Origin of the sequence: Paenarthrobacter sp. DKR-5, from assembly GCF_018531425.1 — a bacterium.
Taxonomy (GTDB): Bacteria; Actinomycetota; Actinomycetes; order Actinomycetales; family Micrococcaceae; genus DKR-5.
This window is the reverse complement of sequence record NZ_JAHBOI010000004.1, coordinates 1-225,458: the sequence shown is the minus strand read 5'-3', so window position 1 is coordinate 225,458 and position 225,458 is coordinate 1. Positions and strand designations below refer to the sequence as shown.

Below are 225,458 nucleotides of genomic sequence, written 5' to 3'. Positions count from 1 at the left end.
AGTCGCCTCCGGGACGTCGGTCCCGGGCCACGGGCCGGCCGCCGTGGCGGTGACCTGGGCGGGCCGGTCCGGGGTGGCCGCCTCGCTTGCCGGCACGCTACTTCCCGGCGCCGTTGGCGTGCGTTTCGGAGATGTCCTGGTGGTGCCGGATGACCTCGCTGATGATGAAGTTCAGGAACTTCTCGGCGAAGGTCGGGTCCAGGTGCGCGTCGGCGGCGAGGGCGCGCAGGCGGGCGATCTGGGCGACCTCACGGTCCGGGTCCGACGGCGGCAGCTGGTGCTTGGCCTTGAGGATCCCGACCCGCTGGGTCGCCTTGAACCGCTCGGCAAGGATGTGGATGAGCGCGGCATCGAAGTTGTCTATGCTGCCGCGCAGCGCGAGCAGCTCGGCCATCACCGCCTCGTCCACCTTGCCGGTGAGGGAACTGGCGGCCGGATCGAAGAAGGAGTCGTCGGAAAGTGCCTGCGGCGTCTGCTCGGTCATGCCTTTCAGTCTAGGGTCTCCCCCGGGACCGTCCCGCTCGCCGGGGCCTGCGTTACGTGCCGGAACGACGACGGCGGCCGCCCGGTGTTCCGGACGGCCGCCGTCGTGGCCGGAGGCGTCAGCCGCCGACGAGGGCGCGGTGCGCCTCGCGGCGGGCCGCCTGTTCCTGCGGGTCAGGGACCGGAAGCGACGCGATCAGCCGCTTGGTGTAGGCGTCCTGCGGGTTGCCCATCACCTGGCTGCCGATGCCTTGCTCCACGAGCTTGCCCTTGTAGAGCACGCCCACCCAGTCCGAGAGCATGTCCACCACTGCCAGGTCGTGGCTGACGAACAGCGCCGCGAAGCCGAACTCGGCCTGGATGTCGCGGAACAGCTCGAGCACCTTGGCCTGCACGGACACGTCCAGCGCCGAGGTGGGCTCGTCCGCGATCAGCAGCTTCGGGTTCAGCGCGAGGGAACGCGCCAGCGAGGCGCGCTGGCGCTGGCCGCCGGAGAGCTCGTGCGGGAACCGTTCGGCGTATTCGGCCGGCAGCTGGACGGCGTCGAGCAGCTCCGCCACCCGCTGGCGCACCGAGGCCGGGGAACGGTCCTCGTGGATCAGGATCGGTTCGGCCACGCAGTCACCGATGCTCAGGTGCGGGTTGAACGAGGCCGCCGGATCCTGGAAGACGAATCCGATGTCCTTGCGCAGCGGCTTGAAGGTGCGTTCCTTGAAGCCGAGCATCTCGTAGCCGAGCACCTTCAGGCTGCCGCCGCTGATCCGGGTCAGGCCGGCGATGGCACGGCCGATGGTGGTCTTGCCCGAACCGGATTCACCCACCAGCCCGTAGACCTCGCCGGCGGAGATGCTGAACGAGACGCCGTCGACCGCCCGGAAACCGGGCGAGCCCAGGCGTCCGGGATATTCGATGAGAAGGTTCCGGGCCTCGACGAGCACCTCGGCATTCCGGCCGGCACGTTCGGTCACCCCGGCCGATGCCGAGTTGCGGCCCAGGTGCGGTACGGCCGCGAGCAGCTTCTTCGTGTAGTCCTGCTGCGGCGCGGCGAACAGCCGGGCGGCAGGCGCTTCCTCCACGACATCGCCCTGGTACATGACCACGACGCGGTCGGCGAGGTCGGCGACGACGCCCATGTTGTGGGTGATCAGCACGATCGAGGTGCCGTACCTGTCGCGCAGGTCGCGCAGCAGTTCGAGGATTTCGGCCTGCACTGTCACGTCCAGCGCCGTCGTGGGCTCGTCGGCGACGATTAGCCCGGGGTTCAAAGCCAGCGCTGCGGCAATGACCACCCGCTGCTTCTGGCCGCCGGAGAACTGGTGCGGGTAGTAGTCCACCCGGCGCTCCGGTTCGGGGATGCCCACCTTGCGCAGCGCCTCGACGGCCAGGTCGCGGGCCTGCTTTTTGCCCGGCTTCTTCCCGTCACGGGCATGGGCGCGCAGGCCCTCGGCGATCTGCCAGCCCACGGTGTAGACGGGGTTCAGGGCCGTGGAGGGCTCCTGGAACACCATGGCCACGTCTTCGCCGCGGATCCGGCGCAGTTTCTCCGCCGAAACTGAAATGACGTTGTTGCCGCGGATCAGGACGGTGCCGGAGCTGATGGCCGTCTCCGGCAGCAGACCCAAAATGGTTTTCGCCGTGACGGTCTTGCCGGAGCCTGACTCGCCCACGATGGCGAGCACCTCGCCGGGTTCGACCTGCAGGCTCACGTCCTTGACCGCACGCACATCGCCGGCGTCGGTCGCGAAGGTGACCTTCAGGTGCTCGATGTCCAGCACCGGGCCGCCCGCCCGGGCGGCGGGCGCCGCCGTCGTCGTGTTCTCGCTCATGCTTGGTTCCTCGCTTCCGCGTCCGCGGCCGGCTGCGGCGCCTGGACGGCCGGGCCGCCCTTCTGTGCGCCGGGCTTCTGGGCGCTGCCCGCTCGGCGGCGCCCGCGCAGGCGCGGATCGTTCAGGTCGTTCATGCTCTCGCCCACCAGGGTCAGTCCCAGCACGGTGAGCGCGATGGCTGCACCCGGGAAAATGCCCGTCCACCAGATCCCCGCGGTCGCGTCGGCGAGCGCCTTGTTCAGGTCGAACCCCCACTCCGCGGCGGACGTTGGCTCGATGCCGAAGCCCAGGAAGCCCAGCGCGGCCAGCGTCTGGATGGCCTCGGAGGCGTTGAGCGTGAAGATCAACGGCAGGGTGCGGGTGGCGTTCTTGTAGATGTGCCGGCTCATGATGCGCAGGTTGGACGCGCCGACCACCTTGGCCGATTCGACGAACGGCTCGGCCTTCAGCCGGATCGTTTCGGCGCGGATCACCCGGAAGTACTGCGGGATGAACACCACGGTGATCGAGATCGCGGCGGAGAAGATGCCGCCCCACAGGCTGGACTGGCCCCGGCTGATCACGATCGACATGACGATCGCCAGCAGCAGGGTCGGGAAGGCGTAGATGGCGTCCGCCACCACGACGAGGATCCGGTCCAGCCAGCCGCCGAGGTAGCCCGAGAGCAGGCCCAGCGCGACGCCGATGAAGATGGACATGATCACCGCGACGACGATGACTTCCAGCGCGGTCTGCGCCCCCCAGACGACCCGGGAGAACACGTCGTAGCCGCCGACGGTGGTGCCCCACAGGTGGGTGCCCCCGGGCGCGGCCTGCGCCGGGAAGTTGCCGTTCGCGTCGCCGATCTGGTTGAAGCTGTACGGCGCGATCAGCGGCCCGAAGATGGCCGTGAGGATGAACAGGCCCGAGAGCACGAGCCCGGTGATCAGCATCCCCCGCTGCAGCCCGACGCTCTTGTTCAGGTGGGAAATGACCGGCAGCCGGCCAATCAGGCTTTGCTTCGCCATGTCAGTACCTCACCCTCGGGTCGATCAGTGCCGCGACAATGTCAACGATGAAGTTGGAGACAGCGACGATGACGGCGAGGAGCACCACAATGCCCTGCACAGCCACGAAGTCGCGCGCCTGCAGGTAGCTGGCCAGGGCCAGCCCCAAGCCCTTCCACTCGAAGGTGGTCTCCGTGAGCACGGCCCCGCCGAGCAGCAGCGCGATCTGCAGGCCCATGACGGTGATCACGGGGATCAGGGCCGGCTTGTAGGCGTGCTTGGTGACAAGGCGGTATTCGCTCACGCCGCGGGAGCGGCCGGCTTCCACATAGTCCTTGCCGAGGGTGCCGATCACGTTGGTGCGGACCAGGCGCAGGAAGATGCCGCCGGTGATCAGACCCAGCGCCAGGGCGGGCAGCACCGAGTGTGAGACGACGTCGCCGAACGCCGGGAAGTTGCCCGAGCGCAGCGCGTCGAGCCAGTAGATGCCGGTCGGAGCGCTCAGCCCCTGCAGTTCCAGTTCGGTGCTCACGTTCGCCCGGCCCGCGACCGGGAACCAGCCCAGGGCGGTGGAGAAGAAGAGCTTGAACAGCAGGCCGGTGAAGAACACCGGCGTGGCATAGGAGAGGATGGCGAAGAGCCGCAGCACGGCGTCCTGCCACTTGTCGCGCCGGTACGCGGCGACCAGGCCCAGCGGGATGCCGATGAGCAACGCGATGACCAGCGAGTTGATGACCAGTTCGAGCGTGGCGACGCCGTACGTGGTCAGGACCTCCGTGACCGGACGGTCATCGGAGATGGTCCGGCCGAAGTTGCCGGTGAAGACCTGGCCAAGGTACTCGAAGTACTGCACGAGCACGGGCCGGTCGTAGCCGGCGTCGTGGATGCGCTGCTGGAGCTGCTCGGCCGGAAGGCGGCCGCCGAGGGCCGCGGTGATGGGGTCGCCCGTGATCCGCATCAGGAAGAACACCAGCGTCACAAGGATCAGGATGGTCGGGAAGATCAGGAGGAACCTGACCAGGATGTACTTGCCCAGTCCCCCGCCGGACTTCGTTGTCTTTTGCGGCATCAAGCCGTCGGCGTCGGTCGGCGGCGCCTCAATGAGAGTTGTCATGGTTACCTAAGGAATACCTAGCATGTCGGTGGCGGCCCCCGTGGTACGAGGGTAATGCCAGCTCAGTGTTTGCGGAACGCAAGCGGAAGGCGGGGACATCTTGTGGACGCCCCCGCCTCCCGTGTTACTGCATGTCTGTTACTGCATGTGGTTCGCTGTGGCGCGTGCCGGTCCTACTTGGACAGGACGCCCAGGCGGAACTTGAAGGACGCGTCGAGCGTGTTGTCCACGCCCTGGACCTTGCTGCCGGCCACGGCGATCTGCGCGCCCTGCAGCAGCGGCAGGGTGGAGAGGTCCTTGGCGACCGCATCCTGGATCTCGCCGATCTGCTTCTCACGCGCCGCCTTGTCCGGGTTGACCTGCTGCTTGGCGATCAGGTCCTGCACGGTGGCGTTGTCGTAGTGGTTCTTCAGGAAGTTGTCCTTCGTGAAGAACGGGGTCAGGTAGTTGTCCGCGTCCGAGTAATCCGGGAACCAGCCGAGCTGGTAGACCGGGTACACGTCCTTGGTGCGGTCCTTGGAGTAGGTGACCCACTCGGTGGACTGCAGGTTGACCTTGAACAGACCCGACTTCTCCAGCTGGTCCTTGACCAAGGCGTACTCGTCGCCCGAGGACTTGCCGTAGTGGTCCGGGTTGTACTGCAGGTTCAGGCTGACCGGGGTGCTGACGCCGGCGTCCGCGAGGGCCTTCTTGGCCTTGTCTGCGCTCGGCTTGCCCGAACCGTCGCCGTACATGCTCTTCAGCGGCTCGGTGGCGCCCGGGAAGCCCTGCGGCACGTAGGAGTAGGCCGGGGTGTAGGTGCCCTTGTAGACCTGGGTCGCGATGGCGTCGCGGTCGACGAGGTCGGCCATGGCCTGGCGCACGGCAAGGGCCTTGGCCGGGCTGGCGTCGGCGGTCTTGGCACCGAACGGCATGGTGTCGAAGTTGAAGACGATGTAGCGCAGCTCGCCGCCCGGTCCCTTGTGCACCTTGACGCTGCTGTCCTTGCTCAGGTCCTCGACGTCGGTGGCTGTCAGGCTGCGCGAGGCAACGTCGATGTTGCCCTTCTGCACATCCAGCTTCAGGTTGTTCGAGTCCGCGTAGTACTTGATGTTCACCGAGTCGGTCGCGGGCTTGCCAAGCAGGCCCTGGTAGCCGGAGTAGGCCTTGAAGCTGACCAGCTCGTTCTTCTTGTAGCTGTCAATCGTGTACTGGCCCGCGAAAGCCTTCGACTTGACGATGTCCTCATCGGACATGACCTTGTCCGCCGGGAAGACCTTGTGGTCCACGATCGGGCCGGCCGGGCTGGTCAGCACCTGCGGGAACGTCTGGTCATTGCCCTGCTTGAGCTTGAAGACGACGGTGGTGGCGTCCTTGGCCTCCACGCTGTCGAGGTTGCTCAGCAGCGACGACGGGCCGTTGTCGTCGTGGATCTTCAGCTGGCGGTCGAAGCTGAACTTCACGTCGGCGGAATCGAGGGAGTCTCCGTTGGCCCACTTCAGTCCGGGCTTCAGCTTGACGGTGTACTCCTTCGGGGAGGTGAAGGAGGCGGACTCGGCGATGTCCGGCTGCGGTTCGGCCGAGCCCGGCTTGGAGTTCAGGACGAACGGGTAGATCTGGTTCATGACCATGAACGATCCGTTGTCGTAGGAGCCGGCCGGATCGAGGAAGGTGACCTTGTCCGTGGTGCCGAGAGTGATCGGGCCGCTGCTGCTTCCGCCCGATGCGGAGCCGCCGCCAGCGGGGCCCGTGCAGGCCGTCAGCGCCAGCGCGGAAATCCCCGCGAGGGCTGCAAAAGCGCGCAGCCCTGTCATGTTCTTCATCATTGGGTGATCTTTCTGTTCGATCAAAACAATGTGAGGCCTGTTGCAGACCTCACACTCGTGATGCCTAGATTCAACCAGATGCTGGAACGAGATTGCCTACCGGGCAGTAATCCGATGCGAGAATTTAACCCAAAATCAACATGTCAGACCTCTGCGCGGCTTTCGGCGCCGGCCGGCCCGTGCGGAATCAGCGGCCGGCGAAGGGCACCCGGCTGAAGCTGAGCACGTCGGCGCCGCGCCCGCGTACCCCGTCCGGGGCCACCTCCACGCGCAGATAGTCCGTGGCCCGGGAAGAGCCGTCGATCGTGATCCGCTGCAGGTTGTCGGCGTGGCCCGGCTCCGAGTAGAAGTCCAGCCATTTCGAGCCGGCGGCGAGCGGCCTGTCCGTGTTGTACACGTGGCTGTCCCCGTTGAAGAGGTAGACAGGGCCGTCGAAGCTGTTCGACTCTCGGACCAGCGCGTCCACGATCGGCTTGAAGGCACTGAATTCGTTCCAGGTCACGGCCCAGGTCGGGTCGAACATGTCCGCCTGCTGCATGACGACGACGGCGCGGTCCTTGCGCTGGCGGGCCGCGGCGAAGGTGGAGTGCAGTTCGGCGATGACGGCGGCCGTCCGGGAGGCGACCTCCGCCTGCTGCTCAGGAGTGGGCGCCGACTTGCCCAGGCCCGTCCACGGGTCCAGCGAGTTGTTGCTGCCGGGCACGTTCACGGCGGTGAAGGCTACCCGGTTGCGGGTGAACTGCACGTTCTCCGGCAGCCCCCGTGCGGCCTGGGACCTCACCGGCATGGTGGCGCCAAGCGTGGTGCCGGGACGGGCGAAGAAGGTCCTGCGGATCTTGTCCAGCCGTTCCAACGGGTTGTAGCCGCCGTTGTTCGGCCGGTGGCAGTCCGTCCATTCGTTGTCCCCCGGTGTGTAGACCAGCGGGTGGGTGAAGGTGTCAAAATCGGTCTTGATCCGCGCGAAGTAGGCATCGCTGCACACCGTGGAGCCGTTCTTGATGTCGCCCAGGTGCGAGACGAAGGAGAGGCCCCGGTCCGCGTTCAGGTCCCGGATGTGCGAGGGGAAGGAAGCAACTGCTGCGTCGCCGTAGGGGGTGTCACCAATGACCGCGAAGCTGAAGGAATCCGCCCCGGCGTCCTGTGCCGTGGCCGGTGGACAAGTCAGGGCCGATCCCAGCAGCACTGCTGCGGCTGCCGCCGCAAACTTCGAGATCGCACGCATCGTTCCTCCACCGGTCGTTCGCAACTGTTCCGGGACAGAAGCTACCGAGGCAGGGCGACGCCCGGGACACGCCAGGGTGAACAGCAGGCAACGGGCGCGCGACGGCGCGGCTACAGCGCGGCGCGGGCCAGGGAGCGGGCGGCGTCGATCGTGGCCTGGCCAAGCACGCGCGTGCCCTGGTACAGCACCACGGTCTGGCCGGGGGCGACGCCGCGCAGCGGCTCGTCCAGGGTGACGACCAGCTGTTCGGAGCCGTCGGTTCCGGTCTCGACGCAGGCGGAGGCCGGAACCGGGTCCCCGTGGGCGCGGACCTGGGCGTGGCAGGCGAAGCTCTCCGAGCGGGCGCCGGCGGTGCCGGCGACGGCCGAAACCTCGGCGACGGGCAGCCCTGCCCAGGAAAGCTTGATGCCGCGGATCTCGTCGATGGCCAGCAGATGCTCGGGTCCGACGACGACCTTGTTCTCCTTCGGCCGGATCTCGAGCACGAAGCGCGGCTTGCCGTCCGCGGCGGGCGTGCCGAGCTTCAGGCCGCGGCGCTGCCCCACCGTGAACGCGTTGGCGCCCTCGTGGGCGCCGACCTTCGTGCCGCTCTCGTCGACGATCTCGCCGGGCTGCATCTGGATCTTCTCTGCCAGCCAGCCGCGGGTGTCGCCGTCGGAAATGAAGCAGATGTCGTGGCTGTCCGGCTTGTTGGCCACGGACAGGCCGCGGCGTTCAGCTTCCGCGCGCACCTCCGCCTTGGACGGAGTGTCGGCAAGCGGGAACATCGAGTGTTCGAGCTGCTCGGCGGTCAGCACACCCAGCACGTAGCTCTGGTCCTTGGCCCAGTCCGCGGCCCGGTGCAGTTCCTTGTTGCCGTCCGCATCCTTGATGACTTTGGCGTAATGGCCGGTGCAGACAGCGTCGAACCCGAGCGCCAACGCCTTTTCCAGCAGCGCGGCGAACTTGATCCGTTCGTTGCAGCGCATGCACGGGTTCGGGGTGCGGCCGGCGGCGTATTCAGCGATGAAATCGTCCACGACGTCTTCCTTGAACCGCTCGGAGAAGTCCCAGACGTAGTAGGGGATGCCAAGCACATCGCAGGCGCGCCAGGCGTCCCGGGAGTCCTCGACGGTGCAGCAGCCACGGCTGCCGGTGCGCAGGGTTCCGGGCATCCGTGACAGGGCCAGGTGCACCCCCACGACGTCGTGCCCGGCCTCGACGGCCCGGGCTGCGGCCACAGCGGAATCAACTCCGCCGCTCATTGCTGCTAAAACTCGCATTTCTACTTTCCACGCAGGTATCCCTTATCCATCTTACCGGTCAGCGTGAATCAGGTGCCGGCGGCCCTTGACGGGCCTGCCGGGCACCCTTAGCGTCGTTCCCGCCGGGCGCCGACGTCCCGGCGGGTGGACGCAGGAACGGGGCAGGCACATGGGCACGGAGGCAGACGCGGGCATGGTCATCATCGGCGGTGGCCTGGCAGGCGGGTCGGCCGCCAAGACCCTGCGCTCCGAGGGGTACCCGGGACCCATCACCCTCGTGGCCGGCGAGCCGCATCCGCCCTACCTGCGGCCGCCGCTGTCCAAGGAGTACCTTGCCGGCACAACCGACGATGCGGCACTGGAGGTCAACCCCTCCGGCTGGTACGCGGAGAACGGCGTCGACCTGCTCCTGGCCGAACCCGCCACGGAGCTGGCCCCTCAGGAGCACGTGGTGACGCTCGGCAGCGGCCGGCGCCTCCGCTACGACAAGGTCCTGCTGGCCACCGGCGCGGCACCGCGGCGCCCCCGCCTTCCCGGCGCCGGGCTGGAAAGGGTCAGGTTCTTCCGGACGGTTGAGGACAGCCGGTCCCTGAGGGCGGAGCTGTCCGCGGGAAACCGCCGGGTGGTGCTCGTCGGTTCGGGCTGGATTGCCATGGAGGTCGCGGCCGTGGCGCGGGGCTACGGCAACGCGGTGACGGTCGTGGGCCGCGGGGCCGTTCCGCTCAGTGCCGCGATAGGCCCCGCGCTGGGCCGCTTCTTCCAGTCGGTGCACGAGAGCCACGGCGTGACGTTCCGCCAGCCGGCCGCCGTCGTCGAGATCACGGGCGAGGCCGGGCGCGCGACCGGGGTCCGCACCGACGGCGGGGACACCATTGGCGCGGACCTGGTGGTGGTGGCCGTGGGGGTCACGCCGAACGTCTCCCTCGCCGAGCAGGCGGGGCTGGACACCGGCAACGGCATCCACGCGGACAGCTCGCTGCGCGCCAGCGCGCCGGATGTCTTCGCCGCCGGCGACGTCGCGAATCCCGTGCACCCGTTCACCGGCGAGCGTTTGCGCAGCGAACATTGGTCCAACGCTCTCAACGGCGGCAAGGTGGCCGCCCGGTCGATGCTCGGCCAGGACGCTGCACTGGAACTGGCTCCGTACTTCTACACGGACCAGTATGACGTGAGCATGGAATATTCGGGCTACGGTCCGCTCGCCGCCGGGGTTGAACCGGTGGTCCGCGGCAGCCTCGCGGACGGCAGCTTCATCGCTTTCTGGCTCAGGGACGGTGCGGTGGTCGCCGGCATGAACGTGAACGTGCCCAGGACCCAGAAGGCCATCAAGGAGCTGATCGCTTCCCGCCGGCAGGTGGAGGAGCGCCGGCTCACCGACCCCGGCGTGCCCTTGAGCGAGGTTTAGCGGGTGCCGGCGGTCTGGATTCTCGAGGCATGGCCCGCCATGCCGGCCTGCTTGGCGCGCGCGTAGGCGTTGGGGAGGGCCGCCAGCAACGCCTCGACGTCTGCCTCGGTCGATGTGTGCCCCAGGGTGAACCGCTGCGCCCCGCGCGCCCCGGCTTCGGAGAGGCCCATGGCCAGCAGCACGTGTGAGGGCCGTGGCACGCCGGCGGTGCAGGCGGACCCGGTGGACGATTCGACGCCGGCCAGGTCCAGCAGGAACAGCAGCGAGTCGCCTTCGCAGCCGGGGAAGGTGAAGTGGGCGTTGCCGGGCAGCCGCCTCGTCGGGTGGCCGCGCAGCACCGCCTCGGGGACCGCCTTCCGGACGCCGTCGACCAGCCGGTCGCGCAGCGTCTCGAGCCGGTTCCGTTCCTCCGCCAGGTGCGCGGCGGCGTCCTCCGCGGCCGCGGCGAACGCTGCGATCGCCGGGGCGGCCAGCGTCCCGGAGCGCACGTCGCGTTCCTGGCCGCCGCCGTGCAGCACCGGGGTCAGGCGAACGGAGCGTCCGAGCAGCAGGGCGCCGATGCCGACCGGGCCGCCGATCTTGTGCCCCGACACGGACATGGCGTCGAGCCCGGACGCCGCGAAGTCCACGGGAACGGCGCCGAAGGCCTGGACGGCGTCGGAATGCACCGGGATTCCGTGCGCGTGGGCCGCCTGCACGATTTCCGCGACCGGCTGCACTGTGCCGACCTCGTTGTTCGCCCACATCACCGTCACCAGCGCGATGGTCTCCGCGCCGGCCTCGAGTTCCGCCTGCAGGGCCTCCAGCGACACCGTGCCTTCGGCGTCGACCGGCAGCCAGACGGCCTCGGCCCCTTCGTGCTTCTCCAGCCACTCGACCGTATCCAGCACGGCGTGGTGCTCGATGGCGGAGCACAGGATCCGGGTGCGGCGGGGATCCGCGTCGCGGCGGGCCCAGAACAAACCCTTGACGGCAAGATTGTCCGATTCAGTCCCGCCGGAGGTGAAAATGACCTCGGAGGGGTGCGCCCCGGCCGCTGCGGCCAGGGCTTCCCTGGCGTCCTCGACGACGCGGCGGGCGCGGCGGCCGGAGCCGTGCAGCGACGAGGGGTTGCCGTTGCGGCTGAGCTCGCGCGTCATGGCGGCCAGCGCCGCCGGCGAGATGGGCGTGGTGGCCGCGTGATCCAGGTAGACAGGTTCAATGGGCACGCACCAATTCTACCGGCCCCGGCGCTGCCGTGCGGGGCACGGAACCCGCGCACGCACCGCCGCGTTGGACTATCGTCATACCGGCGCCGTGCCGCGCGCAGGATACGAACTCAAGGAGGGACCGGCGTGAGCCAGGCCGACCCGGGCAACCCGTCGCACTACGAGGTGCTCCAGGTGGCAGTGGACGCGACCGAACGGCAGATCAAGCAGGCCTACCGGCGGATGGCCCGCCTGACCCACCCGGACCACGGCGGCAGCCCGGCCAGCTTCCGGCGGGTGAGCGCCGCCTATGAGACGCTGATCGACCCGGTGAAGCGCGCCCGCTACGACCGTTCCTTCGGTTCGGGCCGGCAGCCGTCCGCCGACGCCGGCCCCACCGTCCGGACCGCACCTGCGGGTCCGTCGCAGCCGGGCCCGCGACGCGCCGCCGCCTCGGACCCGCCCGTCTACTACCCGCCCTACGACGGCACCGGCGTCCCGCTGCTGTCCCGCCGCACGGCAGCCCAGCCAGTGCACGGAGCGCCGCGGAAGCGCGGGATCTTCGGAGCCGCTGCCCGGCTGCAGCGCGAAGCACTCACCGCGCAGCTGCTGATGCAAAGCGTGCTGTCCCGGATTCCCTCGGCCCGGCTGGTCAACGGGGTCCACTCCCCCGCGGGTGACGGCCACATCGACCACGTGGTGCTCGCCGGCTACCGGATGGCCCTGATCGGTTCGATGATGCTGCCCGAGGGTGCCTACCGCTGGGACGGGGCCGTCCTTCATCACGGCGGCAAGGTCATCCAGCCTCCGCGGCTGGCCCCGGCTGTGCGGGCCGCACAGGAGGTGTTCCCCGAGTGCAACGTGCAGGGTTGGGTGGTGGTGCACAGTCCGTCCGGCAACCTGCATGAACCGGTGGTGGACCACGGCCGCGGCGGCGACCCCTTCGGCCACGCGCCCGTGCAGGTGGTCAACGCCGCCCGGCTGGTGCGCGAAGTCCGCGATTTCCTCTCTGCCGGGCCGTCCCCGAATGAGGTCAATGTGCCGGTGCTCGCCCGCCTGCTGCGCGGGATGTACTAGGCCGGCCCTAGGATGGGATGGTGTTCCGCATCCTCTTTGTGACCCCCGAAATCCCCGGAAATACCGGCAACGCCATCCGGCTGGCCGCCATCACCGGAGCGGAACTGCATCTGGTGAAACCGCTCGGCTTCGACCTGGAAGACTCCAAGCTGCGCCGGGCCGGGCTGGACTACCACGACCTGGCCGTCCTGCACGTCCACGAGTCGCTCGAGGATGCGTGGACGGCGCTGCGCCCGGAGCGGGTGTTTGCCTTCACCTCCGACGGCGACACCTCCTACGTGGACATTGCCTACCGCCCCGGCGACGTGCTCATGTTCGGCCGGGAATCGGTCGGGCTGCCCGAGGAGGTCAAGCACGATCCGCATGTCACCGCGCGCGTCAGGCTCCCGATGCTCCCCTCGCTGCGCTCGCTGAACCTCGCCAATTCGGCCTCCATCGCCGTGTACGAGGCGTGGCGCCAGCAAGGGTTCGCCGGCGCGCAGCTCTGACGCCTCGCCTCCGCCGCTCAGCCGATGCCGCAGGCAACAATGTGCGCCCCCGCACCCATCCGCGCCGGTGACCGTGCCGAACCATTAGTGACGGGCGGTCGACAAGAGCCCTTCAGAAACCGTTGGGCATAGACAGGCAGAGGTGAGGGCACTGGCAACTCAGATGTTGGTCCGGCCGTCGTCAGGCGGCGGTGGTCCTGCTACGACCGGCCGCAAACACCTACACTGGGACCTGATGGATACTCCCCCGACTTCCGAGCTGCATGCCAAGCCCCCGGGGCCCGACGCAGCTGCTTCCTCCGGCGACGCTGAAACTCTCACGTCGCTGCTGGCGGCGGTGGCCGCCGGTGACCAGGCCGCGTTCCGCCGCTTCTACGAGTTGACCTCGCGGCGGGTGTACGGCATGGCCCGACGCGTGCTGATCGACCCCGAACTGAGCGAAGACACCACCCAGGAGGTTTACCTGCAGGTGTGGCAGTCCGCCGCCAGGTTCGACCCGGCAGCGGGCAGCCCGTTCGCCTGGCTGATGACCATTGCGCACCGCCGCGCCGTGGACAAGGTGCGCAGCAGCCAGAGTGCCTCCGACCGGGAAGCGCGCTACGGCGCGGCAAGCCAGGTGGTCGAACACGACGAGGTCGTGGACGAGGTGAGCGGCCGGCTCGAGGCCGAGGCCGTGGTCCGGTGCCTGGACACCCTGACCGCTACGCAACAGGAGTCCGTCAAGCTGGCCTACTACGGCGGCCTGACCTACCGGGAAGTGGCCGAGCGGCTGGATGCGGCCGTGCCAACCATCAAGTCCCGGATCCGGGATGGACTGCTGCGGCTGAAGAATTGTCTGGAGGTGAGTTGAGATGAGCGAAAACAACGCGAACGCCATGCATTTTTCGGAGGACCTGGCGACGGATCTGGACCGCGGCCTGATACTCGAATGGGCTGAAATTTATGCCCTGGACGCCCTGACCGAAGACGAGCGCGCCGCCATCGACGCTTTCCTCGCCTCCGGGCCGGCGCAGACCCGGCAGCTTTTCACCGAGCGGGTGAGGGCCGCACGTGAAGTGCTGGCGTCCGGCTACGCCATGGACGAAGCCGAGCCACCGGCGGACCTGTTCGACAGGATCACGGCGAGCCTCCCGCAGACGGCCCTCCCGGCAACGGACCTGTCCGGCGCCCCGGAACCCGCCACGGCACCCGGCAGCCCGGCTCCCGCCCCGGTGGCAGACCTGGCCGCCCGCCGCGCAGGCAAAGCCCGCGGCGGAGCGTCCGGTACGCGCCGCTGGCTCGTGGCCGCCGCGGCAGCGGCCGTACTGGTGGTCGGGGGAACCGCCGTCGGCGTCACGCTGGCCAACCAGCAGCAGTCGCCGCAGGAGCAGGTGCTGCACGCCTCGGATGTGAAGACGGAAACGGTCAGCATCCCGGGCGGCGGGACGGCGACTATTTCGCTGTCCCGGTCCCGTGACGCCGCCGTCGTCGCCATGAAGAACGTGCCGGCTCCCAAGGCGGGAACCGTGTACCAGATGTGGCTGATTCCGACGAACGGCCAGAACCCGGCCTCCGCGGGCACCATGGACGCCGACACCCTGTCCAAGCCGGCGACGGTGAAGGGCATCAATGCGGCGACTGCCGTGGCGATCACCGTGGAGCCGGCCCCCGGCTCGCAGAAACCGACCACGGCGCCGATCTCGGTCGTGCAGCTGAAGTCCTGAACCAGACCCCGACTACACGTGAAAGCGGTGCCCCGGAAGACTCCGGGGCACCGCTTTCATGTGTAGTCGGCTACTGCCTGCGTCAGACGAACACCGAGAGCAGCATCACGAAGCCGAAGCCGACGACCGAGATCAGCGTCTCCATAACCGACCAGCTCTTGAACGTCTGGCCGACGGTCAGCCCGAACAGCTCCTTCACGAGCCAGAAGCCGGCGTCGTTGACGTGGGAGAGGAAGAGCGAACCCGCACCGATCGCCAGCGCCAGCAGGGCCGCGTGGGTCGGGGACAGCGAGGTGGCCAGCGGGGCCACGATGCCGGCGGCGGTGATGGTGGCCACCGTTGCCGAGCCGGTCGCCAGGCGCAGCGCCACCGCCACCAGGAAGCCGAGGACCAGGACGGACATGTTGGCGCCCGTGGCAGCCTTGGCGACGGCGTCGCCCACTCCCGCACCGATGAGGGTCTGCTTGAACCCGCCGCCGGCGCCGACGATGAGGATAATCGCCGCGATCGGCCCGAGGCTGTCGCCGAACTTGCCGGTGATGCGGCCTCCGGTGAACCCGACGGCGTAGCCGAAGCTGACACTGGCCAGCAGCACGGCGAGGGTCATGGCCACCAGCGGCTGACCGATGAAGTCGAAGACGGTCCGCACGGCAGGGGCAGCCTTGGCGTCCGGGAAAATGATGTCCATCAGGGCCCGGCCGAGCATCAGGATCACCGGGAAGAGGATGGTGAACAAGGTGATGCCGAACGACGGCGTGCGCTTGACGCCCTCGGTGGACGCGGCGTGGCGCGTGTCCACGCCGCCGGCGACGGCAGGAGCGCCGACCGGAACCCAGCGGGTGGCCAGCGCGGAGAAAAGGGGGCCGCAGATGACGACGGTCGGGATGGCGACGAGCAGGCCCAGCGCCAGGGTCGTACCCAGGTCCGCGTGAACCGCGCTGAGGGCGATGAGGGGACCGGGGTGCGGGGGCACGAGTCCGTGCAGCACGGACAGGCCGGCCAGGGCAGGGATCGCCACGCGCATCAGCTTCAGGCCCGAACGCTGGGTCACCAGGACCACCACGGGCAGCAGGAGCACCAGGCCGATCTCGAAGAACATCGGCAGGCCGATGATGACGGCGACGAGCGCCATGGCCCACGGAACGACCTTGGGTGAGACCTTCGCCAGCAGGGTGTCCACCACCCGGTTGGCGCCGCCGGAGTCGGCCAGCAGCTTGCCGAGCATGGCGCCGAGCGCAATCAGCAGGCCCACCTCCTGCAGCACGCCTCCCACGCCGGTTTCAAAGTTGGTGACGACCTTGCCCAGTTCCACGCCGGAGACGAGCCCGACGAAGGCGGATCCGAGCACCAGTGCCAGGAAGGGATGCATCTTCGCCTTGGCGATCAGCGCGACAATCAGCGCGATACCGAGGACGGCGACGACGATCAACCAGGTGTCGTGTCCGTTCCACGGCTGCTGCACGTCGGCGGCGACTTGCATTGCTTGCATGTAAGAGCTCCTTGCTTCCGGGGGCAGCGGTGCCCACCCGGAAGTTATAAATATGATTTATGCCGCTGGAGATACTACACGCAGTTGTGCTGCCGGCCGCATCCGGGCGCCCGCGGGCGCGAAAGGGCGGGAACGGGCACGGAAATACCGGGAACGGGCGCGCGGAAAGCCCGGACGGAATGCCGGGGGAAGGCCGGGAGAAAGGCGGCTGCTAAAAGCCCGCGATGGTGCGCGGACCGTTCACGGTGACAACGTGGAAGGCCTCGGCGCTGCGGCCCGTCTGGAAGCCGGCCCGCAGTGCCGTGTCCCGCAGGAAGCCGCGGACCGTCCGGTCCATGGCGTCCAGGTCCGGATGCTGGCTGGAATGCACGCGGATCGCCGCCAGCTTCTGCTCGACGTGGTCGGTGACGTCGACGAAATGGTTCTCGCGTTCGGACGGCCCGGCATAGAGCCACAGGTGCGGCAGCTTGTACGCCAGCAGGCCCTCGTCGGCCAGCTCCGGGTAGGCGTAAGGGTTCTCCAGCGCCGGATAGACGGCACGGGTGACGGCTTCGCCGCACGCCAGATGATCCGGGTGGCTCTTCTGCAGCCGGTCCCAGTTGCGCTCCGGGTGCATGGCGAGCACGATGCCGGGCCGGAGCTCGCGGATCAGTGCCACGACCTGCTTGATCACCTCGTGCGAGGGTTCCAGGAAACCGTCCCGCTGGCCGAGGAAGCGCACGTCGCGCACTCCCATCAGCGCTGCCGCCCGGCGCTGCTCCTCGTGGCGCATGGCGATGATCTCCGCGCGGTGGGCCGGGTCGAAACCTCCGGCGTCCCCGTCGGTCATGATGCAGTACACCACTTCGACACCCGCGGCAGTCCAGCCGGCGATGGTCCCGGCGGCGCCGAAATCAATGTCGTCCGGGTGCGCCGCAAAGCAGAGCACCCGTTCGGGCAGGCCCGGATCCGGCTCGCTCATGCCTGCCCCTTGCGCTTCCTGATCTCCGCGGCGGCCTGCGGGAGCACCTGGAAGAGGTCCCCGACGACGCCGAAATCGGCAATTTCAAACACCGGCGACTCAGCGTCCTTGTTGACGGCGACGATCACCTTAGCCGTCTGCATGCCGGCCTTCTGCTGGATAGCGCCCGAGATGCCGGCGGAGATGTAAAGCTGGGGGGACACCGTCTTGCCCGTCTGGCCGATCTGGGCGGAGTGCTCGATCCAGCCCGCGTCGGTGGCGGCCCTGGAGGCGCCCACCGCCCCGCCGAGGGCGTCGGCGAGTTCCTCCACGGGCCCGAAGTCGCCGTCGACCCCGCGTCCGCCGGCGACCACGACCCGCGCCTCGCCAAGGTCGGGCCTGCCGCTCGCCGGCTTTTCGGTGCGCCCGGTGATCCGCGCGGCGCCTGCCGTGGCCTCCGGAACCGGTACGGTCACGGACCCCGGCGCGGATCCGCCGGCCGGCTCGGAGATCTCCACGCTGTTCGCTTTGACGGTGAAGACGGCCACCGGCGTCGTGACTTTGGCCTGAACGGTGTAGGACCCGGCCAGCACGGATTTGGTGGCCGTGAGCGCCTCGTCGATGCCCACCACGTCGGTGATCACGCCGGCAGTGAGCTTGATGCCCAGGCGCGCGGCGATTTCCTTGCCGTCGAAGGAGTTTTCCAGCAGCACCGCGGCGGCTCCGGACGCCTTGGCTGCTTCGGCCAGGAAGGCCGCCTTGGGACCTACCAGGTAGCCGCCCAGCGCGTCACTGTCCGGCAGGTAGACGGTGGAGACCGACCGGGCGCCCAGTTCCGCGGCGGTGCTGTCAGCGAACGGCCCGGGGGAAGCGACCACCGCCTCGCCGAGGGCCCCGGCCAGTGAGACCAGCTCCCTGCTGCTGCGCTTGAGTTCCGCTGTGGGGTTGTCGATGTAAACCAGTATCTTCGCCATGTGTGCGCTTCCTGACGTTTCCCGAAGTTCCGTTGGTCGATCCGGCCAGGCTTCAGATGAGCTTCCGGGCGGCAAGGAAGTCCGCCAGCTTGATGCCGGCGTCCCCCTCGTCGGTGATGATGACGCCCTGCTCGCGCGGGGGCCGCGGCTGGGCAGCGAGCACCGTCGTCCAGGATCCCGCGCTGCCCACCGAGCCGGCGTCCACGCCGATGTCGGCGAGCGAGAGGGTGGTGATGGTCTTCTTCTTCGCCGCCATGATGCCCTTGAAATTGGGGTAGCGGGGCTCGTTGACCTGGTCCGTGACCGATACCAGCGCCGGCAGCGGCGCCTCGATCAGCTCCGAATGGCTGTCCCCGTCGCGCCGGGCTGTCACTGTGCCGTCCTTAACCTCCAAGGTGGAGGCGAAGGTGACCTGCGGGAGCCCGAGCCGTTCGGCAAGCTGCGCAGGGACGAGGGAGGTCTCCCCGTCGGTCGACGCCATCCCCGTCAGGACCAGGTCGACCTCGCCAAGGTGCCGGATCGCGGCCGCGAGCGCCAGCGAGGTCGCGGCGGCATCGGAGCCGGCGAGCGCTTCATCGCTCAGGTGCACGCCCTCGCCGGCGCCGATCTGGAGCGACTTCTTCACGGCATTGGCGGCTCCGGCCGGGCCCATGGTGAGCGCGATGACGCGGTTGCCGGCCGCTTCGCCGCCGCGTGCCTCGGAGAGCTGCAACGCAGCCTCGAGCGCGTATTCGTCGAGTTCCGAGAGGATGCTCTCGGAACGGTCGGTCCGGGAGTCGGGGCCGGAGAGGTGGCGGTCGAACTGCGCGTCCGGCACGTGCTTGACCAGCACCACGATTTTCAACGTTGACTCATCCACCGTGTCCAAGTTTGCCTTTCCGAACGGGGTGACCAGGATGTCCGCAGCCCTGCCGCGGACGATTCCAAGCTAACCATACGGGCACAGGATCGGCCCGGTTCCGGGACGGCCGGTTACGGCAGAGGAGGCCGGCCCGACGGCCGTCCTCCTCTGCGCTGTATTTACTGCGACCTGTTGTCAGGACTTGGCGGCCGCCCCGAGCGTCACGTCGACCTGCTGCTGCTTGCCCCCGCGCAGCAGGGTGAGCTTCACGTTGGCTCCGGCAGCCTGCTCGCGCACGGCGGCCGTGAGTTCCTCGGCGTCCTGCACCGGCCGGTCACCGAGCTTGGTGATCACGTCCCCCTTCTGGATGCCGGCCTTGTCCGCCGCGGAACCGGAGACAACCTGCGCAACTTCCGCGCCCACCGAGAACTGGGAACTGCTGCTCGCCGCCTTCGGTGCCACGCTCACCCCCAGCTGGCCGTGCGTCGCCGAGCCGTTGGCGATGATCTCCTGCGCAATCCGCTTGGCGTTGTCGATCGGAATCGAGAAGCCGACGCCGATGTTTCCGGACTGGCCGCCGGTGGAGGACGACCCGCCGGCGGAAGCGATGGCGACGTTAATGCCGATGATCTCGCCCTTGGTGTTCACCAGTGCACCGCCCGAGTTGCCCGGGTTGATGGCCGCATCGGTCTGGATCACGTTAATGCTGATGCTGCCCTGGTTGGCCGAGGAGTTGCCCTGGGACCCGTCCGGCGGCGCGAAGCTGAAGCCGCCGCCGCCGTTGTCCTGGCCGTTGCCCTGGCCGTTGCCTTGGGAGCTGTCGCCGTTGGGGTTGGCCGGCGCGGCGGAGGAGGCCACGCTGATGGTCCGGTTGAGGGTGGAAACGATGCCGTCCGTGACGGTTCCGGTCAGGCCCAGGGGCGCACCGATCGCGATGGTCGTGTCCCCGACGTTGATCTTGGAGGAGTCCCCCAGCGTCGCCGGGGTGAGGTTCGGAGCGTCGATCTTGACGACGGCCAGGTCCGAGAGCGGATCCGTGCCGACGACCGTGGCCTGGTAGACCTTCCCGTCATTGGTGCGGACCTCGATGGACGGCTTGGCCACCTTGCCGTCGAGCGTGACCACGTGGGTGTTGGTCAGGATGTGCCCCTGGTTGTCCAGGATGATCCCCGAGCCGGTGCCGGCCGAGTTGCCGGAGGTGACGCCGATCGTCACCACGCTGGGCGAGGCCTTCTGCGCGGCCGCCGAAATCGCGTTGACGCTGTCCTTGTTATTGACGATCACCTGGGCCGGCTGGGAAGAACTGCTGACCGCGGAGGTGCCCTCCCCGTCCAGCAGGGCATTCGTGCCCGCGGCCGCTCCGCCGCCGACCAGCGCCGCGAGGATCATCCCTGCGACAAGGGTGGGGACTCCGAAGCGGCGCCGCTCGCGCGCCGAGGTCGCGGTGACGGCGGGGGGCAGGTAGCTGCCCGTCCCGTAGCTGTGCTGGCCGTAGGCCTGCTGCCCGTACTGGGGAGCCTGGCGCTGCCCGTACTGGGGCGGCTGCGGCTGGCCGATGGGCGCCGTCGGGTGGGTTCCGTCGTGGTGGGTCTCGTCCCGGGGGCCCTCGATGCGCGCGGTGGGAGACGTCTGCTGCCCGTAGCCGGGAGCGGGCTGCGCTCCGTTCGTGCCGGAGTCCCGCTCTGCCGCGGCCGACGACGGCGGAGCGGCAGGCTGCGGGGGGACCGGGCGCTCGGCCTCGTAGCGGCCGCCGTCGTTCTCAGTCATGGAACTTCCTTTCTCGTCGATACCGTCCACTATGCCGCCTGGGTCTGGAGCTTTGGCGGGCGTTCGCTGGAAGCTTGCTGGGAATGACCGGTTTCGCTGCGGGCATAGGCAGTCCGGTGGACTGCCCCATAGGCGGACCCTAGGATGAAAACACGTCAGAGTGGAACGCACCGAAGGGTCAACAATGCGGTCAACAGTCAGAAGGCTCCTAGCTGCGGTCTCTCTGGCGGGCCTGCTCCTGCTGCCGGGCACGGCTGCGCTGGCCGAACCGCCGGTGACCATTCCAACCGGCACGAACGTCATTGACGACGCCGGCGTCCTCGGCGGCCGTCTCGGCGAAGTGAAGGACGCCGTCGCCAAGCTGCAGAAGGACCACCGGTACAACCTCTACGTCATCACGGTGAAGACCTTCGACAACCCCAGCGACCCGGCCCAGTGGGTGGCCCAGGTCGGCGACACCAAGGGCCTGGGCAAGTTCGATGTGATCCTGGCCATCGCCACCGAGGCGGGCAAGTACAACTTCGGCCGCGGCCCGGGCAGCGCGATCACCTCCGCCCAGCGCGACAGCATCGTGCAGAACGCGATCCTCGCAAACCTCGCCGGCGGCAAGCGGGACTTCGCCCAAGCAGCCATCGACACCGCTGCGGCGGTCGGCGACGCGGCCCAGGGCGGCTCCGGCACGGTGCCCTCCGGCGCCGGCGCCGGCGCCGGGCTGCTCATCGGCGGCCTGGTGCTTGCCGGCGGCGTCGGGGGCTACTTGTGGTACCGCAGCCGGCGGAATCAGCGCCCGGCCGCTGCCGGGGCGTACTCCCCCGGCGGCCAGCAGTTGGATCCGCTGGCCGCTCTGAGCATCCCTGAGCTGAAGACCCGCGCCGGTTCCCTCCTGGTTGCCGCGGACGACGCCGTCCGTTCGAGCGAACAGGAAGTCGGCTTCGCACAGGCCCAGTACGGGGACGCAGCAGTCGCCCCGTTCGTGAAGGCTCTGGCGGACGCCAAGGGGCACCTGGCCGAGTCCTTCAAGCTCCAGCAACAGCTCGACGATTCCATCCCCGACACCGAAGAGCAGCAGCGGGCCTGGTACACGGACATCATCAGGCGCTGCGAGGCCGCCAACCAGGCGCTCGCCGAACAGAAGGCGTCCTTCGATTCCCTGCGCGAACTGGAACGGAATGCGCCCCAGGCGCTCGAACAGGTCAACGCCGGCGCCGGCGAGGTGTCCGGCAAGCTCGCTGCCGCCGAACAGGAACTGGCGGCGCTGCGCGGGCGCTATTCCGACGCCGCGGTCGCCCCGGTGACAGACAACATCGCACAGGCCCGCGAACGCCTCGAGTTCGTCGAGACCGCGTCGCAGACCGCCCGTGAGAAGCTCGCCGAACAGGACACCAGTTCCGCCGCCGTCGCGGTGCGCGCGGCGGAGGAAAGCCTGCACCAGAGCCACGTGCTGCTGGACGCCATCGGGAAGGTCTCCCGCGACCTCGACTCCGCCCGGTCCAACCTCGACACCGTCCTGGCGGATGCTTCCCAGGACCTCGCGCAGGCGAAGGCCACAATGGCGGCCGGCCAGCACTCCGAACTGGCCGGTCCCGCGGCAGCCGTCGAGGCCGCCGTGGCCCAGGTCCGGCAGGAGCTGGGCGCGGGACGAATCGACCCCATTGATGCCCTGCGGCGGGTGGAAGCGGCGCACCAGAGCCTCGACGACGCGCTCAAGGGCATCCGGGACCAGCAGGACCAGGCCCGACGCGCGCAGCAGGCGCTGCAGCAGGCCATCATGAGTGCCCAGGCACAGATCTCGGCGACCTCCGACTACATCGCCGCCCGCCGCGGCGGCGTCGGCACCGAGGCGCGGACACGGCTCGCGGAGGCGCAGCGCAACCTCGACTACGCGCTCTCGATTCAGCAGACCGACCCGGTTTCTGCGCTGACCTACGCCCAGCAGGCGAATGCGCTGGCCGCCCAGGCCGCCCAGCTTGCCCAGTCCGACGTGAACGGCTTCGGTGGCATGTCCAACGCGGGGTACGGCGGCGGCATCTTCGGCGGCCGGGGCGGCGGCCTTGGGGGTGCCATCCTCGGCGGCATCCTCATCGACACCATCCTGCGCGGCGGCCACGGCGGCGGGGGCTGGGGAGGCGGCGGCTTCGGCGGCTGGGGCGGCGACTCCGGCGGGGGCTGGGGCGGCGGCGACTCCGGTGGAAGCGGCGGCTTCGGCGGGGGCTGGGGAGGCGGCGACTCCGGCGGAAGCGGCAGCTTCTGAACAGGCGCTGACCGGCAGGAGGCGCGCAATCGTCCTATCCGCGGTGCCGCAGGCTGGCACCTTGAGCAGCAAAGGTTCGTTCGGGAAGTGACTCCATTGATTGGCAGAAGGAAGGGCAACACCATGACTAAGCAGTCCATTTTCGGTCGCATCGCCCAGTTGACCAAGGCGAACATCAACGCCCTGCTCGACCAGGCCGAGGACCCGCAGAAGATGCTCGACCAGATGGTCAGGGACTACACCAACAACATCGCCGAGGCCGAATCCGCCGTCGCCCAGACCATCGGCAACCTGCGGATGCTCGAGCAGGACCACGCGGAGGACGTCAAGGCCGCGCAGGACTGGGGCGGCAAGGCGCTGGCCGCGTCACGCCGCGCCGACGAGTTCCGCGCAGCCGGGCAGGCCGCCGACGCAGAAAAGTTCGACAACCTCGCCAAGGTGGCACTGCAGCGGCAGATCAGCGCCGAGAACGAGGCCCGCTCGGCGGAGCCCAACATCGCCTCCCAGACGGAAGTCGTGGAGAAGCTCAAGACCGGGCTGAACCAGATGAAGGTCAAGCTCTCCGAGCTGTCCTCCAAGCGCGACGAACTGGCGGCCCGTGCCAAGAGCGCCCAGGCGCAGTCGCAGGTGCAGGACGCCATCAAGAGCATCGACATCATGGATCCGACTAGCGAGGTGTCCCGGTTCGAGGACAAGATCCGCCGCGAGGAGGCCCGCGTGCAGGGCGCCGCGGAGTTGCAGGCGTCGAGCCTGGACGCCCAGTTCAACGAACTGCAGGACATGGGCGAGCAGACCGAAGTCGAGGCGCGCCTGGCCGCGCTGAAGGCAGGCACGGCACCGCAGGCTTCCATCGGCAGCGGCACCGCAGCAGCGTCGTCGACGGTGGACGAGGCCGACTTCGACAAGCTCTGATCTGCGCGCTCCACCGACGGCACCCCGGCCCCACCGGAAGGACTTATGGTTTCCTCGATCGTCTGGCTGCGCGACGACCTCCGGCTGGCGGACAACCCGGCCCTCGACGCCGCCCTGCAACGCGGCAACCCCGTGTGCCTGGTGTACGTCCTCGACGAGGAGAGTCCCGGTCTGCGGCCTCTCGGCGGGGCGGCCAGCTGGTGGCTGCACCACTCGCTGGAGGCGCTGGGGCGCCAGGCCGAAGCGCTCGGCGGTGCCCTGACGCTCAGGCGCGGCGGAGCTGCGGCAGTGCTGCAGGCGCTGGTGGAGGAGACCGGCGCCGACGCCGTGTTCTGGAACCGACGCTACGGCGGTCCCGAACGCGCCGTCGACGCCGGCATCAAGTCCTGGGCCGAGGAGCAGGGCCTGGCCGCCGCCAGCTTCCAGGCCAATCTGCTCTTCGAACCGTGGCAGATCCAGACCGGGTCCGGCGGCCCGTACAAGGTGTTCTCCCCCTTCTGGCGCGCGTGCCTGGAGGCACCCGAACCGCGCAAGCCCCTGGAAGCACCCCCGGCCCTGAGCTCTCCGGGGGCCGGCTCCGAGGACCTCGCGGCCTGGCACCTGCTCCCCCGGGACCCCGACTGGTCCGGGGGCCTGGCGGCGACCTGGCAGCCCGGGGAGCAAGGTGCCTGGGCGCGGCTGGAGGACTTTGCCGGCGGCGGCGTGGAGGGCTACGCGAGCGCGCGTGAGCGGCCGGGCGTCGAAGGGTCCAGCAGGCTGTCCCCGCACCTGCGCTTCGGCGAGATCAGCCCGTTCCAGGTCTGGGAGGAGCTGCGCCACGCCCCGGAGACGGAGGATGCGCGGGTATTCCGCTCGGAACTGGGCTGGCGCGAGTTCTGCTGGCAGCTGCTGTACTTCAACCCCCAGCTGGCAACGCGCAACTACCGCCCGGAATTCGACGGATTCAGCTGGGCCGGCCGGCAGGGCCTGGCGGCATGGAAGCGCGGGCGCACCGGCTACCCGCTCGTGGACGCCGGAATGCGCCAGCTGTGGCAGACGGGCTGGATGCACAACCGGGTGCGGATGGCGACGGCATCCTTCCTGGTGAAGAACCTGCTCATTGACTGGCGCGTGGGCGAAAGCTGGTTCTGGGACACGCTGGTGGACGCCGACGCGGCGAACAACCCGGCGAACTGGCAGTGGGTCGCCGGCTCGGGGGCGGACGCGAGTCCCTACTTCAGGATCTTCAACCCGGTCACGCAGAGCCGCAAGTTCGACGCTGCCGGGGACTACCTGCGCCGCTACGTGCCGGAACTGGCCGGGCTGGGCAAGCAGATCCACGAGCCGTGGAAGCTGGCGGACAAGACCGGCCCGGCAGCAGGGTACCCGGAGCCAATCGTGGACCTCGGCGACACCCGGCGCAGGGCCCTCGACGCCTACGACAGGATGAAGAACGGCTGAGCGGGCTGATGGTCGGCCAACGGCTTGGTGTTGCCGGCGGGGACCCCCAAGGGTTCACCCCGCGGCAACGATCGTAAGTCTACTTCCGAAAGCTCCCGGGCGCACCCGCTCCTTTGGTACCGGTTTGGTCACGGCCGGGCACTTGCGCCCTTGACAACCGGGCCGTCGCCCCTAGCGTGGATCGTGCGATGGACTGGCTGGATGCGGCAGGATACGGCTTCGCGCGGCAGGTGCTGCAGCGCGGCACTGCCGCGGTCTACCTGATCGCTTTCCTCTCTGCCGTCGCACAGTTCAGACCGCTGCTCGGCGAGCACGGCCTGCTGCCCGTTCCGGCCTACCTGCGCAGGCCCGCAGCGCGGAAGTCCCCCACCATTTTCCGCTGGCACTATTCGGACCGGATGCTGGCCGCCCTCGCCTGTGCCGGTGCCCTGCTGGCCGCAGCGCTCCTCGCGGGACTGCCCCAGGAAGGCCCGGACTGGGCGCCGATGCTGGCCTTCCTGCTTCTATGGGGAGGCTACCTGTCGATCGTCAACGTCGGGCAGGTCTTCTACGGTTTCGGCTGGGAGAGCCTGCTCCTCGAGGCGGGATTCCTCTGCGCTTTCCTCGGCTCGCGCCACACGGCGGCCCCGGTGACGGTGATCTGGCTGGCGCGCTGGCTGGTGTTCCGGCTCGAATTCGGCGCCGGGCTGATCAAAATCCGCGGCGACAGCTGCTGGCGGGACCTGACGGCGCTCTACTACCACCACGAAACGCAGCCGATGCCCAATCCGGCGAGCTGGTGGTTCCACCACTTGCCCAAACCGCTGCACCGGCTCGAAGTCCTCGGCAACCACATCACCCAGCTGGTTGTCCCGTTCTTCCTGTTCGCACCCCAGCCGCTGGCCTCGCTGGCTGCCGCGGTCATCATCGTGACGCAGCTGTGGCTGGTGCTGTCCGGCAACTTCGCCTGGTTGAACACGCTCACGATCATCCTGGCTTTCTCGGCGGTAGACGACGGCGCCGCGCATGCGGTGCTGGCCGCCGTGCCGGCGCAGAACGGCTACACCGCTACGCCGCTCTGGTTCGCCGTCCTGGTCCTGGCCGTGTCCGCCTTGCTCGTGGCGCTCAGCTACTGGCCGGCGCGGAACCTGCTGGCCCGGCGGCAGCTGATGAACGCCAGTTTCAACCGCTGGCACCTGTGCAATGCGTATGGGGCGTTCGGAACGATCACCCGCAGCCGCTACGAAATCATCGTCGAAGGGACCCTGGACGAGGATGACGAGGCCCGATGGGAGGAATACGAATTCAAGGGCAAGCCGGGCGACCCCCGCCGCCTTCCCCGGCAGTTCGCCCCGTACCACCTGCGGCTGGACTGGCTCATGTGGTTCCTCGGCCTCGGCGCCCGCGGGGACAACTGGTTCCTGCCGTTGCTGCACCGCCTGCTGAACGCGGACCGTGCCACGCTGAAGCTGCTGCGCCGGGACCCGTTCGGCGGCCTCCCGCCGGCCCGGGTCCGCGCCCGCGTCTTCCGCTACCGCTATTCCAGCTGGGCGGAGCTGCGCTCGACCGGCCAGTGGTGGGTGCGGCAACCCGCGGGCACGTATGTGCACCCGGTGAGCCTGGCGGACTTCGAGGCCTGACCAGCTGTTCCCAGTGACCCACCGTCCCCGGGTCAGCGGGCGGCGGAACGCTTGGACCTGCCGGTCCTGGTGTGGGTCACCGCATAGTGGTGGCCGAGGGCCAGGGAAGCGGACCTGGCCGCCGCGGAAACCGCCGGGCCCAGCCGTTCGACGTCGGCGGGCGTCACCCGCTGCGTGGGGAAGCCGACGCCGAGGACCCCGGCTAGCTCGCCGGTGTGGTCGAACACCGGGGCGCTGATCGACCCGACGTCGCTGTTGCGCTCCCCGAACGCGGCGTAAAAGCCCTGCGCACGCGCCTGCTCGACCTGCTGGTCCAGCACCTCCCAGCTGGCGGGGGTGTTGGCCGTGAACCGGGTCAACTCGCTGCCGGCCAGTGCCTCGCGGGCGCCGGGGTCGAAGGCAAGGAAGATCTTCCCGGGAGCCCCGGCATGGATCGGCATGACCTGCCCCACCCGGAACGGCCGCATCACGACGTGCCGGGTTTCGGCCACGGCGACGACGGTGCGGAAGGCGCCGTCACGGATGTAGAGGCAGGCGGTCTCGCCGGCCTCGTCGCGCAGCTGCTGCAGGATGGGCCGCACAATGCGCACGACGTCGAGGCCGAACGTGCCGGGGCTGGCCCAGCGCACCAGTTGGAGCCCGATCCGGTACCGGTCGCCGTCGCGGTCCAGGAAGCCCTCACGGACCATGTTCTGCACCAGCCGCTGGCAGGTGCTCGCCGGAAGGCCTGTTTGCCTCACGATCTGCGTCAGGGTGGGGTCCGGCTCCTCCACCGAGAAGCAATTGAGGATCTCCGTCACCTTGCCCAGCACGAGCAAGGGGGTCGATCCGGTGCCCTGTTCTCTCGCCAAAACCGCTGGTGTCCTTTGCTCGGGGCGGATTCCCGCCGTGCCGTTCCCACTGCCGCCGCGGCCCTGCCCGGACCGCAGCCGGAACCTATTGACATCAGACAACTGGTTCCCGCAGGATGGGTCACGAACTCACAATGTGGGTCTCAGGGTATCCGTACAGCGACGTGGAGAAAAGACCACTGAGGCAAAATCGCACCGGGCCAGAAGCCCTCAACATCAATACAACGGAGTGATGATGACAACCCAAGCAGTAACCCGGGAGCAGGCGGCTCGCCGCGCGACCGTCGCCAGCGTCGTCGGCACCACGATCGAGTGGTACGACTTCTTCCTTTACGGCACCGCTGCCGCGCTGGTGTTCCCCCAGCTGTTCTTCCCCGGCCAGTCCGCGTTCGCCGGGGTGCTCGCGGCGTTCGGCACCCAGTTCGTGGGCTTCGTAGCCCGTCCTGTCGGTGCGGCCATTTTCGGCCACTACGGTGACAGGATCGGGCGTAAGACGACCCTGATGGTCACGCTGTTCCTGATGGCCTTCGGCACCGTGCTGATCGGCTTCCTGCCCAGCTACCAGGCCATCGGCGTCGCGGCGCCGATCCTGCTGACCGTGCTGCGCATCATCCAGGGCGTCGGCGTCGGCGGCGAGTGGGGCGGCTCCGTGCTGCTGAGCATGGAGTGGGGCCACCAGCACCGCCGCGGCTTCTCCGCCAGCTGGCCGCAGATCGGTGTTCCGCTGGGCCTGGTGCTCTCCACCGGCGTGGTCCGGATCACCTCCGGCATCACCGGCACCGAGGGCTTCGCCGCCTTCGGCTGGCGCATCCCGTTCATCATCAGCATCCTGCTCATCGGCGTCGGTCTGTTCGTCCGGCTGCGCGTGATCGAAAGCCCCGAGTTCGAGGCCGTGCGCAAGTCCAACAAGATCGTCCGCAACCCGCTCCTCGAGGTCATCAAGCGCCAGCCCAAGGAAATCATCCTCTCGGCCTTGGTCCGCATGTCCGAGCAGGCGCCGTTCTACCTGTTCATCACCTTCGTGATCACCTACGCCGTCAAGCACCTCAAGCTCAACAGCAATTCGATCCTGGACGACACCCTGATCGCGGCCGCCCTGGGGCTGATCAGCGTCCCGCTCTTCGGCCGGCTCTCCGACCGCTTCGGCCGGCGCCGGGTGTACGGCGTGGGCATCGTCCTGACCGCCCTGTTCGCCTTCCCCTACTTCGCACTGCTGGACACGCGCAGCCCGTTCATCGTGGGCCTGGCCATCGTCGTGAGCCTTATCCTGCATGACATCCAGTACGGACCGCAGGCGGCACTGATCGCGGAGAGCTTCGACGCTGACATCCGCTACACCGGCGCCGGCATGGGCTACCAGCTCGCCAGCGTGGTCGCCGGCGGCCCGGCGCCGCTGATCGCCGCGGCACTGCTGGCCCAGTACGGCAACTCGACAGCGATCGCGCTGTACATCATCGCCTGCTGCATCATCGCGATGCTTGCCCTGGTCTTCCTCCCGAAAGCGGCCCACCGCTTCGAGGGCAATCCCGCAACCCGATCGGAAACAGCTGTATGAGTCTGACAGACACAAGCACCACCCCCGAGCAGGCGGCCGGGACCGGGACACTCCCGGCCGGCCAGCCCGCCGGACCCTCCGGGCCGCTGAAGGACCTGCTGGTCCTGGACCTGAGCCGCATCCTCTCCGGACCGTTCGCCACCATGACGCTGGCGGACCTCGGAGCCGACGTGATCAAGATCGAACAGCCCGGCCAGGGGGACGACACCCGGCAATGGGGGCCGCCGTTCCAGGGCGAGGAGGCCGCGTACTTCCTCTCCGTGAACCGGAACAAGCGCAGCCTCGCCGTCGACCTGAAGTCCCCCGAGGGACTTGCGGCGGTCCGCCGCCTCGCCTTGAAGGCGGACGTGCTGGTCGAGAACTTCCGGCCCGGCACCGCGGCACGGCTGGGCCTGGGGTACGAGGAGCTCTCCCGGGAGAACCCCGGGCTGGTCTACGCCTCGATCAGCGGCTACGGCCAGACCGGGCCCGACGCGCTCCGCCCGGGCTATGACGCCATCGCCCAGGCCCGCAGCGGGATCATGAGCGTCACCGGAGAGACCGACGGGCCCCCGGTCCGGGTCGGCGTCAGCAGCGCGGACCTGGTGGCGGGCATGTGGGCCGTCGTGGGGGTGCTCGCCGCCCTGCACGAGAAGCAGCGCACGGGCAACGGACAGTGGGTGGACATCAGCCTGCTCGACGGCTCCGTGTCCTGGCTGACGTACGTTTCCAGCGGCTACTTCGCCAGCGGCGAGGTGCCGAAGCGCTACGGCTCGGCGCACCCGACGATCGCTCCGTACCAGGCCTTCCCGACGTCGGACGGCTTCGTCATGGTCGCCGTCGGCAACGACGGGCTTTGGCGGCGCTTCGGCGCGGCCCTGGGCGACGAAGAACTCGCCGGCGACCCGCAGTACGCCACCAACCCCTCGCGGGTGGCGCACCGGGACACGCTGATCCCCCGGATCGAGGCGGTGATGCGCACGCGGACCACGCAGGACTGGGTGCAGACGTTGGACGAGGCCGGCGTGCCGGTTGGTCCGATCCAGACGGTGGACCAGGCCGTGGCGGACCCGCAGGTCCTGGCCCGCGGCATGGTGGCGGACCTGGATCACCCCACCGCCGGCCCGATGAAGGTCGTCGGCTGCCCGGTGCGGCTCACCCGCACCCCGGCATCCATCCGCACCGCGCCCCCGCTGCTCGGCCAGCACACTGACGACGTCCTCGCGGGCCTTGGCCTGGACGCGGCGGCCATCGCCGACCTCCGGCGTACCGGCGCCGTCCAGTGAAGGCTGGGCAGCAGACCGTGGAAGCCGTGACAGTCGACGTCTCAGGGTCGGTCGCCACCATCATGGTCGGGACCGGCCAACGCTTCAACGCCATGGGCGCCGCCGAGTGGCGCTCCCTCGGCGAGGCGGCCCGGTCGCTGGCGGCCAAGCCGCTGCGTGCCGTCGTCGTGCGCGGCTGCGGCGGCACCTTCTCCTCCGGCTCCAACCTGCGCGAATGGGAGCATTCCCCGGCGGAGGACGTGCAGGAGATCTTCGCCACGATCGAAGCGGCGCTGCAGGCGGTGGAAGACCTGCCGATGCCGACCGTGGCCCTGGTGGAGGGCGCTGCGACCGGGGCGGGCTGCCAGCTGGCACTGGCCTGTGACCTGCAGCTGATGCTGGACTCGGCGCGCATCGGCATGCCGATTGCCCGCCTGGGGATCCTGGTCCCGCCCTCGTTCGCCAACCGGATGAGCCTGCGCATCGGCCCCTCGCGCACCAAGGACCTGCTCTACCGCGGGACCCTGCTGCAGGCTGCGGAGGCGCACGCGATGGGCCTGGTCAGCTCCCGCGTGCCCGACGACGGCGCCGAGACCGCGCTGCGCGAGCTCCTGGAAACCTGGGAGGGCCTCTCCTTGGCGTCGCTGCGCGCCGCCAAGGAAGCCGTGGACACCGGGCTGCGGCCACTGTCCCAGCCTGCCCGGGACCTGCCGGTTGGGCCGGCCGCGGACCCCGAGGAGTTCCCGTGGCGGGTCGGGGCGTTCCTGCACCGTAAGAGCGCCTGAGCGGAACGAAGGAAGCGGGTCACCGCCGGACGCCGAGCAGCGCGTCCTGGCGGTGGCCCACTTCTGCGTGCAGGGCCTGCAGCACCGCGGCAACGGCATTCGAGCGCAGCGCTTCCGGCCGCGCCAGCACCCACATCGAGAGCCTCCGCTCGAAGGAGTCCTCGAGCACCGGCACCAGCTCCGGCACGCCGGCGGCGAGGAAGGCCGGCAGCAGGCCGATGCCGCCGTCGTGCCGCACCGCCTGCACCTGCGCGAAGATGCTGGTGGCCTGGAAGCTGGTGGCCGGCGCCGGCAGCGCAGCCGAGGCCGGCCCCAGCTCCTCCACCTGCAGGGCGGACTCCACATACGTGACGAAGCGGTGGCTGCGCAGGGCTTCCACCGACTCTGGCACTCCGCGGCGATGCAGGTAGGCAGCGGTCGCGTAGAGGCGCAGGCTGTAGTTGGTCAGGAAAATGCTGTGCGCGTTCTGCACCTCGGGACGGCCGACGCCGATCTCCAGGTCCGCACCCGAGCGGTTCCGGTGCACACGGCGGGTGGCACTGAGCAGCTCCACCTTCAGCTGCGGATGCTGCGCCTGCAGCTTCACCAGGGCCGGGGCGGCGAATTCGGCGCCGAAGCCGTCCACCGTGCTGACCCGGACCAGACCGGCCAGGCGGTCCTCGTCCTGGCGCACCGCGGCAGCCAGGTCCCCCAGGCTCCGTTCAATCGCCTCGGCCGCCCCGAGAGCGCTCAGCCCCAGCGCCGTCAGCTCCCACCCATGCTGGGTGCGCGCCAGCGTGCGGCCGCCCAGCTGCTTGTCCAGCGCCTGGATCCGGCGCGAAATCGTCGTGTGGGTGGTTCCGAGCGCGTCGGCGACCGCGTTGAACCGCCCGAGCCTGGCCACGGAGAGCAGGATCAACAGGTCCTCCGGATTGGCGAGCCGGCTGAAATCGACCACGGATCCTCCTTGCGTACTCGATGTGCACGGATGCACATGCGTTCTGTGATTTTTGGCCTTGAATGCACTCTACCGCTGTGTGATTGTCGTCATAGTCACTTAACGAGCAAAGGAGCTTCATCATGGCGGTTATCGGCTGGATCGGACTGGGCAACATGGGAGGGCCAATGACGGCCAACCTGGTCAAGGCCGGTCACGAGGTACGAGGTTTCGACCTGAACCCGGCGGCGCTCGACGCCGCAGCAGCCGCCGGCGTCAAGCCGGTGGCCAGCATCGGCGAAGCCGTGGAGGGCGCCGACGTCGTCTTCACCATGCTGCCCAAGGGCGAGCACGCCCAGGCTGTGTACCTCGGCGAGGGCGGGGTCCTCGCCTCGGCGCAGACCTCCACTCTGCTGGTGGACTCCTCCACCATTGACATCGAGTCCGCCAGGAAGCTGCACGAAGCCGCAGCCGGGGCCGGCTTCCGCTTCGTCGACGCCCCCGTCTCGGGCGGCATCAGCGGCGCCGCGGCCGGCACCCTGACCTTCATGATCGGCGGGGAGGCAGGCGCCGTCGCCGACGCGTCCCGCTACATCGAGCCGATGGCCGGCAACATCATCCCCACGGGCGCTGCCACCACCGGCCAGGCCGCGAAGATCTGCAACAACATGATGCTCTTCATCAACCTTGCCGCCACCGCCGAGGGTGCCGTGCTGGCCGAACGCCTCGGCCTGGACAAGAAGGTGTTCTGGGACATCGCTTCCGTCTCCTCCGGCGACAGCTGGGCGCTGAGGACCTGGTACCCGGTGGCCGGCATCGTCCCGACGGCCGCGGCCAACAACAACTTCGCCCCCACCTTTACCGCGGAGCTGGCGAACAAGGACATCAACCTGGCGATGTCCGCCGGACGGGAGACTGACACCCCGCTGGAGATCGCCTCGCACGTGCAGCAGCTTTTCCAGCGCCTGATCGACGACGGACTCGGCGCCAAGGACTGCTCCGCCATCGTCAAGCTGGTCGACGGCACCGTCGACGAGCTGCGCTGAACACCGCTTCCCTCCCGCCTCCACAGAAAGACCACCATGGAACGCATCCCGCACTACATCAACGGCCGCCGTGTATCCGACGCCGAGCGCGTGGCCCCCGTCTACAACCCGGCCACCGGCGAGCAGGAGAAGGAGGTCGCCCTGGCCTCGGCGGCCCGGACCGAAGAGGCCATCGAAGCGGCCCGCGCGGCGCTGCCGGCCTGGCGTGCCACCAGCCTGGCCAAGCGCACCGACGTCTTCTTCCGCATGCGCCAGCTGCTCACCGAGCGCAAGTCCGAGCTGGCCGCCGTCCTCACCAGCGAACACGGCAAGGTGCTCTCCGACGCCGAGGGCGAGATCACCCGCGGCCTGGAAAACATTGAGTTCGCCACCGGTCTGACGCACATGCTCAAGGGCGAACGCGCCGAGCAGGTCTCCCGCGGGGTGGACGTGCATTCGGTGCGCCAGCCGGTCGGCGTCGTCGCCTGCATCACCCCGTTCAACTTCCCGGCCATGGTGCCGCTGTGGATGATCGGCAGCGCGCTGGCCTGCGGCAACACCGTGCTGCTCAAGCCCAGCGAAAAGGACCCGTCCTCCGCGCTGTTCATCGCCGAGCTCTTCACCGAGGCCGGCCTGCCCGACGGCGTGCTGAACGTGGTGCAGGGCGACAAGGAAGCCGTCGACGTGCTGCTGGACCACCCCGAGGTGAAGGCCGTCAGCTTCGTGGGGTCCACGCCGATCGCCCAGTCGATCTACCAGCGGGCCGCCGCCAACGGCAAGCGGGTGCAGGCGCTCGGCGGCGCCAAGAACCACATGGTGGTGCTGCCCGACGCCGACCTGGGCATGGCCGCCGACGCCGCCGTCTCCGCGGCGTACGGTTCGGCCGGGGAGCGCTGCATGGCGGTCAGCGTGCTCGTGGCCGTCGGCGGCATCGCCGACAGCCTCGTCGGGGCCATCCAGGAACGGATCGACAAGCTCGTGATCGGACCGGGCACCGACCCGGCCTCGCAGATGGGGCCGCTGATCACCGCCGAGCACCGGGACAGGGTCGCCTCCTACGTCGCCGGCGCCGGATCCGAGGGCGCCACCGTCGTCGTCGACGGCCGCGAACAGCAGTTCGACTCGAACGGCTTCTTCCTTGGCGTCAGCCTGATCGACAACGTCAAACCCGGCATGAAGGTCTACGACGACGAAATCTTCGGTCCGGTGCTGTCGGTGGTCCGGGTGGAGACCTACGAAGACGCCGTGAAGCTCGTGAACGAGAACTTCTACGGCAACGGGGTGGCCATTTTCACCCGCGACGGCGGGGCGGCACGCCAGTTCGAGTTCGAAGCCGAGGCGGGCATGGTGGGCGTGAACGTGCCCATCCCCGTTCCGGTGGGCTCCTTCTCCTTCGGCGGCTGGAAGAACTCGCTCTTCGGCGACACTCACATGTACGGGCCGGACAGCATCCGCTTCTACACCCGCAGCAAGGTGGTGACGACCCGCTGGCCGGATCCCTCCACCAGCGAGGTGGACCTCGGCTTCCCGCAGGTCAAGTAGTCCGCGCGCTCCCGAGACGGAAGGGGCCTCCCGGCTGCACGCCGGGAGGCCCCTTCCGCGTGGTCGGCCTGGACCGCCACCGGCCCTTACAGGCAGCCCGGCTGGTACGCCGGGTCCGCCGGCCCTGACCACTGGTCAAGGGCGTTGCGCACCAGGCGTTGCACCACCGGGTCGTTCGGCGTCTGGTCGTGCTCAATCACGTCCGCCGGGCACTTGTCCTGGATGGTGATGTTGGTGACCTGCCGGGCCGCACCGGCGAGGAACTGGCTCTGGTAGGGCGTGACCACTTCGTCGTGCGTGGTCGAAATGACCGTGTAGTAGGGCCCGGAGACCGTGTCGCCGATCGAATTCAGTGTGGTGAGGAACGGTGAGCCGGCGCTTTGGTCCGCGCAGGCTGCGCAGGCGGGGGCTGCGGCCCCGGTCCCGGAGGGCACCCCGTCCGGCGGCGGCGTGATGAGGCCCTGCGTCCCGTGGTTCGAGGGCGCAATGCCGATCAGGCGGTTAACCTTCTTCGCCCCGCCAAGGAAGCCCATGTAGTAGCGCGGCATCATGCCGCCCTGGCTGTGGCCGACGAGGTCGACCTGCTTCGTGCCGGTCGCGGCGAGCACGGCGTCAACGAACGGCGCCAGCTCCTTTGCCGAATCCGCCACCGGGCCGGAGGCGTAGACGCCGTTGGCGACCCCGTAGTTGAGCGAGAACACGCAGTAACCGGCGCTCTTGAGATAGGGCGACATCGTTGCCCAGTTCTTGGCCATGCTCTCGAACGTTCCGGGCACGAGGATCACGGGGAGCGGATGCTGCGCGGAGGGCTTGCAGGTCCAGTCGTTGGCCCCCGGCGGGGCAATGTCGGTGGTGGCTGCGCCGGCCGGGGCGACCCCGGCAAAACACACCGCCGCCAGCGCGGCCGCAGCGGCCAGGAGGGTTTGTCGTTTGCGGAAGAACATCTGACACCTCGTCGTATCGGTTGCGTGATCTGCGTCACGCCTTTACCTACTCGAGAGTAGGAAACGAGGCTTCCTCCTGCAATGCCTTCCGGCCACGATTGCACGAACGTGCAGCAAAAGCACCCTCCAGCACAGCGGAACGGCGTGGAGGAAGGCCGGTTCCTGCACCCGTGTGCGGGAACCGGCCTTCCGCCGCTGCGCTCTAGGCGAAGAGGTCGGCGACCTTCGCGAGCGTCTGCAGGACGCCGTAGAGCAGCGGAAGGCCGACCAGGATCCATCCGATGGCGAGTTGGGCTTTGCTCATGTCAGGACTCCAATGCCGGTTCGTTGTCCCCCGCGCCAGCCGCGGAGGGTTCATGGAAACGCGCGTCGACGGGTTTGATCAAGGAATTTGCGATGAAGCCAACGATCAGCAGCGCGACCATGGTCAGCAGCGCCGGCTGGTACGCCTGGGCGGTCAGCTTCCCCGGGCTGCCTTGGGCGTCCAGGAACCCGTTGACGATCAGGGGCCCGGCCACGCCTGCCGCGGACCACGCCGTCAGCAACCGTCCATGGATGGCGCCGACCTGGAAGGTGCCGAAAAGGTCCCGCAGGTAGGCAGGCGCCGTCGAGAAACCGCCGCCGTAGAAGGAGATGATCACGAAGGCCAGCAGGACATACAGCAGCGTCGCGCTCGAGCCGGCGAACGCCAGCACGAGGTACAGCACGGTACCGACCCCGAGGTAGACCATGTAGATGCGTTTGCGGCCTGTCACATCCGAGGTGGCGGACCACACGAACCGGCCGGCCATGTTGCCAATGGAGAGCAGCCCGACGAAGCCGCCGGCTACGGCCGCGCTCACGAGCGAAACGCCGCCCGGCTGGCGGAAGAAGTCCTGGATCATCGGGGCGGCCTGCTCCAAAATGCCGATCCCTGCCGTGACATTGCAGAACAGGGCGACCCACAGCAGCCAGAACTGCCGTGTCTTGATCGCATTGGCCGCCGAGACGTTCTCCGTCGTCACCAAGGCCCTGGCCTTCACCCGTGCCGGGTCGAACCCCGCGGGCCGCCAGTCAGCGGCCGGAACTTTGATCGTGAACGCTCCGAAGAGCATGTACGCGAGGTAGACAACTGCCAGCGTCAGGAACAGCTTGCCGACGGCGTCGCCGCTGGCCACCCAGCCTTTGGCCCCGGAGTTGGGGTCGTAGGCGCTCAGCAGCGCGGAGGAGAGCGGACTCGCGATCAAGGCGCCGCCGCCGAAACCCATGATTGCCATGCCGGTGGCCAGGCCGGGCCGGTCGGGGAACCATTTGATGAGCGTGGAGACTGGCGAGATGTAGCCGATGCCCAGGCCGATACCGCCAATGACGCCGTAGCCGATGTAGACGAGCCACAGCTGGCGGGTGAAGATGCCCAGCGCGCCGACCAGGAACCCGCCGGTCCAGAACACGGCAGAGACGACCATCGCCTTGCGCGGGCCGCTCTTGTCCACCCAGGTGCCCATCACTGCGGCGGACAGGCCGAGCATGACGATCGCGATCGAGAAGATCACCCCGACCTCGGTGAGGCTGGCATTGAAATGCTTGACCAATGCGGTCTTGTAGACGCTAGTCGCGTAGGCCTGCCCGATACAGAGGTGGACGGCCAGGGCCGCGGGCGGGATCAGCCAGCGGTTGAAGCCGGGACGGGCAATGGTGCGCTCGCGGTCGAGCCAACTCATGGAAACTCCTTTGTCATGACAAGGCAGGAGCCCCAGTACCCGCCCCTCGCCATCGTCAGTATGCTGTGCATCACACCGGTGGGAAACTGCGGCTCGCCGAACGGCAGGTTTTTCGCGCTGAACGGGGCCGGCCGCCCTATCCCGCCCGCGCACGGACCGCGGCCGCGGCTTAAAGCAAAAGATCCCGGCCAGCATTTCTGCTGGCCGGGACCTTCCTTCGTTGCGGGGACAGGATTTGAACCTGTGACCTCTGGGTTATGAGCCCAGCGAGCTACCGAACTGCTCCACCCCGCGGCGCACTTATTACTTTACGGGCCGGGGCCTGCTGGCGCAAATCGGGGCGGGAGGCGGCCCTGTTGGGACCGCCCTCCCGCCCCGGGCCGCCCTACTTGCCTGCGGTAGGAGACGGCGTCGCCTTCGCTGTGGCGGACGGGGAGGCTGTCGCTGAGGAGCCGCCCGAGCCGCCGAGCTTGGACTCGGCGTCCAGAGCGCGGGCGATGGCATCGGAGAGCTTCTTCTGCGCCACCCCGTACGCTGCGAAATCACCCTTCGCCAGCGCGGCCTGGCCGTCCTTCACCGCCGCATTCGCGTCGTTTAGGGCCGCGTTCAGCGCCGAGCGCGCGTCCGGGTTCTCCGCTCCCCCGCTGGGCGCGGGCGACGGCGTGGCCGGCGTCTTGCCCGTGTTCCCTGCATCCCCGGCCGAGGCCCCCGAGTTGCCGCCGAAGAGCTGGTCCAGGGCTGCATCCAAGGTGGGCGCGAACCCGATCTTGTCACCGAAGCCGACGAGCACCCGCTGCAGCGTCGGGTAGGAGGTGCCACCGGTGGAACGGACGTACACGGGCTGGATGTACAGCAGGCCGCCGCCGACCGGCAGTGTCAGCAGGTTGCCGTTGTCCACCTCCGAGGCGCCCTGGCGCAGCAGGTTCAGGGCCTGGGAGACGGACGGGTCCGAGTCGAACTTGGCCTGCGCCTGGCCGGGGCCAGGCACCTGCGTGTCCGTGGGCAGGGAGAGCAGGCGGAGCTTGCCGTAGCCGGGCGACTTCACCCCCTTCGTGCTGCCGGCATCGCCGTCAGCGGCGAGGAAGCCGTACAGCACGTTGCGCTCGTTGCCTCCCACCACCTGCGGGATGAAGGAGGATGTGAGCGAGAACGCGGGCTTGGACTGGCCGGGCATCTGCAGCGACAGGTAGAACGGCGGCTGCTTGATCGTGTCCTTGCTGGTCGGATCGTTCGGGACGCTCCAGGCATCGTTGTTCTGGTAGAAGCTGTCCGGGTTCGTCACGTGGTAACGGCCAAGGAGTTCACGCTGCACCTTGAACATGTCCTCCGGGTAGCGCACGTGGCTCATCAGCGCCGCCGACATCTCCGAATAAGGCTTCACGGTGCTGGGGAAGATCTTCTGCCAGGCCTTCAGCAGCGGGTCCTGGTCATCCCAGGCGTACAGGGTGACGGAGCCGTCGTAGGCGTCCACGGTGGCCTTGACGGCGTTGCGCAGGTAGTTGACCGAGTTCGCCGGAAGCGCCGATGCGGCACCCCCGGCCGTCTGCGAGTCCCTGGTGGCGGAGTCGAGCTGCTGCTGCTGCGAGTACGGGTAGTAGGGGCTGGTCGTGTAGCCGTCCACAATCCACTTGACCCGCCCGTCCACCACCGCGGGGTAGGCGTTTCCGTCGATGGTCAGGTAGGGGGCCACCTTCTGCACACGGTCCTGCGGGTTGCGGTCGTAGAGGATCTGCGACTTTTCGTTGACGCCGTCAGAGAGCAGCAGGTCACTGGACTGGAACTTGATGGAGTACACCAGCCGGTTGAACCAGTTCCCGACCACGGGGCCGCCGTTGCCGTTGAACGTGGTCTGCGTCTCGCCGTCGCCGCCCTCGGTCAGCGGCCGGTCCTGCTCGCGGTGCGGGGAGCCGGCCGGCGCACCGACGACCGAGTAGTCCGGCGAGTTCTCACCGAAGTAGATGCGCGGCTGGTAGCTGGTGTCATTGCCCAGGTCGCCCGTGGAGGGAATACCGGACTGCATGAACACCGGTTTGCCGTCGACGCTGGCCTTGTTGCCGTACGCCGCCACGACGCCGTAGCCGTGGGTGTAGACGATGTGGTTGTTGTACCAGGTCTGCTGGCTCGCCGAGAGCCCGTCCTGGTTCAGCTCACGCACGGCGATCACGGTGTCCTGGCTCTTGCCGTTGACGGTGTAGCGGTCCACGTTCAGGGACTTCGGGAACTGGTAGTACGGGCGGTACTGCTGCAGCTGGGCGAAGGCCGAGGACACGAGGTTCGGGTCCAGCAGGCGGATGTTCGCTGTCGTCTGCGCATCCTGGCGCAGGGCGCCGGGGGTGGCGTTGGTGGTGGCGTTGTAGGGAATGACGTCGATGTTGTCCAGGCCGTAGGCCGCCCGCGTCATGTCGATGTTGCGCTGGATGTACTGCTTCTCCAGGGTCTGCTCGGACGGCCGGACCTGGAACTGCTGGATCACCCACGGGTAGACCCCGCCGGCGAGGATGGCGGTGATGATGAGCATCGCGGTCCCGATGACGGGCAGGCGCCAGCGGCCGATGAAGGCTGCCACGATGAACAGGACCGCCACGATGGCGGCGGCGACGGCGAGGATCGCCTTGGTGGGGATCACGGCGTTGACGTCGGTGTAGAGCGCGCCTGCCCACTTGCCCGGATTCGCGTTCTGCACCGAGGTGTACCGGTCAAGCCAGAAGTTGGCCGCGAGCAGCACCAGGAAGCTCGCGCCGACGACGGCGAGGTGGATCTGGGCGGCCCGGCTGGTGAAGATCCCCCGTTCCTGGATCCGGATGGCCCCGTACAGGTACTGGGTCAGGATGCCCGCCACGCCGGCGACGACGACGATGCTGATCAGCAGCCCCACCAGGAAGCCCAGGAAGGGCAGCGTGAACATGTAGAAGCTGATGTCCAGGTTGAACTGAGGATCCGTGCGGCCGAAGGGGACCTGGTTGAAGAACAACAGGATGCGCTGCCACTGGCTTGCGGCGGCAGTCCCGGCGAAGAGGCCGAACACCGCGGGCACCCCGATCATCACCAGCCGGCGCACCGGCTCGAGCTGCGCCTGGTAGCGGTTGAGGTTATCGCGCACCGTTGCATCCGGGGCATAGACGGGCCGGGCCCGGTAGGCGAAGTGGATCGAGGCGTAGACCGCTCCGCCCATGAGCAGGAACCCGGCGAGGAAGACCAGCGAGCGCGCCAGGTTCTCCGTGATGAAGACGCTCAGGAACCCGAGCTGGTCGAACCACAGCACATCGGTGTAGATGTTGGCGAAGAACACGAAGCCAATGACGAGCACGCCGACGATGATCAACGTGGGGATCAGCGCGCCGCGGCGCCGCCGGTTGACGGGTCTGTTCGGGCTGGCAGGACGGGAAGTCACTCAAAACCTCTATTTGCTTCGGAACGGGCGACGGAACAGCACGGCGGACCGGTGAAGCGGCGCCCGGCCGTTGTCTATGCCACGTACGGTGGCACAGTGAAGTTCCTGTCTCTGCTCATTGTGCCCGGAACGCGCGTCCCGTGGGCCGTTAGGCCTTACCTGCCCGCGTAGTGTTTCGACATCGTGATGTTCTGTTCACTTGGCCGTGCAGGTGGCGAGCGTGGACGGATCCGTGCCCGAGCCAATGGACTTGACCGCGTCGTAGGCCTGCTGCAGGGTTTCGACCTTGACGACGCTGAGACCGTCGGGGACATGGCCGACGACCTCGTCGCAGTTCGACCCCGGCGCCAGGAACACCGTGGCGCCCGAGTTGCGGGCGCCGACCAGCTTCTGGGCGATGCCGCCGATGGGGCCGACCTTGCCGTCGGCGTCGATGGTTCCGGTGCCGGCGAAGTGCTTGCCGCCGGTGAGGTCCCCGGGGGTGAGGGTGTCCACGATGCCCAGCGCGAACATCATCCCGGCACTCGGGCCGCCGACCTGGGCCAGCGAAATCTTCACCGAGAACGGGAAGTCGTACTTGTACTGCAGCACCACACCCAGCAGGTAGCGGCCGTCGGCCTTCATCGGGGTGATGGTCTCGCTGACCGTGCGGCCGCCGCGCAGCACGTCCACCCGGATGGGCGCGCCGGCGCCGGAGGCCAGTTCCTGCTGGATGGTTTCCAGGCCCTTGATCTTCTTGCCGTTGACGGCGGTGAGTTCATCGCCGGCCTGCAGCTTGCCCTTCGACGGCGAGCCCTTGGCGAAGTCCGCGACGAGCAGGTGTTCCTTGAACGGAATGTTCTCCAGGCCCAGGGCGGCCGCCGTCGCATTCTCCTGCGAGGTGGACATGGCAACGGTGTTCTGCTGCTGCACCTCCTGCTGGCTCGTGCCCGCCGGGTAGAGCTCTTCCTCGGGCACCACCGACCGGTTCCGGTCCAGCCAGGATCTGTACGCCTCAAAGATGTTGATGGCCCCGTTCGGGCCGCCGTTGACGTAGACGGTGGTCAGGTCCAGGCTCCCGGACGCCGGGTAGCTTTGGTGGCCGTTGACCTGGATCACCGGCGTGCCCTGGTCCTTGCCCAGGGTGTTGAAGGTCGGCCCGGGCGCCTCCACCACGTAGGGCACCGGCATCAGGGCGGCGACCACGATGAGCCCGGCCGCCAGGATTCCCGAACTCACCATGGCGGCGAACCTGCCGTCCCGGGGTCGCTGCGGTGCAGCCGGCTCGGTCGGGGCAGGATCGTGGGGGGAACTCAAGCTCGGGCCTCTCCGGTGGCGGGTGGTGATCGCAGGCGGGACGGCGCCCGGCACTGCCTTCGACCATAGAATACGCGCTGCACCTCCGGGCCCGCTGCCAGCCTGCTTGGCATCCTCAATCCCGCGCGCCGTCCCCGGGCCCGAGCGGCACGACGAGCACGGGCCGGTGCTGCCGGTGCGTCAGGTGCACGGCCACCGACCCGGTGAGCAGGTGCTCCAGGCGCGTCGCCACCCCGCGTTCGCGGGTACCGACGACGATCATGCACGCGTCCACGGTGGTTGCGAGCCGTCCCAGTGCCTTGGCGGGCTCCCCCGCGAGCGTGATGAAGGACCATGAAACTGCGTACCCGTCCAGGGCGCTGCCGATTCCGTCCTTCAGCCGGGCTGAGGTTCCCTCGACGTCGTCGTCCGCCGTGTCCGGGTCGATCGGCCGGGAGGCCACCGACCCGTCCGGCCCTTCGTCCACGAGGTAGGTGGCTATGTCGACGTAGGCGCAGACGAGGCGGACGCCGAGGCTTCCGGCGAGTTCGGCCGCCCGGTGCAGCGCGGCGAGCGGCTGGCCCGGCACCACTCCAAGCACGACCGGACCTGTTATCCGGTGCGGCGAAGCGGTCGCCGGTTCCGCGGCGTCAGGCCTGTTCATGCGCGTGCTCCTGTGCCCTCCGGGGGCCGCCGTACGCGGCCCCGGCACCGCGAGCTTATCGGCCCCGGCGGGGCCGACGCCATGGTCCCCGGGCCGCGGCTGTGCCTACAGCGAACGGTCCTCCGGCCGGGCAGACAGGCGGCAGGAGCGGCGGTAACGTGAGGCAAAACGTGTACGACGAGCGAGGACCGGTTGCCATGACTTCCAACCCTTCCAATTCCCCGAACGACGACGAGGCACCGAAGGACCCGCTGGCGGAACTGCTGGCCAAGCTGATGGGCGGCCAGGCCGGTGCAGGCGTCGATCCTGCCGAACTGGCGAAGGCCGCGGGGCTGCCCAACGACCCGAACCTGCTGGCCCAGATGTTCCAGCAGGTGCAGGCGATGATGAGCGCTTCCAGTGAGGGGCCCGTGAACTGGCAGCTGGCGCATGAGAATGCCCGGCGCGTCGCGGCGTCTTCGGCGGACCCGTCAGTGACGGCGTCCCAAAGCCGTGAGGTGGACGAGGCCCTGCGGCTGGCGGATCTGTGGCTTGATCCGGTCACCGACCTGCCGTCGGCCGGCCTGATCGGCCGCGCCTGGTCCCGCGCCGAGTGGGTGGAAGAGACCCTCGGCACCTGGAAGCGGCTGACGGAACCGGTGGCAAACTCGGTCGCGTTCGCCCTTTCCAGTGCGCTCACCGAGCAGATGCCCGAGGAAATGAAGGCGATGATGGGCTCCGCCGCGTCCATGCTGCAGAACATGGGCGGCGCATTGTTCGGCATGCAGCTTGGCCAGGCGATCGGCGCGCTGGCCGGCGAAGTCGTCAGCTCCACCGACATCGGCATCCCGCTGGCGGACCTGCAAATGGCCCTACTGCCCGCGAACGTGGCGAAATTCGGCGAGGGCCTGGACCTGCCGGAGCAGGAAGTCCGGCTCTTCCTGGCGGTCCGGGAGGCGGCGCACGCGCGGCTCTTCGTGCATGTGCCGTGGTTGCGCGGCTACCTGCTGGGCACCATTGAAAGCTACGCACGGGGCATCCACATCGACATGTCCCGGATCGAGGACCTCGCACGTGACCTTGACCCTTCGAACCCGGAGGGGATCCAGGCGGCGCTGTCCGAGGGCGTCTTCATGCCCCAGCGCACCCCCGAGCAGGACGCCGCCCTGGCCAAACTGGAAACGGCGCTGGCCCTGGTCGAGGGCTGGGTGGACGAATTGACGGCCGCCGCCACGGCGAACCTGCCCTCGAGCGCGGCCCTGCGGGAGACCGTCCGGCGTCGCCGGGCCACGGGAGGCCCCGCCGAGCACGCCTTCGCCTCGCTGGTCGGCCTGGAACTGCGTCCGCGCCGGCTGCGCGACGCGGCAGCGCTCTGGGCTCACCTGCTGCAGGACCGCGGCATCTCCGGCCGCGACGCACTGTGGCAGCACCCGGATCTGCTTCCGACCCCGGAGGACCTGGACGATCCGGCCGGTTTCGGCAAGCGGCGCGAACTGCTGGACGCCTCGGACTCCGAGGTGGACGCCGCGTTGCAGAAGCTGCTCAGCGGCGACTTCGACCAGAAGCCCGGCGACACCGAGCCCGGCAGATCCGAAGACAGCGGGTCCGAAGACGGCGGCCATGATGACGGCGGCAGGAATCCCGGGGACGGCGGCACGTCGCCGGAGGCCTAGATGTCCTCCGGGTCCGCCGGCAACCCGCGGGAGGTGGCGAAAGCGACGCCTTCGAGGAACGCCTTGGCCCGTTCCGTGTGAGGGTAGGCGGTCAGAAGCTCCCAGAACCGGGGGCCGTGGCCGCTGACGAGCAGATGGGCGAGCTCGTGCAGCAGCACGTAGTCGACCACCCAGCCCGGCATGGTCCTGAGCTTGGCACTGATCCGGATGGTCTTCTCGGCAGGGGTGGCCGAGCCCCAGCGCGAGTTCTGGTTCGTGACCCACCTGACGCTGCGGGGCTGCGGCCGCCCGCCCAGGTATTGCGCCGAGAGCTCGGCGGCACGCTGCACCAGGTCCGCATCCGAGCGCGGATGCCTCGCGGCTCCGGCGCCGCGCCGCGGCGCCTCCAGCTTGGCCAGCATTTTGCCGACCCACTCGCGCTCCTGTGCCGCGCTGAAATGCGCGGGGATGGCGACGACAGCGGTCCCCTCCTCCCAGAAGGCCGCTACCGTCCGGCGGCGCCGGGCCGATCTGCGCACGACGACGGGTGCGCCGTCGCCGGTGGTCTGCTGTTCCTGCATGCTTCGACGTTACCCCGAACCGCTCCCCGTCCCCGGCCGCACGGTGCCCTTTGTGGATGGCCTCGCCCTATGGGCGGCCGGTGCTGTGGACAACCCGCCTCGGCGTCGCGGGCTCTGCGAGCATGTCAGGCACGGGCCGGGCAGGAGCGCGGCCGACGGCAGGAGGGAGCACATCGTGAGGCTGAATCCGGGACTGCGGACAGTGCTCAGGCGGCCGGACAGCCTGCAGCTCGGATCCACCTCCGGCGGCATCGTCGTTGAGGGACTGTCGGCGCCGGCCCGTGCCTTCATCGACAGGCTCCGGGACGGTTTCCCTGACACCGAGCTCGCGGAGGTCGCGGCCGGCTGCGGGCTGGAGGAGCCGGAGGCGGAAGAACTGCTGGCCGCGCTCGGCGATGCGGTCTTCCCCTCAGGAACAAATCCGGCGCAGCCCGTGGGTCCAGCCGCCGAACGCGCCAGGGCCGACGCCGCGCACTGGTCTGCCGTCTACCGGCGCGACGGAGCCGCGGTGCTGCGGCGCCGCGCGGCCGCGTCGGTGTGCGTCACCGGACTGGGACGCACGGGCGCCGCGCTGGCCCAGCACCTCGCCTCCGCCGGAGTGGGCACAATCCTCCTCGACGATCCACGCCCGGTCCTTCCGAAGGATCTGGGTGCTGCCTCGTTTGGGCCGGCCGAGCTGGGCATGCCGCGCGCGGCTGCCGTTCGCCGGCGGCTTGCCCAGCTCGCCCCGGCAGTGTCCGCCCGTATCCGGCACCCCGGCGCTCCTCTGCCGTCCAGAGCGGCACCCGGCTTGGAAGTCATCGTCGGTTCGGAGGTGGTGCCGGCCGCGGAGAGGGAGCGGCTGCTGGCCTCCGGTCGGCCGCATTTGGCGGTGCTGCTGCGCGAACAGGACAGTATCGTCGGCCCGCTGGTGGTGCCCGGGGCCACAGCCTGCCTGGACTGCATCGAGCGGCAGCGGGCCGACGCCGACGAGGCGTGGCCCGCGGTCGCGGAACAGCTGGCACGGGACGCCGGCAGCGGGGAGGAGTCAGCGCTTGCCGCGGCCACCGCCGGCCTGGCGGCCCTGCAGGTTCTGCTGCACCTGGACGGTTTGCACCGTCCCGCCACCTGGTCCGCGGTGCTGCGCCTGCGCTCCGCGGACGGCGCGCCGTCGCTGGAACCGTGCGCGCCGCACCCGCGCTGCTGGTGCCGGTTTCAGCTGGCGGCGTCGGTTCCGAGGATCTCCAGCACTGCTTCGCCGTAGCGCTCGAGCTTCGCGGGCCCGACGCCGGCCAGACGGCCCAGGTCCTGCAGCGACGCCGGCCGTGCCTCGGCGATCGCCACCAGCGTTGCGTCGGTGAAAACCACGAACGCCGGCATGGACGCTTTCTGCGCTTCCTCAAGCCGCCACTGGCGCAATGCCTCGAAGGTCTGCTCGTCGTAGGTCGGCGGGCAGTTGCTGCAGCGGCCCGTCTTGCGCTCGGCGCCGCTGGAGAGCATGGTGCCGCAGACCCGGCACTGTGCCGGCGCCGTGCTCCGGCGGCGCTGCCGGGGTGCTGCCGCGCCGCCGCTCACGGAGGCCGACGAATTGGGCCGCAGTCCGTCCAGGAACCGGGACGGCTTGCGGTTGGCGCGGCCGCCCGGGGTGCGGGACGTGGACCAGCTCAGCGCCAGGTGTTCGCGGGCACGCGTGATGCCCACATAGAGCAGCCGTCGCTCCTCGTCGACCGCCTCGGGTGTGTCCGCGAAGGAGATCGGCATCAGGCCTTCGCTCAGGCCGACCAGGAACACCGCATCCCATTCCAGGCCCTTGGCCGAGTGCAGCGAGGCAAGCGTCACCCCCTGCACGGCGGGCGCGTGCTGGGCCACGGACCGTTCCTGCAGTTCGGCCACGAATTCGGCCAGGCTGAAGTGCGCCGGGTCGTCCCCGCGGGTGGCGACGAGCTCGTCCGCCAGCGACACCAGCGCCGCGAGCGACTCCCAGCGTTCGCGGAGGGCGCCGCCGCTTTGAGGTGCTTCCGGCGTGTAGCCGAGGGTGGCGAGCACGTCGCGAACCACCTGGCCTACGGGTTCGCTTCCCGCGGAACGGGCGGCGGCCCGCAGCTGCAGCAGTGCGTCGCGCACTTCCCGCCGGGCGAAGAAACGCTCCCCGCCGCGGAGCTGGTAGCCGATGCCGGCGGAGGCAAGCGCCTGTTCGTACGCCTCGGACTGGCCGTTGGTGCGGAAGAGTACGGCGATCTCGCTGGCCTTCACGCCGTCGTCGAGCAGGGCCTTGATCCGGCGCGCCACGTCGGCGGCCTCGGCCTCGTCATCGCTGCACTCGGTGTAGCTCGGCGCCGGCCCGTGCGGGCGCTGTGCGATGAGTTCCAGCGGAGCGGACCAGCCGGCGTCCGCCCGCGGGCCGGCGCTGCGCCGTCCCGCGAGCAGCGAGTTCGCCAGCTGGACCACCTCGGGCGTCGAGCGGTAGTCGCGCACCAGCTTGACCACCTGCGCCCCCGGGTAGCGGGCAGTGAACTGGAGCAGGTGCGCGGAGGTCGCGCCGGTGAAGGAGTAGATTGTCTGGCTCGCGTCGCCGACGACGCACAGTTCGTCGCGGCCGCCGAGCCAGAGATCCAGGAGGCGCTGCTGCAGGGGGGAAACGTCCTGGTATTCGTCCACGACGAAATGCCTGTACTGGTCCCGCACCGTCGCGGCGACTTTCGGATCCTCCTGCAGAATGCCGACGGTGATCAGCAGGACGTCCTCGAAGTCGATGACATTGCGGTCAGTCTTCAGGTCCTCGTAGGCCTGGAAGAGCCGGGAAACGGTGGTGCGGTCGAAACCGCCGGGTTCGCCGCGGCCCTCGGATCCTTCCAAGTAGTTCGCCGGCGTCAGCATGGAGACCTTGGCCCACTCCAGTTCAGCGGCGAGGTCCCGGATGGCTGCGCGGTCGGTGCTCAGCCGCAGCCGCCGGGCGGCCTCGGCAATGACGTTGGCCTTGTGGTCCAGCAGGCCCGGCAGCGGACCGCCGACAGCCTGCGGCCAGAAGAACTGCAGCTGCCGGAGGGCCGCGGCGTGGAAAGTGCGGGCCTGCACAGCGCCGGTGCCCAGGTCTCGGAGCCGGCTGCGCATTTCGGCCGCCGCGCGGGCGGTGAAGGTGACGGCGAGCAGCCGCTGCGGGTTGTAGACGCCGGTCTGCACCCCGTAGGCAATGCGGTGGGTGATGGCCCGGGTCTTGCCGGTGCCCGCGCCCGCAAGGACGCAGAGCGGGCCGGCGAGGGTGCTCGCGACAGCCCGCTGGTCCTCGTCCAGGGCGCCGAGGATGCGTTCTTCGGGCGAGGACCCGTCGTCGGTCTCCGCTCCCCCGTGATCGTGCTGGAATGGCATGGAGCGGCTAGTCCTCCACCGGCCGGTCCACGATGGGTCCGCCGTACCACTGCTCGATCAGCGCCCGCGCGATCGACGCGGGGGTGGAGATCAGGATTTCCCCGCTGCTGACGGCGGCCTGCAGTTCCTCCCGGCTGAACCAGCGCGCCCGGGTCACCTCGACGCCGTCGGGCGTCGCCTCGCGGTCTTCGGTGCGTGCCGTGAACCCGAGCATCAGCGATGCCGGGAAGGGCCAGGACTGCGAACCGAGGTACTGCGGGCTGTGCACCGTCACACCGACCTCCTCGCCGACCTCCCGGATCACGGCCTGCTCGAGGGACTCGCCGGGTTCAACGAAGCCAGCCAGCGTCGAGTAGCGCTTGGCGTCCCAGGCGCCGCTGCCGCCCAGCAGCACACGGTCGTCGGGGCCTATGACCGTGACGATGATGGCGGGGTCCGTGCGCGGGAAGTGTTCGCTCTTGTCCTCCGGGCAGCGCCGGACCCAGCCGCCCTGTTCGACGTCGGTCGCGGCCCCGCAGCGCGGGCAGTGCCGGTGCGTGTCGTGCCAGTTGGAAATGGCGCTGGCCTCAATGAAGATGCCCGCGTCGGTCGCGGGCAGCTCCGTCGCCACCTCGCGGAAGCCGGCCCACGCCGTCCCGTCAGGGACACCGGGGATCGTAGAAGGGTCCGGACGGTCGGCCAGACCGACCAGGACCACGTCGGTGCCATCCGGCAAGCCGGAACCGGCCAGGGCCGATCCGAGGTAGATGACCGGGCCGGACGGCTCGCTCACGGTCTCAATCTCGCCGGACGCCAGGAACACGATCCGGCCCTCGTGGATGAGGGTCTCCCTCCGTCCCATCACCATCACCCGTGTGGACGGGCGGGAGAGGACCGACTCGAGGTGACCGGGGTCCGCCCGGCGGGCCGATCCCCGGTCCAGCACCGCAGTTCGCCAGGGCAGCAGCTGTTCCGGCGGTTCGTGGACCTGGAATTCTCCGGGAAGGGAGCGGGTGGCGGGGTCCAAAGGGGTCATGGTTCTACCGTACTGTCTGCGGCACCGTCGGGCGACTCGCCGCAGACCCATCCGCGGTGATGCGGGCGGGGCGCTCTACGGTGGAAGAGTGAGACGAACACCTATCGAATTGGCAGCTGTGGCCAGCGCAGCCGTGCCCGGCCTGGCGCCGACCGCCGTCAGTTCGGCCCCCGACGATGCGGCGGACTTCGATGCCGCGCTGCTGCTCGACTCGGCGGGCAAACGGTGGCGGGTACGGTCCCCCCGGCACATCGAGGCCAGCACCCGGCTGGAGACGGAGCTGCTGGTGCTGCGCGTCTTCAGCCCGGCCATCCGCGCGGAGCTGCCGTTTCTCATGCCCACCGTCGCCGGCACCGTCCGGCAGGGCGAGCTCACGACCTTCGTCTATTCGCACCTCAGCGGCAGGACCCGCAGCATCGAGGACCTCACCCGGGGTTCGGCCCGGATGTCCCGCGAACTCGGCGCCGCCATGGCCGCCATCCACGACCTGCCGCCCTCCATCGTGCAGGATGCGGACCTGCCCAGCTATACCGCGAACGAATTCCGCCAGCGCAAGCTCAACGAACTGGACCAGGCCGCCACGACCGGCCAGATTCCGGCGGCCCTGCTGCGGCGTTGGGAGCATGCCCTCGAGGACGTGGCGCTGTGGCGGTTCAAGCCGTGCGTGGTGCACGGGGATCTGCACGAGGACAACATTCTCGTCGAAGGCGAGCGGGTCATAGCCGTCACGGGCTGGACCGATCTGCGCGTCGGAGACCCGGCCGATGACTTCGCGTGGCTGGTTGCCGCGAACAACCAGAAGTTCGTGGACGCGATCCTCGAGTCCTACTCCGCCAGCCGCAAGGATGCTCCTGACCGGCATTTGATCCGGCGCGCCGCGCTGTCCGCCGAGTTCGCCTTGGCGCAGTGGCTGGTGAAGGGCATCGCGGCCGAGGACGGCCGGATGGTGGCCGAAGCCAAGGAGATGCTCGCGGCCCTGGAGTCGGACATCGCCCAGTACGGCGGTCAGCCGATCAGCGTCGAGCCCCCGCCCGCACCCTCCGCCCCGCCGGCCCCGTCCTCGCCGCCCTCCGCCGCGGCGGCTCCCGCCAATGCTGCGGCTCCCGCCGATCCGGCGGACGCGGCGCCTCAGGCCCAACCGGCGGAACCGGCTGATGCGGGGGAAGCCAAAGATGCCCGGGACGTGTCGCAGGCCAAGGAGCCCGCACCGGCCCGGCAAGCGCCGGCGAAGTTCTCCGTTGCCCCGATCCCCGCAGACGACGACACGCACACTGACGACGCCGCGGGTCCTGAATCGCCCGCGAACGGCACCGTTTCCCGTCCGTGACGCGCTAGTAAACCGGGGCTCGCCCCCGGATCAGCTCATGCTCAGCCGCGGCTGACCGTTTCGGCGGCCGCGGACCGGCTGAGCGACCGGGCAATGATGTCTTCGAGCTCCGCTTCGCCGGCGAGGTCAAGCGGGCGCACGAGCTCGCCTGGGCCGGCGTAGTAGAACGCAGCCTTGACCTGCTCCAACGGGATGTCCCGCAACCGCGCCCAGGCGAGCCGGTACACCGCCAGCTGTACGGCCTTCTCGGCCAGGTCCCGGCCGGTCGGCACCACTCCGGTCTTCCAGTCGATCAGGTCCCAGGAACCGTCGCTGTCCCGGAACACCGCATCGATCCGGCCGCGCACGACGACACCCCCGACCTGGGTCTCGATCGGGACCTCGACGTGCGCCGGCGCGCGCTGGGCCCACGGGGACGCCTTGAAGGCCTCGACCATTTCCTGCAGGCCGTAGGCTTCGTCCACGTAGGCGTCGGCGCCCGGCGCCTCGTCCAGCTCCAGCTGGCCGGTGGTGCCGTAGTACTCCTCCACCCAGCTGTGGAACGCCGTGCCCTTCCGGGCCGCCATGCCGGGCCGGCGCGGCACCGGCCGCCGCAACTGCCGGGTGACCTTCCCGGGATCGCGGCCGAGTTCCACCAGCAGGGAAGCCGATATGTGCTGCGGGAGCTCGACGGTGAACCGGTCCTCGTCGATGAGCCGGCGTGCCAGCAGCAGATCCGCTTCCCGCGCCCATCCTGTCTGCTCCCCGTCGGGAGCGCCGGCTGCCGCTTCGTCCCGCCACCGTGCTTCTTCCTGCAGGACCCGGGCAGCGGCTGCCTCCAGGACCGCGCGTCGGCCGCGCAACGGCCGGAGCGGCTCCCCGTCCGCGTCCACCGGTCCTTCGAGCGGGTCGTAGGGCCAGGCTGCCGTCAGTGCCTCCTGGACCAGCGGGTTCTGCTCCCCGAGGTCCTCGTCCGCTACCCAGGCGGCCACCCGCACGCACTCGGGCCTCTCCGCGGCGAGCTCATGCAGTTCGGCCAGGAACCGGGACGGGGCCGCGGGCTTGACCCGGCCGCCGATCCACGCCGAGGAACTGCAGACCAGCGTGCTGCGGGCGCGGGTGAAGGCAACGTAGGCGAGCCGGCGTTCCTCCTCCTCGCCGTGGACAGCCACGTCCGCCGCGTAGCGCTTCTCGTTCTCCAGCCAGCCCTTCTGGTCCGGCGCTGTCAGGTCCCACTCGGGCAGGTCCCCGCTGTCCCCGCGCAGCGGCCAGGGCAGGGCCGCCGCGCCCGTGGACCAGCGGTCGACGCTCTTGGACGGAAACGCTCCGTCGTTCAGGCCGGGGACGAAGACCAGGTCCCATTCGAGTCCCTTGGAGGCGTGGACGGTCAGCAGCTGGACCGCGTGCTCGTTGACATCGGCCTGGGTGATCTCCAGGCCTCCTTCCTCCGCCGCGGCCGCCTCGAGCCAGGACAGGAAGGCGAGCAGGTCCACCCGGTCCGCGGACTGGACGAAACCGGAGGCAGCGTCCTGGAACGCGTCGAGGTTCCGCCGGGCGTGGTGCAGTCCGGGTCCGGGCTTGGCAGCGACCTCGATGTCGAGCAGCATGGTGCGCTCCACTTCGCCGAGCAGCGTGGTGAGGTCGTCGCTGACGAAGGAGCGCAGGTGCCGCAGCTCGTCGCGCAGGCACAGCAGCCTTTCCCGTGCAGCCTCGCTGAGTGTGCGGTGCAGCTGCCGGGGCCAGTACCCGGCCTCCAGCCGGTCCAGGGCCTCCACGAGGCTGGAGTCGTCCACCAGGTCCTGTTCCAGCACCTGGTCCTCCGGTGCCCCGTCCTGCTGGGCGGCAAGGTCGTCGTCGGCCGGCCCCGACGCCGCGAACTCACGCTGGCGGGCCAGGAAACGGGACCATTCGGCAAAGGCCATCAGGTCCGCGGCGCCGAGCCGCCAGCGCGCGCCGCTGATCAGCCGCATCAGCGCATCCGAGCGGCCCGGGTCCGCGAGCACCCGCAGCATGGAGACAAGGTCCACGATCTCCGGGGTGCTCAGCAGGCCGCCCAGGCCGACGATTTCGTAGGGGATGTTCCGGAGCTCCAGGCTGGACCGGACCTGCTCGAACTGCGCCCGGCGGCGGCAGAGCACGGCGACCGTCAGCGCTGTTCCGCCGTCGTGAGGTCCGCCGCCGAAGGAGGGCCTGCGCCGCAGGATTTCGTCGCCGATCGCTTCGGCTTCCTCTTCCGCGGTCCCGAACCGGGCCAGCACGACCTCGCCGGTATCGGGAGCCGGCCGGGTACGCAGCGGGGAAACCCGCACGGCCGACCCGGCGTGCCGGCGCGCGGCGGACCCGTTGAGCACGGTGGACATGGCGTTGGCCGCCTCGAGCACGTTCACGGCGTTGCGCCAGGCAATGGTGAGCTCGGCGGTTCGGGCCCGTGTGCCGTCCGCCCGGGGAAACAACTCGGGGAAGCGGAACAGCTGGCCCGCGGACGCGCCCCGGAAGCCGTAGATGGACTGGTTGGGGTCCCCCACCGCCGTGACCGGGTGGCCGCCGCCGTAGAGGTGGGAGAAAAGCTGCAGCTGGGCATGGGAGGTGTCCTGGAACTCATCCAGCAGGACGACCTTGTAACGTTCGCGCTCTGCATCCCCGGCCTGCGGCACCTCCACCGCAATGCGGGCCGCCAGCGCGACCAGGTCCCCGTAGTCCATGGCATTGCGCACCCGCTTCGCCCTGCCGTATTCGGCGACCATCGCTGCCACGCTCGCCCGGGTGCGCAGCACGTCGAGCAGGTCCCGCACCTTTTGCGTGGGGGCGTTCTTCTTCCCCTCGATGTACGGCAGCGCATCCAGGGACGCGGCGTAGCCGTCCAGGACGGACCGGACGTCCGACGGGTCCTGAAGGTGCTCGGCGCATTCACCTGCGAGCCGGATCACCGAGCTGACGAGGGTGGACTTGGCGTAGGCGAAGTGGCTGAACTCGCCGTCGTAGGCTTCCACGACCTCTGCAGCAAGCTGCCAGGACTGTGCGCCGCCGAGGACGACCGCGTCCCGCTCGATGCCCAGCCGCAGCCCGTGGTCGGCCACGATGCCGCTGGCGTAGGAGTGGTAGGTGGACACCTTCGGTTCAAGCGCGTCCTCCGCGCCGGCTGCTGCTGCGAGCTCCACTGTGCCGCTGCGCGCCAGCCGCGAAAGCTTGGCCAGCTGGCGCCGGATGCGCGCGGCGAGCTCCCCGGCGGCCTTGCGGGTGAAGGTGACGCCCAGGATCTCCTCGGGCAGCACCAGTCCGTTGGCGACGAGCCAGACCACCCGGTCCGCCATGGTCGTGGTCTTGCCCGAACCGGCCCCGGCGACGACGAGCATCGGCTCGAGCGGGGCGCTGATGATCGCCGACTGTTCGGCGGTGGGTGGGTTCTGTCCGAGCAGCCCGGCGAGCTCCTCCGGCGTGATCCGGGCGTTCATTCGGTGACCTGCTTTCCGTCGCTGCACAGCGGGCATACTTCCGGCACCGCGCACCGGCTGCCGAACCCGTACTTCTTCGGGTCGTGCCGGGCCAGGAACGTCGCGGACGCCATCAGGGAAGCCGCTTCGAGCACCAGCGGCGTCGCCCAGTCCCCGTCTTGGGCCAGCGCGTCCTGGTGCTGGATGCCGACGTCCTTGGTGTCCGTGCCCAGCTGCGCCAGAATCGCACCTCCCGGAGCCGGGACGTCCCCCTGCCGGGCCAAAGCGTCGAAGGCCCCGGCCAGCACTGCCGCCTGGTAGGCCCCCAGCTGCGGGTGCAGCGCCAGCTCGTCCGCCGTCGGCTTGCTCCGCCCTGTCTTGAGGTCCACGATGACCAGGCGGCCTTCGGCATCGGTCTCCAGCCGGTCGACCTGGCCGCGAAGCAGCACGGTGTGCCCGGAGCCTTCCAGCTCCACCCCGAAGTCCTGTTCGGTCGCGAGCAGGCCGCGCCCCTCCTGGCGCATCCGGATGACGTACTCGGCCAGCTTGCGTACCATCTTTTCGGCGCGACGGTAGTCGAGCTGGCCCTCCCAGTTCTCCTTCATGCCCAGCGACGGCCAGCGCTTGGCCAGTTCCGCGGCGTACTCGCTGCCGCTGGCGTCCGGCAGGTCCTGGGCGATGGCGTGCACCAAGGTTCCGAGGCTGCGGGCGAAGTCCGTGGCAGCCTCCCCGCCGGCCGCCTGGATGAACCAGTTCAACGGCGACTTGTGCACCGCGTCCACCTTCGACGGCGAGACCGGAACACGGCCTCCGGCGGGGACGAGCGGCTCGGTCGAACTGAGCGGCAGCAAACCCCACCACTGGCCGGGCGCGGCGCCGGGGACCTCCTCGGCTGCCAGCCGGCCCAGCACGCGCGCCGCTTCCTCATGGCGGTCCCGGGCCGACGGGTCGGCGAGCACGCAGCGCAGCTCTGCCACCAGCGAGCGCAGCGTCATCGGCCGGCCGACCTCCTCCACGGGACGCTGGCCGCCCGGATCGTCCCCGGGCTCCCACGGGTCCACGTAGTCCAGGAACGGTGAGGGCTGCTGGTCCTCGGAACTGACGGCGGTGCAGATCAGCCGTTCCCGGGCACGGGAGACGGCGGCGGAAAAGCTGCGCAGCTCGTCATAGCGGATCTCCCGCAGCCGGGCGGCCGCGCCGAGCCGGGCCGCTGCCGGACCGCGCTCGAGCACCTCGACGAGTTCGGTGCTGCCCAGCAGCTCCCCACGCAGCTTCGTGTTCGGCCACACGCCGTCCTGCAGCCCCGGCACGACCACCACCGCCCACTCGCGGCCCGCCGCGCTGGCAGGGGTGAGCAGTTCGACGGCGTCCCGGCGCTGGGCGCGCGCGGCCAGAGTGTCCATGGGGAGCTCCTGGTTCAGCAGGTACTCCAGGAACTGCCCCGGCGTCGACCCCGGCAGCTGGTCCACGTAGCGCTCCGCGGTCTGGAACAGCGCCATCATGGCATCGAGGTCACGGTCGGCCCGGACGCCGGCGGGACCGCCCTGCAGCGCCAGCCGCGCCCAGTAATCCGAACAGCCGGACTCGGACCACAGTGCCCACAGCACCGTTTCGGCGTTTGCCCCCGGTTGGGCGGCTGCCTGCCGTCCGGCTGCCAGCATCGTCGCGATCCGCACCGCCTGCCGCGCCTCCCAGCCCAGGGACGCCAGATGCGCAGGATCCTGCAGCGCCTCCACCAGCAGCGTGTCGCTTCCGCGTCCCCCGCCGCCCAGCCGCTCCTCGCGGCGCAGTGCCTGCCGGAGCCGGCGCAGGGCGACCGCCGAGGTGCGCCCGATGCGGGACGTCAGCAGCGCCACGGCGGTCTCGGCGTCGAGGGCGGACGGATCCAGGACCACCCGGAAGGCCTCCAGCAGGGGGCGTACGGCGGCTTCATCCCTGACGGCATTCTCGGCGACCGGCACCTTCACCGGGATGCCCTCGCCGCTGAGGAAGCGCTGCAGCTGGGCCAGCTGGCCGCCGGTGCGGACGATGACGGCCATGTCCGCCAGCCGCCGGCCTTCGTGCAGTTGCAGGTACAGCAGGCGTTCCGCCACGAAGCGCATCTCATGGACCGGGGACGCGACCAGATGCGCACTGACGGCCGGGGAGCCGCCCTGGTCCTGATCCGTTGCGGGCAGAGGTTCGAGCCGGCGGGCCTTGTGGCCGCCCTGGCTCTGCGAGATGCGCTGGGCGAGGCCCTTCCACACCTCACTGATCCGCTCATCCATGCGGTGCGACGCCGACAACACGGCCTCGGTGACGCCGCAGCCGTCGTCCAGGCTGCTGCGCAGGCCGCCGGCCAGATCCGGCCGCGCACCGCGGAAGCCCTGCACTACCGTGTCGGGCGAGGCCGTGACGACGACGTCGCGGCCGCGGCCAAGCAGGGTCAGCAGGCTGTGCACGGACCGGTTGGCTTCCTGGATATCGTCCACGAGGATCAGGGCCAGGCGGGCGTGTTCCTCGACCAGGAAGTCCGGCTGGTCCTGGAAGAGCTGGACCACCGAGGTGATGACTCCGGCCGGGTCGAACGCCTCCGGCATCCGCAGGTCGATCACGTCCCGGTACTCGCTGTAGAGCTGCGCCGCGGCCACCCAGTCCTGCCGGCCGCCGGACCGTCCCAGCTCCGCGAGCTCTGCGGCGGAAATTCCGTATTCGATGACCCGGTCAAAGAGCTGCCGGATTTCCTGCCGGAAGCCCCTCGTGCCCAGCGCAGCAGCCAGGCCCTCCGGCCACGGCACCGCCGCGCCCAGTCCGTGCCGGTGGCCTTCGAGCAGCTCGCGGATGATCAGGTCCTGCTCCGGGCCCGAGAGCAGCTTCGGGGCACGCTCCACGTACGGCAGCCGGCCCTCGACTTTGGCGCGGCGCAGGACGTCGAACGCGTAGGACGCCCACGTCCGGGCCGGCGCCGTGCTGAGCGAACGCTGCAGCCGCGAGGTGAGCCGGTTCCGCAACCGGTCCGCTGCGAGGCGGTTCGGGGCCAACAGCAGCACGCCGGACGGGTCCACGCCGTCCTCGACGATGCGCCGGACAGCTGTTTCCACGAGCACCGTCGATTTGCCGGTCCCCGGTGCTCCCCATACGAGCACCGGACCGCTGCCGTGCTCCAGGGCGACGATGCCCTGCTGGCCGGCGTCGAGCACGGGCGCCGCAGCCTCCGGTTCCTGGGACGCCAGCAGGCGAAGCGGGGGAAGATCCTTCATGCGTCCACCTCATCACCGGGCACCGACAGTTTCGCGGCCGACAGTTTCGCGGCGGAAAGCCCCAGCGCGAGTTCGTCGATCCGATCGAAGGCGAGCGCATCGGGCTGCCACCGCGCGCGGTCCAAATCGACCCTCCAGCTTCCGTGTCCGGGCGTGCCCCGCAGCGGGGTGCCCTCGGCGAGGTAATGGTCCAGGGCCTCGGACGCCAAGTCGTCGGGCGGGTGGCCGCTGGCCCTGATCACCCGCCACCACGGCAGGGGCCGGAAGCGTCCTTCAGGGCCCGAGTCAGGGCCCGAATCGGGGCCGGAATGCGACATGACCGAGCCGACCTGCCGCGGGCCTCCGGAACCGAGCAGTTCGGCGATGTCCCCGTACGCCAGCGCCGCGCCTTCCGGGATCAGCGCTGCCACCTCCAAAACAGCCTCGGTGAAGTCAGCGCGCATGGCTTCCACCTTATCGCCGGACCGGCCGCCGGCCGTGTCAGCGCCACACTGTCGGTGGCGGCCCATAACGTGAGCCCATGGACTTCTGGACCCTTCTCCCCCGGGCCGCATTCGACGTCGAGACCACCGGCCGGGACCCGCGGACCGCCCGCCTCGTGACGGCGTCCATTGTCGTGGTCGGCGCGGACGGCGGAGTGCTGGAACACCACGAGTGGCTCGCCGACCCCGGGGTGCCGATTCCACCCGAGGTTTCCGCGATCCACGGCGTTTGGGACGCGCGGGCCCGCGCCGACGGCAGGCCGGCGGCGCAGGTCACGGCCGAGGTGGCGTCGACGCTTGCCGGGCTGTTCCGGCGCGGCGTGCCGGTCTTCGCATTCAACGCCCCGTACGACTTCACCGTGCTGGGGGCCGAATGCCGGCGGCACGGTGCCGTCTTCCCGCTGCCCCGGCCCGTGCTCGATCCTTTCGTGCTGGACAAGGCGGTGAACCGGTACCGGCGCGGGCGGCGCACTCTGGGTGCCCTGTGCGACGCGTACGGCATCGCCTTGGACCACGCCCATACCTCCGCCGCTGATGCGTTGGCCACCATCCAGCTCGCGGACGCGATGGCCCGCCAGTACCCCCAGCTGCGAGCCGAGGCCAGCCAGCTGCATGACTCGCAGGTCCTCTGGGCCGCCGAGCAGGCGGCCGACTTCCAGGACTATCTGCGGCGGCACCGCCCGGACGCCGTCGTGGAGGGGTCCTGGCCCGTGCTGAGCTGACCTTGGTGGGACAAATCTCACACGGGAGCCGGCTGTCCCCACCTCGGCCCGCCGGGCGTCGAGGATTCCAGTGATTCGGGCCGCGGCGGAGTGCTTGCCGCCCAAGCCTCCGCGTGGATGCGCATTTGTTCGGCTGAAGGGCGTTTGTGACGCCAAAAGTTCACCGCGGCCGCATCGTGGACGCTGCTGACATAATTTAGTTCGGCCGGTTACGCCCCGGCCCGTCGCCCCGCGGCTCCCCCCGGGCCCGTCCGCCAGAGAGTGGACCGCTCAGTTATGCAGCTCTACGAAAGTGATTGCCTGATGAAGACCAAAGCCCTGAAGTGGCTGTCCACTGTTCCCGTGGCAGTCGCCCTGGCTGTTTCGCTGGCCGCGTGCGGCGGCAGCAGCACCTCCAACTCCTCCCCCACGAATGCCCTCGCGGGCAGCGACCAGCAGACCTTGGACAAGTACACCACCAAGGACGTCACCGCCCTCGACAAGATCGATAAGACCAAGCTCGGCCTGATCAGCGACGGCACACTCAACGTGGGCACCCTCTCGGATGCGCCGCCGAACATCTTCATCGACAAGAGCGGCAACTTCACCGGCTTCGACAATGAGCTGCTCAAGGCGATGGCTGCCAAGCTCGGGCTGAAGGTCCAGTTCGCGGCCACCGACTTCTCCGCCCTGCTCGCCCAGGTGCAGAACAAGAAGTTCGACGTCGGCTCCTCCTCCATCTCCACCACGGACAAGCGCCGCCAGTCAGTGGGCTTCACCAACGGCTACGACTTCGGCTACATGGCCGTCGTCGCGAAGACCGACGGGAAGATCAAGGGCTTCAAGGACCTGACGAAGGACACCCGCATCGCCGTGGTGCAGGGCACCGTGCAGGACGATTACGTGACCAACACGCTCAAGATTGAGCCGGTCCGCTTCCCGGATTACAACACCGCCTACGCGAACGTGAAGAACGGCCAGGTGGACGCCTGGGTCGCCCCGTCGCAGCAGGCCACCGGGCAGGTGAAGGCCGGCGACGGCACCGCCATCGTCGAGAAGACCATCAACACGCAGAACTTCACGGCCTTCGCGGTGAACAGCAAGAACCAGCCGCTGATCGATGCCCTCAACTCGGCGCTGGACGCCGTGGTCAAGGACGGCACCTGGTCCAAGCTGGCCAAGCAGTGGTACCCGGAGCGCGAAACCCCGAAGAACTGGAAGCCGGGCAGCAAGGCCTCGGTCCTGCCGAAGAGCTAGCCTATGGATTTTTCCCAGTTCCTCAACACCTTCTTCAACTGGGAGGCGATGGCGGAAGTCATCCCCTCCCTGTTGACGGTGGGCCTCCCCAACACCCTCATCCTGGCCGTCTCTTCCGCCATCATCGGTTCCGTCGCGGGCATGCTCCTGGCGGTCATGGGCGTTTCCCGCACCGGGCCGCTGCGCTGGATCGCCCGGGTCTACACGGACATCTTCCGCGGTCTGCCGGCGGCGGTGGTCATCCTGATCATCAGCATTGGCCTCGGGCCGGTCGTGCGTGAGCTGACCGGCAGCTCCAATCCGTTCCCGCTGGGCATCATGGCCCTGTCCCTGATGGCCGCTGCCTACATCGGCGAGATTTTCCGGTCCGGCATCCAGAGCGTGGAGAAGGGCCAGTTGGAGGCTTCCCGGGCGCTGGGGTTCGGGTACAACGCGTCAATGCGGCTCGTGGTGGTCCCGCAGGGGATCCGCCGCGTCCTGCCGGCGCTGGTGAACCAGTTCATTGCGTTGATCAAGGACTCGTCGCTGGTGTACTTCATCGGCGTGCTGGCCAGCCAGCGGGAGATCTTCCGGGTGGGCAACGATGCGACCGCGAATTCGGGGAACCTTTCCCCGCTGATCGCGGCTGCCATCCTGTACCTCGTGCTGACCATCCCGTTGACGCACTTCGTCAACTTCATTGATCACCGGCTGCGCACCGGCCGCCCGGAGAAGCGACAGCCGGACGACGCCGCCGCGGTGGTCGGGAAGGGAGCCCAGGCATGAGCGCGTTCACCTCCGGGAGCCTCACGGCCCGCAACCTGCACCTGTCCTTCGGCTCCAACCACGTGCTCCGCGGCATCGACTTGCAGGTCGAAAAGGGCACCACGGCGTCGGTGATCGGCCCTTCCGGCTCCGGCAAGTCGACGCTGCTGCGCGTGATGAACCGCCTGATCGAACCGGACCAGGGCGACATCCTGCTCGACGGCCGGTCCGTGCTCAAGGACAACCCGGATGAGCTGCGACAGCGGATCGGCATGGTCTTCCAGCAGTTCAACCTGTTCCCGCACAAGACCGTCGTCGAGAACGTCTCGCTGGCCCTGCGGAAGCTGCGCAAGCTCCCGAAGGAGCAGGCCCGGGCCGAGGCACTGGAACAGCTGGACCTCGTCGGGCTGAAGCACAGGGCCGACGCGCGGCCGGGCAACCTTTCCGGAGGCCAGCAGCAACGCGTGGCCATCGCCCGGGCACTGGCCATGAAGCCCGAAGTCATGTTCTTCGACGAGGCGACCTCCGCCTTGGACCCCGAGCTGGTCAAGGGCGTGCTGGCGCTCATGGCGGACCTCGCCAAGGGCGGTATGACCATGGTCGTCGTCACGCACGAGATGGGCTTCTCGCGGAACGTCTCGGACACGGTGACGTTCATGGATGGCGGCGTTGTGGTCGAGAGCGGGGCGCCGGAGCAGCTGTTCACGGCCCCGAGCACCGAGCGCCTGAAGAGCTTCCTCTCCGACGTTCTCTGACTGTCCCGAAGCGAAGAGCCCGCCGGACCGCATGCGGTCCGGCGGGCTTTTTCCTGCGCGAAGGTCTCCGGAAACTTTACGCTTCGGCGGGCTTCGCGGCGGCCGCGGCCTGCGCCGCCCCCGGCAGCGCGGCCAGGATGCGCTCCATGGCCTTGTCGTCGTGCGCAGCGGAGAGGAACCACGCCTCGAACACCGACGGCGGCAGATAGACCCCTGCGTTGAGCATCGAGTGGAAGAACGGCGCATAACGGAACGCTTCCTGCGCCTGGGCGTCGGCGTAGTTGTGCACGCCGTTCGCGGAGGTGCCGAACGCGACGCTGAAGAGGTTCCCGGCCCTCTGCACCGAGTGGTCCACTCCCGCTGCGGTGAGTGCGGCGGAGAGGGCGGAGGACAGCTCGAGCGAACGCGCGTCCACGGTCTCGTACACCTCGGTGGTGGCAGCCTTGAGCGTCGCGACGCCTGCCGCCATCGCGATCGGGTTGCCGGAGAGCGTGCCGGCCTGGTACACCGGCCCCAGCGGCGCGAGGTAGTCCATTACGTCCGCGCGGCCACCGAGCGCAGCAACAGGCATGCCGCCGCCGATGACCTTTCCGAAGGTGAACAGGTCAGGGCGCCAGTGGCCCTCCAGCGGGGACGTCAGGCCCCAGAAGCCGCCGGGGCCGGTACGGAAGCCGGTGAGCACCTCGTCCAGGATCAGCAGCGCCCCGTGCGCGGCGGTGATCTCGGCCAGTCCGGCGTTGAAGCCCTCCCCCGGCGTGACGACGCCCATGTTGGCCGGCGCCGCCTCGGTGATGACGGCAGCGATGTTGCTGCCGTGGGCGGCGAACGCCTCGCGCACGGCCTCCAGGTCGTTGTACGGCAGCACCAGCGTCTCGGCCGCGGTGGCCTCGGTGACGCCGGCAGAGCCGGGCAGGGCGAGCGTGGCGACGCCGGAACCGGCAGAGGCCAGCAGGCCGTCCAGGTGCCCGTGGTAGCAGCCGGCGAACTTGATCACCAGGTTGCGGCCGGTGAAGCCGCGGGCGAGGCGGACCGCCGTCATCGTCGCTTCGGTGCCGGTGGAGACCATGCGCAAGCGCTCGACGGCAGCCACCCGTCCCAGCACCAGCTCGGCCAGTTCCGCTTCGGCAGGGGTCGAAGCGCCGAAGGAGAGGCCGCGGTCGACGGCCGCGTGGACAGCGGCCAGCACGTCCGGGTGGGCGTGGCCGAGCAGGGCCGGCCCCCAGGAGCAGACCAGGTCCACATACTCGTTGCCGTCGGCGTCGTGCAGGTAGGGGCCGTTCGCGGACACCATGAAGCGCGGCGTGCCGCCGACGGAGCCGAACGCGCGCACCGGAGAGTTCACACCGCCGGGCATCAGCCGGCGCGCCCGCTCGAACAGGTCCAGGGAGGAGGTCATGAAGGGTTCACCTTTCGGAAAGTAAGCGGCGGCCGGGGCCCTGGATCAGGCCCGCAGCCAGCCGGCGAGCTCGGAAGCCCAGTAGGTCAGGATCATGTTGGCGCCGGCCCGCTTGATGCTGAGGACGGATTCCTCGATCGAGCGGCGGCGGTCGATCCAGCCGTTGGCAGCCGCTGCTTCGATCATCGCGTATTCGCCGGAGATCTGGTAGGCGGCGACGGGTACCGGGGAGGCGGCGGCGACGTCGGCGAGGATGTCGAGGTAGCTCATGGCCGGCTTGACCATGATCATGTCCGCGCCTTCCTCGAGGTCCAGCTCGACTTCCAGCATCGCTTCGCGCCGGTTGGCGGGATCCATCTGGTAGGTCCGCCGGTCCCCCTGCAGCTGGGAATCGACGGCTTCGCGGAACGGTCCGTAGAAGGCGGAGGCGTACTTGGCGGCGTAGGCGACGATGGAGGTGCCTTGGTGGCCGGCGTCGTCAAGAGCCTGGCGGATCACCGCGACCTGTCCGTCCATCATGCCGGACGGCCCCAGCACGTGGGCCCCTGCCTCAGCCTGGGCCACCGCCATCCGGCCGTAGATTTCCAGCGTGGCGTCGTTGTCGACCGTGCCGTCGGCGGCGAGCACGCCGCAGTGCCCGTGGTCGGTGAACTCGTCCAGGCAGACGTCGCTCATCACCACCAGGTCATCGCCCACTTCCGCGCGCACGTCGCGGATCGCCTGGTTCAGCACTCCGACCGGGTCCAGGGAGGCGCTGCCGGCGGCGTCGCGGGTTTCCGGCACGCCGAAAAGCATGATGCCGCCCACCCCGAGCCGGACGGCTTCGGCCGCGGCGCGCTTGAGTGAGTCGGTGTTGTGCTGCACGACGCCGGGCATGGAGGTGATGGGGGACGGCTCGGTGAGGCCTTCGCGGATGAAGGCGGGCAGGATCAGCTCGGCCGGATCGAGGCGGTATTCGGCGGTCAGCCGGCGCATGGCGGGCGTGGTGCGGAGCCGGCGGGGGCGGTGGTGCGGGAAGCTCACAGTGTTTCCTTCGCTGTCGAGGCGGATGGTTGGTTCGGCGGGGCGGAGGGTCCGAAGGCCTCCGCAAGTGCGGACAGGACGCCTTCCGGCGTCGGTGCGGGGGCGACGGCGGCGACCGGCTGGCCCAGGCGTGCTGCCTCTGCGGCGGTCGCGGCTCCGATGGCCACGAACCGGGCCGAGGCCGGCAGCGGGCCGAGCAACGAGACGATCCTGCGGGCGGCGCTGGCTGATGCTGCGACGACGGCGGAGGGTACGGCGTCGTCGAGCAGCGCGCGGACCTCCGCCGGTGTGTGCAGCGGGCGCCCGCCGCCGGACCCGCTCTCTTCCGCGGCGTCACTGAGCCTGTGCTCCGGCCGCGCCGGGAAGTTCACGGTCTGGTAGGCCGCTACGGCGGTCACGTCGGCGCCGGTGCCAACCAGCCCGTCGCGCAGCAGGGGGGCCGCGATGTCGGCCTGCGGCAGGAGCACCGTGCCAGCCCCGGCGGGCCAGACCGAGAGCAGCCCGGCCGCGGACTGGGGCTCCGCCGGCACGAGGTCGACCTTGAGCCCCTGGGCCTCGAGCGCACGGCGGGTGGCGGCCCCGACGGCGGCGATCCGCACGGTGCCCGGGACCACGGACGCCAGCGGCATCCCGCGGGCCTCGGCGGCGCGCCGCAAGGCCAGGACAGTGGTGGCGCTGCTGACCACGAGCCAGCGGTAGGCGCCGCCGGCCAGGGAACGGAGGGCCCGGTCCAGCAGTGCCGGCTCGGGTGCGGTTTCGAAGTCGATCAGCGGCATCAGCAGCGGCCGCCCGCCGGCGTCGGCCACGGCGTCCGCCAGCACCGCCGCCCGCTCCGGGCTGCGCGTGATGACGACTCTCCGGCCGGCCAGTGTCGCCGCTTGGGCCACCGTCAGTGTCCCGCCAGGTCCGCCAGTTCGGCGGCGCCGTCGGCCAGCAGTTCTTCGGCGAGTTCGATGCCCAGGAGCGTGGCTCCGACTTCGGTCAGCACCTCGGTCCGCCGGGACCGGCGCAGGATCCGGGTTCCGTCGTCCGAACACACCACGGCATCCAGGCTCAGGGCTTCCCCGGTGAAGGATGCCAGGGCTCCGATCGGGGCGGTGCAGCCGGCTTCGAGACGTGCCAGCAGGGCCCGCTCGGCGGTGACTTCATGGCGCGCTCCGGGGTCCTCGATGGCGGCCAGCGCCTGCGCGAGCGCCCCTTGGGACCCGGTGGTGGATCCGGCCTTCCGCGGGGCGTCGTCGGAGCGGCATTCGATCGCCAGGGCACCTTGGCCCGGGGCCGGGAGCATCACGGACGGTTCGAAGAACTCGGTCACGGCGCCGAGCCTGCCCAGCCGGGTCAGGCCGGCAGCGGCCAGCACGACGGCGTCCAGGTCGCCCCGGCCGCCCTCGACGAGCCCGGCGACCCGTCCCAGCCGGGTGTCGACGTTGCCGCGGATGTCCACAATCTCCAGGTCAGGCCGCACGGCGCGCAGCTGGGCCGCGCGGCGCGGCGACCCGGTGCCCACCTTGGCGCCAGCCGGCAGCCCGGACAGGGGCAGTCCGTCCCGGGCGCACAGCGCGTCCCGGACGTCGGCACGGGCCGGAACGGATGCAATGGTCAGTCCCGGCGCGGCCCCGGTCGGCAGGTCCTTGAGCGAATGCACCGCCACGTCGCAGCGGTTCTCGAGCAGGGCCTCCCGCAGCGCAGCAACGAACACGCCGGTCCCACCGATCTGTGCGAGCGACGCTTTGTTCACGTCGCCCTCGGTGCGCACATGCACCAGGTCCACGCTGAACCCGCCGACGGCTGCCAGCCGGTCCGCGGTCTGCTGGGTCTGGGTCAGGGCCAGCGCGCTGGCCCTGGTTCCGATCCGGGCGCTGATCATGAAGCAGTGCCCGCCGGTTCAAAGCCGGTGCCGATGCGGGTGTCGGCCCCGGCGATGGTCGGCTTTTCGCCGCGCTGGTTGGCGCAGCAGCCGGGACGGCAAACGTCGTACCAGGGCCCGAGGCGGGTCATCGCCGGCCGGTCGGCGACGGTCAGTTCGGGCCGGCCGGGCACTACGGTGCGTTCGAGGATCAGGTCGACCATGCCGGCCACGAACTTCTCGTGCACCCCGGGCGTCGGCACGCGGGTCGCGGCAATCCCCAGCTCGCGGCAGGTCTCCAGCGCCTCGGTGTCCAGGTCCCAGGCGACCTCCATGTGGTCGCTCACGAAGCCCAGCGGCACGATCACCGCACCCTTGACGCCCTTGCCCGCAAGTTCTTCGAGCGCGTCGTTGATGTCCGGCTCCAGCCACGGCACATGCGGGGCCCCGGAACGGGACTGGTAGACCAGGGACCACTCGGTTCCGGGGGCGACACGTTCGATAATGGCGCGGGCGCCGGCAAGGTGCTGGGCAACATAAGCGCTGTGCTCTTCGAACTCGCGCGGTTCCTCCGGGGAATTCCCGGAGGCATGCGCGTCCTTCATCGGGATGGAGTGGGTGCTGAAGAGGATGTGCAGCGGCGCATCCGGGGTTCCGGCAGCGGCCAGCTGGGCGCGCACGTCGGCCAGCCCCTTCGCGGTGCCTTCGACGAAGGGCTCCACAAAACCGGGGTGGTCGAAGTACTGGCGGACCTTGTCCACTTCCAGCTTGCCGTCCAGACCGGTCTCGGTCAGCGCCATGCCGAGATCCTCGCGGTACTGGCGGCAGCTCGAGTAGCAGGAATAGGCGCTCGTGGTGATCGTGAGCAGGCGGCGGTGGCCGGCGTCGTAGGCATCCTGCAGCACCTGCGGGATGTACGGGTCCCAGTTCCGGTTGCCCCAGAGTACCGGCAGGTCAATGCCGCGGCGTTCCAGTTCGGCTTCCAAAGCTGCCTTGAGGGCCCGGTTCTGGGCGTTGATGGGGCTGATGCCGCCGAAGGCACGGTAGTGGTGCGAAACCTCCTCAAGCCGTTCGTCGGGGATGCCGCGGCCGCGGGTGACATTGCGCAGGAAGGGGATGACGTCGTCCTGGCCTTCCGGGCCGCCGAAGGAGGCCAGCAGGACGGCGTCATAGGGCTTGGGCTCCATCCGGCCCTTCTCGGTCTGCGGATTCACAGCGGTGGACGCTTCGCCGGTCCCGGAGGGCGCGCTCACGCCAGTACCTCGGCGATCTCCGCGGCCTCGATGCGACGGCCGGTGTAGAACGGGATCTCCTCGCGCACGTGCATCCGGGCATCCGTGGCGCGCAGGTGGCGCATCAGGTCCACGAGGTCGACGACGTCGTCGGACTCCAGGCCCAGGATCCACTCCCAGTCGCCAAGGGCAAACGAGGAAACGGTGTTCGAGAGCACCTGCGGGAAGTCGCGGCCCAGCAGGCCGTGGTGGCGCAGCATCCTGCCGCGCTCCTCCGGGGGCAGCACATACCACTCGTAGGAGCGCACGAACGGGTACACGCAGACCCAGCCCTTCGGAGCCACGCCCCGGTAGTAGGACGGCGAGTGGTCCTTGGCGAACTCGGCCTCGCGGTGCACGCCCATGGCCGACCAGGCGATCGAGGTTCCCGTGAACAGGGCGCTGCGGCGGATGTGGCGCACCGCTGCCTGGAGGCCTTCCGCCGACGGACCTACGAGCCACATCATGACGTCGGCGTCGGCGCGCATGGCCGAGACGTCGTAGGCGCCGCGGAGCGTGATGTTCTGCTCCGCAAAGCCGGCTGCCAGCTCGTCGAAAGCGGCAGCAGCTGAGGCGTCGGGGGCTGAGGCGTCGGCGTCGCGCTTGAACACGGTCCACAGCGTGAAGGCCTGTGCTTGCGACGCGGTTTTAGTGACAGATTCCGCAGAAGTGTGGCTCATGGTTACAGTCTGCCCCTTGGCGCGCCCTAAGTCGAAACGGCCGGAGGCCCCCGGCCCCGAAAATCCTTCTACAGCACGTAGAAGTGGCCAATCTCACAGCAGCATCCGCTGTTCGGCGGCCTTGCGCCGCAGCATGCCCCAGGCTGCGAACGAAGCCCCCGCAACTCCCAGCAGCCCGATTCCCAGCAGCACCGTGTTGGGGATGCTGCCGAAGCGGGACAGGTCGGCGACGAAGCCCGGCGTCGGCCGGTGCCCGGGGACCGCCGAGCCATTCAGCGCTGCCGGGCCGGACCCGGACGTCCACGGGGCGGCCGACGCCGTTGCGCTTGGTGAGGACGACGACGGCGTCGGGGAAGGGACGGCCGCAGCCGAGGACGGCTGCGGGGGCGTTGCGCCGGTGGCCGGACGCTGCGGTGAGCCGGCACTGGACGGGTCTGTGGTTGCCGGGGCGCCGGGTGCGGAGCCACCGGTCGAGGCTAAACCGGCGGAGGGCTTCGGTGCCGCAGTGGTGCCCGCGCTGCCCTGGACCGCCGGCTTCCGGGACGGCGCCGCCGCTGGCTGCGTCGCCGTCGGCACGGGCGCCGGGGAGGGCGAGCCGGGCGCCGCAGTCGGTGTCGGAGTCGGAGCAGGCGCGGGAGCGCTTGTGGCCGGCGATGCCTCCGCCGATGCTCCGAAGTCCTCGGTGACGTATTGGCCCGACGCGGACGGTGCGTGGCCGATTCCGACAGAGGTGAACGACGGGTTCAGCAGGTTCGCGCGGTACGACGGGGACGCCGTCCAGTCAGCGAAGGTTTCCTCCGCGGTGTCATCCAGCGCGATGTTCTCGGCCAGGTCCGACCAGGCCCCCGCCAGCTGCGTGTCGAGGTCCGGCCGCTCCGAGAGGGTGCGGCTCGCGGCCATCGTGGAGGACCAGCTTTGCGCGGTGGAGGCCAGGCCCGCATGCCAGGTCAGCGGCCGGAGGCCCTGGCGGCTGCGGTAGTCGTTCACCAGGGACAGCAGGGTCTCATCGAACGAATCCGGGTCGCCCTGGGCGGGAAGGACCGAGATCTGGGCGGCGCCGCTGAGGCCGCCTGAATCGGCCGCCGAAGCGGCGGGCAGCCCGGCTCCGAAAGCCAGGGCGGCACCGGCAGCGACAGCGGAAACACGACGGAAAACGGGGGCTTGGGATCCGGTCCGGGCACGAACATTCCTGGGCTCTTGATCAACCATGGTCATCCAGCCTAGGCGAAAAGTAACGGTTTTATAAAGTCGGCGCCTCGCCGCCGAGCAGCGTCCGCACCTGTCGCCGGGCATCAGCCACCACCGCCACCAGGCCGTTTCCAGCCAGCCATCCGCCGGCCATCGCCAGGCCGGGATGGGCGGCCACGAGCGCCCGGACGCGAGCCACCCGCTGCTTGTGCCCGACGGCGGCGAACGGCAGCGCCCCGGGCCACGCCACCACGTCCCAGCCGAGCACGTCGGCGGGAGTCACCCCGGTGCCGAGCAGGGTCGTTGCATCGGCGAGGGCGGCATCGAACAGGTCCGAATCGGAGTAGCCTGACAGGTCGTCGCCGGCGCGGCCGTAGGAAAGCCGAAGAACGTGCGTCCCCGGCCCGGCGGCGTCCGCCAGCCAACCCCATTTCGCGGTCGCGTGGGTGAGCGCCTTGGCGGTGACCCCGTCCACCTGCGGCGCGACGAGAATTCCGGTGCCGCGGGGCGCGTGGTCGAGTTCGGGCATGTCAACCACCAGCGTCACCAGGCTGACGTCGGGCCCGGGAGCCGGTGCGAGTTCTCCGAGGCCGGGCACGGCGTCGCCGAGCAGATCCGCGGCCGCGGGGCCGTCGATGGCGACCACCAACTCGTCCGCCTCACCCGTCCAGGGACCGGCGCCCACCAGCCAGCGCCCGTCCACACGGGTCAGCCGGTCCGCGCTCCGGCCCGTCAGGACCGTCACGCCCCGGGAGCGCAGGTCCGCCTCCAGCGCGGCGACGAGGCGGTTCATCCCGCCGGCGATTCCCGCAACGGCGGAACCAGCCTTCGCTGCCCGGCGCTGCGCGGCGACTGCCCCTGCCAGGGAACCGTGGGTGGCCACACCGGCACGCAGGCCCGGCGCCACCATGTCGACGTCGAGCATCGCGGGATCCGCCGAGTGCACTCCGCCCACCACGGGCTCGACCAGCCGCTTCAGCACCCGCTTGCCCATCCGCGCCCGGACGAGCGCGGCGACGCTGGCGACATCGCCCCGGGGGCCGAAACCGGCGGGGAGGTAACGGTCGAGGGAGGCGCGCAGCGCGCCAGCCACCCCCAAGGTGCGCCGCACTTCCGGAGCCCAGACATCCGCCGGGATGCCCAGCACGCCGGTCTTGGGCAGCTGTTCGGCGCCCCACGGCAGCTGCACCCACGCCCCGGACGGATCCGGTGCGACGATCGCGTCTGCCAGGCCCAGTTCCGCCGCCAGCTCCGACACCGCCGGGGACCGCGTGGCGAAGGATTCCGCTCCGCTGTCCAGCGTCAGCCCTGCGACTTCGTGGCGGCCCACCATGCCGCCGAGCCGGTGCGTGGCCTCCACCAGGGTCACTTCCCGGCCCGCTGCCGCCAGGTCCCGCGCGGCCACCAGGCCGGCCACGCCGCCGCCAACAACGATGGCTGTGCGCTTCCCGGGCCTGCCCCGGCGGCCCGGTCCCGCGGGGCTGCGCATCAGGGAGCCACCGAATGAACCAGCTTGACGACGGCGGTCAGCACATCCGGGTCGGTCTCCGGGGGCACCCCGTGCCCCAGGTTCACCACGTGCCCGGGCGCCGACTGCCCCGCCGCAAGGACCTCGCGGACATGGGCCTCCAGCACCGGCCAGGGCGCCGCGAGCAGCGCCGGATCAATGTTGCCCTGCAGGGCGACAGTTCCGCCCAGCCGGCGGTTTGCCTCGTCGAGTGGAAGCCGGTAGTCCACGCCAACGACGTCGACGCCGACATCGCGCATGGCCACGAGCAGTTCGGAAGTGCCGGTGCCGAAGTGAACCAGGGGCGCACCGAGGCCGCGCACATGGTCCAGAGACCGGGCCGAGGCGGCGGCCACGTGGGTGGTGTAGTCGCGCAGGCCGAGCGAACCGGCCCAGGAGTCAAAGAGCTGACCGGCGCTCGCCCCGGCCTCCAACTGGGCCTTCAGGAACAGGCCCGACGCGTCGGCGGCCCATTCACTCAGGGCACGCCAGGCGTCAGGATCCGCGTGCATCATCGTCCGCGGGCCCAAGTGGTCGCGGGACGGCCGGCCCTCGACCATGTAGGCGGCGAGCGTGAACGGGGCGCCGGCGAACCCGATCAGCGGCGTCGAGCCCAGCTCGGCGACAGTCAGTCGCACCGCTTCGCGGATCGGTTCGAGGGCTTCCTCCGTGAGCCGCGGCAGCCGCGCGACATCCGCCGCGGTGCGCACCGGGCTCTCCAGCACCGGGCCGACGCCGGGGACGATGTCCACGCCGACTCCGGCAAGCTTGAGCGGAATCACGATGTCCGAGAAAAAGATGGCCGCGTCGACGTCGTGCCGCCGCACCGGCTGCAGGGTAATCTCCGCCGCCAGGTCCGGGCGCAGGCAGGAGTCCAGCATCGCCACTCCCTTGCGCGCCTCGCGGTATTCGGGGAGCGAGCGGCCGGCCTGCCGCATGAACCAGACCGGACGGCGCGCCGGCTTCTGCGACCGGTAGGCGGAAATCAGCGGTGAATCCGTGGTGCGGCCGTCCAGCAGCGGGTGCGATGCGCTCAGTGTCATGGGATCGATTCTGCCGAACAAGGTCCGGATTGGATAATGACAATCTGTCATTATGAGCATGAAGTAATCAGGATCACCAGAGCTTAGGCGGCACTTCCTGTTCTACCGCGCGCCGAAATCGCTAGTATGGATGCATTGTGGTCCTTTTCTCTCTTGTAGCTACGCATGCCGACGTTGACCTGGAGACGGTTGCCCGCCTGAGTGCCGGTGCCTCCGAGGTCGCTCCGTCCGTACTCGCCGACGGGTCGGCGGTGAAGGGCGCAGTCGTCCTGGCGACCTGCAACCGCTATGAGATCTACGCCGAGGCTCCCTCCGAAAACGACCTTGAAGCCGCCCGCTCGGCCCTGATCGCCGAGATCGCCGGCCGGAGCGGCCTGGACGAGCCCCTTGTCTCGAAGTCCTTCCTCACCCGGACCGGGGAAGAAGTCGGCCAACATCTTTTCGCCGTCAGCGCCGGCCTGGATTCCGCCGTCGTCGGCGAACGTGAGATTGCCGGCCAGGTCCGGCGCGCCCTGATCGGCGCCCAGGAATCGGGGACGGCCAGCGCGGGCCTGGTGCAGTTGTTCCAGGCAGCCTCGAAGACTGCGAAGGAAGTCGGGGCCCAGACGGCGCTCGGCAGCCGCGGCCTTTCGATCGTGTCCGTCGCGCTTGACCTCGCCTCGGACCTCACCGAGTCAACCTGGCCGGCGAAGCACTGGGCCGGCCGTAAAGCCGTGATTTTCGGTACCGGCGCGTACGCGGGTGCCACCATGGCCCAGTTGCGCGAACGCGGCTGCACCGACATCAGCGTGTACTCGTCGTCGGGCCGTGCCGAAGCTTTTGTCGCCACCCGTGGCGGCACCGCACTGACCGCCGAGGAGCTCCCGGGGGCGCTCGCCGCCGCCGACGTCGTCATCGGCTGCAGCGGCTCGGATGCCCGCCTCGACGCGGCCGAGGTCGAGCGCGTGCGGGCCGGATCCACCGGGACGCTCATCATCATCGACCTTGCCCTCACCCGTGACTTCGACCCCGCGGTGGCCCAGCTCGACGGCGTGGAACTGCTCACCTTGGAGTCCGTGCGCCTGGCCGCCCCTCAGGAGCAGTCGGAATCACTCACTCACGCCAGCCGCATTGTGGCCCGCTCCGCGAAGGATTTCGAACAGCAGCGCCAGGCACGTTCGGTGGATTCCGCCATCGTGGCGTTGCGCCGGCACACGCTCGACGTACTGGACACCGAGCTTGAACGTGTGCGCGCCCAGCACGGTTGCACAGCGGCGGCCGAAGAAGTGGAGTTTGCGCTGCGCCGGATGGTCAAGCAGCTGCTACACATCCCGACCGTCCGGGCCCGCGAACTCGCAGCCCGAGGCGAGCAGGACAGTTACGTCGCTGCCCTTGAAGCGCTCTACGGAATCTCCCTCGACGAGCCCGCTGACGCCTCTCCCGCTGCCTGCCCCGTTGACCATGAGGAGCTTCGCCGCGCTGCCGGCGGCGCCTGAGAGTCACGCTTCTCCCCGTTCCGCGGCCAGCGTTTTCTGGCGCGGAACACATCAGACACCCTTCACTCCTTTACCTGCCTTGCCTATAGGGTGGCGACAGGACTGAAGGAAGGCGGCATGGGTGCGGAAGGCGTTGCCGGCGCGGCTTGAAAAGAGGGCTGTGGCCCGCACGATGAAGGCCGGCAAGAGCAGACGGGCCAACGTGCATCGAGGAGAGACCGGGCAGGCGGTGCGCCTGGCGTTCGTTGAGTTCCTCACTCTCCCGGTACTGATTGTTCTGGCTTTCATGGCCCTCGCCGTACTGGTCTTCCTGCTCGACTACCTACGTCCCGGCATGCTCGAACCCGCCCGGGCGGCCATCCAGAAGGTCCTCTTTCCCGACGCTAAGACCACGGTCAACGTTCTGCAAACGATGGCGGCCACAGTCATCACCGTCACGTCCATCACCGTCCCGCTCCTGCTGGTGGCGCTCCAGCAAGCGGCCAGCGGCCTCTCCACACAGGTGCTGGACCAGTTCCTCAGACGCAGGGTCAACCAGGTTTATACCGGCTTCTTCGTTGGACTCGGCGTTTTCTGCCTGCTGGCGGCCGCCACCAGCGACCCGGGCCGGAACCCCGTTTATGCTGCCACCGCGGCCTTGGTCCTGAGTGTGATCGGCTTCAACTTCCTCATCCTGCTCTTCTACACGACGATCAACCAGACCCGTAGCCCGATCATCCTCGAAGCCATTCACGACCACGCCGCGGACGCCCGCGTCCGCCAGCTGCACTGGTTGAAGACAACGCGGAGCGCCCCTGCCTACGACAACCCGCCCTGCCGGATGCAGGTGCATGCCGAACTGACCGGCTTCATCATGCATGTGGATGTGGCCGCCCTGGAGAAAGTCCTGCGTACCGGCGGCCCCAACGATGAAGTGGTGCTCTCCCTGGCACTCGGGGCATACGTCGCCTACCACGACGTGATTGCCGAAGTGAGGTGTGACTCCGACGAGCAGGGCAAACGGATCGCTGAGGCCGTGGAATTAGCGGTCCGGAGGGAACGACTGCGCAACGTTGACCACGTGGATGCCGGTTTCGGCGTCGAACAGCTTTACGACGCGGGGTGGACCGCGGCGTCCTCCGCCAAGCACACTCCCCTCGCGGCCATCAACGCAATCGTCAACCTGCGCGACCTTCTCGCCCGGTGGGCTGAGGACACCGTTGAACAAAGCAAAGAGAGCAGGGTCGTCTACACCGACAACGTGCTCGGGATCCTCACAGCAGCGTTCGAATCCATTCTCGCTGCAGCCGCCGAAGCCAGAAACCCGAGAGTCTGTGCCGAGGTCCTCTCAGCCCTCGCGGCCACTTTCGCCCGCAGCCGCCCGTCCGTCCAACACGATCTTGAAGCAATCATCCTCCGTGCACTGCCCCTCGTTACCGGGCTGCCCGTTTCGGCACTGCTCGAGACGGCGCTCGACGACGTCGAAGCCGCTCTCGAATCCTGCGGGGCCGACCGTCCCCTTGAACGCGTACGGCACGCCCGCCGGGAACGGCAGGTCGACGCCCGCGACGTCCGGACCGCCGCCGAGAACCTTGGCGACGAATCCGCCCCAGGGCTGCAGCGTGGCAAGGCCGGCCCGCCCACGGCCTGAACACCGGCCCGCACCCTCTCCATGACCCGCGTCGGCTGTGCCCGCGGGCGTTCGATGCCGGGTGTGTCAGATCCGGAAGTAGGTGTTGTGTCCGGGGGTTTGGGTGGGGTCGAGTTCCGGTGGTGGTGTCCACCAGGGGATGCCGTTGCGGAGGCTGATGTGCCAGCGTTCTTTGTGGAGCAGGTGGTGGTGGTAGGCGCAGGCCAGGGCCGCGTTGTGGATTCCGGTGGGGCCGCCGCGGGACCACCACTGGACGTGGTGGGCTTCGCACCAGGGGGCGGGGACGGTGCAGCCGGGGGCGGTGCACCCGCCGTCCCGGGCAACCAGGGCTTTGCGCTGGTGCGGCGGGAACGCCCTCGCGGAGCGTCCGACGTCCAGGACCTGGCCCTGGCCGCCGAGCACGATGGGCAGCAGCTCGGCGTCGCACGCGAGCCGGCGGATGCTGCGGGCGGTGACGGGGCCGGTGAACACGAACCTCCCCGCACCCCCGCCGCCTGTCCCGCCCCCTTTTCCGCCGTCTGTTGTGTTGGTGGTGAGGTCGTGGAGCAGGTCCTGGTAGCCGATGGTGACCATCACCTGCGGGCGCAGGCCCCCGGTGGCGGGCAGACCCCCGGCGGCCAGCGCCGCCTGGCAGCCGGCGATGAGCCCGTCGAGGAGCTGCTGGGCCCGGGACCGGCGGTCAAACACCCCCGGCACACCCGCACCCGCAGGGTCGTCGTTTCCGCCGCTGCCGCCGTCGTTGCTTTCGCTGGTGGTGGTTCTGGGGTTGGTGGCGGTGTGGATGACGGTGGTGATCTGTTCGTACTGCTCGTCGGTGGCGAAGATCTCCAGGTGGTGCAGGCCGCGGTGCCGGCGGCGCAGAAACAACCCCTGCCGGTGCCGCAGCTCCTCCTCCGAGGGCTCCGGCCCGTCCTGGTCAATCGCCGCCACCCACCGCTGCGCCATCCGGACCAGGAAATCCTCATCACTCTCCGACGCCGTCAGAGTCAGCGCCTGCTCCATCCGCCCCGCCGTCTCCGGCGTGCACAGGCGGCGGGTCTTCTCCAGGCAAACCGCGACCAGGGTCGCGGCCCGCGAGCCGAGCTTCCCGTCCCGGAACGCCTCCCCCAACACCGGATACCGGGCCGGCACGTCCTGGCCGCCCAAACCCGCCGAGGGCAGCACCGCCTCGCCCAGGGCCAGCCGCCGGCGCGCCTCGCCGACACTGATCCGCAGCACCGACCGCAACAGCTCCGCCGTGTTCCGGAACCCCTCAAACACCGACCCGGCGCCCGCACCGGAATCCGCCCCGGGCGCCTCCGGCACCAGCGGCCCGGCCGCCCCCGAACCCCCGGAGCCGGCGGACCGCCGGGCATCAAGCTCCGCCGCCGCCATCACCTGCAGCCGCCCGATCACCCGGGAAACCCGCTCCACACCGGCCGCGAATTCCATCGCCTCCGCGTCCGAGCGCAGACCCGCCAAGCCGCCGTCCGCCACCAACCCGGCCAGACGGCCCTCCAACACATCAAGTTCGGACAGCAGCGGATCCCCCACCGCTACCCGCGGCGGGCGACGCTCCCGGACCCCGAGGACCTCCATGGCCTCACTCTGCCACCTGGCTCCGACAGTTTGAGGACGCGGGACGAGGCGGCGAATCCGGCAGACCGGGGCCGTGTCCCCGCCTAGTACACCGGTTTGTCCGGTTCGATTTCCCGCACCCAGGCCAGCACGCCGCCCTCAACGTTCACCACGTCGACGAAGCCTTCCTTGAGCAGTGCCTGCTGCACATTCGCGGACCGGCCGCCCAGCTTGCAGTGCAGCAGCAGTGTCTTCCCCCGCGGCAGCTCCTCCAGCGCCTCGCCGGAGAGTATCCGGCCTTGCGGGATCAACCGGGACCCGGGAATGCGCACCAGCTCGAACTCCCCCGGCTCGCGCACATCGATGAGTTCGAAGTCCGCCTCGCCGCGCTCCCGAGCCTGCAGCAGCCGGGCCAGTTCAGCGACGTCGACCGATGCTGCGTCCGCGGGCTCTGTGGCCGGCGCAATCCCGCAGAAGAGGTCATAGTCAGTCAGTTCAGTGATCGGCTCGGCGTCCGGATCCTTGCCCACCTTCAGTTCACGCCAGCTGCTGCGCAGGGCGTCGAAAATGAGCACCCGGCCCAGCAGTGACTCCCCGATGCCGGTAATCAGCTTCACTGCCTCGGTCACCATCACGGAGCCGACGGCGGCGCAGAGCATCCCGAACACGCCTCCTTCCGCGCAGGACGGCACCGAGCCGGCAGGGGGTGCCTCAGGGTACAGGTCCCGGTAGTTGGGACCGTATTTGTCCCAAAAGACGCTGATTTGCCCGTCGAAGCGGTAGATGGACCCCCAGACGTAGGGCTTGCCTAGCAGAGCCGCGGCGTCGTTGACGAGGTAGCGGGTGGAAAAGTTGTCGGTGCCGTCCAGGATGAGGTCGTAGCCGGCAAAGATCTCGAGCGCGTTGGAAGCATCCAGCCTGACCTCGTGCAGCTGGACGCGCACGAGCGGGTTCAGCTCAGCGATGGCATCGCGCGCCGACTGCGCTTTGCTGCGGCCGACGTCGCTGACGCCGTGGATGATCTGGCGTTGGAGGTTGGTGGTGTCCACCGTGTCGTCGTCGATGATGCCGAGCGTGCCCACGCCGGCCGCCGCCAGGTACAGCAGGGCCGGGGAACCCAGGCCGCCGGCGCCGATCACGAGGACCTTGGCGTTCTTCAGCCGCCGCTGACCGACCGCGCCGATGTCGGGAATGATGACGTGCCGCGAGTAGCGTTCCGCTTCGGCGGGAGTGAGGGCGGCCCCGGGTTCCACCAAGGGAGGGAGCGACGTCGTCGGGCGGCCGGTAAGGGAGGTCATACTCCAAATCTATTCCGCGCCGTAGTGCCGCGGCATATTACCGGCCGGTAAAATGATAAGAATCAGTTTTCAGCTCTTGCGAAAGGTCGCCTCGTGAGTCAAGAACCGCGCCGCACCCACGGCCGGCCTGCCCGCCTGCCCCGGGAGGAGCGCCGCGCCCAGCTGCTGACGGCCGCCCAGGAGGTCTTCGTCGCCAATGGCTACCACGGCGCCGCCATGGACGAGATCGCCGAAACGGCGAAGGTCAGCAAGCCGGTGCTGTACCAGCACTTCCCCAGCAAGCGCGAACTCTATCTGGCCCTGCTCGACAGCCACCTCGCGGCGCTGACCGAGCTGATGCTCGGCGCCCTGAACTCCACGACGGACAACAAGCAGCGCGTGCACGCCACGATGAAGGCGTACTTCCAGTTCATCGCCGAGGACGACCAGGCCTACCGGCTGGTCTTTGAATCCGACCTCACGAACGACCCGGAAGTCAGCGCGCGCCTTGAGGCGTACAACGCGACCTACGCCGAGGCCATCGGGAAGGTGATCGCCGAAGACACCAAGCTGCCGCCGCTGGAGGCCAATCTGCTGGGGCGTGCGCTGGCGGGGATGGCCCACGTCAGCGCCCGGTACTGGCTGGAAACGGGCGGGGTCCTGGACATCGATGTGGCCAGTGAGCTGATCTATCGTTTAGCTTGGCGCGGAATCAGTCGTTTCCCGAAAGAGTCCTAGGCTAGAACTTGTTGGGACAGCACCTGCTGCCCGTTGTTGAGACGTTGCCCAGAGGAGGCCCCTGCGGTGGAAGTTAAGATCGGTATCCAGAATGTCGGCCGTGAGATTGTGATCGAACCTGCCGCGACGGCGGAGGAGGTCGCCAAGCTGGTGGCGGAGGCTGTGTCCAAGGGCACCGAGCTGCGCCTGACGGACGAAAAGGGCCGCCTCGTGATCGTGCCGGCCGGAGTGCTCGGGTACGTCGAGGTCGGGGCCGAGGAGTCCCGCCGCGTCGGTTTCGGGGCGCTCTAAGCCCCCGGACGACAAGTCCATCCCGCCGTCGGCTCCGGCGGCCGTGCCCGAGGAGGGACACGGTTGCCGGACGGCGGCCCGAACCTGCAGGACAGGGAATGCTGGATCTCACTCTGATCGCGCTGTTGGCGGCCGGCTTCGGCTTCATCGTCTGGGCCGTGGACCGCAAGCATCACAAGTACGGTCTGCTGCTTCCCGCCTGCGCCGGCGCCGCGGCCGCGCTGCTGACCTGGATCATCACGGTCGCAGCGGGTCTGGGCTACGCCCCGGGCCTGACCTGGGTGCCGTGGATCGCCTCGCTGGCCGTCGGCATTGCAGCCTCAATCGCCATTGCCGTCGTGCTGGGACGTTCGCGCACGCGCCACGACACCCGGCAGCTCACCGCCCTCCTGCGCCGCTAACCCGCAGGTCCGGCCAGGTCCCCGCACGTCCGGCGAGGACCCCCCAGGTCCGGGGGCTTCCTTACAGGTCCGGGCGGCCCTCCATCGAGGAGGAAGCGAGCGCGTGCTCGCGCCGCGGAATGCGGCCGGCTTTGGACGCGAGCCTTCCCGCGGCGACAGCGTGCTTGAAGGCCTCAGCCATCATCACCGGGTCCTGGGCGCGCGTCACTGCCGTGGCGAGCAGGACGGCGTCGCACCCCAGTTCCATCGCCAGCGCCGCGTCCGACGCCGTGCCGATGCCGGCATCGAGGACCACCGGAACCTCGGCGCGGGAGACGATCAGCTCGATGTTGTGCGGGTTCAGGATGCCCAGCCCGGTCCCGATCGGGGCGCCCAGCGGCATCACGGCCACCGCTCCGAGCTGTTCGAGCCGGCGGGCAAGGACCGGGTCGTCATTCGTGTAGGCGAAGACCTTGAAGCCCTTGTTCACCAGGCGCTCGGTCGCGTCGACCAATTCGACGGCATCGGGCAGCAGCGTGTGCTCGTCGGCAATCACCTCCAGCTTCACCCAGTCCGTTTCCAGCGCCTCGCGGGCGAGTTCCGCCGTCATCACCGCTTCGCGGGCGGTGAAGCAGCCGGCCGTGTTCGGCAGCACGCGGATGCCGGAGTCGAGCAGCAGCTGGAACAGCGAACCGCCCACCTCGGGGCTGTAGCGGCGCATTGCCACCGTGGTGAGCTCGGTCCCGGAGGCCAGCAAGGCAGCGCCGAGGCCGTCCAGGCTGGGCGCGCCGCCGGTGCCCATGATCAGGCGGGACTCCAGGGCCACGCCATCAATGACGAAGGGATCGTTTCCGGCCATGTCAGCCTCCTTGAACAGCTGTGACGATTTCGATGTCGTCGCCGGCGGCGACGGGTGTGCTGGCCCAGCGGCTGCGCGGCACCACTTCCGCGTTGAGCGCGACGGCGACGCCGAGGCGCCGGCCGTCTGCGGGGCTGCCGTCCGGCGCGATCCGGCGCCCGGTGACTTCCTCCACGAGGTCCGTCAGCATTTGTCCGTCCGAGTGGGCCCGGGCAGCACCGTTGAGAGTGATGGCGGCCATTCAGGCCTCCTTTGCAGTAGCAGGGGAAAAGCGGTCGGGCCGGAACCGGGTCCAGCGGGTGTCGGCGATCCCGTCGATGAGCTGGCGGCAGATCAGGGCGGCGGCGGGCGTCAGCAGGACGCCGTGGCGGAAGAAGCCTGTCGCGATGACGACGCCAGGCACATCCGCCTCCCCGCCGGCGGTGGCGACGCGCCCCAGCAGCGGGGCGTTGTCCGGTGTCCCCGGGCGGGCGCGGGCGGTGCACTCGAGCAATTCGAGTTCCGCCACGGCGGGAACGAGGACCTGGGCGTCGCGCAGCAGCTGGTAGACGCCGCCTGCCGAGACGGCGGAGGATCCGTCCTCCCGTTGCGTGGCCCCGATCACGACGGTGCCGTCGGCGCGGGGCACGAGGTAGACAGGCAGACCCCGGACCAGGCCGCGCACGGTCGCGGTCAGCAGCGGGTCGAGATGGGCCGGGACCCGCAGACGCAGGATGTCCCCGTACACCGGCCGCAGCGGCAGCCGTGCCCGGGAGGGCAGTCCCTCAAGCGCGGCGGCGGCCAGGCCGTTGGCCACCACCACCTCCCCGGCAGCCAGCACCGTCCCGTCGTCGAGGAGCACACCCGTGACAGCGGAGTCGAGGTCGCCGGCGTCGGAGTGGACGAGGCCGGCCGCGGACCGGCGGACCACCGACGCCTCGTCGGAGGCACCCAAGACCGCCAGGATGGCGCGGGCTGCCCGCCGGGGGTCCACCTGGTGGTCTTCGGCAATCGCGAACGCCCCGGAAATGCCGGGCCCCACGAGAGGCTCCTGGGCCCGGGCTTCGCGCACCGTGAGAGGTTCGACGCCGAGCCCGTGGGCCAGCTGGACCTCGCGCAGGTCGGCCAGGGCGCGGCGGTCGGCAGCGTCGGCGCCGAGCGCGAGGGTGGGGGTGGGCAAGTATCCGGCGTCGGGGCCGAGCGCTGCAGCGAACCCGGGCCAGAGTCCGGCCGATTCGAGCGTCAGCTCCAGCAGGTCCTCTTCCTGGTAGTGCAGTTCGCTGACCGGGGCCAGCATCCCGGCAGCGGCGAAGGTCGCCCCCTCCGCGGGGGCCGGGTCGATGAGGGTGACGCTGCGTCCGCTGCGCAGCAGTTCCCAGGCGATGCCGAGGCCGACAATCCCGCCGCCGATCACTGCGACGTCGCAGGCGGCGGCATCCGTTTGCGGGGCCATGCGAATTATCCTTCCCTACGCCGGTACGAACCGGATCAGGTCAAGCGGTCGGCCGACCAGGCCCTCTCAGCCCCTGTGCCGAGGCTCCCGCAGTCCGTGACCAGTTTAGCTACTGTTGAAGCATGACCTTTGACGCCGCCCAGCTGTACCTTTGCACGGATGCCCGCGCCTCCCGCGGCGATTTCGCCGACTTCGTGGATGCGGCGTTCGCCGGCGGCGTCGACGTCATCCAGCTGCGGGACAAGTCCATCGAGGCCGCGGAGGAACTCCAGCTGCTGGCGGTCCTGCGCGAGGCGGCCGAGCGGCACGGCAAGCTGTGGGCGGTCAATGACAGGGCGGACGTGGCCTCGCTCGCCGGGGCGCCCGTGCTGCACCTGGGCCAGAAGGACCTCCCGCTGCCGGCAGCGCGGTCCCTGCTCGCCGCCGGCACGGTCCTCGGGCTCTCCAGCCACACTCCGGACCAGGCGGATGCGGCGATGGCAGCCGGCGATGCGGACTACTTCTGCGTGGGCCCGCTCTGGGCGACGCCGACCAAGCCGGGCCGGGCAGCGGTCGGTCTCGGCCTGGTGGAGCACGCCGCCGCCGCAAACCCGTCCAAGCCCTGGTTCGCCATCGGCGGCATCGACCACTCCAACGTCCGCCAGGTCGTGCAGGCGGGAGCATCCCGGATCGTCGTCGTCAGAGCCATCACGGAGGCAGCGGATCCGGCGGACGCGGCGGCCAGGCTCCGGGCCGAGCTTCCCGCGCTCTGAGGCTAGGCGGTCAGGCCGAGCTGGCTCATCCGTTTGGAGTGGGCCTTCGTCAGAGTGGCCATCAGCTCCCGCACCAGCGCGGTGCTTTCCTCCGCGGACTCGCCGCTGCCAAGCAGGCCCCCCAGGAACGCCCGTTCGATTCCCACCCGCTGCGCCTGGGTGAGGGCCTCCCCCACCAGGCGCCGCCCCCACAGGGCCAGCCGCGAGGCCAGCCGCGGGTCGTCCGCCAGCGCCACCCGGATGCGGTCCTGCAGGATGCGCTGGGTCTCGTCGCTGGTACGGATCCGGGCGATGACGGACCGGCTCGCGGGGTCCAGGTACTCCGAGATGGCCTGGTAGAAGTCGTTCGAAATCGCGTCGATCACGTACGCCTTCATCATCGACTCGTACCAGTCCGCCGGGCGCGTGCGGTCGTGGAACGAATCCACGGACGGCTGGAACGGCAGCATGGCAGCTTCGGCGTCGACGCCGGCCTCGGCGAGCGCGCCGCTGACCGTTTCGTAGTGCTCGAACTCGGCGACCGCCATGCGGCCGAGCACGGCCCGGTCGTGCAGGGTCGGTGAGTAGCGCGCGTCCGAGGACATCCGTTCGAACGCGGACAGCTCCCCGTAAGCCATCACTCCGAACAGGTCGACGACGAACCGGTCGTAGCGGGCGCTCATCTCCTCCATGGTCGGCAAGGCGGGCTGGGAGTCGGAGGACGGCGTGGTCATGGCTACCAGCGTATAGGGCCCCCGAAAGGGTTACGCTGACTTTTGTGGCGTACACGCACATTGGACTGCGCCGAAACGCGCAGCAGCAACTGGCGGAGGCGCTCGCCCACCTCCGCACCGAGTTCGAGCTGCCCTCGGGCTTTCCCCCGGCTGTGCTGGCAGAACTGCGCACCGTGCTGGCCGGCCACCGCCCGGCGGCCCTGGACCTGACCCACGTTCCCTTCCTCACGATCGATCCGCCCGGCGCCACCGACCTGGACCAGGCCATGCAGCTCCAGACCCGCGGCAGCGGCTACCTGGTCCGCTACGCGATCGCGGACGTGCCGTCCTTCGTGCCCGCCGGCGGCGAACTCGACGGCGAGGCGCGGCGCCGGGGCCAGACGATTTACGTGCCGGATGGCCGGATCCCGATGCACCCGGAGCAAATCAGCGAGGGCGCGGCGAGCCTGCTGCCCGGGCAGGAGCGCTCGGCCTTCGTCTGGGAGCTCGAGCTCGACGCCGAGGCCGAGCTGCTCCGGACCAGCCTGCGGCGGGCGCGGGTGCGGAGCATCGCCCAGCTGGACTACGACCAGTCCCAGCGCTACCTGGACGCCGGAGCACAGGGCGACGGCCAGGGAGCACCCGCAGAGGTGCTCGCCACCCTGCGCCTGCTGCGCGAGGTGGGGCGGCGCCGCGCGGCCCTGGAACGCGCCCGCGGCGGGGCGAGCCTGAATGTCCCGGACCAGCAGGTGGAGTTCGACGGCAGTGACTACACCCTGGTGGCCCGCCCGCCCCTGCCGGTGGAGAGCTGGAACGCCCAGATCTCGCTGCTGACGGGGATGGCCGCCGCGCAGCTGATGCTCGAGGGCAAGGTCGGCATCCTGCGCACCATGCCGGACCCCGACCCCGCGTCGGTGGCACGCTACCGGCTGCAGACCGAGGCCCTGGGCAGGCCCTGGTCCGAAGACGTCGCCTACGGTGAATACCTGCGCAGCCTGGACACCAGGGCGCCGAGGGACCTGGCTCTGATGCACGCGGCCTCGTCCCTGTTCCGTGGTGCCGGATACACCCCCTTCGACGGCGAGTTGCCGCAGCAGCGGCTCCAGGCGGCAGTCGCTGCGCCCTACGCGCACACCACCGCCCCGCTGCGCCGGCTGGTGGACCGGTTCGTGCTGGTGATCTGCGAGGCGCTGTGCGCCGGGACCGAGGTGCCGGCGTGGGCCAGGGAGGCCTTGCCCCAGCTGCCGGTGCTGATGGCAGCCTCGGACCAGCTTGCGGCGCGGGTGGACAGGGCCGCCATCGGCACGGTGGAGGCCGCGCTGCTGAGCACCCACATCGGCCGGGAATTCGACGCCGTCGTCATCGCCGGCCCCCGCCACAACGGGAACGGAAACGGCAACCACAACGGGAACGGAAACGGCGGGCCGGCCCGCGGCACGGTCCAGCTGACCGAACCGCCCGTGACGGCACCGTGCGAGGGTGCGCTGGAGGCGGGCACCCGGATCCGGGTGCGCCTGCTCAAGGCGGACATCGCCACCCGGTCAGTTCTCTTCGAAGCCGTTGCAGCGCCCGGTTTGACACAAACTCCACCAATCGCGGCCCAAGCAGGTAAACTGGGAGCGTAGTAATGGATGCCCGGTCGTTGATAGTCAAGATTCTCCTCACTCAACGGATCCGCCCCTACGCGATCTTTGTTAGCCCGGGCCCGCTGAAGAAGCGGGCCTAAGCATGCAGTTGTTAGCCCGCGATCGGCTTCCACTGGACGCACCGCGCCCCCGCGCTCCGTTCGGCTTGTGCCCGCCAGGGCCGCCGCCGACGTCGAGCCTTGGACACGCGCAGTGCCTATTCGAACGGTACGTAATTGAACATTGAGAAATTGACCACCGAGAACGACCACCACCTCCACGCTGACAACAGCGAAGAGGAGCTGACCGTAGAGGCCAGCCTGACCATCACCGAAGAGCCGCACCACCAGGCGCCGGAGACCTTCGCGGACTTCGCCGTCCGTGCGGACATCGTGGAATCCCTGGCCGACGCCGGGATCGTGCACCCCTTCCCGATCCAGGCGATGACCCTGCCCGTTGCCCTCGGCGGCCACGACATCATCGGCCAGGCCAAGACCGGCACCGGCAAGACCCTCGGGTTCGGCATCCCGGCCCTGCAGCGCGTCGTCGCCCCGAATGACCCGGGCTACGAGAAGCTCCCGGCTCCGGGCGCCCCCCAGGCACTGGTCATCGTGCCCACCCGCGAGCTGGCCGTCCAGGTCGCGAACGATCTGCAGACCGCGGCCCGGAAGCGCCAGGCGCGCATCGTCACCATCTACGGCGGCCGCGCCTACGAGCCGCAGATCGAAGCCCTCAACAAGGGCGTCGAAGTGGTTGTCGGCACCCCCGGCCGCCTGATCGACCTCTTCAAGCAGAAGCACCTGTCGCTGAAGAACGTGAAGATCGTCGTCCTGGACGAAGCCGACGAGATGCTTGACCTGGGTTTCCTGCCCGACGTCGAGACCCTGCTGGCTGCCACGCCGGCCGTCCGCCAGACCATGCTGTTCTCGGCCACCATGCCCGGGCCGGTCATTGCGATGGCCCGGCGCTACATGACGCAGCCGACCCACATCCGCGCTGCCGACCCGGACGACGAAGGCATCACCAAAAAGGACATTCGGCAGGTCATCTACCGCGCCCACAACCTGGACAAGGACGAGGTCGTGGCCCGGATCCTGCAGGCCGAAGGCCGGGGCCGCACCATCATCTTCACCAAGACCAAGCGGACCGCCGCGAAGCTCTCCGACGAACTGGTCTCCCGCGGTTTCGCCGCCGCGTCCATTCACGGCGACCTCGGCCAGGGCGCCCGCGAGCAGGCCCTGCGCGCCTTCCGCAACAACAAGGTGGATGTGCTCGTGGCCACCGACGTCGCGGCCCGCGGCATCGACGTCGACGACGTCACGCACGTGATCAACTTCCAGTGCCCGGAAGACGAGAAGACCTACCTGCACCGTGTGGGCCGCACCGGCCGCGCCGGCAACAAGGGCACCGCGGTGACTTTCGTGGACTGGGACGACGTCCCGCGCTGGGGCCTGATCAACAAGGCGCTGGGCCTCGACGTCGCCGAACCGGTGGAAACCTACTCCTCCTCGGCGCATCTGTACACGGACCTGAACATCCCCGAGGGGACCAAGGGCCGGCTGCCCAGGAGCCGCCGCACGCACGCCGGCCTCGACGCCGAGACGCTTGAGGATCTGGGCGAAACCGGCAAGAAGAACCCGCGCTCGGGCGGCCGCGACAGTGGACGTGAGGGTGGCCGGGACGGAAACCGTGGCGGCCGCGACAACGACCGCGGACGCAGCCGTGGTGGCCGTGACGGAAACCGTGGCGGCCGCCGGTCAGAGGAACACACGGCTCCTCCGGCCGAAGCGGCGCCCGCCGCGGAAGGCTCTGCGGAGAAGCCTGCCCGCTCGCGGCGCACCCGCACCCGCCGCCGCAACGGCCAGGTGGTTGACGGCGCCAGCCCCCGCAGCACGGCTCCGGCGGCGAACGCCGAGTAATGGCGCCAACCCTGTGGGCGCCGGACGGCAGCAACCTGGTGGTGCACGCTGAGAACTCGGTGTTCCTGCCCGCCCTGCCGGACGGCGCCTTCACGCTGATCTACATCGACCCGCCGTTCAACACCGGCAGGGTGCAGCGCCGCCAGCAGACCACCATGGTGCGCAGCAGCACCGGCACCGGGGACCGGATCGGCTTCAGCGGCCGTTCCTACGACACGGTCAAGGGCGCGCTGCACAGCTACGACGACGCGTTCAGCGACTATTGGGCGTTCCTGGAACCCCGGCTGGTGGAGGCGTGGCGCCTGCTGGCCGACGACGGGACGCTGTACCTGCATCTGGACTACCGGGAAGTGCACTACGCCAAGGTGATGCTCGACGCCATCTTCGGCCGCGAGTGCTTCCTGAACGAAATCATCTGGGCGTACGACTACGGCGCCCGGGCGAAGAACCGCTGGCCCACCAAGCACGACAACATTCTCGTCTACGTGAAGAACCCTTCCGGGTACCACTTCGACAACGCTGCGGTGGACCGCGAGCCGTACATGGCACCCGGCCTGGTCACGCCGGAAAAGCGGGCCCTGGGCAAACTCCCGACGGACGTCTGGTGGCACACGATTGTCTCGCCCACCGGCAAGGAGAAGACCGGCTACCCGACGCAGAAGCCTGAAGGCCTGCTCAAACGGATGGTCAGCGCCAGCTCCCGGGAGGGCGACTGGGTCCTGGACTTCTTCGCCGGGTCCGGCACGCTTGGCGCGGTAGCCCGGATGCTGGGGCGCCGTTTCGTCTGCGTGGACAGCAACCCCCAGGCGGTCGAGGTCATGGCGGCCCGGCTCGGAGACTCGGCCGACGTCGTCGCGCTCCCGGCGCCGGAACGGGCCCCTGTCACCTAGGCCGGGGCTACCGGCCTAGGTATTCGCTGCCGGGCGGACCACAGAGGATCCCGTACCCAGCGCAATGATGCGGTCCAGGGTCTCGGCGCTCGTCACGTTCTCACCCAGCCGGTTCGGCTTGCCGGCGCCGTGGTAGTCCGAGGACCCCGTCATAAGCAGTCCGTGCTCCGCCGCCAAAGCGCGCAGGAAGTCGCGCCCCTCCTCCGGGTTGTCCCGGTGGTAAACCTCGACCCCGAGCAGCCCGGCGTCGATCATCTCCCGGTAGGTAGCCTCCCCCACCACGCGGCCGCGGCCGGTTGCCACAGGATGGGCGAAGACCGGCACCCCGCCGGCCTGGCGCACCAGGGAGACCGCCAGCGCCGGGTCCGGGGCGTAGTGGCCGAGGTAGTAGCGCGAGTGCGACGTGAGGATGCCGGTGAAGGCTTCGGAGCGGTCCGCGACGACGCCGGCGGCGACCAGGGCGTCGGCGATGTGCGGCCTGCCGACAGTCGCGCCGGGCGCCACATGCTGCGTGACATCGTCCCAGGACAGCGGGTAGTCCTCCGCGAGCAGTTCCACCATCCGCTCCGCGCGGCTCAGCCGCGCGTCCTTGGCCTTGGTGATCTCCTCTAGCAGGCCCGGATGGGCGGGATCGTGCAGGTAGGACAGCACGTGCACGCTGATGCCGCGGGAGGTGCGGCAGGAAATCTCCATGCCCGGCACGAAGAGGATGCCGGCGTCCGCGGCAGCGCTGCCCGCCTCGGCCCACCCGGCGGTCGAGTCGTGGTCGGTGAGGGCGATGGCGTCCAGGCCGGCCCCGCGCGCGGAGGCGATGACGCCGGCGGGACTTTCCGTGCCGTCCGAGACATTGGAATGGGTGTGCAGATCGATCCTCACCCACCCAGCCTACGCGTCGGTGGCCTTATTCTTCGGCGTGGTGAGACGATGGAACGGTGAATGACGAACAGCATCCCTCAGAGTCCTCGGCCCAGCCGCTGACCGACCGCGTGAACAACCGCTCGCAGCGGCCGGCCTCCGACGCCTTCAAGTCCTTCATGGCCTCAAGCTGGGCCCCCGCGGACACGGAACTGCCCGGCCGGGCGGAGGTGGCGGACCATGCCGCGCGCCGTCGCCGTGCCATTTCCGAGGCGTTCCAGGGCGAGCGCCTGGTCATCCCGGCGGGGCCGTTGAAGGTGCGCTCGAATGACACGGACTACCGGTTCCGCCCGCACTCGGCGTTCGCGCACCTGACCGGGCTCGGGCTGGACCACGAGCCGGATGCCGTTCTCGTGCTCGAGCCCACCGCCCAGGGTCTGGGGGACGACGGCGGCCACCACCACGCCACGCTGTACTTCCGGCCGCTCGCCGGCCGGGACACCGAGCAGTTCTATGCCAGCGCCCGCTACGGCGAGTTCTGGATCGGGGCCCGGCCCACCCTGGCCGAGTTCGAGGCGCTGCTGGGCCTGGAGACGGCCGATCTTGCCGGACTTGAGGTTGCGCTCACCAAGGATGTGGGGGTCACCGCGATCGGCGGCCTCTCCGTGCGCCTGGTGCGCGAGGTGGACCTGAACGTGGACGCCCTCGTCGACACTTCGCGGATCAACACCGGGGTGGACCTGGAACAGGCGGACGCGCTGGACGCGGTGCTGACCGAGGCCCTCTCGGAGCTGCGCCTGGTGAAGGACAGCTGGGAGGTCGAGCAGCTCAAGGCAGCCGTGGCGGCGACCGTCAACGGGTTCCACGACATCGTCAAGGCACTGCCTCGGGCGATTAGCCACCCGCGCGGTGAACGTGTGGTCGAGGGAGCTTTCGCTGCCCGGGCCCGCGAGGAAGGCAACGACCTGGGGTACGACACGATTGCCGCCTCCGGGAACAACGCCACCGTGCTGCACTGGATCCGCAACAACGGCCGGGTGCACCCCGGCGAGCTGCTGCTGGTGGACGCCGGCGTCGAGGCCGATTCGCTGTACACGGCCGACATCACCCGGACCCTGCCGGTCGACGGCACCTACACGGACATCCAGCGCAAGATCTACCAGGCGGTGCTCGACGCCGCGGACGCGGCCTTCGAGGTGGCTGTGCCCGGACGCCGGTTCCGGGAGCTGCACGCCGAAGCGATGAAGGTCCTGGCTGCCCGGTTGGAGGAGTGGGGCCTGCTGCCCGTGGCGGCGGAGGTGGCCCTCACCGAGGAGGGCCAGCACCACCGGCGCTGGATGCCGCACGGCACCAGCCACCACCTGGGCCTGGACGTGCACGACTGCGCGCAAGCCAGGCGGGACCTCTACCTCGACGGCGTGTTGACCGAGAGCATGGTGTTCACCATCGAACCCGGCCTGTACTTCAAGGCGGAGGACCTGGCGGTTCCGGAGGAATACCGGGGCATTGGCGTGCGCATCGAAGACGACGTGCTCGTCACCGCTGACGGACCGGTGAACCTGAGCGCGGCGCTCCCGCGCACGCCGGAGGATGTCGAATCCTGGATGGCCGGGATCTACAGCCCGAGCGGCGAGTAACACCCTCGGGTTCGGACCCTTAGCGCGAACGGCCAGTTGTGGCGGGCTCCCTCGTCGGGAGCCCGCCACAACTGGCCGTTCGTGTGGGTGGTGTGTTCGCGAAGGTGACTAGTTCGCGAAGGTGGTCTTAGCGGTCGGTCCCGTTGCCGGGCCGGCCACTTCCCGTTGGCGGAGCCGGCGGCACCGGGTTCGTGCCGGGGACGGCCGGCGGCTGCACCGGAGGCTGCGGCTGCCCGATGCCCTGGGGCTCCTCCGGAACGCCAGCCCCGGGCATGCCCTGCGGTTCCTGCGGAACCGCCGGTCCCCACGGGGACTGCGGCTCCTCGGGCACCGGGATGCCAGCCGAGGCCGGTCCGCTTGCGGGCGGCCGGAGCGTCGACCCGGCTCCCGAGCTTCCGGTGCCTCCCCCGGGCCGGTCTTCACCGTCGCGGCCCTGGTCGCCACGGTCCTGGCCGTCGCGGTCCTGGTCCTCGCGGGCCGGCTGCTCGCGGGCCGGCTGCTCGGGCCCGCGGGGCCCGGCTTCCTGCTGGCCGCCGCGCTGGTGGTCCTTGTCCACGCGCACGCCGTACTGCGGGCGCCCGTCCGGAAGGTCTGGGAACTGTCCGCGCGGGGTCGCCGGCGCTTCAGCTGCGGGTCCCTGGGCACCGGCAGCAGGTTTCGCGTAGGGGTCTTCCCAGCCCGCGGGACGCTGCGGGGCCTGGCCCTGGTATTCGCCCGGGAACCGTTCCTGGGCCTGGGAGCGGGGCTCCGCGGTGGACTCCATCGGCAGCTGCTGCAGCAGCCTGCGAGCTTCCCCGGCGAACTCGGAGCCGACAATGACGTCGTAGCTGGAAGCGAGCACCCGGTTCGTGGAGGTGAAGTCGCGCTTGCCGCGCTGCATCGCATACGTCACGACGCCGAACAGCATCCAGAAGGCGGCGCCCATCAGCACCGAGGTGATGATGGAGAAGGGCCCCTGCGCCGAGCCGGAACCGAAGAAGGAAAGCAGCATGCCGATCAGCAGGCCGAACCAGACACCTGTGAGCGCCCCGTTGAGCGCGACGCGCGGGTAGCTGAGCTTGCCCGTGACCTGTTCGACCATTTTCAGGTCGTTGCCCACGATGGAGACATGCTGGACCGGGAACTGGTGGTCCGCCAGGTAATCGACGGCTTTCTGCGCGTCCAGGTAGGACGTGTAGGACCCGATCGCATCGCCTCTCGGGACGCTTCGCTGTTCGTCGGTCTGCCGGGCGGTACCCCAAATGTTGGACATGCACCCATTGTTGCCCATGCCGGCCCGATCGCGCAGTGTTATCGCTGGCAGTGAAAGGATGTCCCCGCCGGGCCACGCGCCGGGACCCCGCCGCGCAATTGAGCCAAATAAGGGCCGACGACGTAGCCTAGTCGTGTGAGCAGCATTCCCTCACGCGTCTTTGTGGCGCGCCTTCTCGGACTCGACGTGTTCGACCCGCTGGGTGACCGGCTGGGCCGGCTGCGCGATGTCGTCGTGCTCTCGCGCGGCACCCGGGGCGCTCCCCACGTGGTGGGCATCGTCGTGGAGGTTCCGGGGAAGAAGCGCGTCTTCGTCCCGATGACCCGGGTCACTTCCATGGACCAGTCCCAGATCATCTGCACGGGCCTGGTCAACCTGCGCCGCTTCCACCAGCGCGGCGCGGAACAGCTCGTAGTGGGTGAGCTCTTCGACCGCCGTGTGACGCTGGCGGACGGCTCCGGCGACGCCGTCATCGAAGACATTGCCATGGACCAGCAGCGCAGCGGCGACTGGCTCGTCTCCAAGCTCTTCGTCCGCCGCGGCGGCTCCACCTCGCGCCTGCGGGGGCTGCGCCGGGGCGAGACGATGCTGATCGACTGGACCGACGCGCACCCCGGGTCAATCCACGAACCGCAGGGGGCAACGCAGTTCCTGGCCAGCCACGAGGACCTCAAGCCCGCCGACTTCGCCGACGCAATGCAGGACATGAGCGACAAGCGCCGGCTCGAGGTGGCCAACGAACTCCAGGATGAGCGGCTGGCCGACGTGCTGCAGGAACTGCCGGAAGAGGACCAGGTCCAGTTGCTCTCCTCGCTGGACGCCGAGCGCGCCGCCGACGTGCTGGAGGAAATGGATCCGGACGACGCCGCCGACCTGCTCGCCGAGCTGCCGGAGGAGCAGGCCGAAGAGCTGCTGCAGCTGATGGAGCCCGAAGAGGCCAAGGACGTCCGCCGCCTGCTTGAGTACGACGAGGACACCGCCGGCGGTCTGATGACGCCCGTGCCTGTCATCCTTCCGCCGGAAGCCACCGTGGCCGAAGCCCTGGCCCACGTGCGCCGCGAGGATCTCTCCCCCGCCCTGGCTTCGGCCATCTTCATCTGCCGGCCGCCCCTGGAGACGCCGACCGGGAGATTCCTCGGCGTGGTCCACATCCAGCAGCTGCTGCGCAGCGCGCCGCCGGAGCAGCTGGGCAGCATCGTGGACAAGAACCTCGAGCCGGTGTCGGACCTTGCGAGCGTCAGCGAAGTGGCCCAGACCATGGCGCAGTACAACCTCAACTCCCTCCCCGTAGTCAATGCCACCGGGCGCCTGGTGGGGGCGGTGACCGTTGACGATCTTCTCGACCACCTGCTCCCAGACGACTGGCGTGTCCACGAAGGTGGGGCACCCCTGAAGAAGTTCGGAGGACGGATTGGCTGAGAACACCACCCCCCGAAAGAGCGTGGGCCTCGATACGCCGCTGGAACTGCGTTCGAGGTTGTTTCCGCGCCTGACGCCAAACCCGGACGCGTTCGGCACCATGACCGAGAAGTTCGCGCGGTTCATGGGAACCCCGCAGTTCCTGGTCTATATGACAGTGTTCTGCGTGGTCTGGCTTGGCTGGAACACCCTGGCGCCGGAGAACCTCCAGTTCGACCCCCGCAGCCTGAATTTCACCCTGCTCACGCTGATGCTCTCGCTGCAGGCCTCCTACGCAGCGCCGCTGCTGCTGCTGGCGCAGAACCGCCAGGATGACCGGGACCGGGTCGCGATCGAGCAGGACCGCCAGCAGGCCGCCCGCAACCTGACCGACACCGAGTACCTCACGCGTGAACTTGCGTCGCTGCGGATCGCGCTGCGTGACGTGGCGACCCGCGACTTCGTCCGCTCGGAGCTTCGCAGCCTGCTGGAGGAGCTGGCCTCCGCGCAGTCCGGCGAGGAGCCCGAGCCCAACGACAAGCGGGAGCGGCTGCGCGAGAAGATGCGCTCGCCCCGCACCCAGTCCCTGCCCAAGGTACGCCCGGCCGCCGACACCGGCCCGGCCGGACCTCCCTCCCGTTCCGGAAACTGAGCCTCCCCATGACAGCACCCTCCCCCGCCGCCGTCAGCGCTGCGCTGGCCACCGTCATCGACCCGGAACTCCGCCGGCCCATCACCGAGCTCGCCATGGTCGGCGCGGTGGACGTGCGGCCCGACGGATCCGTGCAGGTCACCGTCCTGCTCACCGTTTCGGGCTGCCCGATGAAGCAGACCCTCACCGCCGACGTCGAGCGCGCCGTCGGACAGGTCGACGGCGTCCGCGGCGTGGCTGTGGACCTGCAGGTGATGACCAAGGAACAACGCGACGAGCTCAAGCTGAAGCTGCGCGGACCGGGGGCCCGGCGCATTCCGTTCAACGAGCCGGGCTCGCTGACCAAGGTGTATGCGGTGGCCAGCGGCAAGGGCGGCGTCGGCAAGTCCAGCGTCACCGTGAACCTGGCCTGCGAGCTGGCGCGCCGCGGCCTGCGTGTGGGCATTGTCGACGCGGATGTGCACGGGTTCTCCGTGCCCGGCCTGATGGGCATCACCCAGGCGCCCACGCAGGTGGACGAAATGATGCTGCCGCCGGTGGCCCACGGCGTGAAGGTCATCTCGATCGGCATGTTCGTCCGCAAGAACGAGCCGGTGGTCTGGCGGGGCCCGATGCTGCACCGTGCGCTGGAGCAGTTCCTGACGGACGTCTACTTCGGGGACCTGGACGTCCTTTTCCTGGACCTGCCCCCGGGCACCGGGGACATCGCCATCTCGGTTTCCCAGTTGCTGCCGTCGGCCGAAATCCTGGTCGTGACCACCCCGCAGTCGGCTGCGGCTGACGTGGCCGAGCGCGCCGGGACGATCGCCACCCAGACCGGTCAGCGCATTGCCGGAGTCGTGGAGAACATGTCCTACCTGAGCCTGCCGGACGGCACGCGCATGGAAGTGTTCGGCGCCGGTGGCGGCCGGACGCTGGCCGGGCGCCTGAGCGCCACCCTGGACGCCACGGTCCCGCTGCTGGGCCAGATCCCGCTCGATGTCGCGCTGCGCGAAGGCGGGGATGCGGGGGCGCCGATCGTGCTGACCCATCCGGAGGCTGAGTCCGCCCGGGCCCTGGCCGGCGTCGCAGCGGAACTGGGCGCGAAGCCGCGAGGACTGAACGGCCGCTCGCTGGGGCTCCAGCCCCGCTAAGCCGCACGCCGCTGCTAGGTGGCTTCGCTGTCGAACGGAGCGGCCTCGCCGGGGGCGAGCCGGACGATTTCCGGCGCCGGGGGCGCTGCCGCGGCTACGGCTGCCGGTGCCGGCGTGGAAACCGGCTTGCGGTGGTCCTCGTCGTCCTCGAGAAGGGCCTCGCGGATGATGCGCCGCGGGTCGTACTGCCGCGGGTCGAGCTTCTTCCAGTCGACGTCGTCGAGGTCGACGCCGACCTCTTCCTTGATCTGTTCGCGCGCCCCGGAGGCCATCCGGCGCACTTCCTTCACCAGGTTGGCGAGCTTCTGGGCGTAATCCGGCAGCCTTTTCGGCCCGATCACGAGAACGGCGATGATCAGCAGGATGATCGCCTCGGAGCCGTTGATACCAAACACGTTTGAAGATTACCCTTTCCGGCCGGTAACGGCCGATTCGGCGGTGCGGGCCGGCCCTAGGAGCCGGACCACAGCGCGAGCCGCTGCAGCCCGCGGAGCACACGGCTCACCACGTCGTCGGAGGCGCCGGCGGCCGGCGCTGAGGAGTTTGCCGCGGAGAGTTTGGTGACGGCGGCCCTGACCTGCCCGGGCGGCAGATCGGCCTTGACGGTGTAGGTGGCGCGCTCGTTGCGGTAGACGGCCTGCCAGGTCTTGCCGGGCAGCAGCCACAGCTGGCCGCCGGCCGCCGCGTCCTCCGGGTCGGGGAGGAAGCCGTCCGCGGTCACCGGGTGGCCCGTGAGGGCGTTTACCGGCACGGGGGTGGCGGAGCCGTGCTGCTCGAAGATGGTCACGGTGTGCGCGGCTGAGGCGGAGGCAGCGTCGGTCAGCTGCAGCTGCAGGGTGGGCAGCCCGGCCTGCTCGTAACCGCGCGCCGCGACCAGGCGGAAGCCGAGCGAGGAAAGTTCGGGGCACCCCCACCCGGCAGCGTGCAGGCGGTCCAGGGCGGCCTGGGACATGGCCTCGGGTGGCTGTCCGGGACTGCGCGGCCAGCTCGCCGAGACCGCGGAGAGTTGCTGTGTCCTTGCTGCCGGTCCTGCCGCCGCTCCGGCGGCGTAGGCCCCCGCAGCGAGCACGGCGGCCACGGCGGCTACTGCCCCGGCGGCCGCGGCCGCCTTGCGGGAACCGTACCGCCGTGCGGGCTGCGAAGCCGGTTCCGGCGGGCGCGCCGCCAGGGAGCCGGTGTGCTGCAGCAGCCGGGCTGTGAAGGCTGACGACGGGCAGGGATCGTTCACCGCGTGGAGCAGTGACTGGAGATGGCGTTCGCGGGCAAGCAGCAGCCGGCATTCTCCGCAGGACGCAAGGTGTTGCTGCGCCTTGGTCATCCTCTCCGGGGGGAGCCGCTCGTTGAGGTAGTCGGCGGCGTCGTGTCCGAGGTGTCCCATAGCGTGGGCTACAGGACACCTGCGATGCGCGGCATCTTCAACCGTGGTTTGGCTGCCGCCTGGCGCGGGTCGCGGTGGGCGAGCTTTTCGCGCAGCATGGTGCGGCCGCGGTGGATCCGGGAGCGGACGGTGCCGAGCTTCACACCGAGGGCCTCGGCGACTTCGTCGTAGGAGAGGCCTTCGAGGTCGCACAGCACGACGGCGGCCCTGAAGTCCGGGGGGAGCTGCTCAAGCGCCTGCTGGACGTCGACGTCGAGGTTGTTGAACTCGAAGCTGCGCTCGGGTCCGGGTTCGCGGCCGGGAAGGCGGGCCTCGGCATCGTCGGTGAACCCGTCGAAGCGGATCCGGTTCTTCCGCCGGGCCTGATCGAGGAAGAGGTTGGTGGTGATCCGGTGCAGCCAGCCATCCAGGGTGCCCGGCTTGAAGTTCTCCAGCGAGCGGAAGACGCGCACGAAGACTTCCTGCGTGAGGTCTTCGGCGTCGTAGCGGTTGCCGGTCAGGCGGAATGCCAGACGGTATACCTTGGCGGAGTGGTTCGTGACCACTTCCTCCCACGTCGGCGCAACCCAGTCCGCCTCCGCAGCCGTTCCGGACTGCAGGGAATCCTGGGACGGAACCATGCTTGTCGACGGCATGTCCCACCCTCCTTCAATGTCCGCATCCAGCCGGAGGCCCTCGTGGCTTCCGCGCCGCCGGTCCGTGACAAAAGTAGTTCGAACCTGCAGGCCGGCTGGATTGCCCCGAGTAAATATGGTCTCAGGAAAACCTGTGAGTTGGCCGTTAGCCTCGGCCCGCTTCGCGCACAGCGTAGCAGAGGGGCACAGCGTAGCAGCGGGGCAGAGCGCAGCAGCGGGTGGCTCGGCCGGCGCAGGTACCCCGGATTGGCGCCCCAACCCAGTAGTCTTGGGACTGTCCCCCAGCGATCCCAGTCAGGAAGAACAGCACCATGAGCGCCGACAAGTCGACAAGCTGGTCCTACACCGAAGGGCTGCCCGCTGAAGACGATGTCCTGCTCCGCGCCCGCGAGCGGTCCTACGAGCTGGGCGTGACGCCCGTCAGCCAGGGCGTGGGGGCTGCGCTGACCGTCCTGACGGCCGCCTCGAAGGCCCAGACTGTGGTGGAAATCGGTTCCGGTGCCGGCGTCTCCGGCGTGTGCCTGCTGCGCGGCCTCGGACGGCAGGCGGTGCTGACGACGATTGACGTCGACGTCGAGCACCTGCGGGCGGCGCGGGAAGCGTATCTGGAATCGGGCAGTCCGGCGAACCGCACGCGCACCATCTCGGGCCGCGCTGCGGACGTGCTCCCCCGGCTGACCGACGGCGCCTACGACCTGGTTTTCATCGACGCGGACAAGCCCTCGTTCCCGGTCTACGTGGACCAGGCAATGCGGCTGCTCAAGCGCGGCGGCATGCTCATCGTCAACGACGCGCTGGACAAGGACCGCGTAGCCAATCCGGCCAGCCGGGACGAAACGACGAACGTGCTGCGCCGGGTCGGGAAGACCGTGCGCGAGCACGAGGATTTCGTCTCCGCCCTGATCCCCACCGGGGACGGCCTGCTGCTCGGCGTCAAGCGCTGAGCAGCGAGGACCTTCCCGGGGACCTTCAGCCCTGCTGCAGGTAGTTCACCAGCAGCCGGGTGCCGTAGCCTGTCGCACCCTTGATGACTTCGTCCTCGTCGGCGGCGGCCCGGCCCGGTCCGGCGATGTCCAGGTGGGCCCACGGGACGTCCCCGGCGAACTCACGCAGGAACAGCGCCGCGGTGATCGACCCGGCGCCGACCTTTGCGTGCTCGCCGGTGATGTGGGCGATATCCGCGACGTCGGAGTCCAGTGCCCAGCGGTACTCGCCGGCCACTTCCTCCAGCGGCATGTGCCACACGCGCTCACCGGATGCCTCCGCGGCCCTTTCCAGGTCGCTGACGAGCTCCGCGGAAGTCCCGTACAGCGCGCCGTGGCGCCGCCCCAGGCCCATTGACGCTGCGCCCGTCAGCGTCGCCACGTCGATCAGGATGTCAGGGGCGAGGTTGCTGACGGCGTATCCCATCCCGTCCGCGAGCACCATCCGGCCTTCGGCGTCCGTGTTGCCGATCTCCACCGTGGTGCCGTCGTACACCTTCACAATGTCGCCTGGACGGTAGGCGGAACCCGAAACGGCGTTCTCGGCCAACGCCAGCAAGGCGGTGACCTTGCAGTCGAGGCCAAGCCTGGCGGCCGCCTGCGTCACGGCGAGCACCACGGCCGCACCGGCCATGTCGGTCTTCATCGGGACCATGGACTCGCGCGGCTTCAGGGAGATGCCGCCCGTGTCAAAGGTGATGCCCTTGCCGACCAGCACCACATGGCGCGGGTTGCGCACCCCCTCCGGCGTGTAGCTGACCTGCACCAGCCGCGGCGGGGTCGCCGAGCCGGAGCCAACGGCCAGCAGCCCACCGAAGCCTTCGCGCTGCAGCTGCACTTCGTCGCGGACCGTGCACTCCAGGCCCGCGTCCGCCGCCAGCCTGCGCGCCTGCGCGGCCAGCCATTCGGGGTTCTTCAGGTTCGACGGCGTGTTTGCCAGGCTGCGGGTGAGCCAGACGGCTTCGGCGGTGCTCAGCGCATCGATGAGGGCATCCTCATCGGCGCCGGTGACCTCCAGCCTGGCGGCGATGGGCTTGGGGCTTTCCGCCGTCCCGGCGCGCGGCGCACGGTAGCCGCCCAGCAGGAATCCCTCGAGGAAGGCCCGCTGCAGTTCCGGCGCGAGGCCGTCGACGACGGTGGTGCGCACCAGGGAAGTCCCGAAGGTGGCCTTCGCCAGGGCGGCGCCGGCTTTGCGCAGCTGCGCGGCAGTATCCTCGCCCACGCCCAGCAGGATCAGCCGCGGCGCGAGGCCGCTCTTCTCCCGCGGCGCCATCAGGCTCAGCACTTCCCCTGCCTTGCCTGTGACGGACTGGAACTCGGCTGCGGCGGCGACGTCGGCGTGATAGGCGACGGCGGCTTCCACCGCCCCGCGGCGCGGCTGAGGGGTCGGACGTTCCGTTCCGGCACCCGGGGCAGGCGCTCCGGCACTGCCGATCGGCACGGCCAGCACGTCGGGCCGTTCCGCGGCTTCCGCTCCAACCTCGGCGAACGGGCCGAGGGCGCTCAGCCGGGTCAGCGCCGGCTCGAGCAGTTGCTTTTCGAAGGCTTCCCGGGTGGCAGCGGAGTTCATGATCGCGTGGTCCCGGCCTACTCAGTGACCCCGACGAGGCACTTCTTCAGCTCGGTCGCCTCGTCGGCGTTGAGCTCAACCACGAGGCGGCCGCCTCCCTCCAGCGGGACGCGCATGATCAGGCTGCGCCCCTCCTTAGTGACCTCCATAGGACCGTCACCGGTTCTGGGTTTCATGGCCGCCATAAGAAAAATCCCCTTCATTGTCTGCCGGCGAAACGCGCCCCGGAGGGCGCGGCCGCAGTAACGTCAGCCGAGGGACGGCAAATGCTCAAGCCGCCATGGCCGGGGCCCGGACGGGCCCTTGTTCTTGCGCTTTATACATTATCCAGTACATATGAACGCGGAGCGAATTGACCCGCGGCTCACGGCGGCCAGTCCCCGCCGCCGGGCAGCTGGGTCCATACCCAGAGCCAGTCGACCCAGACGATCTGCAGCAGCAGGAACATCACGACGACGGCGGACCGGTAGGCGCGTGAGCGCGAGACGAAGGCCGCCGCCAGCGCCAGCGGGAACAAGGGCAGCAGCAGCCTGAAGGTGCTGGTCTGCGGGTAGAGGAACAGCGCCAGGTAGCCCAGGTAGCAGGCGGACCACAGGCGGAGGTCCGTGCCGAGCCGGCGGACCGCCTTGGAGTTGAGGTAGAGCGCGACGGCGGCGGCGAGCAGCGCCAGGAAGAACCATCCCGCCACTGGCCCGAAGAAGTTCAGGCTGGCGTCAAGCCAGGGCCGCAGCGGAACCAGCTGTCCTCCGCGCCAGGCCGCCTCCGTGTCCGTGTAGGCTTTCGGCTCGCCGGTGGCAGCCCAGGCAATGACCGGCCAGGCCACCGCGCCGGCGGCACTGGCGGCCACGAAGGCCGCGGCCCGCGCCATCTCGGCTGGCGGGAACGGGTCCCGGGCCCGGGCGCGGAAACGCAGCAGCACCGACAAAGCAGCCAGCGCGGCAAACGGCACCCCTACCGGCCGGGAGAGGCACATCAGCAGCACCACGGGGATGGCCGCCAGGTAACGCCGGCGGACCAGCAGCAGCAGGGCCGACGCCAGCAGGAACAGGTTCAGCGACTCGGCGTAGGGCACCTGCAGGATGGGCGACACGGGAAACGTCAGCAGGAAGGCCATGGACCACATGGACGTGGAGACCGAGGCAAACCGGCGGAACAGCCGGTAGGCCACCAGAGCGGCTGCCAGCCCGAACGCCGGCGCCAGCAGGACTGACGCCCCGGCCCAGCCGAGGCCGCTGGCGGCCGTGAGGCCGCGGGCGAGCAGCGGGAAGAGCGGGTAGAACGCCCACTGGTTCTCCTGGACCAGGCCTGACTCCCCGCGGGGCAGGGTTCCGGGGTACCCGTCCTGGTAGATCTTCGAGTACCACTCGCTGTCCCAGATCTGCAGGAAGTGCCAGTAGTCCGGCTTCCCGGCTCCCCACGGGCTTGCCCCCTGGTGCAGGGCGGCCACGGCAAAGACGCCGAAACCGTAAATCCGCGTCCCGAAGTACAGCACGCTCACCTGCAGCCACCATGGCCAGCGGCGTGCGGCGGCCGCCGCGGAAGCAGCGGCGGCCCAGAGCTTTTCGTTCAGCGTGCCGCCGCGCGCCGGGGCGGGAGCGGTCGGCGCCTGCTGCCGGGGCTCAGCCATCGCCGCGGATCCAGCAGCCCGCCACATGGTCGTTGACCACTCCGACGGCCTGCATCATCGCGTAGGCGGTGGTCGGTCCAACGAAGCGGAAGCCGCGGGCCTTCAGCGCCTTCGCCAGCGCTGCCGACTCCGCGGTCGTGGCGGGCACGTCGTGAAGGCCTGCGGGGACGCGGGGCTCGGCCGGGGCGTGCGCGGCGAGCAGGGAGACAAGCGTTTCGCCCTCAGGCAACTCCAGCACGGCCCGCGCGTTGGCGATCGTGGCCTTGATCTTGGCGAGGTTGCGCACGATTCCGGCGTCCGTCATCAGCCGGGCGACGTCGTCCTCGCCGTAGGCCGCTACCTTTGCCGGATCGAAGCCGTCGAAGGCGGCGCGGAAGGCTTCACGCTTGCGCAGGATGGTGATCCAGCTCAGCCCGGATTGGAAAGCCTCCAGGCTGATCCGCTCAAAGAGCGCGTGTTCCCCGGTCACCGGCCGGCCCCACTCCTCGTCGTGGTACCGCTCGTAGTCGGGGCTGCCCGACATCTGCGTCCAGCCGCAGCGCAGCCTTCCGTCGGATCCGGCTACCAGTCCGGTCACGGCGCGTCCCCGGCCGGAGCGGTGCGCCCGGCCAGCTCTTCTTCCAGCCTGCGGATCCGGGTGTCCTTGGCGGCCAGCTCGTCCCGGAGCCGGTCCAGGACTTCATCGACCTGGTCCATCCGGTAGCCGCGCAGGCCCAGGGCGAACCGCAGCCGGTCCACATCCTGCGGCGCCGCATGCTCCGGGAGCAGCACCGGCGGCAGACTGGGAACCGGCTCGCTCATCCCGTCGAGCGTCGAATCACCGGCGGCATTCCGGGCAGCGCGGCGCGGGATGCCGGCTGCGACGAATGCCGTGAGGCCGGCGAGGGCGACAGCGAGGAAGACGAGGAAAAAGCTCACAGCACCATGGTGCCACGAGCGGCCGCGGGCACTGCCGGTTTCAGTCCTGGCTGGCCACGGGGGGACGCTTGCCGCCACCAAGCACCAGGTGCACCGCTTCCGCCGGATCGTCGACCACCTGGATCAGTCCCACGTCCTCGGCGGCGATCATGCCCTCCGCCACGAGCGTGCTCCGGATCCAGTCCACCATCGGACCCCAGAACTGGGTGCCGACCAGCACGATCGGGAAGGAGGTGACTTTGCCGGTCTGTACGAGCACCATCGCCTCGAACAGTTCATCGAGCGTCCCCAGGCCGCCGGGCAGCACAACGAAGCCCTGCGCGTACTTGACGAACATGGTCTTTCGGGCGAAGAAGTAGCGGAAGTTCACGCCCAGGTCCACCCACTCGTTCATGGCCTGCTCGAACGGAAGCTCGATGCCCAGGCCAACGGACGCCCCGCCGCCCAGCACTGCGCCTTTGTTCACGGCCTCCATGGCGCCGGGTCCCCCGCCGGTGATGACGGCAAGGCCCGCCTCGGCGAGTTTGCGGCCGACCTCTACGCCGATGTCGTAGAACGCCGATCCCGGGCGCGTGCGCGCGGAGCCGAAGACGCTCACGGCCGGCCCCAGGTCCGCGAGGGCGCCGAAGCCTTCGACGAATTCGCTTTGGATCCGCAGCACCCGCCAAGGGTCCGTGTGGGTGAAGCCTGACGGGTTGCGCGTATCGAGCAGGTGCTGGTCTGCCGTCTCCTGCTTCGCCTGGCCGCGGCGCAGCTCCAGCGGCCCTTTCCGGCGCGAGGGCACGTGCCGGCCGGCTCCCGCGGCGCCTCCGGCCGAGGCTTCGGCGGAACGCCGGGGCGGGGTGCGGCCTGGCGGCATGCTGTTCGGGTCGGCGTCGGTGCTCATGCCCCTTAGGTTAACCCAGCCCGGTTCCGGCGCCGCCGCGGGCCCGGTTCAGTCCCGCATAGGTATCCGTTCAATCACGATCGGACCGAATGTCCGGCCCGTGGAGCTAACAGGGCTCAAACTTCGCTAGATTCTTCCTATGACGACAGACGCCCAAGCAACGGCACTGGTTGATGTAGACCGGGTGAACAAGCACTTCGGTCAGCTCCACGTGCTACAGGACATCAACCTCAAAGTCAGTAAGGGTGAGGTGGTGGTGGTCATCGGGCCCTCCGGGTCCGGCAAGTCGACGCTCTGCCGTGCCATCAACCGGCTGGAGACCATCGACGGCGGCACCATCAAGATCGACGGCAAGCTGCTGCCGGCCGAAGGCCGGGATTTGGCCCGGCTGCGGGCCGACGTCGGCATGGTCTTCCAGTCCTTCAACTTGTTCGCCCACAAGACGATCCTCGAGAACGTCACGCTGGGCCCGATCAAGGTGAAGGGGATGAAGAAGGACGAGGCGGAAAAGCAGGCGATGATGCTGCTCGAACGCGTCGGCGTCGCCTCCCAGGCCGGGAAACTTCCGGCCCAGCTCTCCGGAGGCCAGCAGCAGCGCGTGGCAATCGCCCGTGCGCTGGCAATGAAGCCGAAGGTGATGCTCTTCGATGAGCCCACCTCGGCGCTGGACCCGGAGATGATCAACGAGGTTCTCGACGTGATGGTGCAGCTGGCCAAGGAAGGCATGACGATGATCGTCGTCACGCACGAGATGGGCTTCGCCCGCAAAGCCGCCGACCGCGTGGTCTTCATGGCTGACGGCCAGATCGTCGAAGACGCGCAGCCGGAGGAGTTCTTCACCAACCCGAAGAGCGACCGGGCGAAGGACTTCCTGTCCAAGATCCTCACGCACTGACACCCCTCCGCCACTCACGGAGTAACGCACCCATTGGCCGTCACGAACGGCCGACCAATGAAAGGGAAACAATGAAGTCCTCCACTCGAAGGAAAGCCGGTTTCGCAGCGGCGCTGACCGCTGTTGCAGCCTTGGCGCTGAGCGCCTGTGGCGGCGGCGGCGGATCCTCCACCGCGCCGAACGCTGGCGGCTCCCCTGCGCCGTCCTACACGGTGGCGCAGAATGTGTCGCTGACCGGCAGCCCGACGTTCGACGCCATCAAGTCGGCCGGCAAGGTCCGCATCGGCGTCAAGCAGGACCAGCCCGGCCTCGGCTTCAAGGACGCGGCAACCGGCGAATACAGCGGTTTCGACATCGAGATCGCCAAGTGGATCGCCGCGTCGCTGGGCTACAGCAAGGACAAGATCGAGTTCAAGCCGATCCCGTCGGCCAACCGCGAGTCCGCCATCGCCAACGGCGACATCGACTACTACGTCGGCACCTACTCCATCACCGACAAGCGTAAGAAGCTCGTCGACTTCGCCGGCCCGTACTTCGTGACCGGCCAGGGCCTGCTGGTGAAGAAGGACAACACGTCGATCAACAGCGAGAAGGACCTGGCGGGCAAGAATGTCTGCTCGGCCACCGGCTCCACCCCGATCCAGAACATCAAGGCCAACTTCAAGGACACCAAGACCACGGAGTTCGACACCTACTCGCAGTGTGTCGAGGCGCTCAAGAGCGGCCAGGTGGACGCTGTCACCACCGACCAGGCCATCCTGCTGGGCTACGCCTCCCAGGAGCCTGACGCCCTGAAGGTCGTCGGCCAGCCCTTCACCGTCGAGAAGTACGGTGTGGGCCTGAAGAAGGGCGACACCGCGCTGCGCACCTTCATCAACAAGCTGTTCACCGACGGCAAGGACACCTGGAAGAAGATCTACGACAGCACGCTGGGCACCACCGGAACCAAGGTGGAACAGCCGGCCGTAGAAAACTACTAAAAAACTCATGCGGGGATGTCCGGCCTGTCCGGGCATCCCCGCATCCTTGATTGAAAGCGGTTCTGCGTGAACACACTGCTGAACAATCTGGATCTCTTCACCACCGGGTTCCAAAACACCCTGATCCTGTTCTTCTTCTCGGCCATCTTCGCCCTCATCCTGGGAACGATCGTGGCCGCCATGCGCGTCTCGCCGGTGCCCGCCATGCGCGCGGCCGGCACGTTCTACGTGAACACCGTCCGCAACACCCCGCTGACGCTCGTACTCTTCTTCTTCGCCCTCGGCTACCCGAAGCTGGGCCTGCCGGAGATCTCCTTCATGACCGCGGCAATCGTCGGCTTGAGCCTGTACACGGCCACCTACGTCGCCGAGGCGATCCGCTCCGGCATCAACACCGTGCCGGTCGGCCAGGCTGAAGCTGCGCGTGCCATCGGCCTGCCGTTCAGCCAGTCCCTCCGGCTCATCGTGCTCCCGCAGGCGTTCCGTGCGGTCATTCCGCCGATGTTCAGCGTGTTCATCGCGCTGCTGAAGAACACCACGGTGGCCGCCGGCTTCTCCGTCGCCGAGGCGGGGGCCATCCGTGCCAACCTCTCCGAACGCGGCGAACCGGCCATGGCCGGGCTGCTGTGGGTGGCGCTGGTCTTCGTGGTGCTGGTCTTCCTGCTCTCCCTGCTGCAGCGCTACTTCGAAAACAAGTGGAAGGTGGCGCGATGAGCTCCGTCCTGTTCGACACCCCCGGGCCCAAGGCTGTCGCCCGCAACCGGGTGCTGAGTGTGGTGACGCTCCTCGTGGTCGTGGCCATCATCGGGTTCGTCATCTACCGCTTTGCGGAGAGCGGCCAGTTCCAGGCCCGCAAGTGGCAGCTGTTCAGCTTCCCGCTGGTGCAGCAGACCCTGCTGCAGGCTATCGGGGCCACGCTTTCTGCCTTCGCCACCGCCGCTGTGTTCAGCCTGGTCCTTGGCATTGTGCTGGCATTCGGCCGGCTCTCGGACCGGCGCTGGATCAGCGTCCCGTGCCTGGCCTTCACCGAACTCTTCCGGGCCGTGCCGCTGCTGATCCTGATGATGATCATGTACTACGGCCTGCCCACGCTCGGTGTGCAGGGCATCTCCCCGTTCATCGCCGTCGTCGTCGGGCTAACCCTGTACAACGGCTCGGTGCTGGCCGAGGTGTTCCGGGCGGGCATCGAGTCGCTGCCCCGCGGCCAGAAGGAGGCAGGTTTCGCGATCGGGCTGCGCAAGTCCACCGTGATGACCAGCATCCTGCTGCCGCAGGCCGTGCGGGCCATGCTCCCCGTGATCATTGCCCAGCTGGTGGTGATCCTGAAGGACACAGCCCTCGGGTTCATCGTGACCTACAACGAAATCCTGTTCCAGGCCAAGTACTTCGGCTCGCAGGCCCAGTACGGCTCCCCGATCATCCCGGCAGCGATCATTGCCGGCGTGATCTATGTGGGCCTGTGCCTGCTGCTGGCCGGCGTCGCGAAGTTCCTGGAAAGCCGGATGCGCCGCAACCAGCGCATCGCCAAGGGCACCAGGGCTCCGGTGGCAGCCGGCAGCGCCGCCGGCGACTGATCGGATTCACCACAATACAGATTCACCGCAATACGACGGAGGGCTCCGGACCGCACGGTCCGGAGCCCTCCGTCGTACTGCGCGGCAGGCGCCGTTGCGCCGTCCGCCCTAGGCGAGCCAGGCCAGGAAGGCCTTCAGGCAGGCACGGACCGCCGCCGCGGAGACATGCTCGTCGTCGCTGTGGGCCAGCAGCGCGTCCCCGGGGCCGAAGTTCACGGCCGGGATGCCCAGTTCGCTGAAGCGGGCAACGTCAGTCCAGCCGTACTTGGGTTTCGGTTCCGCTCCCACGGCCGCGACGAAGCTCGCGGCGGCAGGGTGGTTCAGCCCCGGCCGGGCGCCGGCGGCGGCGTCGGTGCGCACCAGCTCATACCCGGCGAGCAGCTCCCGCACGTGGGCCTCCGCCTCGTCCGGTGTCTTGTCCGGGGCGAACCGGTAGTTGATTTCCACAACGGTCCGGTCCGGGATCACGTTGCCCGCGGTGCCGCCGGAGATCTTGACCGCGTTCAGGCTCTCCCGGTAGTCGAGGCCGTCCACTCTCACGGTCGCCGGCTCGTAGGCGGCCAGCCGGCCGAGCAGCTCCGAGACCGCATGGATGGCATTCTCGCCCATCCACGCACGCGCCGAATGCGCTGCCCGGCCCGTGGTCGTGGCCTCGAAGCGCATCGTGCCGTTGCAGCCGCCCTCAACGGTTCCGTCCGTCGGCTCGAGCAGGACGGCAAAATCCCCCTCGAGCAGCTCGGGGTGGTTGCGGACCAGCCTGCCGAGCCCGCTCTTGGCCGCCTCGACCTCTTCGTGATCGTAGAAGACGAAGGTCAGGTCCCGGCTCGGCCGTTCCGCCGCCGCGGCCAGCGCCAGCTGCACCGCCACGCCGCCCTTCATGTCGGTGGCGCCCCGGCCGTACAGCAGCTCCCCTTCCCAGCGGGACGGCACGGTGCCCTTCGACCCGGGCGTGCGCGGCAGCGGAACCGTGTCGAGGTGCCCGGCGAGGATCACCCGTTCCGGCCGGCCCAGGTCGGTGCGGGCCACGATGGCGTCGCCGTCGCGGAGCACCTCGAGATGAGCCAGGCCGCGCAGCGCCGCCTCCACAGCGTCGGCGACAGCCTTCTCGTTGCCCGAGACACTCTCGATGTCGATCAGGGCCGCCGTGAGCAGCGAAACGTCCTGCGAAAGATCCAATGTCGTCACCGCCCCAGCCTACCGCCGGGGCCTTCATGGTTCGGCCCCGGCACGGCCCCGACGATAGACTGCAGGCATGACTGAAACCGCCTCCACTGCTCCCACCGCGCCGCCGGCCAGCCGGTCTGCCCATGGCCTGGGCCTGGCCACCGTCGCCGCCGCGGACGGGACGGTTCTCGACGTCTGGTTCCCGGCCCCCGCCCTCGGAGAAGCCTCCGGAGACGGCCCTCAGGAGGCCGAACTGGCCGCCCTCGCGGAGGCGGGAGCGGACCCGGACCGCGGCACCGAACAGCGGGTGGTCAGGGTGCAGATCGGGCTCGACGAGGCGCCGGCGGACACTGCCGATGCCTATCTGCGCCTGCACCTGCTTTCACACCGGCTGGCGGCACCCAACTCGATCAACCTCGACGGCATTTTCGGCAAGCTCCCGAACGTTGTCTGGACCAACTTCGGCCCGGCGGCGGCCGAAGGCTTCGAACTGGTCCGGGCCCGGCTGCGCCGCCGCGGCCAGGTGACGGTCTACGGCGTCGACAAATTCCCGCGCATGGTGGACTACGTCGTCCCATCGGGCGTGCGCATTGCCGACGCCGACCGCGTCCGGCTGGGTGCCCATCTGGCCCCCGGCACCACCGTGATGCACGAAGGGTTCGTCAACTTCAACGCCGGCACGCTGGGCACCTCGATGGTCGAGGGCCGGATCTCGGCGGGCGTCGTCGTCGGGGACGGCACCGATGTCGGCGGCGGAGCCTCGATCATGGGCACGCTCTCCGGCGGCGGCCGGGAGAAGATCGCCCTCGGCCAGCGCGTGCTGCTCGGCGCCAACTCCGGCGTCGGGATCAGCATCGGCGACGACAGCATCGTCGAGGCAGGGCTCTACGTCACTGCCGGGACCAGGGTGCGCATCGTAGGCCAGAAGGATGCCTACGGCGAGGACGCGACCACCATCGTCAAGGCTGTCGAACTCTCCGGCCAGCCGAACCTGCTGTTCCGGCGCAACTCCACCACCGGCGAAGTCGAGGTGCTGCCGCGTGACGGACGCGCGGTGGCGCTCAACGAGGCCCTGCACGCCAACTAGGAACCTGCTGTGTCCCGAAGAAGACGGGTCCGGGGCGCCGTCGTACTCGTCCTGACCATTGCCCTCCTGGCCGCCGGTGCCCTCGGCATCTCCTCGTTGCTGCAACGCACCGGCGGAGTGGTGAACGAGACGTGCACGGCCACGGTCGGCTCGGACTCCTATGACCTCGACCCGGACCAGGCCGCCAACGCGGCGTTGATTTCCGCGGTGTCGGTCAAAAGGGGGCTTCCTGCCCGGGCCGCGTCGATCGCCCTTGCCACGGCCATCCAGGAGTCCAAGCTGCGCAACATCACCTACGGCGACAGGGACTCGCTGGGCCTGTTCCAGCAGCGGCCGTCGCAGGGCTGGGGCACGGCGGCGCAGATCAAGGACCCGGTGTACGCGACGAACGCCTTCTACGACGTGCTGGTCAAGATCCAGGGCTACCACGACCTGCCGATCACCGCGGCGGCTCAGGAAGTGCAGCGCTCGGGGTACCCGCAGGCCTACGCGGACCATGAGCCCGAGGGCCGCGCCTACGCGTCGGCGCTGACCGGGCAGTCCCCGGCCGCCCTGAGTTGCGCGTTGCGCAAGGCCACCGGCACGGGCAGCCCCAAGGCGGTGGCAGCGTCCTTGGACCGCGCCTTCGGGCCGTTGACGGCCTCCGCCTCCGGGTCAGGACTGACCGTCACGGCCTCGGATGCGCTGGGCTGGGCTGTCGCGCAATGGGCTGTGGCCAACGCCAAGGAACTGAACATCACCGCCGTCTCCTTCGACGGGCAGAACTGGTCCCGCGCCGATCACAAGGGCTGGCAGAAGGCTTCCGCCGCCGCGGACCGGGTGCTGATCACCGTCGCCGGCTGACCGGGCTCAGACGAGCATCTCCACGACGGGCTGGACGAAGCTGCGGAACGCCTCCGGGTCCTCCATCAGGCTCATGCTCATGACCATCCGGTCCGGCTCAAGGAACCAGGCGCGCGGCTCGCTCAGCGGCAGCTCGATGATGGAGAAGCTGAAGTCGCGCGCGCTGCGGCCCAGTTCCAGTTCACGGTCCTGCACCAGGTCCGCCAGGATGCGGTTGGCGCCCGAGAGATCCCGTTCGGCCTCAAGGCGCACATACTCCCCCAGCCGGTCCCTGCCCCAGGCCAGCGCGGCCCCGAAGTGCGCCTGCATGACGCGCCGGAGCGCCGGAGAATTCTGGAACGCCGGGAACCCGGGCGGCTGCAGTTCGGTGGTCTGCGCGGGGTACTGCCGCAGCAGCTGGTGCCACCAGGCCTCCCACTCGGTCCGCAGCGCAGGCTCCCCGCCGACCTCAGCGGTCAGGTGGTGGTGGCTGGCGGCATGCACCTCGGGCACGGCCGACGAGACCGCCGGCTCTCCGGAGGCGCCGAGCCCGGAGACATCCCGGATGTACAGGGCGATCAGCAGCGGCCCGTAGCAGTCCATTGTGATCCGCCAGCCGGGACCGCCCGTGTGATGCATGCGTCCGCCTCCGTGGGAGCTTCAATTCTGACCTAAGAGTAGCGCAAGCGCAGACGGCAGCGGCGCCCCCGCCGGAACGGGGACGCCGCTGGAAAACACTGCGCTGTGAGCCTTAGCGCGCCGGGTAGCTGCGTTCCTGCTCGCCCGTGTAGAGCTGGCGCGGGCGGCCGATCTTGGTCTGCGGATCGTTGATCATCTCGCGCCACTGCGCGATCCAGCCCGGCAGGCGGCCGATGGCGAAGAGCACGGTGAACATCTTCTCCGGGAAACCCATCGCCTTGTAGATCAGGCCGGTGTAGAAGTCGACGTTCGGGTAGAGCTTGCGCTGGATGAAGTAGTCGTCCGTCAGCGCGGTCTCTTCGAGCTTCATGGCGATGTCGAGCAGCTCGTCGTTGCCGCCGAGCTTGGTCAGGATCTCGTGCGCCGTCGCCTTGACGATCTTGGCGCGCGGGTCATAGTTCTTGTAGACGCGGTGGCCGAAGCCCATGAGCTTGACGCCGGCTTCCTTCTTCTTCACCCGCTCCACGAAGGTCTCCACCGGGTCCCCGGACGCCTGGATCTGGCGGAGCATGTTCAGTACCGCTTCGTTCGCGCCGCCGTGCAGCGGGCCGAACAGCGCGTTGATGCCGGCCGAGACGGAGGCGAACATGTTCGCATTCGCGCTGCCGACCAGGCGGACCGTCGAGGTGGAGCAGTTCTGCTCGTGGTCCGCGTGCAGGATCAGCAGCAGGTCCAGCGCCTTGACGACGGTGGGGTCCAGGTCGTACGGCTCGGCGGGCAGGCCGAAGCTGAGCCGCAGGAAGTTCTCCACCAGGTTCATCGAGTTGTCCGGGTAGAGCATCGGCTGGCCGATGGACTTCTTGTGGGCGTAGGCCGCGATCACCGGCAGCTTGGCCAGCAGGCGGAAGGTGGACAGTTCCACCTGCTCCTCATTGAACGGGTCCAGCGAGTCCTGGTAGAAGGTGGACAGCGCCGACACGGCCGAGGAGAGCACCGGCATCGGGTGCGCGTCCCGCGGGAAGCCGCCGAAGAAGCCCTTCAGGTCCTCGTGCAGCAGGGTGTGCCGCCGGATGCGCTCGTCGAACGCCGTCAGCTCCGCGGGGGTCGGGAGGTTCCCGTAGATGAGCAGGTAGGAGACTTCCAGGAAGTTGGAGTGCTCGGCCAGCTGCTCGATCGGGTACCCGCGGTACCGCAGGATTCCCTCATCGCCGTCGATGTAGGTGATCGCCGACGTCGTCGCGGCGGTGTTCATGAAACCGGGGTCGAAGGTGACCGCTCCGGTCTCCTTCAGCAGCTTGGATACGTCGTAGCCGTCGTTGCCTTCGGCTGCCTTAATGCGGGGCAGTTCAAGCTGTCCGCCGTCGAAGCGCAGCGATGCGCTGTTCGATTCCGTCATGGAGTCCCCTTCGTGAGGTTCGTTGGCCCCTGTCAAGCTCTATCCAAGGCCACGGCCCGCTTCTTGTAGGAAGCCGCCATAGCCGGTCAGTTAAGAAAGTACCCGCAGTGTGCCGCTGGCGACTAATCCTGACCGCCCCGCGGGCGCCCGAAAAGCCGCGATTGTGAGCTTCTTCACAAAGACACCGTTGGTGCCCGCCCGTGCTCCGCCAGGCGAGGCAGGGCACCTCGTCAGGCCAGGCGTTCGACGGCGGCGTCGATCCGTTCATCCGAGCCGGTCAGGGCCACCCGCACGAATCCTCGTCCGGCGTCGCCGTAGAAGACGCCGGGGCCGACCACGATGCCCCGCTCGGCCAGCCGGTCCACCGTGGTCCAGGTGTCCTCGCCGGCGGTGGCCCACACATACAGGCCGGCTTCGGAGGAATGCACGCTCAGTCCCAAGCGCTCGAGCGCGGGCAGCAGCCGTTCGCGGCGGCCGCGGTAGAGGTCCTTCTGGGCCTGCACATGCGCGTCGTCCCCGAGGGCCACCCGCATCGCCTCCTGCACCGGGTAGGGCAGGATCATGCCGGCATGCTTGCGGCTGTTGACCAGGTTGGCCACCAGCTCCCCGTCACCCGCCACGAAGGCGGCGCGGTAGCCGGCGAGGTTCGACTGCTTGCTCAGCGAATACACCGCCAGGAGGCGCTCCACCGAGCCGCCGGTGACGCGGGGGTCGAGCACGCTGGGCACCGCCTGGCCGCCGCGCTGCGCGTCCCACGGGCCCCAGCCCAGTTCCGCGTAGCACTCGTCCGAGGCAACCACGGCGCCGGCTGCCCTCGCCTGCTCCACGATCGAGGCCAGCTGCGCCACCCCGCGGACGCTGCCCGTCGGGTTGCCCGGTGAATTGATCCAGACCAGCCGCACCCGGGCACGGATGTCCGGGTCCAGGTCGTCCAGGTCATCGGCCGCCACGGAGGTGGCGCCCGCCAGGGTGGCTCCAATGTCATAGGTGGGGTACGCGACCGTGGGCCGCACGACGACGTCGCCCGCCCGCAGTCCCAGCAGGAACGGCAGCCACGCGACCATTTCCTTGGACCCAATGGTCGGCATGACCGCCTGCGGGTCCAGCCCCGGCACGCCGCGGCGGCGGGCGAACCAGTCGACCACGGCCTGCCGGACCTCCGGCGTGCCGTGCACGGTCGGGTAGCCGGGCGCGTTGGAGGCGGCCTGCAGTGCGTCGCGGATCACCGCCGGCGTGGGGTCCACGGGCGTGCCGATGGAAAGATTGACGGCGCCGCCGGGGTGCTGGCCGGCCTTGGCCACATAGGGGGCCATGGCCTCCCACGGGTACTCGGGCAGGGTCAGGCCGAAGGAGCGGTCCGTGCTGGCTTCCGGCATCGGGTCAGTCTTGGTTCTGCGGCGGCAGCGCGGAAATCAGGGCGTGGTCCGTGTGCGTGTTGCCGATCTTCGCGGCTCCGCCGGGCGAGCCGAGTTCCTCAAAGAACTCCACGTTGGCCTTGTAGTAGTCCGCCCACTCTTCGGGCACGTCGTCCTCGTAGTAGATGGCTTCGACGGGGCAGACAGGTTCGCAGGCGCCGCAGTCCACGCATTCGTCCGGGTGGATGTAAAGCGAGCGTTCACCTTCGTAGATGCAGTCCACCGGGCATTCTTCGATACATGCCTTGTCCTTGACATCCACGCAGGGCTGCGCAATTACGTACGTCACAACCGACCTTTCTTTGCGGCAAACGGCGGCTGCCCCAGGCAGTTGCCTGAAGTCTCCGTCCTCCATTATCCACCAACGCCCGGAGGGCCGCGGATTCGAAGTCCTAGTATGAACCCATGGACACCCGCGCCGACCGCCTGCGCCGGCTGCCCTCCGGCAGCCGTGTCGTGGTCCGCTACCGCATCGACGGCGGCCTCACCGACGCCCTGGGGTACCTGCTCGGCCTCGACGATTCCTCAGTCCAGGTGCAGACCCGCACCGGCACGGTGAGGGTGGCGCTGGCGGATGTCCGTGCGGCCAAGGAAGTGCCGCCCCCGCCGGAGCGCCGCCCCCGCAGCGGCTGAGCCATGCCGCGCTCAGTCGCCGCCGATCAGTCGCCGTGCGGGAGCGCCGAGTCCTGTTCGCGCAGTTCCCCGGCGACGTCGGCATCGCTGCCGCCGTCGGGCGTGTCCGGCAAAGTCTTGAGCGAGCGCAGCGGTGAGAAGAGGACGGGCGCCACGGCCAGCAGCGAACCGACGGCGCTGATCCACATCGACGGGACCACGCCAAGCCATTCGCCAAGGCCGCCGGCCACCAGCGCCGAGAGCGGCATCACCCCGTACACCACGAAGCGGACCGAGGCGTTCATCCGCCCCAGCAGCCGGGGCGGGCAGATCCGCTGGCGCATGCTCACCTGCATGATGTTGTAGGCCAGCACGAAGAACGAGGAGCCGGCCTCGGAGACGATCAGTAGGGCAAGCGAGAGCCACTTGTCCGGCACGAGGGCACTGACGGGGATGAGGAAGACGAACAGCGCAGAGATGGCCGCCGAGAGCGGAATCAGCGTCCCCTCCCCCACCCGGCGAGCCATCCGGGGCACCATCATCGCGCCCAGCAGGCCGCCCACGGAGCCGACGGAGAAGATCACGCCCAGCCCGGCCGGCCCGAGATCGAGCTGGCGCAGCACGAGGATCGGGAACAGCGTATAGGCGATCCAGGTGAACAGGTTGATACCCGCCGTGCAGGCCACGATGCGCCGGAGCAGCCGGTGCCGCAGCACGAACGAAAGACCTTCCTTGATCTCCGTCACCAGCGGCTGCCGCTCCGCCCGGTCGGCAGCAGGCTCGTGGTCGCGGGTAAGCGAGAGGAAGATCGCCGACGCCGCGTAGCCCACCGACTGGGCCAGGAACAGCACCGGGGCGCTGATGACGCTCAGCAAGCCGCCGCCGAGCGCAGGGCCGCCGATCTGGGCCACCTGTGCCGTCGTTTCGAGCTTGGCGTTCGCGTCCGCCACCTCTCTGCTGCTGACAAGGAAGGGCACGAAGCTCTGGTAGGCGACGTCGAAGAACACCGTGGCAAGGCCCACGAAGGCCGCCACGATGAACAGGTGCCAGAGCTGCAGCAGCCCCAGCGCCCACAGCACCGGCACCACGAGCATCGCCGCAGCCCGCACGACGTCCGAAATGATCATGACCCGGCGCTTGAGCCAGCGGTCGACCCAGGCTCCCGCGGGCAGACCGACCAGCAGGAAGGCAGCCATGGACGCCGCGTTGAGGATCCCGACGTCGGCCTCGGTGGCCCGCAGCACGGACACGGCCAGCACGGACAGCGCCAGGCCGCCGGTGCGCGTGCCCAGCTGGCTGATTGCCTGCCCGGCCCAGAAGGTGAGGAAGCTGGGGTCCCGCCACAGCGGCTTGCGGGCAGCCGAAGCCGCCCCGTCCTGGTCCCCAATCACAGCCACAGTCTCGCGGTACTCATTGGCACATGTCAATCACTTGGCTACAATCTGCGCATGAGCGGCGCGCCCAACCTGGCCGAGGATGAGGTCATCGCCCGCAGCAGGGCGCTGAGTTCGCCCCTGCGGCTGCGGATCATGCGTCTGTGCCTGCACCAGGCGCGGACCAACAAGGAGATCGCCGACGCCCTGGGGATGAACCCGGCGTCGACCCTGCACCACGTCCGCACCCTGCTGCGGGCCGGGTTCCTGGCGGCCGAGGAGCCGCGGCGCGGCAACCGCGGTGCGCGGGAAGTGCCCTACCGTTCCACCAAGATTTCCTGGAATACCCCGGTCAAGGATGTCGCCCCCGTGCTGGTGGAGACCTTCCTGCAGGAAATCGCCGAGGTGCCGGCCTCGGAGCTGTCGGTGTGGCGGCTGGGCTTCAAGTTCACGCCCGAGCGCCGGGACGAGATGATCGCCAAGGTGCGCGCTGTCTTTGACGAGTACGCACGGCTGCCGCCGGACCCTGAGGGGTTCCCGATCTCGGTCATGTTCGCCTACCACCGCGACCCGGCAGGAACTCCGGTAAAGGAAAGCTAGCCGGAGCGGCGCAGGATCCGGCGGCACAGCAGGGCCACGGCGAAGGTCACGACCGTGAGTCCGTACAGCCAGAGCGCCCCTGCCAGGTTGCCGGGGATGAGCACGGAACCGCCGTGCGGAGCCGCCAGCACGCCCAGCAGCAGGTAGGTCAGCAGCCCTGTCGCCGCGGCCACGGCCGGCCTGCGCCGGTACAGGCCGGCCCAGAGTTGCACCGATCCGGCGAGCAGCAGGGCTGCCACAGCACCCCACGGCAGGGCTACCGTGCCGGCCTCCAGGGTCTGCTGGTGCAGCATCGTGCCGGCCAGCGCCGAGACCAGCGCCCCAAACACAGCGGGCACCGCCCCGGACCGCACGGCCGCCGCGAGGCGGCGCCGTCGGTCCGGGCGGTGCCCAGGGAGCTGTGCCAATCAGGCCTTCGCGCGGGCGCGGTTGGCCTTGTTGCGCTCGTTGGCGTCGAGGATCACCTTGCGGATACGGATGGCCTCGGGCGTGACCTCCACGCACTCGTCCTCGCGGGCGAATTCGAGCGACTCTTCCAGGGTCAGGTCGCGCGGCGGGGTCAGGTTCTCGAAGGAGTCGGAGGAAGCCGCACGCATGTTGGTGAGCTTCTTTTCCTTCGTGATGTTCACGTCCATGTCGTCGGCGCGGGAGTTCTCGCCCACGATCATGCCTTCGTAGACCTCGGAGGTGGGCTTCACGAAGAACGAGCCGCGCTCCTGCAGGTTGATCATCGCGAACGGGGTGACCACACCGGCGCGGTCGGCGACCATCGAGCCGTTGGTGCGGTACTCGATCGGCCCGGCCCACGGCTCATATCCCTCGGCGATCGAGGAGGCGATGCCGGCGCCGCGGGTGTCGGTGAGGAACTTGGTCCGGAAACCGATCAGGCCGCGGGCGGGGACGATGAATTCCATCCGCACCCAGCCGGTGCCGTGGTTGGCCATGTTGGTCATGCGGCCCTTGCGGGCGGCCATCAGCTGGGTCACGGCGCCGAGGAACTCCTCGGGCACGTCGATGGTCATGTGCTCCATCGGCTCGTGGATCTTGCCGTCGATGGTCTTGGTCACCACCTGCGGCTTGCCCACGGTCAGCTCGAAGCCCTCGCGGCGCATCTGCTCGACGAGGATCGCCAGGGCGAGCTCGCCGCGGCCCTGGACTTCCCAGGCATCCGGACGCTCGGTGGGCAGCACGCGGAGCGAGACGTTGCCGATGAGCTCCTTGTCCAGCCGGTCCTTCACCTGGCGGGCGGTCACCTTGGCGCCCTTGACCTTGCCGGCCAGCGGCGAGGTGTTGATACCGATGGTCATCGAGATCGCCGGGTCGTCCACCTTGATCAGGGGCAACGGCTGCGGGTTGTCGACGTCGGTCAGCGTCTCGCCGATGGTGATGTCTTCGATGCCGGCAACGGCAACGATCTCGCCCGGGCCAGCCGATTCAGCGGGAACGCGTTCCAGTGCCTTGGTGGCGAGCAGTTCGGTGATCTTGACGGTCTTCAGCTCGCCGTCGTGCCGGGCCCAGGCCACGGTCTGGCCCTTGCGCAGGGTGCCGTTGAAGATGCGCAGCAGCGCCAGGCGGCCCAGGAACGGCGAGGCGTCCAGGTTGGTCACGTGGGCCTGCAGCACGCCGTCCGGGTTGTAGGTCGGGGCGGGGATGTGCTCGATGATCGTCTTGAACAGCGGTTCGAGGTTGTCGTTGGCGGGGGCGGTGCCGTCTGCGGGCTGCTCCAGCGAGGCGGCGCCGACCTTGGCGGCGGCGTAGACGACCGGCACGTTGAGCACGGAGTCCAGGTCCAGGTCCGGCACCTCGTCGGCGAGGTCGCTGGCCAAGCCCAGGAGCAGGTCCATGGATTCGGAGACGACTTCCTCGATGCGGGAGTCCGGGCGGTCCGTCTTGTTCACGAGCAGCACCACCGGAAGCTTCGCCGCGAGTGCCTTGCGGAGCACGAAGCGGGTCTGCGGCAGCGGGCCCTCCGAGGCGTCCACGAGCAGGACGACGCCGTCGACCATGGACAGGCCGCGCTCGACCTCACCGCCGAAGTCGGCGTGGCCCGGGGTGTCGATGACGTTGATCGTGATGGTCTCGCCGTTCGACGACGGTCCGTTGTAGGCAACGGTCGTGTTCTTGGCGAGGATGGTGATGCCCTTCTCCCGCTCCAGGTCGCCGGAGTCCATGACGCGGTCCGCAACCTCGCCGTGTTCAGCGAAGGAGTGGGTCTGCTTCAACATGGCGTCGACCAGGGTGGTCTTGCCGTGGTCGACGTGGGCCACAATGGCTACGTTGCGGAGGTCGCTGCGTACCGCGGTGTTGGCACCAGTGCTGACAGTTGTTTCAGACATGCGTAATGACTCAATTCGGTGTGGATTCGGTGGTGAAGCTCAAATGGAGGGCTCATGAAAGAGGGCCCGGGCGCAGGCGTATACCTCTATTCTACGGCGTGCCCAAAAAATGGCCTAAATGAGCCGTCGATACCCCGGCGCCGCGAGACCGGATTGTGACCAGCGCCGCACCCCGTCGGCTCTGGCGTTTCAGGGGTGCATGCCGCATAGTTCTTGTGACACACCGGAAGGCAACAGGAGAAACACATGCACAAAGCCGCGGCCCTGGCCCGCCTGGCAGCCCCGGCTTTGGTGCTCACCCTCCTCGCGACCGGGTGCTCCCGGGCCGGCGCCGAGGCTGGCTCCCCGCCCGTGCAGCCGGTCGCGGCCGCTGTTCCCGGCCAGCCCCAAGCGGCCGGCATGGCGGGCAGCAACCGTTCGCTGCGCGTGAGTTCGGCGGTGGACCGGCAGACGTTCCGTGACCCGGCCACCGGACGGCTGGAACTCGTCGAGCCGGACATCAGGTCCACAGCGGTGCTGATCGGCGATTCCCAGTCCGAAGGGGCTGCAGGTGTCCCCGGCACCTCCACCTGGCCGCGCACCGCGCTGCGCCAGGTCGGGTACAAGGTGGTCTTCGCGGGCCGCGGCGGCACCGGGTACGTCGCGGCCAACGGCACCGTGGGCAACTACGCCGACGCGCTTGAGCGCGGGAACTGGATGGTTCCTTTCGGCAATCCCCCGCTGGTGGTGATCGAAGGCGGCGGGAACGACGCCGCACGCGGGGCCACCGACGCGCAGATCGTCGCGAACGCGGACCGCCTCCTGCGCGACCTGCGGCAGAGCTATCCCAAGGCGCGGTTCGCGATGGTGGGCACGCTGGCCAGGGGTTCCTATGCCGGCGGGGGCCGTCGCAGCGAGGTGGACGCGTTGCTGCAGTCCTACGCGCAGGCCCGCCACATTCCGTTCGTCAGCGCCGGCGACTGGCTGACCCGCTACGATGCCGTGAACGACTTGGCGGACGGTGTGCACCTGAAACTTTCCGGCCACGAAAAGCTCGCCGGCGTGCTCGCCTCCCGGCTCGCCGGCCTTGGCCTCACCGCCGCGGACCTCAAGGCGGCTCCGGCCTCCAAGTGAGCTGGCCGCAGCGCCGCGGCACGGTGCGCAGGCCCCGGCGCAGAATTGCCGCTTGCCCGGACATCCGCCGGTGGATAGTCACCGGCGGATGTCCGGAACGGCAGCTGAGCGCGTTGCCGCAGACCCCGGCCAGCCGGGCCGCGGGGCCCTATTCGGCGGCGGTCGCCAGCAGCTGGGCGCGCAGCTCGCGGCGTTCGCGCTGCTTCTCCGGGTCCGGCAGCGGCACGGCCGCCAGCAGGCGCTGCGTGTACGCTTCCTTCGGCTGGCGCAGGATCTGGTCCCGGGTGCCCTGCTCCACGATCCGGCCGCGCTGCATCACGCAGATCCGGTCCGAAAGCACGTCGATGACGGCGAGGTCGTGCGTGACGAACAGGCAGGCGAAGCCCAGTTCGCGCTGCAGCGCCTGGAACAGCTCCAGGACCTTGGCCTGCACCGAGACATCCAGCGCCGACGTCGGCTCGTCCGCCACCATCAGCTTCGGCTTCAGCGACAACGCGCGGGCGATGCCCACCCGTTGCTTCTGGCCGCCGGAGAGCTCGTGGGGGTACCGGTTGCGGTAGCTGCGCGGCAGCTCCACCTGGTCCAGCAGACCCTCGATCCGCTGCTGCAGGGCGGCCCCCTTGGCCACGCCGGCCAGGAACATCGGTTCCCCGATGCTCTCGCCGATCGGCAGCCGAGGGTTCAGCGACGACGACGGGTCCTGGAAGACCATGCCCACCTGGCGGCGCAGGGCGTGCAGTTCCTTCGAGTTGGTCTTCAGGCTGCCGATGTCCTGCCCGACCACCTTGAGGCTGCCGTCGGCCACCGGGAGCAGACCGACGGCGGCCCGGCCGATGGTGGTCTTGCCGGAGCCGGATTCACCCACGAGGCCGACGACCTCGCCCGGGTAGATGGCCAGGTTCGCGCCCTCCACCGCACGGAAGGCAGGGACCCGGCCCTGCTTCGGGTACTCGATGGCGACGTCGACCAGCTCCAGCACCGGGGTACCCTTGGCCCGCGCGGCTTCCTCGGCAGTGTGGCGCAGCGCCTCCTCATTGTCCCGCTCGCGTCGGAGCAGCTCCTCATGGTCGACGCCGGTGAGGTCGGCGTGGGTGGCGGCGGCCAGCGCCGCCGTCACATCCACTTCGTCCTCGCCGGCGCCCTGGCCGAGGTGCGGCACCGCTGCGAGCAGGGCCTGCGTGTACTCGTGCTGCGGGTTGTTGAAGATTTCATGGGCGGTGCCCGTCTCCACAATGACGCCGCGGCGCATGACGGCGATACGGTCAGCGAGGTCCGCGACGACGCCCATGTCATGCGTGATGAGCACGATGGCGCTGTCGAGCTTGTTCCGCAGGTTGCGCATCAGGTCCAGGATTTCCGCCTGCACGGTGACATCCAGCGCCGTCGTCGGCTCATCGGCGATCAGCAGCTTCGGGTCGCAGGAGAGCGACTGCGCGATCATGGCGCGCTGGCGCTGGCCGCCGGAGAGCTGGTGCGGGTAGGACCGGAAGGCCTTCTCCGGGTCCGGCAGCTCCACCAGCTCCAGCATCCGCATCGCGCGGTCCTTGGCCTCATCCGGCGAGATCGCGTTGTGCAGGCGCAGGGTCTCCACGATCTGGAAGCCGACGGTGTACACCGGGTTCAGCGCCGTCATCGGCTCCTGGAAGATCACCGCGACGTCCTTGCCGCGGACCTGCCGGATCGCCGAGCCCGAGGCGCCCAGCAGTTCCTTGCCGCCCAGCTTCACGCTGCCGGTCACGCGGCTGTTCGAGGGAAGCAGGCCCAGCAGCGCCATGGAGCTGGCGCTCTTGCCGGAGCCGGATTCGCCCACGATGGCAAGCACCTCGCCGGCGCGCACCTCGTAGTTGAGGTTCATTGCCGCCGGGACCCACTTTTTGTCCACGCCGAAGTCGACGCTGAGGTCACGGACCTCGAGCACCGGGGTGCCGGCTGCCCGGCGTCCGCCTGCGCGCTCCGCGCTGAGGTTCTCAGTCATTGTTCTTGGTTCCTTCCACCCGGTCCCGGCGCGCTTCGATGATTAGTGAAGTCGCGCGGGATCCTGAAATATTGGGGTCATGAGCGCGAAGCAGCATGACGCCGGGGTAAGTATTTTCACAGCGCGGTCGAGCCGTTGGCTCGCCGGCCTCTGCTGGCTGATCGCCGCCGCGGGGCTGGTGCTCACGCTGGCCAGCCACGGCGTCGCCGGGCTCTGGAGCGTGTGGCCGCTGCTCCTGCTGGCCTACGCAGGCTGGGCGCTCTTCTGGCACCCGGCCGTCATTGTGGCCGAGCAGGACGTCGTCCTGCGCAACCCGCTGCGGACCATCAGCGTGCCGTGGGCCGCCCTGGTGACAGTGGACACCAAGCACGCGCTGACCCTGGTGACCCCGGGCCGCCGCTACGTGGCCTGGGCCGCGCCGGCACCGGGCATTCTGGGCACCATGAGCGCCCGCCGCGAGAACCTGCGCAACCTTCCCGAGACCACCTACGGTCCCGCCCGGTCCGTGCGCCCCGGGGATCTCTCCCACACGGACTCCGGCCAGGCAGCCCGGCTGGTGAGGGACCGCTGGGAGCGCAAGAGCGCAGACGGGTCCCTGCTCGCCGGCGAGGCCGAAACCACCCCGGTGCACGTGCGCTGGAACTGGCTGCAGATCGCGGCCGGCGTCGTACTGGCAGCGGCCAGCGCGGCGGTCGTTTACCTTTAGACGACCGCCCGCCGGCACAGCGGCGACCGAAGCCATCAGGCGCCTGCGGTCTCCGCGGCCGGCTTCGCCGCCGTCGCCCGTGAGTCCTTGGCTTTCTTGGAGTTGAACTTCTTCTGGCGCGGGTCGAACGCGTCGCGCAGGCCATCGCCGATGAAGTTGATGCTCAGGCAGATCAGGATGATGAACAGACCCGGGAACCAGAACAGCCACGGCCGCGTCGAGAATGCCTGCTGGTTCTGCGAAATGAGCAGACCCAGGGACGTGTCCGGCGGGTGCACACCGACGCCGAGGTAGCTCAGCGCCGTCTCCAGCAGGATGGCCGAGGACATCAGCAGCGTGACGTTGACGATCACGACGCCGACGGCGTTCGGAAGGATGTGCTTGAAGATGATGCGGGTGTTGGAGGCCCCGGAGATGCGGGCCGCATCCACGAACTCACGCTCGCGCAGGGACAGGAACTCGCCGCGGACCACGCGGGCCAGGCTGGGCCAGGCCGCGCAGCCGATCAGGATGCCCAGCAGCGCGACGCCGAAGTTGTTGGCGATGTAGCCGAGGAACGTGCCCGCGCCCTTGTTCGCCGCGATCTGGCCCAGGACGGCCGCCAGCAGCAGCAGCGGAACGATGATGATGACGTCGGTCAGGCGCATCAGCACCGCTTCGACCCAGCCCCGGAAGTAACCGGACAGGGAGCCGATGACGACGCCGATGAGCCCGGCGAGCAGACCGATGATGAACATGATCATGATCGACTGCTCGGTGCCGCGCATTGTCATCGCGAACAAGTCGCGGCCGATGCGGTCCTGACCGAAGGGGTGCTCGCCCCAGCTGAAGGGGCCGGTGACGGTGGGGGCGCCGTCGTTGACCAGCGAAGAGACGTCGGTGAAGCTGTACTTCCACCAGCCCGGAATCGGGCCGATACCCGATGCCGAGAAGGCCAGCAGGAAGATCAGCACGAAGGCAACGAGCCCGACCATCGCGCCGGTGTGGCCGAAGAAGCGCTTGCGCACAATCTGGCCCTGGCTGAGGCCCTTCGCCTCGAGGACCGGCTCGATGCCCGCGGCCGGAGCGCTTGCGCGCTCCGCTTCCTCGGCGGCCAGTTCAATGTCCTGTGTCGGTTGCGTCATGACTTCACCCTTACGCGCGGGTCGAGTGCGGAGTACACGAGGTCCGCAATGAGATTGAAAACCATCGCGGTGATGGCGGTGACAATGAAGACACCCATCACCGGATTGGGGTCGACGTGCGAAATGCCGTCGAAGAACAGCACGCCCATACCCGGGATGGCGAACACCGTTTCCGTGATCACGGCGCCGCCGATCAGCCCGCCGATGTCGAAAGCGACGACGGTGGCGATCGGGATCAGGGCGTTGCGGAAGGCGTGGCGCATCACGACGGTGCGCTCGCTCAGGCCCTTCGCCCTGGCGGTGCGGATGTAGTCCATGTTCATGATCTCGAGCATCGAGGACCGGGTGAACCGCGTGTAGCTGGCGAGCGAGATGAGCACCAGCGCAACGGTCGGAAGAATCAGGTGCGTGAATGCGTCCAGCCCGCTGACCCAGTAATCACCGTTGAGGTTCGGGGTGGCCGCACCGATCGTGGCGATCGGCCGGCCCCGGACGCGGCCGTTGTTGAAGTAGTCCGGCCAGTTCTGCATGTACTTGTCCGCGACGATCAGGACACCGATGAGGAAAGCGGTAATGCCGCCGGCGCGCATGTTCTGCCCGCGGTCGTAACCGCCCATGAAGTATCCCACCGCGGCACCGACGAGGACGGTGGCGATGGCCAGCAGCACGATCATCAGCGGGGTGGCCTGGTCCAGCAGTCCCTGCACGCTGTAGTAGGCGATGATGCCAAGGCCCACGGTGATCAGCGCGGAGTACAGCGCCTTGCGGTTCTTCAGGCCAGCCGAGAGCAGCGTGACGCCGAAGGCAATCGCGGCGCCGGCGATCAGGATGACCACCGGTCCGAGGCCGGGCGAACGGAACCAGTTGGTGACCGAGAGGTAGAGCAGGACGGCCGTGACGACGACGAAAGCCGCGGCGGCGCTGACCGCGCGGCGCTTCACTGCGCCGCCGGAAATGATCCACGCAAGGACGGCGACCACCAGGCCGATGGTCAAGGCTGTCAGCAGCGGTATTTGCGGGTCCCGCAGGAAGTTGTTGAAGTCAATGGCGCCGTATTCCTTCAGCAACACGGCGACCCAGAAGATCGGCAGGGAGAAGAACAGGAAGGCCATGAACGTCACGCCGTAGTCGAGCGCGCTGTACTGGCGCAGGGCTGTGATGATGCCGAGGAACACACCGACCAGAACCGCCAGGATGATCGCGGCCGTCACCAGGCCAAGAGTTTGGGTCATCGCCTGGCCCAGGGCCGCCGTCACGGGCTGGCCGGCGAGGTTCTTGCCGAGATCGCAGCTTCCGGCGAATGGAATGAGGCAGCCGCCGGCACCGGCGAGCCATTTGAAGTAGCGCAGAGGCGCGGGAGTGTCCAGGTCCAGCAACTGGGTCCGCGCCTTGATCAGGTCGGCCACGTTGGGCAGGTTGCTCCCCCGGTACTCCTGCAGCGGATCCCCCGAGGCCGCAGTGAGGATATACACGACGAACGATGCGCCGAGCAGGATCAGGACGGCGGTGATAAGCCGCCGAACGATGTAGGTCACCATAGTTATAAAACCTCGTTAGAAAGGTCCCGGGGTTCTTCCCGGAATATCGCAGATAGCTTAGTGCACCGGGCCGGCGCCCGTCCGGTGGGTCGCGGAGCCGTGCCGGTGCACCGTTATGCGTGTGGACGCTAGGAAGGCGCTGGGACCAAAAACCACGGTCCCAGCGCCTTGTGCTAGCGCAACAGAACTCTTGCAGGTGCTACTTGGCAGCCCACTCCCAGAAGTTCCACCACACGCCGGTCTGGTTCGGCATGAGCTTCACGCCGGTGATGCGGTCGCTGTAAGCGTCCACGTTCACGGACTGGAACAGCGGCAGGCCGTAGCCCGAAGCCCAGATCTTCTGGTCGATCTGCTTCTCCAGGTCATTCTGCTGGGTCTTGTCCGTGGTCTGGATCAGCTTGTCCATCAGCTGGTCGGCAGCCGGGTCGGAGAACTTGTTGAAGTTCGAGCCGTTGCCGGTCTTGAAGATCTGCGGGATGCCGGAGACACCGACGCCCGGGTTGATCCAGCCGAAGATGGTGGCGTCGTAGCTGCCGTCGCCCAGGGCCTTGCCCCAGTCGGACTTGCCCAGGCCGCCGTCGACGATCTTGAAGCCGGCCTTCGTGGCCGACTCGCGGATCAACGAGAACGCGTCAACACGGTTGGGGTTGTCCTTGTTGTACATGATCTTGATCGTCGGCGTGGCACCGTTGAGGAGCTTCTTGGCTCCATCGATGTCCACGGACTGGTAGTCAGCCGAGCCGTTGCTCTTGACCGAGTCAGCGTAGGAAGCCTGCTGCGGGACGAAGATCTGGGAGTCGAGCGGCTTGGCGTTCGGGTCCAGCTTCTTGATGATCTTGTCGACGATGTCCTGGCGCGGAACGGTCTTCATGAACGCCTGGCGGACGTTGAGGTCCTTCAGCGGGCCGGAGAAGTTCAGGTCCAGGTGGTCGTAGGCAAGCTGGTTGCCCTGATCCACCGTGACGCCCTGGATGGCCTTGAGCTGCTCGACGGTGTCGGAGGAAGCCTGCGGGGAGACAATGTCCGCCTCGCCGTTCTTCAGCGCCTGGACCTGGGCGGCCGAGTCACCGATGTAGCGGACGGTGATTTCGTCCAAGCTCGGCGTCGGGCCCCAGTTGTAGTCCTTGTTGCGAACCATGGTCAGCGACTGGTCCGGCGTCATGCTCTTGACGATGTACGGGCCGTCGGAGAGGTACAGCGACGGGTCGCTGGGCAGCGTCTTCGTGTCAAAGCCGGTGTTGAAGAAATCAGCCATCTTCTTCAGCTGCGCGTTTGCGGGCTTCGGAGCCTTCGGGTCACCCTTCGGCAGGCCCTTGAGCAGGTCGATGAACGCCTGGCTGTCCTTCAGGCCGGCCTTCTGGGCCAGCACGTGGGCCGGAATCGCGGCGCTCATGTCGAGGGCGATTTCCCAGTCGGCGAACGGCTTGGAGTACTTGATCGTGATGGAGCGGTTGTTGTCACCGATCTCCGGGAAGCTGGTCAGGCCCAGGCCGGTGGTGTCGCCCGCGTAGGAGAAGTAGGAGGTGCCCTTCTTGCCCGTCGCGTCGGCGTCGTTGTAGTAGCCCGAAGCGACTGCCCACTGCAGGATCATGTCGGAAGCGTCAACGGGTGCGCCGTCGGACCACTTGACGCCATCGTTGATCGTGTACTTGACGGTCAGCGGGTTGTCAGAGATCTTCTCGAACTTGCCGAACTTGTCGTTGTGGACGACGTTCAGCTTGTTGTCGATGTAGTAGAAGCTCGAGTGGGTGGGGTAGGCCACCTTCGAGTTGATGTCCGTGTTGCCGTCAGCGGTGTTCGAGTTGAACGTGTTGAACGCGTTCACCTCGACGACCGTTGCGGTTCCGCCGGACTTTGCCGCAGCGGCGCTGGACGAAGAAGTTCCGCCCGAGTTGCCAGCGCAGGCGCTCAGGGCGAGCGCGGCGACTGCCGCGACACCGAGAGCCTTGGAAATACGTCCCAAACGCATTCCGCCTCCTATTTTCCATTGGGTGTGGTGCGATCCGCCGTGCTGTCACGGCGGACGGACGCAAGGGCCGGAAGGCCCCGTGACGCGTCTCACATGGGCAGTAGCCTAAACCCGAATTGTTACCGGCAGGTATCAGAACCGCGCCGCCGCGGCGGTTGTTACCGAGATGCAACCTTTGAAAACCCTGAAGATGCATTCCCAATGCCAAAACCGGCCCCGCACCGGAGGTGCAGCGCCGATTTCAGTTTGTTCTCAATAACCGAAACCACGCTCGGACGTTAAAGCGGGGCTCCCCGGCTCTCCGCTGACAGCGGCCCACGACCTGGCTTCAACAAGAGCCGTGCGCTGCGGGACGACGGTATGCACCTAAAATACTGACATGCCTCCACGTGTTCACGAGTTTGCCTGGCCCGATCGGGTCGTCGTTGGCACCATTGGCCTCCCGGGGGCGCGCACGTTCTATTTGCAGGTGCGCGCAGGGAAGCAGGTCGTGAGTGTTGCCCTGGAGAAACAGCAGGCGGCTCTGCTCGCGGAGAAAATCGACGAAATTCTCGACGAGCTTTTCACCGTCGAGGGCAACCCGTTCAGCGTTCCCACGGCTACTCCCGTTGAGCTCGTCGACAACGACCAGCTCGACTCCGTCCAGGAACTGTTTCGCACCGGGGCCATGAGCTTGGGGTGGGACCCGACGACGGCCCAGGTCGTCCTTGAGGCCCACCCGTACACCGAAGTCGATGCTGATGACGACGACGAACCGCTGGATGCGGACGCGGCGGGTGAGCTCGAAATGTTGCTGGTACGAATGCCGGTCGGCACCGCCCGCGCATTCGCCAAGCGCACCCGGGAGATCGTGGCCGCCGGACGTCCGCTGTGCCCGCTCTGCGGTTACCCCATGGACGCCGGCGGGCATACCTGCACCCTTCCCGAAGTCTGATCCGGCGCCGGACCTTGTGACCGCCGAGCTGACTCTCACAGGCCCCGCGACGGCCTCAATCCCCCGCCCTAGGTTGGGGTCACGTGCTAGGGCTGTGGTCGGGACGCTGATGCCGCTTCGCCGCATCAGGCTGCGGTCTTGGCCTCCACCTGTGTCTTGAGCTCGGCGAGCATGGCCTCAACATAGGGCTCGTGTTCCTTCACCATCATTCTCTCGATGGGCTTGCCCACGACCGGGACGTCCACGTCCCACTCGGCCTCTACGGTCACCTGGGTGCCGCCGTCGGCGGGTTCGAACGTGAACCTCCAGGTCGGCTTCTCCGCAAAGAAGTGAACCTGCGCGACGATGCGCTGGCCGGGGACGACTTCGGTGTACTCGACACCGCCCGCCAGACGGAAGCCCAAGAGATGCGTGTTCAGGCGGGCCGAAGTGCCGACACCTTCGGACTTGATGTCGACATCCGTCACCTCGACGTCCTTCATCTTCCACAATTGGCTGATGTCCAACGCGACGTCGAATACTGTGTCAACCGGCGCGTCGATCGTGATGCTGCGTGTCAGTGTGGCCACTGCTATTAACTCCCTCAATATGGACGGTCTCCCGTCTTCGTACTCCGACGCTAGGCAGGTGGCATGACCGGTTCCAGAGGAGAAGGGCCCGGCTGGCCCGGGCACCGCAGGGAACCCATCGCGCCGATCCCGCTCGGCTGCCCGTCCGTGGCTCACCGCAACGGAGCCGATGAACCACACCCAAACAAGATGCCTAACCGCAACGCGGCGACATTCACCGTTGGCGGCGAGAGGAACTTTCCTGGGTTTGGGGTCCTGGGCGGCAGAGGGCGCGGTCCGGTTGATTGGTTCTGTCACTCAAACACCGGACCGTCATCCGCTATACGGAAAATGCTGACGGCATCATTTTCAGTTGGCAAGGAGTCGCAGAAGCGCATGGCCGGCAAGAACACGTGTTCCTAGCGGTCATGCGGAAGAGGTTTCAGGGAGGTCAGGACCTAGACATTGAATCTAAATTTCACCACGTTCCGTCGCGGAATAACCTCTGGTTCGACCCGTCCGGTCCACGGTGGCAACGGCGGGTACACCCCGAGATAAACGAAAGGCTGTAGAACGGCCACGGCGCGGTGATCCAGATGCGCACTCAGGGGACCCGTTCCAGTGCCGTGTGGATCTGGGTCAGTCGCGCACGGACCCGGTTGGAGGTCGCGATAATCCGGGCGGCGACGCCGTGATCGAAATGGCACAGGACGCCGAGCTGAGCGGTACTGACTGACCAACACACCCGCATTCTGCCCACAAGACCGGGCCACGAAAAAGGTAACGAGGAACCGGGCACCGATTGCCATTGCTGTGCCGGCGCTGGAGGCGCTGGGATTGCGCGGCACAGCGGCGGCACGGAGTACTACGCGGCTTTGACGGGTGTCCTGCCGTTGGGGGATGCGGCTGCTTGATTTTCCCGGGCCAAGAATGCGGAGAGTTCCCCGATGGTGCTCATGAGCGGGGCGGGGAAGACGACGGTGGTGTTCTTGTCGACGCCGATCTCGACCAGAGACTGCAGGTTCCTTAGTTGCAGGGCCAGCGGGTGGGCCATCATGGTGTCGGATGCGTCTCCGAGGGCTGTGGCGGCGATTGCTTCGCCTTCTGCCGCGATGATCTTGGCCCTCTTCTCCCGTTCGGCTTCGGCCTGGCGGGCCATGGCGCGTTTCATGGTTTCGGGTAGTTGGATGTCTTTGAGTTCCACGAGCGTCACGACGACGCCCCATTCGACGGTAAGGACGTCGAGAATTTCCCGGATGTCGCTGTTGATCCGCTCGGTTTCGGAGAGGGTCTGGTCCAGGGTGTGGCGGCCGACGACTTTCCGCAGGGTGGTCTGGGCTATCTGGTTGATGGCGGCGGCGACGTTTTCAATTGCGACGACAGATTTCACGGCGTCGACCACCCGGTAGTACGCCACGGCGGAGACATCGACGCTCACGTTGTCCTGGGTGATAATTCCCTGGGACTGGATGGGCATCGTGACGATCCGAAGGCTCACCAGAGGCAGCCGGTCGATGAGCGGGATGATAAGGCGCAGACCGGGTTCCCTGACACCTACGACCCGGCCGAGCCGGAAGAGGACACCTTTTTCGTATTGGCGCACGATCCGGACCGACATTTTCGCGACCATGAGCAGCAGGACCACGATGACGATGACGATGACAATAATGGTGGGGTCCATCAGGATCCCCTCCTTGGTCTTATCAAGCGGGACGAGCCGGCACCGGGTCGGCGCCGTGGCGTATGTCCTTGTTCTATTGTCCCACCAAAAGCAGGAAAAGCACTTGGGGGCCGGTGGCCAGAACCCCCGGCGCGGCACTCAGCCGGCCGGGAGTTCACCAAAGCGCGGAGGACAGGGTCGCCTTCGCGTTCAAGTTTTTTTCACATCCGCTCCCGCGTGGGGTGTTGCGTCGAGGAATCGCGGGACGAATGGGCAGGGCAGGTGTGGTGTGCCGGGGCACCTCCGTCCTAAAATCGGGATGTGCACGACCGGTGGCTGATCATCAGCTGGGATCGGAGTTTGGATGTTCAACCTCAATGACCGGGTCACCGCGCGCCGTGAGCTCAGGCCATATCGGCAGGTAAAGATCCCGGCGGCTACCAAGGGCACCATCGCACACGTTGATTCGACGATATACGGAGAGACGACGTACACGTCGCCTTCGTTCTGCCTGGAAGCAGCTTCCCTTTGGCAGTCCTCCGGGTGCGCGACGCTGACATGGAGCCGGCCTCCGGGAACTAGCCCCGGCTGCGTGGCCGGGGGCGAGCCTGGCGTTAGTTGCAGGTGACGAGCAGCCGGCGCCGCCTCGGAGTCGATGCGCAACTCGCCGCCCGGGATTCCTTTGGCCCGCTCACTCGTGCGCCGGTTCACCAACCCCTTTCACGGCGACCCGGAAAGCCTGCTCAATTCCTTCTGCAGGGCGTGCTCGCCGGTGTTGCCGCCCCGTCGGGCCCAACGGGAGTTGGTGGGTAGGGTGGTGTGATGATGGTCGCTGCCGCAGAGCGGGCCCTGACGTCGTACCACTGGCTGGGCATTCCGATTGCCGTGGCCGGGGCTGTGCTGCTGGCGCTGGGCACGATGTTCCAGCACCGCGGAGTCGAGAACGAGGGCCCGGCACAGGGACGGGGCCCCGGGAGCATGGGAGGCGGACGCCTGCAGGCGCTCCTGCGCAAACCCGTCTGGCTGGCCGGAACCGTGATGCTGGGCGCCGCGATCCTGCTGCAGCTCACCAGCCTGCGATTCTCACCGCTGATCGTGGTGCAACCCATCGGTGCGGTGGCGCTGGTCGTGACCACGCTCGCGACAGTATGGGCGACCCGCACGTCCCCCGGACCGCGGGTCATCACTTCCGTCGCCCTGTGCGTAACCGGTGTGGCAGCGTTCGTCACGGTAGCCGCCGTCTCGGCCCAGGATGTGCAGATCAGCGACCGGCACCTGGTCACGATCCTGATCCTGCTCGGAGTCGTTCTCACCGTGCTTGGGACCGGGTACGGTCTATATCGCCGCCGGTGGAACGCCGTCGTCTTCACCGGCGCGGCCGGAACCCTGTTCGGGTTCGTCGCTGCGCTGGCCAAGACCGTGATTGCCAGACTCTTCCAAGGCAACTTCGAATGGCTCTCCCTGACCTGCCTCGCCGGTCTGGCCGCCGCGGCCCTCTTCGGCACCTTCATGGTGCAGAACGCGCATGCCCGCGGCACACCGGAACTGGTCGTCGCGGGCCTGACCGTGATCGACCCCCTCGTTGCTGTCACGATCGGCATCACCGTCCTCGGCGAAGCAGACGCCGCACCGCCGCAAGCCTTCATCGGCTTCGCCCTCGCCGGTGCCATCGCCGTCACCGGCGTCATCGTGCTCTCCACCGCCAAAACCAAACCCGCTTCCGAAGTAGAAGCCGAGCCGCGTCGGAGGTGAGCACCACCCGCCGGCCACGCACCGCCATCATTATTGCGGACGCTGGACCGGGACAGACACGCTCTGGGCGCCGCCGCTGGTCGTGCCCCCAATAGGGGCCACTGCGGCGGTGGCCGTAGTGATCCCGGGAAGACCACATACCGACGGTTCGGCCGCGGTGGACCATCACCTTCGGGCTGGGCACCGGCAGCGAGTCTTCGCCATGCCGCGGCCCTACCTGCACCGGGCCGCCGCGGCGGTGCGGGCCTGCTGCCGGGAGCAGGGCATCCCCTACACCGAGACCAGCCTGCTCGCGTCCTACGCCATCCTGGTCCGGTACCTCAACGAGGTAGGCCTCTCCGCCGGCGGACCCTTCGAATGTCCGGTGGCTGACCAGTACCGGCCCCGCTGAGACCTGCCAAGCAGAAAGGCAACCACCATGACGTCCACCCCATCCATTCCCGACCATCCGCCCGCGGAGCCCACGGGCGCTGCGGCACCTGTTGCTCCAGCGCCCTCGGCCGCAGTGCCGGCCGCTGCACCGGCTCAGGGTCCGGCCCTCCCACCGCCTGAGTCGGCGAAGCCGCGGCCGACGCGTGCCGGCGTGGTGTGGGTCGCCGTCGTCGTGGCCCTCGTGGCGCTGATCCTGCTGATCATCTTCATCCTGCAGAATCAACAGCAGGCCCGGATCCTCTTCCTCGGGCTCGACGGCACCCTCCCCCTGGGCATGGCCATGCTCATCGCAGCCGTCGCCGGAGGCGTGCTGGTCGCCGCCTCGGGCGCCGCCAGGATCATCCAGCTGAGGTCGCAGGCCCGCAGGCAACGGACCGCGCAGAAGAGAGGATGACTCCGGGCCCGACGGCTCAGTGGACGGTGGGCTAGTGGCCGACGGCGTCGAAGAAGCGGTGCGCCGAGGACCAGGTCCTGCTCGCTTCCCGGGCACTCTTCGCCGCGCGCGCCTTGGCCTGGATGAACTCCCTGTCCTCCTCGGTAAGCAGCGTTCCGCCGTGGAGGTCAACGTCGGCGTTCTCGCCGGTTTCCTTATTGATGGTCGCCGTCACTGTTCGCGGCAGCACCTGGCTGCCCGGGTTGTCCATCAGCCACTGCTGCGTTGCGGCGTCCAGCCGGCTCCATTGTTCCTTGATGTGCATGGTAATCACTGCTGCCTCTCCGGCGTCGTTGGTCAAATGACCGCTGCGCAGGCACGTCATGCGGGGCGGAAGAAACGTAAGGAAAAATGCTTCCCTCCCCTCAGATTACGCCCGAAAGGAGTGCCGAAACGGGAACTGCCCCGGCGAATTTTCCCCAACAAGTCAGAGCATGAACCGGAACCGAGGGACATTGCGCCCGAAACCTTCAGGGCCAATATCAAGGGCACCCCAACGTGACGCTGCTAACTCCTGGAACGGCGCTATTTCTGCAGCTACAATCGGCTGCTCGATGCCCGTAGGCGTGAACACCGGATCCTGACCTCCTGAACAGGACTGGCGGACCGTCCCGGCACCGTGTATGCGCTGGAAGGTTACACGGTGGACCAGACGCCGTTCCGGCTGCTCGTCACCTGCAGCGGTAGCTGGACGCACATGTGGTGACCCTGCTGCGCGGCGGAGCGGGAGGCGCCCACCGAAGCGGCGGGACACGGGCCTGAGGTCGGGCCGGCCAAGGACTTGCGCCTGAGAATCCGGTCAACGAGGAAGAGCATCCCGGTCCTTCCCCGTTGCCCATGTCCGCCCGGCCCGGGCCCGCGGGACGGCCCGGCCCGGTTCGTGCGGGTAAACTCAGATGGCGCCACCAGATCGCGCGCGTCACCATCGACAGCCTCCACATCGACGCCGCCGACCACAAAACCTTCGAACTCATCGCCGACCACGGACCCGAACCAAAAGACCTCAGCACCCTCTTCACCTCACTCATGCCGGACTCAACCGAATCACTCGACGCGGCTAAGGACACTGTCGACCTACCGGTGACCGATGAACCCGAATCGTTCCGGCGGGACCTCGCTTCGATCACAGCGGGAAACCACCGAGCCGAAGGCTAGCGGCTGCGTTCGTGGCTGAGGACGTTGCCGCCCGGTCGGGCCCAACGGGAGTTGGTGGGTAGGGTGGTGTGATGATGGTCGCTGCCGCAGAGCGGGCCCTGACGTCGTACCACTGGCTGGGCATTCCGATTGCCGTGGCCGGGGCTGTGCTGCTGGCGCTGGGCACGATGTTCCAGCACCGCGGAGTCGAGAACGAGGGCCCGGCACAGGGACGGGGCCCCGGGAGCATGGGAGGCGGACGCCTGCAGGCGCTCCTGCGCAAACCCGTCTGGCTGGCCGGAACCGTGATGCTGGGCGCCGCGATCCTGCTGCAGCTCACCAGCCTGCGATTCTCACCGCTGATCGTGGTGCAACCCATCGGTGCGGTGGCGCTGGTCGTGACCACGCTCGCGACAGTATGGGCGACCCGCACGTCCCCCGGACCGCGGGTCATCACTTCCGTCGCCCTGTGCGTAACCGGTGTGGCAGCGTTCGTCACGGTAGCCGCCGTCTCGGCCCAGGATGTGCAGATCAGCGACCGGCACCTGGTCACGATCCTGATCCTGCTCGGGACAAAGGGCCCTGCGTCGGTCAGCCAAGAGGCTCCGCGATACCCAAACGATGATCCCGCCCCGGAAGACGGTGGAGGCCAGTTTCTAGCCTTCGTGCTTCTTGTCTTCCGCCCAAACATGGCCCTGCGGGTCCCGTTCCACCTCTATGTCAGCGAGTTGATCCTCCGACGCCATTTCGGCATTGTCGTGCTTATGAAGGACCGGCGTGCTTGCGTCGCTCCTGTCGGCCGGCCCGAACACGGCCCTGAAATGGTTCGTCGCGTGCATGAATTTGTCGACGAACCGCGGCTTACTCACCATTCAAGAACACCTCCAGTCAATGTCACTCAGATCTAGGTGAGCCTACGGTCGCCCCGCAACACGCGCATAGAGTCGAACGGCTGACCGTGGCAGGTCCTGGAAGGGTCAGCTCTGGACCGCACCGGAGGGGCATCCGGCTCCAGCTCGGTCCCGATGGGCAGGTCCTTGAGCCCCCTTGAACGCCGTGTCACGCACGCGCGTCGTGTGGCTTGAACTGTGGGAGGGGACCGTGGACGAGCTGTTCATCGGCGGCAATGAAGAACTCGCGAAGGCCCAGGTTGCACGCATCGGCAGATCGATTCATCCCGCCATAGACGGCGGGGAACCTAGCGAGGACAGCACGATACGGCAGGCCTCCGCGCCAGATCCCCCGGTATCACGGGTGCCGGCAGGGCCTGCCGGCACTGTTGCCGGAGCCGATGACCTTGTTTCCGGGGGCCATAGCATGTCCGCGGGCCCTGGCGTACGGTCGGAACAAGCGATGAAAGGAGCGATGCTGACGGGGCCGCCCGACATCGGGGCGGCGCCGGCTGTGTCGTCGGCGCAGGAGCGGCCGTCGCGTACAGGTGGTCCGATGCGGTTACCCCGGGGGTAGCATCATGAGATCCGCGGGCTGCTCCACAGACGCCGACGATTCCGTGACCGGCAAGCTCATCGAGTAGGAGTTCCCGGTTGCTGCTAACCGCCCGCGATCTCCACGGGCGCGAACTTTCGGACCCAAGCGAACGTAGGCGACAGTGATGAAGGCAAACAGTTTTGGTGCGCGGGGCCAACTGAACGTGGACAACAGGACGTATGAGGTCTACCGGCTGGACCGGGTCAAGGGCTCGGACCGCCTTCCCTACAGCCTGAAGGTCCTGTTGGAGAACCTGCTGCGCAATGAGGACGGCCAGCTGGTCACGCCCGAACACGTCACATCGCTCGGGGGCTGGGACCCTCGGTCGGCGTCCAACCCGGAGATCCAATACACTCCCGCCCGCGTGCTGATGCAGGACTTCACTGGCGTGCCGTGCGTAGTGGACCTGGTGGCCATGCGTGATGCCATGACCAGCCTGGGCGGGGAACCGACGAGAATCAATCCGCTGATTCCCGTGGAACTGGTCATCGACCATTCGGTCATCGCCGACGCCTTCGCCAGCCCGGCGGCATTCGGAATCAACGCGGAGCTGGAATTCACGCGGAACCAGGAACGGTACCAGCTCCTGCGCTGGGCTCAGCGGGCATTCGATGACTTCCTCGTGGTGCCCCCGGACACTGGCATCTGCCACCAGATCAACCTCGAATACCTCGCCCGGGTCGTCTTCACCCGGGATGGTGCCCGCGGGCCGGTCGCGTACCCGGACACGCTCGTAGGGACGGACTCGCATACCCCGATGGTCAATGGACTGGGTGTGCTCGGCTGGGGCGTGGGCGGTATTGAAGCCGAGGCGGCCATGCTCGGCCAGCCGATGAGCATGCTCATCCCGCAGGTAGTCGGGCTTAAACTTACCGGCGAACTGCCCGAGGGAACCACCGCCACGGATCTGGTGCTCACCGTCGCCGAACTTCTGCGCCGTACCAGGGTCGTCGGCAAATTCGTGGACTTCTTCGGCCCCGGAGTGGCCAGCGTGCCACTGGCGACGCGGGCGACGCTGGGCAACATGAGCCCGGAGTACGGGTCGACCTGCGCCATCTTCCCGATCGACGATGAAACGCTGGACTACCTGCGTCTCACCGGACGCTCCGAGCACCAGATCAAACTGGTGGAAGCCTATGCCAAAGAACAGGGCCTGTGGCACCGTCCCGACCATGTCCCGGACTACAGCGAGATTATCGAGCTGGATCTGGCCACGATCGTCCCCTCCATCGCCGGACCCAAGCGGCCTCAGGACCGGATCCCGCTGGGCGCCGTATCCCGTGCCGTGCGCGGTCTGTTGTCCGGGGAAGCGCAGGAAGAAGCCGTGCAGGGCGGACTCGATGATGCCGACGAGCACTCTTTCCCCGCGAGCGACCCCATTGCCGTAAGCCCCGGCGTTCACCGGGATGCCCCGCCCCGCAAGTACCAGGACAACACGGACTTCGTCTGGCCATCCGATCCCGTCCAGCTAGGGCTGGCCGGAACGGTGGCGAGCCTCGACCACGGCGACGTGGTCATTGCGGCCATCACCTCATGCACGAATACTTCCAACCCGACAGTCATGATTGGCGCCGGCCTGCTGGCCAAGAAAGCCGTCGAACGGGGCCTGCGCAGTAAACCGTGGGTGAAAACCTCCCTCGCTCCGGGATCCCGGGTGGTCACCGATTACTTCAACAGATCAGGGCTCACCCCGTACCTGGAGAGGCTGGGCTTCGATCTGGTCGGCTACGGGTGCACCACCTGCATAGGTAATTCCGGGCCCCTCATCCCGGAAGTCAGCGCCGCCGTCGCGGAAAACAATCTGACCGTTGCAGCCGTGCTCTCGGGCAACCGGAACTTCGAGGGCCGCATCCACTCCGAAGTGAAGATGAACTTCCTCGCCTCCCCGCCCCTAGTCATCGCCTACGCCCTCACGGGGAGCATGCATACCGATCTGCTCCACGATCCGCTCGGCGAGGACCCGGAAGGCAACCCGGTCTATCTGCACGACATCTGGCCGACGACGGCGGAAATCAAGACCATCGTGGACCAAAACCTCGAAAGCTTAATGTTCACGCAAGGCTACTCCGACGTCGGCTCCGGCGACGGGCGCTGGCGGGGCATGCAGGTCCCCGAGGGCGACATGTTCGCCTGGGATGACCACTCCACGTATGTGCAGCGGCCACCGTACTTTGACGGAATGACCGCCAGGCCAGCGCCGGTCCGGGACATCACCGCGGCCAGGGTACTGGCCTTCCTGGGAGACTCCGTCACAACCGACCACATATCCCCGGCCGGAGCCATCCGGAACGACTCTCCTGCCGGCCGATACCTCACCGAACACGGCGTGGACGCGGCCGACTTCAACTCCTACGGCTCCCGCCGAGGGAATCACCATGTCATGATCCGCGGGACCTTCGCCAACGTCCGGCTGCGCAATCGGCTCGTGCCCGGAGTGGAGGGCGGCTTCACCCGGCATTTCCCCGATGGCGGGCAACAGAGCATTTTCGATGCTGCCACGTCCTATGCCGCCGAGGCGGTTCCCCTGATTGTTATCGCCGGGACGGATTACGGGTCCGGTTCCTCCCGGGACTGGGCGGCCAAGGGCACGTTGCTGCTGGGCGTCAAAGCCGTCCTGGCGGGATCGTTTGAACGGATCCACCGCTCCAACCTCATCGGGATGGGCGTCCTTCCATTGCAATTCCGGGACGGTGACACGGCCGAAAGCCTGGGCCTGACCGGCGAAGAGCTCTACTCGATCATCGGCATCGAGGGTCATACCCCGCTGCCACGGGAGGTCACGGTCCGGGTCGAGGACCACGGGCGCGCAAAATACATTACGGCTGTCATACGGATCGATACGCCCGCCGAGGAAGCCTACTACGCCCACGGAGGAATCCTGCCCTACGTCCTGCGCCAGCTCCTGGCCGGCTGACGCGGTCCGCCGGCGGCCCCCGCCAAGCCGGGTGCCCGCCGGCGCCGGAGCGTCATATCCGCCGGGAGAGGATCGCCTGTTTGACCTCGGCGATGGCCTGAGTGACCTTTATGCCACGCGGGCAAGCCTCCGTGCAATTGAAAACGGTGCGGCACCGCCAGACACCTTCCTTGTCGTTAAGGACCTGAAGGCGCAAGTCGCCGGCGTCGTCGCGGGAGTCGAAGATGAAGCGAGCGGTGGGCGTTCACGATCGCCGCTGGACCGAAGTATTGTCCGTCGGTCCAGAAGACGGGGCAGGCGCCCGTGCAGGCGGCACACAGAATGCACTCCGTACGTGGTCTGACGGCGGCCCCACCTGTGAGTGTACGACCGCGTGGGAAAAGGTCAACCCGCTGGCCCCAGCCCGCCATTACCGCCGCGTACCTAGTCAGCAGCCTCTCGACCCGCGCTGAGGGACTTTGCGCCCGTCATCCCGGATCTTTCGTTGCCTGTCCACGGGTGAAGCGTAATCTGAGCATCAGGCACCAGGCATCCCCGGAAGCCGCACGGGCATCAACGACCGGAGGCACACCGTGGCACGTGACGATAATCAGGACAACCCGGACGGTTCCCGGTCTGCTGTCTCCGCCACGGGCGCGCGGAGGCCGGCCAGCTTCCGGGAGGAGCTCTCAACGGAAGCGAACACCATCGTCGATGACTCCTGGGCCGGGTCTGCCCCTGCGCAATTCGGGGTGGCGCCGCGGGTGCGCATAGGGAAAAGCAAATGGTTTAACCTGCTGTGGTTACTGCCGATCGGCTTCGTTCTGCTGATCACGGCCGTGGCCGTCGCCAAGGGACTGCGTAGTGTCCCCACCGTGGCGGAGTTCATCAGACAGTATCCAGGCCGGGTTGTTCCGCCCGGGGCCGAAGGCCGCGCCGGGTTCCCTGTCTGGATCGGGTGGCAGCATTTCTTCAACATGTTGCTCCTGATCCCCATCATCCGGGCAGGGTTAGCCGTCCTTGCCGATCATCCCCGGCTGTACTGGACCCGTCACTCAACCCCGGGCAAGGAATGGTTCCGGATGCAGACGCCGGTACCCGCGGACCCGCTGTACACGGCAAAGCAGGACTCCATCACCCTCCCCGATGGCGTGGGCCTGCCGGGCCGGCGGCACTCGATCGGGCTGGCACGCTGGTGGCACCTGGGTATGGACACGCTGTGGCTGCTCAACGGCCTGATCTTCTACATTCTCATCTTCACCACGGGTCAGTGGCTCCGCCTGGTGCCCACCGATTGGGACGTCATCCCCAATGCTCTCTCGATGTCCATCCAGTATGCCTCCCTGAACTGGCCAACCGACGACAGCTGGGTGGCCTACAACAGTCTCCAGGTCATGGCCTACTTCATCACGGTCTTTATCGCCGCGCCGCTGGCGTTCATCACAGGGCTGGGCATGTCGCCGGCATTGTCCACAAAATTCAGGTGGATCAGCAGGGTCTTCAGCATCCAGGTCGCCCGGTCGCTGCACTTCCTGGTCCTGGTCTGGTTCGTGCTGTTCATCGTGATGCACGTCTCCCTCGTCGTCGCGACAGAGGCGCTGCGGAACTTCAACTACATGTACGCGGACCGCAACTCCGGCGACTGGTACGGGTTCTGGGTCTTCGCCGCATCCCTGGCCATAATGATCGTGATCTGGGTGGGCGTCACCCCGCTCACCTACCGGCATCCGCGGATGGTCCAGCGGATCGGGTTTGCGCTCATCGGCCCGGCGCAACGGCTGTTCGAGCACCTCGATTCAAAACCGGGTCGGTACACCGAAAAAGACATTTCCCCGTATATGTGGCACAACGGCAAGTATCCCGAATCCACTGAATACAAAACGCTTCTGGCCACAGGCTTCGCCGACTACCGTCTCCAGGTCTCCGGCCTCGTAAAGAACCCGGTGGAACTAGACTTGGCCCAGCTTCACGATCTGGCCCACCATGAGCAGATCACCCAGCACTTCTGCATCCAGGGCTGGTCCGGCGTGGCCAAATGGGGGGGCGTCTCCATGCAGACCATCATCGACCTGGTGCAGCCAGACCCGGAGGCGAACTGGGTGATCTTCTACTCCTTCGCCGAAGGATCCGACGGCGGCATCTACTATGACGCGCAACCGATCGAACAGATGAGCTACCACCTCACCATGCTCGCGTACGACATGAACAATGCGCCGCTGTCCTACGGACACGGCGCTCCACTGCGTCTGCGCAACGAAGTCCAACTCGGCTTCAAACTCGTTAAATGGATCAAAGGCATCGAATTCGTCAAAGACTTTTCCCAAATCGGAGGCGGCGAAGGCGGGTACAACAACGACCACGAATTCTTCGGCTACCGCCAATCCATCTAGCATCATGCCCGCACCGGTATGTCCGACGGAATCCCGGAACCTTCCACGAGGAGCGGGCGCGAGGTAAGAAACGCGGTGGCGCACCTGGCACCGGCATCCTGCGGACTGTACCGGAGCCGGCATACCGTCGATCGACCTGCGGAAACATTTATTTGTGGTTGTCTGGCGAACCCGGCGTTTGATGATGTTATTGGTGAGGGCGCCAACTCACTGATCCGCGCGCTTGTCCTTCGTGCGGCGCGGCCGGGCACCACGTATCGTTTGGGCGCTGTCTGAGCTGCGCGCCTGGTTGGGCGGCACCTGGGGGACGCGGGACCCCTGCCCGTCCGTACGGGGGTGTGCGCTGGATTCTTAGCCGCGAGCAAAGAAACCGGCGGCAATCGCGAACATTCCCATGAGTATCCTTGTCTTGCTGATCGGCGGATGGAGACCGACGCCGTGGATCCGCGCTTCTGGAACGGCCGAGTGCAAAGCGGCCGGGGATTCGTCCGATCGGTCCATCCGGACCACGATCCTCGCGCCATGCGCATTGCTCGCCGCCTGGCGGGATCAGCTCCGGCCGCGCCGGCGTTTGTCCCGCTCTCAGCCACTGATCGGTTCCTTCCGGGAGTCCCTCTCTTGGGGTGCGCCCGACCTAAGGTGACTACCGTCCGATCAGATCGGCCAGGACATAGGCCTCACTGATGTCGGCGGCTTTGGTTGCCGTAAGCAACGTCAGTCGTTGGCCCATGGCGAGTTCGCGCAGATGCTCAAGCGCCTGCGCCCTGACCGGATCTCTAAGCTCAGCCTTGTAGCGCTTGGCAAATTCGTCGAATTTGGCAGGATCGTGGCCATACCATTTGCGCAGCTCCGTTGACGGGGAGACGTTCTTGCACCACTCGTCAAGTGCCGCCTTGGTCTTGGTCATACCGCGGGGCCAGGTGTGGTCTACCAGAACCCGTATGCCGTCGTCGTCCCTGGTCGCATCGTAGACCCGGCGCACCTGAACATCCGTTGCAGTCGACATTCCCTGTCCTCCTCGCTGACTTACGGCTAGGCGCAGATACCTTCCTTGGAACCATGACGCCCGAAGCGGCGAAACCCCTGTGGGAGTTCGTCCTCGGTGACATTATGCTCTCCCGATCCCGAGAGGGTGCACTGGATCGCTATCAGACTCGAGCCGGCGCCCAACCGGCGCCGGTTCGGTGCCGGCGGAATGGTTCAGGGCCGGGTGATGACGCACGGACTTGTTTGGACGAAAGGGAGCAGACGCATGCCCGGCGGGCCGCCGCCGTCGAGTAAGTGTTGCACGCGTCCGAGGTGGACAGAGCAGACAACCTGCGGGTGCCGCCTTGCAGCATCGGGGAACGTGCACCCCTCAGCTGGACGACATCGCCGCCCGGCGACAGGTCGAAGCCGAGCCGGTCAAGGACCTCAAAGAGACCCTCCGTCGGTCGACGGAGTCGGAGCGTTCGGCGCGCCCTTGCCGAACACGCCAGGCGGCAGGCGCCACGACGGAAGGTCTCTCCCGCGACGAGCAGCGCGAGGACGGCGGACGACACGGGCTGCGGGATGATCACGGTCGCCTACCGCGTGGGGCAGGAGGGCCGGGACTGTGGGAAGCCGCCCGGGGGAGGCCGTGACGGCGTATGTTTGGATGACCGGTCCCTGGCAGGCCGGATTTATGCGGATCAAGTAATTTCGGTCCGCAATACCGTTAGCCTTTTTCGAATCTCTTGAGGAGTGGACGCCGTGTCCATACGCCTGGAACAGATGCATCCCGCTTTCGTCCATGTGCCGGTCGCATTCTTGCCGGTATCGGTCGGCGCGGACCTCATCGCCGGCATGACCAACAACGAGCCGCTCCTGTCGTTTGGGAGGCAGGCGGTATGTATTGCGGCGGCGTCCGCCGTGGCCTCCGCCGTCACCGGGCTGATCGCAGGTGAGGAGGTCAACGTCCAGGGTGCTTCGATGGACATGCTGATGACCCACCGCAACCTGAATTTCCTCACCGCCACCGTCGCGGCGGGCATGGCGATATGGCGAACCACCCACCGGAAGCCGACCGTTGCCTATATCGCCACGGGGATGATCGGGACCGGCGTCCTGGCGTACACCAGCTACCTAGGTGGCAAGCTCGTCTACGATACCGGCGTCGGCGTTGGACCGGCGGGCGGAGTCTATCGGCTCGATGCCCCGGTGCTGAAGTTCGGGCAACTGGGACAATTCCTGAAGACGGGAGGTACGGATTTGGTACACGGCGCACAACACATGGCCCAAGAGGTGAAAAAGGGCAATATTGCCCCCACGATCATGGCCGGGCGCCGACTGCGGCCCGGCGCTGCGCGGCAGGTCGTGTCCGGATAGCCACTATTTCCAGGGTGGGCGGCTACAAGCCGATGGGCAGGGGATCAGCGGCCTGTCTGTTGGCCTTTTACCATTGGTATATTCTCTGCAGGATCTCGTGCCGGGGTGCCTGTGCCGGTCCCGGATAGGTCACGATCACCGGCACATCGTCAGGGCCGTGCCCCTCGACCAGGGTGAAACCCTCTACTGTCCGCCGGCTGACCCGGGAAGAGTGCTTCCGCAACGCATGCTCGCAGCGGTCCAGTTCCGCTTCGTCCCGGGCGGTCCAGATGAGGTATTGGATGCCAATGTTGCCCAAGGGGTGTTCCGCACGTTCTCCCATGCTGCGCAGGTACAGCTGGTATCCGTCCGGGCCGACCAGCAATGCCGCAGACTCGTCGTGGATGGTCACGTCCCATCGCAGGAACTCCCGGTAAAAGGCGACGGAACGGTCGAGTTCAGCCACGAACATCACGGCCGAGGCCAACTGCAGCGACTGACGCTGATCGCTTCCCGGAGTTTCGCCGCCATTCGAAGCACTCCTCTTCGGCGCACCCGGTTCTTCTGAATCCTCAAATCCCATCGCAGAAAGCCAACCTCTCGGGCCAACGAACGAGCCGCCATGACACCACCGCGGACCCCTGTCAGGCTATCGGCCGGGAGCAGGGGGGTAAAGGGACCTCTGCTGCGACCACCGCGCGGCGCGCCGGCGGGTCAGAGACGATCCCCTCTGCCGGCGCGGAGTAATCCCGGTGTCCGCTGCTGCGCACCGGTGGCGAATTCGTGCTGCGGGGACAGGACACGGGGTCCACCACGGCCGGCGGATTTCGGTGCCACGTGCCGGGCCGTGTGCCGCTATCTGCCCGGCCGCAGGTAAGTTCGGACGGTCGCTGAGCCACCGCAGGAGCTGCCGGTCTCAGACCATTGCGCCTTCGTAGGGGTTCTGCCTGACGGTCATGCTCTTCGGGGCAACGACTACCAAAACGCCGGTGACCGCAACTGTGGCATTCAGTTCACGGGTGAGGAGTCTCGCTGCGGGGTGGCTGCGTCGGAGGCATTGTAGAGATGGCGCTGTTTCTTTCCGGACACCGTCAAGGCCATCCTCGTTCTCCCGGACGCCGGAGCATCAAGAACCGGGTCCCGCGGATCATCGGATTTCACTGGTTTTTCCGGAACAGGGAGGGCACCGCGCCGTTCAGCACCCGGGGCCCTTCTCCGTGCCCGGTGAGTCCCCGTCAGGGTGATGCATGTCCTTCCTGCGGCCGGAGGCGGGGGTGACGCTGCTCAACTCGTGCAGGATCTCCAGCTGTTGCCTGTTGATGGCCATTAGCTGCTCAATCTCCTGCTTGGCCCGCACGTTCGTGTCGAAATCATGCTGGGCCATGGCCGCGGCGATGGCATCCTGACGCTTGGCCGCGATCAGCAGGATCGCGCCCTGAAGGCCCGCCAGCATGGACAGGAATAGGTTCAGCAGGATGTAGGGATACGCATCCCAGCCGTGTGAGCCCAGGATGATGGAGTTCACCACAGCCCACAGGACCATGAAGAGAATGAAGCCGCCCACGAAGGGCCAGCTCCCCATGCCGTTGCGCATCACATCCGCGGCCCGCTGCCCGGAGCTCAAGGAACTCTTATGCCGGGTATGCCAGTTCATCTGTTCTTCAGTCACGCCTCACCTAACCACGGCGCGGACGCCTCAGTGGATCACCACACCGGGCTGGCGGCGCAGGGCGACTGGGTGACTCGCCCCGGCGCGCGGCCGGTCCGGGGCCAAAGCAACCGAGCCGGGCGAGAGCGAACTCAAATACACACATAAGCCTCTGGCTCAGTCGTTCTGAGCTGCGCCTCCCCTGTCCGGACATTGCTGAGCAAAAAGGTGATACAGGTTGTCGGCCCTTCGGCCCGGAGGCGACAACTGCCGGGTGGTCTTGCTTACGCGGCAAGGTCGGGCTCCGGCCCACAGCAGCCGGCGGCCTTGGGCGGCAGTGCAACGCGAACCGGACGGGGACTGGGTTCGCCCCAGGGTTCGCGGTCGGGGCGGCCGAGCTGGCGTTTGGCGACGACAATCAGGACGGCTACGAGAACAAGGACGATCAGAGCCCCGGCAATCACGCCCCAGGGAAGACCGGCGCCGGGCTGCTGAGCGGCCGCAGCCGGGGGTGGGTTCCAGCGGCCGCCGGCGAGCCGGGGGCGGCTTCTCCGCGGTGAGAGTGAACGTTCCTTCGATCGGGTGCGAGTCCGAAGAGACGATGCGCCAGACGGAAGTGTGTATTTGCCGCTCGGCGCTCCTGGTTTCACAGCCTGGGTGACCTGGTTGTCGGTGATGATCACCTGGCCGTCTGCCTGGTCCGTACCCGTGCTGTCTTCGGCCATGACCTTTGAGCCGAGCGTATGTGATCGAAGGCCAGGCTGGTGCGGCCGGGCACGTTCGCGACCACGCTGCCGTTGCACGTTCTATTTGCAGGTGCGCGCAGGTAAGCAGGTGGTGAGCGTTGCCCTGGCGAAACAGCAGGCGGCTCTGCTCGCGGAGAAAATCGACGAAATTCTCGACGAGCTTCTCACCGTCGAGGGCAACCCGTTCAGCGTTCCCACAACCACCCCCGTTGAACTTGTCGACAACGACCAGCTCGAGTCCGTCCAGGAACTGTTTCGCACCGGCGCCATGAGCTTGGGGCGGGACCCGACCACGTCCCGGGTTGTCCTTGAGGCCCACCCGTACACCGAAGTCGATGCTGATGACGACGACGAACCGCTGGATGCGGACGCGGCGGGTGAGCTCGAAATGTTGCTGGTACGAATGCCGGTCGACACCGCCCGCGCATTCGCCAAGCGCACCCGGGAGATCGTGGCCGCCGGGCGTCCGCTGTGCCCACGTGCTAGACGTTGAAGCGGAACTCCACCACGTCGCCGTCGGCCATGACGTAGTCCTTGCCTTCGATGCGGACCTTGCCACGGCTCTTGGCCTCCGCCATGGACCCGGCAGCAACCAGGTCGTCGAAGGAGACCACCTCGGCCTTGATGAAGCCGCGCTGGAAGTCGGAGTGGATGACGCCGGCCGCCTGCGGAGCCGTGTCCCCCTGGTTGATCGTCCAGGCACGCGTCTCCTTCGGGCCGGCCGTGAGGTAGGTCTGCAGGCCCAGCGTGTGGAAACCGACGCGGGCGAGCTGGTCCAGGCCGGATTCCTCCTGGCCGTTCATCTCCAGCATCTCGCGCGCTTCCTCCGGCTCGAGTTCGACCAGGTCGGACTCCAGCTTGGCGTCGAGGAAGATGCAGTCCGCGGGAGCGACGAGGTCGCGCAGCTCCTGCTGCTTTTCGGCACTGCCGAGGATCTCCTCGTCCGCATTGAAGACGTAGATGAAGGGCTTGGCGGTGAGCAGGCTCAGTTCGCGCAGGTGCTCCATTTCCAGCTTGTCGCTCGCGATTGAGGAGAAGATGGTGTCCCCCCGTTCGAGCACCTCCTTGGCCTTGAGGATCGCGTTGAGCTCGGCAGCGTCGCGCTTCTTGAGCTTCACTTCCTTCTCGATCCGCGGGACGGCCTTCTCGATCGTCTGCAGGTCGGCCAGGATCAGCTCGGTGTTGATGGTCTCCATGTCGGAGCGCGGGTCCACCTTGCCGTCGACGTGGACGACGTCGGGATCATCGAAGACGCGGATGACCTGGGCGATGGCCTGCGCCTCGCGGATGTTGGCCAGGAACTGGTTGCCCAGGCCTTCGCCTTCGGATGCGCCCTTGACGATGCCGGCGATGTCTACGAACGACACCGTGGCCGGCAGGATCCGCTGGGACCCGAAGATCTCCGCCAGCTTCTCCAGCCGCGGGTCGGGCAGGCTGACAACGCCCACGTTGGGTTCGATGGTCGCAAAGGGATAGTTCGCCGCGAGGACCTGGTTGCGGGTCAGTGCGTTGAAGAGCGTTGATTTGCCGACGTTGGGCAGTCCGACGATGCCGATAGTAAGAGCCACGGTAGTCGATTGTACCGGCACCTCCTCCTCCGGCGGTGCCCGAGCCGGCCATGCGGGCGACGCTCCGCGGGTTTGTCGGAGCTGCGTGCGAAGGTAAAAGCATGAACGGCTTTGTGGCGGTACTTGCAGTGTTGATGTTGCTCCTAGGCGTTGGTCTGGGGGCGGCCGTGACGGTCTTCGCCGGCCGCCGCCGGGAGGCCGCGAGCGCGGCGCAACTGGCGGAGCTCAATGCCCGGCTCTCCTCCGCGGGCGCCGAGCTGGCGGCCGCGGACGCGGAGCGCCGGTTGCTCGCGACCCAGAATGCCCAGCTGGCCAGCATGGATGAGCAGGAGAACACCGTCCTGCGTGCCCTCGGGCCGGTGGCGGAGAAACTGAGCCTGGTGCAGACCCAGGTGGCCCTGCTGGAGCGGGACAGGGTGGAACAGTTCGGCCAGCTCTCCCAGCAGCTGCGCCAGGCCCGGCTGAACGACGAGCAGCTGCTGCGCTCCACGCAGAGCCTCTCGGCCGCACTGCAGTCCAACAGCGCCCGCGGCCAGTGGGGAGAAGTCCAGTTGCGCCGCGTGGTGGAGGCCGCCGGGATGCTGCCGCATGTGGACTTCCTCGAGCAGGTGCACACGGCCGGCTCCGAAGGCGCGCTCCGGCCGGACATGGTCGTGCAGCTGCCCGGCCGCAAGCAGCTTGTGGTGGACGCGAAGGTGCCGCTCGCCTCGTACCTGCAGGCCCAGGACCTGCCGGCCGAAGGGGTATCCGAAGCGCAGCGGAAGGACCTGCTCGCAGCGCATGCCAAGGCCCTGAAGGCGCACGTGGATGCGCTGGCGGGCAAGAAGTACTGGGAAGCGGCCGCAAACACACCGGAGCTGGTGATCTGTTTCGTGCCCGCGGAATCGATCCTCGCCGCGGCGCTTTCGGCGGACCCGGGGCTGCTGGACCATGCCCTGGCCCGCAACGTCGCGCTGGCGTCACCGGTGTCCCTGCTGGCAACGCTCAAGTCCGTCGCATTCACCTGGCGCCAGGATGTGCTGACGGACAACGCCAAGGAAGTGTTCGAACTCGCCCAGCAGCTGTACACGCGGATGGGCACGCTCGGCGAAGCCGCCGGCAAGCTGGGGGCGTCGCTGAAGACGTCAGTGGACAGGTACAACGCGATGGTCGGAACGCTCGAAGGCCGGGTGCTGCCGACTGCCAGGAAGCTCAACGCGCTCAACAAGGAGGGCCTGGCGACCCCGCCGTTCGTGGAGCCCTCGCCCAGGTCCCTGTCAGCGCCGGAACTGCTGCCGGGCAGCAAGGAACAGGACGAGGAGCAGGACGTCGCTTAGCTGGCCGGGCGGGAGCCGCGGCCGCCGAGGCTGCGGCTTGAGTCCCCGGCCTCCTTCAGGGTGGCGCGCAGTTCCTTGGGCAGCGAGAAGAGCAGGTCTTCCTCGGCAGTGACCACTTCCTCGACGTCGCCGTAGCCGTACTCTGCGAGCAGGCGGAGCACATCCTGCACGAGGACTTCGGGCACCGACGCGCCGGAGGTCACGCCGATAGTGCCGACTCCCGCGAACCAGCTCTCGTCCACCTGGTTGGCGAAGTCCACCCGGTGCGAGGCCTTGGCGCCGTATTCGAGCGCGACCTCGACCAGGCGCACCGAGTTCGATGAGTTGGCGGAGCCGACCACGATCACCAGGTCCGCCTGCGGGGCGATCTTCTTGATCGCTGCCTGGCGGTTGGAGGTCGCATAGCAGATGTCGTCACTGGGCGGATCCTGCAGCGTCGGGAACCGGTCCTTGAGCAGGCGCACGGTCTCCATGGTTTCATCCACGGACAGCGTGGTCTGCGAGAGCCAGATGACCTTCTCCGGATCGCGGACCTGGACCTTGTCCACCTCGTGGGGGCCGTTGACCACCTGGATGTGCTCGGGCGCCTCGCCGGAGGTGCCTTCGACCTCCTCGTGGCCGTCGTGTCCGATCAGCAGGATGTCGTAGTCGTCCTTGGCGAAGCGGACGGCCTCGCGGTGCACCTTCGTCACCAGCGGGCAGGTCGCGTCAATCGTTCGCAGCCCCCGGTTTTCGGCGGACTGCACGACGGCCGGGGAGACCCCGTGGGCGGAGAAAATCACCAGCGCGCCCTCGGGCACCTCGTCGGTTTCGTCCACGAAGATCGCGCCCTTGGCCTCGAGCGAGCTGACCACGTGGACGTTGTGCACGATCTGCTTGCGGACGTAGACGGGCGGCCCGTAGTGTTCCAGGGCCTTCTCGACGGCGATCACCGCGCGGTCCACGCCGGCGCAGTAGCCGCGCGGCGCCGCGAGCAGGACCTTCTTCGGGCCTGCCACCTCCCCGGCGGCGGCGATTTCTTCCGGGCTGCGGCGCTTGCGCGGCACAGAGGGCATCGGCACGGAAACTGCTGCTGTGGTCATGCCTCCATGCTACCGGTCGGGCCCCGGCCACTCTTCGGGGAACCGTCCGGTTCAGCGACGGGCGAAGACCCGCAGTACCAGGCCGAGGACCGCCATCGCCGCCGCCACGATGAGCGCCGTGATGATCCAGCCGTCGAAGCTCTGCGCTGCCGCCGCGGCGAACTGGCGTTTGAACAGGTCCGCGACCTGGCTGCCGCTGGACGTTCCCTGGGCGAACTGCACGCCCAGTCCCTCGCCGATCTTCCAAAGCCATGCCACCAGGGCCAGGCCGACGCCGGTGAGCAGCAGCATGGTCCCCCGCCGGCGCGCGAGCACTAGGCCCAGCAGGAACGCGATCAGGGCTCCCGCCGCCAGCCAGTAGCCCAGGGGTGCGTAGGTCTTGAGCCGGTCGATCAGCTGCCGCTGGCTGGACTGGCCGACGCTGACCAGCGCCTGCTTCGGAGCGGCAATGGGCACACCGACCGAGGAGGAGACCTTCTTCAGCACCAGGTCCACCAAGGGCGCCACATCCAGCGTCAGGGAATTGGCGCCATCAGCTTCCGGCGGGAGCGTGGACGGGTCCGCGAAGGTGAGCCGGTGACTGCGGCGCAGCGTTTCGGTCCAGGCCGCATCGTAGCCCGGCAGCGTCGTTGCGGACTTGGCCAGGGATTCCACCACCGGCTGCGTCGCGGCCTGCAGCGGCCCGCTGAGCTGGCTGCCGGAGAGCGACGCCCGGGCGAGGGCCGAAGACAGGGCGGACTGGAACTGCTTATCCGAACCGAGCGGGCCAGCGATGGCAGCGAACCCGTCCTCCTGCACGATGTTCCGGTCCACCCAGACGGCAGGCACGGCGACCAGCGCCAGGAGCAGGCTCAACAGGGCGGCGAGGGCGGAAAAGAAGCTGCGCATGGGACCTCTCAGAATCTCAAGGACGGCACCCTCATCCTAGGCGCGCTACCGACAGGCACCGTACCAGCCCGAGGGCGCGCCGGGGCGACACCGGGCCCGGACCGGCGCGTTAGCAACCCGGACCGGCGCGTTAGCAACCCGGACCGGAGATAGGGAAATTCTGCTATCCCGGGTCCGCACTGCTAACCGGGAACCGGGAGCCTGCCTCCAACGGCGCGGGCTCCCGCCGGCTCCGACCCACCCCGGGGGCGGGAAGCGTGGGGACAGCGGCCGGCAGTGTCGGCGGGTGTGGCTACAGTGGTGGAGTGCTTACGGAAACCAGGATGCGTCAGGTGGCCCCTTGAGCGAGCAGATGCTGCCCTCAATGCCGGTGACCGCGCCCGCCACCGCCGCCGAGACATCGGCTGACAATCCGTGGCCGTTGCACGTGCTCTCGCAGAAGCTGAAGATGCACATTGAGCGCGCCCCTGCAGCCTGGGTGGAAGCCCAGATCATCGAGCTGAACCGCCGCGGCAACGCCTGCTACCTCACGCTGCGGGACACCGACGCGGAAATCTCGCTCTCAGTGACCATCTGGGGCAGCGTGCTGGACCAGCTTGCGGCCCCGCTGCAGCGCGGTTCCCGCGTCGTGGCACAGCTCAAACCGGATTTCTGGATGAAGACCGGCCGGCTCTCCATGCAGTCGCGCGATATCCGGCCCGTCGGCCTCGGCGACCTGCTGGCGCGCATCGAGATCCTGCGCCAGGCGCTGGCCGCGGAAGGGCTGTTCGCCGCGGAACGCAAGCGGCGGCTGCCGCTGCTCCCCCACCGCATCGGACTCGTCACGGGCCGGGACTCGGATGCGAAGAAGGATGTGCTGCGCAATGCGGCGCTGCGCTGGCCCGCCGTCGAGTTCGAGATCCGTGAAGTCGCGGTCCAGGGGGCCACTGCCGTCGCCCAGGTGACCGCGGCGCTGCGCGAGCTCGACGCCGATCCCGCCGTCGACGTGATCGTGATCGCGCGCGGCGGCGGTTCGCTGGAGGATCTGCTCCCCTTCAGCCACGAAGACCTGATCCGCGCCGTGGCCGCCGCGGAGACCCCGGTGGTCAGCGCGATCGGCCACGAGGCGGACCGGCCGCTGCTGGACGAGGTCGCCGACCTGCGCGCGTCCACGCCGACCGACGCCGCCAAACGGATCGTGCCCGACGTCGCCGAGGAGCTGGCCAGGGTCCGCCAGGCCCGGGACGGCCTCCGGCGCAGGGTCACGCACCTGGTGCACACCGAGCAGGACCGGCTCGCCTCGCTGCGGTCCCGGCCGGTGCTGGTCAATCCCGAGGGCATGGTCACGCTCCGGGCCGACGACGTCACGCGGCTGCGCAGCCGCGCCCGCACCGCCGCGGCCACGTCCGTGGCGCGTGCCGAGGACACCCTTGCGCACCTGCGCGCCCAGGTCCGCGCCCTGTCCCCGCAGAAGACCCTGGACCGCGGCTACGCAGTGGTCCAGCTCGACGACGGATCGGTCGTGCGCGACCCGGACCAGGCCCCCGACGGGACGGATCTGCGGATCCGGGTGGCAGCGGGCGAACTGCACGCAGAAGCGCGCCGGAACCGGCCGCAGGAGAACAGCATGAAGGAGAACGCGAAATCATGAGCACCGAGGCATCACCGGACCTGTCCGCGCTGAGCTACGAGCAGGCCCGTGAGGAGCTTGTCGCCGTGGTCAGCAAGCTTGAGGCGGGCGGGGCGAGCCTTGAGGAGTCGCTCGCACTGTGGGAGCGCGGCGAGGCCCTGGCCAAGCGTTGCGAGGAGTGGCTCGAAGGCGCCCGCCGGCGCCTGGCCGAAGCGCGCCCGGAAGAGTAGACCTCCGCCGGGCCGTCAGGCGAGGGAAATCTTGCGGCGCTCTTCCGCGACGTCGAAGTCCGGCCGCGGCCACTTCAGGTCCATTGCCTTCAGCGTCCCGAGCAGGATCTCCTGCACCGCCACCCGGGCGTACCATTTCCGGTCCGCCGGCACCACGTACCACGGCGCTGTCTCCGTGCTCGTGCGCTCGATGGCGATCTGGTAGGCCTCCATGTACTGGGCCCAGAACGCCCGCTCCTTGATGTCCTGCGGGCTGTACTTCCACAGCTTGTCGGTGCGCTCGAGCCGCTTGAGCAGGCGCCGCTTCTGCTCCTCCGGGCTGATGTGGAGCATCACCTTCACCACCCGGGTCCCGCCCGCGACCAGTTCCTCCTCGAAGGCCCGGATGGCCTCGTAGCGCTGCTCGATGACGTCCAGCGGCGAGAGCCCGCGCGCCCGGTGAATCAGCACGTCCTCGTAGTGGGACCGGTCAAACACGCCAAGCATGCCCGGTTCCGGGAGCTGGCGGCGGATCCGCCAGAGGAAATCGTGCCGCTTCTCCGCCGGCGTCGGCGCCTTGAAGGCGTGGTGCTGGATGCCGTGCGGGTCCACCGCGCCGACAACGTGGCTGACGATGCCGCCCTTGCCCGCGGTATCCATGGCCTGCAGCACGAGCAGCACGGACTGTTTGCCGCCGAACCGGCCGCTGGCGAAGAGCTGCTCCTGGTGTCCGGCCAGCAGGTCGTCCTGGGCCGCGAGCAGCGCGGCACCGTCCTTCTTGCCACCGCTGTAGCCGGGCGCAGCGGCGGGGTCGACGTCGGCCAGCCTGAAGCCGGACCGCGCCTTCAGCAGGTCCGCGGGATTCTTCCTGAAGTCCACCAACTTGGCCACGGCGCACCCTTTCGTCCGTCGCGGACGCGCCGCGGGCGGGTCTGAAATGTGCTCCCACGGTACCCCACCGGCGGGGCGGGCCCCAGAAGCCTAGGGCTTGTAATGGCTGAGGAACTCCGCAATCCGGCCGACGGCGTCCTCGATGTCCGGGACGTCGGGCAGGGTCACGAGCCGGAAGTGGTCCGGCGTCGGGAAGTTGAACGCGGTGCCGTGCGAAATCAGGATCTTCTGCTCCTTGAGCAGGTCCAGCGCAAATTTCTCGTCATCCTGGATCGGGTAAACCTCCGGATCCAGGCGCGGGAAAAGGTACAGCGCGCCCATGGCCTGCTGGCAGCTCACCCCCGGAATCCGGTTGAGCAGTTCGTACGCCTTGTCCCGCTGGGCACGCAGCCGGCCGCCGGGCAGGATCAGGTCATTGATGCTCTGGTAGCCCCCCAGCGCGGTCTGGATCGCGTGCTGGGCCGGGACGTTGGCGCACATGCGCATGTTGGCCAGCAGGTTGATGCCCTCGATGAAGCTCGCGGCGCGCTTCTTCGGCCCGGAGATCGCTACCCAGCCGCTGCGGAAACCGGCGACGCGGTAGGCCTTGGACAGGCCGCTGAAGGTCAGGCAGAGCACGCCCTTGGCGACGGATGCCGTGTTGATGTGGACGGCGTCGTCGTAGAGGATCTTTTCGTAGATCTCGTCGGAGAACAGCACCAGGTCGTGCTTGCGGGCCAGGTCCGCCATGCCCTCGATGATGGAGCGCGGGTAAACGGCACCGGTCGGATTGTTCGGGTTGATCAGCACCAGGCCCTTGGTGTTGGGCGTGATCTTCGCCTCGATGTCCTCCAGGTCGGGCCACCAGCCGGCCTGCTCATCGCAGAGGTAGTGCACCGGTTTGCCGCCGGCCAGCCCGACCGACGCGGTCCACAGCGGGTAGTCCGGGGAAGGAACGAGCACCTCGTCGCCGTTGTCGAGCAGCGCCTGCAGCGTGAGCGTGATCAGCTCGCTCACCCCGTTGCCCAGGTACACGTCGTCGACGCCGATGTCCTGGATTCCGCGGCTCTGGTAGTACTGGGACACCGCGGTCCGGGCGGAGAAGATGCCGCGCGAGTCGCTGTAGCCCTGGGCAGTGGGCAGGTTGCGGATCATGTCCACGAGGATCGCGTCCGGCGCCTCGAACCCGAAGGGCGCCGGGTTGCCGATGTTCAGCTTGAGGATCCGGTGGCCTTCGGCCTCCATGCGCTGCGCGTGCTCGAGTACCGGCCCGCGGATGTCATACAGGACGTTGGCCAGCTTCGAGGACTGCTTGATTTCTGCCATTTGTTAAGAATGGCACAGCCGCGGCTCACTGCCCGGCGGGCGGCTGCCGTGCCCGCAATACCAATCGCTAAAAACTGGACTGTTACGCCATGGCCGCGCAGAGCGGGCCGCGCCCAGTACGCCGCGGCCACCCACAGCGAAGGGTCCCCGGCAGCTGACGGCTGCCGGGGACCCTTCTGGTGCTGCAGGGAATGCCTTACTTGACGATGCCCTTGTCCTTCAGCCAGGCGGCGGCCGCGGCCTTCGGGTCCTGCTTCTGGCTGCCGCTCACGGCGCGGTTGAGATTGATCAGGTCATCGGTGGTCAGGGCCTGGGAGACCTTGTTCAGGGCTTCCTTGGCCTTGTCGTCGATCTTGTCCTTCTTCACCAGCGGCAGCACCTGCTGGGCGATGAAGTTGTTCTTCGGGTCATCGAGCACCACCAGGTCGTTGTCCGCGATCGACGGCGTGGTGGTGTAGATGTCCGCCACCTGCACGTTGTCCGAGAGCAGCGCCTGCAGGGTCACCGGGCCGCCGCCGTCCTTGAACGGCTCCAGCTTCTTGGGCACGCAGTCGTAGTTCTTCTTCAGGCCCGGCAGCCCGTAGGCCCGCTCGGCGAAGGTGGCCGGAGCGCCGATGGTGAGTTCGCCGCAGACCTTGGCCATGTCCGCGATGGACTTCAGGTTGTACTTCTGCGCGGTGGCCTTGGTGACCACCATCGCGTCCTTGTCCTCGGCCTTGGAGGCATCGAGGACGGCGAGGTCGGACGGGAGCTTCCCCGGCAGCGCCTTGACGATGTCGTCGGCGGAGACCTGGGTGGCGTTCTTGTCGATGTACAGCAGCAGGTTGCCGCTGTAGTCCGGGACGACGTCGATCGAGCCGTCCTGGACGGCCTTGTAGTAGACCTCGCGGGAGCCGATGTTCGGCTTGGTCACAGCCTTGACGCCGGCGGCGTTCAACGCTCCCGCGTACAGCTCCGCGATGATCTGGCTTTCGGTGAAGTCCGCCGAGCCGATGGTCAGCGTGCCGCTTGCCCCGCCGCCGGAGCCGCTGCTGGCCGGCGCGTTGCTCAGCGGGTTGGAGTTGCTCCCGCAGGCGCTGAGCACCAGGGCGAGGCCGACGCCGGCGGCCAGGCCGGCGAATCCCCGCCGGGTGGTTGTCAGAGTTGTGTGTTTCATTCCGTGCCTCCTTGGGCGCCCGCCGGGAGCGGTCCGCTTTCTACAATTGCGGCGTCCGCCGGGCGGCGTCCGCTTCGCAGTCCTGGTGAAACCAACATCTTCTGGATGAAAGCCAGTATTCCATCCATGAGCAGTGCGAGCGCGGCTACCAGCACCGCACCGCCGAGCATGCGCGGGAAGTCCTGCAGGTCCAGTCCGTCCAGCAGGTACCGGCCGAAGCCGCCCAGATTGGTGAACGCCACGACGGTGACCGTCGCGATCACCTGAAGCACGGCGGTCCGGAACCCGCCGAAGAACACGGGCAGCGCATTTGGTGCCTCGACCTTGAACAGCACCTGCAGCTCGTTCATGCCCATGCTCCGGGCTGCGTCCACGACATTCCGGTCCACGGCGGCGATGCCGGAGTAGGTGCCGGCCAGCAGGGGCGGGACCGTCAGGATCACGAGCGCCCAGATGGGCGGCATCAGGCCGATCCCGGCCAGCAGCACGAAGAGCGTGAGCAGGCCCAGCGTCGGGATGGCGCGCAGGGCACCCGCGACGGCGACGGCGAGCACCCGCCCCCGTCCGGTGTGGCCGACGTAGAGCCCGACGGGGACCGCTATGGCCGCGGCGATCAGCACCGTGAGCCCGGTGTACAGCAGGTGCTCCCCCAGCCGGGCCGGGATGCCTTCGGAACCGGACCAGTGCTCCGGGTCAGTGAACCATGCCGCCGTCTGGACGAGGATGTTGCCGCTGGAGTCGCTCATGCGGCACCTCCCGCCGGGATGCCCGCTCGGGGCGCTCCCGCCCGCGTCCACGGCGTCAGCACCCGTTCCAGCAGCACCAACAGGGTGTCCATGACGACGGCCAGGAACAGGATCGCGCCGATGCCCACGATGATCTCAGTGACGAAGTTCCGCTGCAGGCCGTCGGTGAAGAGGATGCCGAGGTTGCCCACGCCGAGCAGCGCCGCGACGCTGACCAGGGAAATGTTGCTCACCGACACCACGCGCAGGCCGGCGATCAGGACCGGCAGGGACAGGGGCAGGTCCACGGTGAGGAACCGGGCCAACGGCTTGTAGCCCATCGCCACGGCGGCCTGGCGCGTGTCGCCGTCCACGGAGTCGAAGGCGTCGATGGTGGAGCGGACCAGCAGCGCCACCGCGTACAGCGTCAGGGCCACCACCACATTCACGGGGTCCAGGATGCGGGTCCCCAGAACCACCGGCAGGATGATGAACAGCGCCAGTGAGGGGATCGTGTAGAGCAGCGAGCTCGCTGTGAGGATGACGCCGCGGACCGCGCGCTGCTGGCGGGCCAGCTGGCCCAGCGGGATCGCAATGATCAGCCCGAAGACCAGGGGCAGCAGGGCGAGGTAGAGGTGCTGGATGCTCAGGCCCAGCACGTAGTCGAAGTTCGTCAGCAGCCAGTTCATCAGGCGCCGCCCTCGCGGGCGAGGCGGTCCGCCTCGATGCGGCCGAGCACCTCGTCGGCCCTGACGACGCCGGTGACACGGCCGGCCTCGTCCACGGCGACCCCGAGACCAGCGGGCGAAGACAAGGCCGCGTCCAGCGCCCGCCGCAGGGTCTGGCCCGCCCCGTACAGCGAGCCGCCCGGCACGAGCTCCGCACCGCGCGCGGGCGAGGCCCAGCCGAGCGGCCTGCGCTCGCCGTCGACCACCAGCCGCCACTGCCCGTCAGCGGACGCGCCCAGCTGGTCCATCGTGATCGTGGGCACCTCGTGCACCTGCACGCCGCTGCCGTCCGCGAAGGAAAGGTGCCGGAAACCTCTGTCGCGGCCAACGAACTCCGCCACGAAGTCATCCACCGGTGCGCGCAGAATCTCTTCCGGCGCGGCGTACTGGGCCAGCCGGCCGCCGACGGAGAAGACGGCCACCTTGTCACCGAGCACCGTGGCCTCGTCAATGTCGTGGGTGACGAAGACGATGGTCTTGGCCAGGTCCTTTTGCAGCCGCAGCAGTTCCTTCTGCAGCTCGTCCCGGACTACCGGATCCACGGCCGAGAACGGCTCGTCCATGAGCAGCACGGGCGGATCCGCGGCGAGCGCGCGCGCCACGCCGACGCGCTGCTGCTGGCCCCCGGAGAGCTGGCTTGGGTAGCGACGGCCGAGGTTGGCGGCGAGGCCGACGACGTCGAGCAGTTCCTCGGCGCGGCGGCGCGCCTGCCGGCGGGGGACGCCGTTCAGCCGCGGGACGGTGGCGATGTTGTCCAGCACGGTCCGGTGCGGCAGCAGCCCGGAGGACTGCATGACGTATCCCATCGAGCGGCGCAGGGCCGCCGCCGGCTGGGAGGCGATGTCCCGGCCGCCGACCGTGATGGTGCCGGACGTCGGTTCGACCATGCGGTTGATCATTCGCAGCGTGGTGGTTTTGCCGCACCCCGAGGGGCCGACGAGGACGGTGATGGCACCCTTGTCGATCTCCATGTTCAGGTTCTCGACCGCGGGCTGGCCGCTTTGATACTGCTTCGTGACGCCCCTGAACACGATCATTGGTTCGGCCATTTAGTAACCATACTTGGCGTCGTGCCGCAAAATCACCTGCCGCAGCCGCTCCAGCCGGGCCTACAGTGGGTTGTGACCAATTTGGAACCAAACCCGGTCGAAAACCTCTGTCCCGCCGGGCCCGCCGCCGAAGCAGGCCTGCAGCTCTGGCCGGCACGGAAGGTGCCGCTCGGCGGCGTACGTGCGATGACCGTGGAACGCACGCTCCCCCAGCGGGGCCTGCCCACCATCGGCGCCTGGTGCTTCCTGGACCACTTCGGTCCGGACGAGGTCTCGATGCGCGTCCTGCCGCACCCGCACATGGGCCTGCAAACCGTCACCTGGCCGCTCGCCGGAACGATCAGGCACCGCGACAGCCTGGGCAGCAACGTGCTGGTGCGGCCCGCCGAGCTGAACATCATGACCGCCGGGCACGGAATTTCGCACTCCGAGTTCTCCGAACACGGCCCGGCACCGGAGCTGCTCCGCGGTCTGCAGTTCTGGATCGCGCTGCCGGAGGAAGCACGGCACCAGGAGCCGCGGTTCGAGCAGCACACAGACCTGCCGCAGGTTGCCGGGGACGGTTACACCGCAACCGTGATCATCGGCACCTTCGACGGCACCGCCTCCCCGGCCACCGTGCACTCCGACCTCGTGGGCGCCGAGCTCACGGCCGGCCCCGGCGCCATCGACCTGCCCCTGGACCCGGAATTCGAGCATGGCCTGCTGGTGCTCGACGGCGCGCTCACAGTGGACGGCCAGCTGCTCGAACCCGGGCCGCTGGCCTATCTAGGTGAGGGACGGTCCTCGCTGCGGGCCGCGACCGACGACGGCGCCCGGTTCATGCTGCTCGGCGGCCGGCCCTTCCGGGAGGACCTGGTGATGTGGTGGAACTTCGTCGGCCGCAGCCACGAGGAGATCGACAGGGCCCGCAGCGAGTGGGAGGCCGGCGCCGCCCGGTTCGGGGAGGTGGCCGGACACGGGCCCGACGCCGGCGACAGGGCCGGGCGCATCCCGGCTCCCCCGCTGCCGCAGGTCCGGCTGACGCCGCGGAAACGGACCTGACCGTAGGCATCGTCAACCCTTAATTCAGCCGCGCAAGGGAGCCGCTCACAGTTCTGCACGCTCAGAACACGCGTGTTTAGTGCAAAAGGATTGCGCGAATCGCGCGGTTTCCGTAGCATCATGCTGTCGCGCCGCAGGCGGCGGCACATCCCGACTCCAACAATGAGGTTGACTATGTCCATTCCGATCAAAGCCGGCATCGAAAAGGTTCCCGGCGGCATGATGCTTGTCCCGCTGCTCATCGGCGCATTGATCGCCACCGTCGCGCCGGCCACGGCGACGTTCTTCGGCTCCTTTACGGGTGCGCTCTTCACCGGAGGAACGACGATTCTGGCAGTCTTCTACGTCTGCATGGGTGCCAGCATCGACATCAAGGCAACGCCTTACATCCTGAAGAAGGGCGGCGTGCTGCTCGGAAGCAAGATTCTCTTCGCCGTCCTCGTCGGGGTCATTGCCGGACGCTTCATGGGCGAACTGCCGATCAACGGCGGCCTGCTGACGGGACTGTCGGTGCTCGCGATCGTGGCTGCCCTCAACGACACCAACGGCGGCATGTACATGGCCCTGATGGGGCAATACGGCAAACCGAAGGACGTTGCAGCCTACTCCGTCATGACTCTTGAATCCGGCCCGTTCCTCACGATGGTGACCCTTGGCGTGGCCGGGCTCTCCGCGTTTCCCTGGCAGGCACTCGTGGGGGCCATCATCCCGCTGGTGCTCGGCGCCGTGCTCGGCGGCCTCGATCCCGCCATGCGCAGGTTCCTGACCGCTGCAACGCCGGTACTGATCCCGTTCTTCGCCCTTGCGCTCGGCTTTGGCCTCAACCTGCAGAAGGTGGTGAGTGCCGGGCTGCTGGGCATCGCCCTGGGCCTTTTCGTCCTCTTCGTCGGCGGTGCGGTGCTCTTCGCCGCCGACAAGGTGACGGGCGGCTCCGGCCTGGGTGGACTGGCCGCCGCAACGACGGCCGGAAACGCCGCAACGGTGCCCATGCTCGTGGCGGCCGCCAATCCGGCGTACCAGGAAGCCGCAGGCCCAGCCACTGTCCTCGTGTCGGCAGCGGTCATCGTGACGTCGATTGGATGTCCGCTTATGGTGGCCTGGTACGCCAAGCGCCTGTCCGCGACGAAAGCACCGTCGCGGAAGATGGCGGTCGCGGCGAAGTGAACCAGCCCCGTATCCGTCCCTGGACGATCATCGCCGACGACCTGACCGGGGCCGCCGACGCGGCTGCCGGCTCCGCGGGCCCCAGCGCGATCGTTCTGGACATTGGCGGCCGGTGGCCTGAGGCGGAGGTCCTGGCCGTCAACACGGAGACCCGCTACCGACCCGTCTCAGAGGCGGCGGCCGCCGTCGCCCATGCCGCTCGGCGCTCCCAGGAACTCGACCGCAGGACGTTCAAGAAGATCGACAGTCTGTTGCGGGGAAACCCGGGCGCCGAGATTGCCTCCGTGCTCTCCGAACTCAGCGCGGGAGGCCGGGGACTGGCCGTGGTCGCCCCCGCCTTCCCTGCGACCGGCCGCACTACCGTGAACGGCGTGGTCCACGTGCACGGGACTGCCCATTCGGCCGGCCGATTCGAAGGAAGCGTCCTGCAGGCGCTCGCCGCAGCGGACCTGGAAGCCGTCCTCGTGCGCGCCGACGTCGCCGGCGGCGCGGAGGCCTTTGCGCAGCAACTGGAGACGCTGCTGCGCAAAGGCGTGCGCGCAGCCGTGGTGGACGTGGAAACGGACGAAGAGCTGGAACTCATCGCCCGCGCGGCCGAGCTGGTGCAGGCGCCCGTGCTGTTGGCAGGCTCCGGCGGCTTGGCGCACCACCTCAACGAACGGTCTCCCCGGACGTCACAGCCGCTGCGCTTCCCGCGGCCCTCAAGGGTGCTGGCCGTCGTGGGAAGCTACTCGGAGCTTGCACGGACGCAGCTGCGCGCCCTGGTCGACGCCGGGAGCCGCCAAGTGGTGTTACGCCCGGAGGCGCCCGAGGCCGCGCAGGTCCAGGCGGACCTGGCGGAAGCGATCGCCTCCTGGGACGTCGTCCTGGCACCTGACCCCGCAGCGGTGGTGGACAAGGCGCGAGCACCGCTGGTGGCCGGCGCACTTGCAGCCGCAGCCGCTGCGGTCGCGGCTGACTGCGACGTGCTGGTGCTCACCGGGGGTGAGACCGCGCGGGCCGTGCTGGATGCCTTGGGCGTCACGCACATGACGGTGCTCGGCGAGATTGAGCCCGGGGTCGTGCTGAACGAACTTCCCGGCGACCTGCCCCTCGTGGTTACCAAAGCCGGGTCCTTCGGCGACACCGGCACGCTCGCGAGAACGATAGAAACCATCAAGAAGAACACCAACGAAACGAGTAACAGCTAATGGGACGCCCCATCGTCGCCATCACCATGGGTGATGCTGCAGGAATTGGACCGGAGATCGTTGCCAAGGCAATGGCCGATGCCGAACTGCGCACCAAGGCCAGGATCCTCGTGATCGGCGATCTCCGCCGGATGCAGCTGGCGCTCGACGTCGTAGCGAGCCCGCTCAGCATCAACCGCGTGGCCGGCCCGGCCGAGGCAACCTTCAGGGAAGGCAGCATCGACGTCCTCGACATCGACTGCATTCCCCCGGACCTCGCCTGGGGAGAGCTCTCCGCCCAGGCGGGCCACGGAGCGTACCTGTTCATTGAGAAAGCGGTGGCGTTGGCGATGAACCAGGAAGTGGACGCCATCTGCACGGGCCCGCTCAACAAAGCGGCGCTCCACGCGGCCGGCCACAAGTATCCGGGCCACACCGAACTGCTCGCCGCCCTGACGGGAACCGAGGAGGTCTCGATGATGCTCACGGCACCGAAAATGCGCGTCATCCACGTGACAACGCACATCGGGCTGATTGACGCCATCGCCAAGATCGACGGCGACCTGGTGTACCGCACCATCAAGCGCGGGCACGAGCTGCTGGTCACGTCCGGTATCGAGAATCCGCGCATCGCCGTGTGCGCGATCAACCCGCACGCCGGGGAGGGCGGCCTGTTCGGCTACGGGGAGGAAGAGGAGAAGATCCAGCCGGGGATAGCGAAGGCCCAAAGCGAAGGAATCGACGCCATCGGACCCCTGCCTGCTGACACGCTCTTCTTCCTTGCCGGACGCGGCGACTTTGACCTTGTGGTGGCGCAGTACCACGACCAGGGCCACGGACCCGTGAAGGTCCTCGGCCTGGAAAACGGGGTCAACATCACCGTCGGCCTGCCCGTGGTGCGCACCTCGGTTGACCACGGAACGGCCTTCGACATTGCCGGAAAAAACCTCGCGGACCACGAATCGCTCCTGGAGGCCCTCCGCCAGGCAGTGGACCTGGCCCCCGCGCGCAGCGAGAATCGGTAGGTGAGCGCAAAGAAACGACGAGCCCAGATTGCGGAGCTCCTCCAGGAACGGCCTGTCAGCGTCGAAGAGCTGGCGGGCCGTTTCGCCGTCTCCCTGTCCACCATCAGGCGCGACCTCGAGACCATGGCAGGAACCGGCCGGATCATCCGGACCTACGGCGGGGCACGCACCGCGGCCACCGGTGAACGCAGCCTTCAGGAACGCGAATCAATCGCGACGGCGCAAAAGTCGGCTATCGGTGCGCTTGCCTTGTCCTTCGTCCGCCCCGGCTCGGTGAACATCCTGGACGCCGGCACGACGACGGGGGCGCTCGCCAGCAGGCTGGTCGACTACGAGGGGATCACCGTCATCACGAACGGGCTAACCACCACGAGGCTGCTCGAGCACAGCGACGGCGTGGAGTTGGTCGTGCTGGGCGGCACGCTGCGCCACGTCAGCTCGGGCTTGGTGGGTCCATTGGCCGAGCAAGCGATGAGTGCCATTACCGCTGACGCCGCCTTCCTTGGCGCGGACGGTGTAGTCGCCGGCCGCGGCCTGTCAGAGGGGACACCGGAGCAGGCGGCACTGAAGCGCAAGATGGTCGAGAACGCGCGCGAGATCTTCGTGCTGGCCGACTACACGAAGCTTGGGCTCGAAAGCTCGCACTGGTGGACGCCGCTGGAACGGCCCTGGACCCTGGTCACGGACGACGAGGCGACGGAGAGCCAGCTGGAACCCTTCCGCAGGTTGGGAAATGTCGAAATCCAGATCGCACCCGCCCGGCCCTGACGCCGTCGGCGCCCGGTGCCGCATCCAGCACATCCCCAGCGACCGGTACTAGGTTTGGCCGTGAACACTCCCCCGCCGGATCCCTCCGAGATTGGATTCCCGATGCCCGTGCCGATCCTGGCCGCCCGCGACCTGACCAAGTCGTACGGCCGCGGCCCCGACCGCTTTGATGCCCTCAAAGGCGTCTCCCTGACCATCGACCGAGGCGATTCCGTCGCCATCGTCGGCAAGAGCGGTTCCGGCAAATCGACCCTGATGCACCTGCTCGCGCTGCTGGACACCCCCGACGGCGGAACGATCGACGTCGACGGCACCGAGGCGCGGAGCCTGGCCGGACGCCGGCTGAACGCACTGCGGAATTCCATGTTCGGGTTCGTGTTCCAGCAGTTCTTCCTGAACCCGTCCTCCAGCGTCCTGGAGAACGTGGTGCTCCCGCTCAAGATCGCGGGGGTCGGCGCAAAGGAGCGGCGTGCCCGCGGCATGGCTGTGCTGGAACAGCTCGAGCTGGCGGACAAAGCCAAGAACAAAGGGGCGAACCTCTCGGGCGGCCAAAAGCAGCGCGTGGTGATCGCCCGGGCGCTGGTGAACAATCCGCAGGTGCTTTTCGCCGACGAACCGACCGGCAATCTGGACACCGCCACCGGGCGCATCGTCGAGGACATCCTCTTCGGACTGAACCGGGACCACGGCATCACCCTGATCACCGTCACCCACGACCACGACCTGGCCGCCCGCTTCGCCCGGCGCCTGTTCATCCGCGACGGCGTGCTGATCCCCACCGACGAGGAGCACGCGGCATGAAGCCCATGGACATCCTGAAGACAGCCGTCACGAACAGCTTCCGCAGCAAGCTGCGCACCTCGCTGACCATCCTGGCGATCTTCGTCGGCGCATTCACCCTCACCATCACCAACGGCCTGGGAACCGGCATCTCGAACTACATCGACACCCAGATCGCCGCGGTCGGCTCCAGCAACGCCTTCACAGTGACCAAGACCGACACCAGCGGGACACCGGGGTCCGGCCCGCAGAAGTACGACCCGGCCAGCAGGCGGGTCGCGGCTGGCGGCCGGCCGGGCAGCACCGCCCTCGTGCTCGCCCAGTCCGATCTTGACGCCATCGGCAGGATCAGCGGCATCACGGGGGTCAGCCCCGTGACCAGGCTCAGCCCGGACTACATCCAGTGGGCCGGCCACGACAAGTACCAGCTCTCGGTCAGCCCGCTGGCCGGCGCCACCCCGCAGCTCGACGCCGGGTCCGGACTCGACGAGGCCGGCAGCCAGCCGCAGCTCATCCTGCCCTCCAGCTACGTCGCTCCCCTGGGCTTCGCCGGGGAAGCCCAGGCAGTTGGCCAGGACACCGTCATCGGCATCACCGACGCCACCGGCAAGGCGCACACGGTCACGGCCCGGATCGCCGGAGTCCAGCAGAGCGCCCTGCTCAGCGCCGGCGGCGCGTTCATCAACAAGGCCTTGTCCACCGCCCTCGCCGACGCCCAGGACACCGGGGCGCCGGCCGCGGCGAAGACAACCTGGACGGCCGCCACCGCGACGTTCGCGCCGTCGTCCTCTCGCCAGGTCCAGGACATGAAGTCCAAGCTCGCGGCGGCCGGCTACACGGCTCAGACCCTCGATGACAGGATCGGCACCGTCCGGACCGTCATCAACGGGATCATCGGTGTGCTCGACGCGTTCGCCGTGATCGCCCTGATCGCTGCAGGCTTCGGCATCGTGAACACGCTGCTGATGTCCGTGCAGGAACGCACCCGGGAGATCGGCCTGATGAAGGCCATGGGCATGGGCAGCGGCTCCGTCTTCGCCCTGTTCAGCACCGAGGCTGCGTTCATCGGCTTCCTGGGCAGCGCCATCGGCTCCGCCGCCGCGATCGGCCTGGGAACCGCCGTCAGCGGCGCCCTGGCCCGCGGCCCGCTCAGCGACCTCGCGGGCCTGCAGATCCTCGCCTTCGCGCCGTTGTCCGTCGCCGCGGTGATCCTGCTGGTCATGGCGATCGCCTTCCTCGCCGGGACCCTGCCGGCATGGCGGGCGGCGCGGCAGAACCCGATCGACGCGCTGCGCTACGAATAGCCGGTGCCGGGCCGGTCCGTGCCGGGCCGGGTCTCCGTCGTTAGGCGAAGGCCGGGTCCTCGGCGAGGAAAAGCGTGCCGAACACCGGATCGGCGTCCAGCACACGCACGTCCGTGCAGCCGGCCGCGGCCAGGTGCCGCCGGAAGGCGTCCTGGAGCGCCGGTTGATTCTCGCCCACGCCGCCGCCGATGATCACCGGACCGGTCAGGCCCAGCTGTCCGGCCACCTCGGCGGCGAGCGCCGCCAGGTCTGTGCCGCCCTGTTCGATCATGGCCGCGGCGGCTTGGTGGCCGGCCGCGGCGGCGTCGAAGACCACGGAGCCGAGGGACGCCCAGTAGTGCCTGCCCTTGTCCCCGTGGAACAGCCGGATCAGGTCATTGGGGTCCTGCAGCCCGCAGCGCTCGAGCACGGCCCGGCTCAGGGCGTCCGGTTCCTGGCCCTGGTTCATCCGGCGCAGGCTGTACCGGACGGCTTCCCGGCCGAACCAGTAGCCGCTGCCCTCGTCTCCGAGCAGGTAGCCCCAGCCGCCCGCCCGGGCCTGGACGCCGTCGGCGTTGATGCCCCAGGCTGCGGAACCCGTTCCGGCGATCACGGCGATGCCGGTGCGGGCCCGGCCGGCGGCAAGGATCAGCCAGGAGTCGTGCACGATGCTGATCCGGGCGCCGGGGACATGCGGGGAGATCAGCCCGGCCAGCGCGCGCTTGTCCTCTTCCGTGTCGATCCCGCCCGAGCCGGCGATGACCCGGCTGACGCCGTCGGCGCCGAGTACGGCGAAAAGATCCGCAAGCTGGCATGCCGCGTCCTCGCGGGTGGTGTTCTGCACGTTGGCGCTGCCGACCCGGTGGTCGGCGACGACCTGGCCGTCCACGACCTTGATGCCGCGCGTCTTGCTGCCGCCGATGTCCAGTCCGATGAAGGCTCCGGAAGCATCGGAAGCGGGGACGGGCGGCAGGTCGGCTGAAATATCCACCCCCATAGACTACTGAGAGGTTCCCGCTCCTTTGTACCGGAGGTCACAGTGTTCGAATCAGCCGTCATCGCCGCCCCCATGGCCGGAGGGCCGTCGGGGCCTGCGCTCGTTACCGCCGTCGCCGGCGCCGGGGGCTTTGGATTCCTCGCCGGCGGCTACAAGACCGCCACGGCGCTGGCGGAGGAAATCCGGGCAGTGCGCCCGCTGGATGCTGCCTTCGGCGTGAACCTTTTCGTGCCCTCCGCGGCTGAGCCGGACGTGAATGCCTTGAACGCGTACCGCGCGGAACTTGAGCCCGAGGCGCGGCGCTACGGCGTGGAACTGCCGCCGTTGCGTGGCGCCGACGACGACGGCTGGGACCAGAAGACAGCCCTGCTCCTGGAGGATCCAGTGCCGGTAGTGAGTTTCACCTTCGGCCTGCCGCCCGCCGGTGTGGTCGCGGCCCTGCGCAAAGCCGGGTCCATTGTCCTCGCGAGCGTGACGTCGGTGGCCGAAGCGCTGGCGGCGGCGGACGTGGGCGTGGACGCGCTCGTGGTCCAGCATTCCTCGGCCGGTTCGCACACCGCGGCGTTCCTCCCGGCGCCGGCGGAGTCCGCGGCGGATTCTGCCGCCCTGGTTGCGGCCGTGCGGCACGCCGTCGCCCTGCCGCTGGTCGCCGCCGGAGGGATCGGCGACGGCGCGGGCCTGCGACGGGTGCTGGACGCCGGGGCGGTCGCCGCCCAGCTGGGCACGGCCTTCCTCCGGACACCGGAAAGCGGTGCCCGGCAACTGCACAAGGACGCCCTCGCAGATGCGGGCTACACCGAAACGGTCCTGACGCGTGCCTTCACCGGCAAACCGGCCCGTGCCCTGGTGAACAGGTTTGTCCGGGAACATTCCGCGCATGCGCCGGCCGCCTATCCGATGGTCCACCACCTCACCGCGCCGATCAGGGCAGCGGCCGCCGCCCAGGGCGATGCGGACGGTCTGAATCTCTGGGCCGGCACCGGCTGGCGCCACTCGCGGGACCTCCCCGCGGCCGAGGTGGTGCAGGGGTTCCTCGGCGCGCTCTAGTCCGGCCGCTGCTGCGCCAGCGGCTGCTGCGCGGGGTGCGGTCCCGGCTCCTGGAACATCGTCCGCAGCATCCTGCGTCCCTCGCCCAGCACCAGCCCGCGGAAGAGCGCCACCTGGGGCGGCTCGCCCAGGGCGGTGCGCCAGACCAGGCCGATTTCGCGGAAGGCCCCCTCGTCGCGGAGCCGGAGCTCGGCGAACCCGAGGCCCGGTGCGGAAATGTTCGGGTGCTCGGAGCGCGACGGCGGCAGCACCGCGACCCCCAGGCCTGCCGCCACCAGGCCGCGCAGCGTGTGCGAGTCCTGCCCCTCGAAGGCCACGGCCGGCTTGAACCCTGCCTGGCGGCAGAGCGCGTCCGTGATCCCCCGCATGCCGAACCCCCGCTCGAGCATGACAAACGGTTCGCCCCGGACCTCCGCGAGGTCCACCGCCGAGCCGCGGGCCAACCGGTGCCCGCGCGGCACCACCAGCCGCACCGGCTCCCGGTACAGCACCTCGCTGCCCTGGTCGCGTCCAGCCGGCGGCACCGGGGACACAATCGCCACATCAGCCTTGTCCTCGCCCAAGGCGTCCAGGCAGCTGCTGCGGCTGCCCTGCCGGAGCTGGAACCGCACCGCAGGATGCTGCTCGCTGAAGCGGCGCACGAGCAGCGGCACCGTGGCCTCGCCGAAGGTGTTCTGGAAGGCCACCCGGACCAGGCCCCGGGCCTCCTCCCGGCGGGAGTGCAGCGCGTCCACACCCAGCTGCAGCTGGGCCAGGGCGGTGCGCACCGCCGGCAGCAGCGCCTCCGCCGCGGGCGTCAGGCTGATTCCACGTCCCTGCTTGCGCACCAGTTCGGTGCCGACGACGGCGGAGGCCCGGGCGAGGGCCCGGCTGACCGTGGGCTGAGGCAGGCCGAGGAGCTCCGCTGCGGCGGTGACATGCCGGGTCTGGCCCACGGCGTCGAGCACCGGCAGGTAGGGCAGCAGCCGCGCGACATCGCGGTGCAAGGGGCCGGACGGGCGCGCTTCCTCGCTATTCATGCTGAAATGCTATACGGCACGCGCGGATATGCATTGGACGCATGAGAACGACTGTTCCTACGCTGTTTTCATGACCATCACCGGGCAGGCCCTCTGGGAGGGGCATACCAAAGGCAGCCCCGCCTACCGGCGCATCCTGGGCGCCCTGGCGCTGGCCGGCGTCGCGACATTTGCCCAGCTCTACTCGCCCCAGGGCATTCTCCCCTTGGTCGCCCGGGATCTGTCCGTGACCGCCGCGCAGGCCGCGTTGAGCATTTCGGTGGCGACGCTGGGGCTGGCCGCGGCGGTTCTGCCCTGGTCCTTCGCCGCCGACAGGATGGGGCGCGTGCGCGCCATGGCCACCGCCGTCATTGCCGCCACCGTGCTGGGGCTGCTGGTGCCGCTCGCGCCGGACTTCGGCACGCTGCTGGTGCTGCGCGGCCTGGAAGGCGCCGCACTGGGCGGCATCCCGGCCCTGGCCGTGGCTTACCTGAACGAGGAAGTGCACCGCTCGCACGCTGTGCTCGCGGCCGGCACCTATGTGGCCGGCACGACCATCGGCGGGCTCTCCGGCCGGCTGATCGCCGGCCCGGTCGCGCAGCTGGCCGGCTGGCGGGCCGGAACCCTCGCGGTGTCGCTGTGTGCTGCCGCTGCCGCGGCCGGCTTCCTGCTCCTGACGCCCCGCCAGCTGCGGTTCACGCCGTCGGCGCTGCGCCCGCGGGCCGCCTTCGCCCTCCTGGGCCTGCAGCTGCGGCGGCCGGTGCTGCTGGCCCTCTACGGCCAGGCTTTCCTGCTGATGGGCGGCTTCGTGGCGGTCTACAACTACCTTGGCTTCCGGCTTGAGGCGCGCCCGTACCTGCTGCCCACCTCCTTGGTGAGCCTGATGTTCATCGCCTACCTGGCCGGGACTGTTTCTTCCCGCCGCGCAGCGCAGCTGACCGCACGGTTCGGACGGCGGGCTGTCCTCCTGGGCGGCCACGCCACCATGGCAGCGGGGCTGCTCATCACCCTCGCCGGCCCGCTGCCGCTGGTGCTGGCCGGACTGGTGGTCCTCACCGCCGGGTTCTTCGCCGCGCACAGCATCGCCTCCGGGTGGACCGGCGCCGCCGCGGACACCGGGAAGGCCCAGGCTGCCTCGCTCTACAATCTCGCGTACTACTCCGGGTCGAGCCTGCTTGGCTGGGCCGCCGGGTTCGCCTTCCAGGCCTTCGGGTGGACCGCGCTGGCCTTGTCCGTGCTCGGGCTGACGGTGCTCGCGGCCCTGACCGCGCGGGCCGTGCTGCCGCGCTAGGCTGGGTCCGGGCCACGAAGGACGGCCCGGAAGAGGACGGTCGGAATGGGCGCAGCGGGCAGCCAGGGCAGCAACGGCGGACGGACGCAGGTGCTCGACGACGTCGACGAGCGGATCCTCAAGGTACTCGTTGAGGACGCGCGGATCACCAACCGCGACCTCGCGGACCGGCTTGGGCTCGCCCCCTCGACGGTGCTGATGCGCACCCGCTCGCTCGTCGAGCGCGGGGTGATCGAGGGCTTCTCCGCGAAGGTGAACCTCGCCGCCGTCGGACGCTCGGTGCAGGCGCTCATTGCTGTGCGGCTGCGGGCCCACGACCGGGTGCAGATCGATGCTTTCACCGCCAAGGTCCCGGCGCTGCCGGAGGTGCTCTCCACCTTCCACGTCTCAGGCTCGGAGGACTATCTGCTGCACATTGCTGTGGCCGGCACGGAGGAGCTGCGCGACTGGGTACTGGATCACCTCGCCACCGAACCTGTCGTGGGGCATACCGAGACCACCCTGGTGTTCAACCACATCCCCGGCAACGCCGGGCCGCTCCCGCACGTGGGCTGAGACCGGGACCGCAACCGGGGCTGAGACCGGGTCAGGCGCCCTCGGGGCGCAGGGCCAGGCGCAGCGCCGCGGCGGCGAGCGACAGGCAAGCCGCCGCCATGAACACGGCAAAGCCCAGCACGGCCGTGGGCAGCCCGACGGCGGTCGCGGCAGCGCCCATGCCGATCACCGGCACGGCGGAGCCGAGGTAGGTGATGACGTATACGGTGCTGATGACCTGGGCATGCCGGTCCGCCTCGACCCGGCCGGCAATCTCGTTGAAGACCACGCGGAACGCCGCGCCCTGGCCGAATCCGGCGGCAAGGCTTGCGGCCACAAGCAGCCACGGGCTCGACGCCGCGCCGGCCACCGGGATCAGCAGCAGGCTGGCCGCGAGCACCGCCAGGCCGGCCGGCACCAGGTAGCGGCCGCGCAGCGCGAGCAGCTGGCTGGACGCCGAGGCTCCCAGGGTCAGCGCCGCGAGCAGGCCCGCCACCGCGCGGGAATCGGTGTGCACGATGCCCGCGAAATACGTCGGGGCGAGCGAGAGCGTGAAGCCGAAGACGGCGAAGCTGACGAAGCCCACCAACGCCGCCATCCAGAACGAGGACCGTGCGGTGCGGGAGATGGACGGCCGGCGCGGCCGGAGCGTGGCGAAAGCGCGGCCGGCGTCGGCGGGCTTGATGGCGGGACGGGCCTTGAGCAGCAGCAGCGGCACCAACAGCAGGGACAGCGCCGCGGTGTGCGCCAGGAACGGCAGGCGGGTGGGATCCGGCAGCAGCGAGAGCAGGCCGCCGATGACAGGGCCGGCGGCGACTCCCCCGGCGGAGGCCAGCAGGGTGAAGCGGGAGGCCCATTCCGGGCGCAGCGGCATCAGCTCGCGCAGGGCGGCCGAACTCGCTCCGGTGGCCAGCGCCACTGCCGCGCCCTGGAGAGCCCGGCCGGCGGAGAGCATCAGCAGGCTTTGGGCGTTGGCGAACAGGAGGCCGCCGCCGAGCCCGATCAGCACCGCCACCACGAGGGCGGCCCGCCGGCCGATATGGTCCGACCAGTGGCCGGCCAGCATCAGGCACGCGACCAGGCTGAGCACATAGCTGGAGAACGCGACGGTGACGCCCAGGGACGTCATTCCCAGCCGGGCCTGCAGCAGCGCGTACACCGGGGTGGCCAGGTTCGCGCCGACCAGCAGGACCGAGAGCACGACGCCGGCGAGGACGAGCCGGGCGGTGACCGAGGCATCCCAGCCCCGGCGGGGCAGCACAACCGGCCGCATCCGCAGTTCGCTGATGACTGTCATCCGGGGTCCTCCGTTCGTCCGTGTTACCGGCGCAGACTGAGCTATTTCCCCTTCATCGTGCGACAGGATTGAACCCGTGGACGTATCATCGGCTCAGGAATGATCATTCTGACCAATTTTGAGGGATGCCGGCGACGGGAAGTGGTGGCTTTGAGCAAACTGGATGCCCTGGACCTGCGGCTGCTACTGGAACTTGTGCGCGACCCGCGCATCCAGATTGGCGAACTCGGCGAGGCGCTCGGGGTCGCCCGCAACACGGCGCAGGCACGGATCCGCCGGCTGCTGCGCTCGGGCATCCTGCGCGAGGGCGGCCGGGAGGTCGACCTTGAGGCGCTGGGCTATGACGTGCTCGCCTTCGTCACGATCGAGGTGAGCCACCGTGAGCTCGACGGCGTGATCGCGGGCCTGCGCACGCTGCCGCAGTGCCTTGAGGTGTACGAGATTTCCGGCCGGGGAGACGTCTGGTGCCGCCTTGCGGCCACCGACACGCACAACCTGCAGTCGGGGCTGCGGTCGATCCTGCGGATCAAGGGCGTGATCCGCACCGAGACGGTGCTGGCCCTGCACGAACACATCCCGTACCGCACCGAACCGCTCATCAGCCGGCTGGCGCAGGCCGGAACCGCCCCCGCCTGAGGCGCGCGGGATCAGGCGGCCGGGTTCACAACTGCGGGATCAGGACCGCGCGAGCTGGAGGAACTCGATCCACAGCGGTCCGGCGCCCACCTCAGTGCGCGAGACCGCCGTCAGGCCGCCGTCGTCGCCGATCCGGTGCACCGTCACCGCGCCGGAGATTTCGCCGGCAGCCAGCAGGTAGCGGCCCGAAGGGTCGACGGCGATCCCGCGCGGCTGCTGCTCGGTCGGCACGGTGCCAAGCAGGCGCAGCGTCCCGTCCTGCCCGTCGACGGCGAGGATGGAGATGGTGCTGGAAGACCGCTCGCTGGTGTAGAGGTAGCGGCCGTCCCGGCTGAGCCGCAGGTCCGCGCACCAGATCGCGTCCGGACCGGGGTCCGGAACCCCGGGTTCGCGCATCCGGCCGTGGACCAGCCCGAGCGACGCCGGGACGGTGCTGATCCGCTGGAGCTCGGCAAGCGCCCCGGACCGGCTGTCCCGCCCGTAGACCGCCACTTCACCGGACATTTCGTGCAGCACGTACAGGCGGTCCCCGTCCGCGGAAAAGCGCAGGTGCCGCGGGCCGCTGCCCGGTGCACTGTCCGTTGCGGAGACCGGGCTGAGCGTGCCGGCGGCCTCGTCCAGGGCGTAAACAGCGATCCGGTCCGAGCCCAGCGCTGTCGCGTAGACGAAGGCGTTGTCCGGGCTGGGCAGCACGGCATGCGCCCGCAGACCCGGTTCGAGCACCTGCTGCTGCGGGTCTGGCTTCTGGGGGCCGTCATGCTGCTGGGGGCGGGGGAGATGCCCGTCGGCGTCGAGCGTGGACCGGGTGATCTGGTGACCGTGGTACGAGGCCCCGAAGACGTGCCGGCCGGTCGCATCGATGCTGACGTAGCACTGCGGCGCCGGCACCTCCCCCTCCCCGGCGGGGCTGAGCGAGCCGTCGGGGCCGACGTCGTAGGCAGCGGTCCGGCCGGGCGTGAAGGAGAGCGCCGCGTACAGCCGGGTGCCGTCCGGGGCAGCGGCGAGCGCCCTGACCTTGGGCGCCGGTGCCGGCTCCCCTGCCCTGCGCAGTGTCCCCTCGGCACGGTCGAATTCGAACGTGCCGACGACGTTGTCGCCGGCGCAGGCGACATAGGCGAGGGTCCTCGGGGCAGCGGAGTCAGCGGTCATGGTCCCACTTTATGCGGCCTCCGTGTGCCGATAATGGACCGTGACGATCATCAACAACGCCGTGTACGTCGACGGGATCCGCACCGTGGACCCCGCGAACCTGGAACAGACCTACGAGACCCTTGCCTCCCGGGGAGGCATGGCCTGGATCGGCCTGTACCGGCCGTCGCCGCAGGAGATGGCGTCCGTGGCGGCGGAGTTCGGCCTCCACGAGCTTGCCGTCGAGGATGCGATCTCGGCGCACCAGCGGCCGAAGATGGAGCGCTACGGCGAGAACCTTTTCACCGTGCTGCGTCCGGCGCGCTACATGGACCAGGAAGAGGTTGTGGAGTTCGGCGAACTCCACGTCTTCACCGGCCCGGACTTCGTGGTCACCGTCCGGCACGCCGAATCCCCCTCGGTCAGCGGCGTGCGCGCCCATCTGGAGTCGCATCCGGAGATGCTCCGGCTCGGCCCGGAAGCGGTGCTGTACTCCATCCTGGACCGGGTGGTGGACGACTACGGGCCCGTCGTCGCCGGCCTGGAGAACGACATCGACGAAATCGAGGACCAGCTCTTCAGCGGCGAACACGAAGTCTCCCGGCGCATCTACGAACTCTCCCGCGAAGTGATCGAGTTCCAGCGCGCGGTGCACCCGCTGACCGAGATGATCGAGAGCCTCTACCGCGGGTTCGAGAAGTACCACGTGGACATCGAGCTCCAGCGCTACCTGCGCAACGTCGAGGACCACGTCATCCGCATCATCTCCAAGGCCGACGCCTTCCGGGAGCTGCTGCAGAACGCGCTCCTGGTCGACTCCACCCTCACCACCGCCCGGCAGAACGAGACCACGCTGCTGCAGAACGAGCAGGTCAAGCGCATTTCCGCGTGGGCCGCGATTTTCTTCGCTCCCACCTTCGTCGCGTCCGTCTACGGAATGAACTTCGACGTGATGCCCGAGCTGCACTTCGCCTTCGGCTACCCGATGGCGCTGGGCCTGATGCTGCTGCTGAGCCTGATCATGTACGTCATTTTCAAGCGCAAGGACTGGCTCTGACCCGGTTTTCCGACCCTCGGCAGGGGCGGGCGCTTCGGTAGGGTGGAGTCGTGACGCTTCCTTCCACCGATACCCTCGTCAGCTACGCCGCGGGTGCCCTCAGCTCCGAGGGCACCGTGCAGCACATCCAGGAACTGCCCGACGGCAGGCTGGCCGTGCTGCTCGATGCCACCGCGTGCCACCCGGTCGACGCCGGCTGGCCGGACCAGGGCGCGGACCGTGCGGTGCTGCGGGTCAACGGTGCTGAGCTTCTGGTCCTGGACTGCGTGGTCGGCGCCACGGACGGCAGCGAGCTGTTCCTCGGCGCGGACATTCCGGTGCGCAAGGGCACGGACGGCTGGGCCTTCGTGGCGGCGCACCTGGTGGCTGCGGGCTCGCCGGTGGCCGAGGGGGACAGCGTGCTCGTGGAGGTCGACGCCGCCTACCGGCACTCGCTTTCCGCCGGCCATACCGGCTGTCACCTGGCCTCGCTGGCCCTGAACCGGCAGCTGGCCGGGGCGTGGAAGAAGGAGGTGGCCGCCGACGCCGCCGGCAACCCGGATTTCGACGCCCTCGCCATCGAGAGTTCCACCATCCTGGAGAACGGCTCGCTGGACGTGTACCGGCTGGGCAAGTCGCTGCGCCGCAAAGGCTTTGCCCCCGACGCGCTGCTGGAGGACCTCGCGGCCGTGCAGGACGGCATCAACGCCACCCTCGCCGCTTGGACCGCTGCCGGTGCCGCGGTACGGATCGAGCGGGACGGGGACCTGCTCACGGACCGGCGCTACTGGACCTGCGAACTGCCCGAGGGCACGGTCAGGATCCCCTGCGGCGGCACGCATCTGGGCTCCCTCGGCGAGGTCTCCGCGGTCACGGTCGCCCTTGAGCCGGAGGAGGCCGACGGCGCCGTCGTCGTCCGCATGCGCACCACCTGCACCCCCGCAGCAGGGCACTGACCGCAAATCCCTCAGCCTGCTTCGGAATTTTTGGCGCGCAGCGCTGATTGGGTTAACTAGAGGCTGCCCTCAAGGGCATCCCCAATCCGAGCGAAAGTGCAGGTTCCATGACTACCTCTCCCCTGGTTTCCTTCTCTGACGGCAACACGATCCCCCAGCTGGGCTACGGCGTGTGGCAGGTTGAGGACGACGTTGCCGAGGATGTTGTCGGGCGGGCCTTCAAGGCCGGCTACCGCCACATCGACACCGCCAAGATCTACGGCAACGAGGCCGGCGTCGGCCGAGCCATCGCCAATTCCGGCCTGGACCACGACGACATCTTCATCACCACCAAGCTCTGGAACGCCGACCAAGGGTACGAGAGCACCCTGGCTGCCTTCGAGGAGTCGATGGAGCGTCTGGGCCTCGAGACCCTCGACCTGTACCTGATCCACTGGCTGCAGCCCAAGCAGGACAAGTACGTCGACACCTGGAAGGCCCTGATCGAGCTGCAGAAGCGCGGCCGGGTCAAGTCCATCGGTGTCTCGAACTTCACGGTGGAAGGCCTGGAGCGCATCGTCGCCGAAACCGGCGTCACCCCCGTGATCAACCAGGTGGAGCTGCACCCGTTCTTCAACCAGAGCGAGCTGCGCGCCTACCACGCCGAAAAGGGCATCCGCACCGAAGCCTGGTCCCCCCTGGGCCAGGGCGGCGAGCTGCTGCAGAACGAGACCATCAAGGCCATTGCGGACAAGCACGGCGCCACCCCGGCGCAGGTCGTCATCGCCTGGCACCTGGCCATCGGCAACGTGGTGATCCCGAAGTCCGTCACCGAGTCCCGCATCGTGGAGAACTACGCGGCGCTGGACGTGTCCCTGGACGCCGCCGACGTCGAGGCGATCAACGCCCTGGACAACGGCGGCCGCATCGGCGCCGACCCGGCAGTCTCCGACTTCGCCTAACCACCCGCGGTTCCGGGCCGGACCCGGTGCCTGAAAAGACCCCGCATGCGCTGCGTGCGGGGTCTTTTGCGCCCGAAAGATCCCCCCTTTTCGCGCCGGACATACCCCCGTTGTGGCGGCCGGATACACCTCCGATGTGGCGGGCGGATACACCTCGGATACACCCCTGCACCGACAGTCCACAGGGCCGCGAAGCCGATTGACTTAATCGAACACATATTCGAATATTGGGTTGTGGAACCACTGTTGGAGAGCCCCTTCGGGGAGGCTTCGGAGAGCGCTCCCGCCGCGGCCGGCGCCGCGGCGGCGGCCTCGCAGGTGTCCACCCTCCAGGCCCGGATCCGGCAGATGCAGGAACGCCGGCTGGGCTCGAAGAGCATTCCGACCATGCCGGCGCTGGCGAGGATCCTGCCCGGGGGTGCCCTGCAGGCAGGAGCCGCCTATTCGGTGCTGGGGTCGGCTTCGCTGGGCATGGCGCTGCTGTCGGGGCCCTCCGCCGCCGGGGCATGGTGCAGCGTGGTCGGCATCCCGTCCTTCGGCATCGAAGCCGCCGCGCGTTGCGGCATCAACCTGGAACGGCTGGTCCTGGTCCCGGATCCCGGGAATCAGTGGCTGACAGTCACCGCCGCCCTGATGGATGTCATGTCCCTGGTGCTGATGCGGCCCCCGTCCAAGGTGAGCGCCTCGGATGCTTCCCGGCTCGGAGCCAGGCTGCGCCAGCGGGGCAGCACCCTGATCGCACTTGGTGAGTGGCCGCAGAGCGAGGCGACGCTGCGGATCGAGAACAGCAGCTGGGACGGCCTGGGCAGCGGCCACGGGCATCTGCAGGCCCGTCTGGTCACGGTCTCGGCGGGGGCCCGCTCCCGCGGTGGAAAGCCCAGGACCGCCCGGTTCTGGTTCCCCGACCGGGACCAGGCGGACCTGGACCTGGGGCTGCGCGCTCCGGAGCTTTCCGCTGCCGGGCTCCCCGGGCTTTCCCCCGCGCCGCAACCGCCGCTGCTGGAACCGACTTCGCCGTTGCGGGAGCTGCCATTCAAGGCGGCGGTGAACTCATGAGCACCGTCTCCGCGGTCCGCACCATTGTTCTCTGGTGCCCGGACTGGCCCGTGACGGCAGCGGCCCGGGCCCACGGACTGGATGCGTCACAGCCGTTGGCCCTGACGGACCGGGGCACGGTCTTCGCCTGCTCTGCGGCCGCCCGCGAGGAAGGGGTTCGCCGGGGCCTGCGGATCCGCGAGGCCCAGTCCCGTTGCACGGAGCTCGTGGTACTGGCCTACGACGCCCTGCTGGACCAGCGCATTTTCGAACCGGTGCTGACCGCCATTGAGAACATCATGCCCGGCGTCCAGCCGCTCCGGCCCGGCACCTGCGCCATCCGGGCACAGGGGCCGAGCCGCTACTACGGCGGCGAGGCGCAGGCGGCCAAGGTGCTGCTCGACGCTTTGGAGGCCATGGGGATCAGCGGGGCCAAGGTTGGCATCGCCGACGGGCCCTTTACCGCCGAGCAGGCCGCCCGCCTTTCCGGCGCCCACGCCACCGGCATCGTCGCTGCCGGCGAAGCAGCCGCGTTCCTGGCCCCCCTGCCGCTGGCAGTCCTGGACCGGCCGGAGCTCTCCAGCGTCCTGCTGCGGCTGGGGATCCGCTGCCTGGGGGACTTCGCCGCCCTGCCGGAACGGGATGTCCTGGTGCGTTTCGGCGAGGACGGTGCCCGCGCGCACCTGCTTGCCCGCGGGCTGGACAAGACCGATGTCGCCCCGCGCACCCCTCCCCCGCAGCTTGAGGTTGCCCAGGACTTCGAGCCGCCCCTGGACCGGATCGACCAGGTCACCTTCGCTTTCCGCCGCTCCGCGGAGGGATTCGTCGCCGGGCTGCGGGAAGCGGGGCTGGTGTGCACCGGCCTGAAGATCCTGATGCACACCGAGTCCGGCCAGGTGCAGGAACGCGAGTGGCTGCATCCGCGCTGGTTCACCGCCGACGACGTGCTGGACCGGGTGCGCTGGCAGCTTCAGGGCGCCGGCGCGGTGGAGCAGGGACTCGGGTCCCGGATCACCCGGGTCCAGGTGCTGCCCGAGGCAGTCGACGAAGCGGCGAACCACGACGAGGGGCTGTGGGGAAGCGCCCCGGAGGAGGGCATCCATTCAGGCCTCTCCCGGGTGCAGAGCATGCTCGGCCACGGCGCGGTCCTCACCGCCCTCATCGCCGGCGGCCGGATGCTCGCTGACCGCCGGGTGCTGGTCCCGTGGGGGGACGCCGCCCCCGGCGGGGAGGCAGCGATCGCAGCGAAGCGCAGCAGGCCCTGGCCCGGGAACCTGCCGGGCCCGTCGCCGGCCACGGTGTACGAGCAGCCCCAGCCGGTGCAGGTCCTCGACGAGGACGGCAGCAGCGTCGACGTCGATGAGCGCGGCCTGCTCTCCGCACCCCCGGCCCGGTTCTGCGGGACAGAGGGGGGCAAAGCGGCCAGCGCGGACACTGCCTGGCACCGGGTGCAGTCCTGGGCCGGCCCGTGGCCGATCACCGAGCGGTGGTGGGACGCCGCCGGGCGTCGGCTGCACCGCTTCCAGCTCACGGACACGGAGGGAGGCGCCTGGCTGCTGCTCCTCGAAAACCACAGCTGGTGGGCGGAAGCCAGCTACGACTAACAACTACGACTGACAGCCAGCATCACGGCCGGCAGAACCGGCACGGCCGGGACGGAAGGAGGCACCGGTGGGATTTTCCAATCCACCGATCCCCTGGTCCGAGTTCGAGCGGCAGCTCTCGGACCGCAACAGGCCCGGAGGGCGTCCGGTCGGGGCGGACGGCGGCGACAGCCCCGCCTGGTCGAACAAGCGCGAACCCTATGTGGCCGCACCCGAGCCGCCGGCCCCGGCCGGCCCGCACGTGCCCTACGCCGAGCTGCACGTCCACTCGAATTTCAGTTTCCTCGACGGCGCGAGCAGCCCCGAAACGCTGGTGGAGGAAGCCTCCAGGCTCCAGCTCGGCGCACTGGCCCTGACCGACCACGACGGGCTGTACGGCGCGGTGCGGATGGCCGAAGCAGCCGAGTCCCACCCGCAGCTTGGCACCGTGTTCGGCGCCGAACTCTCGCTGGAGCTGAGCAAACCCCAGAACGGGGAGCCGGACCCGGAAGGCAGCCACCTGCTGGTGCTCGCCCGCGGCTCCGAGGGATACCACCGGCTGGCGGCCGCGCTGACCGCAGCGCAGCTGGCCCACGGGGCCGAGAAAGGCAAGCCCCGCTACTCCGTCGAGGAGCTCGCCGCCCGTGCCGGCGGCCAGTGGCACATCCTTACCGGCTGCCGCAAGGGACGGGTCCGGCAGGCCCTGGCCCGCGACGGCGAAGCCGGCGCCCGCCGCAGCCTGGAGGAGCTCATCGACCTCTTCGGCAGGGACAACATCTCGGTTGAGCTCTACGACCACGGGGAACCGCTGAACAGCTCCGCGAATGACGCCCTCGCCGGGCTGGCCTCGCGGCTGCACCTGCCGGTGCTGGCCACCAACAACGTGCATTTCGCTGCCCCGCAGCAGCACCGGCTGGCCGCGGCCCTCTCCGCGGTGCGGGCCCGGCGCAGCCTGGACGACATGGACGGCTGGCTGCCGGCGTCCGGGGCGGCCCACCTGCGCAGCGGCGCCGAAATGGCGGCCCGTTTCGGCCGCTACCCCGGGGCCGTGGAACACTCCGTGGAGCTGGCGGCCGAGCTGTCCTTCCGGCTGCGCGCGCTCCGGCCCGGGCTGCCAAAGCAGAAAGTCCCGGAGGGCCACACCTCCATGAGCTGGCTGCGCGAACTGGCCTGGAAAGGCGTCCGGAAGCGCTACCCCGATGCCGGCGCCGACCCGGAACAGGTGGTCCACCGGCGCATCCAGAAGGAACTCGACGTCATCGAGGCGAAGGGCTTCCCGGGCTACTTCCTGATCGTGCACGAAATCGTCCAGTTCGCCCGCAGCCGCGGCATCCTCTGCCAGGGGCGCGGCTCGGCAGCCAACTCGGCGGTCTGCTACGTCCTGGAGATCACCGCGGTGGATTCGATCAAATACGACCTGCCCTTCGAACGTTTCCTCTCCAGCATGCGCGACGAGGAGCCGGACATCGACGTCGACTTCGACTCCGACCGCCGCGAGGAGGTCATCCAGCACGTCTATGAACAGTACGGCCGGTTCAACGCCGCCCAGGTGGCCAACGTGATCAGCTACCGGCCGAAGTTCGCCGTCCGTGACATGGCCAAGGCGCTGGGCCACAGCCCCGGCCAGCAGGATGCCTGGTCCAGGCAGGTGGAGCGCTGGGGCGCCCTGGTTTCCAGCGACGACCACGACATCCCCCGGCCGGTGGTGGACCTCGCCCAGGAGGTGCTCAGCTTTCCCCGGCACCTGGGCATCCATTCCGGGGGCATGGTCCTCACCGACCGGCCCGTCGGTGAGGTCTGCCCGATCGAGCACGCCCGGATGGACGGGCGGACCGTGCTGCAGTGGGACAAGGATGACTGCGCCTGGATGGGCCTGGTGAAATTCGACCTGCTCGGCCTGGGCATGCTGGCGGCGCTGCAGTACTCCTTCGACCTGGTGGAGGACCACCTCGGCGAGCGCTGGGATCTGGACACCGTGACCAAGGAGGAGCAGGCGGTGTACGACATGCTCTGCCATGCGGACTCTGTCGGCGTGTTCCAGGTCGAGAGCCGGGCCCAGATCGGCATGCTGCCCCGGCTGCAGCCCCGGCGGTTCTACGACCTCGTGATCGAGGTGGCCCTGGTCCGCCCGGGCCCGATCCAGGGCGGCGCGGTCCACCCGTTCATCCGCCGCAAGCTCGGCCAGGATCCCGTCACCTACCTGCACCCCGACCTTGAGCCCGTGCTCTCCCGCACCCTTGGCGTACCGCTGTTCCAGGAGCAGTTGATGCAGATGGCGATGGTGGTCGGCGGCTGCTCGGCCGAGGACGCTGACCTGCTCCGCCGGGCCATGGGCTCCAAACGAGGGCACGAGCGCATCGATTCGCTGCGCAGCAAGCTCTACGAGGGGATGGCAGCCAAGGGCCTCACGCCCGAGGAAGCCGATTCGATCTACGGCAAGATCCAGGCCTTCGCGAATTTCGGGTTCGCCGAAAGCCACTCGATCAGTTTCGCCTTGCTGGTCTACGTCAGCGCGTGGATGAGGCTGCACTATCCGGGGGCGTTCCTGGCCGCCCTGCTGCGCGCCCAGCCGATGGGCTTCTACTCGCCGCAGACGTTGGTGGCCGACGCGCGGCGGCACGGGGTCCAGGTCCTCCGCCCGGACATCCTCCGTTCGGGGGTCGACGCCGGGCTGGAACCGGCGGACGGCACCGGCGGAGGGCCCACCGGAAGAGACTCCTGCCTGGAAAAGGACCAGCCTCCGTCCGGCCCGTTCGACCGGTCCGTCCCCTTCGACTCAGCGCTGCACCGGCGGGACGGGAACCACGCCGTCCGGCTGGGACTGGCCGAGGTACAGACGATCGGCAAGGAATTTGCCGCCCGGATTGTCCGGGAGCGGGAGGAAAGCGGGCCCTTCACCGGCATGGCGGACCTGGCCCGGCGGGTGGAGCCCACCGTTCCCCAAATGGAGGCACTCGCGGCGGCCGGTGCGTTCGAGCCGTTCGGCCTCTCCCGCCGGGAGGCGCTGTGGGGTGCGTCGCTGGCCGCCGGGGAACGCAAGGACCAGTTGGGCGGCACTGCCGTGTACGTGCAGCCCCCGCTGCTGCCCGAACTCTCCGCACAGGATGAGGTGACGGCGGATCTGTGGGCCACGGGCATTTCCCCGGCGGATCATCCGATGCGCCATGTGCGCGGCCTTCTCTCCGGCCGGGGGGTGCTCAGCGCCGGGGACCTGCTCTCGGCCGAGTCGGGCCGCCGGGTGGAAGTGGGCGGGGTGGTCACTCACCGGCAGCGCCCGGCGACGGCCAGCGGCATCACTTTCCTGAACCTGGAGGACGAGACGGGGCTGGTGAATGTGGTGTGTTCGGTGGGGGTCTGGAAGCGGCACCGGCGGGTGGCCCGCGAGGCCCCCGCGGTGATCGTCCGGGGCATCCTCGAACGATCACCGGAGGGCGTGGTGAACCTCGTGGCGGACAAGTTCGAGCAGCTCAAACTCGGCGCCCGCACCACGTCGCGGAACTTCCAGTAGCGGCGAGGCTACCGGTTGACCGGGGACATATCCGCGTACCGGTCCCCGACCGGGGTCGCAACCTTGTCCAGGGCCGCAAGCTGGTCAGCGCTGAGCTCGATCGCGTCCGCCGCGGCGTTTTCCTCCATGTAGGCCACGCGCTTGGTGCCCGGGATGGGCGCAATGTCGTTGCCCTGGGCCAGCAGCCAGGCGAGCGCAACCTGGCCGGGCTTGGCGCCCAGTTCGGCTGCGACGCCGTCGACCTGCTCCACAATCCGGATGTTCTGCTTCAGGTTCTCTCCGGCGAAGCGCGGATTGTTCCGGCGGAAATCGTCTTCGTCGAGCTGGTCCACCGACCGGATGGTGCCGGTGAGGAACCCCCGGCCGAGCGGCGAGTACGGCACGAACCCGATCCCCAGTTCGCGCACCGTCGGGAGGATTTCCGCCTCCGGATCGCGGGACCAGAGCGAATACTCGGTCTGCAGCGCTGTCACCGGGTGGACGGCGTGGGCGCGCCGGATGGTCGCCGGAGCGGCCTCGGAAAGCCCGATATGCCGGATCTTCCCCTCCTGCACCAGCTCGGTGAGCGCACCCATGGTGTCCTCGATCGGCGTCGCGGGGTCCATCCTGTGCTGGTAGTACAGGTCGATATGGTCCGTGTTCAGCCGCTTCAGTGAACCCTCCACCGACAGCCGGACGTTCTCCGGGCTGCCGTCCAGGCCCCGGCTGCCGTCGCCCCGGTGCAGGATGGTGCCGAACTTGGTGGCAATCACCGCCTCGTCCCGCCGGCCGGCCAGGGCGCGGCCCAGGAGCTCCTCGTTCTTGTACGGTCCGTACATTTCAGCCGTGTCGTAGAAGGTGATGCCGAGCTCAAGCGCCCGGTGGATGGTGCGGACCGATTCCGCCTCGTTGGTGCCGCTTCCGGTGTAGAAAGCGGACATTCCCATGCAGCCCAGGCCCAGACGGGAAACGTCCAGTCCCTGGCTGCCAAGCGTGACGTGCTTCATGGCTGTGTGTCTCTTTCCTGTTGGAAGGCAATGGTGAGGTTCGGGGCGGCGGCGGCAGCCGGCAACCCGGGTTCGCTCAGGCGGTGCCTCCGGCGTGCAGTGCGTCGTCGCTGCCGTCCTCGCCTTCTCCAAGGTTGGCATCCGGAAGGTCCAGGTCACCGAGGGCCTGGTCCATGGACGGCTCCCCCGCCGGGACGTCGTCGCCGTCCGGGCGGACGCCGTGTGCCTGTTCGTTGATCAGGGCCTGCTCCTCGCTGAAGCGGATGTCGTTCGCCTCATCCCCCGCGTCGCCCGGGCCGTCGTCGCGCGTGTACTCCGTCGTCGGATTCACGATCCGGCCCTCGCCGCTGTTCTGCTCGCTCATCGCGTTGTCCTTTCTGGAGGGATCAGTGCCGTGCCCGAAGACACACCATAAGCCTACTTTCTATCTCTCGTCCGGGGGAAGTCCGGCGCTTCGTCCGGGAGGACCGGAGCCGCCTTGACACCGCGGCCCGGCCGTTCCTACTGTCAAAAGGCACCCCGGCCGCGCAAGCTCCGGCGCGTGCCCCTGAACTTCCACCACTGCTGCCGAGGAGGCACCATGCTGGCCACCATCATTCACGGTCCGGGCGACATCCGCGTCGAGGAACGCGAAGCACCCGAACTCAAGCTGCCCACCGACGCGATCGTCGAGGTTGCCGCCTCCTGTGTCTGCGGCTCCGATCTGTGGCCGTACCGCGGGATCGCCCCCGTCAAGCAGCCGCGTCCGATCGGGCACGAGTTCATCGGCCGGGTCACCGCCGTCGGCGATGAGGTCAGCACGCTCTCCGTGGGCGACTTCGTGATCGCCCCGTTCCTCGCCAGCGACGGAACCTGCCCGCAGTGCCGCAACGGCGTCACCGTTGCCTGCGACCACGTCACCGGCTGGGGCTCGACCGACGAGCACGGCTTCCCCGTCGACGGCGGGCAGGGCGAATACGTGCGGGTCCCCTTCGCCGACGGCACGCTGGTCAAGACTCCCGAGCAGCCGGACGAGAGCCTCTACCCGTCGCTGCTGACGCTCTCGGACGTCATGTGCACCGGCCACCACGCTGCGGTGGCAGCCCAGGCCGGCCCGGGCCGCACCGTCGTGGTGGTGGGCGACGGCGCCGTCGGGCTCTGCGGCGTCCTGGCCGCCAAGCGACTCGGAGCCGAGCGGATCATCGCCATGTCCCGGCACGAACCGCGCCAGAAGATCGCCCGCGAGTTCGGCGCCACGGACATCGTCGAAGAGCGCGGGGACGCCGGCATCGCCAAGGTCAAGGAACTGCTGGGCGGCGTCCTCGCCGACTCGGTGCTGGAGTGCGTGGGTACCAAGGAATCGATGGACCAGGCGCTGCGCTCGACCCGTCCCGGCGGCGCCCTCGGTTTCGTTGGTGTCCCGGCCGGCGGACCGGAACTCCCCGTGCGCTACCTGTTCGACACGAACATCACCGTCGGCGGCGGCATGGCTCCGGCGCGCAGCTACATTCCGGAGCTGCTCGAGGACGTGCTCGCGGGGAGGATCAACCCCGGGCTGGTCTTCGACGTCGAGCTGCCGCTGGACAAGGCGGCCGAGGCGTACAAGGCGATGGACGAGCGGACGGCCATCAAGGTCCTGCTGCGGCCCGACGCCAAGTAAGCGCCTTCCCCGCGCTTCGGGTCCTCGCGAGAGGCCAGTTGCGGCGGCCTGGGTTGTCCCAAGGCCGCCGCAGCTGGCCTCTCGCCGTTTCCGGCTACAGGTAGGCAGCGCCGGTCCACAGGTGGAACACTGCGTAGGCGCGGTACGGCTCCCACCGCGCTGCTGCCGCCAGCGCCTGCTTCGCCGTGGAAACACTGAGTGCGCGCTGCAGCACCAGGTCCCCCGACGGGTAGGCGTTGCGGTCACCCAGCGCCCGCAGCGCCAGATAATCCGCCGTCCACGGGCCGATTCCGGGCAGCGCGAGCAGCCGGCGCCGGATCTCGGCGTGGTCGCCCTCCGGGTCCAGCGCCAGCCCGTCGGCGCAGGCCTCGGCCAGGGCCTGAAGCGTCCGTGAGCGCGCATGCGTCAGCCCGATGGCCTTCTGCAGCTCCTCGGCTCCCGCCGCCGCAACGGCTTCCGGTGCCGGGAACGATATCAGGCCGTGCGGACCGGTTTCGCCATACGCTGCCGCGAGCCGACCGGCGAAGGTCCGGCAGGCGGCCAGCGACACCTGCTGGCCGAGCACCGTCACGGCGGCGGCTTCGAAGCCGTCCGGATAGCCAAGGATCCGCAGCCCGGGACGCGCCCGCACCAGGGGCCCCAGCAACGGGTCATCCCCGAACATGGCGTTCACCTCCGCCGTGTCAGTGTCCGTGTCCAGCCACTGCCGGCAGCGGGTCCGGAGCCAGCCGAGGGCTGCCGCATCGGCGCCCTCGACCGTCACCTCCACGGCTGCCGGGCGGCCGAAGGCTGCGGTGACTACGGCGGGGCCGCCGGGGGTGCGGACCAGCCGGGTGTGCGTCCCCGCAGCCGGATCCGTCCGCTCCACCTGCGGGATCGCATGGGCCCCCAACGCAGCCAGCAGCGGCACGGCGTCGTAGGCGCCCCTCGGAACCAGCGTGAAGGTCGTGCTGCCGCCGGCCGCGCCGGGCGCCTTCATGCGGCAACCAGGGTGAGCGCTGGCAGCGCAGCGGCGGCCGCGCCGAGCCAGGCGAGCGCGATGACGGCGCCGAAGAGCACGAGCCACACCGCGGCCGGCACGCCGGTGGAACGGGCCAGCAGGTAGGCGTCCGAGCTGGCCAGCTGGTGCCGCCGCCGCAGATGCACGCTAAGCAGGTTGAGCCAGTCCCGGACGGCACCCACCAGCAGCGCGATGCCAAGGACAAGAGTCAGGTGCCCAAGGAAGGCGTCCGGGGCAAACAGCACGAGTGCACCGGCGACGACGACGGCGGCCGCCAGGATCAGCAGGCCCTGCCAGTTCCGGATAAAGAGCACGGTGAGCACCAGCAGGATGCTGCCCGCGGACAGCGCCGCCGACGCCCACCCGTTGATGCCCGACCAGACCAGCGCCGCCCCGAGGAGCGCCGGGACCGGGTATCCCCAGAAGCCGGCCCACACCGCCTGGGCCCTGCCCGTGCTCGAGGTGGTGCCGGATTGGTCGAACCGCAGCTGGATCCCGGTGAGCAGCCGGCCGGTCATCAGGGCCGCGAAGGCGTGGCCGAGCTCGTGGACGATGGTCACGTAGAGACCGAAGTACCGCCAGCTTCCGCGCGGCACAGACAGGGCCGCCGCGGCGAGCAGGATGAGCACCACCTCCAGCGCCGTCACCGCGGGCGCCGGGCGGTGCATGAACCCGCCCAGCAGCCGGGCCCACCAGCTGCCGGGGATGTCAGGGAAAGCGTTAATGGTCCTTTTTCCCCTTGCCCTTCGAGTGGCTCCGGCCCTTGGCGGGGGCTGGCGGCAGGGGTGCCGGGGCGGCTGTTGGCGTCACGGCCGGCGCGACTGCCGGCGCCGGCGTCGGCGTCGGTGTCGGCGCAGTGGACGGCGACGGCGAGGCAGACGCCGCGGTCCTGGCTGCGCTGAGGTCGGCGCGGACGAGGGCCATCGCGGAACTGATCTGCTCCCGGCGCGCGGGCGTCAGCTTGCCGGCCGCGGCAGCTGCGTCGAGGTCCCGTCCCAGCTGGTCCAGGTCGGCGAGCGCGCCGGCATAGTTCTTGCCCGCGGCGTCCTTGCTGACCGCCAGGACGCGGGACTGCAGCTGCGAGGCTGCCGCGGCGTCCAGATCCGCCGGGGCGGAACAGGAAGCTAGCAGTGCCCCCGCGGCCAGCACCGCCGCCAGCACGCCCGTGCCTCGGGTCATGGACAGCCGGCTCACGGGGTCACGCTCCCCTGGAGATCCTTCAGGTGCTCGCCGAGCTGGCCGGGAACCGCCGGATAGGAAGGCGGGGCTGCGGGAACAGCGGGTTGGCGGGAAGCCAGTCCCACGATCACCAGCACGGCCACGACCAGCAGCACCGCGGCGGCCGCCAGCCAGAAGAGCCTGCGCCGGAACAAGGAAACCGCGCGCGCCCCGGCCGGCCGCAGACGCGCCCCGCCCGGCTGCCGGCGCGCCACGCCGAAGGGCGGCTGCGCCCCGGGAGCCCGGGTTTGCTCCCCGGTGGTGGCGGAACGGGGCGGCCGCTGCGGCAGGGCCGGAAGCGGGCGCGTCGCGGCGGAGGCAACGGGCAGCGCCGTTGTCGCGGCGCCGGCCGCGGCCTGCCGAAGGGCGGCGGCAGCCTCTGCCGCGGTGGGCCGGGCTGCCGGATCCTTGCGCGTCATTCGTGCCAGCAGTTCCGCCAGGCCCGGCTCGAGATTCTCCGGCACTGCCGGATCCCGCTGAAGCCGGGCCACCGTGGCGGCGATGGCATTGCCGGCGTATTCGACTTCGCCCTTGAGGCACTCAAGCAGCACCAAGCCCAGCGAGTACACGTCGCTGGCCGGAGTGAGGACGGCGCCCGTGGCCTGTTCGGGGCTGAGATAGCTCGCGGTGCCGATGGTGGTGCCGGTCGCGGTGAGCCGGGTCCCTTCGACGATCCGGGCCACGCCGAAGTCGGCGAGCTTGGCGCGCAGTGCCCCGCTGCCGTCGTCGAGCGATAGCAGCACGTTGGCTGGTTTCACGTCGCGGTGGATGACGCCCTTGCTGTGCACGTAGGCGAGAGCCTCGGCCACGTCGGCGCCGATGCTGCGCACCTCGGCTTCGCTCAGGGCCCCGCCGCGGATCTGTCTGCGCAGGTCGGTACCGTCCACCAGCTCCATCACGAGAAACGTCCGCGGCACGTCGGAGCCCTCTTCGTCGGTGCCGGCATCGAAGAGCGTGACCAGGCGCGGGTGGTTGAACGCTGCCAAAACCCGGATCTCCGCCTCCTGGCGGCGTCGCTCGTCGTCGTCGGCCAAATGCGGACGGAACAGTTTCAGTGCGACGTCCCTGCCGAGCGCCTCATCGGTCGCCCGGTGCACGGCCGCCATGCCGCCGCGGCCGACCAGGCCCTTGAGCCGGTACCGCCCCGCGACCAGCGCGCCGGCGTCCACCGCTGTCTCGTCTGTCACCCTCGGAATTCTAGGCCACCGCCTCGATGAGCTCCGGGCCGTTGTTGCGGACCGAATTCACCCGGTTGCTGACCTCGCGGGGAATCAGATGCGGCTCGGGCATGGCCGAGAGCAGGTGTTCGACGTCGGCCCGGGCGGTCAGGTCCGGGTCAAGCCAGTCCTCCTGCAGCGTGCGCGGCACAATGACCGGGCACCTGTCGTGGATGTGGCCCAGGCTGTCGGTGGCGTTCTGCGTGATGATCGTCGCGGTCATCAGCCACTTCTCCGGATCGTCCTCCGCCTTTGACGGGTCCGGCCAGAACTCGTAGAGCGCCGCGAAGGCGAGCAGCTCGTCCTCCGCGCCGGGATGCAGGTAGATCGGGGTCTTGCTGCCGCCGGGCCCCTTCTGCCATTCGTAGTAGCCGTTGGCGGGGATCAGGCCCCGGTGTCGCAGCGCAGCCTTGCGGAACATCGGCTTTTCGGTGACGGTCTCAATCCTGGCGTTGATGGCGCGCGCGCCGGCCTTCGGATCCTTCGCCCACGGGGGCACCAGGCCCCAGCGCGGCGTCTCGAGCATCCTGCCCGCCTCCGGCCGCTCCCTCCTCTCCCGCACCATGTTCACCGGGTCCGTCGGGGCGACGTTCCACGACGGCGGCAGCTCCTGCCCGTGCGCCTCCGTGATCTCGAAGGTGACCATCAGGTCCGCCCGCGACTGTTTCATTGCAAACCTTCCGCACATAGGGCCATTCTGCACGACCGCGCCCCAACGGCACAGCCGCAGGAACCCCGCCGGCGACCGGGTGTTCCCAGCTCGGCCCAAAGGAAGCTAAGCTTACTTACCACTAGCAGGACTGCTGCACTTCCGGGCCGCAGCGGCGCTCCGAAGGGGGATTCATGAGTATCGCAGAACGGGACATTCGGCCGTCGGCAGTGGCCGCGAAGGGCACCGGACGCGGTCACCGGATGCGCAGCTTGCGGGCGGCCGCCGTCTCCCGCCGGTTTTCGCAGCCGTCGGCAGCCAACGGGACGGGTCCCGGAGCCGCCGCAACCGCTGAGACTACCGAGCGGCACCTGCTCGTCCGCGGCCGGCACTACGCCAGGCACGCGTCCCAGATCGACGCGTTGCGCCAGCAGGGCCTATTGACCGAAGCCGTGGAACTGGCCCTGGAATGCGTGGAGGCCGCGGAACTGGATTCACTCGCCTCCGCCGGAGCCGCGCCCGCGCCCCCGCCGGCGCAGATCACCTGGCAGGCAGCCCAGGTCTTCCGCAGCTTGGGCAGGTACGACGCCGAGATCGCTGTCCTGGAGCGCTGGCTGCTGCAGGTGCCCGACGCCGAGAAGAGCAAGGACCACTGCGTCCGGCAAATCAGGTGGCGGCTCGCCCATGCCACCGAGCTGCGCCGGAGGCAGCTGTGGCACCTGCTCTGAGCCGGTACCGGACCGCCGCGGCGGCCGTGCACGGAGGAGCCGCGGCGGCCAGCAAGACAGAATGGCCGTTCTGCGCGTACGATCGGGGCAACGGGAACCCGGTTGCAAGCGAAGAAGCCGCTCGGCGCCGGACACCGCAATCATCGGAGACCACTGTGTCCATCTCCTCCCGCCGCAGCGTGCGGCCATGACCGATCTGCTTCACGACCCGGCGTCCGCGGACCACGCCGTTGGCTATTCTTCTTCCTGCGATCAGGCGCTCGCCCCTGCTTCGGTGCCATCTTTCTGCGCGGCGGACGTCCGTGCCCGCGAGGTGTGGCTCGCTGCCGCGGCGCTGGAAGGCGCCGACTTCCAGCGCGACCAGGCCCAGCGGCTGCTGGTCGACTGCCTGCAGGCGGCACTCACCTCCGGCAGCCGGCTGCAGGACCTCGCTGAAGCGTCCGGGCTCACCCCGGTGGAGATCCTGGCCGTGACCGGTTCCTCGGCCATGCTGCTCAGCCCTGAGCAGACCCGGCGCAGCTGACGGCGGCGGCCGGCCCGCGGGCCCGGATCGGCAGTCGGGTGTCGTCAAAGGCTCCAGTGCTGGTCCGCCGGGCTCCGACCCAGCAGGTCCAGGATGCCCTCAGCGGGCAGCGGACGGCTGAAATAGTAGCCTTGGGCGCTCTCCGCGCCCAGGCGCCGCAGCTCCTCCGCCTGGCTGCGGTTCTCGATCCCCTCGAAGACTGCTTCCAGGCGGCAGGCGCGCACCAGCTGCAGGATGGCCGTGAGGAACGCGCGCTGCTGGGGGTCCTGGGCCGGTTCGCCCAGCAGCGACCGGTCGATCTTGACCTTGTCGACAGGCAGGCGCCGCAGGTAGCTGATCGAGGAGTACCCGGTGCCGAAGTCGTCGATCTCCAGCCCGACCCCGAGCTGGCGCAGCCCCAGGATGGAATAACGGTCGAGTTCGGTGCCGCCGACGAACACCGATTCCGTCAGCTCGAGGATGAGGTTGGCCGGCTTGATCTCCGCGCTGCGCAGCGCCTTCCAGATGTCATCGACGAATTCAATGCTCTGCAGCTGGAACGGTGAAATATTGATGCGCACGGAGAACCTCTCGTCGAGCTCAAGCGCGTCCTTCCATCCCCTCAGCTGGGCCAACGCAGTGCCGATGACCCAGCGGCCGAGTTCGGCGACGACGCCGATTTCCTCCGCCACGGCGATGAACTCGTCCGGCATGATCAGCCCGCGGTCCGGGTGCTGCCAACGCACCAGCGCCTCCACCCCTTCGATGCGCCCCGTCGCCAGTTCAATGATGGGCTGGTAGTGCAGCACCAGCTGGTCCTCGCTGATGGCCCGCCGCAGTTCGACAGCAAGCATATTGCGCAGCTGCTGGGCGTGCAGCATGAAGGGCTCGAAGACCTTCACCTTGGCGCTGCCCTCGGCCTTGGCCGCGTACATCGCGACGTCCGCTTCCTGCAGGAGCTCCTGGGCGCTTTGCCCGCGTTCGGCCATTCGCAGCCCGATGCTGGCGCGGCAGACGATGTTGCGGTGCCCCACCTTGAGGCCACCGTTCAGGGCGTTGAGGATCCGCTCGCCCACGTTCATCGCCCCGGCGAGGGAGGCTCCGGGGATCAGGATGGCGAATTCGTCACCGCCCAGCCGCGCCACGACATCCGTTTCGCGGGCGCTTTCCCGCAGTCGTTCAGCGACGCCGGTGAGCACCTGGTCCCCGGCGCCGTGGCCATGGCTGTCATTGATGCCCTTGAACGAGTCGAGGTCGACCATCAGCAGCGCCGGCGGCGGTCCCCCTGCGGCCGCGGCCGCCAGCTCCCGGTCGATGGCGGCGAGCAGCGCGGCGCGGTTGGCCAGGGACGTTAGGGCGTCCGTCATGGCCATGCGCTCCATCTCGCGGTGGGCCTCCCGCAGCAGCGCCGTGCGCGATTCGACTCTCGCTTCCAGTTCCTCGTACACCAGCTGCAGGTCATCGGCGAGAAGGTTGATTCCGGTGATCACGGCGTCGATCTCATCGCGCGCGGCCGAAGGCTTCACCCGGCAGCGGAGGTCGCCGGCGGCGAGCCGGATGATGCCGTCGAGAAGTTCGCCCAGCCGGGGGTCGGACACCGAGTTACCGGGCACTCACGTGCACTTTCAGCCAGGCGCGGGCGTCGGCGTCGGAACTGAAGTAGCGCGCCGGGAAATTGGAGACCTTCTCGCCGAAGAGGAAGTGGCCGAGCACCCGGTCGACGGCGGTGCGGCCCCGCACCGCGCAAGCGGCAACACCCGTCATGGTCGCAGCGACGCGCCGGGCATCCCGGCTGATCGAGGCCACCCCTGTCACGTCCAGCAGCACGGCTGCGGGCGCTCCCGCGGTGAGCTCGAAGATTTCCACGGTGGCTTGGATGGCTTGGTCCTCGGTGATGTCGATGCCGGCAGGGAGGGTCACCTCAACGATCCCGTCCGCCGAGCGCGAAACGGCAATGCGCGCACTGTCCCGGGCGGCCGGGACGAGCCCTTCCAGCAACGGCGGGCAGCCGCCCGCTCCCTGTTCCCCCGGTGTGCCCGTGGCCAGCTCGGTAATCGCCATGCGCCTCACATCACCCCAGCATGCCGGCGTGTCCGTGTGAACGCCGGTCCGTTGCCTCCGGTCCGCATGAGTGGCGTGGACCGGAGCTTTCCGATAAATCTACATCTATTAACCCCTGAAAATGCAGTGCGCTGCCATTTCCTCCAGCATATGTCGTAAATAGCTGAGGGAAGGCCGTCATTTCCAGCGCCTGGCGCTTCCGGCCAGAAATTGGGAATATCCGACTAACGATGCGCTGGAGCACAGCGCCTGATAAGCGAGCAAAAACCCGAGGTAACCGAACCGGTTTTTCCTTACACTCAGCCCGAGCGGGCCGAATACCTTGCGGGACTGATAATGCCGCAGGGCACCGTAAACGATGAGGGTGACAGGCAGGACACTAAGCGTCCAGACCGAGACGACCGCCGGAATTCCGATCAGGAACAGCGCCAACCCCGGCAGCCACACCAGCACGTATCCGATATCCAGCAGCGGTATCAGCAGATCGAGTCCGGCCACGAACTTCGTCAGGCCGCGGGCCTGCCGCCACGGCGGCACCGCCCGGATGCCTTCGAACATCCCCCGGGCCCACCGCGCGCGCTGGCGGAAGAAATGCCGTGTCCGCGACGGTGCGTCCGTGAAGGCCACGGCCGTCGGCTCGAACACCACACGGTTCCCGCCCTCCATCAGGCGCCAGGTGACGACGATGTCCTCACCAATGGCGTCGGGCCAGCCACCGATGCGAAGCAACTCTGCTGTTCGGTATACGGAGAACGCCCCCTGGGCCACCAGCGTGCTCTGGTAGAGACCCTGCATGCGCTTCACCCCGGCGATCCCCAGGTAGTAGTCCCATTCCTGCATGCGGGTCAGCAGGTTAGTGCGCGAGTTGCGTACGAGAACCGAACCGGCGACGGCGACAGTGTCCGGCAGGCTGGACTCAAGCCGGGAAATCAGCCGCTGCAGCGCCTCCCGGTGCAGGATCGTGTCCGCGTCCACCGTGATCACGTAGGGCGTGGTGACGTACGCCAGCGCCGCGTTCAGCGCATTGGACTTGCCGGGCTTCTCCTCGCGCACCACCCGCAACGGCACACCGGCGTCGGCGGCCGCTTCAAGAGCCCGCTGCGACGTGGCGTCCGTGGATCCGTTGTCGGCCAGGATGATGGCCACGGAACCGGAGTAGTGCGCGCCGGCGACGCCGCGAACGGTGGCCGCGATGCCCGCTTCCTCATTGCGGGCCGCAATGACGACGGTCATTGCGGTCACCGGGTCCTCGACCGCCAGCGGTGGCTGCCGGTCGAGGACCAGGGACATGGTCATCAACGCCACGATGAAGCCGGGCAGGTAGGCCGCCAAAGCCACCACCGTCCAGGCGGCCGCCGGACCAATATGGGGTGCCAGGTCCGCGACCCAAGGCAGCGAGATCCACACCGACACGCCGGTCCAGGCCAGCGCGAACAGCACGGAGAGCACCAACTTGGCGCTCACCCCGAGGTAGAACCGGCGCCGGCCCTTCCCGGGAACCGCACCTTCCACGGGAACCGCACTGGCCGCACCGACGGTCCCCGACGCCGTCCCGGCGCTCACTGCCGGCCCCCGGCCAGATCCCGGAGGCGGGCGAGGGTTTGGTCCCCGCAGTGCCGGAGCCGGCACAGGCTCTCGCGCGCCGCGGGGACGCTGTTGCCGCTGAGCAGATCTTCGAGGTCCGCCGCACGGCTTGCCAGTTCCGCCGCACCGATCATCTGGCTGGCCGCCCGCAGGCTCAGCAGGGCGTCCATGCCGCCTTCGGCGTCACCAGCATCTGCGGCGGCGCTGATCCGGTGAAAGCGCTGGCCCCACAAACCGGCAAAACTGGCGGCGAAATCCGCCACGGCGCCGGCGCCGACGTGCGCCTCGAGCCCGCGCATAACCCGAATATCCACGAGCGGCGGGGCGGTGATGCGCATCATTCTTCTTTCCACGGGCAATTCGACGGTGGAACGGGGGCGTTAACTGGAGGCCCCTTTCCTCATTTAGATCCTGCCGGTGGCACTTCAGGCTTTCCGCGGCTTCACCTCAAGTTCGGGGCAAAGTCAGGAAAAACTTTGTTCGGCCTATATGATTCGGAGCGGGTTTATGTCCCCGCGGCCACGCAGTGTGCCGCCGGGGCACGGCGCGGGGCCGGGACCCTAGGAAAGGACTGGCCGCGGCGTGACCGTGAACCGATGAAGACACTGGCGGCGCGCACACGCACACGGGGGCAAGCGGAAAAGGCCGGCCTTGGCGCGCTGCAACTGGTGCGGCCCCGGCCCGTGCGCGGGTTCCACCCCAGCACTTTGGATGCCTCCCGCGGACACGCGGCCCTGACCACCGCCCTCATGCTGGTGCTGGGGGGATCCTGCATCGGCCTGTCGACTTTCCTTCCTGCCGGTCCTTTTGATGCGCGCAGTGTCGGCACCATCCGGCTGCTGTCGCTGACGGCGGTCCTCGCCGGCCTGCTCGCCGCACTCCTGCGGTCGCGGTTCAACCGGATGAGCCACCACCTGCTCCTGTTGCTGGCCTCTGGACTGATCCTGGCCAGCGTCGTCGCCGCCGGGAGCGCCTCAGCGGCCCTGCCGATGGCTTCCCTGTTCATCGTGGTAACCCTTCACGCGTTCTACCTGCTGCCCGCCCGGCAGGCCGTCATCTATCCGGCGATTTCACTGGTCCTGGGCGGCTGGGCGCTCTGGTCCAATCCCGGGGTGGGGGCCAGCCAGCTCTGGATCCGTTCAGGCGTCGGCGCGTCCGTTGCCTTCATCGCGTGGTGGCTGGTCCGGGGGGCGGCTGCGGCCGAGCAGGACCACCTGACGAAGCTGCCCAACCGGCGGGGGTTCGAACGCCTGCTTGGCGAACAGATGCTCAGGCATGCTGCGAACGGGCAGCTCTGCGTGGGCCTGCTCGATCTTGCTTCCGCCGGCCGCAACCCAGCCAGCTACGGCGGCACCGAGGGACGCGAAAACTTCGTCCGCGCCGTGGACCGCTGGAGACGGTCCCTGCCGGCGTCAATAGTCCTCGCGCACCTCGGCGGCTCCGAGTTCGCCCTGCTGGCCCCGCGCCGGTCCACCGAACAGGTCGCGGCAATGCTGGCGAAGGTCAACAGGACGGAAGCGCCGAACATGGTGTGCACCGCCGGGCTGACAATGCTGGAAGCACCCGAGGGGAGCGAGGACATCCTGCGCCGCGCCGGGGGCGCGCTGCACCTGGCCCGCCGCGCCGGCCACGGCGAGATCCGCAGCCACGCCCTCGCCTACGCGTCAGTGACGAACGTCCGGCGGTCCCTGGAACGGGACGAGTTCAGCATCGTCTACCAGCCGATCGTCGACGTGCGCACCACCACGGTGGTGGGCGCCGAGGCGCTGGTGCGCTGGAACCACGGCCTGCGCGGCTCCATCGCGCCGTCCGAGTTCATTCCGCAGGCGGAACTGGAAGGTTCCATCGAGGAACTGGGCCGGTGGATCATGCACCAGGCCGTCAAGGAGGCTGCCGCCTGGGATGCCGGAGAGGACGCCGGCCGGCAGCGCTACGTCAGCGTCAACGTCTCCGGGCGCGAACTGCGCGACCCGGGCTACACCACGATGGTGCTTGGAGCCCTGCAGCGCTACCGGTTGCCCCCCTCCCGGCTGCGCCTGGAAGTGCTCGAGAGTGAGTACGGGGCCGCGTCGGAGACTTTCCGAAGCACCGTCAGGGAGCTCAAGGGCGCCGGGGTGCGCATCGCCGTTGACGATTTCGGTGTCGGATACTCGAGCCTGGACCGCATCACGAGCGTGCAGGCAGACATCCTCAAGATCGACCGCAGCTTCATCGCCGGGATCGGCCACGAGGACGACACCGCGCCGCTGCCTGCGACCATCATTGCGCTCGGCAGGTCGCTGCTGCTCGACGTCGTCGCCGAGGGCGTCGAGACCGTTCAGCAGGCCGAGTGGCTCAAGCGCCGGCGCTGCTACTTCGCGCAGGGCTTCCTGTATTCGCAGCCGGCACGGGCGGCGGATTTCGCGGAGATCTGCGCGCGCATCGAGGCCGGCGTCTGACCTGGCTGGCCAGGAACCGGCGGAAGCGGGCATTTTTTTGGGGAGGACCGCCGGTCCTCCCCATTCGTTTTCAACTTCTTTGTTTGTCGACCTGCCGGATGTGCTCCGGCTTCAGCGTGCTGGCCGGATCAGGCGGCGAGCGCCGGGGCGGAGTAGCTATTCTGCAGCCGCAGCAGTGCGGCCTTGGCGCCGGCGATGTGGCGGCGTGCTTCGGCGACGGCGTCGATCGGATCGTAGGCGGTGCAGGTCTCATCGAAGAGCCAGTCCGAACGGAGCCGCTCCTGGGCCTTCTCCAGCATGAAGAAAGCCTTGTCGCACACGTTCTCGAACTCCACTGCGGTCATTACCCCGAACCTTTCCGTCCTGCCGGTTTTTCCTGCTACAGCGATTCTGTCCAACCAACTGCGGGGTTGCCTGCAGTTGTCTGCAGGATTTCCTTAAGTTCTCCGGCGGTTCCTCAAGTCCGCGGCGCAGGGCGCTTCACCGCGTTCTGGCCGGGTGCGGATCGTTGCGCTGGACCTTGAAGCAGCCGCCGTTGTGGGTGCCCAGGTCAATGAACCCGCCGTCGTCGAGGAGCTGGATGGTGAACCGACTCGCATCCATCCGGCCGGCCACGAATTCATGGATCCGGGTTCGGGCGGCCAGCGGACCGGACGACGGCATCCGCAGGTCCGGGACGTTCCAGTCGCTGCCGATGTGCGTGAAGGACACCAGCAGGGAGCCGGCGTGCCTGTCCTGATGGTTCATGAGCTTCCCCCTGCGTCGCCCGGGATTGTTCCCGTGGAGGAATAGTGCATCGCCGCGCGCAAGATTCACCGACTGAAAGGGCAAGCCTTCCTCAAGACGGCGCGCCGCAGCCGCAATTCTGCTCGAAATTCGCTAGAGCGCGGGCCGGGTGGCGGGCCTTCCGTCGACCCACCCGATGGGCAGGTCAAGGTCGTTGACCGACTGCGGCGTGAGTGTGTTCTGGCTGCCCAGCACCGCGAGCGCGTCCGCGCGCGCTGCCCAGCCGACCTTCCGGACCCAGATGACCGTGTCCGTCGGCTTGCGGGTCGCGTCGACTGCCAGCCATACCTGGTCCGCCTGCAGGTCCGTCAGCGCGGAGGCCTGCAGGCCGCCGTCGGCGGCCAGGCCGAACGCCACGAAGACCGGTTCCCCGGAGAGCACGCCCGCCGCGCGGGCAGCGGTCAGCCCCGTGCGGCTGACCAGGTGCTCGACGCCCGGTACCCGGTAGGACCCGGCGGTGCACACTGCGGCGGACCCGCGGGCATCCGCCATGCTGCGCGCAGTCGCCAGGGCGTCCGCACCGATGCCCACCACCATGACGGCGTCGCCGGCCGCGCCGAGCGGCACCGGGACCGCTCCCGCGGGTGCCGGGTCCTGTCGGGTGGTGCTGGTCAGGCTGTCCAGCACGGCCGCGAAGTCGCCGGACTCCGTGGAGACCTTCGGGCGGGACACCTCGTGCATCGCTGCCTCGGCGTCGTCGGCCTCCCGCAGCAGGGCGGCCACCCCGGCCCGGTCCGGGATCCGGTGCGCTGCCGAGCGCCGCCCGCGGCGGGTGTCGGGCTGCTGCGCACCGGACTCCTGCGTACCGGTCGCCTGCCGGGGTGCCGGGGTGTCCGGGATTTCAACAGTGATCTCAAAGAAATGGCGCGCAAGGAAACCGGCGATGCCGCCCTCGGTGACTTTCTCCGCCGCCACGATGCGCGACCCGCTCGGGTAGTCGTTGAAGACCTTCCATTCGAGGCCTTCGAGCGTCTCGCCCCTAAGCTGAAATCTGGTCGGCACTTCGCACTACTCCTACCGTCTCGATCGGCACATTGGCTGCTGTCGCTTCCTGGTAGGAGAGCACCGGCAGGCCCCCGGTCTGGGCGGACACGAGCCGCCGGATGGCAGGCCGCAGCGCCGGAGCGCAGACCAGGACAGCATTGCGGCCGGCGGTCTCCGCCGTCGCCACCGCCTCCTTGAGCGAGGACAGCACTGCTTCGATCCGCGTCGCGTCCATGACGATCTGGGTGCCGCTTTCCCCCGGCCGCAGCCCCTCGAGCATTGACTGCTCCAGCAGCGGGTCGATCATGATGATGTTCAGGTTCTCCCCGTCCAGATGACGGACCGCCAGGGCCGGTCCAAGCGCCGCGCGGGCCGCCTCGATCAGGCCCTCCGGATCGGTCGAGACCTTCCCGCGCAGGGTTAGCGCCTCGTAGATGCGCGGCAAGTCGTTGATCGGAACCTGTTCGGCGAGCAGGCCCTGGAGGACCCGCTGCACCTCGGCGAGGGTGAGCACGCCGGGAATGAGTTCCTCGACGGCGGAGGGACTGAGCTCCTTGACGCCGTCCGTGAGTACCCTGACATCCTCGCGGGTGAGCAGCCGCGAGGCGTTGTCGGTGACGATGCTGGACAGGTGGGTGATGAGCACCGAGACGCGGTCAATGACGGTGGCACCGGTGATCTCGGCGCTGTGCCGCATCTCCGCCGGGATCCACTTGCCGGCCAGGCCGAACACCGGCTCCACCGTGGGCGTGCCGGGCAGCGTCTCCAGCGATCCGCCCAGCGCCAGCACCTTGCCTGCGGGCGCGGTGCCGCGGCCCGCCTCCACTCCGGCGATCCGGATCGCGTAGGTGGACGCCGGCAGCTCGATGCTGTCGCGCGTGCGCACCGGCGGGATCACGACGCCGAGTTCCATGGCGATCTTGTGCCGCAGCGACCGCACCCGTCCCAGCAGGTCGTCGGCGGCGTCGGAGACGATGTCCACCAGGTCCGGCGCCAGCTGGATCTCCAGGGCGTGCACCCGCATCTGCTCCATCAGCTCCTCCACCGGGTCCCGCTCCGGCGCCGGCACGGCGGCCGCGTCGGCCACGGCTTTGGCTTCGGTGGCCTTGATCCGGCGGGAGGCGATGATCAGGCCGATGCCGATCAGGATGAACGGCAGCGGGGGCATGCCCGGGATCATCGCCATCACGATGGCGGCGATGCCGGCGATCAGCAGCGCGGTGCGGGACTGGGACAGCTGCGCGGACGCCGTCGTGCCCATGTCCGAGGAGGCGTTGGAGCGGGTGACGATCATGCCGGTGGAAACGGCCATCAGCAGCGCCGGGATCTGGGTGACCAGGCCGTCGCCGATCGTGAGGATGCTGTAGGTGTTCAGCGCGTCGGTGATCGAGAGCCCGCGCTGGAGCATCCCGATGCCGATGCCGCCCACGATGTTGATCGCGATGATGACGATGCCGGCGATCGCGTCGCCCTTGACGAACTTCGAGGCACCGTCCATCGCGCCGTAGAAGTCCGCCTCCGAGGAGACCTCGGCACGCCGCTCCTTGGCCTGCGTGTCGGTGATCAGGCCGGCATTCAGGTCCGCATCGATGGCCATCTGCTTGCCCGGCATCGCGTCCAGAGTGAACCGGGCCCCGACTTCGGCGACGCGCTCCGCGCCCTTGGTGACGACGACGAACTGGATCACCACCAGGATCAGGAAGATCACCGCACCGATGATCAGCGACCCGCTCACCGCCACCTGTCCGAATGCGTTGATGACGGCGCCCGCGTGCGCCTGGCCCAGCACCAGGCGGGTGGAGGCGACGTTGAGCCCGAGGCGGAAGAGAGTCGCGATGAGCAGCAGCGACGGGAACACCGAGAAGTCCAGCGGCTTCTGCACGAACATCGTGGTCAGCAGCGTGACCAGGGCCAGCAGGATGTTGATGATGATCAGCACGTCCAGCAGCGGCGCCGGGATCGGCACGATCAGCAGCAGGAGGATGCCGACGACGCCGACGGGTACGGCCAGCTTGGAGAGGTTGCGGTTCACTAGGCTGCCTCGGAGTTCAGGAAGGAGGTGGGCATGGTTTCAACGCGCTTGGTGCGGCGGCCGCGGGACGTCAGCGCGATCACGAAGGCCAGCACACGGGCCACCGCCGTGTAGAGCTCGACGGGGATCTCCTGGCCGATCTCGCAGGCGGCGTGCAGCGCCCGGGCGAGCGGGACGTCGCGCACCATCGGCACGCCCTTGGCGTCCGCTTCCTCGCGGATGCGCGCCGCGATCGTGCCGGCGCCCTTGGCCACCACGCGGGGCGCGGACTTTCCCGGCTCGTATTTCAGTGCGACGGCCAGGTGCGTCGGGTTCAGCAGCACGACGTCGGCGCCGGCGACGGCGGCAATCATCCTGTTCCGGCTCATCGCCAGCTGCCGGGAGCGGCGCTGGGACTTGATCAGCGGATCACCCTCGGTGTTCTTGGACTCGTCCTTGACTTCCTTCTTCGTCATCCGGGTCTTCTTCCGGTTGCGGCGGATGACGACGAAGACATCCACAGCAGCGAGGCCGAGTCCGGCGAACACCGCGAACTGCACGAGCGAGGACACTCCCCCGCCGGCTTCGGCCAGCAGGGAGGACACCGGAAGGCTCCCGCCGCCGAGGAGCACCGGCATCAGGCCCTGGATCACCGAGTAGAGCACCAGCGCCACCACCCCGGTCTTCAGCAGCGACTTCGCGCCCTGCCACAGGGCCTGGGTGCCGAAGGTGCGCTTGACCCCGGTGAGCAGGTTGAACTGTTCGAAGTGGCCTTTGAATTTCTTGGGGTGGATGTCGCCCTGGATCGCCGAGCCGCCCACCACGGCCAGGGCCACCACGGCCAGCAGCGGCGCCACCGTCCCGGCCAGGGATCCCAGCCCGGTGGCGAGCGCCTGCAGCGCGCGGGCAGGGTCCGGGTTGGCGATCACGGAGCGGACGGTGAGCAGCTGGTCCGTGGCCGCCGAGGACGCGGAGGCGATCGTGGATGGCAGCATCAGGGCGGCAGCCCCGACGCCCAGCCACGCAGTGACATCCTGGGACTTGCTGAGCTCACCCTTCGCACGGACGTCCTTCATCCGCTTCTGGGTGCCGGCTTCGGTCCGTTCCTGTGAGTCGGCCATCAGCGCACCCCCGTCAGCAGCGCGCCCGCCTGTTCGGCGAGGGACGCCACCACCCGCGGCAGGGCGGTGAAGGCAATCCCGCCGAGGGCGAGGGTGAGCATGATCTTCAGCGGGAAGCCCAGCTGGAAGGCGTTCAGCGCGGGGGCGACACGGGTGAGCAGGCCCAGCCCGACGTCGGCGAGGAAGAGCACCACCAGCAGCGGTCCGGCGATCTGGATCGAGGCCAGGAACATGCCCGTCACCGCGCTGACCATGGTGTGCGCCGGCACGGTGAGGTCCAGGCCGCCGCCGAGCGGCAGGGCCGTGAAGGTCCGGGTGAGGCCGCCGAGGACCAGCTGGTACCCGTCGGAGGCGAAGAGCAGCACCAGCGCGGTCATCTGGAACAGGCGCGTGAACTGGGCGCCGTTGATCATGCCCTGCGGGTCGAACGCCTGCGCCATCTGGAACCCGCCGAACAGGTCGATGAGCGAGCCGGCGGACTGCACCGCTGCGAAGACCAGGTAGACGAGGAAGCCCAGCGCGGCGCCGGCCACAATCTCCAGGATCAGCGACAGCACGAAGCCGCCAAGGTCCTGCGACTTGTAGCCGTGGGTGACCACCGGGGAAACAGCCAGCGCCAGGCCGACCCCGAGGATGCCCTTGATCTGCAGCGGGATGGCGTTGTGCGAGAACGGCGGGGCGATGACCAAGAAGGCCACCATGCGCACTCCGGCGAGCATCACCGCCTCCAACCAGGCCTGGTCCAGGGGGATGTTCATGCTCAGGCCCCGCTCAGCAGGGACGGGATCTTCTGGAACAGGGCGTTCGTGAAGTCCACCATTTCGCTGATCATCCAGTGGCCGGTGATCAGCAGCACGATCGCGACGGCGGCGGCCTTGGGCACGAAGGAGAGCGTGACCTCCTGGATTTGGGTAATGGACTGGATCAGCGAGATGGCGAACCCGACCACGAGGGCCGTGATGAGCACCGGCGCGGCGAGCTTCGCGGCGGTGAGGAGGGCCAGCAGGCCGATGTCCATGAGCGCGTTGGTGTTCATCAGCCGCCCTTGTAGCTCTGAATCAGGGAGGTGATCACCAGGCCCCAGCCGTCCACCAGGACGAACAGCAGGATCTTGAACGGCAGCGAGACCATCACCGGCGGGAGCATCATCATGCCCATCGACATCAGCGCGGAGGAGACCACGATGTCGATGATGAGGAACGGGATGAAGATGACGAAGCCGATGATGAAGGCCGCGCGCAGCTCGGAGATCATGAACGACGGGATCAGCGTGGTCAACGGGACCGACGCCACGTCCTTGGGGTTCGGCATGCCCGCCGAGCGGGTCATCAGGGCGATGTCCTCCTGCCGCGTGTGCGCGGCCATGAAGGCCTGCAGCGGCTTGGAGGCGGCCTGCACCGCGGCGTTGAAGTCGATGTGCCCGTTCAGGTAGGGCTGGACGGCGTGGGTGTTCACGTCCCCCAGCACCGGGCCCATGATGAAGAAGGTCAGGAACAGGGCCAGGCCGGCGAGCACCTGGTTCGGCGGGATGTTCGGCAGCGCCAGCGCGTTGCGGGTCATGGCCAGCACCACGAAGATCTTGGTGAACGAGGTGAGCATCAGCAGCAGCGCGGGCGCCACCGAGAGCAGCGTGATGCCGATCAGGGTCACCACCGCGGAGGAGGGCTTGCCGTCCGCGCCGTTGATCTGCAGGTTCAGTCCGCCGGCGGGTGCGGTGGCGGGGGCGGTGGGAACGGCCGGGCCGGTCGGCGCCGTCGGACCGAGAGGGTCCGCGTGGCCCGCGGCGGAGGTGAGCAGCAGGATCGCGGCGGCGGCGAGCAGGGCCAGCAGCGCCAGGACGGCGAAGTGCGCCGCCCGGTGCAGCGGGGCGTGCGTCTTCACCCGCGCAGTCCCTTCCGCAGCGCCTCGCCCGCCTGCTTCCAGGTCGCCGGGGACAGGATGGATCCGTCCAGCGGTGCGGCCGGGGAGCCGTGCCGGGGTGCGGGGCGGTGCCGCAGGGCGGCGCGGGTGCCCTCGGCTGCGGCGTCGCCGCCCTCCCCTGCACGCTCGCGCACGGTCGTCCTTCCCGCCAGCGCCTTGGCGAACGCGACGGCGGAGGGCTCGGGCACCGCTTCGAGCACCCGGGCCGGTGCCGGGGCGTCTTCGGTGTGCAGCACGTTCACGGACTGTTCGGTGACGCCGAGCAGGAACCGCTTGCCGCCGGAGTCGACGACGACGATGGACGCCTTCTGGCCGACCCCGCGCCGGGAGACGACGGTCAGCGGGTCCCCGGGCCGTGAGCCGCGCTGGGCCCGGGTGACGCGCCGCTGGACGATCCAGAGCACAGCGACCACCGCGCCCAGCGACAGCAGGACGCGGACCGCGAGCAGGAAGGTATCCATTTAGCCGACGCCTTCGACGACGTCGAGGATCTTCGTGATGCGCACCGCGTAGTCCTGGTCGACGACAACGACCTCGCCGTGGGCGATCAGCCGGCCGTTGAGCAGCACGTCCGCCGGGGCGCCGGCGGAGCGGTCGAGTTCGATCACTCCGCCGGGCTCCAGGTCGAGCACGTCCCGCACCGAGAGCCGGGTGTGCCCGATCGCGACCGTCAGCGCCATTTCCACGTTGTGGATGCGGCTGAGCTTGCCGGAGGCCAGCGAGGACATCCCCGCCGCGGACGGCGAGGACCCCTTGACGGTGCCCTGCTCCCGGATCCGCAACGCGAACCAGCCGGCCGTCGACCCGGCCGAGATGAGCTCGAAGACGACGGTGCCCGGGTCGTTGAAGAGGGCGAAGGCGTCCTCGGTGCGGGACTCGCCCAGCACGCCGGCGCCGAGCACGGCGGCCGCCGCCTCCAGCGCGGGGCGCAGCACGTCGGCGGAGGAGACCAGCGGCGAATCGGTCCCGGCGGCCGCGCTGAGCACCGTGGTGTCGACCAGGGCGACGGCGAGATCGGCCGAGAGCGCGCCCACGAACGTGGCGGTGACGGCCTGGCCGACCTTGCCGGCCACGGAGGCCCGGTCCGCGAGCACGGCGCTGCCGAACGGGACCGGCGTCGGCAGCTGCTCGGTGAGCGCGCTGACGGCGGAGTTGTGCAGGGCGGTGTTGGTGCTCATCGGGTCTTCTCCTCGGTGGTGACAATGACGGCGGCCAGCCGCGAACCGTTGGTTCCGGCCGAAGCCTGGGCCAGGCGGTGGCCGTCCACGGTGACGTCGAACGGGTGGTGGGTCGGGTGCGGCAGCGCCAGCACGTCACCCACGGCCAGGTTCAGGATCTCTGCCGGCTTCACGACGGCCGGCGTGAGCTGCAGGGATACGTCGACCGGGACGCTGCCGAGCTGTTCCCTGATCAGATGCTTCGCGTCCGCGGCGCTGGCGGTGCTGTTGGCCGGGCCCAGCTGCGGCATCAGCACCTCTGCCGGGACGGCGATGGTCGCATCGGCGGCCGCCTCGCCGACGGTGACGGTGAAGGTGGCCACGATCATCAGGTCCGACGGGGCGGCGGCCTGGGCGAACTGGGAGTTGTACTGGATCGCGCCGACGCTCACCGCCCGGGAGAGCAGGGAGCCGAAGGAGTAGCGCAGGTCCTCCAGCGCGTCCTCCATCAGGCGGCGCACGAGCCCCTGCTCGATCGGCGTGAAGGGCCTGTCCGGCACGGGCTGGCCGCTGTGCCCGCCGAGCATGTTCACCACGAGGGTCAGCGCGGCCGGGATGGGGAACTGGATGACGCCCTTGGCGTCCAGCCCGTCCACCGTGCACAGGACCATCGCGGTCGTGGAGGGCAGCGAGGCTGCGTAGTCGTCGTAGGTCTGCATCAGGACCTGCTCGGAGGTGACCTGGGTCTTGACCCGGACCTTGGCGGTGAGCTGGGTGCCCCACTGGCGGGCGAAGGTTTCGAACGCCATTTCCAGGACACGGCTGTGCTCGCGGGCCAGGGTGGTGGGGCGGCTGAAGTCGTAGACCTCGACCGAGCGCTGCGGCTTGGCGGCCGACGCGGCCGGCACACCGGGAATTACTGTCACAACAGCCACTTTCGGTTACTGACGGATTGCTGGGGGCGAACGGCTAGCTGCCGCTCTTGAGGACCTGGGGTATCAGGGCGCGGATCCTGTCCGGCTGGCCGGAGAGGATGACGACGTCGACGCGGCGGTTCTCCTCGTGCTCGGCCTCGGTGCGGTCCTGGTTGACCAGCCGCGCCGAGCCGTAGCCGATAGCGCCGATGCGCGGGCCTGCCACGCCGCCGCGTTCGACCAGATAGCGCAGCACCGCCGTCGCCCGCGCCGAGGACAGTTCCCAGGTCGAGGGGTAGGACGTGATCAGGTTGGCGGCGTGGCCCTCGACCGTGATCTGTTCCGGAATCGGGGCGATCACCGGCGAGATGGCGGCGAGGATGCTGTTCGTCTGCGGGGTGAGCACGGGGCTGTCCGGCTGGAAGTAGGACTTCGAGCCCACCAGCTTGGCGGTCAGGCCGCGCTGGTCGATGACGAACTGCACGGTGCCGGCGAGGCCCTTGGCGGAGAGGTTCTTCGCCATCTTGTCCCGCAGGGCGGTGAGTTTATCGGCTTCCTTCTTGGCCAGCTGCAGGTCGTTGAAGCCTTCTTTGTCCTGGTTGGCCTGCTCCGGCGGCACCACCACGCCCTTCGCGGTGTCGATCTTGCCGACGTTCACCGCCCCGAACCCGGTGGCCAGCGAGTTCTTCAGCTGCTGGTACTTGGTCTGGTCCACCGTGGACATGGCGTACAGCACGATGAACATGCACATCAGCACGGTGACCATGTCCATGTACGAGGCCATCCAGCGCTCGTCGACGTGGTGCTCCTCGAGCTTGGCCCGGCTCCGGCGGCGGGGCCGGGCGCTCATGCCGCGGCCTCCAGCGGGACGGCCGGTGCTTCCTTGGCGTCCTTGCCCTTCGTGCCGGTCTTGAGCTTGTTCGCCGGCACCATGGCCTTGAGCCGTTCGCGCAGCAGCAGCGGCTGGCTTCCGGCCTGGACGGCCAGCACGCCCTCCATCAGCAGCACCATCCGGTCCACCTCGAGGTCGGAGATCTTCGCGATCCGGTCCCCGATCGGCAGCCACATGAAGTTCGCCGAAAGCAGGCCCCAGAGCGTGGCCACGAAGGCGCTGGCAATCATCGGCCCGAGCTCGGCCGGGTTGGAGAGGTTTTCCAGCACGTGCGTCAGGGACACCACGGTGCCGATGATGCCGACAGTCGGGGCGTAGCCGCCGAGGGACTTGAAGAACTTCGAGGAGGTGTGGTCCGACTTGGTGCGGGAGGCGATTTCGTCCTCGAGCATCATCCGCAGTTCCTCGCCGTCAGTGCCGTCGGCGATGTTCTGCAGGGCCCCGCGCAGGAAGGGGTCCTTGCTTTCCTGCGCGTCCGCTTCCAGGGCCAGCAGCCCCTCGCTGCGGGCCTTCTCCGCGAGCGAGACGATCTGGTCAATGCTCTCCTGCGGCGAGGTGGTCCTGCCCTTGATGGCGACCGGCACGGCTTTGAACGCCTCGATGACGTCCTTGAGCGTGGACCCCGCGATGCCGACGGCGATGGTCGCGCCGAACACGAGCACCATCGGCGGCGGCAGCAGGATGGTGGCGACGCTGGAACCCTCGAGCGTGATCATCCCGAAGAGGGCGCCGAACGCGAGGAGGATTCCGATGATTGTTGCTGGATCCATGGCTTACTTTCTGGGGGCCAGCCGGACAGCTGGGTCGCTCTGGTGACGGGCCAAACCGATCACATAGGCACGGTAGCGGGCGATCCGCTCGATCACTTCCTCCATGGTCTCGGCCACGATGTACGTCGAGCCGTCGGCCAGGTGGAGGGTGGTGTCCGGGCTGGCGTGGATGCGCTCGATGAGGTCGGGGTTGATCGCAAACTCTCTGCGGTCCAACCGGGTCACAACGATCATCAAGACATCCTTGGTCAAGGGACGGCCACAGTTTGGCCGTCTCCCTCCACTGTCGGCAGCCCCGGCCGCTTCGTTAGCTGCCGGGGGCTGCCGGAATCAGCTAGCGCTTCAGGTCCACGAGCTCCTGGAGCACCTGGTCCGAGGTGGTGATGATGCGGGCGTTCGCCTGGAAACCGCGCTGGGCCACGATGAGGTTGGTGAACTCCTGGGACAGGTCCACATTGGACATTTCCAGCGAGCCCGCGTTGATCTCGCCGAACCCGGCAGCACCGGCGGTCCCCAGCACGGGGGCGCCCGAGTCGGCGCTCACGCGGTACTCGGAATCGCCGGCCTTCTCCAGGCCGCCCGGGTTGGTGAACTTCGCCATCGCGAGCTGGGCCACGGCCTGCTTGGCGCCGTTGCTGAAGGAGCCCATGATGGTGCCGTCCTTGGCAACGCTGAAGGACTCCAGGGTGCCTGCCGCGCGGCCGTCCTGGCTGTCGATCGACACCGAGGTCATGCCGGTGAAGCCTGTCACCTTGGAAAGGTCGACGTTGACGCCGCCGGTGGTGAGGGATCCCCCGCCGGTCAGGGCGCCGTTGGTGAAGGTCAGGGAGGTGCTTGCGCCGTCCTTGCCGGCCACGTCCCACCCGGTGGCGGTTCGGGTGAAGGTCAGGTCCAGGCCGGTGGCGTTGCCGCTGCCGTCGTAGATGTTGATCTGCCGGTCCAGCACCGCTCCGGCGGCCGCGTCCGCGGGCACGTTGCCCGAGACGGTGGCGCGGGTGGTGGCCCTGGCCGGCGAGACGGCGGTGGAGGACACCGAAAGGCTTCCCACCGGGCCGCCGGTCTGCACCACACCGTTCACGGCGGTCCAGCCCTGCAGGACCGCGCCGTCGGGCGTGACCAGCTGGCCGTTGGCGTCCAGGTTGAAGTCCCCTGCGCGGGTGTAGAGCTGCTGGCCGCCGACGTTGACGGTGAAGAAGCCGTCACCGGAGATCATCAGGTCGGTGGCCTTGCCGGTGGCCTGCGCGGAGCCCTGGTTGAAGTTGGTCACGATGCCGGCAACCTGGACACCGAGGCCGACCTGGGCCGGGTTGGTGCCGCCTGAGTTCCCGGTCGGCGCGCCGGCGCCCTTGGTGAGCTGGGACAGCGTGTCCTCGAACTGCACGGAGGAGGATTTGAAGCCGGCCGTGTTGACGTTGGCAATGTTGTTGCCGGTCACGTCGAGCATGGTCTGGTGCGAGCGGAGGCCGGAGATGCCGGAGTACAGGGAGCGGAGCATGGTGCTGCCTTTCGGTGGGCGGGACGGAGGTTACTGGTGGACGCCGGTGAGGGCGTCGAGTGCGATGCTGGTGCCGTTGACGGTGACCTGCGGGGTGGATCCCGCGTAGGAGACCGACGTGGCGGTGCCGGTGGCGGCGGCGCCGTCCGGCCCGGTGTAGCTGACGGTTTTGCCGATGAGCGCTGCGGCGGCGGAGCGCATCTGCAGGGAGAAGTCCTGGGTGGAGGTGGCGGACAGGTCGGTGAGTTTCTGCATTTCGGCCAGCTGGGTTGTCTGCCCGATCATCGCGTTCGTGTCCATCGGCGAGGACGGGTCCTGGTTCTTCAGCTGCGTGACCAGCAGGTTCATGAACATGTTCCCGTCCATCACCTGCTTCGGGGCCGTGGTGGGCGCCGTGGAGGTCAGGCCGGCGGCGGGGGTGGTTGATTCAACCGGGGTAATGGTCATGGGTGCGTCCTTTCAGGCCATCACGTCGAGGATGGTGTCGGTGCCGTAGCTCCCGGGCCGGGACGGCTGTGCGTGGCCGGCAGCAGGAGGCGGCCGTTCACCGCGGGCGGCCGGATAACCGGCCTGGGCGGTGCGGGCGGACCCTTCGCGGTCCTGCGCGCCCTGCTGGTACCCCGGCTGGCCGCCGGAGGACAAGTCCAGCGTTGCCTGTGAGCCGGTGCCCGCCAGGTCACGCTTGAGGTCCGGAAGGATCTGCCGCAGCACATCGCGGCCGTCGCTGTTGGCCGCGATGAGTTCGATCCGCACATTCCCGGCGCTGATGTGTGCCTGTACCGTCACCGGGCCGAGATTTTCCGGGTTCACCTGCACGGTCAGCGTGTGGGTGCCCTCCGGTGCCCGTGCCATGGTGAAGACCGGGCGGGCGATCTGGGCGGCAATGCCGGCAGGAACCGCAACCGGGGTGTGCACGGGGTTCGCGGCCTGGGCGGGGGTGGCCGGGGCCGCAGGGGTCGCGGCCGCGACCTGGGCGAACTGCGGCGCGGCAGCCGTCCCGGGATCCTTCGCGGCCACGGCGGTCACGGTTGGCTCTGCCGCTGCCCTGCCCGGGCCCGCTTGCGGCGCGGGAGCAGCGGCAGCGGTCACGACAGCCGCGCCCGGCGTGACAGCCGCCGGCGCGAGGGCAGCGGACGCCGCCGGCGCGGGAGCAGCTACAGCTGACGACGGGCCCCCGGGGGCTGGCACAGCGCCCTGGCCAGCCGCCAGCGCAGCGCCGTCCTTGTCAGCAGGCAGTGCTGCCTGCACGGTGCCCTCTTTCGCGGGACCCTTGGGCTGCCGCCCGGTTGCGGCCACCGGACCAGGGGCCGAAAGGGCGACGGCGGGTCCGACGGCGGCCGCAGACGCGGCGGACGCGGCGGGATGAGCCGCCTGAGCGGTGGAAGCCTGAGCGTTAGAAGCGGGCGCAGCGGCCGCCTGAGCCGGGGCCAGTCCGGACACGGCACCGGCTCCAGATGTCGCCACGGCGGGCGTGGTTCCGGGCAGTGCCGCGGGCACGCGCCCCTGGGCGGCGGCTGCCGCCGGCGTCACGCCGGGTTGCAGGGAGCCCGCCGTGGTGGCCGCGCCCGGTGCCGCCCCCGCCGCCACGGTTTGCACGGCAGCGACGGCCGCTACGGCTGTCACGGACGGCTGCAAGAGCGACGGAACCTGCGGGAACGCCTGCGGAGGTACGCCTGACCCGCCGGCCTGGTCGGCCGCTGTCCCGGCCGTCTTGCCGTTGCCCGGCTTGTGCGGGGCCTTGCCGCCTGCCGGACCCTGGGCGGTGTCCGTGCCGGGCGAGGCCGCGATCGCGGCGAGGAGGCTGTCGCCGAAGCCGGCGGCGGAGCCGGTCTGGTCGGTTGTCTTCTTCGGGGCCGCCGGCGCAGGGGCACCGGTGAGGGCTGCGGGGATGTTCACAGGGCGCCCCCTGCGCTGAAGGAACCGCCCAAGCCGCCCAGCAAGGACGCGGAGGGCGGCGTCGCCGCTCCGCCGGTGGCCAGCGAAGCCTGCAGGCTGGAGAGCAGGTCGGTCACGGCGGACTGCGTTGCCGCCGGAGCCATCGACGCGCCGGCGGTGGCGGGGACCACCCGGACAATCTTGTCGGGCGTGAACCCGGCCGGTAGCTCGGCGATCTGCACGTTCTGGCCCGGGTACGGGGCGTGCAGGTACTGGTTGTTTCCCATGTAGATGCCGATGTGGTCGAACCCGTTCATGATCAGCAGGTCCCCCGGCTTCGCCTGCGAGAGCGACGGGATGGAGGTGCCCGCCTTGCTCTGCTGGTAGACGAGCCGGGGCACGTCGACGCCGAGGTCCTTGAAGACGCGCTGGACGAGGCCGGAGCAGTCGAGCCCGGTCGCCGGGTCGGTACCGCCCCAGACATACGGGACGCCGAGGTACTTCCGCGCGTCGTCGGCAACCGCCTGGCCGGTGGCGGATCCCGCGTCGACGGTCAGCTGCGGCGCGGCTGCGGCGAGCTTCTCGAGCTCGGTCATCGCCGGCCCGGTCACCGAAGCGGCGCCGGAGAGGCCGGAGTCAGCGACTGCACTGGTCAAACCTGCACTGGCCAAATCTGCACCGCTCAAACCTGCACCGCTCAAACCTGCACCGCTCAAACCTGCGCTGGCCGGGTCCGCAGTGGCCGCGCTGTCCTGCGCAGCCGTGAGCGCCTGCGCAAACGCCGTGCCGGTAGCCGCTCCTGAGGCGCCGCCGGAAGCAGTGGTGGTGGTCGCCGCAACGGACGGCGTCGGGTTGGCGATGTACGCGAACGCGGCCTGCAGCTGGGAGACCCGGCTGATCGTATCGGCGATGCTCATCGGGCCGCCTTCCGGTGTGCGCGCTGCCAGGCGCCGGAGGCAATCTCGTCCAGGGCGAGCTGTTCGGCGCGGAGTTCCTCGGCCGCGAGTTCGGCGGTGTGCTTGGTGTGCAGTTTTTCGAGTCCCACGGTCCGGGTGCGGGCTGCCTGGAAGGCCTCCTGCGCCCGGGCTGCCTCCGCCCCGGTTTGGTCCATGGCGGCCTGCAGCTCCGCAAGCATGCTGCGTGAGGAGGCGCGGGCAACCGACGCCATCCGCAGCGCGGTGGCGCCCGCCGCCTCGCTGGGGCTCTCCTCGAGTTCGGCACGGGCCGCGCGCTGGCGTGACCTGCTGGACTGGTGCCGGGCATTCGCGTCCGCGAGCGCCAGCGCCGCCTGGTCTTCTTCGAGCCGGCGCAGGCGCAGCAGTCCGGCGAGGGGGAAGTTCCGTGCCATCAGGCGGCTCCAAGGATTCGGGTCAGGTTCTCCAGCTGGTCCCAGGCCGCGGCGGCCGGGGACTGCTCGTCCATGCGCTGCTGCAGGAAGGCGTTGATCGCGCCTTCCTGGTCCAGGGCGGCGTCCACGAGCTGGTTGGTGCCGCGCTGGTAGGCGCCGACGTCGATCAGGTCCTGTGCCCGGCGCCGGGCTGCGAGCACCGTGCGCAGGGCCGAGGCCGTCCTGGTCCGCTCGGCGGAGTTGACCTTCGAGGCGACCCGGGAGATCGAGCCGAGGGCATCCACGGAGGGAAAGTGCCCGGCGACGGCGAGCGCCCTGTCCAGGACCACGTGGCCGTCCAGGATGGACCGGGCGGCGTCAGCGATCGGTTCGTTGTGGTCGTCGCCGTCGACCAGCACGGTGTAGAGCCCGGTGACCGAGCCTCTCTCGGCGGTGCCCGCGCGCTCGAGCAGCTGGGCCAGGATGGAAAAGGTCGACGGCGGGTAGCCGCGGGTGGCGGGCGGCTCGCCGACGGACAGGCCGATCTCGCGCTGCGCCATCGCCACGCGGGTCAGCGAGTCCATCATGAGCACGACGTCGGCGCCCCGGTCGCGGAAGGATTCAGCGATCCGCGTGGCCGTGAACGCCGCGCGCATGCGCATCAGCGCCGGCTCGTCGGAGGTGGAGACGACGACGATGGAGCGGGCCAGGCCTTCGGGGCCGAGGTCGTCCTCGAGGAACTCGCGCACCTCGCGGCCGCGCTCCCCCACCAGGGCGATCACCGAGACTTCGGCGTCCGTGCCGCGGGCGATCATGGACAGCAGCGAGGACTTGCCGACGCCGGACCCGGCGAACAGGCCCATGCGCTGGCCCTTGCCGATGGTGGTCAGGGTGTCCAGCACCCGCACCCCCACCTGCAGCGGCGAGTCGATCCGGGCGCGGTGCATGGCGGACGGGGTGTCGTTGTGCACCGGCACCATGCCGTCCTTGGCGAGCGGGCCCTTGCCGTCGATGGGCCGTCCCAGCCCGTCGAGGACGCGGCCGAAAAGGCCTGTGCCGGTGGGGACCATGGCGGCGCTGCCGCTGGTGCGGGCCGGGGACCCGGCCTTGATGCCCGTCATGCGGCCCAGCGGCATGCAACGGGCACCGGCGCGCGTGGTGGCGACCACCTCGGCTTCCACGCCCGGGCCCTCCCCCAGCCGGACCAGGTCCCCGATGGAAACGTCCAGGCCGTCCAGCTCGGCACCGAGGCCGACGACGGAGGTCACCGTTCCCACCCGTTCCGGGCGCCCGGCGGCAAGCGCGGCGGCGAATCTGTCGGCGCGGGGGCGCCACGCGGTGACGGTCATGCCCGGTCCTCCTGCAGCGCCGCGCGGACCCGGCCCAGAGCGGAGCCGATCCGCGCGTCGACGTAGCCGCTGGCGAACTCGGCCACGGCATCGCCGCGCTGCAGTGACTCATCGGCGGCGAAGGCCACACCGGCGCGCTGCAGCGTTGCCTGGTCCAGCACCGCCAGGTCGGCCGGGTGCAGGCGCACCGTGTGCACGCCCGGGGGCACCGGCTCCGCGAGCGCGCGGGCGACGGCGGCGCGGGCGGAGGTGTCCGCGTCGGAGAGTTCGTAGCCCAGGATGCTCTCGGCGAGTTCGAGGGCGGCGTCCACCAGCGTGTCCTGCGCGTACTCGACCACCGGCAGCACCGCGGCGTCCAGCGCTTCCGCGGCGGCGGCCAGCGAGGCGAGAACCCGGTCCGTTTTGGCCTGCAGGTGCCGAAGCATCGCGGCGTGCTCGGCCTCCATCTCGCTCAGCCGGGCGGCCTGTTCCGCGGTGGCGGCACGCAGACCAGCCGTGTAGCCGGCGGCGTGGCCCTGGGTGTAGCCCTGGGCGGACGGGGCCGGAGCCGCGGGGGCCTTCAGCACGGGGAAACGCGCCGCGGAGTAGGCCGCCTCAGTAGACAAGGTCATCGTCTTCGTTCCTGCGTACGGTGATGATGCCGGCGGATTCCATCTCGCGGATCTGCCGGACAATGTCCGCCCGGGCCTCTTCGACCTGCGAGGCGCGGACCGGACCGACGGCGGCGATCTCGGAGTCGAGGATCTCGCGGTTGCGCTCGGAGACGTTCGTGCGGATCACGTCCGTCACGGCCTCGGAGGCGCCCTTCATCGCCAGCGCCAGCATCGCCGGGTCGACGCCGCGCAGCACCTGCTGGACGTCGCGGCGCTCCAGCTTGACCAGGTCCGCGAAGGTGAGCATGCGGGAACGGATTTCCTCCGCCAGCTCCGGGTCCCGCTCATCCAGCGCCTCCAGGAGGGCACGTTCGGTGGAGGCGTCGGAGCGGTTGATGATGTCCACCAGCGGCTGGACCCCGCCGACCACTTCGGTCTGCTCCCGGTCGGACATGACCGCTCCGGCGCGGGACTTGAGGATCTCGGAGACGATGCCGATGGCTTCCGGGGTGGCGGCGCCCATCACGGCGATCGCCTGCGCGACGTCCGTGCGCACCGCGACCGGCAGCCCCGACATCACCGCGGAGGCCTTCTTGGTCTTCAGGTGCGCCAGCACCAGCGCGATGGTCTGCGGCAGCTCGCCGTCGAGCAGCGCGATGACCTGGTTCGGCTCGGCGTCGTCGAGAAACTCGAAGGACTTTCCGGCCATCGAGGAGGTCACCCGGTTCATCAGGCCGGCGGCCTTTTCGCTGCCGAAGGATGCCTCCAGCAGGCCCGCGGCGAAGTCCCGGCCGCCGCGCATGGCCGGCTTTCCGCTGACGGCCATGTTGTAGAACTCGCCGATCACCTCGGCGGCGACGTCGGGATCCACCCGGCGCATCCGCATGATCTCGGAGGAGACTTCCTCGGCCTCGGCCTCGGTGAACTGCTGCATCACGGCCACGGCCCGCTCACGGTTGAGCTGCATCAGCACGATCGCGACCTTCTGCGTGCCGGTCAGGGCTTCCGCGGTCCTCATACCGAGGCCCTGTCATCCATCATGCCGCGCAGGAAGCTCGCGGTCCTGTCCGGGTCCCCGGCTGCGAGGGCTTCGATCTGCGCCCGCTTCTGCTGGGTGTCGATGTCCTCCTCGGGCAGCGGCGGCAGCTCCATCGGGACGACCTCCCGCACCGGCATCGCCGGGACGGACAGGGCCACGGTCTCCGGTGCGGGCAGCGCGACGGTCGGTTCGAGCCGCTCCCCGAGGTCCACCAGTTCCCGGCTCTGGCGCCGGTTCTTGCGGGCGTAGAGGAACAGGGCCAGCACGGCCGCCAGCAGGACGGCTGCGGCAATGAGGATGTTCTTCCACAGCTCCATCGCGGCCTTGGCGTCGGCATCCGCCTTGGCCTGCGCCAGCGCCGCCTGGGCGTTCTTGGCGGCCGTCTGGTCGAAGGCGACGTTTTCGACCGTCACGACGTCGCCGCGGGCGGTGTTGATCCCGGCCGCGGAGGAGACGAGGTTCTGGATCTGGTTCAGGTTCGCACCGGTGTAGGCGGAGTTCACCGCCACGGACACCGTCTGGCGCTTGAGCACGCCGGCCGGAATGTTGGTGGTCTGCGTGGTCTTGTTGACCGCGTTGTCCTTCGTGGACTTATCCGACGTGTAGGTCCCGTTGCCGCCGCTGCCCGCTGACCCGGAGGCGCTGCCGCCGGGGACGGCGATGTTGTCCGGGCCCAGCACGCCGGCCGCGGGGCCGCCGGTGCCGGTGTAGGACTGCTTGTCGTTGGTTTCGCTCAGGGCCGGGGCGCTCGTGGGCTGGGTGAACGTCTCGTCCACCTTCGTGCCGGACTGCGGGTCCATGTCGGCGGAGACCGCCACCGTGGCGTTGCCGGGGCCCAGAACACGGTCCAGCATCGCCTGAATGTTGCCCGTCGTCGTCTTTTCGTAGTCGCCCGCCTGCTTGGACGCGCCGCCCACAGTGCCGACGCCGACCGCGGAGAGCGTGTTGCCCGAGGAGTCGACGACGGAGACGTTGGCCGGCGTCAGCCCGTCAATGGACGCCGAGGTCAGGTGCACGATGGCCTGCACCTGGTCCGCCGTCAGCGTCGTCCCGGGATTCGTCTCCACGAACACCGAGGCCTTCGGGTCCGCCTTGGTGGCCGTGAACACCGAATCCTTCGGGATGGCCAGCTTGACGGTGGCGAGCTTGACGCCGTCCATCGCGCCGATGGTGTTGGCGAGTTCGCCTTCCATCGCCCGCTGGTACGTCACGTTCTGCTGGAACTCGGAGGAGGTGACGCCCATGTTGTCCAGCAGCGAGTAGCCGGTGTTGGACTTGCTCGAGGGCAGGCCGGCTGCGGCGGCCTTGATCCGCTCCGCGTACACCTGGTCCTGCGGCACCATGATGGTCGCCCCGCCGTCGGTCAGCTCGAACTGAACGCCGTCGGTCTTGAGCTGGTCCGTCACCTTGGACGCGTCGGCGGCCTGCAGGCCGGAGAACAACGGCGCCATGGTCGGCTTGCCCAGCCAGGAGGTGAGGGCGATGCCGCCCAGCACCAGGCCGGCGACGCCGATGATCGCGATGGTCTTCTGGGCCGTGCTGAAGCCGGCAACGTACGCCTGCAGGCGGGCCAGCATTGCTTTGAGCTGCGGGGGCATCAGGCCTGCATCCTCATGATCTCGTTGAAGCCGTCGACGCCCTTGTTGCGGATCGCCGCGACGAGCTCAAGGGTGACCTGCGCGCGCGTGGCGGCGAGCGTGGCGGTGTGGATGTCGTCCAGGTTGCCGGTCACGGCCTTGACGGCCAGGTCGTTGGAGGTGGACTGCAGCTGCTGGACGTTGTCCACCGCGCTGGCAAGGCTGGACGCGAAGCCCGAGCCGTCAGTAGCCGGCGCAACCTGGACGGACGGCAGGTAGCCTGTCCCGGCCACACCCTGCACGGACCCGATCGCGGGGATGCTCATCAGGACTTTCCAATCTGCAGTGCTGCTTCATACGTGGTCTTGGCCCGGTCCACTACCGCGGCGTTGGCCTGGTAGCCGCGCTGCGCCATGATCAGCTGGCTCATCTGGGAGCCGAGGTCGATGTCGGGCATCCGGACGTTGCCGTCCTTGTCCGCCAGCGGGTTGGTCGGGTCGTGGACCACCCGGCCGGTCGCGTCGCCCAGCGAGGTGCCGGCCACGTAGACGCCGGTGTTGCCCTGTCCCTGAACGGCGTCGATGTAGCGCGCCTGGAACGCCGGGCCGCTCGTGGGGCGCGCGGTGTTCACGTTCGCGATGTTGTCCGCGAGCGCGTCGAGCCATTTGCGGTGCACGGTCAGGGCGGTGCCGGCAATGCCGATCGCGTCGAAGGTCATCAGGCGGTCCTCATCGCCGTGCGGACTGCCGCGAATTCGGTGCCGGCCGCCTGCGAGGCGAACTGGTACCGCAGCACCGTGTCGATGTTCGACAGGGTCTCGGTGTCCAGGTTCACGTTGTTGCCGTTGAGCTGGGTCGGCTCCAGCGAGGTAGCCGTCGTCGCCGTCACGTGCCCGTCGCCGGCCGCCACCGACTGCGCCAGCGCATCCTCGAAGGACACCCGCTTGGCGTGATAGTTGGGGGTGTTGACGTTGGCGATGTTGTCCGCGATGGTCCGCTGGCGCAGCGCCAGCGAATCAAGGGCGCTGGAGAGCGCGACGGACGTGACTGAATCAAACACAGCTACCCTGCCTATGGATGTGCCAATACGAGGCCGATCCATGGCCGAAAGCGAGCAGTCCGTGCTCATAAGCATCTATCGGCACGCCCGCGCATTGTGTTAGCTGCAGCAGGCACAAATTTTGCTCAAGTGTTTCCGCGGTCTGTAAACACGTAGTCCATCCGGACAACACGTAGTCACTTCGGTGTTGCCGCCCGAGTCCCCCTACCTAGCGTGGCCACATGCTTATCGAATCCCCCGGCCGCGGCGAATGGCGGCGCAAGCGGTACACCCGGACCCGCAAGGACTGGCTCGCTCTGGCGGGGCTGGCTGCGCTCGCCCTCTGCACAGGCGTTGTCGTCCTGGCAGCAGCACTGCTGCGCTGAGCAGCGCGTGAACGGGCGCGGAGGCGTTTGACAAGACCCACTCGAATCCATGGGTTACTATCGGCGAGGTCTCAACGGAAAGGTCTCAAACCCAATGGATTTCCTCCGCTATGTCGTCGGCGTCGGGCTGCTCTGTTCGAGTATGCTGATTGTCGCTGTCGTCGCCCACTGTGCGCTCCGCCGGCAAAGCCGCCGCGCCGCCAAGTGCGCGCTCAACTCCCCCACTCTGGAGCAGTAAACCCGTGCCCTATCTGGACATTAACCCGCACCGCCAGCGCCCCAAGTGGCAGGCGTACCTCGGTGTGACGGTGCTCGCTGTCATCACCCTTTGCGTGACGGTGGCCGCGCTCGCCCTCTAGGACACTCAGCCGCCGACGGTGGAATCCTCCAGATTGATCACGTGGGCGAACCACGGGAAGACGAATTCCGCCAGCAGCACCAGCACCACGGCGACAATCAGCACGGCCAGCAGGATACGGACCCACAGCGGCCCCGGCAGCAGGCCAAACAACCAGGCGTACACGAGCTATCCCTTTCCTTGCAGGGCGGCGACCTGCTTCGCGATGGCGGCGGGCGGGCCAGCATTGAGCGGCTGCCACGAATCGAACACGGAGTACGCGATGATGCGCTCCTGAGAACCGAAGCGAGGGTTGCAGCTGGTCATCGTCATGAGCCGCTGCGCAGGCTTGGCGCCCGGCTGCGTGGGTACCGGCTGCAGCACATCGGTCCGGTCCGGGAGCACGATCTCCTCATTGCGGAACACGTAGGTGTAGAACCCGTCTGCGGTCTGCACGTAGATCCGGTCTCCCGGCACCAGCGTGTGGATGTTATCCAGTACTGCGCCGTGGGTCTGCCGGTGGCCGGCGACCACGAAGTTCCCCAGTTCCCCGGGCATTGCGGTGCCCTTATAGTGGCCGAGCCCGAGCGTGTCCAGCACGTCCTGGCTGGTGCCTTGGATCACCGGACGGCTGTAGTCGGCGCCGAGTCGCGGAACATAGACGACGCCGATCGCCTGGCCGTGGGCGGGCGCCGTCCCCACCGGCGGCGGACCGTAGCCGGCCTTCGCCGTTCCGGCGGCTGGCGACGGCGCGGCAACCTTCGGTGCGGCGGGGGCAGGGTGCGCCTGCACAAACTGCTTCACAGCGGTGGCCTGCGCAGCGTCCGCTTCCACGTTGGTCCACCACAGGTACCAGGCGACGAAAAGCAGCGCGAGCACGCCCGCGGTGATCACCAGCTCGCCCACCACTTGCACCGCGAAGAGTGCGCGGCTGCGCCCCGGCCGCACCTTGGGCGCTGCGGCGGCGCTGCGGTCAAGGACTTTCGACATGCCTCCCCTTACCTTTCCCTTTGCGGCGCTTTGTGAAGTGAAGGGCAGGGCTGTACGGCAACTCCCCCGCACTGCACATTACCAAGCGATCCTGAGGCTAGCCCCGGTCATCGCCGATAAAGCAGCGCCCGTTGGCGAGCACCGGCAGCACGGTGGTGCTCACGGTGCCGGAGCGGACTTGGCCCATCACGCACTGCCTTCCGTCCAGCACCGCCGCCGTCAGCGCGTCGACGGCGAGCCCGGTGGGGGTCGTCGAGGCGGACACCTCGATTGCGGCCGGTGCGGCACCGGCCTTCACGAGCGCCGCCTTCACCTGATCGCGGCTCGGCTGCGGTGAGGACGCCGCAAGAGCCTGCAGCGAGTTCTGCACCCTGACACGCAGCCCGGCGGCGGACGACGACGGCGATGCGGTCGCGCGGCTCCCGGCCTGCGGCGAGGCCACCGCGACGGCAGAGCTGGCTGGCGCCGGCGCAGCTGCGCTGCCCGACGACGCGGGCGTCCCCTGGCCGGAACAACCGCTCAACACCAACGCAGCGGAGCCTGCCAACAGCCACAGCACACGAAACCGCTTAAGGCGTACACGCAGCGGGAAGGTAGCAGGGTGGTGGGGCATGCCCCCAATCCTGCCATGCGAACCGCTGCAGCGTCCGTTTATAGGTTCCGGCTGTCCTATGATGACGTGGGGGCGTTTTCTGGATCCCCTTTAGGTCACCCCCTTTTGAGGCACGGATGGAGAAGCCCGCTGTTATGACGCCGCCTGAGCAGCCCTTTCGCATTCTCACGGTGTGCACCGGCAACATCTGCCGCTCTCCCATGGCCGAGCGCCTCCTGCAGGCCGGCCTGGACGAAGTCTGCCCCGGCGAGTTCGAAGTCCGCAGCGCCGGCACCCACGCAATGGTCGGCTGGGACATGCAGCCCCAAGTTCAGGGCCTCGTCCACGTCCTCGGCGGCAACACCGAAGGCTTCGAAGCGCGTCTCCTCACGCCGCAGATCCTGCAGGGCCAGGACCTCGTCCTCGCCATGACCCGCGAGCACCGCAGCGCCGTCGTCGGCATGGCCCCGACCCTGCTGCGCCGCACCTTCACCCTCCGCGAGTTCGCCCGCATCCTCCCCCACGTCACCCCGGAGGGAATGACGACGGCGGAGCGCTGGAAGTCCATATTCCTCCCTGCAGCGCGCATCCGCACCCGAGTCACAGTTCCCGCTGAAGAAGACAACATCATCGACCCCTACCGGCACGATGAAGTTGTGTACCAGGAGATGATGCGGCAGCTGGCGCCCGCGGCACGTTCAATCATCAGTTGGGCTCAAAGCGTCGCCCCCAATCTGCCCGACGCGCGCCACCTCGCCTGAGCATGAAACGCAACGCACATATCAGACCGCTACAATAGGCAACAATCGCAAGCTGGGTGCGAACCGGGGGCAGTCCCTGCCAGGACGGAAGCATGCTGGCCCTGACACAGGGGGAATCCGAACCGTTGGAAATTCGTGACTACCTGCGCATACTGCGCAGGAATTGGGTCGTCCTCGTCTCCGCAACCCTCCTTGGGCTACTTGTTGGTGGCCTTGCCTCGGTATTGGTAAAGCCAACGTACACCGCGGACACTCAGTTGTTCGTTGCCATTCAAAGTTCGGGATCGGTACAGGAACTCGCTCAGGGCAATTCCTTCAGCGAAGCCAGGGTGCAGTCATATGTGAAGACGGTAACTACACCCACCGTTCTTCAACCCGTCATCGACAGGTTGGGTCTACCCATGACGCCCGCCGAACTAGCAACAAAGATTAAGGCCACTTCCGATCTGAACACAGTCCTGATTACGGTTTCGGTGTCGGACAAGTCTCCGATCCAAGCTGCCGCAATCGCGCAAGGAGTGGCGGATAGCCTGATTGCCGCTGTCGACAGCCTAGAGCGACCAAAAAACGGCGGCCTGTCGCCTGTTAAATTGTCCGTCGTTACCCCGGCTGCCGCACCGGCAAATCCCTCGGCTCCGAATACCAGTCTCAACCTCGCGCTCGGCCTGTTGCTAGGAAGCGGACTGGGGGCGAGTGCCGCTCTTATACGCAGTAAGCTCGATACTCGAGTGCGCGGGGAAGCAGACGTACGGGCGGTGACTGAGTCCCCAGTTCTTGGAGGCATCGCGTTTGATCACACTGCAACCAAGAAACCTCTCCTCTCCCAAGTGGCGCCGCAAAGTCCGCGAGCAGAATCGTTTCGTCAACTCAGGACCAACCTCCAGTTTGCGCAGATAAGCAACGAGAGTCGGAGCGTCCTTGTCACCTCTTCAATACCCGGTGAGGGGAAGAGCACGACAGCGACAAATATGGCAATAGCGATCGCACAGGCTGGTCAAAGCGTTGCCCTCGTCGATGCCGACCTGCGCCGTCCAATGGTGGGAGAGTACCTGGGCTTGGAACGAAGTGCCGGTCTCACGACAGCTTTATTGGGCGACGCCGACATCAACGATTTGCTGCAGCCGTGGGGCGACGATGATCTCTACGTCCTCACATCGGGTCAGGTACCACCGAATCCCAGCGAACTACTCGGATCCGAGGCTATGAAGCAGCTCTTGATCCGGCTGGAACACGCCTTCGACGTGGTCGTCATCGATGCACCTCCGCTTCTCCCAGTGACCGACGCAGCGGTGCTCGCCCGGCATGTCGGGGGAGTCGTCCTTGTCGTCGGTAGCCAGAGGCTCAAGCAGGCTGACCTCGCGAAATCCGTATCGGCTCTCCAGATGGTCGACGCACGTCTCTTGGGAATCGTCATGAACCGGTTGCCAGTAAGGGGTCCCGACGCGTACTCCTATGGGTACTATTCCTACGATTTAAGGGATGGGGCGGCGAATAAGCCTGGCGCGCTGCGCAAGGCAGGCAGGAAAGCCGGGCAGCCGCTAAGACGGCGGCATGAGCACGTTGGTTATGACGCTGCAGAGCCGCCCGGCTACGATCGAGCGGTCTTGGAAGACACCGCGACATCGACCACGCACATCTACCGGTCATAGCAGTCGTTCATCCTCCAATCGCCCTGAAGTTTGCCAAATCAGGAAAGTCGAATGATGCAAGACAAAGCATCCTCAGTTGAGGAGTGGTTTTCCGAACGTCAGCGGGTCTCGAACGTTGAGTTAGCGGTTTCTTCACCGCTGGAAGCAGCGAAGGCCATCGTCGCCGGATCGTGCGCGCTCCCGGGAACGCATATACATTTGATCAATGCTTACTCAATCGCGTTAGCACAGTCCTCACCCGACTACAGGGAAGCCCTGAGTTCACCCGCGATTAACCTGCCGGACGGGAAGCCTGTGTCGTGGGCTTCACGGTTCTTACGCCACTATCCACGCCTGTCTCAGGTCCGCGGGCCCCAGCTGTTCCTCGACATCTTTGATCTGGGCCGACAAGCGAACCTCCGGCACTTCCTCCTCGGATCCACGCCACAGGTGCTCGATGCCTTACAGGAGAACTTGGTTACATCTTTTCCTGGCACGACAATTGTCGGAGCGGAGAGCCCGCCCTTCCGGCCCATGACGACCGATGAGAGGGCGAGGCAGGACGAGCGTATTGTCGCGAGCGGTGCCGACGTTGTTTGGGTCGGCCTTGGAACCCCGAAGCAAGATTACGAGGCTGCTCGTCTCGCAACTTCGACCGGGATCACTACAATCGCGGTCGGCGCTGCCTTCGACTTTGCTGCTGGCACGCTGCCAGAGGCGCCTGAATGGATGAAGAAGGCCGGACTCGAATGGGCGTTCAGATTTGCTACTGAACCGCGAAGGTTGTGGCGACGCTATCTCATCGGGAATTTCGTATTCCTGCGTGCTATTTTCAGACAGGCTACAAACGGGTGAAAGATCGAATGCGCAGTTGGGTCTTGCGGCGCATGGCCGTGAGGTCCAACGTCGTTATAGGCGATCGATTCCACGTCGGTCCATTCTCCACTATTTGGGCACCTCGCCAGCTAACCATTGGCAATGACGTTTACGTCGGAAAAGGCGTCACTTTAGAGGTAGACGGACGAATCGGCGACCAAGTACTGATCGCCAACGCTGTGGGTATAATCGGACGACGCGACCACGACATGGGTGAGATGGGTGTGGGCATTCGAAGCAGCCGATGGGTCGGGTCCTTCCCTGATGAAATGAGCGATCCGGTTCTTATCGGATCTGATGTCTGGATCGGTTACGGCGCCGTTATCCTGTCTGGGGTGTCAATTGGGGACAGTGCTGTGATCGCCGCCGGCGCGGTAGTCACCAGCGATGTTCCGGAGAATTCAGTAGTCGCTGGTGTTCCAGCTGTCCATCGTGCCTACCGGTTTGATCAGGAATCTTACTTGAGCCACTGGCGTCAACTAAAATCCTGCGGAATCAATAAAGTCTTTGAAAAGGGTGAAGCCAAATGAAGGTTGCCATAATCCATCCTTGGTTCCCCCAGTACCGTGAGGCTTTCTTCACCAAGCTTCTCTCTGAGCTTGCCGTTCGCGGCATCCTCTTGCGCATCTACTATGGTGAAACACCGCCAGAGTGGAGTGCACGCGGCGATTCCTTAACACCCGAGATGGCGACGCGCTTACCCACGCGTTTTTTCCGCATCGGGTCGAAGGACCTGGTATACAAATCCCTCCGTAAATTTGACCACGACGGGCCCTTCGACCTAGTGATCGTCGAACAGGCCGTGAGGAACCTTGAGACGTACCTTTTAATGGCTAAATATGCGAAGCGCAAGATCGCTTTCTGGGGTCATGGAAAGACGTACACTGTGGCTGTAGGGCCACTGCAGGAAAAGCTGAAGCGACGGATTACAATGCGCTCGTCCTGGTTCTTCGCGTACACCCCTGGCGGTGCGCAGACCCTCACTGATATCGGCTACCCAGCAAGTCGGATAACCACGGTGATGAATTCGATCGACACTGAGGAATTGAGCCGTTCCACCCAAGAAATAGGTGAAGAGGAAGTAGAAGACTTCCGTGAAACGCACGGCCTCACCGGTCGCACCGCTCTTTTCATGGGTGGATTGGATGCTTCGAAGAGACTACCTTTCCTGATTGCTGCGGCTGACGTGCTTGCTCAAAACGAACCAGATTTTCGGTTGCTGGTGATTGGAGAGGGATCCGAGAGACGGATCATCGACGATGCTATTCGCTCGCGACCGTGGTTGGTCTACCTAGGGCGTGCCCAAGGCAAAGAAAAGGCGCTAGCGCTTGCCGCATCAGACACAATCGCTATGCCTGGGCGAGTGGGTCTAGTCGCCGTCGATAGTTTTGTCGCCGGGAGACCGATCGTCACAACGAATTGGCCCTTTCACGCCCCCGAGTTCGAATACCTGGTGTCAGGCTACAACTCCTGCATCTGCGAAAACTCGGTCGAGGCCTTCTCGAAGAGCCTTCAAACTGTCCTTTACGACGACACGTTAAGGGCACGACTAAGACGCGGCGCCCGTGAGTCAGCTGAAATGTACACAGTGGACAATATGGTGGGCCGGTTCGCCCAAGGGATCGAGGAAGCGTTGAGGCAAGGCACGGTAGAAACGAATTGAAATCCCATAACGGCACGTTGTCTCAGAGGCTCGGTTTGTCCGGTCCCCCCGCGATTACGCCTACGGCTCCGGCTATGGCTATGCTCGCGGGACCTGTTGTTCGTCGCCCTGGGTACCACGTCATCGTGGCTTGTCACAACCGTCGCGACACCACTATCACCTTTCTGCGTAGAGTACGCGAGTCCGCGGAGAGAGCCTCGGTTCGCCTAACGATGACGGTCTACGACGACGCCTCCAGCGACGGAACCGCCGAAGCAGTTCTAGAAGAGTGGCCGGCCTGCAGGCTACTTCGCGGAACTGGCCGAGATTTTTGGGCGAAAAGCATGGCCCTCGCCGAGCGGTCTGTGCTCGTCTCTGCGGAAATCCTCGATAGCGATTACGTAGTATGGCTCAACGACGACGTGGCACTCGACCGCGACGCCATTGAACGCATGGCATCGCTGACGGAGGCACATCCGAACGCCATCCTTGTCGGGGCCATGAGAGACCCGGACCGCCAAGATGTGACCTATTCCGGCCTTGTCAAGGCTGGCGTTCACCCCCTTAGGTTCGCGCGGTGCGAGCCCGATGACCTTACACCGTTGCCCGTTACTACGTTCAACGGAAACTTTGTCGTCATACCGGTCCAGGTCGCACGGCGGATCGGGGGAATCGATGGCACCTTCAGTCATGCGCTTGCTGATATTGACTACGGAATCCGAGCAGGGAGGCTGGGCATTCCTTCCCTTCTTGCCCCTGGTACGTACGGAGAGTGCGGGCGTAATCCATCGGCACCCAAGGCCTCCACTACTTTGGAATGGCGCCGTTTTGTCGGCCCAAAGGGGCCCGGGAACCTGAAGAGCTTGGCGAGGATGTTGCGTAAGCTAGCGCCGCTAACGTGGCCCCTCTACTTGGGAGCAACGTACCTGTTGTGGTGGGCGCGCGTGATCTTTCGTGGACGGCTCGCGGACGTATGATGCCCCTCATTTTGGCTTTTTTGGCCGTGGTGACGCTAGCCATAGTCCTGTACGCCAGCGCTCGTGTCCTTCAACAACACCCTACCTTGGGCCTTGTACTTTCTGCTGCCATCACAATGACGGTGTGGGAAGTTCCCTCTCCGCCTCCCATCGTGCACGCTTTTGGTGTCAATATTTTCCTTTTGGACGCCCTATCGGTACTCTTCGCGTTGAGCACAGTATTCAATTTTTGGCGTCTCGGCGTTTTCTTGCGCGGAACTAGATTCAGTTGGATTGCATTCCTGCTCATGTTGTGCGCGTCAGTAATCAGCGGAATCGGATCGCTCGGCGCTAATACGGCCGTGAACGAGGCACGTGGCATCCTTTACCTCGTGTGCTCGACGATGTGGGTATGTTCCCTCGCATGGGAAAAGCAAGAAATGCGCATTCTTTTTCACCGTTATGCGTTCCATCTAGGATGGGGACTTGTGGCACTCGCCTCGTACCACGCCATTCGGTTCGGCATCGGCGGTGCATCAGACTTTGTCGATGCGGATGGCGTAGATCAAACCGGGCGCGTCTTGGTCGCCGGACAGGCTATGGTTCTCGCGCTCGCCTCACTGGTTTTGTTCGAGAATTGGCTCAAAACAAAGTCCAAAGCCAGCCTTATCGGCACTAGCGCCTTCGCCTTTGTCGTTCTAATTGCCCAGAATCGTTCTGTATGGGCCGCCGCTGGCGCCGGCTTTATTTTGTTGATCATACGCTCTGATAGATTCAGACGTCCGGCCGCCTTAGCATACGTTGTAGTCTTGGCTTGGGCCGCCCTAGTCATCATCGCCACTGGAATTGCGAATGGTGAAATCCAACAGCTCGCAAGCTCGGCAAGCAACGCATCCACCTACAACGCGCGAACGTTCAGTTGGTCCTATTTGACCGATAACGCAGTTGATCGCGGCTTGGCAACCGTCATGTTCGGGCAGCCATTTGGTGTCGGCTATGCCAGGGTCGAACCGAATGGTAACTTCGTAACCTTTCAGCCGCACAATATCTATGTTTCTCTCTTTCTGAGGCTGGGTGCGTTGGGCCTTGCGCTCTATCTTTTTTCCATGTTGGTGCCTCTCATGCGCCATCTCAAGCAAGCGACGACGTCACTTAATGCGGGGATCCTTGGTGCGATTCTCGTATATGGCTGGGCCTACGGCCCGATTTGGTACGTTCATATCTTCCTCGGATTCTCGCTTATTGCAACGTCGACGCCGGACACGCTTCGCACCATCACCCTGCATAAAAAGCGAGCTCGTTCAAGCCGAGCACGGTCTAAACCAGACGTTACAGGACACGCGGTATAGAGCCCTTTCTGAGGGGCGCACAAACTTACTTTCGGGCGCTCAATGCGGGACCGTGCGCCCCTCGACGTCGGGAAAGTGCGCTGAGGATCATCGAATACACGTGGCGCCTGCGAAGCACATCGTTCGTGATTGACCCGAGCGGAACAGGCAGGCTCCCGTTGATAACCATGTCGCCGCCGAAAGGTGAGTCGCGGCGGCGTTGATCGGGTCGGTCGCCTTGGGGTTGCCTGATTCGGTTTCCGTTTCGGTGACGTCCCGATTGCCGCTGATTGTCTCGGTCTGACAGGCTGAGGTCACGCGCGAGAGTCTCGGACCTGGCCTCCGCGATGCGATTCGGAGGGACTCTGATCCTTGCGGTTTGCGAGCCGGCCTTGTGCGGCAGGCTCGCGCGTTGACGCTCCAGACCGGCCATGAGGCTCGCAAAGTTGCCGCCCATGGTCTGCGCGCCTTAAATGCGTGGCCGCATCGCAATCTTTCTCAGGTTACGACGAGTGCTATGCTTCCGGCGTTGGGGTGGCCGTTGCAGTCGGGGATAGCACCACGAACGCGCATAGCAAGGACTTGTGTTTACGAGAAATGCCTCCCCGATCAAGGGCCCAGTGGGTCGCATCCGCGCTGGGAGGACCGCTCACGGTGTACGCGAAGCCCGGTGCGTCCTCCACGCGGCGCCTGGCTCTCATCCCGTCGGGACTTCCAGCCGCGAGGCTGGCGCTCGTTTTCGCGGGCGTGAACAACATCTCCTTGCGGAAGAGTCGGGACGTTCGCCTTCAAGTCGACCTAGCGGCAATCCATGACCGAGCGAAGGCCTATAGACTCGTCGTGATGCTCCCCCGACCACCCTCGGGCACGCCCGCATACCTCTCGCGTACGGTCCCGGGCTGCGGGAAGGGTCCGTGAAGGCGTTTCGCATCATTCGTGCGATAGCCCTCAAGCACGGGTCGGTGGTGGTAGTGATTGGGCCCCCGTTAGCAGTCCAGCGTCTATGCGATAGCTAATTGGTTTTCTTGCGTCCAGGTTTCCCAGTAGCGTTTCGGCGTCATGCCGTTCAGGGATCCGTGCGGCCGTTCATGATTGTAG

Annotated in this window: 211 protein-coding genes, 1 tRNA gene, 3 pseudogenes and 1 riboswitch (1 of these 216 running past the window's edge); of the genes and pseudogenes, 88 read left to right on the top strand and 127 right to left on the bottom strand. The window is 68.5% G+C overall.

What is annotated here, in order from left to right; translation table 11 throughout:
• From KIH31_RS10275 to mnmA, 8 genes are all read right to left on the bottom strand, one after another.
• A protein-coding gene (locus KIH31_RS10275; RefSeq protein WP_214427024.1) for a hypothetical protein crosses the window boundary here: on the bottom strand, window positions 1–96 show its 5' portion. 951 nt of this gene lie to the left of the window's left edge; the window shows 96 of its 1,047 coding nt (coding positions 1–96); the start codon lies at window positions 94–96; the stop codon falls past the left edge of the window.
• 1 nt (window position 97) lies between these two features.
• Window positions 98–484 (bottom strand): chorismate mutase, encoded by a 387-nt coding sequence (locus KIH31_RS10270; RefSeq protein ID WP_214427023.1) that lies wholly within the window; start codon window positions 482–484, stop codon window positions 98–100.
• A gap of 118 nt (window positions 485–602) precedes the next feature.
• Complete coding sequence (locus KIH31_RS10265; protein WP_214427022.1) at window positions 603–2,309, bottom strand: ABC transporter ATP-binding protein; 1,707 nt, start codon at window positions 2,307–2,309, stop codon at window positions 603–605.
• Window positions 2,306–3,316, bottom strand: coding sequence for an ABC transporter permease (locus KIH31_RS10260; protein WP_214427021.1), 1,011 nt, complete (start codon window positions 3,314–3,316; stop codon window positions 2,306–2,308). Before KIH31_RS10260 ends, KIH31_RS10265 begins: the two co-directional genes overlap by 4 nt.
• Window position 3,317: 1 nt before the next feature.
• Window positions 3,318–4,409 carry an ABC transporter permease gene (locus KIH31_RS10255; RefSeq protein WP_214427020.1) on the bottom strand — a complete coding sequence of 364 codons (1,092 nt, stop codon included), beginning with the start codon at window positions 4,407–4,409 and terminating at the stop codon, window positions 3,318–3,320.
• A gap of 173 nt (window positions 4,410–4,582) precedes the next feature.
• Window positions 4,583–6,214: an ABC transporter substrate-binding protein gene (locus tag KIH31_RS10250; protein ID WP_214427019.1), complete on the bottom strand. Its 1,632-nt coding sequence runs from the start codon at window positions 6,212–6,214 to the stop codon at window positions 4,583–4,585.
• Between the two features lie 187 nt (window positions 6,215–6,401).
• Window positions 6,402–7,436: a hypothetical protein gene (locus tag KIH31_RS10245; RefSeq protein ID WP_214427018.1), complete on the bottom strand. Its 1,035-nt coding sequence runs from the start codon at window positions 7,434–7,436 to the stop codon at window positions 6,402–6,404.
• Between the two features lie 110 nt (window positions 7,437–7,546).
• Window positions 7,547–8,698 carry a tRNA 2-thiouridine(34) synthase MnmA gene (mnmA, locus tag KIH31_RS10240; protein ID WP_214427017.1) on the bottom strand — a complete coding sequence of 384 codons (1,152 nt, stop codon included), beginning with the start codon at window positions 8,696–8,698 and terminating at the stop codon, window positions 7,547–7,549.
• Between the two features lie 151 nt (window positions 8,699–8,849).
• On the opposite strand from mnmA, the gene KIH31_RS10235 reads away from it, so the two are divergent.
• Window positions 8,850–10,085, top strand: coding sequence for an NAD(P)/FAD-dependent oxidoreductase (locus tag KIH31_RS10235; protein ID WP_250545798.1), 1,236 nt, complete (start codon window positions 8,850–8,852; stop codon window positions 10,083–10,085).
• Here the strand turns inward: KIH31_RS10235 and KIH31_RS10230 are convergent.
• On the bottom strand, window positions 10,082–11,293 hold the full coding sequence (locus tag KIH31_RS10230) for a cysteine desulfurase family protein (protein ID WP_307857613.1): 1,212 nt from the start codon (window positions 11,291–11,293) through the stop codon (window positions 10,082–10,084). The two genes, KIH31_RS10235 and KIH31_RS10230, sit on opposite strands and share 4 nt — an antisense overlap.
• A 126-nt stretch (window positions 11,294–11,419) precedes the next feature.
• Here KIH31_RS10230 and KIH31_RS10225 point away from each other — a divergent pair, with 126 nt between their 5' ends.
• From KIH31_RS10225 to KIH31_RS10210, 4 genes are all read left to right on the top strand, one after another.
• Entirely contained in the window at window positions 11,420–12,349 is a 930-nt protein-coding gene (locus KIH31_RS10225) for a J domain-containing protein (protein ID WP_214427016.1), read from the top strand.
• A 20-nt stretch (window positions 12,350–12,369) separates the two neighbouring features.
• Complete coding sequence (locus KIH31_RS10220) at window positions 12,370–12,837, top strand: tRNA (cytidine(34)-2'-O)-methyltransferase (protein ID WP_214427256.1); 468 nt, start codon at window positions 12,370–12,372, stop codon at window positions 12,835–12,837.
• A gap of 235 nt (window positions 12,838–13,072) precedes the next feature.
• A complete protein-coding gene (gene sigK, locus KIH31_RS10215; RefSeq protein ID WP_214427015.1) occupies window positions 13,073–13,687 on the top strand; it encodes an ECF RNA polymerase sigma factor SigK in 615 nt (204 codons plus the stop codon).
• A gap of 1 nt (window position 13,688) precedes the next feature.
• A complete protein-coding gene (locus KIH31_RS10210) occupies window positions 13,689–14,540 on the top strand; it encodes an anti-sigma factor (RefSeq protein WP_214427014.1) in 852 nt (283 codons plus the stop codon).
• Between the two features lie 82 nt (window positions 14,541–14,622).
• On the opposite strand, the gene KIH31_RS10205 is transcribed toward KIH31_RS10210, so the two are convergent.
• From KIH31_RS10205 to KIH31_RS10185, 5 genes are all read right to left on the bottom strand, one after another.
• A complete protein-coding gene (locus tag KIH31_RS10205; protein ID WP_214427013.1) occupies window positions 14,623–16,029 on the bottom strand; it encodes a gluconate:H+ symporter in 1,407 nt (468 codons plus the stop codon).
• 211 nt (window positions 16,030–16,240) lie between these two features.
• Window positions 16,241–16,990, bottom strand: coding sequence for a PIG-L deacetylase family protein (locus KIH31_RS10200; protein WP_214427012.1), 750 nt, complete (start codon window positions 16,988–16,990; stop codon window positions 16,241–16,243).
• On the bottom strand, window positions 16,987–17,943 hold the full coding sequence (locus KIH31_RS10195) for an electron transfer flavoprotein subunit alpha/FixB family protein (protein ID WP_214427011.1): 957 nt from the start codon (window positions 17,941–17,943) through the stop codon (window positions 16,987–16,989). The genes KIH31_RS10200 and KIH31_RS10195 overlap by 4 nt, the downstream gene beginning before the upstream one ends.
• A 52-nt stretch (window positions 17,944–17,995) precedes the next feature.
• Window positions 17,996–18,787 (bottom strand): electron transfer flavoprotein subunit beta/FixA family protein, encoded by a 792-nt coding sequence (locus KIH31_RS10190; RefSeq protein ID WP_214427255.1) that lies wholly within the window; start codon window positions 18,785–18,787, stop codon window positions 17,996–17,998.
• Window positions 18,788–18,979: 192 nt separating this feature from the next.
• The gene (locus KIH31_RS10185) at window positions 18,980–20,551 is read right to left on the bottom strand and encodes a S1C family serine protease (RefSeq protein WP_214427010.1); all 1,572 of its coding nucleotides are present in this window, start codon (window positions 20,549–20,551) and stop codon (window positions 18,980–18,982) included.
• A gap of 184 nt (window positions 20,552–20,735) precedes the next feature.
• On the opposite strand from KIH31_RS10185, the gene KIH31_RS10180 reads away from it, so the two are divergent.
• From KIH31_RS10180 to KIH31_RS10165, 4 genes are all read left to right on the top strand, one after another.
• Window positions 20,736–22,802, top strand: a complete 2,067-nt coding sequence (locus tag KIH31_RS10180; protein WP_214427009.1) for a TPM domain-containing protein — start codon at window positions 20,736–20,738, stop codon at window positions 22,800–22,802.
• Between the two features lie 123 nt (window positions 22,803–22,925).
• On the top strand, window positions 22,926–23,714 hold the full coding sequence (locus KIH31_RS10175) for a PspA/IM30 family protein (protein WP_214427008.1): 789 nt from the start codon (window positions 22,926–22,928) through the stop codon (window positions 23,712–23,714).
• Window positions 23,715–23,759: 45 nt separating this feature from the next.
• On the top strand, window positions 23,760–25,154 hold the full coding sequence (locus tag KIH31_RS10170; protein WP_214427007.1) for a deoxyribodipyrimidine photo-lyase: 1,395 nt from the start codon (window positions 23,760–23,762) through the stop codon (window positions 25,152–25,154).
• A gap of 188 nt (window positions 25,155–25,342) precedes the next feature.
• A complete protein-coding gene (locus tag KIH31_RS10165) occupies window positions 25,343–26,773 on the top strand; it encodes a lipase maturation factor family protein (RefSeq protein WP_214427006.1) in 1,431 nt (476 codons plus the stop codon).
• Window positions 26,774–26,805: 32 nt separating this feature from the next.
• Here KIH31_RS10165 and KIH31_RS10160 read toward each other — a convergent pair whose 3' ends face one another.
• Window positions 26,806–27,624: an IclR family transcriptional regulator gene (locus tag KIH31_RS10160; RefSeq protein ID WP_214427005.1), complete on the bottom strand. Its 819-nt coding sequence runs from the start codon at window positions 27,622–27,624 to the stop codon at window positions 26,806–26,808.
• 232 nt (window positions 27,625–27,856) lie between these two features.
• Between KIH31_RS10160 and KIH31_RS10155 the strand changes: the two genes are divergently transcribed.
• Genes KIH31_RS10155 through KIH31_RS10145 form a run of 3 tightly spaced genes read left to right on the top strand, consistent with a single transcriptional unit; the run spans window position 27,857 to window position 31,208 of the window.
• A complete protein-coding gene (locus KIH31_RS10155) occupies window positions 27,857–29,179 on the top strand; it encodes an MFS transporter (RefSeq protein WP_214427004.1) in 1,323 nt (440 codons plus the stop codon).
• Complete coding sequence (locus KIH31_RS10150) at window positions 29,176–30,444, top strand: CaiB/BaiF CoA-transferase family protein (protein WP_214427003.1); 1,269 nt, start codon at window positions 29,176–29,178, stop codon at window positions 30,442–30,444. The genes KIH31_RS10155 and KIH31_RS10150 overlap by 4 nt, the downstream gene beginning before the upstream one ends.
• A 17-nt stretch (window positions 30,445–30,461) precedes the next feature.
• Window positions 30,462–31,208, top strand: coding sequence for an enoyl-CoA hydratase/isomerase family protein (locus KIH31_RS10145; RefSeq protein ID WP_214427002.1), 747 nt, complete (start codon window positions 30,462–30,464; stop codon window positions 31,206–31,208).
• A 19-nt stretch (window positions 31,209–31,227) separates the two neighbouring features.
• On the opposite strand, the gene KIH31_RS10140 is transcribed toward KIH31_RS10145, so the two are convergent.
• Window positions 31,228–32,145 carry a LysR family transcriptional regulator gene (locus KIH31_RS10140; protein WP_214427001.1) on the bottom strand — a complete coding sequence of 306 codons (918 nt, stop codon included), beginning with the start codon at window positions 32,143–32,145 and terminating at the stop codon, window positions 31,228–31,230.
• A gap of 122 nt (window positions 32,146–32,267) precedes the next feature.
• Here KIH31_RS10140 and mmsB point away from each other — a divergent pair, with 122 nt between their 5' ends.
• Together mmsB and KIH31_RS10130 are read left to right on the top strand one after the other, a co-directional pair.
• Entirely contained in the window at window positions 32,268–33,170 is a 903-nt protein-coding gene (gene mmsB / locus KIH31_RS10135; RefSeq protein WP_214427000.1) for a 3-hydroxyisobutyrate dehydrogenase, read from the top strand.
• A gap of 36 nt (window positions 33,171–33,206) precedes the next feature.
• Window positions 33,207–34,691 carry a CoA-acylating methylmalonate-semialdehyde dehydrogenase gene (locus KIH31_RS10130; RefSeq protein WP_214426999.1) on the top strand — a complete coding sequence of 495 codons (1,485 nt, stop codon included), beginning with the start codon at window positions 33,207–33,209 and terminating at the stop codon, window positions 34,689–34,691.
• A gap of 86 nt (window positions 34,692–34,777) precedes the next feature.
• Here KIH31_RS10130 and KIH31_RS10125 read toward each other — a convergent pair whose 3' ends face one another.
• From KIH31_RS10125 to KIH31_RS10100, 6 genes are all read right to left on the bottom strand, one after another.
• Window positions 34,778–35,635 (bottom strand): alpha/beta fold hydrolase, encoded by an 858-nt coding sequence (locus KIH31_RS10125; RefSeq protein WP_214426998.1) that lies wholly within the window; start codon window positions 35,633–35,635, stop codon window positions 34,778–34,780.
• 305 nt (window positions 35,636–35,940) lie between these two features.
• Complete coding sequence (locus tag KIH31_RS10120; RefSeq protein ID WP_214426997.1) at window positions 35,941–37,335, bottom strand: OFA family MFS transporter; 1,395 nt, start codon at window positions 37,333–37,335, stop codon at window positions 35,941–35,943.
• A 220-nt stretch (window positions 37,336–37,555) separates the two neighbouring features.
• Window positions 37,556–37,629, bottom strand: a tRNA-Met gene (locus KIH31_RS10115).
• 91 nt (window positions 37,630–37,720) lie between these two features.
• Window positions 37,721–40,726: a UPF0182 family protein gene (locus KIH31_RS10110; RefSeq protein WP_307857612.1), complete on the bottom strand. Its 3,006-nt coding sequence runs from the start codon at window positions 40,724–40,726 to the stop codon at window positions 37,721–37,723.
• Window positions 40,727–40,921: 195 nt separating this feature from the next.
• Window positions 40,922–41,947: a PDZ domain-containing protein gene (locus KIH31_RS10105; RefSeq protein WP_214426996.1), complete on the bottom strand. Its 1,026-nt coding sequence runs from the start codon at window positions 41,945–41,947 to the stop codon at window positions 40,922–40,924.
• Between the two features lie 190 nt (window positions 41,948–42,137).
• Window positions 42,138–42,665, bottom strand: a complete 528-nt coding sequence (locus KIH31_RS10100; protein WP_214426995.1) for a universal stress protein — start codon at window positions 42,663–42,665, stop codon at window positions 42,138–42,140.
• Between the two features lie 197 nt (window positions 42,666–42,862).
• Between KIH31_RS10100 and KIH31_RS10095 the strand changes: the two genes are divergently transcribed.
• Window positions 42,863–44,317 (top strand): zinc-dependent metalloprotease, encoded by a 1,455-nt coding sequence (locus KIH31_RS10095; protein ID WP_214426994.1) that lies wholly within the window; start codon window positions 42,863–42,865, stop codon window positions 44,315–44,317.
• Here KIH31_RS10095 and KIH31_RS10090 read toward each other — a convergent pair.
• The gene (locus KIH31_RS10090) at window positions 44,314–44,877 is read right to left on the bottom strand and encodes a M48 family metallopeptidase (RefSeq protein WP_214426993.1); all 564 of its coding nucleotides are present in this window, start codon (window positions 44,875–44,877) and stop codon (window positions 44,314–44,316) included. The two genes, KIH31_RS10095 and KIH31_RS10090, sit on opposite strands and share 4 nt — an antisense overlap.
• A 175-nt stretch (window positions 44,878–45,052) precedes the next feature.
• Between KIH31_RS10090 and KIH31_RS10085 the strand changes: the two genes are divergently transcribed.
• Window positions 45,053–46,120, top strand: coding sequence for a ThiF family adenylyltransferase (locus KIH31_RS10085; RefSeq protein ID WP_214426992.1), 1,068 nt, complete (start codon window positions 45,053–45,055; stop codon window positions 46,118–46,120).
• On the opposite strand, the gene KIH31_RS10080 is transcribed toward KIH31_RS10085, so the two are convergent.
• Window positions 46,072–48,222 (bottom strand): ATP-dependent DNA helicase UvrD2, encoded by a 2,151-nt coding sequence (locus tag KIH31_RS10080; RefSeq protein ID WP_214426991.1) that lies wholly within the window; start codon window positions 48,220–48,222, stop codon window positions 46,072–46,074. The two genes, KIH31_RS10085 and KIH31_RS10080, sit on opposite strands and share 49 nt — an antisense overlap.
• A 7-nt stretch (window positions 48,223–48,229) precedes the next feature.
• Window positions 48,230–49,237: an NAD(+) diphosphatase gene (gene nudC / locus KIH31_RS10075; RefSeq protein WP_214426990.1), complete on the bottom strand. Its 1,008-nt coding sequence runs from the start codon at window positions 49,235–49,237 to the stop codon at window positions 48,230–48,232.
• A gap of 88 nt (window positions 49,238–49,325) precedes the next feature.
• Here nudC and KIH31_RS10070 point away from each other — a divergent pair, with 88 nt between their 5' ends.
• Entirely contained in the window at window positions 49,326–50,564 is a 1,239-nt protein-coding gene (locus KIH31_RS10070; protein WP_214426989.1) for a macrolide 2'-phosphotransferase, read from the top strand.
• 41 nt (window positions 50,565–50,605) lie between these two features.
• On the opposite strand, the gene KIH31_RS10065 is transcribed toward KIH31_RS10070, so the two are convergent.
• From KIH31_RS10065 to KIH31_RS10055, 3 genes are read right to left on the bottom strand one after another with little or no spacing between them, the layout of a single operon-like run.
• Window positions 50,606–53,995: an ATP-dependent DNA helicase gene (locus KIH31_RS10065; RefSeq protein WP_250545796.1), complete on the bottom strand. Its 3,390-nt coding sequence runs from the start codon at window positions 53,993–53,995 to the stop codon at window positions 50,606–50,608.
• Window positions 53,992–57,213 carry an ATP-dependent DNA helicase gene (locus tag KIH31_RS10060; RefSeq protein ID WP_214426987.1) on the bottom strand — a complete coding sequence of 1,074 codons (3,222 nt, stop codon included), beginning with the start codon at window positions 57,211–57,213 and terminating at the stop codon, window positions 53,992–53,994. The genes KIH31_RS10065 and KIH31_RS10060 overlap by 4 nt, the downstream gene beginning before the upstream one ends.
• The gene (locus KIH31_RS10055) at window positions 57,210–57,656 is read right to left on the bottom strand and encodes an MGMT family protein (protein ID WP_214426986.1); all 447 of its coding nucleotides are present in this window, start codon (window positions 57,654–57,656) and stop codon (window positions 57,210–57,212) included. Before KIH31_RS10055 ends, KIH31_RS10060 begins: the two co-directional genes overlap by 4 nt.
• Window positions 57,657–57,733: 77 nt before the next feature.
• Here KIH31_RS10055 and KIH31_RS10050 point away from each other — a divergent pair, with 77 nt between their 5' ends.
• The 4 genes from KIH31_RS10050 to KIH31_RS10035 all read left to right on the top strand — a co-directional run bounded on the left by KIH31_RS10050 (window position 57,734) and on the right by KIH31_RS10035 (window position 61,152).
• Complete coding sequence (locus KIH31_RS10050) at window positions 57,734–58,417, top strand: 3'-5' exonuclease (RefSeq protein ID WP_214426985.1); 684 nt, start codon at window positions 57,734–57,736, stop codon at window positions 58,415–58,417.
• Window positions 58,418–58,720: 303 nt separating this feature from the next.
• Window positions 58,721–59,653, top strand: a complete 933-nt coding sequence (locus KIH31_RS10045) for an ABC transporter substrate-binding protein (protein WP_214426984.1) — start codon at window positions 58,721–58,723, stop codon at window positions 59,651–59,653.
• A gap of 3 nt (window positions 59,654–59,656) precedes the next feature.
• Complete coding sequence (locus KIH31_RS10040; RefSeq protein WP_214426983.1) at window positions 59,657–60,418, top strand: amino acid ABC transporter permease; 762 nt, start codon at window positions 59,657–59,659, stop codon at window positions 60,416–60,418.
• Window positions 60,415–61,152, top strand: coding sequence for an amino acid ABC transporter ATP-binding protein (locus tag KIH31_RS10035; RefSeq protein WP_214426982.1), 738 nt, complete (start codon window positions 60,415–60,417; stop codon window positions 61,150–61,152). The genes KIH31_RS10040 and KIH31_RS10035 overlap by 4 nt, the downstream gene beginning before the upstream one ends.
• A 76-nt stretch (window positions 61,153–61,228) precedes the next feature.
• Here the strand turns inward: KIH31_RS10035 and hemL are convergent, their stop codons facing one another.
• The 9 genes from hemL to hemE all read right to left on the bottom strand — a co-directional run bounded on the left by hemL (window position 61,229) and on the right by hemE (window position 71,106).
• Window positions 61,229–62,548, bottom strand: a complete 1,320-nt coding sequence (hemL, locus tag KIH31_RS10030; protein ID WP_214426981.1) for a glutamate-1-semialdehyde 2,1-aminomutase — start codon at window positions 62,546–62,548, stop codon at window positions 61,229–61,231.
• A 45-nt stretch (window positions 62,549–62,593) separates the two neighbouring features.
• Entirely contained in the window at window positions 62,594–63,571 is a 978-nt protein-coding gene (gene hemB, locus KIH31_RS10025) for a porphobilinogen synthase (RefSeq protein ID WP_214426980.1), read from the bottom strand.
• On the bottom strand, window positions 63,568–64,458 hold the full coding sequence (locus KIH31_RS10020; protein WP_307857611.1) for a uroporphyrinogen-III synthase: 891 nt from the start codon (window positions 64,456–64,458) through the stop codon (window positions 63,568–63,570). Before KIH31_RS10020 ends, hemB begins: the two co-directional genes overlap by 4 nt.
• A gap of 2 nt (window positions 64,459–64,460) precedes the next feature.
• On the bottom strand, window positions 64,461–65,435 hold the full coding sequence (gene hemC, locus KIH31_RS10015) for a hydroxymethylbilane synthase (protein WP_214427252.1): 975 nt from the start codon (window positions 65,433–65,435) through the stop codon (window positions 64,461–64,463).
• Entirely contained in the window at window positions 65,435–66,604 is a 1,170-nt protein-coding gene (locus KIH31_RS10010; protein ID WP_214427251.1) for a ferrochelatase, read from the bottom strand. The genes hemC and KIH31_RS10010 overlap by 1 nt, the downstream gene beginning before the upstream one ends.
• A 62-nt stretch (window positions 66,605–66,666) precedes the next feature.
• Window positions 66,667–67,368: a hydrogen peroxide-dependent heme synthase gene (gene hemQ / locus KIH31_RS10005; RefSeq protein ID WP_214426979.1), complete on the bottom strand. Its 702-nt coding sequence runs from the start codon at window positions 67,366–67,368 to the stop codon at window positions 66,667–66,669.
• Between the two features lie 93 nt (window positions 67,369–67,461).
• Window positions 67,462–68,577 carry a CAP domain-containing protein gene (locus KIH31_RS10000; RefSeq protein ID WP_214426978.1) on the bottom strand — a complete coding sequence of 372 codons (1,116 nt, stop codon included), beginning with the start codon at window positions 68,575–68,577 and terminating at the stop codon, window positions 67,462–67,464.
• Window positions 68,578–68,608: 31 nt separating this feature from the next.
• On the bottom strand, window positions 68,609–70,045 hold the full coding sequence (gene hemG, locus KIH31_RS09995; RefSeq protein ID WP_214426977.1) for a protoporphyrinogen oxidase: 1,437 nt from the start codon (window positions 70,043–70,045) through the stop codon (window positions 68,609–68,611).
• Window positions 70,045–71,106, bottom strand: coding sequence for a uroporphyrinogen decarboxylase (gene hemE, locus KIH31_RS09990; protein WP_250545794.1), 1,062 nt, complete (start codon window positions 71,104–71,106; stop codon window positions 70,045–70,047). The genes hemG and hemE overlap by 1 nt, the downstream gene beginning before the upstream one ends.
• A 137-nt stretch (window positions 71,107–71,243) precedes the next feature.
• Here hemE and KIH31_RS09985 point away from each other — a divergent pair, with 137 nt between their 5' ends.
• Both KIH31_RS09985 and KIH31_RS09980 read left to right on the top strand, forming a co-directional pair.
• Window positions 71,244–72,581, top strand: a complete 1,338-nt coding sequence (locus KIH31_RS09985) for a glutamyl-tRNA reductase (RefSeq protein ID WP_214426975.1) — start codon at window positions 71,244–71,246, stop codon at window positions 72,579–72,581.
• A gap of 160 nt (window positions 72,582–72,741) precedes the next feature.
• The gene (locus KIH31_RS09980; protein WP_214426974.1) at window positions 72,742–74,211 is read left to right on the top strand and encodes a DUF2254 family protein; all 1,470 of its coding nucleotides are present in this window, start codon (window positions 72,742–72,744) and stop codon (window positions 74,209–74,211) included.
• A gap of 66 nt (window positions 74,212–74,277) precedes the next feature.
• Here the strand turns inward: KIH31_RS09980 and KIH31_RS09975 are convergent, their stop codons facing one another.
• Window positions 74,278–75,789: an HNH endonuclease signature motif containing protein gene (locus tag KIH31_RS09975; RefSeq protein ID WP_250545793.1), complete on the bottom strand. Its 1,512-nt coding sequence runs from the start codon at window positions 75,787–75,789 to the stop codon at window positions 74,278–74,280.
• Window positions 75,790–75,872: 83 nt separating this feature from the next.
• Window positions 75,873–77,066, bottom strand: coding sequence for a molybdopterin-synthase adenylyltransferase MoeB (moeB, locus tag KIH31_RS09970; RefSeq protein WP_214426973.1), 1,194 nt, complete (start codon window positions 77,064–77,066; stop codon window positions 75,873–75,875).
• 93 nt (window positions 77,067–77,159) lie between these two features.
• On the opposite strand from moeB, the gene KIH31_RS09965 reads away from it, so the two are divergent.
• The 3 genes from KIH31_RS09965 (at window position 77,160) to KIH31_RS09955 (ending at window position 78,475) form a co-directional block, all read left to right on the top strand.
• The gene (locus KIH31_RS09965) at window positions 77,160–77,783 is read left to right on the top strand and encodes a TetR/AcrR family transcriptional regulator (RefSeq protein WP_307857610.1); all 624 of its coding nucleotides are present in this window, start codon (window positions 77,160–77,162) and stop codon (window positions 77,781–77,783) included.
• A gap of 66 nt (window positions 77,784–77,849) precedes the next feature.
• A complete protein-coding gene (locus KIH31_RS09960; protein ID WP_214426972.1) occupies window positions 77,850–78,074 on the top strand; it encodes a DUF3107 domain-containing protein in 225 nt (74 codons plus the stop codon).
• A 98-nt stretch (window positions 78,075–78,172) separates the two neighbouring features.
• The gene (locus KIH31_RS09955) at window positions 78,173–78,475 is read left to right on the top strand and encodes a hypothetical protein (protein ID WP_214426971.1); all 303 of its coding nucleotides are present in this window, start codon (window positions 78,173–78,175) and stop codon (window positions 78,473–78,475) included.
• A 61-nt stretch (window positions 78,476–78,536) separates the two neighbouring features.
• On the opposite strand, the gene KIH31_RS09950 is transcribed toward KIH31_RS09955, so the two are convergent.
• The 3 genes from KIH31_RS09950 to thiO all read right to left on the bottom strand — a co-directional run bounded on the left by KIH31_RS09950 (window position 78,537) and on the right by thiO (window position 80,745).
• The gene (locus KIH31_RS09950; protein WP_214426970.1) at window positions 78,537–79,313 is read right to left on the bottom strand and encodes a thiazole synthase; all 777 of its coding nucleotides are present in this window, start codon (window positions 79,311–79,313) and stop codon (window positions 78,537–78,539) included.
• Window position 79,314: 1 nt separating this feature from the next.
• Window positions 79,315–79,554, bottom strand: a complete 240-nt coding sequence (gene thiS / locus KIH31_RS09945; protein WP_214426969.1) for a sulfur carrier protein ThiS — start codon at window positions 79,552–79,554, stop codon at window positions 79,315–79,317.
• Window positions 79,555–80,745 carry a glycine oxidase ThiO gene (gene thiO, locus KIH31_RS09940; RefSeq protein WP_214426968.1) on the bottom strand — a complete coding sequence of 397 codons (1,191 nt, stop codon included), beginning with the start codon at window positions 80,743–80,745 and terminating at the stop codon, window positions 79,555–79,557.
• A riboswitch (TPP riboswitch) is annotated at window positions 80,741–80,846 on the bottom strand. (Overlaps the previous gene by 5 nt.)
• 21 nt (window positions 80,847–80,867) lie before the next feature.
• Here thiO and thiE point away from each other — a divergent pair.
• Complete coding sequence (gene thiE, locus KIH31_RS09935; RefSeq protein WP_214426967.1) at window positions 80,868–81,497, top strand: thiamine phosphate synthase; 630 nt, start codon at window positions 80,868–80,870, stop codon at window positions 81,495–81,497.
• 2 nt (window positions 81,498–81,499) lie between these two features.
• Here thiE and KIH31_RS09930 read toward each other — a convergent pair whose 3' ends face one another.
• The gene (locus KIH31_RS09930) at window positions 81,500–82,210 is read right to left on the bottom strand and encodes a ferritin-like fold-containing protein (RefSeq protein WP_374224867.1); all 711 of its coding nucleotides are present in this window, start codon (window positions 82,208–82,210) and stop codon (window positions 81,500–81,502) included.
• Window positions 82,211–82,254: 44 nt separating this feature from the next.
• Between KIH31_RS09930 and KIH31_RS09925 the strand changes: the two genes are divergently transcribed.
• From KIH31_RS09925 to KIH31_RS09915, 3 genes are all read left to right on the top strand, one after another.
• Window positions 82,255–83,814 (top strand): RNB domain-containing ribonuclease, encoded by a 1,560-nt coding sequence (locus KIH31_RS09925; RefSeq protein ID WP_214426966.1) that lies wholly within the window; start codon window positions 82,255–82,257, stop codon window positions 83,812–83,814.
• Between the two features lie 251 nt (window positions 83,815–84,065).
• Window positions 84,066–85,733 (top strand): DEAD/DEAH box helicase, encoded by a 1,668-nt coding sequence (locus KIH31_RS09920; RefSeq protein WP_214426965.1) that lies wholly within the window; start codon window positions 84,066–84,068, stop codon window positions 85,731–85,733.
• Complete coding sequence (locus KIH31_RS09915) at window positions 85,733–86,623, top strand: site-specific DNA-methyltransferase (protein WP_214426964.1); 891 nt, start codon at window positions 85,733–85,735, stop codon at window positions 86,621–86,623. Before KIH31_RS09920 ends, KIH31_RS09915 begins: the two co-directional genes overlap by 1 nt.
• Window positions 86,624–86,638: 15 nt before the next feature.
• Here KIH31_RS09915 and KIH31_RS09910 read toward each other — a convergent pair whose 3' ends face one another.
• A complete protein-coding gene (locus KIH31_RS09910) occupies window positions 86,639–87,499 on the bottom strand; it encodes a PHP domain-containing protein (protein WP_214426963.1) in 861 nt (286 codons plus the stop codon).
• 56 nt (window positions 87,500–87,555) lie between these two features.
• On the opposite strand from KIH31_RS09910, the gene KIH31_RS09905 reads away from it, so the two are divergent.
• Entirely contained in the window at window positions 87,556–89,115 is a 1,560-nt protein-coding gene (locus KIH31_RS09905) for an aminopeptidase P family protein (RefSeq protein WP_214426962.1), read from the top strand.
• A 127-nt stretch (window positions 89,116–89,242) separates the two neighbouring features.
• Here the strand turns inward: KIH31_RS09905 and KIH31_RS18485 are convergent, their stop codons facing one another.
• Window positions 89,243–90,367 (bottom strand): general stress protein, encoded by a 1,125-nt coding sequence (locus tag KIH31_RS18485; RefSeq protein WP_214426961.1) that lies wholly within the window; start codon window positions 90,365–90,367, stop codon window positions 89,243–89,245.
• A gap of 135 nt (window positions 90,368–90,502) precedes the next feature.
• On the opposite strand from KIH31_RS18485, the gene KIH31_RS09895 reads away from it, so the two are divergent.
• Genes KIH31_RS09895 through KIH31_RS09885 form a run of 3 tightly spaced genes read left to right on the top strand, consistent with a single transcriptional unit; the run spans window position 90,503 to window position 93,550 of the window.
• Window positions 90,503–91,786, top strand: a complete 1,284-nt coding sequence (locus KIH31_RS09895) for a magnesium transporter MgtE N-terminal domain-containing protein (RefSeq protein WP_214426960.1) — start codon at window positions 90,503–90,505, stop codon at window positions 91,784–91,786.
• Window positions 91,779–92,417 (top strand): DUF1003 domain-containing protein, encoded by a 639-nt coding sequence (locus KIH31_RS09890; RefSeq protein ID WP_214426959.1) that lies wholly within the window; start codon window positions 91,779–91,781, stop codon window positions 92,415–92,417. Before KIH31_RS09895 ends, KIH31_RS09890 begins: the two co-directional genes overlap by 8 nt.
• 8 nt (window positions 92,418–92,425) lie before the next feature.
• Entirely contained in the window at window positions 92,426–93,550 is a 1,125-nt protein-coding gene (locus KIH31_RS09885) for an Mrp/NBP35 family ATP-binding protein (RefSeq protein WP_214426958.1), read from the top strand.
• A 14-nt stretch (window positions 93,551–93,564) separates the two neighbouring features.
• Here KIH31_RS09885 and KIH31_RS09880 read toward each other — a convergent pair whose 3' ends face one another.
• Genes KIH31_RS09880 through sigE form a run of 3 tightly spaced genes read right to left on the bottom strand, consistent with a single transcriptional unit; the run spans window position 93,565 to window position 95,548 of the window.
• The gene (locus tag KIH31_RS09880) at window positions 93,565–93,945 is read right to left on the bottom strand and encodes a twin-arginine translocase TatA/TatE family subunit (protein ID WP_214426957.1); all 381 of its coding nucleotides are present in this window, start codon (window positions 93,943–93,945) and stop codon (window positions 93,565–93,567) included.
• A 56-nt stretch (window positions 93,946–94,001) separates the two neighbouring features.
• Window positions 94,002–94,928 (bottom strand): anti-sigma factor, encoded by a 927-nt coding sequence (locus tag KIH31_RS09875; protein ID WP_214426956.1) that lies wholly within the window; start codon window positions 94,926–94,928, stop codon window positions 94,002–94,004.
• 8 nt (window positions 94,929–94,936) lie between these two features.
• Window positions 94,937–95,548, bottom strand: a complete 612-nt coding sequence (gene sigE, locus KIH31_RS09870; protein WP_214427247.1) for an RNA polymerase sigma factor SigE — start codon at window positions 95,546–95,548, stop codon at window positions 94,937–94,939.
• A 326-nt stretch (window positions 95,549–95,874) separates the two neighbouring features.
• Between sigE and KIH31_RS09865 the strand changes: the two genes are divergently transcribed.
• Complete coding sequence (locus KIH31_RS09865) at window positions 95,875–96,507, top strand: O-methyltransferase (RefSeq protein WP_214426955.1); 633 nt, start codon at window positions 95,875–95,877, stop codon at window positions 96,505–96,507.
• Window positions 96,508–96,532: 25 nt separating this feature from the next.
• Here KIH31_RS09865 and KIH31_RS09860 read toward each other — a convergent pair whose 3' ends face one another.
• The 6 genes from KIH31_RS09860 to KIH31_RS09835 form a co-directional block, all read right to left on the bottom strand.
• Entirely contained in the window at window positions 96,533–98,116 is a 1,584-nt protein-coding gene (locus KIH31_RS09860; RefSeq protein ID WP_214426954.1) for a M17 family metallopeptidase, read from the bottom strand.
• A gap of 17 nt (window positions 98,117–98,133) precedes the next feature.
• Complete coding sequence (locus KIH31_RS09855) at window positions 98,134–98,301, bottom strand: DUF3117 domain-containing protein (RefSeq protein WP_214426953.1); 168 nt, start codon at window positions 98,299–98,301, stop codon at window positions 98,134–98,136.
• Between the two features lie 179 nt (window positions 98,302–98,480).
• Entirely contained in the window at window positions 98,481–99,743 is a 1,263-nt protein-coding gene (locus tag KIH31_RS09850; RefSeq protein WP_214426952.1) for a hypothetical protein, read from the bottom strand.
• Window positions 99,736–100,320, bottom strand: a complete 585-nt coding sequence (locus KIH31_RS09845; RefSeq protein WP_214426951.1) for a DNA-3-methyladenine glycosylase I — start codon at window positions 100,318–100,320, stop codon at window positions 99,736–99,738. Before KIH31_RS09845 ends, KIH31_RS09850 begins: the two co-directional genes overlap by 8 nt.
• Complete coding sequence (locus tag KIH31_RS09840) at window positions 100,317–100,661, bottom strand: DivIVA domain-containing protein (protein WP_214426950.1); 345 nt, start codon at window positions 100,659–100,661, stop codon at window positions 100,317–100,319. The genes KIH31_RS09845 and KIH31_RS09840 overlap by 4 nt, the downstream gene beginning before the upstream one ends.
• 40 nt (window positions 100,662–100,701) lie before the next feature.
• On the bottom strand, window positions 100,702–101,547 hold the full coding sequence (locus KIH31_RS09835; protein WP_214426949.1) for a TIGR00730 family Rossman fold protein: 846 nt from the start codon (window positions 101,545–101,547) through the stop codon (window positions 100,702–100,704).
• A 139-nt stretch (window positions 101,548–101,686) separates the two neighbouring features.
• Between KIH31_RS09835 and KIH31_RS09830 the strand changes: the two genes are divergently transcribed.
• The 4 genes from KIH31_RS09830 to KIH31_RS09815 all read left to right on the top strand — a co-directional run bounded on the left by KIH31_RS09830 (window position 101,687) and on the right by KIH31_RS09815 (window position 104,996).
• Window positions 101,687–102,442 carry an amino acid ABC transporter ATP-binding protein gene (locus tag KIH31_RS09830; protein WP_307857609.1) on the top strand — a complete coding sequence of 252 codons (756 nt, stop codon included), beginning with the start codon at window positions 101,687–101,689 and terminating at the stop codon, window positions 102,440–102,442.
• A gap of 71 nt (window positions 102,443–102,513) precedes the next feature.
• A complete protein-coding gene (locus KIH31_RS09825) occupies window positions 102,514–103,422 on the top strand; it encodes a glutamate ABC transporter substrate-binding protein (protein WP_214426948.1) in 909 nt (302 codons plus the stop codon).
• A 66-nt stretch (window positions 103,423–103,488) separates the two neighbouring features.
• The gene (locus tag KIH31_RS09820) at window positions 103,489–104,136 is read left to right on the top strand and encodes an amino acid ABC transporter permease (protein ID WP_214426947.1); all 648 of its coding nucleotides are present in this window, start codon (window positions 103,489–103,491) and stop codon (window positions 104,134–104,136) included.
• Window positions 104,133–104,996 carry an amino acid ABC transporter permease gene (locus KIH31_RS09815; RefSeq protein ID WP_214426946.1) on the top strand — a complete coding sequence of 288 codons (864 nt, stop codon included), beginning with the start codon at window positions 104,133–104,135 and terminating at the stop codon, window positions 104,994–104,996. Before KIH31_RS09820 ends, KIH31_RS09815 begins: the two co-directional genes overlap by 4 nt.
• A gap of 108 nt (window positions 104,997–105,104) precedes the next feature.
• Here the strand turns inward: KIH31_RS09815 and dapE are convergent, their stop codons facing one another.
• Window positions 105,105–106,181, bottom strand: a complete 1,077-nt coding sequence (gene dapE, locus KIH31_RS09810; protein ID WP_214426945.1) for a succinyl-diaminopimelate desuccinylase — start codon at window positions 106,179–106,181, stop codon at window positions 105,105–105,107.
• A 67-nt stretch (window positions 106,182–106,248) separates the two neighbouring features.
• Here dapE and dapD point away from each other — a divergent pair, with 67 nt between their 5' ends.
• Together dapD and KIH31_RS09800 are read left to right on the top strand one after the other, a co-directional pair.
• Window positions 106,249–107,247: a 2,3,4,5-tetrahydropyridine-2,6-dicarboxylate N-succinyltransferase gene (gene dapD, locus KIH31_RS09805; RefSeq protein ID WP_214426944.1), complete on the top strand. Its 999-nt coding sequence runs from the start codon at window positions 106,249–106,251 to the stop codon at window positions 107,245–107,247.
• Between the two features lie 9 nt (window positions 107,248–107,256).
• Window positions 107,257–108,090 carry a hypothetical protein gene (locus KIH31_RS09800; RefSeq protein WP_214426943.1) on the top strand — a complete coding sequence of 278 codons (834 nt, stop codon included), beginning with the start codon at window positions 107,257–107,259 and terminating at the stop codon, window positions 108,088–108,090.
• Between the two features lie 6 nt (window positions 108,091–108,096).
• Here KIH31_RS09800 and KIH31_RS09795 read toward each other — a convergent pair whose 3' ends face one another.
• From KIH31_RS09795 to fdxA, 4 genes are all read right to left on the bottom strand, one after another.
• A complete protein-coding gene (locus KIH31_RS09795; RefSeq protein ID WP_214426942.1) occupies window positions 108,097–108,708 on the bottom strand; it encodes a hypothetical protein in 612 nt (203 codons plus the stop codon).
• Window positions 108,709–108,820: 112 nt separating this feature from the next.
• Window positions 108,821–110,104: a citrate synthase gene (locus KIH31_RS09790; RefSeq protein ID WP_214426941.1), complete on the bottom strand. Its 1,284-nt coding sequence runs from the start codon at window positions 110,102–110,104 to the stop codon at window positions 108,821–108,823.
• 230 nt (window positions 110,105–110,334) lie between these two features.
• On the bottom strand, window positions 110,335–111,480 hold the full coding sequence (gene dapC / locus KIH31_RS09785; RefSeq protein WP_214426940.1) for a succinyldiaminopimelate transaminase: 1,146 nt from the start codon (window positions 111,478–111,480) through the stop codon (window positions 110,335–110,337).
• Between the two features lie 4 nt (window positions 111,481–111,484).
• A complete protein-coding gene (gene fdxA, locus KIH31_RS09780) occupies window positions 111,485–111,808 on the bottom strand; it encodes a ferredoxin (protein WP_214426939.1) in 324 nt (107 codons plus the stop codon).
• A gap of 116 nt (window positions 111,809–111,924) precedes the next feature.
• Between fdxA and KIH31_RS09775 the strand changes: the two genes are divergently transcribed.
• Window positions 111,925–112,152, top strand: coding sequence for a hypothetical protein (locus KIH31_RS09775; RefSeq protein WP_214426938.1), 228 nt, complete (start codon window positions 111,925–111,927; stop codon window positions 112,150–112,152).
• A gap of 26 nt (window positions 112,153–112,178) precedes the next feature.
• Here KIH31_RS09775 and KIH31_RS09770 read toward each other — a convergent pair whose 3' ends face one another.
• Window positions 112,179–113,522: an MFS transporter gene (locus KIH31_RS09770; RefSeq protein ID WP_307857608.1), complete on the bottom strand. Its 1,344-nt coding sequence runs from the start codon at window positions 113,520–113,522 to the stop codon at window positions 112,179–112,181.
• Between the two features lie 57 nt (window positions 113,523–113,579).
• Between KIH31_RS09770 and KIH31_RS09765 the strand changes: the two genes are divergently transcribed.
• On the top strand, window positions 113,580–114,104 hold the full coding sequence (locus tag KIH31_RS09765) for a transcriptional regulator (RefSeq protein ID WP_214426937.1): 525 nt from the start codon (window positions 113,580–113,582) through the stop codon (window positions 114,102–114,104).
• Here the strand turns inward: KIH31_RS09765 and KIH31_RS09760 are convergent.
• Both KIH31_RS09760 and typA read right to left on the bottom strand, forming a co-directional pair.
• Window positions 114,101–114,442: a hypothetical protein gene (locus KIH31_RS09760; protein ID WP_214426936.1), complete on the bottom strand. Its 342-nt coding sequence runs from the start codon at window positions 114,440–114,442 to the stop codon at window positions 114,101–114,103. The two genes, KIH31_RS09765 and KIH31_RS09760, sit on opposite strands and share 4 nt — an antisense overlap.
• 69 nt (window positions 114,443–114,511) lie before the next feature.
• Window positions 114,512–116,440, bottom strand: a complete 1,929-nt coding sequence (typA, locus tag KIH31_RS09755; protein WP_214426935.1) for a translational GTPase TypA — start codon at window positions 116,438–116,440, stop codon at window positions 114,512–114,514.
• A 246-nt stretch (window positions 116,441–116,686) separates the two neighbouring features.
• Here typA and KIH31_RS09750 point away from each other — a divergent pair, with 246 nt between their 5' ends.
• Complete coding sequence (locus KIH31_RS09750) at window positions 116,687–117,553, top strand: SGNH/GDSL hydrolase family protein (RefSeq protein ID WP_214426934.1); 867 nt, start codon at window positions 116,687–116,689, stop codon at window positions 117,551–117,553.
• A 148-nt stretch (window positions 117,554–117,701) separates the two neighbouring features.
• On the opposite strand, the gene KIH31_RS09745 is transcribed toward KIH31_RS09750, so the two are convergent.
• Window positions 117,702–119,528, bottom strand: coding sequence for an ABC transporter ATP-binding protein (locus tag KIH31_RS09745; protein WP_214426933.1), 1,827 nt, complete (start codon window positions 119,526–119,528; stop codon window positions 117,702–117,704).
• A gap of 79 nt (window positions 119,529–119,607) precedes the next feature.
• Here KIH31_RS09745 and KIH31_RS09740 point away from each other — a divergent pair, with 79 nt between their 5' ends.
• On the top strand, window positions 119,608–120,234 hold the full coding sequence (locus tag KIH31_RS09740; RefSeq protein WP_214426932.1) for a PH domain-containing protein: 627 nt from the start codon (window positions 119,608–119,610) through the stop codon (window positions 120,232–120,234).
• A 35-nt stretch (window positions 120,235–120,269) separates the two neighbouring features.
• Here the strand turns inward: KIH31_RS09740 and KIH31_RS09735 are convergent, their stop codons facing one another.
• From KIH31_RS09735 to KIH31_RS09725, 3 genes are all read right to left on the bottom strand, one after another.
• Window positions 120,270–121,358, bottom strand: a complete 1,089-nt coding sequence (locus tag KIH31_RS09735) for an ABC transporter permease (RefSeq protein WP_214426931.1) — start codon at window positions 121,356–121,358, stop codon at window positions 120,270–120,272.
• The gene (locus KIH31_RS09730) at window positions 121,355–122,896 is read right to left on the bottom strand and encodes an ABC transporter permease (RefSeq protein WP_214426930.1); all 1,542 of its coding nucleotides are present in this window, start codon (window positions 122,894–122,896) and stop codon (window positions 121,355–121,357) included. Before KIH31_RS09730 ends, KIH31_RS09735 begins: the two co-directional genes overlap by 4 nt.
• 199 nt (window positions 122,897–123,095) lie before the next feature.
• Window positions 123,096–124,865: an ABC transporter family substrate-binding protein gene (locus KIH31_RS09725; RefSeq protein ID WP_214426929.1), complete on the bottom strand. Its 1,770-nt coding sequence runs from the start codon at window positions 124,863–124,865 to the stop codon at window positions 123,096–123,098.
• A 379-nt stretch (window positions 124,866–125,244) separates the two neighbouring features.
• On the opposite strand from KIH31_RS09725, the gene KIH31_RS09720 reads away from it, so the two are divergent.
• Window positions 125,245–125,799, top strand: a complete 555-nt coding sequence (locus tag KIH31_RS09720) for a DUF3090 domain-containing protein (protein WP_214426928.1) — start codon at window positions 125,245–125,247, stop codon at window positions 125,797–125,799.
• A gap of 125 nt (window positions 125,800–125,924) precedes the next feature.
• Here the strand turns inward: KIH31_RS09720 and KIH31_RS09715 are convergent, their stop codons facing one another.
• From KIH31_RS09715 to KIH31_RS09710, 3 genes and pseudogenes are all read right to left on the bottom strand, one after another.
• Entirely contained in the window at window positions 125,925–126,368 is a 444-nt protein-coding gene (locus KIH31_RS09715) for an SRPBCC family protein (protein WP_214426927.1), read from the bottom strand.
• A gap of 557 nt (window positions 126,369–126,925) precedes the next feature.
• A pseudogene (locus tag KIH31_RS18480) lies at window positions 126,926–127,071 on the bottom strand (IS110 family transposase); the annotation flags it as partial.
• Between the two features lie 141 nt (window positions 127,072–127,212).
• A complete protein-coding gene (locus KIH31_RS09710) occupies window positions 127,213–128,028 on the bottom strand; it encodes a slipin family protein (protein ID WP_214426926.1) in 816 nt (271 codons plus the stop codon).
• A gap of 801 nt (window positions 128,029–128,829) precedes the next feature.
• On the opposite strand from KIH31_RS09710, the gene KIH31_RS09705 reads away from it, so the two are divergent.
• The 3 genes from KIH31_RS09705 (at window position 128,830) to KIH31_RS09695 (ending at window position 130,585) form a co-directional block, all read left to right on the top strand.
• Window positions 128,830–129,759 (top strand): multidrug DMT transporter permease, encoded by a 930-nt coding sequence (locus tag KIH31_RS09705; protein ID WP_250545791.1) that lies wholly within the window; start codon window positions 128,830–128,832, stop codon window positions 129,757–129,759.
• Window positions 129,760–129,868: 109 nt separating this feature from the next.
• Window positions 129,869–130,150: a hypothetical protein gene (locus tag KIH31_RS09700; RefSeq protein ID WP_214426924.1), complete on the top strand. Its 282-nt coding sequence runs from the start codon at window positions 129,869–129,871 to the stop codon at window positions 130,148–130,150.
• A gap of 27 nt (window positions 130,151–130,177) precedes the next feature.
• Window positions 130,178–130,585, top strand: coding sequence for a lipopolysaccharide assembly LapA domain-containing protein (locus tag KIH31_RS09695; protein ID WP_214426923.1), 408 nt, complete (start codon window positions 130,178–130,180; stop codon window positions 130,583–130,585).
• 31 nt (window positions 130,586–130,616) lie between these two features.
• Here KIH31_RS09695 and KIH31_RS09690 read toward each other — a convergent pair whose 3' ends face one another.
• Window positions 130,617–130,949, bottom strand: coding sequence for a hypothetical protein (locus KIH31_RS09690; protein WP_250545790.1), 333 nt, complete (start codon window positions 130,947–130,949; stop codon window positions 130,617–130,619).
• 512 nt (window positions 130,950–131,461) lie between these two features.
• Between KIH31_RS09690 and KIH31_RS09685 the strand changes: the two genes are divergently transcribed.
• The 3 genes from KIH31_RS09685 (at window position 131,462) to KIH31_RS09675 (ending at window position 136,160) form a co-directional block, all read left to right on the top strand.
• A complete protein-coding gene (locus KIH31_RS09685) occupies window positions 131,462–131,779 on the top strand; it encodes a hypothetical protein (protein ID WP_214426922.1) in 318 nt (105 codons plus the stop codon).
• Between the two features lie 71 nt (window positions 131,780–131,850).
• Window positions 131,851–132,666 carry a hypothetical protein gene (locus KIH31_RS09680; RefSeq protein WP_214426921.1) on the top strand — a complete coding sequence of 272 codons (816 nt, stop codon included), beginning with the start codon at window positions 131,851–131,853 and terminating at the stop codon, window positions 132,664–132,666.
• Between the two features lie 704 nt (window positions 132,667–133,370).
• A complete protein-coding gene (locus KIH31_RS09675; protein WP_214426920.1) occupies window positions 133,371–136,160 on the top strand; it encodes an aconitate hydratase in 2,790 nt (929 codons plus the stop codon).
• A 52-nt stretch (window positions 136,161–136,212) separates the two neighbouring features.
• Here the strand turns inward: KIH31_RS09675 and KIH31_RS09670 are convergent.
• Window positions 136,213–136,492, bottom strand: a pseudogene (locus tag KIH31_RS09670) (4Fe-4S dicluster domain-containing protein); the annotation flags it as partial.
• A gap of 240 nt (window positions 136,493–136,732) precedes the next feature.
• Between KIH31_RS09670 and KIH31_RS09665 the strand changes: the two are divergent.
• Window positions 136,733–138,529 (top strand): molybdopterin-dependent oxidoreductase, encoded by a 1,797-nt coding sequence (locus KIH31_RS09665; protein ID WP_214426919.1) that lies wholly within the window; start codon window positions 136,733–136,735, stop codon window positions 138,527–138,529.
• A gap of 643 nt (window positions 138,530–139,172) precedes the next feature.
• Here KIH31_RS09665 and KIH31_RS09660 read toward each other — a convergent pair.
• Window positions 139,173–139,535, bottom strand: a complete 363-nt coding sequence (locus tag KIH31_RS09660; protein WP_214426918.1) for a DUF488 domain-containing protein — start codon at window positions 139,533–139,535, stop codon at window positions 139,173–139,175.
• A gap of 725 nt (window positions 139,536–140,260) precedes the next feature.
• On the opposite strand from KIH31_RS09660, the gene KIH31_RS09655 reads away from it, so the two are divergent.
• Entirely contained in the window at window positions 140,261–140,875 is a 615-nt protein-coding gene (locus tag KIH31_RS09655) for a DUF2231 domain-containing protein (RefSeq protein WP_214426917.1), read from the top strand.
• 67 nt (window positions 140,876–140,942) lie between these two features.
• Here KIH31_RS09655 and KIH31_RS09650 read toward each other — a convergent pair whose 3' ends face one another.
• Together KIH31_RS09650 and KIH31_RS09645 are read right to left on the bottom strand one after the other, a co-directional pair.
• Window positions 140,943–141,437 carry a hypothetical protein gene (locus KIH31_RS09650; RefSeq protein WP_250545789.1) on the bottom strand — a complete coding sequence of 165 codons (495 nt, stop codon included), beginning with the start codon at window positions 141,435–141,437 and terminating at the stop codon, window positions 140,943–140,945.
• 612 nt (window positions 141,438–142,049) lie between these two features.
• Window positions 142,050–142,523 (bottom strand): DUF1003 domain-containing protein, encoded by a 474-nt coding sequence (locus tag KIH31_RS09645; RefSeq protein ID WP_307857606.1) that lies wholly within the window; start codon window positions 142,521–142,523, stop codon window positions 142,050–142,052.
• Window positions 142,524–143,303: 780 nt separating this feature from the next.
• Here KIH31_RS09645 and KIH31_RS09640 point away from each other — a divergent pair.
• Window positions 143,304–143,741: pseudogene (locus tag KIH31_RS09640) on the top strand (DUF3090 family protein); the annotation flags it as partial.
• On the opposite strand, the gene ychF reads toward KIH31_RS09640, so the two are convergent.
• Window positions 143,731–144,816: a redox-regulated ATPase YchF gene (ychF, locus tag KIH31_RS09635; RefSeq protein WP_214426916.1), complete on the bottom strand. Its 1,086-nt coding sequence runs from the start codon at window positions 144,814–144,816 to the stop codon at window positions 143,731–143,733. The pseudogene KIH31_RS09640 and the gene ychF overlap by 11 nt on opposite strands.
• Before the next feature lie 101 nt (window positions 144,817–144,917).
• Between ychF and KIH31_RS09630 the strand changes: the two genes are divergently transcribed.
• Window positions 144,918–146,132, top strand: a complete 1,215-nt coding sequence (locus tag KIH31_RS09630; protein WP_214426915.1) for a DNA recombination protein RmuC — start codon at window positions 144,918–144,920, stop codon at window positions 146,130–146,132.
• Here KIH31_RS09630 and KIH31_RS09625 read toward each other — a convergent pair.
• Both KIH31_RS09625 and KIH31_RS09620 read right to left on the bottom strand, forming a co-directional pair.
• A complete protein-coding gene (locus KIH31_RS09625; protein WP_214426914.1) occupies window positions 146,129–147,214 on the bottom strand; it encodes a 4-hydroxy-3-methylbut-2-enyl diphosphate reductase in 1,086 nt (361 codons plus the stop codon). The two genes, KIH31_RS09630 and KIH31_RS09625, sit on opposite strands and share 4 nt — an antisense overlap.
• A gap of 51 nt (window positions 147,215–147,265) precedes the next feature.
• On the bottom strand, window positions 147,266–148,102 hold the full coding sequence (locus KIH31_RS09620; protein WP_214426913.1) for a hypothetical protein: 837 nt from the start codon (window positions 148,100–148,102) through the stop codon (window positions 147,266–147,268).
• A gap of 352 nt (window positions 148,103–148,454) precedes the next feature.
• Between KIH31_RS09620 and xseA the strand changes: the two genes are divergently transcribed.
• The gene (xseA, locus tag KIH31_RS09615) at window positions 148,455–149,732 is read left to right on the top strand and encodes an exodeoxyribonuclease VII large subunit (RefSeq protein ID WP_214427240.1); all 1,278 of its coding nucleotides are present in this window, start codon (window positions 148,455–148,457) and stop codon (window positions 149,730–149,732) included.
• Window positions 149,729–149,941 carry an exodeoxyribonuclease VII small subunit gene (locus KIH31_RS09610; RefSeq protein ID WP_214426912.1) on the top strand — a complete coding sequence of 71 codons (213 nt, stop codon included), beginning with the start codon at window positions 149,729–149,731 and terminating at the stop codon, window positions 149,939–149,941. Before xseA ends, KIH31_RS09610 begins: the two co-directional genes overlap by 4 nt.
• Before the next feature lie 15 nt (window positions 149,942–149,956).
• Here KIH31_RS09610 and KIH31_RS09605 read toward each other — a convergent pair whose 3' ends face one another.
• From KIH31_RS09605 to KIH31_RS09580, 6 genes are all read right to left on the bottom strand, one after another.
• The gene (locus KIH31_RS09605) at window positions 149,957–150,811 is read right to left on the bottom strand and encodes a PPK2 family polyphosphate kinase (protein WP_214426911.1); all 855 of its coding nucleotides are present in this window, start codon (window positions 150,809–150,811) and stop codon (window positions 149,957–149,959) included.
• 90 nt (window positions 150,812–150,901) lie between these two features.
• On the bottom strand, window positions 150,902–152,116 hold the full coding sequence (locus KIH31_RS09600) for a pyridoxal phosphate-dependent aminotransferase (protein ID WP_214426910.1): 1,215 nt from the start codon (window positions 152,114–152,116) through the stop codon (window positions 150,902–150,904).
• A 196-nt stretch (window positions 152,117–152,312) separates the two neighbouring features.
• Window positions 152,313–153,272 carry an ABC transporter substrate-binding protein gene (locus tag KIH31_RS09595; protein ID WP_214426909.1) on the bottom strand — a complete coding sequence of 320 codons (960 nt, stop codon included), beginning with the start codon at window positions 153,270–153,272 and terminating at the stop codon, window positions 152,313–152,315.
• Window positions 153,269–154,018: an ABC transporter permease gene (locus KIH31_RS09590; RefSeq protein WP_214426908.1), complete on the bottom strand. Its 750-nt coding sequence runs from the start codon at window positions 154,016–154,018 to the stop codon at window positions 153,269–153,271. Before KIH31_RS09590 ends, KIH31_RS09595 begins: the two co-directional genes overlap by 4 nt.
• The gene (locus KIH31_RS09585; RefSeq protein WP_214426907.1) at window positions 154,015–154,686 is read right to left on the bottom strand and encodes an ABC transporter permease; all 672 of its coding nucleotides are present in this window, start codon (window positions 154,684–154,686) and stop codon (window positions 154,015–154,017) included. The genes KIH31_RS09590 and KIH31_RS09585 overlap by 4 nt, the downstream gene beginning before the upstream one ends.
• Window positions 154,686–155,774 carry an ABC transporter ATP-binding protein gene (locus KIH31_RS09580; protein WP_284675997.1) on the bottom strand — a complete coding sequence of 363 codons (1,089 nt, stop codon included), beginning with the start codon at window positions 155,772–155,774 and terminating at the stop codon, window positions 154,686–154,688. The genes KIH31_RS09585 and KIH31_RS09580 overlap by 1 nt, the downstream gene beginning before the upstream one ends.
• 72 nt (window positions 155,775–155,846) lie before the next feature.
• Between KIH31_RS09580 and KIH31_RS09575 the strand changes: the two genes are divergently transcribed.
• From KIH31_RS09575 to KIH31_RS09545, 7 genes are all read left to right on the top strand, one after another.
• A complete protein-coding gene (locus tag KIH31_RS09575; protein ID WP_214426906.1) occupies window positions 155,847–156,818 on the top strand; it encodes a pirin family protein in 972 nt (323 codons plus the stop codon).
• Window positions 156,819–156,992: 174 nt separating this feature from the next.
• Window positions 156,993–157,982 carry a 2-keto-3-deoxygluconate permease gene (locus tag KIH31_RS09570; protein ID WP_214426905.1) on the top strand — a complete coding sequence of 330 codons (990 nt, stop codon included), beginning with the start codon at window positions 156,993–156,995 and terminating at the stop codon, window positions 157,980–157,982.
• Entirely contained in the window at window positions 157,979–159,172 is a 1,194-nt protein-coding gene (locus KIH31_RS09565) for a four-carbon acid sugar kinase family protein (protein ID WP_214426904.1), read from the top strand. Before KIH31_RS09570 ends, KIH31_RS09565 begins: the two co-directional genes overlap by 4 nt.
• Entirely contained in the window at window positions 159,172–160,176 is a 1,005-nt protein-coding gene (pdxA, locus tag KIH31_RS09560; protein WP_214426903.1) for a 4-hydroxythreonine-4-phosphate dehydrogenase PdxA, read from the top strand. Before KIH31_RS09565 ends, pdxA begins: the two co-directional genes overlap by 1 nt.
• Complete coding sequence (locus KIH31_RS09555; protein WP_214426902.1) at window positions 160,177–160,944, top strand: DeoR/GlpR family DNA-binding transcription regulator; 768 nt, start codon at window positions 160,177–160,179, stop codon at window positions 160,942–160,944.
• Between the two features lie 54 nt (window positions 160,945–160,998).
• Window positions 160,999–161,745, top strand: a complete 747-nt coding sequence (locus tag KIH31_RS09550) for an ABC transporter ATP-binding protein (protein ID WP_374224866.1) — start codon at window positions 160,999–161,001, stop codon at window positions 161,743–161,745.
• Entirely contained in the window at window positions 161,742–163,028 is a 1,287-nt protein-coding gene (locus tag KIH31_RS09545) for an ABC transporter permease (RefSeq protein WP_214426901.1), read from the top strand. Before KIH31_RS09550 ends, KIH31_RS09545 begins: the two co-directional genes overlap by 4 nt.
• Before the next feature lie 40 nt (window positions 163,029–163,068).
• Here the strand turns inward: KIH31_RS09545 and KIH31_RS09540 are convergent, their stop codons facing one another.
• Window positions 163,069–163,998: a BadF/BadG/BcrA/BcrD ATPase family protein gene (locus KIH31_RS09540; protein ID WP_307857605.1), complete on the bottom strand. Its 930-nt coding sequence runs from the start codon at window positions 163,996–163,998 to the stop codon at window positions 163,069–163,071.
• 48 nt (window positions 163,999–164,046) lie between these two features.
• Between KIH31_RS09540 and KIH31_RS09535 the strand changes: the two genes are divergently transcribed.
• Window positions 164,047–165,051: a nitronate monooxygenase gene (locus KIH31_RS09535; RefSeq protein WP_307857604.1), complete on the top strand. Its 1,005-nt coding sequence runs from the start codon at window positions 164,047–164,049 to the stop codon at window positions 165,049–165,051.
• On the opposite strand, the gene KIH31_RS09530 is transcribed toward KIH31_RS09535, so the two are convergent.
• Complete coding sequence (locus KIH31_RS09530; protein ID WP_214426899.1) at window positions 165,048–166,070, bottom strand: LysR family transcriptional regulator; 1,023 nt, start codon at window positions 166,068–166,070, stop codon at window positions 165,048–165,050. The two genes, KIH31_RS09535 and KIH31_RS09530, sit on opposite strands and share 4 nt — an antisense overlap.
• A 70-nt stretch (window positions 166,071–166,140) precedes the next feature.
• Between KIH31_RS09530 and KIH31_RS09525 the strand changes: the two genes are divergently transcribed.
• Window positions 166,141–167,340 (top strand): MFS transporter, encoded by a 1,200-nt coding sequence (locus KIH31_RS09525; RefSeq protein ID WP_214426898.1) that lies wholly within the window; start codon window positions 166,141–166,143, stop codon window positions 167,338–167,340.
• A gap of 45 nt (window positions 167,341–167,385) precedes the next feature.
• The gene (locus tag KIH31_RS09520; protein WP_214426897.1) at window positions 167,386–167,895 is read left to right on the top strand and encodes an Lrp/AsnC family transcriptional regulator; all 510 of its coding nucleotides are present in this window, start codon (window positions 167,386–167,388) and stop codon (window positions 167,893–167,895) included.
• 31 nt (window positions 167,896–167,926) lie between these two features.
• Here KIH31_RS09520 and KIH31_RS09515 read toward each other — a convergent pair whose 3' ends face one another.
• Window positions 167,927–169,171, bottom strand: a complete 1,245-nt coding sequence (locus tag KIH31_RS09515; RefSeq protein WP_214426896.1) for an MFS transporter — start codon at window positions 169,169–169,171, stop codon at window positions 167,927–167,929.
• Between the two features lie 99 nt (window positions 169,172–169,270).
• Between KIH31_RS09515 and KIH31_RS09510 the strand changes: the two genes are divergently transcribed.
• Window positions 169,271–169,807, top strand: coding sequence for an Lrp/AsnC family transcriptional regulator (locus KIH31_RS09510; protein WP_214426895.1), 537 nt, complete (start codon window positions 169,271–169,273; stop codon window positions 169,805–169,807).
• A 39-nt stretch (window positions 169,808–169,846) separates the two neighbouring features.
• On the opposite strand, the gene KIH31_RS09505 is transcribed toward KIH31_RS09510, so the two are convergent.
• On the bottom strand, window positions 169,847–170,956 hold the full coding sequence (locus KIH31_RS09505) for a lactonase family protein (protein ID WP_214426894.1): 1,110 nt from the start codon (window positions 170,954–170,956) through the stop codon (window positions 169,847–169,849).
• Window positions 170,957–170,996: 40 nt separating this feature from the next.
• On the opposite strand from KIH31_RS09505, the gene corA reads away from it, so the two are divergent.
• From corA to KIH31_RS09475, 6 genes are all read left to right on the top strand, one after another.
• Window positions 170,997–171,992: a magnesium/cobalt transporter CorA gene (gene corA / locus KIH31_RS09500; protein ID WP_214426893.1), complete on the top strand. Its 996-nt coding sequence runs from the start codon at window positions 170,997–170,999 to the stop codon at window positions 171,990–171,992.
• A gap of 50 nt (window positions 171,993–172,042) precedes the next feature.
• The gene (locus KIH31_RS09495; protein ID WP_214426892.1) at window positions 172,043–172,927 is read left to right on the top strand and encodes a metal-dependent hydrolase; all 885 of its coding nucleotides are present in this window, start codon (window positions 172,043–172,045) and stop codon (window positions 172,925–172,927) included.
• Window positions 172,928–173,034: 107 nt separating this feature from the next.
• Window positions 173,035–173,868 (top strand): aldo/keto reductase, encoded by an 834-nt coding sequence (locus KIH31_RS09490; RefSeq protein WP_214426891.1) that lies wholly within the window; start codon window positions 173,035–173,037, stop codon window positions 173,866–173,868.
• 234 nt (window positions 173,869–174,102) lie between these two features.
• Window positions 174,103–174,924, top strand: a complete 822-nt coding sequence (locus KIH31_RS09485; protein WP_214426890.1) for a hypothetical protein — start codon at window positions 174,103–174,105, stop codon at window positions 174,922–174,924.
• Window positions 174,921–176,507: a DNA polymerase Y family protein gene (locus KIH31_RS09480; RefSeq protein WP_214426889.1), complete on the top strand. Its 1,587-nt coding sequence runs from the start codon at window positions 174,921–174,923 to the stop codon at window positions 176,505–176,507. The genes KIH31_RS09485 and KIH31_RS09480 overlap by 4 nt, the downstream gene beginning before the upstream one ends.
• A gap of 67 nt (window positions 176,508–176,574) precedes the next feature.
• Entirely contained in the window at window positions 176,575–179,994 is a 3,420-nt protein-coding gene (locus KIH31_RS09475; protein WP_214426888.1) for an error-prone DNA polymerase, read from the top strand.
• A gap of 8 nt (window positions 179,995–180,002) precedes the next feature.
• Here KIH31_RS09475 and KIH31_RS09470 read toward each other — a convergent pair whose 3' ends face one another.
• Entirely contained in the window at window positions 180,003–180,980 is a 978-nt protein-coding gene (locus KIH31_RS09470) for an aldo/keto reductase (protein ID WP_214426887.1), read from the bottom strand.
• A 76-nt stretch (window positions 180,981–181,056) separates the two neighbouring features.
• Window positions 181,057–181,344, bottom strand: a complete 288-nt coding sequence (locus tag KIH31_RS09465; RefSeq protein ID WP_214426886.1) for a hypothetical protein — start codon at window positions 181,342–181,344, stop codon at window positions 181,057–181,059.
• Window positions 181,345–181,560: 216 nt separating this feature from the next.
• Here KIH31_RS09465 and KIH31_RS09460 point away from each other — a divergent pair, with 216 nt between their 5' ends.
• Complete coding sequence (locus KIH31_RS09460) at window positions 181,561–182,619, top strand: zinc-dependent alcohol dehydrogenase family protein (RefSeq protein WP_214426885.1); 1,059 nt, start codon at window positions 181,561–181,563, stop codon at window positions 182,617–182,619.
• A gap of 94 nt (window positions 182,620–182,713) precedes the next feature.
• Here KIH31_RS09460 and KIH31_RS09455 read toward each other — a convergent pair whose 3' ends face one another.
• Genes KIH31_RS09455 through KIH31_RS09435 form a run of 5 tightly spaced genes read right to left on the bottom strand, consistent with a single transcriptional unit; the run spans window position 182,714 to window position 186,742 of the window.
• Complete coding sequence (locus KIH31_RS09455; protein ID WP_214426884.1) at window positions 182,714–183,598, bottom strand: DNA-3-methyladenine glycosylase; 885 nt, start codon at window positions 183,596–183,598, stop codon at window positions 182,714–182,716.
• Window positions 183,595–184,287, bottom strand: coding sequence for a M50 family metallopeptidase (locus tag KIH31_RS09450; RefSeq protein WP_214426883.1), 693 nt, complete (start codon window positions 184,285–184,287; stop codon window positions 183,595–183,597). Before KIH31_RS09450 ends, KIH31_RS09455 begins: the two co-directional genes overlap by 4 nt.
• A gap of 52 nt (window positions 184,288–184,339) precedes the next feature.
• Window positions 184,340–184,813 carry a mucin-associated surface protein gene (locus tag KIH31_RS09445; RefSeq protein WP_214426882.1) on the bottom strand — a complete coding sequence of 158 codons (474 nt, stop codon included), beginning with the start codon at window positions 184,811–184,813 and terminating at the stop codon, window positions 184,340–184,342.
• Complete coding sequence (locus KIH31_RS09440) at window positions 184,810–186,024, bottom strand: serine/threonine-protein kinase (protein ID WP_307857603.1); 1,215 nt, start codon at window positions 186,022–186,024, stop codon at window positions 184,810–184,812. The genes KIH31_RS09445 and KIH31_RS09440 overlap by 4 nt, the downstream gene beginning before the upstream one ends.
• 10 nt (window positions 186,025–186,034) lie before the next feature.
• Window positions 186,035–186,742 (bottom strand): SOS response-associated peptidase, encoded by a 708-nt coding sequence (locus KIH31_RS09435; protein ID WP_214426881.1) that lies wholly within the window; start codon window positions 186,740–186,742, stop codon window positions 186,035–186,037.
• Window positions 186,743–186,897: 155 nt separating this feature from the next.
• On the opposite strand from KIH31_RS09435, the gene KIH31_RS09430 reads away from it, so the two are divergent.
• On the top strand, window positions 186,898–187,431 hold the full coding sequence (locus KIH31_RS09430) for a hypothetical protein (RefSeq protein ID WP_214426880.1): 534 nt from the start codon (window positions 186,898–186,900) through the stop codon (window positions 187,429–187,431).
• Window positions 187,432–187,618: 187 nt separating this feature from the next.
• Window positions 187,619–187,954: a hypothetical protein gene (locus tag KIH31_RS09425; protein ID WP_214426879.1), complete on the top strand. Its 336-nt coding sequence runs from the start codon at window positions 187,619–187,621 to the stop codon at window positions 187,952–187,954.
• Between the two features lie 44 nt (window positions 187,955–187,998).
• Here the strand turns inward: KIH31_RS09425 and KIH31_RS09420 are convergent, their stop codons facing one another.
• The 4 genes from KIH31_RS09420 to KIH31_RS09405 all read right to left on the bottom strand — a co-directional run bounded on the left by KIH31_RS09420 (window position 187,999) and on the right by KIH31_RS09405 (window position 191,919).
• Window positions 187,999–189,546 (bottom strand): bifunctional diguanylate cyclase/phosphodiesterase, encoded by a 1,548-nt coding sequence (locus KIH31_RS09420; RefSeq protein WP_214426878.1) that lies wholly within the window; start codon window positions 189,544–189,546, stop codon window positions 187,999–188,001.
• The gene (locus KIH31_RS09415) at window positions 189,536–189,994 is read right to left on the bottom strand and encodes a hypothetical protein (protein WP_214426877.1); all 459 of its coding nucleotides are present in this window, start codon (window positions 189,992–189,994) and stop codon (window positions 189,536–189,538) included. Before KIH31_RS09415 ends, KIH31_RS09420 begins: the two co-directional genes overlap by 11 nt.
• Before the next feature lie 177 nt (window positions 189,995–190,171).
• The gene (locus KIH31_RS09410) at window positions 190,172–191,557 is read right to left on the bottom strand and encodes a glycosyltransferase (protein ID WP_214426876.1); all 1,386 of its coding nucleotides are present in this window, start codon (window positions 191,555–191,557) and stop codon (window positions 190,172–190,174) included.
• Window positions 191,554–191,919, bottom strand: coding sequence for a hypothetical protein (locus KIH31_RS09405; RefSeq protein WP_214426875.1), 366 nt, complete (start codon window positions 191,917–191,919; stop codon window positions 191,554–191,556). The genes KIH31_RS09410 and KIH31_RS09405 overlap by 4 nt, the downstream gene beginning before the upstream one ends.
• A 255-nt stretch (window positions 191,920–192,174) precedes the next feature.
• Here KIH31_RS09405 and KIH31_RS09400 point away from each other — a divergent pair, with 255 nt between their 5' ends.
• Window positions 192,175–194,016, top strand: coding sequence for a bifunctional diguanylate cyclase/phosphodiesterase (locus KIH31_RS09400; RefSeq protein ID WP_214426874.1), 1,842 nt, complete (start codon window positions 192,175–192,177; stop codon window positions 194,014–194,016).
• A gap of 128 nt (window positions 194,017–194,144) precedes the next feature.
• On the opposite strand, the gene KIH31_RS09395 is transcribed toward KIH31_RS09400, so the two are convergent.
• From KIH31_RS09395 to flgB, 26 genes are all read right to left on the bottom strand, one after another.
• Window positions 194,145–194,360, bottom strand: a complete 216-nt coding sequence (locus KIH31_RS09395; protein ID WP_214426873.1) for a hypothetical protein — start codon at window positions 194,358–194,360, stop codon at window positions 194,145–194,147.
• A 136-nt stretch (window positions 194,361–194,496) separates the two neighbouring features.
• Window positions 194,497–194,763, bottom strand: a complete 267-nt coding sequence (locus KIH31_RS09390; RefSeq protein ID WP_214426872.1) for a hypothetical protein — start codon at window positions 194,761–194,763, stop codon at window positions 194,497–194,499.
• 132 nt (window positions 194,764–194,895) lie between these two features.
• Entirely contained in the window at window positions 194,896–195,804 is a 909-nt protein-coding gene (locus tag KIH31_RS09385; RefSeq protein ID WP_214426871.1) for a hypothetical protein, read from the bottom strand.
• Window positions 195,782–197,818 carry a flagellar biosynthesis protein FlhA gene (locus KIH31_RS09380; protein WP_214426870.1) on the bottom strand — a complete coding sequence of 679 codons (2,037 nt, stop codon included), beginning with the start codon at window positions 197,816–197,818 and terminating at the stop codon, window positions 195,782–195,784. Before KIH31_RS09380 ends, KIH31_RS09385 begins: the two co-directional genes overlap by 23 nt.
• Window positions 197,818–198,918 carry a flagellar biosynthesis protein FlhB gene (locus KIH31_RS09375; protein ID WP_214426869.1) on the bottom strand — a complete coding sequence of 367 codons (1,101 nt, stop codon included), beginning with the start codon at window positions 198,916–198,918 and terminating at the stop codon, window positions 197,818–197,820. The genes KIH31_RS09380 and KIH31_RS09375 overlap by 1 nt, the downstream gene beginning before the upstream one ends.
• A complete protein-coding gene (locus KIH31_RS09370; RefSeq protein WP_214426868.1) occupies window positions 198,918–199,676 on the bottom strand; it encodes a flagellar biosynthetic protein FliR in 759 nt (252 codons plus the stop codon). The genes KIH31_RS09375 and KIH31_RS09370 overlap by 1 nt, the downstream gene beginning before the upstream one ends.
• A 2-nt stretch (window positions 199,677–199,678) precedes the next feature.
• Window positions 199,679–199,954, bottom strand: coding sequence for a flagellar biosynthesis protein FliQ (gene fliQ, locus KIH31_RS09365; protein WP_214426867.1), 276 nt, complete (start codon window positions 199,952–199,954; stop codon window positions 199,679–199,681).
• The gene (fliP, locus tag KIH31_RS09360; RefSeq protein ID WP_307857602.1) at window positions 199,954–200,799 is read right to left on the bottom strand and encodes a flagellar type III secretion system pore protein FliP; all 846 of its coding nucleotides are present in this window, start codon (window positions 200,797–200,799) and stop codon (window positions 199,954–199,956) included. Before fliP ends, fliQ begins: the two co-directional genes overlap by 1 nt.
• Window positions 200,796–201,299 carry a flagellar biosynthetic protein FliO gene (locus KIH31_RS09355; RefSeq protein WP_214426866.1) on the bottom strand — a complete coding sequence of 168 codons (504 nt, stop codon included), beginning with the start codon at window positions 201,297–201,299 and terminating at the stop codon, window positions 200,796–200,798. Before KIH31_RS09355 ends, fliP begins: the two co-directional genes overlap by 4 nt.
• Window positions 201,300–202,016: a flagellar motor switch protein FliN gene (fliN, locus tag KIH31_RS09350; RefSeq protein ID WP_214426865.1), complete on the bottom strand. Its 717-nt coding sequence runs from the start codon at window positions 202,014–202,016 to the stop codon at window positions 201,300–201,302.
• On the bottom strand, window positions 202,013–202,921 hold the full coding sequence (locus tag KIH31_RS18400; RefSeq protein ID WP_307857601.1) for a flagellar motor switch protein FliM: 909 nt from the start codon (window positions 202,919–202,921) through the stop codon (window positions 202,013–202,015). The genes fliN and KIH31_RS18400 overlap by 4 nt, the downstream gene beginning before the upstream one ends.
• Window positions 202,922–202,964: 43 nt before the next feature.
• Window positions 202,965–203,759, bottom strand: a complete 795-nt coding sequence (locus KIH31_RS09340) for a flagellar motor protein MotB (RefSeq protein WP_214426864.1) — start codon at window positions 203,757–203,759, stop codon at window positions 202,965–202,967.
• Window positions 203,756–204,571, bottom strand: a complete 816-nt coding sequence (locus KIH31_RS09335; RefSeq protein WP_214426863.1) for a motility protein A — start codon at window positions 204,569–204,571, stop codon at window positions 203,756–203,758. Before KIH31_RS09335 ends, KIH31_RS09340 begins: the two co-directional genes overlap by 4 nt.
• Before the next feature lie 3 nt (window positions 204,572–204,574).
• Window positions 204,575–204,805: a flagellar FlbD family protein gene (locus tag KIH31_RS09330; protein ID WP_214426862.1), complete on the bottom strand. Its 231-nt coding sequence runs from the start codon at window positions 204,803–204,805 to the stop codon at window positions 204,575–204,577.
• A gap of 100 nt (window positions 204,806–204,905) precedes the next feature.
• Window positions 204,906–206,066 (bottom strand): flagellar basal-body rod protein FlgF, encoded by a 1,161-nt coding sequence (gene flgF / locus KIH31_RS09325; protein WP_214426861.1) that lies wholly within the window; start codon window positions 206,064–206,066, stop codon window positions 204,906–204,908.
• Between the two features lie 30 nt (window positions 206,067–206,096).
• Complete coding sequence (locus tag KIH31_RS09320; protein ID WP_214426860.1) at window positions 206,097–206,513, bottom strand: flagellar hook assembly protein FlgD; 417 nt, start codon at window positions 206,511–206,513, stop codon at window positions 206,097–206,099.
• A gap of 12 nt (window positions 206,514–206,525) precedes the next feature.
• Window positions 206,526–207,962, bottom strand: a complete 1,437-nt coding sequence (locus KIH31_RS18395; protein WP_214426859.1) for a flagellar hook-length control protein FliK — start codon at window positions 207,960–207,962, stop codon at window positions 206,526–206,528.
• Complete coding sequence (locus tag KIH31_RS09310) at window positions 207,959–208,858, bottom strand: C40 family peptidase (protein WP_214426858.1); 900 nt, start codon at window positions 208,856–208,858, stop codon at window positions 207,959–207,961. Before KIH31_RS09310 ends, KIH31_RS18395 begins: the two co-directional genes overlap by 4 nt.
• Window positions 208,855–209,289 carry a flagellar FliJ family protein gene (locus tag KIH31_RS09305; RefSeq protein ID WP_214426857.1) on the bottom strand — a complete coding sequence of 145 codons (435 nt, stop codon included), beginning with the start codon at window positions 209,287–209,289 and terminating at the stop codon, window positions 208,855–208,857. Before KIH31_RS09305 ends, KIH31_RS09310 begins: the two co-directional genes overlap by 4 nt.
• Window positions 209,289–210,617: a FliI/YscN family ATPase gene (locus KIH31_RS09300; RefSeq protein ID WP_214426856.1), complete on the bottom strand. Its 1,329-nt coding sequence runs from the start codon at window positions 210,615–210,617 to the stop codon at window positions 209,289–209,291. The genes KIH31_RS09305 and KIH31_RS09300 overlap by 1 nt, the downstream gene beginning before the upstream one ends.
• Window positions 210,614–211,228, bottom strand: coding sequence for a FliH/SctL family protein (locus KIH31_RS09295; protein ID WP_214426855.1), 615 nt, complete (start codon window positions 211,226–211,228; stop codon window positions 210,614–210,616). The genes KIH31_RS09300 and KIH31_RS09295 overlap by 4 nt, the downstream gene beginning before the upstream one ends.
• Window positions 211,212–212,228, bottom strand: a complete 1,017-nt coding sequence (gene fliG / locus KIH31_RS09290) for a flagellar motor switch protein FliG (protein ID WP_214426854.1) — start codon at window positions 212,226–212,228, stop codon at window positions 211,212–211,214. Before fliG ends, KIH31_RS09295 begins: the two co-directional genes overlap by 17 nt.
• A complete protein-coding gene (gene fliF / locus KIH31_RS09285) occupies window positions 212,225–213,847 on the bottom strand; it encodes a flagellar basal-body MS-ring/collar protein FliF (protein ID WP_214426853.1) in 1,623 nt (540 codons plus the stop codon). Before fliF ends, fliG begins: the two co-directional genes overlap by 4 nt.
• Window positions 213,847–214,152 (bottom strand): flagellar hook-basal body complex protein FliE, encoded by a 306-nt coding sequence (locus KIH31_RS09280; protein ID WP_214426852.1) that lies wholly within the window; start codon window positions 214,150–214,152, stop codon window positions 213,847–213,849. Before KIH31_RS09280 ends, fliF begins: the two co-directional genes overlap by 1 nt.
• Complete coding sequence (locus tag KIH31_RS09275) at window positions 214,152–214,544, bottom strand: flagellar basal body rod protein FlgC (protein WP_214426851.1); 393 nt, start codon at window positions 214,542–214,544, stop codon at window positions 214,152–214,154. The genes KIH31_RS09280 and KIH31_RS09275 overlap by 1 nt, the downstream gene beginning before the upstream one ends.
• A complete protein-coding gene (flgB, locus tag KIH31_RS09270) occupies window positions 214,544–214,885 on the bottom strand; it encodes a flagellar basal body rod protein FlgB (RefSeq protein ID WP_214426850.1) in 342 nt (113 codons plus the stop codon). The genes KIH31_RS09275 and flgB overlap by 1 nt, the downstream gene beginning before the upstream one ends.
• A 221-nt stretch (window positions 214,886–215,106) precedes the next feature.
• Here flgB and KIH31_RS09265 point away from each other — a divergent pair, with 221 nt between their 5' ends.
• Together KIH31_RS09265 and KIH31_RS09260 are read left to right on the top strand one after the other, a co-directional pair.
• Window positions 215,107–215,250 (top strand): hypothetical protein, encoded by a 144-nt coding sequence (locus tag KIH31_RS09265; RefSeq protein ID WP_214426849.1) that lies wholly within the window; start codon window positions 215,107–215,109, stop codon window positions 215,248–215,250.
• A 94-nt stretch (window positions 215,251–215,344) separates the two neighbouring features.
• Window positions 215,345–215,488, top strand: a complete 144-nt coding sequence (locus KIH31_RS09260; RefSeq protein ID WP_214426848.1) for a hypothetical protein — start codon at window positions 215,345–215,347, stop codon at window positions 215,486–215,488.
• 126 nt (window positions 215,489–215,614) lie between these two features.
• On the opposite strand, the gene KIH31_RS09255 is transcribed toward KIH31_RS09260, so the two are convergent.
• The 3 genes from KIH31_RS09255 to KIH31_RS18120 all read right to left on the bottom strand — a co-directional run bounded on the left by KIH31_RS09255 (window position 215,615) and on the right by KIH31_RS18120 (window position 217,136).
• Window positions 215,615–215,773, bottom strand: coding sequence for a hypothetical protein (locus KIH31_RS09255; protein ID WP_214426847.1), 159 nt, complete (start codon window positions 215,771–215,773; stop codon window positions 215,615–215,617).
• 3 nt (window positions 215,774–215,776) lie between these two features.
• Window positions 215,777–216,577, bottom strand: coding sequence for a class E sortase (locus KIH31_RS09250; protein ID WP_214426846.1), 801 nt, complete (start codon window positions 216,575–216,577; stop codon window positions 215,777–215,779).
• Window positions 216,578–216,674: 97 nt separating this feature from the next.
• The gene (locus tag KIH31_RS18120; RefSeq protein WP_307857600.1) at window positions 216,675–217,136 is read right to left on the bottom strand and encodes a hypothetical protein; all 462 of its coding nucleotides are present in this window, start codon (window positions 217,134–217,136) and stop codon (window positions 216,675–216,677) included.
• Between the two features lie 170 nt (window positions 217,137–217,306).
• On the opposite strand from KIH31_RS18120, the gene KIH31_RS09240 reads away from it, so the two are divergent.
• The 7 genes from KIH31_RS09240 (at window position 217,307) to KIH31_RS09210 (ending at window position 224,381) form a co-directional block, all read left to right on the top strand.
• Entirely contained in the window at window positions 217,307–217,930 is a 624-nt protein-coding gene (locus tag KIH31_RS09240) for a low molecular weight phosphatase family protein (protein WP_307857599.1), read from the top strand.
• A 92-nt stretch (window positions 217,931–218,022) separates the two neighbouring features.
• Window positions 218,023–219,579, top strand: a complete 1,557-nt coding sequence (locus KIH31_RS09235) for a polysaccharide biosynthesis tyrosine autokinase (protein WP_250545783.1) — start codon at window positions 218,023–218,025, stop codon at window positions 219,577–219,579.
• Between the two features lie 51 nt (window positions 219,580–219,630).
• Entirely contained in the window at window positions 219,631–220,413 is a 783-nt protein-coding gene (locus KIH31_RS09230; protein ID WP_214426844.1) for a WecB/TagA/CpsF family glycosyltransferase, read from the top strand.
• A 290-nt stretch (window positions 220,414–220,703) separates the two neighbouring features.
• Window positions 220,704–220,964 carry a DapH/DapD/GlmU-related protein gene (locus KIH31_RS18115; RefSeq protein WP_284675995.1) on the top strand — a complete coding sequence of 87 codons (261 nt, stop codon included), beginning with the start codon at window positions 220,704–220,706 and terminating at the stop codon, window positions 220,962–220,964.
• Window positions 220,961–222,097, top strand: coding sequence for a glycosyltransferase family 4 protein (locus tag KIH31_RS09220; RefSeq protein ID WP_214426842.1), 1,137 nt, complete (start codon window positions 220,961–220,963; stop codon window positions 222,095–222,097). Before KIH31_RS18115 ends, KIH31_RS09220 begins: the two co-directional genes overlap by 4 nt.
• Window positions 222,098–222,171: 74 nt before the next feature.
• Window positions 222,172–223,053 carry a glycosyltransferase family 2 protein gene (locus KIH31_RS09215; protein ID WP_214426841.1) on the top strand — a complete coding sequence of 294 codons (882 nt, stop codon included), beginning with the start codon at window positions 222,172–222,174 and terminating at the stop codon, window positions 223,051–223,053.
• Complete coding sequence (locus KIH31_RS09210) at window positions 223,050–224,381, top strand: O-antigen ligase family protein (RefSeq protein ID WP_214426840.1); 1,332 nt, start codon at window positions 223,050–223,052, stop codon at window positions 224,379–224,381. The genes KIH31_RS09215 and KIH31_RS09210 overlap by 4 nt, the downstream gene beginning before the upstream one ends.
• Window positions 224,382–225,458 lie beyond the last annotated feature (1,077 nt).

Bases quoted from the DNA above. Each gene is read 5' to 3' on its own strand.
- KIH31_RS10270 (WP_214427023.1), bottom strand. From the start codon at position 484: ATGACCGAGCAGACGCCGCAGGCACTTTCCGACGACTCCTTCTTCGAT.
- KIH31_RS10265 (WP_214427022.1), bottom strand. From the start codon at position 2,309: ATGAGCGAGAACACGACGACGGCGGCGCCCGCCGCCCGGGCGGGCGGC.
- KIH31_RS10260 (WP_214427021.1), bottom strand. From the start codon at position 3,316: ATGGCGAAGCAAAGCCTGATTGGCCGGCTGCCGGTCATTTCCCACCTG.
- KIH31_RS10255 (WP_214427020.1), bottom strand. From the start codon at position 4,409: ATGACAACTCTCATTGAGGCGCCGCCGACCGACGCCGACGGCTTGATG.
- KIH31_RS10250 (WP_214427019.1), bottom strand. From the start codon at position 6,214: ATGATGAAGAACATGACAGGGCTGCGCGCTTTTGCAGCCCTCGCGGGG.
- KIH31_RS10245 (WP_214427018.1), bottom strand. From the start codon at position 7,436: ATGCGTGCGATCTCGAAGTTTGCGGCGGCAGCCGCAGCAGTGCTGCTG.
- mnmA (WP_214427017.1), bottom strand. From the start codon at position 8,698: ATGCGAGTTTTAGCAGCAATGAGCGGCGGAGTTGATTCCGCTGTGGCC.
- KIH31_RS10235 (WP_250545798.1), top strand. From the start codon at position 8,850: ATGGGCACGGAGGCAGACGCGGGCATGGTCATCATCGGCGGTGGCCTG.
- sigK (WP_214427015.1), top strand. From the start codon at position 13,073: ATGGATACTCCCCCGACTTCCGAGCTGCATGCCAAGCCCCCGGGGCCC.
- KIH31_RS10210 (WP_214427014.1), top strand. From the start codon at position 13,689: ATGAGCGAAAACAACGCGAACGCCATGCATTTTTCGGAGGACCTGGCG.
- KIH31_RS10205 (WP_214427013.1), bottom strand. From the start codon at position 16,029: ATGCAAGCAATGCAAGTCGCCGCCGACGTGCAGCAGCCGTGGAACGGA.
- KIH31_RS10200 (WP_214427012.1), bottom strand. From the start codon at position 16,990: ATGAGCGAGCCGGATCCGGGCCTGCCCGAACGGGTGCTCTGCTTTGCG.
- KIH31_RS10195 (WP_214427011.1), bottom strand. From the start codon at position 17,943: ATGGCGAAGATACTGGTTTACATCGACAACCCCACAGCGGAACTCAAG.
- KIH31_RS10185 (WP_214427010.1), bottom strand. From the start codon at position 20,551: ATGACTGAGAACGACGGCGGCCGCTACGAGGCCGAGCGCCCGGTCCCC.
- KIH31_RS10180 (WP_214427009.1), top strand. From the start codon at position 20,736: ATGCGGTCAACAGTCAGAAGGCTCCTAGCTGCGGTCTCTCTGGCGGGC.
- KIH31_RS10175 (WP_214427008.1), top strand. From the start codon at position 22,926: ATGACTAAGCAGTCCATTTTCGGTCGCATCGCCCAGTTGACCAAGGCG.
- KIH31_RS10170 (WP_214427007.1), top strand. From the start codon at position 23,760: ATGGTTTCCTCGATCGTCTGGCTGCGCGACGACCTCCGGCTGGCGGAC.
- KIH31_RS10165 (WP_214427006.1), top strand. From the start codon at position 25,343: ATGGACTGGCTGGATGCGGCAGGATACGGCTTCGCGCGGCAGGTGCTG.
- KIH31_RS10155 (WP_214427004.1), top strand. From the start codon at position 27,857: ATGATGACAACCCAAGCAGTAACCCGGGAGCAGGCGGCTCGCCGCGCG.
- KIH31_RS10150 (WP_214427003.1), top strand. From the start codon at position 29,176: ATGAGTCTGACAGACACAAGCACCACCCCCGAGCAGGCGGCCGGGACC.
- mmsB (WP_214427000.1), top strand. From the start codon at position 32,268: ATGGCGGTTATCGGCTGGATCGGACTGGGCAACATGGGAGGGCCAATG.
- KIH31_RS10130 (WP_214426999.1), top strand. From the start codon at position 33,207: ATGGAACGCATCCCGCACTACATCAACGGCCGCCGTGTATCCGACGCC.
- KIH31_RS10125 (WP_214426998.1), bottom strand. From the start codon at position 35,635: ATGTTCTTCCGCAAACGACAAACCCTCCTGGCCGCTGCGGCCGCGCTG.
- KIH31_RS10120 (WP_214426997.1), bottom strand. From the start codon at position 37,335: ATGAGTTGGCTCGACCGCGAGCGCACCATTGCCCGTCCCGGCTTCAAC.
- KIH31_RS10105 (WP_214426996.1), bottom strand. From the start codon at position 41,947: ATGGTGAGTTCGGGAATCCTGGCGGCCGGGCTCATCGTGGTCGCCGCC.
- KIH31_RS10100 (WP_214426995.1), bottom strand. From the start codon at position 42,665: ATGAACAGGCCTGACGCCGCGGAACCGGCGACCGCTTCGCCGCACCGG.
- KIH31_RS10095 (WP_214426994.1), top strand. From the start codon at position 42,863: ATGACTTCCAACCCTTCCAATTCCCCGAACGACGACGAGGCACCGAAG.
- KIH31_RS10090 (WP_214426993.1), bottom strand. From the start codon at position 44,877: ATGCAGGAACAGCAGACCACCGGCGACGGCGCACCCGTCGTCGTGCGC.
- KIH31_RS10080 (WP_214426991.1), bottom strand. From the start codon at position 48,222: ATGCCATTCCAGCACGATCACGGGGGAGCGGAGACCGACGACGGGTCC.
- nudC (WP_214426990.1), bottom strand. From the start codon at position 49,237: ATGACCCCTTTGGACCCCGCCACCCGCTCCCTTCCCGGAGAATTCCAG.
- KIH31_RS10065 (WP_250545796.1), bottom strand. From the start codon at position 53,995: ATGAACGCCCGGATCACGCCGGAGGAGCTCGCCGGGCTGCTCGGACAG.
- KIH31_RS10060 (WP_214426987.1), bottom strand. From the start codon at position 57,213: ATGAAGGATCTTCCCCCGCTTCGCCTGCTGGCGTCCCAGGAACCGGAG.
- KIH31_RS10055 (WP_214426986.1), bottom strand. From the start codon at position 57,656: ATGCGCGCTGACTTCACCGAGGCTGTTTTGGAGGTGGCAGCGCTGATC.
- KIH31_RS10050 (WP_214426985.1), top strand. From the start codon at position 57,734: ATGGACTTCTGGACCCTTCTCCCCCGGGCCGCATTCGACGTCGAGACC.
- KIH31_RS10045 (WP_214426984.1), top strand. From the start codon at position 58,721: ATGAAGACCAAAGCCCTGAAGTGGCTGTCCACTGTTCCCGTGGCAGTC.
- KIH31_RS10040 (WP_214426983.1), top strand. From the start codon at position 59,657: ATGGATTTTTCCCAGTTCCTCAACACCTTCTTCAACTGGGAGGCGATG.
- KIH31_RS10035 (WP_214426982.1), top strand. From the start codon at position 60,415: ATGAGCGCGTTCACCTCCGGGAGCCTCACGGCCCGCAACCTGCACCTG.
- hemL (WP_214426981.1), bottom strand. From the start codon at position 62,548: ATGACCTCCTCCCTGGACCTGTTCGAGCGGGCGCGCCGGCTGATGCCC.
- KIH31_RS10010 (WP_214427251.1), bottom strand. From the start codon at position 66,604: ATGGAGCCCAAGCCCTATGACGCCGTCCTGCTGGCCTCCTTCGGCGGC.
- hemQ (WP_214426979.1), bottom strand. From the start codon at position 67,368: ATGAGCCACACTTCTGCGGAATCTGTCACTAAAACCGCGTCGCAAGCA.
- KIH31_RS10000 (WP_214426978.1), bottom strand. From the start codon at position 68,577: ATGGTTGATCAAGAGCCCAGGAATGTTCGTGCCCGGACCGGATCCCAA.
- hemG (WP_214426977.1), bottom strand. From the start codon at position 70,045: ATGCGCAGCCCCGCGGGACCGGGCCGCCGGGGCAGGCCCGGGAAGCGC.
- hemE (WP_250545794.1), bottom strand. From the start codon at position 71,106: ATGACACTGAGCGCATCGCACCCGCTGCTGGACGGCCGCACCACGGAT.
- KIH31_RS09975 (WP_250545793.1), bottom strand. From the start codon at position 75,789: ATGGAGGTCCTCGGGGTCCGGGAGCGTCGCCCGCCGCGGGTAGCGGTG.
- moeB (WP_214426973.1), bottom strand. From the start codon at position 77,066: ATGACCTCCCTTACCGGCCGCCCGACGACGTCGCTCCCTCCCTTGGTG.
- KIH31_RS09955 (WP_214426971.1), top strand. From the start codon at position 78,173: ATGCTGGATCTCACTCTGATCGCGCTGTTGGCGGCCGGCTTCGGCTTC.
- KIH31_RS09950 (WP_214426970.1), bottom strand. From the start codon at position 79,313: ATGGCCGGAAACGATCCCTTCGTCATTGATGGCGTGGCCCTGGAGTCC.
- thiS (WP_214426969.1), bottom strand. From the start codon at position 79,554: ATGGCCGCCATCACTCTCAACGGTGCTGCCCGGGCCCACTCGGACGGA.
- thiO (WP_214426968.1), bottom strand. From the start codon at position 80,745: ATGGCCCCGCAAACGGATGCCGCCGCCTGCGACGTCGCAGTGATCGGC.
- thiE (WP_214426967.1), top strand. From the start codon at position 80,868: ATGACCTTTGACGCCGCCCAGCTGTACCTTTGCACGGATGCCCGCGCC.
- KIH31_RS09930 (WP_374224867.1), bottom strand. From the start codon at position 82,210: ATGACCACGCCGTCCTCCGACTCCCAGCCCGCCTTGCCGACCATGGAG.
- KIH31_RS09915 (WP_214426964.1), top strand. From the start codon at position 85,733: ATGGCGCCAACCCTGTGGGCGCCGGACGGCAGCAACCTGGTGGTGCAC.
- KIH31_RS18485 (WP_214426961.1), bottom strand. From the start codon at position 90,367: ATGTCCAACATTTGGGGTACCGCCCGGCAGACCGACGAACAGCGAAGC.
- KIH31_RS09885 (WP_214426958.1), top strand. From the start codon at position 92,426: ATGACAGCACCCTCCCCCGCCGCCGTCAGCGCTGCGCTGGCCACCGTC.
- KIH31_RS09875 (WP_214426956.1), bottom strand. From the start codon at position 94,928: ATGGGACACCTCGGACACGACGCCGCCGACTACCTCAACGAGCGGCTC.
- sigE (WP_214427247.1), bottom strand. From the start codon at position 95,548: ATGGTTCCGTCCCAGGATTCCCTGCAGTCCGGAACGGCTGCGGAGGCG.
- KIH31_RS09865 (WP_214426955.1), top strand. From the start codon at position 95,875: ATGAGCGCCGACAAGTCGACAAGCTGGTCCTACACCGAAGGGCTGCCC.
- KIH31_RS09860 (WP_214426954.1), bottom strand. From the start codon at position 98,116: ATGAACTCCGCTGCCACCCGGGAAGCCTTCGAAAAGCAACTGCTCGAG.
- KIH31_RS09855 (WP_214426953.1), bottom strand. From the start codon at position 98,301: ATGGCGGCCATGAAACCCAGAACCGGTGACGGTCCTATGGAGGTCACT.
- KIH31_RS09850 (WP_214426952.1), bottom strand. From the start codon at position 99,743: ATGGCTGAGCCCCGGCAGCAGGCGCCGACCGCTCCCGCCCCGGCGCGC.
- KIH31_RS09835 (WP_214426949.1), bottom strand. From the start codon at position 101,547: ATGAGCACCGACGCCGACCCGAACAGCATGCCGCCAGGCCGCACCCCG.
- KIH31_RS09830 (WP_307857609.1), top strand. From the start codon at position 101,687: ATGACGACAGACGCCCAAGCAACGGCACTGGTTGATGTAGACCGGGTG.
- KIH31_RS09825 (WP_214426948.1), top strand. From the start codon at position 102,514: ATGAAGTCCTCCACTCGAAGGAAAGCCGGTTTCGCAGCGGCGCTGACC.
- KIH31_RS09815 (WP_214426946.1), top strand. From the start codon at position 104,133: ATGAGCTCCGTCCTGTTCGACACCCCCGGGCCCAAGGCTGTCGCCCGC.
- dapD (WP_214426944.1), top strand. From the start codon at position 106,249: ATGACTGAAACCGCCTCCACTGCTCCCACCGCGCCGCCGGCCAGCCGG.
- KIH31_RS09795 (WP_214426942.1), bottom strand. From the start codon at position 108,708: ATGCATCACACGGGCGGTCCCGGCTGGCGGATCACAATGGACTGCTAC.
- KIH31_RS09790 (WP_214426941.1), bottom strand. From the start codon at position 110,104: ATGACGGAATCGAACAGCGCATCGCTGCGCTTCGACGGCGGACAGCTT.
- dapC (WP_214426940.1), bottom strand. From the start codon at position 111,480: ATGCCGGAAGCCAGCACGGACCGCTCCTTCGGCCTGACCCTGCCCGAG.
- KIH31_RS09775 (WP_214426938.1), top strand. From the start codon at position 111,925: ATGGACACCCGCGCCGACCGCCTGCGCCGGCTGCCCTCCGGCAGCCGT.
- KIH31_RS09765 (WP_214426937.1), top strand. From the start codon at position 113,580: ATGAGCGGCGCGCCCAACCTGGCCGAGGATGAGGTCATCGCCCGCAGC.
- typA (WP_214426935.1), bottom strand. From the start codon at position 116,440: ATGTCTGAAACAACTGTCAGCACTGGTGCCAACACCGCGGTACGCAGC.
- KIH31_RS09750 (WP_214426934.1), top strand. From the start codon at position 116,687: ATGCACAAAGCCGCGGCCCTGGCCCGCCTGGCAGCCCCGGCTTTGGTG.
- KIH31_RS09745 (WP_214426933.1), bottom strand. From the start codon at position 119,528: ATGACTGAGAACCTCAGCGCGGAGCGCGCAGGCGGACGCCGGGCAGCC.
- KIH31_RS09740 (WP_214426932.1), top strand. From the start codon at position 119,608: ATGAGCGCGAAGCAGCATGACGCCGGGGTAAGTATTTTCACAGCGCGG.
- KIH31_RS09735 (WP_214426931.1), bottom strand. From the start codon at position 121,358: ATGACGCAACCGACACAGGACATTGAACTGGCCGCCGAGGAAGCGGAG.
- KIH31_RS09730 (WP_214426930.1), bottom strand. From the start codon at position 122,896: ATGGTGACCTACATCGTTCGGCGGCTTATCACCGCCGTCCTGATCCTG.
- KIH31_RS09725 (WP_214426929.1), bottom strand. From the start codon at position 124,865: ATGCGTTTGGGACGTATTTCCAAGGCTCTCGGTGTCGCGGCAGTCGCC.
- KIH31_RS09720 (WP_214426928.1), top strand. From the start codon at position 125,245: ATGCCTCCACGTGTTCACGAGTTTGCCTGGCCCGATCGGGTCGTCGTT.
- KIH31_RS09710 (WP_214426926.1), bottom strand. From the start codon at position 128,028: ATGGACCCCACCATTATTGTCATCGTCATCGTCATCGTGGTCCTGCTG.
- KIH31_RS09705 (WP_250545791.1), top strand. From the start codon at position 128,830: ATGATGGTCGCTGCCGCAGAGCGGGCCCTGACGTCGTACCACTGGCTG.
- KIH31_RS09695 (WP_214426923.1), top strand. From the start codon at position 130,178: ATGACGTCCACCCCATCCATTCCCGACCATCCGCCCGCGGAGCCCACG.
- KIH31_RS09690 (WP_250545790.1), bottom strand. From the start codon at position 130,949: ATGACGTGCCTGCGCAGCGGTCATTTGACCAACGACGCCGGAGAGGCA.
- KIH31_RS09685 (WP_214426922.1), top strand. From the start codon at position 131,462: ATGTCCGCCCGGCCCGGGCCCGCGGGACGGCCCGGCCCGGTTCGTGCG.
- KIH31_RS09680 (WP_214426921.1), top strand. From the start codon at position 131,851: ATGATGGTCGCTGCCGCAGAGCGGGCCCTGACGTCGTACCACTGGCTG.
- KIH31_RS09675 (WP_214426920.1), top strand. From the start codon at position 133,371: ATGAAGGCAAACAGTTTTGGTGCGCGGGGCCAACTGAACGTGGACAAC.
- KIH31_RS09660 (WP_214426918.1), bottom strand. From the start codon at position 139,535: ATGTCGACTGCAACGGATGTTCAGGTGCGCCGGGTCTACGATGCGACC.
- KIH31_RS09650 (WP_250545789.1), bottom strand. From the start codon at position 141,437: ATGGGATTTGAGGATTCAGAAGAACCGGGTGCGCCGAAGAGGAGTGCT.
- KIH31_RS09630 (WP_214426915.1), top strand. From the start codon at position 144,918: ATGAACGGCTTTGTGGCGGTACTTGCAGTGTTGATGTTGCTCCTAGGC.
- KIH31_RS09625 (WP_214426914.1), bottom strand. From the start codon at position 147,214: ATGACCACAGCAGCAGTTTCCGTGCCGATGCCCTCTGTGCCGCGCAAG.
- KIH31_RS09620 (WP_214426913.1), bottom strand. From the start codon at position 148,102: ATGCGCAGCTTCTTTTCCGCCCTCGCCGCCCTGTTGAGCCTGCTCCTG.
- xseA (WP_214427240.1), top strand. From the start codon at position 148,455: ATGCTGCCCTCAATGCCGGTGACCGCGCCCGCCACCGCCGCCGAGACA.
- KIH31_RS09610 (WP_214426912.1), top strand. From the start codon at position 149,729: ATGAGCACCGAGGCATCACCGGACCTGTCCGCGCTGAGCTACGAGCAG.
- KIH31_RS09600 (WP_214426910.1), bottom strand. From the start codon at position 152,116: ATGGCAGAAATCAAGCAGTCCTCGAAGCTGGCCAACGTCCTGTATGAC.
- KIH31_RS09595 (WP_214426909.1), bottom strand. From the start codon at position 153,272: ATGAAACACACAACTCTGACAACCACCCGGCGGGGATTCGCCGGCCTG.
- KIH31_RS09590 (WP_214426908.1), bottom strand. From the start codon at position 154,018: ATGAGCGACTCCAGCGGCAACATCCTCGTCCAGACGGCGGCATGGTTC.
- KIH31_RS09585 (WP_214426907.1), bottom strand. From the start codon at position 154,686: ATGAACTGGCTGCTGACGAACTTCGACTACGTGCTGGGCCTGAGCATC.
- KIH31_RS09580 (WP_284675997.1), bottom strand. From the start codon at position 155,774: ATGGCCGAACCAATGATCGTGTTCAGGGGCGTCACGAAGCAGTATCAA.
- KIH31_RS09570 (WP_214426905.1), top strand. From the start codon at position 156,993: ATGTCCATTCCGATCAAAGCCGGCATCGAAAAGGTTCCCGGCGGCATG.
- pdxA (WP_214426903.1), top strand. From the start codon at position 159,172: ATGGGACGCCCCATCGTCGCCATCACCATGGGTGATGCTGCAGGAATT.
- KIH31_RS09545 (WP_214426901.1), top strand. From the start codon at position 161,742: ATGAAGCCCATGGACATCCTGAAGACAGCCGTCACGAACAGCTTCCGC.
- KIH31_RS09530 (WP_214426899.1), bottom strand. From the start codon at position 166,070: ATGAATAGCGAGGAAGCGCGCCCGTCCGGCCCCTTGCACCGCGATGTC.
- KIH31_RS09525 (WP_214426898.1), top strand. From the start codon at position 166,141: ATGACCATCACCGGGCAGGCCCTCTGGGAGGGGCATACCAAAGGCAGC.
- KIH31_RS09520 (WP_214426897.1), top strand. From the start codon at position 167,386: ATGGGCGCAGCGGGCAGCCAGGGCAGCAACGGCGGACGGACGCAGGTG.
- KIH31_RS09515 (WP_214426896.1), bottom strand. From the start codon at position 169,171: ATGACAGTCATCAGCGAACTGCGGATGCGGCCGGTTGTGCTGCCCCGC.
- KIH31_RS09510 (WP_214426895.1), top strand. From the start codon at position 169,271: ATGATCATTCTGACCAATTTTGAGGGATGCCGGCGACGGGAAGTGGTG.
- KIH31_RS09505 (WP_214426894.1), bottom strand. From the start codon at position 170,956: ATGACCGCTGACTCCGCTGCCCCGAGGACCCTCGCCTATGTCGCCTGC.
- KIH31_RS09490 (WP_214426891.1), top strand. From the start codon at position 173,035: ATGACTACCTCTCCCCTGGTTTCCTTCTCTGACGGCAACACGATCCCC.
- KIH31_RS09480 (WP_214426889.1), top strand. From the start codon at position 174,921: ATGAGCACCGTCTCCGCGGTCCGCACCATTGTTCTCTGGTGCCCGGAC.
- KIH31_RS09470 (WP_214426887.1), bottom strand. From the start codon at position 180,980: ATGAAGCACGTCACGCTTGGCAGCCAGGGACTGGACGTTTCCCGTCTG.
- KIH31_RS09465 (WP_214426886.1), bottom strand. From the start codon at position 181,344: ATGAGCGAGCAGAACAGCGGCGAGGGCCGGATCGTGAATCCGACGACG.
- KIH31_RS09460 (WP_214426885.1), top strand. From the start codon at position 181,561: ATGCTGGCCACCATCATTCACGGTCCGGGCGACATCCGCGTCGAGGAA.
- KIH31_RS09455 (WP_214426884.1), bottom strand. From the start codon at position 183,598: ATGAAGGCGCCCGGCGCGGCCGGCGGCAGCACGACCTTCACGCTGGTT.
- KIH31_RS09450 (WP_214426883.1), bottom strand. From the start codon at position 184,287: ATGCACCGCCCGGCGCCCGCGGTGACGGCGCTGGAGGTGGTGCTCATC.
- KIH31_RS09435 (WP_214426881.1), bottom strand. From the start codon at position 186,742: ATGTGCGGAAGGTTTGCAATGAAACAGTCGCGGGCGGACCTGATGGTC.
- KIH31_RS09430 (WP_214426880.1), top strand. From the start codon at position 186,898: ATGAGTATCGCAGAACGGGACATTCGGCCGTCGGCAGTGGCCGCGAAG.
- KIH31_RS09425 (WP_214426879.1), top strand. From the start codon at position 187,619: ATGACCGATCTGCTTCACGACCCGGCGTCCGCGGACCACGCCGTTGGC.
- KIH31_RS09415 (WP_214426877.1), bottom strand. From the start codon at position 189,994: ATGGCGATTACCGAGCTGGCCACGGGCACACCGGGGGAACAGGGAGCG.
- KIH31_RS09405 (WP_214426875.1), bottom strand. From the start codon at position 191,919: ATGATGCGCATCACCGCCCCGCCGCTCGTGGATATTCGGGTTATGCGC.
- KIH31_RS09400 (WP_214426874.1), top strand. From the start codon at position 192,175: ATGAAGACACTGGCGGCGCGCACACGCACACGGGGGCAAGCGGAAAAG.
- KIH31_RS09395 (WP_214426873.1), bottom strand. From the start codon at position 194,360: ATGACCGCAGTGGAGTTCGAGAACGTGTGCGACAAGGCTTTCTTCATG.
- KIH31_RS09390 (WP_214426872.1), bottom strand. From the start codon at position 194,763: ATGAACCATCAGGACAGGCACGCCGGCTCCCTGCTGGTGTCCTTCACG.
- KIH31_RS09375 (WP_214426869.1), bottom strand. From the start codon at position 198,918: ATGGCCGACTCACAGGAACGGACCGAAGCCGGCACCCAGAAGCGGATG.
- KIH31_RS09370 (WP_214426868.1), bottom strand. From the start codon at position 199,676: ATGAACATCCCCCTGGACCAGGCCTGGTTGGAGGCGGTGATGCTCGCC.
- fliQ (WP_214426867.1), bottom strand. From the start codon at position 199,954: ATGAACACCAACGCGCTCATGGACATCGGCCTGCTGGCCCTCCTCACC.
- KIH31_RS09355 (WP_214426866.1), bottom strand. From the start codon at position 201,299: ATGGATACCTTCCTGCTCGCGGTCCGCGTCCTGCTGTCGCTGGGCGCG.
- fliN (WP_214426865.1), bottom strand. From the start codon at position 202,016: ATGAGCACCAACACCGCCCTGCACAACTCCGCCGTCAGCGCGCTCACC.
- KIH31_RS09340 (WP_214426864.1), bottom strand. From the start codon at position 203,759: ATGAGCGCCCGGCCCCGCCGCCGGAGCCGGGCCAAGCTCGAGGAGCAC.
- KIH31_RS09335 (WP_214426863.1), bottom strand. From the start codon at position 204,571: ATGGATCCAGCAACAATCATCGGAATCCTCCTCGCGTTCGGCGCCCTC.
- KIH31_RS09330 (WP_214426862.1), bottom strand. From the start codon at position 204,805: ATGATCGTTGTGACCCGGTTGGACCGCAGAGAGTTTGCGATCAACCCC.
- flgF (WP_214426861.1), bottom strand. From the start codon at position 206,066: ATGCTCCGCTCCCTGTACTCCGGCATCTCCGGCCTCCGCTCGCACCAG.
- KIH31_RS09320 (WP_214426860.1), bottom strand. From the start codon at position 206,513: ATGACCATTACCCCGGTTGAATCAACCACCCCCGCCGCCGGCCTGACC.
- KIH31_RS09310 (WP_214426858.1), bottom strand. From the start codon at position 208,858: ATGAGCATCGCCGATACGATCAGCCGGGTCTCCCAGCTGCAGGCCGCG.
- KIH31_RS09305 (WP_214426857.1), bottom strand. From the start codon at position 209,289: ATGGCACGGAACTTCCCCCTCGCCGGACTGCTGCGCCTGCGCCGGCTC.
- KIH31_RS09300 (WP_214426856.1), bottom strand. From the start codon at position 210,617: ATGACCGTCACCGCGTGGCGCCCCCGCGCCGACAGATTCGCCGCCGCG.
- KIH31_RS09295 (WP_214426855.1), bottom strand. From the start codon at position 211,228: ATGACCTTGTCTACTGAGGCGGCCTACTCCGCGGCGCGTTTCCCCGTG.
- fliG (WP_214426854.1), bottom strand. From the start codon at position 212,228: ATGAGGACCGCGGAAGCCCTGACCGGCACGCAGAAGGTCGCGATCGTG.
- fliF (WP_214426853.1), bottom strand. From the start codon at position 213,847: ATGCCCCCGCAGCTCAAAGCAATGCTGGCCCGCCTGCAGGCGTACGTT.
- KIH31_RS09280 (WP_214426852.1), bottom strand. From the start codon at position 214,152: ATGAGCATCCCCGCGATCGGGTCCGTGCAGGGTGTGGCCGGGACAGGC.
- KIH31_RS09275 (WP_214426851.1), bottom strand. From the start codon at position 214,544: ATGACCTTCGACGCGATCGGCATTGCCGGCACCGCCCTGACCGTGCAC.
- KIH31_RS09265 (WP_214426849.1), top strand. From the start codon at position 215,107: ATGCTTATCGAATCCCCCGGCCGCGGCGAATGGCGGCGCAAGCGGTAC.
- KIH31_RS09260 (WP_214426848.1), top strand. From the start codon at position 215,345: ATGGATTTCCTCCGCTATGTCGTCGGCGTCGGGCTGCTCTGTTCGAGT.
- KIH31_RS09250 (WP_214426846.1), bottom strand. From the start codon at position 216,577: ATGTCGAAAGTCCTTGACCGCAGCGCCGCCGCAGCGCCCAAGGTGCGG.
- KIH31_RS09240 (WP_307857599.1), top strand. From the start codon at position 217,307: ATGGAGAAGCCCGCTGTTATGACGCCGCCTGAGCAGCCCTTTCGCATT.
- KIH31_RS09235 (WP_250545783.1), top strand. From the start codon at position 218,023: ATGCTGGCCCTGACACAGGGGGAATCCGAACCGTTGGAAATTCGTGAC.
- KIH31_RS09230 (WP_214426844.1), top strand. From the start codon at position 219,631: ATGATGCAAGACAAAGCATCCTCAGTTGAGGAGTGGTTTTCCGAACGT.
- KIH31_RS18115 (WP_284675995.1), top strand. From the start codon at position 220,704: ATGAGCGATCCGGTTCTTATCGGATCTGATGTCTGGATCGGTTACGGC.
- KIH31_RS09220 (WP_214426842.1), top strand. From the start codon at position 220,961: ATGAAGGTTGCCATAATCCATCCTTGGTTCCCCCAGTACCGTGAGGCT.
- KIH31_RS09215 (WP_214426841.1), top strand. From the start codon at position 222,172: ATGGCTATGCTCGCGGGACCTGTTGTTCGTCGCCCTGGGTACCACGTC.
- KIH31_RS09210 (WP_214426840.1), top strand. From the start codon at position 223,050: ATGATGCCCCTCATTTTGGCTTTTTTGGCCGTGGTGACGCTAGCCATA.